200 protein-coding genes, 5 tRNA genes, 1 other RNA gene and 1 riboswitch (2 of these 207 only partly in view) are annotated in these 229,436 nt (G+C 62.8%); of the genes, 92 read left to right on the plus strand and 114 right to left on the minus strand.

The annotated features are described in order from the left end of the window. The 5 genes from KP004_RS01510 to bfr form a co-directional block, all read left to right on the plus strand. A protein-coding gene (locus KP004_RS01510) for a dihydrolipoamide acetyltransferase family protein (protein WP_216800634.1) crosses the window boundary here: on the plus strand, nt 1–661 show its 3' portion. The gene continues 671 nt to the left of window position 1, outside the view; 661 of the gene's 1,332 nt are visible here — the last part of the coding sequence; its start codon lies off the left edge, out of view; its stop codon occupies nt 659–661. A gap of 83 nt (nt 662–744) precedes the next feature. Further along, the gene (locus KP004_RS01515) at nt 745–1,581 is read left to right on the plus strand and encodes a rhomboid family intramembrane serine protease (RefSeq protein WP_216800635.1); all 837 of its coding nucleotides are present in this window, start codon (nt 745–747) and stop codon (nt 1,579–1,581) included. Nucleotides 1,582–1,811: 230 nt separating this feature from the next. Next, a complete protein-coding gene (gene upp / locus KP004_RS01520; protein ID WP_216800636.1) occupies nt 1,812–2,441 on the plus strand; it encodes a uracil phosphoribosyltransferase in 630 nt (209 codons plus the stop codon). A 63-nt stretch (nt 2,442–2,504) separates the two neighbouring features. Continuing rightward, nucleotides 2,505–3,785, plus strand: coding sequence for a uracil-xanthine permease family protein (locus KP004_RS01525; protein WP_216800637.1), 1,281 nt, complete (start codon nt 2,505–2,507; stop codon nt 3,783–3,785). Between the two features lie 390 nt (nt 3,786–4,175). Continuing rightward, on the plus strand, nt 4,176–4,643 hold the full coding sequence (gene bfr / locus KP004_RS01530) for a bacterioferritin (protein WP_199387718.1): 468 nt from the start codon (nt 4,176–4,178) through the stop codon (nt 4,641–4,643). Between the two features lie 73 nt (nt 4,644–4,716). Here the strand turns inward: bfr and KP004_RS01535 are convergent, their stop codons facing one another. Further along, a complete protein-coding gene (locus KP004_RS01535; RefSeq protein ID WP_216800638.1) occupies nt 4,717–5,157 on the minus strand; it encodes a PAS domain-containing protein in 441 nt (146 codons plus the stop codon). A 211-nt stretch (nt 5,158–5,368) separates the two neighbouring features. Here KP004_RS01535 and KP004_RS01540 point away from each other — a divergent pair, with 211 nt between their 5' ends. Both KP004_RS01540 and scpC read left to right on the plus strand, forming a co-directional pair. Next, nucleotides 5,369–7,450 (plus strand): methyl-accepting chemotaxis protein, encoded by a 2,082-nt coding sequence (locus KP004_RS01540; RefSeq protein ID WP_216800639.1) that lies wholly within the window; start codon nt 5,369–5,371, stop codon nt 7,448–7,450. Nucleotides 7,451–8,165: 715 nt separating this feature from the next. Continuing rightward, nucleotides 8,166–9,764, plus strand: coding sequence for a succinyl-CoA:acetate CoA-transferase ScpC (gene scpC / locus KP004_RS01545; protein ID WP_216800640.1), 1,599 nt, complete (start codon nt 8,166–8,168; stop codon nt 9,762–9,764). Nucleotides 9,765–9,987: 223 nt separating this feature from the next. Here scpC and xerC read toward each other — a convergent pair whose 3' ends face one another. Continuing rightward, the gene (xerC, locus tag KP004_RS01550; protein ID WP_216800641.1) at nt 9,988–10,863 is read right to left on the minus strand and encodes a tyrosine recombinase XerC; all 876 of its coding nucleotides are present in this window, start codon (nt 10,861–10,863) and stop codon (nt 9,988–9,990) included. A 60-nt stretch (nt 10,864–10,923) separates the two neighbouring features. Between xerC and KP004_RS01555 the strand changes: the two genes are divergently transcribed. From KP004_RS01555 to KP004_RS01575, 5 genes are all read left to right on the plus strand, one after another. Beyond that, complete coding sequence (locus tag KP004_RS01555) at nt 10,924–12,057, plus strand: DUF362 domain-containing protein (RefSeq protein WP_216800642.1); 1,134 nt, start codon at nt 10,924–10,926, stop codon at nt 12,055–12,057. A 563-nt stretch (nt 12,058–12,620) separates the two neighbouring features. Next, nucleotides 12,621–14,129, plus strand: coding sequence for a lytic transglycosylase domain-containing protein (locus KP004_RS01560; protein ID WP_216800643.1), 1,509 nt, complete (start codon nt 12,621–12,623; stop codon nt 14,127–14,129). A gap of 56 nt (nt 14,130–14,185) precedes the next feature. After that, the gene (locus KP004_RS01565; protein ID WP_216800644.1) at nt 14,186–14,914 is read left to right on the plus strand and encodes a tetratricopeptide repeat protein; all 729 of its coding nucleotides are present in this window, start codon (nt 14,186–14,188) and stop codon (nt 14,912–14,914) included. A gap of 104 nt (nt 14,915–15,018) precedes the next feature. Next, complete coding sequence (gene typA, locus KP004_RS01570; RefSeq protein ID WP_216800645.1) at nt 15,019–16,824, plus strand: translational GTPase TypA; 1,806 nt, start codon at nt 15,019–15,021, stop codon at nt 16,822–16,824. A gap of 160 nt (nt 16,825–16,984) precedes the next feature. Next, complete coding sequence (locus tag KP004_RS01575) at nt 16,985–17,773, plus strand: outer membrane protein assembly factor BamD (protein WP_216800646.1); 789 nt, start codon at nt 16,985–16,987, stop codon at nt 17,771–17,773. Between the two features lie 54 nt (nt 17,774–17,827). On the opposite strand, the gene KP004_RS01580 is transcribed toward KP004_RS01575, so the two are convergent. Continuing rightward, complete coding sequence (locus tag KP004_RS01580; RefSeq protein WP_216800647.1) at nt 17,828–19,117, minus strand: sensor domain-containing diguanylate cyclase; 1,290 nt, start codon at nt 19,115–19,117, stop codon at nt 17,828–17,830. Nucleotides 19,118–19,500: 383 nt separating this feature from the next. On the opposite strand from KP004_RS01580, the gene KP004_RS01585 reads away from it, so the two are divergent. From KP004_RS01585 to KP004_RS01700, 24 genes are all read left to right on the plus strand, one after another. Beyond that, on the plus strand, nt 19,501–20,625 hold the full coding sequence (locus tag KP004_RS01585; protein WP_216800648.1) for a THUMP domain-containing class I SAM-dependent RNA methyltransferase: 1,125 nt from the start codon (nt 19,501–19,503) through the stop codon (nt 20,623–20,625). 75 nt (nt 20,626–20,700) lie between these two features. Beyond that, a tRNA-Ile gene (locus tag KP004_RS01590) sits at nt 20,701–20,777 on the plus strand. Nucleotides 20,778–20,897: 120 nt separating this feature from the next. Further along, complete coding sequence (locus KP004_RS01595) at nt 20,898–22,016, plus strand: Nif3-like dinuclear metal center hexameric protein (protein WP_216800649.1); 1,119 nt, start codon at nt 20,898–20,900, stop codon at nt 22,014–22,016. Nucleotides 22,017–22,063: 47 nt separating this feature from the next. Continuing rightward, on the plus strand, nt 22,064–22,780 hold the full coding sequence (locus KP004_RS01600; protein ID WP_216800650.1) for a zinc ribbon domain-containing protein: 717 nt from the start codon (nt 22,064–22,066) through the stop codon (nt 22,778–22,780). A 148-nt stretch (nt 22,781–22,928) separates the two neighbouring features. Next, nucleotides 22,929–23,319: RNase P RNA component class A (gene rnpB / locus KP004_RS01605), an RNA gene on the plus strand. A 169-nt stretch (nt 23,320–23,488) separates the two neighbouring features. Continuing rightward, nucleotides 23,489–23,983: a hypothetical protein gene (locus tag KP004_RS01610; protein WP_216800651.1), complete on the plus strand. Its 495-nt coding sequence runs from the start codon at nt 23,489–23,491 to the stop codon at nt 23,981–23,983. Nucleotides 23,984–24,011: 28 nt separating this feature from the next. Further along, nucleotides 24,012–24,341 carry a hypothetical protein gene (locus KP004_RS01615; protein ID WP_216800652.1) on the plus strand — a complete coding sequence of 110 codons (330 nt, stop codon included), beginning with the start codon at nt 24,012–24,014 and terminating at the stop codon, nt 24,339–24,341. A gap of 273 nt (nt 24,342–24,614) precedes the next feature. Next, complete coding sequence (gene mraZ / locus KP004_RS01620) at nt 24,615–25,097, plus strand: division/cell wall cluster transcriptional repressor MraZ (RefSeq protein ID WP_216800653.1); 483 nt, start codon at nt 24,615–24,617, stop codon at nt 25,095–25,097. Continuing rightward, nucleotides 25,098–26,036: a 16S rRNA (cytosine(1402)-N(4))-methyltransferase RsmH gene (gene rsmH / locus KP004_RS01625; RefSeq protein WP_216800654.1), complete on the plus strand. Its 939-nt coding sequence runs from the start codon at nt 25,098–25,100 to the stop codon at nt 26,034–26,036. 14 nt (nt 26,037–26,050) lie between these two features. Next, complete coding sequence (ftsL, locus tag KP004_RS01630; protein WP_216800655.1) at nt 26,051–26,386, plus strand: cell division protein FtsL; 336 nt, start codon at nt 26,051–26,053, stop codon at nt 26,384–26,386. Continuing rightward, entirely contained in the window at nt 26,383–28,347 is a 1,965-nt protein-coding gene (locus KP004_RS01635; RefSeq protein ID WP_216800656.1) for a penicillin-binding protein, read from the plus strand. Before ftsL ends, KP004_RS01635 begins: the two co-directional genes overlap by 4 nt. Nucleotides 28,348–28,361: 14 nt before the next feature. Continuing rightward, nucleotides 28,362–29,876 (plus strand): UDP-N-acetylmuramoyl-L-alanyl-D-glutamate--2,6-diaminopimelate ligase, encoded by a 1,515-nt coding sequence (locus tag KP004_RS01640; protein WP_216800657.1) that lies wholly within the window; start codon nt 28,362–28,364, stop codon nt 29,874–29,876. Between the two features lie 245 nt (nt 29,877–30,121). Next, complete coding sequence (locus KP004_RS01645) at nt 30,122–31,531, plus strand: UDP-N-acetylmuramoyl-tripeptide--D-alanyl-D-alanine ligase (RefSeq protein ID WP_239026897.1); 1,410 nt, start codon at nt 30,122–30,124, stop codon at nt 31,529–31,531. Beyond that, entirely contained in the window at nt 31,531–32,607 is a 1,077-nt protein-coding gene (mraY, locus tag KP004_RS01650) for a phospho-N-acetylmuramoyl-pentapeptide-transferase (protein WP_216800658.1), read from the plus strand. The genes KP004_RS01645 and mraY overlap by 1 nt, the downstream gene beginning before the upstream one ends. A gap of 81 nt (nt 32,608–32,688) precedes the next feature. After that, nucleotides 32,689–34,050, plus strand: coding sequence for a UDP-N-acetylmuramoyl-L-alanine--D-glutamate ligase (murD, locus tag KP004_RS01655; protein WP_216800659.1), 1,362 nt, complete (start codon nt 32,689–32,691; stop codon nt 34,048–34,050). Nucleotides 34,051–34,070: 20 nt separating this feature from the next. Further along, complete coding sequence (gene ftsW, locus KP004_RS01660) at nt 34,071–35,150, plus strand: putative lipid II flippase FtsW (protein ID WP_216802339.1); 1,080 nt, start codon at nt 34,071–34,073, stop codon at nt 35,148–35,150. Beyond that, nucleotides 35,147–36,226 (plus strand): undecaprenyldiphospho-muramoylpentapeptide beta-N-acetylglucosaminyltransferase, encoded by a 1,080-nt coding sequence (murG, locus tag KP004_RS01665; protein ID WP_216800660.1) that lies wholly within the window; start codon nt 35,147–35,149, stop codon nt 36,224–36,226. The genes ftsW and murG overlap by 4 nt, the downstream gene beginning before the upstream one ends. 182 nt (nt 36,227–36,408) lie before the next feature. Next, nucleotides 36,409–37,794, plus strand: a complete 1,386-nt coding sequence (gene murC, locus KP004_RS01670; RefSeq protein WP_216800661.1) for a UDP-N-acetylmuramate--L-alanine ligase — start codon at nt 36,409–36,411, stop codon at nt 37,792–37,794. 38 nt (nt 37,795–37,832) lie between these two features. Next, a complete protein-coding gene (gene murB / locus KP004_RS01675; protein ID WP_239027026.1) occupies nt 37,833–38,696 on the plus strand; it encodes a UDP-N-acetylmuramate dehydrogenase in 864 nt (287 codons plus the stop codon). A gap of 402 nt (nt 38,697–39,098) precedes the next feature. Further along, nucleotides 39,099–40,016, plus strand: coding sequence for a D-alanine--D-alanine ligase (locus KP004_RS01680; RefSeq protein ID WP_216800663.1), 918 nt, complete (start codon nt 39,099–39,101; stop codon nt 40,014–40,016). A gap of 101 nt (nt 40,017–40,117) precedes the next feature. Beyond that, on the plus strand, nt 40,118–40,942 hold the full coding sequence (locus KP004_RS01685; RefSeq protein ID WP_216800664.1) for a cell division protein FtsQ/DivIB: 825 nt from the start codon (nt 40,118–40,120) through the stop codon (nt 40,940–40,942). Nucleotides 40,943–40,957: 15 nt separating this feature from the next. Next, nucleotides 40,958–42,196, plus strand: a complete 1,239-nt coding sequence (gene ftsA, locus KP004_RS01690) for a cell division protein FtsA (RefSeq protein ID WP_216800665.1) — start codon at nt 40,958–40,960, stop codon at nt 42,194–42,196. Nucleotides 42,197–42,307: 111 nt separating this feature from the next. Further along, nucleotides 42,308–43,462 (plus strand): cell division protein FtsZ, encoded by a 1,155-nt coding sequence (gene ftsZ, locus KP004_RS01695; protein ID WP_216800666.1) that lies wholly within the window; start codon nt 42,308–42,310, stop codon nt 43,460–43,462. A gap of 308 nt (nt 43,463–43,770) precedes the next feature. After that, nucleotides 43,771–45,927: a sensor histidine kinase gene (locus tag KP004_RS01700; protein WP_216802340.1), complete on the plus strand. Its 2,157-nt coding sequence runs from the start codon at nt 43,771–43,773 to the stop codon at nt 45,925–45,927. On the opposite strand, the gene KP004_RS01705 is transcribed toward KP004_RS01700, so the two are convergent. From KP004_RS01705 to KP004_RS01715, 3 genes are all read right to left on the minus strand, one after another. Further along, a complete protein-coding gene (locus KP004_RS01705; protein WP_216800667.1) occupies nt 45,893–48,997 on the minus strand; it encodes a DNA polymerase III subunit alpha in 3,105 nt (1,034 codons plus the stop codon). The two genes, KP004_RS01700 and KP004_RS01705, sit on opposite strands and share 35 nt — an antisense overlap. 231 nt (nt 48,998–49,228) lie before the next feature. Then, entirely contained in the window at nt 49,229–50,479 is a 1,251-nt protein-coding gene (locus tag KP004_RS01710; protein WP_216800668.1) for a DNA polymerase Y family protein, read from the minus strand. Then, nucleotides 50,455–51,234: a LexA family protein gene (locus KP004_RS01715; RefSeq protein ID WP_216800669.1), complete on the minus strand. Its 780-nt coding sequence runs from the start codon at nt 51,232–51,234 to the stop codon at nt 50,455–50,457. Before KP004_RS01715 ends, KP004_RS01710 begins: the two co-directional genes overlap by 25 nt. A 176-nt stretch (nt 51,235–51,410) precedes the next feature. On the opposite strand from KP004_RS01715, the gene KP004_RS01720 reads away from it, so the two are divergent. From KP004_RS01720 to KP004_RS01735, 4 genes are all read left to right on the plus strand, one after another. Next, entirely contained in the window at nt 51,411–51,980 is a 570-nt protein-coding gene (locus KP004_RS01720) for a hypothetical protein (RefSeq protein WP_216800670.1), read from the plus strand. Nucleotides 51,981–51,997: 17 nt separating this feature from the next. Continuing rightward, complete coding sequence (locus KP004_RS01725; RefSeq protein WP_216800671.1) at nt 51,998–52,402, plus strand: hypothetical protein; 405 nt, start codon at nt 51,998–52,000, stop codon at nt 52,400–52,402. Nucleotides 52,403–53,302: 900 nt separating this feature from the next. After that, a complete protein-coding gene (locus KP004_RS01730) occupies nt 53,303–54,028 on the plus strand; it encodes a hypothetical protein (protein WP_216800672.1) in 726 nt (241 codons plus the stop codon). Between the two features lie 143 nt (nt 54,029–54,171). Beyond that, nucleotides 54,172–54,534, plus strand: coding sequence for a hypothetical protein (locus tag KP004_RS01735; RefSeq protein WP_216800673.1), 363 nt, complete (start codon nt 54,172–54,174; stop codon nt 54,532–54,534). A gap of 116 nt (nt 54,535–54,650) precedes the next feature. On the opposite strand, the gene KP004_RS21600 is transcribed toward KP004_RS01735, so the two are convergent. Together KP004_RS21600 and KP004_RS01745 are read right to left on the minus strand one after the other, a co-directional pair. Continuing rightward, the gene (locus KP004_RS21600; protein WP_496197167.1) at nt 54,651–54,782 is read right to left on the minus strand and encodes a type II toxin-antitoxin system RelE family toxin; all 132 of its coding nucleotides are present in this window, start codon (nt 54,780–54,782) and stop codon (nt 54,651–54,653) included. Between the two features lie 120 nt (nt 54,783–54,902). Continuing rightward, nucleotides 54,903–55,115, minus strand: coding sequence for a DUF6290 family protein (locus KP004_RS01745; protein WP_216800674.1), 213 nt, complete (start codon nt 55,113–55,115; stop codon nt 54,903–54,905). A 39-nt stretch (nt 55,116–55,154) separates the two neighbouring features. Here KP004_RS01745 and KP004_RS01750 point away from each other — a divergent pair, with 39 nt between their 5' ends. Further along, nucleotides 55,155–55,469 (plus strand): EamA family transporter, encoded by a 315-nt coding sequence (locus KP004_RS01750; protein ID WP_239026898.1) that lies wholly within the window; start codon nt 55,155–55,157, stop codon nt 55,467–55,469. 130 nt (nt 55,470–55,599) lie between these two features. Here KP004_RS01750 and KP004_RS21605 read toward each other — a convergent pair whose 3' ends face one another. Next, nucleotides 55,600–55,836: a MamS/MamX family magnetosome protein gene (locus KP004_RS21605; RefSeq protein ID WP_496197163.1), complete on the minus strand. Its 237-nt coding sequence runs from the start codon at nt 55,834–55,836 to the stop codon at nt 55,600–55,602. 334 nt (nt 55,837–56,170) lie between these two features. Here KP004_RS21605 and KP004_RS01755 point away from each other — a divergent pair, with 334 nt between their 5' ends. Then, nucleotides 56,171–57,124 (plus strand): DMT family transporter, encoded by a 954-nt coding sequence (locus KP004_RS01755; RefSeq protein WP_216800675.1) that lies wholly within the window; start codon nt 56,171–56,173, stop codon nt 57,122–57,124. Between the two features lie 130 nt (nt 57,125–57,254). Here KP004_RS01755 and KP004_RS01760 read toward each other — a convergent pair whose 3' ends face one another. The 10 genes from KP004_RS01760 to KP004_RS01805 form a co-directional block, all read right to left on the minus strand. Next, nucleotides 57,255–57,719, minus strand: coding sequence for a MamS/MamX family magnetosome protein (locus KP004_RS01760; protein ID WP_216800676.1), 465 nt, complete (start codon nt 57,717–57,719; stop codon nt 57,255–57,257). A gap of 98 nt (nt 57,720–57,817) precedes the next feature. Continuing rightward, nucleotides 57,818–58,816, minus strand: coding sequence for a hypothetical protein (locus KP004_RS01765; protein ID WP_216800677.1), 999 nt, complete (start codon nt 58,814–58,816; stop codon nt 57,818–57,820). Beyond that, nucleotides 58,813–59,499 (minus strand): ABC transporter ATP-binding protein, encoded by a 687-nt coding sequence (locus KP004_RS01770; RefSeq protein ID WP_216800678.1) that lies wholly within the window; start codon nt 59,497–59,499, stop codon nt 58,813–58,815. Before KP004_RS01770 ends, KP004_RS01765 begins: the two co-directional genes overlap by 4 nt. 11 nt (nt 59,500–59,510) lie before the next feature. Continuing rightward, complete coding sequence (locus KP004_RS01775; RefSeq protein ID WP_216800679.1) at nt 59,511–60,644, minus strand: ABC transporter permease; 1,134 nt, start codon at nt 60,642–60,644, stop codon at nt 59,511–59,513. Next, nucleotides 60,628–60,942: a hypothetical protein gene (locus KP004_RS01780; protein ID WP_216800680.1), complete on the minus strand. Its 315-nt coding sequence runs from the start codon at nt 60,940–60,942 to the stop codon at nt 60,628–60,630. The genes KP004_RS01775 and KP004_RS01780 overlap by 17 nt, the downstream gene beginning before the upstream one ends. Continuing rightward, nucleotides 60,942–61,301, minus strand: coding sequence for a nitrous oxide reductase accessory protein NosL (locus tag KP004_RS01785; RefSeq protein WP_239026899.1), 360 nt, complete (start codon nt 61,299–61,301; stop codon nt 60,942–60,944). Before KP004_RS01785 ends, KP004_RS01780 begins: the two co-directional genes overlap by 1 nt. 128 nt (nt 61,302–61,429) lie before the next feature. Next, nucleotides 61,430–61,939, minus strand: a complete 510-nt coding sequence (locus KP004_RS01790) for a nitrous oxide reductase accessory protein NosL (protein WP_216800682.1) — start codon at nt 61,937–61,939, stop codon at nt 61,430–61,432. A gap of 70 nt (nt 61,940–62,009) precedes the next feature. Continuing rightward, nucleotides 62,010–62,531 carry a TlpA family protein disulfide reductase gene (locus KP004_RS01795; protein ID WP_216800683.1) on the minus strand — a complete coding sequence of 174 codons (522 nt, stop codon included), beginning with the start codon at nt 62,529–62,531 and terminating at the stop codon, nt 62,010–62,012. An 867-nt stretch (nt 62,532–63,398) separates the two neighbouring features. Further along, nucleotides 63,399–64,427, minus strand: coding sequence for a DUF354 domain-containing protein (locus tag KP004_RS01800; RefSeq protein WP_216800684.1), 1,029 nt, complete (start codon nt 64,425–64,427; stop codon nt 63,399–63,401). Nucleotides 64,428–64,461: 34 nt separating this feature from the next. Continuing rightward, on the minus strand, nt 64,462–65,439 hold the full coding sequence (locus KP004_RS01805; RefSeq protein WP_216800685.1) for a radical SAM protein: 978 nt from the start codon (nt 65,437–65,439) through the stop codon (nt 64,462–64,464). Nucleotides 65,440–65,660: 221 nt separating this feature from the next. Here KP004_RS01805 and KP004_RS01810 point away from each other — a divergent pair, with 221 nt between their 5' ends. Continuing rightward, nucleotides 65,661–66,530 carry a DUF2459 domain-containing protein gene (locus tag KP004_RS01810; protein WP_216800686.1) on the plus strand — a complete coding sequence of 290 codons (870 nt, stop codon included), beginning with the start codon at nt 65,661–65,663 and terminating at the stop codon, nt 66,528–66,530. A 120-nt stretch (nt 66,531–66,650) separates the two neighbouring features. Here KP004_RS01810 and KP004_RS01815 read toward each other — a convergent pair whose 3' ends face one another. Further along, nucleotides 66,651–67,271, minus strand: coding sequence for a class I SAM-dependent methyltransferase (locus tag KP004_RS01815; protein WP_216800687.1), 621 nt, complete (start codon nt 67,269–67,271; stop codon nt 66,651–66,653). A 211-nt stretch (nt 67,272–67,482) separates the two neighbouring features. On the opposite strand from KP004_RS01815, the gene KP004_RS01820 reads away from it, so the two are divergent. After that, complete coding sequence (locus tag KP004_RS01820) at nt 67,483–70,491, plus strand: response regulator (RefSeq protein WP_216800688.1); 3,009 nt, start codon at nt 67,483–67,485, stop codon at nt 70,489–70,491. A 64-nt stretch (nt 70,492–70,555) separates the two neighbouring features. Here the strand turns inward: KP004_RS01820 and KP004_RS01825 are convergent, their stop codons facing one another. The 3 genes from KP004_RS01825 to KP004_RS01835 form a co-directional block, all read right to left on the minus strand. Further along, entirely contained in the window at nt 70,556–71,656 is a 1,101-nt protein-coding gene (locus tag KP004_RS01825; protein ID WP_216800689.1) for an HD domain-containing phosphohydrolase, read from the minus strand. 8 nt (nt 71,657–71,664) lie between these two features. Next, complete coding sequence (locus KP004_RS01830; RefSeq protein ID WP_216800690.1) at nt 71,665–71,871, minus strand: Os1348 family NHLP clan protein; 207 nt, start codon at nt 71,869–71,871, stop codon at nt 71,665–71,667. 283 nt (nt 71,872–72,154) lie between these two features. Continuing rightward, a complete protein-coding gene (locus KP004_RS01835) occupies nt 72,155–73,510 on the minus strand; it encodes a sigma-54-dependent transcriptional regulator (RefSeq protein ID WP_216800691.1) in 1,356 nt (451 codons plus the stop codon). A 429-nt stretch (nt 73,511–73,939) separates the two neighbouring features. On the opposite strand from KP004_RS01835, the gene KP004_RS01840 reads away from it, so the two are divergent. After that, nucleotides 73,940–74,905, plus strand: coding sequence for a hypothetical protein (locus KP004_RS01840; RefSeq protein WP_216800692.1), 966 nt, complete (start codon nt 73,940–73,942; stop codon nt 74,903–74,905). Between the two features lie 80 nt (nt 74,906–74,985). Here KP004_RS01840 and KP004_RS01845 read toward each other — a convergent pair whose 3' ends face one another. Further along, nucleotides 74,986–75,906 carry an AEC family transporter gene (locus KP004_RS01845; protein WP_216800693.1) on the minus strand — a complete coding sequence of 307 codons (921 nt, stop codon included), beginning with the start codon at nt 75,904–75,906 and terminating at the stop codon, nt 74,986–74,988. Nucleotides 75,907–75,989: 83 nt separating this feature from the next. Further along, on the minus strand, nt 75,990–76,880 hold the full coding sequence (locus KP004_RS01850; RefSeq protein WP_216800694.1) for a LysR family transcriptional regulator: 891 nt from the start codon (nt 76,878–76,880) through the stop codon (nt 75,990–75,992). A 329-nt stretch (nt 76,881–77,209) separates the two neighbouring features. Between KP004_RS01850 and KP004_RS01855 the strand changes: the two genes are divergently transcribed. After that, nucleotides 77,210–77,632 (plus strand): low affinity iron permease family protein, encoded by a 423-nt coding sequence (locus tag KP004_RS01855; RefSeq protein ID WP_216800695.1) that lies wholly within the window; start codon nt 77,210–77,212, stop codon nt 77,630–77,632. A gap of 63 nt (nt 77,633–77,695) precedes the next feature. Beyond that, the gene (locus tag KP004_RS01860) at nt 77,696–77,857 is read left to right on the plus strand and encodes a hypothetical protein (RefSeq protein ID WP_216800696.1); all 162 of its coding nucleotides are present in this window, start codon (nt 77,696–77,698) and stop codon (nt 77,855–77,857) included. Between the two features lie 75 nt (nt 77,858–77,932). Here the strand turns inward: KP004_RS01860 and KP004_RS01865 are convergent, their stop codons facing one another. Next, nucleotides 77,933–81,595 carry a DUF748 domain-containing protein gene (locus tag KP004_RS01865; protein ID WP_216800697.1) on the minus strand — a complete coding sequence of 1,221 codons (3,663 nt, stop codon included), beginning with the start codon at nt 81,593–81,595 and terminating at the stop codon, nt 77,933–77,935. Nucleotides 81,596–81,884: 289 nt separating this feature from the next. Here KP004_RS01865 and KP004_RS01870 point away from each other — a divergent pair, with 289 nt between their 5' ends. After that, nucleotides 81,885–84,623 (plus strand): PAS domain S-box protein, encoded by a 2,739-nt coding sequence (locus tag KP004_RS01870; RefSeq protein WP_216800698.1) that lies wholly within the window; start codon nt 81,885–81,887, stop codon nt 84,621–84,623. Nucleotides 84,624–84,655: 32 nt separating this feature from the next. Here KP004_RS01870 and KP004_RS01875 read toward each other — a convergent pair whose 3' ends face one another. Then, nucleotides 84,656–86,425: a fumarate hydratase gene (locus KP004_RS01875; protein WP_216800699.1), complete on the minus strand. Its 1,770-nt coding sequence runs from the start codon at nt 86,423–86,425 to the stop codon at nt 84,656–84,658. A gap of 348 nt (nt 86,426–86,773) precedes the next feature. Between KP004_RS01875 and KP004_RS01880 the strand changes: the two genes are divergently transcribed. Next, a complete protein-coding gene (locus KP004_RS01880) occupies nt 86,774–87,511 on the plus strand; it encodes a sulfite exporter TauE/SafE family protein (protein ID WP_216800700.1) in 738 nt (245 codons plus the stop codon). 31 nt (nt 87,512–87,542) lie between these two features. Here the strand turns inward: KP004_RS01880 and ygiD are convergent, their stop codons facing one another. After that, a complete protein-coding gene (gene ygiD / locus KP004_RS01885) occupies nt 87,543–88,322 on the minus strand; it encodes a 4,5-DOPA-extradiol-dioxygenase (RefSeq protein ID WP_216800701.1) in 780 nt (259 codons plus the stop codon). Nucleotides 88,323–88,827: 505 nt separating this feature from the next. Here ygiD and KP004_RS01890 point away from each other — a divergent pair. The 3 genes from KP004_RS01890 (at nt 88,828) to KP004_RS01900 (ending at nt 92,688) form a co-directional block, all read left to right on the plus strand. Beyond that, nucleotides 88,828–90,585 (plus strand): flavocytochrome c, encoded by a 1,758-nt coding sequence (locus KP004_RS01890; protein WP_239026900.1) that lies wholly within the window; start codon nt 88,828–88,830, stop codon nt 90,583–90,585. A 111-nt stretch (nt 90,586–90,696) separates the two neighbouring features. Further along, the gene (locus KP004_RS01895; protein ID WP_216800703.1) at nt 90,697–91,974 is read left to right on the plus strand and encodes an MFS transporter; all 1,278 of its coding nucleotides are present in this window, start codon (nt 90,697–90,699) and stop codon (nt 91,972–91,974) included. A gap of 105 nt (nt 91,975–92,079) precedes the next feature. Beyond that, a complete protein-coding gene (locus tag KP004_RS01900; protein ID WP_216800704.1) occupies nt 92,080–92,688 on the plus strand; it encodes a DUF922 domain-containing protein in 609 nt (202 codons plus the stop codon). A gap of 75 nt (nt 92,689–92,763) precedes the next feature. Here KP004_RS01900 and KP004_RS01905 read toward each other — a convergent pair whose 3' ends face one another. Further along, nucleotides 92,764–93,861 (minus strand): hypothetical protein, encoded by a 1,098-nt coding sequence (locus KP004_RS01905; RefSeq protein ID WP_216800705.1) that lies wholly within the window; start codon nt 93,859–93,861, stop codon nt 92,764–92,766. 469 nt (nt 93,862–94,330) lie between these two features. Between KP004_RS01905 and KP004_RS01910 the strand changes: the two genes are divergently transcribed. Further along, nucleotides 94,331–97,273, plus strand: coding sequence for a patatin-like phospholipase family protein (locus KP004_RS01910; protein ID WP_216800706.1), 2,943 nt, complete (start codon nt 94,331–94,333; stop codon nt 97,271–97,273). Here the strand turns inward: KP004_RS01910 and KP004_RS01915 are convergent. The 13 genes from KP004_RS01915 to KP004_RS01975 all read right to left on the minus strand — a co-directional run bounded on the left by KP004_RS01915 (nt 97,255) and on the right by KP004_RS01975 (nt 112,629). Next, a complete protein-coding gene (locus KP004_RS01915; RefSeq protein ID WP_216800707.1) occupies nt 97,255–98,100 on the minus strand; it encodes a ChaN family lipoprotein in 846 nt (281 codons plus the stop codon). The genes KP004_RS01910 and KP004_RS01915 overlap by 19 nt on opposite strands. A 188-nt stretch (nt 98,101–98,288) precedes the next feature. After that, a complete protein-coding gene (locus KP004_RS01920; RefSeq protein ID WP_216800708.1) occupies nt 98,289–99,887 on the minus strand; it encodes a hybrid sensor histidine kinase/response regulator in 1,599 nt (532 codons plus the stop codon). A 153-nt stretch (nt 99,888–100,040) separates the two neighbouring features. After that, a riboswitch (cyclic di-GMP riboswitch) is annotated at nt 100,041–100,117 on the minus strand. A 118-nt stretch (nt 100,118–100,235) separates the two neighbouring features. After that, nucleotides 100,236–102,155: an Lnb N-terminal periplasmic domain-containing protein gene (locus tag KP004_RS01925; protein WP_239026901.1), complete on the minus strand. Its 1,920-nt coding sequence runs from the start codon at nt 102,153–102,155 to the stop codon at nt 100,236–100,238. Nucleotides 102,156–102,241: 86 nt separating this feature from the next. Beyond that, entirely contained in the window at nt 102,242–102,712 is a 471-nt protein-coding gene (locus tag KP004_RS01930; protein ID WP_216800709.1) for a DUF3015 family protein, read from the minus strand. A gap of 300 nt (nt 102,713–103,012) precedes the next feature. After that, nucleotides 103,013–105,001, minus strand: coding sequence for a methyl-accepting chemotaxis protein (locus KP004_RS01935; protein WP_216800710.1), 1,989 nt, complete (start codon nt 104,999–105,001; stop codon nt 103,013–103,015). Between the two features lie 240 nt (nt 105,002–105,241). Next, complete coding sequence (locus KP004_RS01940) at nt 105,242–106,552, minus strand: NCS2 family permease (RefSeq protein ID WP_216800711.1); 1,311 nt, start codon at nt 106,550–106,552, stop codon at nt 105,242–105,244. 2 nt (nt 106,553–106,554) lie between these two features. Then, nucleotides 106,555–107,106, minus strand: a complete 552-nt coding sequence (locus tag KP004_RS01945) for a hypoxanthine-guanine phosphoribosyltransferase (RefSeq protein ID WP_216800712.1) — start codon at nt 107,104–107,106, stop codon at nt 106,555–106,557. Nucleotides 107,107–107,245: 139 nt separating this feature from the next. After that, a complete protein-coding gene (locus KP004_RS01950) occupies nt 107,246–108,817 on the minus strand; it encodes an amino acid adenylation domain-containing protein (RefSeq protein ID WP_216800713.1) in 1,572 nt (523 codons plus the stop codon). An 18-nt stretch (nt 108,818–108,835) separates the two neighbouring features. After that, on the minus strand, nt 108,836–109,984 hold the full coding sequence (locus KP004_RS01955) for an acyl-CoA dehydrogenase family protein (RefSeq protein WP_216800714.1): 1,149 nt from the start codon (nt 109,982–109,984) through the stop codon (nt 108,836–108,838). Nucleotides 109,985–110,010: 26 nt separating this feature from the next. Continuing rightward, nucleotides 110,011–110,664 carry a hypothetical protein gene (locus KP004_RS01960; RefSeq protein WP_216800715.1) on the minus strand — a complete coding sequence of 218 codons (654 nt, stop codon included), beginning with the start codon at nt 110,662–110,664 and terminating at the stop codon, nt 110,011–110,013. 20 nt (nt 110,665–110,684) lie between these two features. Beyond that, nucleotides 110,685–111,671: an agmatinase family protein gene (locus tag KP004_RS01965; protein ID WP_216800716.1), complete on the minus strand. Its 987-nt coding sequence runs from the start codon at nt 111,669–111,671 to the stop codon at nt 110,685–110,687. A 26-nt stretch (nt 111,672–111,697) separates the two neighbouring features. Beyond that, entirely contained in the window at nt 111,698–112,348 is a 651-nt protein-coding gene (locus tag KP004_RS01970) for a GNAT family N-acetyltransferase (protein ID WP_216800717.1), read from the minus strand. Nucleotides 112,349–112,371: 23 nt separating this feature from the next. Next, nucleotides 112,372–112,629 (minus strand): acyl carrier protein, encoded by a 258-nt coding sequence (locus KP004_RS01975; RefSeq protein ID WP_216800718.1) that lies wholly within the window; start codon nt 112,627–112,629, stop codon nt 112,372–112,374. A gap of 237 nt (nt 112,630–112,866) precedes the next feature. Here KP004_RS01975 and KP004_RS01980 point away from each other — a divergent pair, with 237 nt between their 5' ends. Then, nucleotides 112,867–114,555, plus strand: a complete 1,689-nt coding sequence (locus KP004_RS01980) for a radical SAM protein (RefSeq protein WP_216800719.1) — start codon at nt 112,867–112,869, stop codon at nt 114,553–114,555. A 118-nt stretch (nt 114,556–114,673) separates the two neighbouring features. Here KP004_RS01980 and KP004_RS01985 read toward each other — a convergent pair whose 3' ends face one another. Then, nucleotides 114,674–115,261: an outer membrane beta-barrel protein gene (locus tag KP004_RS01985; protein ID WP_216800720.1), complete on the minus strand. Its 588-nt coding sequence runs from the start codon at nt 115,259–115,261 to the stop codon at nt 114,674–114,676. A gap of 98 nt (nt 115,262–115,359) precedes the next feature. Further along, nucleotides 115,360–116,016 carry an isoprenoid biosynthesis glyoxalase ElbB gene (elbB, locus tag KP004_RS01990; protein ID WP_216800721.1) on the minus strand — a complete coding sequence of 219 codons (657 nt, stop codon included), beginning with the start codon at nt 116,014–116,016 and terminating at the stop codon, nt 115,360–115,362. Nucleotides 116,017–116,198: 182 nt separating this feature from the next. Between elbB and KP004_RS01995 the strand changes: the two genes are divergently transcribed. Continuing rightward, entirely contained in the window at nt 116,199–116,393 is a 195-nt protein-coding gene (locus tag KP004_RS01995; RefSeq protein ID WP_216800722.1) for a 4Fe-4S dicluster domain-containing protein, read from the plus strand. A gap of 7 nt (nt 116,394–116,400) precedes the next feature. Here KP004_RS01995 and KP004_RS02000 read toward each other — a convergent pair whose 3' ends face one another. After that, nucleotides 116,401–117,591, minus strand: a complete 1,191-nt coding sequence (locus KP004_RS02000) for an MFS transporter (RefSeq protein WP_239026902.1) — start codon at nt 117,589–117,591, stop codon at nt 116,401–116,403. A 213-nt stretch (nt 117,592–117,804) separates the two neighbouring features. Between KP004_RS02000 and KP004_RS02005 the strand changes: the two genes are divergently transcribed. Continuing rightward, nucleotides 117,805–117,963: a hypothetical protein gene (locus tag KP004_RS02005; RefSeq protein ID WP_216800723.1), complete on the plus strand. Its 159-nt coding sequence runs from the start codon at nt 117,805–117,807 to the stop codon at nt 117,961–117,963. Between the two features lie 75 nt (nt 117,964–118,038). On the opposite strand, the gene KP004_RS02010 is transcribed toward KP004_RS02005, so the two are convergent. From KP004_RS02010 to KP004_RS02065, 12 genes are all read right to left on the minus strand, one after another. After that, a tRNA-Glu gene (locus KP004_RS02010) sits at nt 118,039–118,113 on the minus strand. 71 nt (nt 118,114–118,184) lie between these two features. Beyond that, nucleotides 118,185–118,260 (minus strand) — tRNA-Lys (locus tag KP004_RS02015). A gap of 41 nt (nt 118,261–118,301) precedes the next feature. Next, nucleotides 118,302–118,379: transfer RNA gene (locus tag KP004_RS02020), tRNA-Glu, on the minus strand. 3 nt (nt 118,380–118,382) lie between these two features. Further along, a tRNA-Lys gene (locus KP004_RS02025) sits at nt 118,383–118,458 on the minus strand. A gap of 72 nt (nt 118,459–118,530) precedes the next feature. Beyond that, nucleotides 118,531–119,829, minus strand: a complete 1,299-nt coding sequence (locus KP004_RS02030; RefSeq protein WP_216800724.1) for an adenylosuccinate synthase — start codon at nt 119,827–119,829, stop codon at nt 118,531–118,533. 10 nt (nt 119,830–119,839) lie between these two features. Next, nucleotides 119,840–121,144, minus strand: a complete 1,305-nt coding sequence (locus KP004_RS02035; RefSeq protein ID WP_216800725.1) for an ATP phosphoribosyltransferase regulatory subunit — start codon at nt 121,142–121,144, stop codon at nt 119,840–119,842. A gap of 109 nt (nt 121,145–121,253) precedes the next feature. Then, the gene (locus KP004_RS02040; protein ID WP_216800726.1) at nt 121,254–122,738 is read right to left on the minus strand and encodes a hypothetical protein; all 1,485 of its coding nucleotides are present in this window, start codon (nt 122,736–122,738) and stop codon (nt 121,254–121,256) included. Between the two features lie 181 nt (nt 122,739–122,919). Further along, nucleotides 122,920–123,195, minus strand: a complete 276-nt coding sequence (locus tag KP004_RS02045) for a hypothetical protein (RefSeq protein WP_216800727.1) — start codon at nt 123,193–123,195, stop codon at nt 122,920–122,922. 62 nt (nt 123,196–123,257) lie between these two features. Continuing rightward, on the minus strand, nt 123,258–123,533 hold the full coding sequence (locus KP004_RS02050) for a hypothetical protein (protein ID WP_216800728.1): 276 nt from the start codon (nt 123,531–123,533) through the stop codon (nt 123,258–123,260). Between the two features lie 283 nt (nt 123,534–123,816). Continuing rightward, a complete protein-coding gene (locus KP004_RS02055; RefSeq protein WP_216800729.1) occupies nt 123,817–125,151 on the minus strand; it encodes a porin in 1,335 nt (444 codons plus the stop codon). A gap of 343 nt (nt 125,152–125,494) precedes the next feature. Further along, complete coding sequence (gene mce / locus KP004_RS02060; protein WP_216800730.1) at nt 125,495–125,908, minus strand: methylmalonyl-CoA epimerase; 414 nt, start codon at nt 125,906–125,908, stop codon at nt 125,495–125,497. Nucleotides 125,909–126,181: 273 nt separating this feature from the next. Beyond that, a complete protein-coding gene (locus tag KP004_RS02065) occupies nt 126,182–127,834 on the minus strand; it encodes an acyl-CoA mutase large subunit family protein (protein ID WP_216800731.1) in 1,653 nt (550 codons plus the stop codon). Between the two features lie 416 nt (nt 127,835–128,250). Here KP004_RS02065 and KP004_RS02070 point away from each other — a divergent pair, with 416 nt between their 5' ends. Further along, entirely contained in the window at nt 128,251–128,454 is a 204-nt protein-coding gene (locus tag KP004_RS02070; protein WP_216800732.1) for a hypothetical protein, read from the plus strand. A gap of 101 nt (nt 128,455–128,555) precedes the next feature. Here KP004_RS02070 and KP004_RS02075 read toward each other — a convergent pair whose 3' ends face one another. The 5 genes from KP004_RS02075 to KP004_RS02095 form a co-directional block, all read right to left on the minus strand. Next, a complete protein-coding gene (locus KP004_RS02075; protein ID WP_216800733.1) occupies nt 128,556–131,456 on the minus strand; it encodes an ATP-binding protein in 2,901 nt (966 codons plus the stop codon). A 137-nt stretch (nt 131,457–131,593) separates the two neighbouring features. Beyond that, the gene (locus KP004_RS02080) at nt 131,594–133,318 is read right to left on the minus strand and encodes an acyl-CoA carboxylase subunit beta (protein WP_216800734.1); all 1,725 of its coding nucleotides are present in this window, start codon (nt 133,316–133,318) and stop codon (nt 131,594–131,596) included. A 603-nt stretch (nt 133,319–133,921) separates the two neighbouring features. Then, the gene (locus KP004_RS02085) at nt 133,922–135,202 is read right to left on the minus strand and encodes a (Fe-S)-binding protein (protein WP_216800735.1); all 1,281 of its coding nucleotides are present in this window, start codon (nt 135,200–135,202) and stop codon (nt 133,922–133,924) included. A 108-nt stretch (nt 135,203–135,310) separates the two neighbouring features. Next, on the minus strand, nt 135,311–136,687 hold the full coding sequence (locus KP004_RS02090) for an FAD-binding oxidoreductase (protein ID WP_216800736.1): 1,377 nt from the start codon (nt 136,685–136,687) through the stop codon (nt 135,311–135,313). Nucleotides 136,688–136,815: 128 nt separating this feature from the next. After that, nucleotides 136,816–138,096, minus strand: a complete 1,281-nt coding sequence (locus tag KP004_RS02095) for a nickel-dependent lactate racemase family protein (RefSeq protein ID WP_216800737.1) — start codon at nt 138,094–138,096, stop codon at nt 136,816–136,818. A gap of 480 nt (nt 138,097–138,576) precedes the next feature. Between KP004_RS02095 and KP004_RS02100 the strand changes: the two genes are divergently transcribed. Beyond that, nucleotides 138,577–140,619, plus strand: coding sequence for a sodium-translocating pyrophosphatase (locus tag KP004_RS02100; RefSeq protein WP_199389271.1), 2,043 nt, complete (start codon nt 138,577–138,579; stop codon nt 140,617–140,619). Nucleotides 140,620–140,861: 242 nt separating this feature from the next. On the opposite strand, the gene glgA is transcribed toward KP004_RS02100, so the two are convergent. The 4 genes from glgA to clpB form a co-directional block, all read right to left on the minus strand. Continuing rightward, the gene (glgA, locus tag KP004_RS02105) at nt 140,862–142,424 is read right to left on the minus strand and encodes a glycogen synthase GlgA (protein WP_216800738.1); all 1,563 of its coding nucleotides are present in this window, start codon (nt 142,422–142,424) and stop codon (nt 140,862–140,864) included. 88 nt (nt 142,425–142,512) lie between these two features. Then, complete coding sequence (locus tag KP004_RS02110) at nt 142,513–143,772, minus strand: M48 family metallopeptidase (RefSeq protein ID WP_216800739.1); 1,260 nt, start codon at nt 143,770–143,772, stop codon at nt 142,513–142,515. Between the two features lie 116 nt (nt 143,773–143,888). Continuing rightward, entirely contained in the window at nt 143,889–144,782 is an 894-nt protein-coding gene (locus tag KP004_RS02115) for a DNA-binding protein (RefSeq protein ID WP_216800740.1), read from the minus strand. Between the two features lie 129 nt (nt 144,783–144,911). Continuing rightward, nucleotides 144,912–147,503, minus strand: a complete 2,592-nt coding sequence (gene clpB, locus KP004_RS02120; protein WP_216800741.1) for an ATP-dependent chaperone ClpB — start codon at nt 147,501–147,503, stop codon at nt 144,912–144,914. Between the two features lie 364 nt (nt 147,504–147,867). On the opposite strand from clpB, the gene KP004_RS02125 reads away from it, so the two are divergent. Continuing rightward, nucleotides 147,868–148,434 (plus strand): hypothetical protein, encoded by a 567-nt coding sequence (locus KP004_RS02125; RefSeq protein WP_239026903.1) that lies wholly within the window; start codon nt 147,868–147,870, stop codon nt 148,432–148,434. 84 nt (nt 148,435–148,518) lie between these two features. On the opposite strand, the gene KP004_RS02130 is transcribed toward KP004_RS02125, so the two are convergent. Then, nucleotides 148,519–149,592: a branched-chain amino acid aminotransferase gene (locus KP004_RS02130; protein WP_216800742.1), complete on the minus strand. Its 1,074-nt coding sequence runs from the start codon at nt 149,590–149,592 to the stop codon at nt 148,519–148,521. 216 nt (nt 149,593–149,808) lie between these two features. On the opposite strand from KP004_RS02130, the gene rpoH reads away from it, so the two are divergent. Beyond that, nucleotides 149,809–150,660: an RNA polymerase sigma factor RpoH gene (rpoH, locus tag KP004_RS02135; RefSeq protein WP_216800743.1), complete on the plus strand. Its 852-nt coding sequence runs from the start codon at nt 149,809–149,811 to the stop codon at nt 150,658–150,660. A gap of 120 nt (nt 150,661–150,780) precedes the next feature. Here rpoH and KP004_RS02140 read toward each other — a convergent pair whose 3' ends face one another. The 5 genes from KP004_RS02140 to KP004_RS02160 form a co-directional block, all read right to left on the minus strand. Beyond that, nucleotides 150,781–151,803, minus strand: coding sequence for a peptidylprolyl isomerase (locus KP004_RS02140; protein ID WP_216800744.1), 1,023 nt, complete (start codon nt 151,801–151,803; stop codon nt 150,781–150,783). 246 nt (nt 151,804–152,049) lie between these two features. Beyond that, the gene (plsY, locus tag KP004_RS02145) at nt 152,050–152,667 is read right to left on the minus strand and encodes a glycerol-3-phosphate 1-O-acyltransferase PlsY (RefSeq protein WP_216800745.1); all 618 of its coding nucleotides are present in this window, start codon (nt 152,665–152,667) and stop codon (nt 152,050–152,052) included. Between the two features lie 191 nt (nt 152,668–152,858). After that, complete coding sequence (locus KP004_RS02150) at nt 152,859–153,287, minus strand: MauE/DoxX family redox-associated membrane protein (protein ID WP_216800746.1); 429 nt, start codon at nt 153,285–153,287, stop codon at nt 152,859–152,861. Continuing rightward, complete coding sequence (locus KP004_RS02155; RefSeq protein WP_216800747.1) at nt 153,284–153,781, minus strand: rhodanese-like domain-containing protein; 498 nt, start codon at nt 153,779–153,781, stop codon at nt 153,284–153,286. The genes KP004_RS02150 and KP004_RS02155 overlap by 4 nt, the downstream gene beginning before the upstream one ends. Before the next feature lie 129 nt (nt 153,782–153,910). Continuing rightward, nucleotides 153,911–154,345 carry a UPF0158 family protein gene (locus tag KP004_RS02160; protein ID WP_216800748.1) on the minus strand — a complete coding sequence of 145 codons (435 nt, stop codon included), beginning with the start codon at nt 154,343–154,345 and terminating at the stop codon, nt 153,911–153,913. 106 nt (nt 154,346–154,451) lie between these two features. Here KP004_RS02160 and KP004_RS02165 point away from each other — a divergent pair, with 106 nt between their 5' ends. Further along, nucleotides 154,452–155,165: a UDP-2,3-diacylglucosamine diphosphatase gene (locus tag KP004_RS02165; RefSeq protein ID WP_216800749.1), complete on the plus strand. Its 714-nt coding sequence runs from the start codon at nt 154,452–154,454 to the stop codon at nt 155,163–155,165. Here the strand turns inward: KP004_RS02165 and KP004_RS02170 are convergent. From KP004_RS02170 to gspC, 20 genes are all read right to left on the minus strand, one after another. Continuing rightward, the gene (locus KP004_RS02170) at nt 155,162–155,398 is read right to left on the minus strand and encodes a YkgJ family cysteine cluster protein (protein WP_216800750.1); all 237 of its coding nucleotides are present in this window, start codon (nt 155,396–155,398) and stop codon (nt 155,162–155,164) included. The two genes, KP004_RS02165 and KP004_RS02170, sit on opposite strands and share 4 nt — an antisense overlap. Before the next feature lie 7 nt (nt 155,399–155,405). Continuing rightward, entirely contained in the window at nt 155,406–156,743 is a 1,338-nt protein-coding gene (locus KP004_RS02175; protein WP_216800751.1) for a penicillin-binding transpeptidase domain-containing protein, read from the minus strand. Between the two features lie 33 nt (nt 156,744–156,776). Continuing rightward, on the minus strand, nt 156,777–158,120 hold the full coding sequence (locus KP004_RS02180; RefSeq protein ID WP_216800752.1) for a YhjD/YihY/BrkB family envelope integrity protein: 1,344 nt from the start codon (nt 158,118–158,120) through the stop codon (nt 156,777–156,779). A gap of 265 nt (nt 158,121–158,385) precedes the next feature. Then, nucleotides 158,386–158,700 (minus strand): YtxH domain-containing protein, encoded by a 315-nt coding sequence (locus KP004_RS02185; protein WP_216800753.1) that lies wholly within the window; start codon nt 158,698–158,700, stop codon nt 158,386–158,388. A gap of 5 nt (nt 158,701–158,705) precedes the next feature. Beyond that, on the minus strand, nt 158,706–159,101 hold the full coding sequence (locus KP004_RS02190; protein WP_216800754.1) for a DUF948 domain-containing protein: 396 nt from the start codon (nt 159,099–159,101) through the stop codon (nt 158,706–158,708). Between the two features lie 109 nt (nt 159,102–159,210). After that, a complete protein-coding gene (locus KP004_RS02195) occupies nt 159,211–160,104 on the minus strand; it encodes a cytochrome C (protein ID WP_216800755.1) in 894 nt (297 codons plus the stop codon). 313 nt (nt 160,105–160,417) lie between these two features. Next, a complete protein-coding gene (locus tag KP004_RS02200; protein ID WP_216800756.1) occupies nt 160,418–161,236 on the minus strand; it encodes an ABC transporter substrate-binding protein in 819 nt (272 codons plus the stop codon). Between the two features lie 323 nt (nt 161,237–161,559). Beyond that, on the minus strand, nt 161,560–162,294 hold the full coding sequence (locus KP004_RS02205; RefSeq protein ID WP_216800757.1) for an amino acid ABC transporter ATP-binding protein: 735 nt from the start codon (nt 162,292–162,294) through the stop codon (nt 161,560–161,562). Between the two features lie 118 nt (nt 162,295–162,412). After that, nucleotides 162,413–163,249: a type II secretion system protein GspN gene (gspN, locus tag KP004_RS02210; protein WP_216800758.1), complete on the minus strand. Its 837-nt coding sequence runs from the start codon at nt 163,247–163,249 to the stop codon at nt 162,413–162,415. Beyond that, nucleotides 163,250–163,792, minus strand: a complete 543-nt coding sequence (locus KP004_RS02215; RefSeq protein ID WP_216800759.1) for a general secretion pathway protein GspM — start codon at nt 163,790–163,792, stop codon at nt 163,250–163,252. It abuts the gene before it with no gap. Continuing rightward, a complete protein-coding gene (gene gspL / locus KP004_RS02220) occupies nt 163,789–165,078 on the minus strand; it encodes a type II secretion system protein GspL (protein WP_216800760.1) in 1,290 nt (429 codons plus the stop codon). Before gspL ends, KP004_RS02215 begins: the two co-directional genes overlap by 4 nt. After that, entirely contained in the window at nt 165,078–166,010 is a 933-nt protein-coding gene (gspK, locus tag KP004_RS02225; RefSeq protein WP_216800761.1) for a type II secretion system minor pseudopilin GspK, read from the minus strand. The genes gspL and gspK overlap by 1 nt, the downstream gene beginning before the upstream one ends. Beyond that, nucleotides 166,007–166,648: a type II secretion system protein GspJ gene (locus tag KP004_RS02230; protein ID WP_216800762.1), complete on the minus strand. Its 642-nt coding sequence runs from the start codon at nt 166,646–166,648 to the stop codon at nt 166,007–166,009. The genes gspK and KP004_RS02230 overlap by 4 nt, the downstream gene beginning before the upstream one ends. Further along, complete coding sequence (locus KP004_RS02235) at nt 166,638–166,982, minus strand: type IV pilus modification PilV family protein (protein WP_216800763.1); 345 nt, start codon at nt 166,980–166,982, stop codon at nt 166,638–166,640. Before KP004_RS02235 ends, KP004_RS02230 begins: the two co-directional genes overlap by 11 nt. After that, nucleotides 166,979–167,500 (minus strand): pilus assembly FimT family protein, encoded by a 522-nt coding sequence (locus KP004_RS02240; protein WP_216800764.1) that lies wholly within the window; start codon nt 167,498–167,500, stop codon nt 166,979–166,981. Before KP004_RS02240 ends, KP004_RS02235 begins: the two co-directional genes overlap by 4 nt. Nucleotides 167,501–167,596: 96 nt before the next feature. Then, entirely contained in the window at nt 167,597–168,040 is a 444-nt protein-coding gene (gene gspG, locus KP004_RS02245) for a type II secretion system major pseudopilin GspG (protein ID WP_275423149.1), read from the minus strand. A gap of 38 nt (nt 168,041–168,078) precedes the next feature. Continuing rightward, a complete protein-coding gene (gene gspF / locus KP004_RS02250) occupies nt 168,079–169,281 on the minus strand; it encodes a type II secretion system inner membrane protein GspF (protein WP_216800765.1) in 1,203 nt (400 codons plus the stop codon). After that, nucleotides 169,262–170,824 (minus strand): type II secretion system ATPase GspE, encoded by a 1,563-nt coding sequence (gene gspE, locus KP004_RS02255; RefSeq protein WP_216800766.1) that lies wholly within the window; start codon nt 170,822–170,824, stop codon nt 169,262–169,264. The genes gspF and gspE overlap by 20 nt, the downstream gene beginning before the upstream one ends. Nucleotides 170,825–170,840: 16 nt before the next feature. Next, entirely contained in the window at nt 170,841–172,766 is a 1,926-nt protein-coding gene (gene gspD / locus KP004_RS02260) for a type II secretion system secretin GspD (protein ID WP_216800767.1), read from the minus strand. 24 nt (nt 172,767–172,790) lie between these two features. Next, on the minus strand, nt 172,791–173,690 hold the full coding sequence (gene gspC / locus KP004_RS02265; RefSeq protein WP_216800768.1) for a type II secretion system protein GspC: 900 nt from the start codon (nt 173,688–173,690) through the stop codon (nt 172,791–172,793). A 498-nt stretch (nt 173,691–174,188) separates the two neighbouring features. On the opposite strand from gspC, the gene mqnB reads away from it, so the two are divergent. The 4 genes from mqnB to KP004_RS02285 all read left to right on the plus strand — a co-directional run bounded on the left by mqnB (nt 174,189) and on the right by KP004_RS02285 (nt 178,821). Continuing rightward, nucleotides 174,189–174,929 carry a futalosine hydrolase gene (mqnB, locus tag KP004_RS02270; protein WP_216800769.1) on the plus strand — a complete coding sequence of 247 codons (741 nt, stop codon included), beginning with the start codon at nt 174,189–174,191 and terminating at the stop codon, nt 174,927–174,929. Between the two features lie 190 nt (nt 174,930–175,119). Next, complete coding sequence (locus tag KP004_RS02275; protein WP_216800770.1) at nt 175,120–175,989, plus strand: 1,4-dihydroxy-6-naphtoate synthase; 870 nt, start codon at nt 175,120–175,122, stop codon at nt 175,987–175,989. A gap of 73 nt (nt 175,990–176,062) precedes the next feature. After that, complete coding sequence (locus tag KP004_RS02280; RefSeq protein WP_216800771.1) at nt 176,063–178,261, plus strand: PAS domain S-box protein; 2,199 nt, start codon at nt 176,063–176,065, stop codon at nt 178,259–178,261. A gap of 107 nt (nt 178,262–178,368) precedes the next feature. Further along, a complete protein-coding gene (locus tag KP004_RS02285; protein WP_216800772.1) occupies nt 178,369–178,821 on the plus strand; it encodes a septal ring lytic transglycosylase RlpA family protein in 453 nt (150 codons plus the stop codon). Between the two features lie 259 nt (nt 178,822–179,080). Here KP004_RS02285 and KP004_RS02290 read toward each other — a convergent pair whose 3' ends face one another. Beyond that, entirely contained in the window at nt 179,081–181,009 is a 1,929-nt protein-coding gene (locus KP004_RS02290) for a tetratricopeptide repeat protein (RefSeq protein WP_216800773.1), read from the minus strand. Nucleotides 181,010–181,327: 318 nt separating this feature from the next. Here KP004_RS02290 and KP004_RS02295 point away from each other — a divergent pair, with 318 nt between their 5' ends. The 3 genes from KP004_RS02295 to thiL are packed head-to-tail and all read left to right on the plus strand — an operon-like array spanning nt 181,328 to nt 185,274. Then, complete coding sequence (locus KP004_RS02295) at nt 181,328–181,768, plus strand: Hsp20/alpha crystallin family protein (protein WP_216800774.1); 441 nt, start codon at nt 181,328–181,330, stop codon at nt 181,766–181,768. Between the two features lie 12 nt (nt 181,769–181,780). Beyond that, a complete protein-coding gene (lon, locus tag KP004_RS02300) occupies nt 181,781–184,219 on the plus strand; it encodes an endopeptidase La (RefSeq protein WP_216800775.1) in 2,439 nt (812 codons plus the stop codon). Next, nucleotides 184,216–185,274 carry a thiamine-phosphate kinase gene (gene thiL / locus KP004_RS02305; protein WP_216800776.1) on the plus strand — a complete coding sequence of 353 codons (1,059 nt, stop codon included), beginning with the start codon at nt 184,216–184,218 and terminating at the stop codon, nt 185,272–185,274. Before lon ends, thiL begins: the two co-directional genes overlap by 4 nt. On the opposite strand, the gene KP004_RS02310 is transcribed toward thiL, so the two are convergent. Both KP004_RS02310 and KP004_RS02315 read right to left on the minus strand, forming a co-directional pair. Beyond that, a complete protein-coding gene (locus tag KP004_RS02310) occupies nt 185,271–185,669 on the minus strand; it encodes a secondary thiamine-phosphate synthase enzyme YjbQ (protein WP_216800777.1) in 399 nt (132 codons plus the stop codon). The two genes, thiL and KP004_RS02310, sit on opposite strands and share 4 nt — an antisense overlap. 83 nt (nt 185,670–185,752) lie before the next feature. After that, nucleotides 185,753–186,238 carry a tetratricopeptide repeat protein gene (locus KP004_RS02315; RefSeq protein WP_216800778.1) on the minus strand — a complete coding sequence of 162 codons (486 nt, stop codon included), beginning with the start codon at nt 186,236–186,238 and terminating at the stop codon, nt 185,753–185,755. Nucleotides 186,239–186,461: 223 nt separating this feature from the next. Here KP004_RS02315 and folK point away from each other — a divergent pair, with 223 nt between their 5' ends. From folK to fsa, 3 genes are read left to right on the plus strand one after another with little or no spacing between them, the layout of a single operon-like run. Further along, the gene (gene folK / locus KP004_RS02320; protein ID WP_216800779.1) at nt 186,462–186,950 is read left to right on the plus strand and encodes a 2-amino-4-hydroxy-6-hydroxymethyldihydropteridine diphosphokinase; all 489 of its coding nucleotides are present in this window, start codon (nt 186,462–186,464) and stop codon (nt 186,948–186,950) included. Nucleotides 186,951–186,960: 10 nt separating this feature from the next. Beyond that, a complete protein-coding gene (locus KP004_RS02325) occupies nt 186,961–187,197 on the plus strand; it encodes a YHS domain-containing protein (protein WP_216800780.1) in 237 nt (78 codons plus the stop codon). 19 nt (nt 187,198–187,216) lie between these two features. Continuing rightward, nucleotides 187,217–187,861 carry a fructose-6-phosphate aldolase gene (fsa, locus tag KP004_RS02330; protein WP_129127247.1) on the plus strand — a complete coding sequence of 215 codons (645 nt, stop codon included), beginning with the start codon at nt 187,217–187,219 and terminating at the stop codon, nt 187,859–187,861. Nucleotides 187,862–187,953: 92 nt separating this feature from the next. On the opposite strand, the gene KP004_RS02335 is transcribed toward fsa, so the two are convergent. Continuing rightward, nucleotides 187,954–188,565, minus strand: coding sequence for a DedA family protein (locus tag KP004_RS02335; RefSeq protein WP_216800781.1), 612 nt, complete (start codon nt 188,563–188,565; stop codon nt 187,954–187,956). A 151-nt stretch (nt 188,566–188,716) separates the two neighbouring features. Between KP004_RS02335 and KP004_RS02340 the strand changes: the two genes are divergently transcribed. The 5 genes from KP004_RS02340 to KP004_RS02360 all read left to right on the plus strand — a co-directional run bounded on the left by KP004_RS02340 (nt 188,717) and on the right by KP004_RS02360 (nt 195,033). Then, a complete protein-coding gene (locus KP004_RS02340; RefSeq protein ID WP_216800782.1) occupies nt 188,717–190,363 on the plus strand; it encodes a putative manganese-dependent inorganic diphosphatase in 1,647 nt (548 codons plus the stop codon). Then, nucleotides 190,364–192,292, plus strand: coding sequence for a bifunctional homocysteine S-methyltransferase/methylenetetrahydrofolate reductase (locus KP004_RS02345; RefSeq protein ID WP_216800783.1), 1,929 nt, complete (start codon nt 190,364–190,366; stop codon nt 192,290–192,292). It begins immediately after the preceding gene. 67 nt (nt 192,293–192,359) lie between these two features. Further along, entirely contained in the window at nt 192,360–193,046 is a 687-nt protein-coding gene (locus KP004_RS02350) for a ferredoxin-like domain-containing protein (RefSeq protein ID WP_216802348.1), read from the plus strand. Nucleotides 193,047–193,062: 16 nt separating this feature from the next. After that, nucleotides 193,063–193,863, plus strand: coding sequence for a tRNA 2-thiocytidine(32) synthetase TtcA (gene ttcA, locus KP004_RS02355; protein WP_216800784.1), 801 nt, complete (start codon nt 193,063–193,065; stop codon nt 193,861–193,863). Nucleotides 193,864–194,040: 177 nt separating this feature from the next. Continuing rightward, complete coding sequence (locus KP004_RS02360; RefSeq protein ID WP_216800785.1) at nt 194,041–195,033, plus strand: 4Fe-4S binding protein; 993 nt, start codon at nt 194,041–194,043, stop codon at nt 195,031–195,033. A gap of 242 nt (nt 195,034–195,275) precedes the next feature. On the opposite strand, the gene KP004_RS02365 is transcribed toward KP004_RS02360, so the two are convergent. The 10 genes from KP004_RS02365 to KP004_RS02410 form a co-directional block, all read right to left on the minus strand. Further along, complete coding sequence (locus KP004_RS02365) at nt 195,276–195,695, minus strand: TraR/DksA family transcriptional regulator (protein WP_183345553.1); 420 nt, start codon at nt 195,693–195,695, stop codon at nt 195,276–195,278. 83 nt (nt 195,696–195,778) lie between these two features. Further along, a complete protein-coding gene (rimO, locus tag KP004_RS02370; RefSeq protein WP_216800786.1) occupies nt 195,779–197,125 on the minus strand; it encodes a 30S ribosomal protein S12 methylthiotransferase RimO in 1,347 nt (448 codons plus the stop codon). 17 nt (nt 197,126–197,142) lie between these two features. Beyond that, nucleotides 197,143–197,628 (minus strand): YajQ family cyclic di-GMP-binding protein, encoded by a 486-nt coding sequence (locus tag KP004_RS02375; RefSeq protein WP_183345557.1) that lies wholly within the window; start codon nt 197,626–197,628, stop codon nt 197,143–197,145. 89 nt (nt 197,629–197,717) lie between these two features. Next, nucleotides 197,718–198,425: a LolA family protein gene (locus tag KP004_RS02380; RefSeq protein WP_216800787.1), complete on the minus strand. Its 708-nt coding sequence runs from the start codon at nt 198,423–198,425 to the stop codon at nt 197,718–197,720. Between the two features lie 124 nt (nt 198,426–198,549). After that, nucleotides 198,550–199,149, minus strand: a complete 600-nt coding sequence (locus KP004_RS02385; RefSeq protein WP_216800788.1) for a chemotaxis protein CheC — start codon at nt 199,147–199,149, stop codon at nt 198,550–198,552. A 63-nt stretch (nt 199,150–199,212) separates the two neighbouring features. Then, a complete protein-coding gene (locus KP004_RS02390) occupies nt 199,213–200,865 on the minus strand; it encodes a chemotaxis protein CheA (protein WP_216800789.1) in 1,653 nt (550 codons plus the stop codon). Nucleotides 200,866–200,868: 3 nt separating this feature from the next. Beyond that, the gene (locus tag KP004_RS02395) at nt 200,869–201,234 is read right to left on the minus strand and encodes a response regulator (RefSeq protein WP_216800790.1); all 366 of its coding nucleotides are present in this window, start codon (nt 201,232–201,234) and stop codon (nt 200,869–200,871) included. Further along, on the minus strand, nt 201,234–201,686 hold the full coding sequence (locus KP004_RS02400; RefSeq protein WP_216800791.1) for a chemotaxis protein CheW: 453 nt from the start codon (nt 201,684–201,686) through the stop codon (nt 201,234–201,236). The genes KP004_RS02395 and KP004_RS02400 overlap by 1 nt, the downstream gene beginning before the upstream one ends. After that, nucleotides 201,683–202,969 (minus strand): methyl-accepting chemotaxis protein, encoded by a 1,287-nt coding sequence (locus tag KP004_RS02405; RefSeq protein ID WP_216800792.1) that lies wholly within the window; start codon nt 202,967–202,969, stop codon nt 201,683–201,685. The genes KP004_RS02400 and KP004_RS02405 overlap by 4 nt, the downstream gene beginning before the upstream one ends. 34 nt (nt 202,970–203,003) lie before the next feature. Further along, nucleotides 203,004–203,834, minus strand: a complete 831-nt coding sequence (locus tag KP004_RS02410) for a CheR family methyltransferase (RefSeq protein WP_216800793.1) — start codon at nt 203,832–203,834, stop codon at nt 203,004–203,006. Nucleotides 203,835–204,122: 288 nt separating this feature from the next. On the opposite strand from KP004_RS02410, the gene KP004_RS02415 reads away from it, so the two are divergent. Continuing rightward, nucleotides 204,123–205,286: an IS481 family transposase gene (locus KP004_RS02415; protein ID WP_216802350.1), complete on the plus strand. Its 1,164-nt coding sequence runs from the start codon at nt 204,123–204,125 to the stop codon at nt 205,284–205,286. A 159-nt stretch (nt 205,287–205,445) separates the two neighbouring features. On the opposite strand, the gene KP004_RS02420 is transcribed toward KP004_RS02415, so the two are convergent. From KP004_RS02420 to KP004_RS02430, 3 genes are all read right to left on the minus strand, one after another. After that, on the minus strand, nt 205,446–206,750 hold the full coding sequence (locus KP004_RS02420; protein ID WP_216800794.1) for a pyridoxal phosphate-dependent aminotransferase: 1,305 nt from the start codon (nt 206,748–206,750) through the stop codon (nt 205,446–205,448). 242 nt (nt 206,751–206,992) lie between these two features. Beyond that, entirely contained in the window at nt 206,993–207,556 is a 564-nt protein-coding gene (locus KP004_RS02425; protein ID WP_239026906.1) for an SH3 domain-containing protein, read from the minus strand. Continuing rightward, nucleotides 207,553–207,906: a VOC family protein gene (locus KP004_RS02430; protein WP_216800795.1), complete on the minus strand. Its 354-nt coding sequence runs from the start codon at nt 207,904–207,906 to the stop codon at nt 207,553–207,555. Before KP004_RS02430 ends, KP004_RS02425 begins: the two co-directional genes overlap by 4 nt. A 118-nt stretch (nt 207,907–208,024) precedes the next feature. Between KP004_RS02430 and KP004_RS02435 the strand changes: the two genes are divergently transcribed. The 3 genes from KP004_RS02435 to KP004_RS02445 all read left to right on the plus strand — a co-directional run bounded on the left by KP004_RS02435 (nt 208,025) and on the right by KP004_RS02445 (nt 210,509). Next, the gene (locus KP004_RS02435) at nt 208,025–209,626 is read left to right on the plus strand and encodes a thiolase family protein (protein WP_216800796.1); all 1,602 of its coding nucleotides are present in this window, start codon (nt 208,025–208,027) and stop codon (nt 209,624–209,626) included. A gap of 91 nt (nt 209,627–209,717) precedes the next feature. Next, the gene (locus KP004_RS02440; RefSeq protein ID WP_216800797.1) at nt 209,718–209,879 is read left to right on the plus strand and encodes a hypothetical protein; all 162 of its coding nucleotides are present in this window, start codon (nt 209,718–209,720) and stop codon (nt 209,877–209,879) included. Between the two features lie 18 nt (nt 209,880–209,897). Beyond that, nucleotides 209,898–210,509, plus strand: a complete 612-nt coding sequence (locus KP004_RS02445; protein ID WP_216800798.1) for a flavodoxin family protein — start codon at nt 209,898–209,900, stop codon at nt 210,507–210,509. A 13-nt stretch (nt 210,510–210,522) separates the two neighbouring features. Here the strand turns inward: KP004_RS02445 and KP004_RS02450 are convergent, their stop codons facing one another. Further along, nucleotides 210,523–210,723 (minus strand): hypothetical protein, encoded by a 201-nt coding sequence (locus KP004_RS02450; RefSeq protein WP_216800799.1) that lies wholly within the window; start codon nt 210,721–210,723, stop codon nt 210,523–210,525. 272 nt (nt 210,724–210,995) lie between these two features. On the opposite strand from KP004_RS02450, the gene def reads away from it, so the two are divergent. The 5 genes from def to KP004_RS02475 all read left to right on the plus strand — a co-directional run bounded on the left by def (nt 210,996) and on the right by KP004_RS02475 (nt 215,166). After that, the gene (def, locus tag KP004_RS02455; RefSeq protein ID WP_216800800.1) at nt 210,996–211,514 is read left to right on the plus strand and encodes a peptide deformylase; all 519 of its coding nucleotides are present in this window, start codon (nt 210,996–210,998) and stop codon (nt 211,512–211,514) included. Then, complete coding sequence (gene fmt / locus KP004_RS02460) at nt 211,511–212,467, plus strand: methionyl-tRNA formyltransferase (protein ID WP_216800801.1); 957 nt, start codon at nt 211,511–211,513, stop codon at nt 212,465–212,467. Before def ends, fmt begins: the two co-directional genes overlap by 4 nt. Then, nucleotides 212,457–213,227 (plus strand): DUF116 domain-containing protein, encoded by a 771-nt coding sequence (locus KP004_RS02465; RefSeq protein WP_239026907.1) that lies wholly within the window; start codon nt 212,457–212,459, stop codon nt 213,225–213,227. The genes fmt and KP004_RS02465 overlap by 11 nt, the downstream gene beginning before the upstream one ends. A 44-nt stretch (nt 213,228–213,271) precedes the next feature. Continuing rightward, nucleotides 213,272–214,201 (plus strand): polysaccharide deacetylase family protein, encoded by a 930-nt coding sequence (locus KP004_RS02470; RefSeq protein ID WP_216800802.1) that lies wholly within the window; start codon nt 213,272–213,274, stop codon nt 214,199–214,201. A 98-nt stretch (nt 214,202–214,299) separates the two neighbouring features. Next, nucleotides 214,300–215,166, plus strand: a complete 867-nt coding sequence (locus KP004_RS02475; RefSeq protein WP_216800803.1) for an NlpC/P60 family protein — start codon at nt 214,300–214,302, stop codon at nt 215,164–215,166. A 6-nt stretch (nt 215,167–215,172) separates the two neighbouring features. On the opposite strand, the gene KP004_RS02480 is transcribed toward KP004_RS02475, so the two are convergent. Then, on the minus strand, nt 215,173–216,210 hold the full coding sequence (locus KP004_RS02480; RefSeq protein WP_216800804.1) for an HD-GYP domain-containing protein: 1,038 nt from the start codon (nt 216,208–216,210) through the stop codon (nt 215,173–215,175). A 160-nt stretch (nt 216,211–216,370) separates the two neighbouring features. After that, on the minus strand, nt 216,371–217,777 hold the full coding sequence (gene merA, locus KP004_RS02485) for a mercury(II) reductase (RefSeq protein ID WP_216800805.1): 1,407 nt from the start codon (nt 217,775–217,777) through the stop codon (nt 216,371–216,373). 442 nt (nt 217,778–218,219) lie between these two features. Between merA and glyQ the strand changes: the two genes are divergently transcribed. From glyQ to KP004_RS02520, 7 genes are all read left to right on the plus strand, one after another. After that, nucleotides 218,220–219,095, plus strand: coding sequence for a glycine--tRNA ligase subunit alpha (gene glyQ / locus KP004_RS02490; RefSeq protein WP_183345598.1), 876 nt, complete (start codon nt 218,220–218,222; stop codon nt 219,093–219,095). Further along, a complete protein-coding gene (glyS, locus tag KP004_RS02495) occupies nt 219,095–221,158 on the plus strand; it encodes a glycine--tRNA ligase subunit beta (RefSeq protein ID WP_216800806.1) in 2,064 nt (687 codons plus the stop codon). The genes glyQ and glyS overlap by 1 nt, the downstream gene beginning before the upstream one ends. Before the next feature lie 185 nt (nt 221,159–221,343). Then, the gene (gene ppdK, locus KP004_RS02500; protein ID WP_216800807.1) at nt 221,344–224,079 is read left to right on the plus strand and encodes a pyruvate, phosphate dikinase; all 2,736 of its coding nucleotides are present in this window, start codon (nt 221,344–221,346) and stop codon (nt 224,077–224,079) included. A 156-nt stretch (nt 224,080–224,235) separates the two neighbouring features. After that, the gene (locus KP004_RS02505; protein ID WP_199389337.1) at nt 224,236–224,436 is read left to right on the plus strand and encodes a cold-shock protein; all 201 of its coding nucleotides are present in this window, start codon (nt 224,236–224,238) and stop codon (nt 224,434–224,436) included. 83 nt (nt 224,437–224,519) lie between these two features. Beyond that, complete coding sequence (locus KP004_RS02510; protein WP_216800808.1) at nt 224,520–224,969, plus strand: YaaR family protein; 450 nt, start codon at nt 224,520–224,522, stop codon at nt 224,967–224,969. 189 nt (nt 224,970–225,158) lie between these two features. After that, complete coding sequence (locus KP004_RS02515) at nt 225,159–225,989, plus strand: substrate-binding domain-containing protein (RefSeq protein WP_216800809.1); 831 nt, start codon at nt 225,159–225,161, stop codon at nt 225,987–225,989. Then, nucleotides 225,986–228,253 carry a putative bifunctional diguanylate cyclase/phosphodiesterase gene (locus KP004_RS02520; RefSeq protein ID WP_216800810.1) on the plus strand — a complete coding sequence of 756 codons (2,268 nt, stop codon included), beginning with the start codon at nt 225,986–225,988 and terminating at the stop codon, nt 228,251–228,253. The genes KP004_RS02515 and KP004_RS02520 overlap by 4 nt, the downstream gene beginning before the upstream one ends. A gap of 226 nt (nt 228,254–228,479) precedes the next feature. Here KP004_RS02520 and KP004_RS02525 read toward each other — a convergent pair whose 3' ends face one another. Further along, nucleotides 228,480–229,136 carry a fumarylacetoacetate hydrolase family protein gene (locus tag KP004_RS02525; RefSeq protein WP_216800811.1) on the minus strand — a complete coding sequence of 219 codons (657 nt, stop codon included), beginning with the start codon at nt 229,134–229,136 and terminating at the stop codon, nt 228,480–228,482. Nucleotides 229,137–229,147: 11 nt separating this feature from the next. Continuing rightward, nucleotides 229,148–229,436 carry the end of a tRNA modification radical SAM protein MnmL/YtqA gene (mnmL, locus tag KP004_RS02530; protein ID WP_216800812.1) on the minus strand. Its footprint extends 665 nt past the window's final position, so the window shows 289 of its 954 coding nt (coding positions 666–954); the start codon falls outside the window, past its right edge; the stop codon is at nt 229,148–229,150.

Consider the following 229,436-nt stretch of genomic DNA (forward strand, 5'->3'; position numbering starts at 1 on the left):
CGCCCGCAACGTGGCCGCCTCCCAGCGGACCACCGCCTTCGTGACCAGCATGGAAGAGGTTGATATTACGGATATCTTCGAGATGCGCATCCGCGAGCAGGGGGAGGTGGAGTCGCGCGGCACCCATCTCACCTTCCTCCCCTTCTTCATGAAGGCCGTGCAGCATGCGCTGAAGGAGCACCCGCTGCTGAACGCCTCCATCGACGACGAGGCGCAGGAGCTGGTGCTGAAGCGCCACTACCACTTCGGGATCGCCGTGGACACGCCGGAAGGTCTCATGGTTCCGGTAATCCGGGACGTGGACAAGAAGAGCATCATCGAGCTGGCCCAGGCGATCCAGGAACTGGGGCGCAAGGCCCGCGAACGGAAGATCGCCCTCGATGAGCTGAAGGGAAGCAGTTTCACCATCACCAATTACGGGCACTTCGGCGGCACCTTCGCCACCCCCATCATCAACTGGCCCGACGTCGCCATCATGGGCTTCGGGCGCATCGTGGAGCGTCCCTGGGTGCACCGGGGGCAGATCGCCATCAGGAAGATCCTCCCTCTCTCCCTCACCTTCGACCACCGGGCCACCGACGGCGCCGACGCCGCGAGGTTCCTGGGGAAGGTGCTGCGCTACCTGGAAGACCCCGCCCTGCTGTTCCTGGACTGCGGCTAGGCTGGCCACCCCTGCAACCTCTTTGTTGTTTTATTCAATGAAAATGGTAGAGTGGGGCGCGCAATCTTGCCCCGAGGTATCCCATGGCTCATCCTTCCATAACCTGTCCCGAATGTGGCCGCGCCACCGACGCCAGGTACTCCTCGTGCCTTTGGTGCGGCGCCGCCCTGCCGCGCTCCGGCGGTAGGGTGATCGAGGTGATCCGCGGCGACAGGGGGGGCTATCTTGTCATCAACGCCATCATTGTCGCCAACGTCGCCTATTATCTCCTGTCGCTGCTGATCTCCAGCAGGACCTCGCTTGGCGGCGGCTTGTTCGGCTTCCTATCCCCGGACGACAACAGCCTCGCGCTACTGGGCGCCACCGGGACCTACCCCGTGTACCGGTTCGGTCTCTGGACCCTCGTCTCGGCCAACTACCTGCACGGCGGTGCGTTGCACATCCTCTTCAACATGATGGCGCTGCGGCAGATCGGCCCCTGGGTCTGCGCCGAGTTCGGCGCGAGCCGCATGTTCGTCATCTACACGGTAAGCGGCATCGCGGGGTACCTCCTCTCCGTGCTGGCCGGCGTCCCCTTCACCATCGGCGCCTCGGCCGCGGTCTGCGGCCTGATCGGCGCCCTGTTCTACTTCGGTAAAAGCCGCGGCGGCAACTACGGCCAGGCCGTGTCGCGCGAGGTGAGCGGCTGGCTGATCAGCCTGGTCGTCTTCGGCCTCATCATGCCCGGCATCAACAACTGGGGGCATGGCGGCGGCATCGTCGGCGGCATCATCGCGGCAAAGCTGCTGGGTTACCGGGAGCGGAGCCGCGAGACGGCGCTGCACCACGCGGCCGCGCTGTTCTGCCTGCTCCTCACCGTTGCCGTCCTCGCCTACGGCACCTGGAAAGGCGTGCTGGTTCTCTCCTACCGCAATTTCTGACCCCGTTTCCCCCCGCTGCGCAGGCTCGTCGGGCAGCCGGTCCGTCGTCACAGCCGGGGCGAATTCCGCCCTGTCGGCGGTGGTGCCACCCGCGAGGATTTCCCGCCCCGCCCTTTGTCTGCCGCTATCAAACCGCCGCCGCCCCGATTGGCTTCGTCTAATGCGTAACTGCTTGTTTCCAGTCATAAAATCCGGTATGGTATGACCAAAATTTTCGACGGGAGAGGCAGATGAGCGTCCACGAAGTAAACCACCCCCTGGTGAAGCACAAGATTGGCCTGATGCGGGAGTCCGGCATCAGCACGAAGAAGTTCCGCGAGCTCACCGCCGAGATCGCCTGCCTGCTCGCCTACGAGGCGACCCGCGATTTCCCGCTGGAGTCCCGCGCCATCACCGGCTGGGACGGCAGCACCATCGAGATCCAGCAGATCAAGGGGAAGAAGGTGACCGTGGTGCCCATCCTGCGCGCCGGCATCGGCATGCTGGAAGGGGTTTTGGACATGATCCCCAACGCCAAGGTGAGCGTGGTGGGACTGGCCAGAAACGAGGAAACCCTGGAGGCGCACACCTACTTCGAGCGCTTCGTGGGCAAGCTGGACGAGCGCCTGGCGCTGATCATCGACCCCATGCTCGCCACCGGCGGTTCCATGGCCGCCACCATCGAGATGCTCAGGAAGAACGGCTGCCGCCAGATCCGCGTGCTCTGCCTGGTCGCCGCACCGGAGGGACTTAGCAAGATCAGTTCCGCCTATCCCGATATCGACATCTACGTGGCCGCCATCGACGAGCGGCTGAACGAGCACGGCTACATCCTGCCCGGGCTCGGCGACGCCGGCGACAAGATCTTCGGCACCAAGTAGCGCCCCTGCCGTACCTTAGCGGGGGTGCTCCCTCCGTATCATTTTCCAAGCGAGGTCTATTGCATGTCTGAAGTAAAAGATCCGGTCTGGCGCCAGGCGCTGTCCGGCGCGCAGATCCTTTTTGTCGCCTTCGGCGCGCTGGTGCTGGTACCGATCCTCACCGGTCTCAACCCGAGCATGGCCCTTCTGGGCGCGGGCATGGGCACCCTCATCTTCCAGCTCTGCACCAAGCGCCAGGTCCCCATCTTCCTGGGTTCCTCCTTCGCCTTCATCGCGCCCATCATCTACAGCGTGCAGACCTGGGGGCTCCCCTCGACCATGGGCGGGCTCTTCGCCGCCGGCTGGCTCTACCTCGCCTTCTCACTCGCCATCTACCTGCGCGGCGCCGACTTCGTGCACCGCATCATGCCGCCGGTTGTGGTCGGTCCGATCATCATGATCATCGGCCTTGGACTTGCCAACGTGGCGGTCAACATGGCCATGGGCAAGACCGGCGACGGCAAGGGCGTCCTGGTCGACTACAACACCGCGCTCCTCGTGGCCGGCATCTCGCTTGCCACCACCGCAGCCGTTGCGGTGCGCGCCCGCGGCATCTTCCGCCTGCTGCCGGTCCTCTCCGGCGTCGCCGTGGGCTACGTGGTCTCCATCTTCCTGGGCCTCGTCGATTTCTCCAAGATCGCCGCGGCTCCCTGGCTCGAGGTCCCCAAGTTCGTGACCCCCGAGTGGAACTGGTCCGCGGTCCTGTTCATGATCCCGGTCGCCCTGGCCCCCGCCATCGAGCACGTAGGTGACGTGGTCGCCATCGGCGCCGTGACCGGCAAGGACTACACCGAGAAGCCGGGCCTGCACCGTACCATGCTGGGCGACGGTCTCGCGGTCTGCGCCGCGGCGCTCGTGGGCGGCCCGCCGGTCACCACCTACGCCGAGGTCACCGGCGCCGTCATGATCACCCGTTGCTACAACCCGGTCATCATGACCTGGGCGGCCGGCTTCGCCATCGTCATGGCCTTCTTCGGGAAGTTCAACGCCATCTTACAGTCCATCCCGGTGCCGGTCATGGGGGGCATCATGATGCTGCTGTTCGGCTCCATCGCCTCGGTCGGCCTCAACACCCTGATCCACGCCCGGGTCGACATGCACCGTCCGCGCAACCTGGTCATCGTCTCGCTGGTGCTGGTCTTTGGCATCGGCGGGCTCAGCATCAACGTGGCCGGCCAGCATCTGCACGGCGTCAGCCTGTGCGGCATCGCCGCCATCCTGCTGAACCTGCTCCTCCCGAAAGGGGAGGCCGCGCCGATGGGTGGCGACGCCGTCGAGGAAGAGCCCGAGGAGACCGTGGCGTAGCTCTCTGTCGCAGCTGCCGTAATACCGAACGCCGTCCCGCGCCTTTTGGGATGGCGTTTTTTTTGTCCCGGTCCAGCGAGCCGGTGCCGACCCTGTAGGGGCGAATAATCATTCGCCCGTCCGGCCCCGTGCCGGGCTACGTCTCATTGTCGTTCCCGCCAGAAGTTCTCTTAGCGTCTCCGCGCCTTGGCGCCTTGGCGTTAGAGATTAGCCTTTGTCCTATCCTTACTCCCAATGAGCTTCTTTCCTGAATTGCCAACCCGGCCGACACAGGTATAATCTAATCCGTTTGAAATTAGAATAAGTTAACCAGGTTTGCCGGCGCACCCTTTCGGTTGCCGGAAGCGAACGCGCCCGCAGCTGTCGGGCCGCCAAAAAAGGAGGTCGTCCATGAAGGGAAACGAGAGGGTGATCGAGCAGTTGAACGTACGCCTGGCGGAGGAGTTGACCGCGACCAACCAGTACATGGTGCACGCCGAGATGTGCGAGAACTGGGGCTACAAGAGGCTCTACTCCGCCATCCGCGAGCGTGCCATCACCGAGATGAAGCACGCGGAAAAGCTGATCGAGCGGATCCTGTTCCTGGAGGGGAGGCCGATCGTGAGCAGGCTGGACCCGATCCACATCGGCGGGGAGATCCCGAAGATGCACCAGTTCGACCATGCCCTGGAGGAGAGCGCCATCAAGGGGTACAACGAGAGCATCAAGCTGGCGCTGGAGCTGGGCGACAACGGGACCAAGGAACTGCTGGAATCGATCCTGAAGCAGGAGGAGGACCACATCGACGACATCGAGGCGCAACTCGACCAGATCTCGCAGATGGGGGTGCAGAACTACCTGGTGGACCAGGTCGGCTGACGCCGACAGCGCAGGTACGAGGGGGGACAGAGGGCGCCGGGGATCATTCCGGCGCCCTCTTTTCGTGCGGCCGCTAGGCCCCCTGTGCCTTTTCCAGTTCGGCCAGGCGCGCCCGCAGCGCTTTCTCCTTTTGCCACCGCGCGGTCACGTCCCTCATTACCGCGACGGTCCCGGCGACCTTTCCTTCGGCATCCCTGATGATGGTCATGGAGAATTCGGTCGAGATGCGCGAGCCGTCCTTTTTCAAGGCCGGTGCTGCCAGCAACTCCGTGGCGTAGCGCGTCGTGCCGGTTTCCATGACGCGATAATACCCTTCCCAATGCCGGGGGCGCTGGTTTTCGGGGATGAAGATGTCCAGCGACTGCCCCAGTGCCTCCTCGGCAGTGAACCCCAGCATCTCTTCCGCTCCCTTGTTCCAGAGCCGGATCAGACCGTCCCTGTCAGAGAAGATGATGGCGTCGTTGCAGTTTTGGACCAGTTGCCGGTACAGCTCCTGTTGGTCTATCTCGTTCATGGTCGCCTCCCTTGCTGTTTTGTATCAATGATACCATCCCTTGCACTGCCGGCTTTTGACGCAAATCAAAGAGTCCGGGAGTCTCTCCGCCCTGTGACAGTATTACGCATTAAATATCAATAATTTTAAACGCTGTTTCTAAAGATGGTGCGAAATCTTGCCGATAGTCACAGTACTGACTGAGGGCTTTCGCGTCCATCTGGGAGGAGTGATGTTCAAGAACAAGCTGATGCACAAGATACTGGCGATCATCGGTATCAACCTGTTGGTGGGGATCGCCATTGTGGGGTGCCTGGCCATCTGGCTCCAGTACAGTTCCACCATGAAGCTGCAGGAGCAGAACAGCCGTACCATGTCCTCCGTCATCATCGACGAGATCTCGGCTTTCATGATGAAAGACGACTCCAAGTCGGTGCTGAACCTGGCCAAGACGGCAAAAGAGCAGCACTTCGGCTTTGACCTCCAGGTCTACGGCAAGGACGCGAAGGATCCGGTGACCGGGGCGGTCAACAAGGATGTCGCCGAGAGTTTCACCACCGGCAAGCGGGTCGAGAAGCGCGAGACGGTTGCCGGCGTCCACACGCTGCGCGCCGCGGTCCCTATGAAAAACGAACAGCGCTGCCAGCAGTGCCACGATGCCGGGGACAAGTACCTGGGGGCGGTCCTTTTGACCTCGTCGCTGGAGGATGGCTACCGGAGCGCGGTCAGGATGATCGCCCTCCTGGTCGGGGCGGGTTGCATCTTCTTCGTCTGCATGATGGGGGGGATGTACTTCTTCTTCAGGAAGTCGGTGATGCGGGAGATCCTGTTCTTCTCCGAAAAGCTCAAGGATATCGCCGAGGGGGAAGGGGACCTCACCAAGGAGATCCCGGTCCGCTCCGACGACGAGATCGGCGACCTGGCGCGCCACATCAACCACCTGGTCCGGAAGCTGCGCGAGACCATCACGGTGCTCTACGATCTGGCCGAGAACATCTCCATCTCGCTGTGCCAGGTTTCCAGCCGCGCCACCAAGACGGTCACCTCCGCGGCGGACCAGAAGCAGCGCTCCGAGGCCGTAGCGGTCGCCACCGAGGAGATGGCCGCGACCCTCAACGTCGTGGCCGGCAACACGCACCAGGCGGCGGAGTTTTCCTCGGAGGTCGACGAGGCGGCCAACCGCGGCATGAGCGTCGTCGACAGCGCCTGCAACTCCATCACCCTGATCCGCGAAAACGTGGTGCAGACCCTGGGGACCGTGGAGCGCCTGGAAACCTCGTCGGCGCAGATCGGCGACATCATCGTACTCATCGAGGACATCGCCGACCAGACCAAGCTGTTGGCCCTTAACGCCGCCATCGAGGCGGCCCGCGCCGGCGAGCACGGACGCGGTTTCGCGGTGGTCGCCGACGAGGTGAAGATGCTTTCCGAGAAGACCGCCACCTCCACCAAGGAGATCGCGAAGATCATCACCAACATCCAGAGCGAAAGCCGCGAGGCGGCCCGCTCCATAACCGAGGAACAGGGGCGCGTCGAGGACGGCGTCGAGAAGTCGGCGGCGGCCCGGGAGTGTCTGGAGCGGATCCTCGGGCTGGCGGGCGAGACTGCGCAGCTCATCAACCAGATCGCCTCCGCGACCGAGGAGCAGAGCGCCACCACCAACGAGATCGCCGAAAAGATCCACAACGTCTCCAGTTCCGCCTCCGGCGTGCACGAGGACATGCTGGAAAGCGACCGGGCCTTCACCGACCTGACCCGAGTGGCGGAGCAGATCTTCTCCACGGTCGGGAAGTTCAGCGTCGGCAACCGGCACGACGAGATGAAGAGCCTCGCCACCGAGCTGCGGGACAAGCTGACCGCGACCCTCGAGCAGGGGGTGGCCTCGGGGAAGATCTCCGTGTCCGACCTCTTCGACCGCAATTACCGCCCCATTGCCAACACCTCGCCGCAGAAGTACCACACCGCGTTCGACAGCTTCTTCGACCAGTACGTCGGGCCGGTCCAGGAGGAGGTCCTGGCGCGCAAGGGGACCATATTCTTCGCCATCTGCGTCGACGACCACGGCTATGTGCCGTGCCACAACCTGCGCTACTCAAAGCCGCTGACCGGCGACCCGGAGACGGACAAGGTCAACAACCGGACCAAGCGCATCTTCGACGACAAGACCGGATTGAAGGCTGCCCAGAACACGGAGCCGTACCTGCTGCAGACCTACATGAGGGACACCGGCGAGATCATGAACGACATCTCGACCCCCATCATCCTGAACAACCGGCACTGGGGCGCGGTCCGACTGGGGTACCTCGCCAAGTAGCGCGGTGGCCCTTGATGCCAAGCGGCAGGGCCGCTCCGTCCCACAGCTCGCGCAGGCTGGGGATGTCCCCGTCGCCTGAACCGGTCACCGTCTTCTGTCCGTCGGGTGCTCGGGCGCAGCCGCCGGGCACCCTCCTTTTGTTTTATTTTTGTGTAAGACGCGCTGCCGGCGGTAGCCGCTGCGGCAGCGCCTGGCGCTACCGCAGCTTCGGGTCGGCCGACGGTTCACACGGTCGTGAGCCCTCCTCGCGCCGGCCCCGTCCCCTCCCATAGAGCGGCAGAATAGAAAGAAAAATTTCTATCCGTGTCCTGGCTCTTCCCTTCATGAAAATACCCAATTTAACAGAATAAACCTCCGCACGCGGGACTGAGCCGGTGTCTCGGGACACACGAAACAACTTTTTATTCTTGACGTGAACGGCAAGTTCAGATTAGATTGCATACTGTATACATTGCCCCTGGATCCATGGTAACCGGCCGCGCAGCGCTGGAATAGGGGTTTTGGGGGTGCTGAGAGACCGGCACCGGGCACGACGGGTTTTTAGTTGACTCAATGGGCGCCCTTAAGTAGAATCCGGTTCTAATTTTTCCCAAAAAGAGGCAAAAACGCGCTGGGAAAGGTGTTTATCCCGTGCCGGTGCGATGCTGAAAGTCATGTGATTTGTCAGCTTTACGCTGATTTCGTTGTAAACATCAAAACAAAACAGGAGGCAGATATGTCCGAGTACGGCACACTTCAAGACCGGGTACAATGCAAACAACTTTTGAACAAGGTCAAGACTCCCGAGCAGACCATCGAGTTCTTCAAGAACGGGATGAACCTTGGTTGGTCTGGCTTCACCCCGGCCGGTTATCCGAAAGTGGTGCCCATCGCCCTGGCTGACCACGTGGAGAAGAACAACCTGCAGGGCAAGCTGAAGTTCAACCTCTTCATCGGCGCTTCCGTCGGCGCCGAGACCGAAGACCGCTGGGCTACTCTGGACATGATCGACCGCCGCTGGCCGTACCAGACCGGCAAGAACATCGCAGCCGGCATCAACTCCGGTCGCATCCGCATGGGCGACAAGCACCTCTCCCTGTTCGCACAGGACCTGGGCTACGGCTTCTACACCAAGGACTCCGAGAGCGGCAAGCTCGACCTCGCCATCATCGAGGTTTCCGCGGTCAAGGAAGACGGCTCCCTGGTGCCGACCTCTTCCTGCGGCGTCATCCCCGAGATCCTCATGATCTGCGACAAGATCATCCTCGAGGTGAACACCGGACAGCCCTCCTTCGAAGGTATCCACGACCTCTTGACCCCGCTCACCCCGCCGAACCGTCAGATCTTCGGCATCACCCACGCCGGTGAGAGGATCGGTTCCACCTCCATCCCGTGCGATCCGAGCAAGGTCGTCGCCGTGGTCGAGTCCAAGCTGCGTGACCAGGGCCGCGCCTTCGCCGAGCAGGACGACACCTCCGAGGCGATCGCGAACCACATCATCGACTTCTTCACCGCAGAGGTGAAGGCGGGTCGTCTGCCGAAGAACCTCCTCCCGATCCAGTCGGGCGTAGGCTCCATCGCCAACGCCGTCATCGGCGGCCTGGCCAAAGGCCCCTTCAAGAACCTGACCGTCTACACCGAGGTACTCCAGGACACCATGCTCGACCTGTTCGACTCCGGCAAGCTCGACGCGGCTTCCTCCTGCTCGCTGTCCCTCTCCGCAAGCCCGGGCTTCCCGCGCTTCTTCGAGAACATGGACAAGTACTTCGACAAGATCACCCTGCGTCCGCTCTCCATCTCCAACGCACCGGAGCCGATCCGTCGTCTGGGTTGCATCGCCATGAATACCCCGGTTGAGATCGACATCTTCGCTCACGCGAACTCCACCCTGGTCGGTGGTACCCGCATGATCAACGGCCTGGGCGGCTCCGGCGACTTCCTCAGGAACGGCTTCCTGAAGATGATGCACACCCCGTCCTCCCGTCCGAGCAAGACCGACCCGACCGGTATCTCCTGCGTCGTGCCGCACTGCTCGCACATCGACCACACCGAGCACGACCTCGACTGCGTCATCACCGAGCAGGGTCTCGCCGACCTGCGCGGCCTGGCACCGAAGGAGCGCGCCCGTCGCATCATCGAGAAGTGCGCCCACCCGGATTACAAGGCGCAGCTCACCGAGTACCTTAACATCGCCGAGAAGGACTGCCTCGCGAGGAAGGTCGGCCACGAGCCGCAGCTGTGGGATCGCGCCTTCAAGATGCACCTCAACCTTGAGAAGAACGGCACCATGAAGCTCAAGAACTGGGATGTGAAGATCGACCTCTGCGAAGACTAATAGCTCGCAGCCGCAAGCAGCACAAAAGCCCCGCCGGATTCGGCGGGGCTTTTTTTGTGGCTCATCAGCGGATGGTTAGCAGAAGGGACTGGCTCCGTCAGGTGCCTGTCCCTCTCGCGGTACGCTCTATTCCGCTCAGCCACCTTACCAAAAGCTCTAAGGGGACAGGCACCTGGCGGAGCCAGTCCCCCTCCTTCGGGCAAGGGCTTTAAGGTGAAGCAGGCTAGCTGCGGGCCTTGGGGTGTGCCTTGTCGTACACCTCCATCAGCTTGTCGATGCTGACGTGGGTGTACTTCTGGGTGGTGGAGAGCGAGGCGTGTCCCAACAGCTCCTGGATCGCCCTGAGGTCGGCGCCCCCCTCCAAAAGGTGGGTGGCGAAGGTGTGGCGCAAGGTGTGCGGGGAAACCTTGCGCATGGCGGCGATGAGCAGCATGTGGTCATCCACGATGCGCGTCACGCTGCGCCGGTTGATCCTTTTGCCGCGGCTGTTCAAAATGAGCGGTTCCCCCGGTTCCGGGGCGCCGCGCTCGGCGAGGTAGGCGGAAAGGGCCTGCCGGGCGAAAGATCCTACCGGCACGATGCGCTCCTTGCCCCCCTTGCCCATGACCCGCGCCACGCCATCGGCAAGGTCGAGGTCCCCGACGTTCATGCCGGTCAGCTCGCTCACCCTGATGCCGCAGGAGTACAGCGTTTCCAGCACCGCCCGGTCCCGAAGCGGCAGCTTGGTCCCGGCCGGCGCTTCCACCAGCGCGCTTACTTGGTCGATGTTCAAATGAAAGGGGAGGCGCTTCTCTTTCTTAGGCGTGCTGACCAGTTCGGCGGGGTTCTTCTCCAGCCGCCCCTCCCGGAGCAGGAAGCGAAACAGCGCACGGATCGCGGAGAGCTTGCGCCCGATGGAACTCTTGGCGTGCCCCTTGTGCAACTGCGCCAGGTACTGTCTGATGGCCAGATGGTCGACCGCAGCCGGGGCCGGCTCCCCCCGCTGGGCCAGAAACGACGCGAACTGCTCCAGGTCGCTCCGGTAGGCCGCCAGGGTGTGGGGCGAGACGTTGCGTTCGGTCTCCAGGTAGTCGCAGAATTGCTCGATGGCCCGTTTCATGGTATGGAATCTACCTCAGTGCCATGGCACTTTACAACAGCTTTTGAGCGGGAGGATGAGATGTACCAGGTGGCGCTGGAGCGGGTTTCGGGTTACGGGCGTGAAGAGATGCGGGATGCGGTGGCCCGGCTCCTGGAGCCGTTGGGCGGGATGGAGCGTTATGTGAAGCCGGGGGAGCGGGTGCTGATCAAACCCAATCTCCTTTCGGCCAAGCCGCCCGAGGCGGCGGTAACCACCCACCCGGAGCTGCTGCGCGCCGTGATCCTCGAGGTGCGCCGGGCGGGGGGCGTGCCGCTGGTGGGGGACTCTCCCGGTGTGGGAAGCGGCCGACGGGTGGCGGAGCGCTCGGGGATGATGGCGGTCATCGAGGAGACCGGTGCGGAGTTCGTCCCCTTCACCGAGGCCCTTCCCGTCGCCGGGTCGGGCACCTTCAAAGAGTTCGAGCTGGCGCGCCCCTATCTCGAGGCGGACCGCCTGATCAACCTCCCCAAGCTGAAGACCCACGAAATGATGACCATGACCTGCTGCGTGAAGAACCTGTTCGGCGCGGTAGTCGGGACAGCCAAGGCGGCATGGCACCTGAAGGCGGGGGCGGATAAGGAGCTTTTCGCGGACATGCTTCTCGAGCTGTACCGGCTGCGCGAGCCGGATCTGAACATCGTCGACGCGGTGGTCGCCATGGAGGGGAACGGTCCGGGAAGCGGTGACCCCTGCCGGGTCGGCGTACTGCTGGCCGGGGACAATGCGGTCGCCGTGGACCAGGTTGCCGCCCGGGTGGCCGGCATACCGCGGCCGCTGCTCTACCTGGAAAGCGCGGCCCGGCGCATGGGGCTACCGGGGACCCGGCCCGAGGAGGTGACGGTGCTGGGGGGCGACCCGGACGCGGTGCTGGAGCGGCCGCTTAGGCTCCCCCATCTTTCCGACGTCCAGTTCGGGCTCCCCGGTTTCCTGAAGAACCGGCTCAGAAACCAGTTCACCTCGCGCCCCGAGGTCGCCGCCGACAAGTGCGAGCTCTGCAGCGTCTGCGTGAAGGCGTGCCCTCCGGCGGCGATACGGGTTCAGGGGGGGAGGCTTCGCTTCGATTACCAGCGCTGCATCCGCTGCTTCTGCTGCCGCGAGCTCTGTCCCCACGCCGCGCTGACGCTCAGGGATGGCTGGCTGCTCCGGATGATGAAGAAAAGCCGCCGCTGGTAGCGTCGGGGGGCGGTTGACAAGGGGAGGGGGGACCATTATATTTTCTCCCATCCTCCGGGAACCACACAGCGAGGGATGCAAATCCAACCAGGGAAAAGGAGATCAGGCTATGTGGACTAACTTCTTCATGATCCGTCCGGTAACCCACTGCAAGGAAGGTTGCCCTAGTTGGCCCGTCGCCTGACCGCGGCGGGCTCCCATCAGAAAAGGCCCCCTGTTCACGACAACAGGGGGCCTTTTTGTTTGGCTCTATTGGCTGCGGTGTTGGTATCGTACGGACCTCTCTGAGGAGAGAGGCGCGCGGCAGAAGGGACTGGCTCCGTTCGGTGCCAGTCCCTTTAGTGGAACGCTCCTTTCAGCACAGCCACCTTCCCAAGCAGAAAGAGGACAGGCACCTGGCGGAGCCAGTCCCCAGGGCTCCGTTCGCGGGTCCCGGCGGCCGGCGCCGCCGTCGCCCTGCCACCTGCGTTTGCTCAAAACCCCTTTGAATTGACAACTGTGCCAAATTCCGCTATTCTGCGCACCTGTGCGTACGCGTGCCGTCACCCAAAAATAGGTATTGAATGCTTAAAGTTACCCTTGTCATACTCGCACTTCTGACCCCCTGCCTCGCCTTCGCGGCACCCGGAGACCTCCCCCAGGACCTGGGGCGCAAGGAGCGTCAGACCCAGCAGCTCGCCTCGGCCGACCTCGCCCTTTCCAAGGGGCTCGGCCTTACCTCCGCCGATTTTCCCGGCAATGACGACGTAACCGACGACCCCGACGACTTCGATCTCAAGCTCCCGGAGATGGAGCTTCCCGACTCCGACATCCCCCTTACCTTCAACTCCAAGGTCGAGTACTTCACCCGCTACTTCCAGGGATCCGCCCGCGGCTCCTTCGCCAAGTGGCTCTCCAGGAGCGAGCGCTATATCCCGATGATGCGGGAGGTGCTCAAGAAGGAAGGGCTCCCCGAGGATCTGGTCTACCTGGCCATGATCGAGAGCGGCTTCATGCCCCACGCCGTATCGGTGGCTGCCGCCGTCGGCCCCTGGCAGTTCATGCCGGCCACCGGCAAGCGCTACGCGCTCAGGATAGACCCCTGGATCGACGAGAGGCGCGATCCGCTGAAGGCGACCATCGCCGCCGCGCTCTATCTCAAAGAGCTCTACGCGATGTTCAACAACGACTGGTACCTCGCCGCGGCCGGGTACAACGCGGGTGAGAACAAGATCCTGCGCGCCATCAACATGTACAACACCCGCGATTTCTGGGAGATCTCCAAGGGAAGCTACCTGGCGCGCGAGACCAAGGACTACGTACCCAAACTCCTGGCCGCGGCCATCATCGCCAAGGAGCCGGCCAAATTCGGCTTTGCCGACGTCGCCTACCTGCCGCCCATCGAGTTCGACCAGGTGCCGATCCCGTCGCGCACCGACCTGGACGTGATGGCCAAGGCGTGCGGCGTTTCCCTGCAGAACATCAAGGAGCTGAATCCGGAACTGCGCCGCGCCACCACGCCGCCGGACTACCCGGGGTACCTGCTGAAGGTGCCCAGAGGGACCGGCAGCGCCTGTGCTTCCGAGTACGCCAAGATTCCCGAGTCCGAGCGCTACGTCGAGCGGGTGAGAAACGTGCAGTACCGCGCCAAGAAGCGCGACACCCTGACCACCATCGCCAGGCGCTTCAACACCTCGCCGCAGAGCATCGCCGAGTTGAACAACCTGGGTAAAAAGAAGGTTAAACTCGCCGGCCGGGTGCTGACCATTCCGGTGCAGATCGCCTCGGTCCGCAGCGAATCCCACCCAGCACACCCGGCGCACCCCGCGCAACCGGCGCAGCCGGAGACCCCGGTGCTTGAGGCGAAGGCCGAAACCAAGGCCGCGACCCACGTGGCCAAGGCCGAGGCGGAGCCCAAGGAAGTACACAAGTACTACACGGTGAAAAAGGGTGACACCCTTGCCTCCCTCGCCAAGAGGTTCAACGTAACGGCCCGGCTCCTCTCCGCCTGGAACAACCTGAAGACCCGGGTGGCCCTGAAGCCCGGCAAGCGCATCATCGTCGCCAAGTACCAGGCCAAGGAAGAAGGCTAACCCGTCAACCGCTTCGCAAATCACGTGACTCGCACCACGAAAGGATAAATCAACCGATGTACAACCTTCTCATTTCCGCAGGCGCAGCAATCGCAGTCCTCCTTATCGTCATCCTCGCCGCCGGCACCAGCTACTGGTGGGCAGCTCTTCTGGGCGCCATGATCGTCTTCATGGTGTGCTTTTTGATCATCTCCCGCATCATCACCAAGAAGCTCGAAGAGATCATGGAACCGGCCATGAAGGATATCCAGGCCCAGCGCTTCGAGAAGGGGATCCGCGACCTCAAGGCCGCGCTGCGCTACGGCAAGTGGCAGATCTACGTGGAGAGCCAGATCAACTCCGCGATCGGCATGGTCTATTTCGTCAGGCGCGAGTTCTCCACCGCCTTCCCCTACCTGGAGAAGGGCTTCTTCAAGAACTGGGTCACCATGGGGATGCTGGGCGTCACCTACATGAAGAAGAACAAGCACGACAAGATGAAGGAGACCTTCGACAAGGCGCTCATGGCGAGCCCCAAGGAGTCGCTGCTCTACGCCCTCTACGGCTACTGCCTGAACGAGATCGGCGAGAACGTGAAGGCCTGCGAGATCGTGGCCAAGGGTCTCGGCAAGCTCCCCGGCGACGAGAACCTGAAGCAGAATCTGGAGCTGTTGCGCGAAGGGAAGAAGATGAAGATGAAGGGGTACGGCGAGATGTGGCTGCAGTTCCACCTGGAAAGCATGGCGACCATCCAGAAGCAGCAGATGGCGGCCATGGGCGGAAAGCGCCGAATTATCAGAAAATAGCTTGTAAAGATATCTCAAAAATGCCATATTGAGCTGTTTTTTAAGACGGGCTTCGCTGCTCGTCTTTTTATTTGTAGCCGAGCCAAGAAAAGGAGCAGTAAAGCATGCAGGAGAAGATCAGAAACATCGCCATTATCGCCCACGTCGACCACGGCAAGACCACCCTGGTCGATGCCATGTTGAAGCAGTCCGGTGTTTTCCGGGAAAACGAGGCGATCACCGAGCGCGTGATGGATTCCAACGACCTGGAGAAGGAGCGCGGCATCACCATCCTTGCCAAGAACCTCTCCATCCACCACGGCGGCTATAAGATCAACATCGTCGACACCCCGGGACACGCCGACTTCGGCGGTGAGGTTGAGCGCGTGCTCAAGATGGTCGACTCCGTGCTGCTGCTCGTTGACGCGCTGGACGGCCCGATGCCGCAGACCCGCTTCGTACTGAAGAAGTCGCTCGACCTGGGGCTGCGTCCCATCGTTGTCATCAACAAGGTCGACCGCCCCGGCGCCCGCCCCGCCGAAGTCGTCGACATGGTGTTCGACCTGTTCTGCGAACTGCAGGCCTCCGACGCCCAGCTCGACTTCGCCATCTGCTACACCAGCGCCAAGATGGGCTACGCCATGCGCGAGATGGATCAGCCGTCGGAGAACATGGAGCCGCTGTTCGAGCTCATCAAGGACAACGTCCATCCGCCGGAGGGGAACCCCGACGCGCCGTTCCAGCTCCTGGTCACCAACATCGACTACAACGACTACATCGGTCGCATCGCCACCGGCAAGATCTTCAACGGCAAGGTAACCGCCGGCGAGACCGTGGCGCTCATCAAGCGCGACGGCGTCATCTCCAAGGCGCGCGTCAGCAAGCTTTTGGGCTACGAGGGGCTGAAGCAGGTAGAGATCGCCGAAGCCTACACCGGCGACATCGTCACCATCGCGGGCTTCACCGAGGTGGGTATCGGCGAGACCCTGGCCGCCGCCGACAACCCGATGCCGCTTCCCTACGTCGCCATCGACGAGCCGACCCTGTCCATGAACTTCATCGTCAACTCCTCCCCGTTTGCCGGTCGCGAGGGGAAGCTGGTCACCTCGAGGAACATCCGCGAGCGTCTGGACCGCGAGCTTAGAACCAACGTTTCGCTCAGGGTCTCCGATACGGCCAACGCCGACACCTTCCAGGTTTCCGGTCGTGGGGAACTGCACCTCTCCATCCTGATCGAGAACATGCGCCGCGAAGGTTTCGAGATGGCGGTCTCCAAACCGGAGGTCATCATGCGCATGGTGGACGGCGTGCGCCACGAGCCGATGGAGTACCTGGTGGTTGACGTGCCTTCCGAGTACCAGGGCTCCATCATCGAGAAGATGGGCCCGAGGAAAGGGGAGATGGTCTCCATGAACCCGATGGGGGACACCGTGCGCCTGGAGTTCATCGTCCCGGCCCGCGGCCTGATCGGCATCAGGGGTGAGTTCCTGACCGAGACCCGCGGTACCGCGGTGATCACCCACACCTTCCATGACTACGCCCCCTTCAAGGGGGAGATCCCCGGCCGTAAAAACGGCGTCCTCATCGCCATGGAGCAGGGTGAGACCACTGCCTACTCGCTGGACGCCCTGCAGCCGCGCGGCATCCTCTTCCTCGGCGCCGGCGTCGAGGTGTACGGCGGCATGATCATCGGCCAGCATGCGAAAGACAACGACCTCGAGGTGAACCCCTGCAAGGGGAAAAAGCTCACCAACGTGCGCGCCTCCGGCAGCGACGACGCCGTCAAGCTCACGCCGCCGCGCGTCCTCACCCTGGAGCAGGCGCTCGAGTTCATCGACGAGGACGAACTGGTCGAGGTGACGCCGGTTTCCATCCGTCTGCGCAAGAAGGAGCTCGACCCGAACAAGCGCAAGCGCGCCGGCCGGGCCTAAGACAATCGGGGAGGGGGATTCAGCCGAGGTAGCCGCAGCATCCTGGCCTGCAACGGAGCTCAAATCCCCCTCGATTCCCCTTTGCGAAAGGGGAGGTTGGACCGAGCTGAGAAGAGTTTGCTGTACCTTTGAATTCATGTACCTCATCAAGGAGGCTTCCATGCACTCTCGACACCTGCGTTTACCGGGTCTTTTCTCCCTGCTCCTGCTGGTCGGCGCCTGCGCTACGACTCCGGCCCCGGTCAAAAGCCCCGAGACCTACTTCAAGGAAGGCGAGGCCGCTTACGCCTCCCGCCACTTCGAGGACGCCATTGCGCAGTTCAAGAAGGTGAAGGAGAGCTACAGTAACCCGGAGCTGACTGCGCAGGCCGAGCTGAAGATCGCGGACGCGCACTTCGAAAACGGCGCCTTCATCGAGGCTGCCGCTGCCTACGAGGATTTCCGCAAACTCCACCCCAGCAACGAGAAGGCCCCCTACGCGCTGTATCGCCTGGGGCTGTCCAACTACAACCAGATCACCGGCATCGACACCGACCAGACAGCGGTGAAGAACACCGTGCATTTCCTGGAGATGTTCCTGGCGCAGTACCCCGCCTCCGAGTACGCCGCGGATGCCAAGGTGAAGCTCGCCGACTGCCGCAGCAAGCAGCTTGCCTACGAGAACTACGTGGGGAACTTCTACCTGCGGACCAAGAAGTATCCCTCCGCTATCAAGCGGCTGAACGAGGCGCTGCAGCGCTTCCCGGGAGAGCCCGGGCTTGCGGATACGCTCCTCTACCTGCAGCAGGCCTACCTGAAATCCGGGGATACCGCGCACGCGGATGAGGTGCAGAAGAGGCTCGAGAAGGAATATCCGGTGCAGGCCCGCCAGGCGCGCGGGGAGGAAGCGAAGCCGGCCCCGGGCAAGGACGAGCTCCCCATGATCATCTTCAAGGACGACGGGAAATAAAAAAAGGCGCGCGCCCCGATGCCGGGACGCGCGCCCTTGCTTTCTTCGCCGGCTCTAGGCCACCAACTGGTGCTGCCTGCTGCCGGCGTTGCTGTTTTTGCGCCCTTTCTTCTGGCGGTACATCCTCTGGTCGGCCAGGCGCCAGGATGCCATCAGCTCCTCGCCGTCGTGGGCGGTGGCGGCGCCGATGGAGAGGCTCAGGGGAAGCACGGCGTGTTCATGGTTACTCGTGGCCAGGTGCGCCTGGAGCCGCTCCAAGGCCTCGCGCAGGGTGGTCTCGTCGGTGTTCGGGAGCAGCGCCACGAATTCGTCCCCTCCGACGCGCGCCACCACGTCCTCGCGCCGGAAGGCGTTCTTGAGCACCTCGGCCGCGTGCCGGAGCAGGTCGTCACCGGCTGCATGCCCCTGGTGGTCGTTGACCTCCTTCAGGCGATCGACGTCGACCATGACGATGCTGACCGGGAACTTCCTTCCTTTGCTCAGCCGCTCGAGCTCCTCGTCGAAATAGGCGCGGTTGTAGATGCCGGTCAGAATGTCGTGGCTGCTCAGGTAGCGCAGCTTCAGCTCGGCCTGCTTGCGCTCCGAGATGTCCAGCAGCGCCCCCACCACGCCGCCGGAACTGCTGCCCGAGTTCTTGAAGGTGGCGCTGTAAAAGATCATGTCGCGGCGTTCGCCGTCGGCGCAGGTGATGGTCCCCTCGAAGCTGCGCGGGCCGACGCCGTTCTCGGCCGTCTCCTCGCCGCGGCTGTAGAGGGCCGCCAGGTCCGGGGGGAGGATGTCGTAGATGCTCTTGTTGATGTGCTCGCCCCGCTTCATGCCGATCTGCTCTTCGAAGGCCCTGTTGCAGCCGAGGTACAGGCCGTTGGGGTCGTTGTAGAAGATCGGGGTGGGCAGGGTGTCGATGAGGACCTGGATGAACTCCAGTTTCTCCTTTAGTTCCTGCTCGTGGCGGCGGCTCTGCTGCCTGAGGGCGGCCTCGGCGATGGAACGCTGCACCGCCGGTACCAGCCGGGCCAGGTTTCCCTTGAGCACGAAATCGTCGGCCCCGGCGCGGATGGCTGCCGCGGCGGCCTCTTCGCCGACCTTGCCGGAGATCATCAGGAAGGGAACATCGCTGCCGCGCTCCTTGAGTATCTGCAGCGCCTTGAGCCCGCTGAAGCCGGGCATGACGTAGTCGCAGATGATGACGTCCCACGACGCCGTATCGAGCGCCTCGGTCAGGGCCTGTGCGCTGTCCACTCGCTGGAAATGGACGTCGAATCCGCCCTGCTCGAGCTGGATCACGATCAGCTGGGCATCGTCCGGGGCGTCCTCTACGGTCAGGACTCTTAACAGTCTCTTCATGTGCGGTTTTCTCCGATAAAACAGGGGATTGTGGCACCGGACACCGGGATATTGTAAACGATGGCGACGCAAAGACAAGCCATGTGTCGGGGGGGGAAACACCCCCGTCGGCAACGGCCAGGCCGGTACGGCAGCGTGGACGACCGGCTCATGAATAGATGTATCGGCACGACCTCCCGGCAACTAAAGAAATTAATTTTTTATCATTATTTTTAATCAGTGCAACAGCCGGACAACATTAATTTGCGCTTTGCCGTTGCGGCGACAAAGCCGCTGCGTGTATAGTCCTCATGAAGAAGGGCGCGCCCGGAAGCGGCGGCAGGTACACTGCGTGGCGGACGTTCTCATGACCGAGCGGCCGGCACGATATTTAAGGAGAGGGGATGAAACAGTTTTTTTTCGCCACCACCGCCAAAGGGGTGGAAGAGGCGCTCGCGGGTGAGCTGGCAAGGCTCGGCGTGCCGGAGGTGACCACGGAGAGCGGCGGCGTCCGCTTCGCCGGGGGGATGGAGGCGGCCTACCGCGCCAACCTGTGGCTGCGCACGGCAAGCCGGGTGCTGATGACGCTCGCCGAGTTCCCCTGTGAGACCCCGGAGGAGCTCTACCGCGGCGTGCGGGGCGTCTCCTGGGAGCGCTTTCTCACCCCCGCCCTCACCCTTGCCGTCGACTGCAACCTAAGGGACTCCGCGCTGACCCATTCCGGGTTCGTGGCGCTCAAAACCAAGGACGCCATCGTCGATGCCTTGCGCGACCACTTCGGCAGCCGTCCCAGCGTGGATACCAAAGACCCCGACCTGCGCGTCAACGTGCGCCTGTTCAAGAACCGCTGCACCCTGAGCCTCGACCTGTCCGGAGAACCGCTGGACCGGCGTGGTTATCGCCTGGACCGTCACGAGGCCCCGCTCAAGGAGAACCTGGCGGCGGCGCTGGTGGAGCTCTCCGGCTGGGACGGCAGCACCCCGCTGGTCGATCCCATGTGCGGCACCGGCACCATCGCCATCGAGGCGGCGCTCAAGGCGCTGCGCATCCCCCCCGGGCTCAACCGTCGTTTCGGCTTCCAGCGCTGGCAGGGGTTCGATCGGGCGCTCTGGGACCGCATCGTAGCCGAGGCGCGCGCCGGGATGCTGGAGCAGCTGCCCGCGCCGGTGCAGGGAACCGACCTGTCCCACTCCGCAGTCGGCATGGCCGCACAGAACGCCAAGCGCGCCGGGGTGCTGCAGCACCTCGTGCTCGGGCAGCTCCCCATGGCCGAAATCACCCCGCCCCCGGGACCGGGTGTGCTGATCCTCAACCCGCCCTACGGCAAGAGGCTCGGCGAGCAGGAGGCGCTGCGCCCGCTCTACAAGGAGATCGGCGACACCCTCAAACAACGCTGCAAGGGATACACCGCCTACCTCTTCACCGGGAACCTCGAGCTGGCCAAGTCGGTCGGACTGAAGGCGACCAGGAGAATGGTGCTCTACAACGGCCCCATCGAGTGCCGTCTGCTCAAGTACGAGATGTATTAGGGAAGCAGGCTTCTGTCATTAAAATAGAAGCTTGACACGCTAATCCTTTTACTATATGTTTTAATTTCGCTTTTCGGGCCTATAGCTCAGTTGGTTAGAGCTACCGGCTCATAACCGGTCGGTCCCAGGTTCGAGTCCTGGTGGGCCCACCACCTTACAAATTAGGATGATGTGGGGATGCCCTTAAAGCACCTGGTCAGACGAAAAAATACACTTCTAGTGGGGAGAAAGAGTGCACACCAAGCGGTTGCACTCTTTTTCTTTTGAGCGTGATGATAACTCCAAGAATTTCAGATCTAGTTGGAATAACTGGGAAAATTGCCCCAATTCACTTTGCGGAATCCTGGGACAACGTGGGGCTGCAGTTGGGCGACCCCGTCGCCCCGGTTTCCCGCATCATGGTATCGCTCGATCCCGGCCGTCCCGCCGTGGAGGCGGCCATCGAGGCCCGCTGCCAGCTGCTCGTCACGCATCACCCCTTCATCTTCTCCCCGCTGAAAAAGATCACCGCCGCCGACGAGACCGGCCGCCTTACCATCCTCGCCCTCAAGAACGACCTCGCCATCATCTCACTGCACACCAACCTCGACATCGCCCACGGGGGCGTGAACGACCTTCTGGCCGGCTGCCTCGGCCTCCAGGGCGCGCAGCCGTTGAAGATCACCGGCGGTGAGGAGTACGTAAAGATGGTGCTGTTCGCGCCGCGCGGCTTCGAGGAGAAGCTGCTGGCCGCGCTTTCCCCCTTCATGCCCCTGATCGGCAACTACCGCGACTGTTCCTACCAGGTCGAGGGGACCGGGCGCTTCACCCCGCTCGCCGGGGCGAAGCCGTTCGTGGGAGAAGTCGGGGCGGGGCACGCCGAGCCGGAAAGCCGGCTCGAATTCCTGATCCTCAAAGAGCGCATCGGCGCCGCCGTGACCGCCATGAAGGGGGCGCACCCCTACGAGGAGCCCGCCTACGACCTGTACCCGGTGCTGAACCAGGGGCCAGCGCGCGGGCTGGGGCGCATCGGGACGCTGGCCGCCCCGGTGACGGCCGCAAGCTTCGCGAAGGAAGTGCGGGAGCGTCTCGGCGCCGCCGGCGTGCGTCTGGTGGGCGATCCCGAACGCCAGGTGAAGAAAGTGGCAGTCTGTGGCGGCTCCGGCGTTTCGCTGTTGCACGACGCGGCACGCAAGGGGGCGGATATCCTCGTGACCGGGGACGTGAAATATCACGAGGCGCGCGAGGCCGAGGCCCTTGGCGTGGCGCTTCTCGACGCAGGGCATTTCGCCACCGAGCGCCTGATGGTGCAAGGGCTTGGGGCGCAGTTGAAGGACGCCATCGCGGCGCGCCGTTTCGAGGCTGAGATAGTTGAATACCAAGGAGAGCAGGAGCCTTTCAGCTTCTGGTGAGGCGTCTGCTCTTTGCGAACATAACAAGGTAGTTGGGGAGGCGGATTTTGCGTAACAAACTGAAGGCGTTATACGAATTGCAGGAGATCGATCTCAGGATCGACGGTCTGGACGGCGAGAAGGCGCAGCTTTTGAGCGAGGCCCAGGCGCTCGACGCGAAGCTTGCGGATGCCCGTGACAAGATCGCGGCGCGGCGTGAGGAAGTGAGCGCGCTCGAGGAGGAGAAGGGGGCGCTCGAGGCGAACCTCGCTTCCGAGAACGACAACATCACCCGTTCCGAGTCGCATCTCAAGGAGATCAAGACCCAGAAGGAATACCAGGCGGTCTCCAAGGAGATCTCCGGCGCCAAGAAGCTGATCGCTGAGCTGGAGGAGCAGATCCTGCAGAAGATCAACGCCATCGAAGAGATCACCGGCGACATCGCCAAGCGCGAAGCCGATCTCGTCGAACTGGAAGGCAACGTCGCGACTCAGCAGGCCGAGGTGCAGCAGAAGGTTGACGCGCTGGAGGGGGGCATTGCCAAGGATGCCGCCAACCGCGAAGAGACCGTGAAGATCATCCCGGCATCCGTGATGAAGCGCTACAGCAGGCTGCGCGACCAGAGAAGGGGTGTCGCCGTTGTCGAGGCAAAGGAAGGGAACTGCATGGGGTGCAACATGCACCTGCCGCCGCAGCTCTACAACACCCTGTTCCGCGCGGACGACGTGATCACCTGCCCGCACTGCCAGCGCATCCTGGTCATGAAGCAGGAAGTGCAGGACTAAAACCGGTTCAACGTTCAATGTTCAAGGTTCGCCGTGTGCCTCCCCTGATGCATCCGTGCCGGTACGGCGCCGCACGGTGCCGGTGGCCGAAGCGGTAACCCCATTGAACCTTGAACGTTGAACGTTGAACATTTTTTTGCTTTTGGCCGAAGCAGACCAGATGGCCGCTGTCCACCTCGTTTAGGCGAAGGTGGAGGGAGGAAAGTCCGGGCTCCACAGGGCATGGTGCTGGATAACGTCCAGCGGGGGCAACCCCAGGGATAGTGCCACAGAGAGAAGTCCGCCCACCGAAGCCTCGGCGAAGGTGGGTAAGGGTGAAAGGGTGAGGTAAGAGCTCACCGGGTCCGGCGGTGACGTCGGATGCCAGGTAAACCCCACCAGGAGCAAGACCAAATAGGGAAGCGCCAAGGACGGCCCGTCCGTGCTTCCGGGTTGGTTGCTTGAGGGTGTCGGCAACGGCACTCCTAGATGAATGACCATCGCCCGCCTCCGGGTAACCGGTTGCGGGAACAGAACCCGGCTTACGGGCTGCTTCGGCCAATATACAACAACCGTTCAACGTTCAACGTTCGCCGGGTGATCGCCTCCGGCCATCTCCCCGGTGACGGCGGGTTCTGACCCGGCCTTTGCCGTCAAAGACAGGTTTGCAGTAGTAGCCCCGCCTTCCGGTCGCTCCGGACGGCTTTTTTATGTGGCACGAGGTTTCGCGTGGCAGGATGGGATCATGAGTGGCAGGAGGCGGTGACCAGGGTTACCGCGGCGTTTGAACGGCTACCACAAGCCGTACGCCTGGACCTGGAAGAGCTCGCCCGCGGCATGGTGGCACACAAGGAGTCCATGCAGCAACTGGTCGCCGGCGTCGATGCCGCAACCCATTGCGCCGGTTGCGGCGGCGCCTGCTGCGTCAAAGGGAAGTACCACTTCAGCGCGGTCGACCTCCTGGTCTACCTGGCGGCGGCAAAGCCGCTCTTCGCGCCCCGTTTCGACAACGGCCTCTGCCCGTTCCTCGGGGAACCGGAGTGCCTGATCCCCGCCGGCTACCGTCCCTTCAACTGCATCACTTTCAATTGCGACCTCATCGAGGACCAGCTGACGCGGGACGAGGTGTCCCGCTTCTACAGGATGGAACAGGAGCTTTCCGCCCGCTACGCCGAGATCCGGGGCATGTTCCCGGGGCGGAGCATGCACGGCTCCCTGCTTTGACCCCGCATCGATCACAGGAGAAGTGACCATGGCTACAATCATCAACGACATCGTGTTGGTGCACATCGACAACAAGCCCGCGTTCCACGCCAGGATCGAGGATATCTCTCCGGATGTGAAGCCGGGATGGTGGCAGGTGAAACTCCTGGTGCTCACCGTGCCGCTCCAGGTCTACAACTGGATCCTGGACGAGAGCCAGGTGAACGGCGCCCCCTTCACCATGTCCGGGACTCCCGTAATGCTCGAGAAGATCGTGTCGCCGGAGCCTCCCGTGAAGCCGGTCCCCCCACCCGACAACGGGGGCTCCCAAAAGAAGGGGAACGTGGTGTCCCTCTTCGACAGGAAAAAGAACCAGTAATGTCGCACCGTTCCGGGCGGGGTCGTAAAGACCCCGCCCGCCGCGTTTTCAGCTTCGTTGTTCGCTAGGTATTTTAATTTACCCCGGTTCACCCCCAGCTTTTACCACTTCTTGCCACCGGTTCCCGTCCCCTCGCTTAACCCATCGGAAAACCTCCCAAAAATTCCCTATTTGCCGCTAATTTTGCCTTGACATCAATCCTTGCCTCCCGTATAGTTCGTGCACGAAAGTGGTATGTAGTGGTATAAAGTGGCAACGAGTGCCGGGGAAACCATGTTTAGAGGGAAGTTCGACACGACCATCGACGCCAAGGGGCGCACCAGCATTCCCGCGAAATTCCGCGAGGTTCTGGTCGACAGCTTCGGCGACGAGCGCTTCTTCCTCACCAAGAGCATTCCGATGCGACTGGGGGGGGAGCAGATGGACTACGGTCTCGTCATCTATCCCCACAGCGAATTCCTGGCCCTCGAGGAAAGACTCAAGGACGGTGGCGACCTCGGCTTCTCCGTCGATCAGCTGGCCGCGTTGCGCCGCATCGTGCTGGTCCCCGCGGTGGAATGCACCGCCGACAAGCTGGGCCGCATCCTGGTCCCGCCCGACCTGAGAAAGACCGCGCAGCTGGAGCGCGAGCTCCACTTCGTGGGCATGCAGAAAAAAATCGACATCTACAGCCAGTCCGTCTGGGCCAAGGTCTGCGCCCAGGACGAGCAGAACTTCCCGCTCGACGCGCCGGGTCTCACGGCGTTGGGGCTGTAGATGGCGGATTTCCATCACATATCGGTACTCCCGGACGAGGTCCTCGAGCTCATCGCCCCGAAGTCGGGCGGCATCTACGTGGACGGCACCCTGGGAGGCGCCGGGCACGCCGGCCTCATCCTCCAGGCGAGCGCGCCGGACGGCCAGCTGATCGGTTTCGACCGCGATGCCGAGGCGATAGCGGTGGCCCGGGAAAGACTCGCCCCCTTCGGCGACCGGGTCCGGATCTTCCAGAGGAACTTCTCCTCCATCGCGGCGACGCTCGCCGAGGCGGGGGTGGCCGCGATCGACGGCTTCGTCCTCGACCTCGGGGTCTCCAGCCACCAGCTGGACAAGGAAGAGCGGGGCTTCAGCTTCCAGGCCGACGCGCCCCTGGACATGCGCATGGACCGAAGCTCCGGCCCGAGTGCCGCCGACCTGGTGAACACGCTGTCCGAAGCCGAGCTGCACCGCATCATCACCGAGTACGGCGAGGAGCGCTGGGCCAAGAGGGTCGCCTCCTTCATCGTGAAGGCCAGGGAAGAGAGCCCCATCGAGACCACCATGCAACTGGTGGACATCATCAAGGGGGCGATACCCAAGGCAAAGTGGGAGGAGCGGCTGCACCCGGCGACGAGGACCTTCCAGGCCCTGCGCATCGCGGTCAACGAGGAGCTGAAGAGCCTGGAGGACGGGCTTGCCGACCTGCTGAAACTCCTGAAACCCGGTGGACGCGGCGCGGTGATCTCCTTCCACTCGCTGGAGGACCGCATCGTCAAGGAGGCCTTTCGCGACGCCGCTGCCGGCTGCACCTGTCCGAAAGAGCTCCCGATCTGCGTCTGCAAGCGGGTACCGCAGTACAAGGTGCTCACCAAGAAGGCGGTCAAGGCCGGGGATGAGGAACTGAACGCGAACCCGCGCTCCCGCAGCGCACGCCTTAGAGGCATCGAGAAGATTTAACAAGAGGTAGCACTATGGCACAGAGCAAAGTTGCCTACGGAAAGGTCGCCGCACCGGCACGCCCGGGAGCGGTAGTAAGAGAAAACTGGATCAGCTTCCGGTACCTGACGGGGGTCATGGTCCTGCTTACGCTGGTTTCCATCTTTCACGTCTGGTCCCGGGTCGAGGTGATCGACCTGAACCTGAGGATCGGCGAGGCGAACCGGCAGTTCCGGGACCAGCAGCAGGAGAACAAGCGCCTCAAGGTGGAGGTGGCGTCCTTGAAGGCGCCGGCCCGCATCGAGGCGCTGGCCAAGGGTGAGCTCGGCATGGCGCTCCCCACCGACCAGCAGGTGGTCCTGGTCAAGTGATAGACAAGTGGGAGAAATGGGCCAGGGTCCGCATGCGCTTCGTGGCTCTGCTCTTCGTGGGATTCTTCATAGCGGCAACCGGACGCGCCTTCTACCTGCAGGTGCTTGACAACGACAAGCTGGTGAAGATCGCCGAGAAGCAGCACCAGAAGAGCATTCCGCTGACACCGAGCCGCGGCGGGATCTACGACCGCAACAACGCGCCCTTTGCCGTCTCCATCGAGATGGACTCCTGCTACGCCGAGACCAGGAACATGGAGAACATCTCCGAGGCGGCGACGCAACTGGCCCCGGCGCTGGGGTACTCCAGGGAGGAACTCGAGGCGAAGCTCAAGGGGGCGAAGAACTTCGTCTGGCTGGCCCGCAGGATGCCCCCCGAGCAGGCCAAGAAGGTGAAGGCGCTCGACCTCGAGGGGGTCGGCTTCGTCAAGGAAAGCCGCCGCTTCTACCCGAACTCGCAGGTGGCGGCCCACGTAATAGGCTTCACCGGGGTCGACCCGAGCGGCCTGGAAGGGGTCGAGAAGAAGTACGACAACATCATCCTCGGCAACACCGGCTACCTGGTGACCGAGCGCGACGCCCTCGGGCGCGACATCGCCCTCAAGAAGGGGAGCGAGGGCAAGGCGGGCTCCAAGGGGAGCAACGTCGTCCTCACCCTGGACAAGAACATCCAGTACATAGCGGAGAAGGAGCTCACCAAGACCATCGAGAAAAACGGCGCCAAGGCCGGCATCGCGATCGTCATGGAGCCCGACACGGGGCGGGTGCTGGCCATGGCCAACTACCCCTCTTTCAATCCGAACAACGTGAAGGAACTGACCCCGGGGGCGGTCAGGAACCGCGCCATCGCCGACAGCTTCGAGCCCGGCTCCACCTTTAAGATCTTCCTGGTGGCGGCGGCACTGGAGGCGGGGGTGATCCGCCCCGGCGACAGCTTCAACTGCGAGAACGGCTCCTGCAACATGTACGGCAGGACCATCCACGACACGCACAAGTACGGTGCGCTGACCGTGCCGCAGGTTCTCAAGTACTCGAGCAACATCGGAGCCGCCAAGATCGGCCAGAGGCTCGGCTCCCAGCGCCTGTTCACGGCGCTGACCGGGTTCGGTTTCGGGGAGAAAAGCAGCATCGACCTCCCCGGCGAGGTTTCCGGGATGCTTCGCCCGCAGGAGAAATGGTACGGCATCGACCTCGCCACCATCTCCTTCGGCCAGGGGGTGACCGCCACCGCCCTGCAGCTCACCGCCGCTGTTTCCGCGGTCGCCAACGGCGGCAACCTGATGAAGCCCTACCTGGTGGACCGGATCGTGGACGACGAGGGGGTCGTCCTGCAGCAGTACGGGCCGCAGGTAAAGAGAAGGGTGATTTCGCCGGAGACGGCCAAGACGGTGGCCCACATGCTGGAAGGGGTCGTGGCCGAAGGGGGGACCGGCACCGGGGCCGCGGTCGACGGCTACCGGGTCGCGGGCAAAACCGGCACCGCCCAGAAGGTCGAGGGGCGCAGCTACTCGGCCAGCAAGCGCATCGGATCCTTCATCGGGTTCGTGCCGGTCGACAAGCCGAGGCTGGCCATCATGGTGATGGTCGACGAGCCGACCGCCAACGTGTACGGCGGCGTGGTCGCGGCACCGGCCTTCAGTGCCATCGCACAGCAGACCCTTTGCTACCTGAACGTCCCGCCGGACAAGAACATCAAGAAGAAGGCGGCACCGGTTCCCGAGAAGGTCACCCCGCAGGCCGAGCAGGCGGTGGTCGAGGGGGTAACGGTGGAAGGGGCGGACGCCGGCGCCATGCCCAACTTCCGCGGCATGAGCATGAGGCAGGTGCTGCGGGTCATGGAGCAGCGTGGGCTCAACGTCAAGTTGCAGGGAAGCGGGAGGGCGGTGGAGCAGAACCCGCCACCGGGAGCACGCATCACCACGCAGGACCAGGTCTGGGTACGCTTCGTGCCGTCGGCCTGATCCATGGGGGAAGTATGAAACTGAGACAACTGCTGGCTTGTGTCCCGGGCGCCAAGGTCACCGGGGACGACGCCATCGAGATAGGGTCGCTCTGCTACGACTCGCGGCAGGCGACGCCAGGCTCGCTCTTCTTCGCCCTGCGCGGGGTTAAGAGCGACGGAACGGAATTCGTGGCATCCGCTGTAAAGGGGGGGGCGGTCGCAATTATTGCGGACCGCCCCTGCGCCGTTGCCGGGGTCACCTGCGTCGAGGTCCCGGACGCGCGCCGCGCCATGAGCCTCATGGCCGCCGTCTTCTACGGCACCCCCACCGGGGACATCCCGCTGGTCGGCATCACCGGCACCAACGGCAAGACCACCACGACCTACCTCATTGAGGGGATCATGGCCGAGGCCGGCATCCCGGCCGCGGTGCTGGGGACCATCAGCTACCGCTTCGGCGACACCAACATCCCGGCCCCCAACACGACGCCGGAATCGGTGGATCTGCAGCGCATCTTGAGGGATCTCGTGGACCAGGGGGCTAAGGGCGCGGTAATGGAAGTCTCCTCGCACTCCCTGGAACAGCGCCGTGCCGACGGCTGCATCTTCGACGTGGCCATCTTCACCAACCTGACCCGCGACCACCTCGATTACCACCTCGACATGGAGTCCTACTACCAGAGCAAGCTCCGGCTCTTCACCGACCTGTTGACCCCGAACGTGCACAAGCCGCTTCGGCGTGCGGTGATAAACCTGGACGACCCGTACGGGGCGAGGATCGCGGCCGACTCGGCAGCGCCGGTGTTGACCTACGCGGTGAACGGCCCGGCCGATCTGAGCGTCGCCGAGGTGAAGTTCTCGGTGCACGGCATCAGCTGCCGTCTCAACTCGCCGGTGGGGGAGATCAACATCAACTCCGACCTCCTGGGCCGCTTCAACCTGTACAACATCATGGGTGCCGTGGGGGCGGGGCTTGCGCTTGGCATCTCCAAGGAGGCCATCGAGGCCGGCATCGAGGGGCACAAGAAGGTGCCGGGGCGCCTGGAGCGGGTCCCCAACGACCAGGGGATCATCGTGCTGGTCGACTACGCCCATACCGGCGATGCCCTGGAGAACGTCCTTTCCACCATAGCCGAGCTGAAGACCGACCGGATCATCACCATATTCGGCTGCGGCGGCGACCGCGACAAGGGTAAGCGCCCGGTGATGGGCGAGATCGCCGCCCGTTACAGCGACCTCGCCATCGTCACCTCGGACAACCCGCGCACCGAGGATCCGCAGGCCATCCTGGCGGATGTCCGGGCGGGCATCCCGGCGGGTCTGAAGGAGTACGCACTGGAGGAGCTGGAGGGGGGGCTGCGCGAGAAGGGCTTCGCCACCATCGAGTCCCGGCGCACCGCGGTGCGCGCCGCCGTACTGGCCGCCCGCCCGGGTGACATCGTCCTTCTGGCCGGCAAGGGGCACGAGGATTACCAGATCGTCGGCACGGAGAAGTTCCACTTCGACGACCGTGAAGAAGCTGCCGCCGCGCTGAAACTGAGGGCGTAAAAAAAGGTTCCCTTTTCCCTTATTTTGCGGCACATTACTGCGTTTGCGCTGCGATGAACGAAAGCCTTCTCCCCCTCCCTTGACGGGCCTGCGCGCCGAAGCGCTTCGTCCCGCGAAGGCGGGAGGGGCAGGGGGGTGGGTGAAGCCGCAAGCATAACAAGAAGTTGGCACCCTCCCCCACCCCCTATCCCCCTCCCGCGAGGGAAGGGGGGACACTTTGAAGAACAAAGGACACAAAAAGCTAGATGGCGATGTTCACGCTGAAAGAAATAGCCGAGGCAACCGGCGGCAGAATCATCGGGGAGGCGCAGACCGTGGTGTCGGGCGTATCCACCGACTCGCGCCAGGTCGCCCCGGGAGAGCTGTTCGTACCGCTCGTCGGAGAGCGCTTCGACGGCCATGACTTCATAGAAACGGCGGCAGGTCGCGGGGTGACCGCGTTCCTCATGGCCGAGAGCTGGCACGCGGAACACGGGGTGCCGGCCGGTGCCTGCGCCGTGACGGTCAAGGATACCTTGCGCGCCCTGGGCGATCTGGCTGCCTGGCATCGCCGCCGCTTCGACCTCAAGGTAGTCGCGGTCACCGGCAGTAACGGCAAGACCACCACCAAGGAGATGCTGGCAGGCATCCTGGCCCAGACCGGCCCGGGCTTGAAGACCGAGGGGAACCTCAACAACCTGATCGGCCTGCCGCTCACCCTGTTCCGTTTGACCGGCCGCGAGCGCTGGGCGGTGGTCGAGATCGGCATGAGCGAGTTCGGCGAGATCGATCGCCTGGCCGAGATCGCCGAGCCGCAGGTGGGTATCATCACCAACGCCTTTCCTGCGCACCTGGAAACACTGGGGAGCGTGGAGGGGGTGGCGCGCGCCAAGGGGGAGCTGTTCCTGCGCCTGAAAGAGGGGGCGGTGGCGGTCTACAACGTGGACGATCCACTCATCTCCGCCTGCCCGACCCACTTGCACGTGACCCGGCTCACCTTCGGCCTGCGCGGCGCCGAGGTTTCCTCCGCCTCGGTAAAGAGCCTGGGCAAACTGGGTGAGAGCTTCACCTTGAGGCTTCCCGACGGCGAGGAGCAGGTAGCGCTGAGGGCCTACGGTCGGCACAACATCTACAACGCGCTGGCCGCGGCGGCCGCGGCGCACGCCCTGGGCGTACCCGGAGCCGTGATCCGCCAGGGGCTCGAGGAGTTCACCCCCTACGACAAGCGCTTCCAGCTCGAAGAGGTGGCGGGAATAACCCTCATCGACGACAGCTACAACGCGAACCCCGCCTCCATGGCGGCCGCCCTCACCACCTTGCACGAGGTGGCGGACGGGGCGAGAACCGCGGCGGTCCTGGGCGACATGCTGGAACTGGGCCTGGGGACCGAGGAGGCGCACCGGGAGCTTGGGAAAAAGGCCGCCGGCACCGTCGAACGTCTGTACCTTTTGGGCGAGCTGGCCGCGGAGATCGAGCAAGGTGCGCTCGAGGCGGGACTCCCCGCCGAGCGGATCGTGCGCGCGGCAAGCCACGAAGCGCTGGCCGGCGAGCTGATCGCCTGGCTTCAGCCAGGCGACTGCGTCCTCTTCAAGGGGTCGCGCGGTATGAAGATGGACAAGGTGGCGACGGCGGTAAAAGAGGCGCTGGCACCCACGAAACAAGGGGGGCATGACTGATGCTGTACCATCTTTTGTATCCGCTCGCCTCGGACTACAAGCTTTTCAACGTCTTCAAGTATCTGACCTTCCGTACCATCTACGCGATGATCACGGCGCTGGTGCTTTCCTTCATCGTGGGGCCCTGGCTGGTCAGGAAGCTGGAGGGGCTGCAGGCGCGCCAGGTGATCCGCACCGACGGACCCGAGTCGCACCTGAAGAAGCAGGGGACCCCCACCATGGGCGGGGTGCTGATCCTGGTTTGCATCATCGTGCCGACCCTTTTGTGGGCCGACCTGAAGAACGTCTTCATCTGGCTCACCCTGCTCATCATCGGCGGTTACGGCGTCCTGGGCTTCGTGGACGACTACAAGAAGGTGGTGGAGAAGAACCCCAAAGGGCTCTCGCCGCGCCAGAAGATGTTCTGGCAGGTGGTGCTGGCCGGCGGTGTCGGCATCTTCCTCTACTATCTTCCCGGTTTCTCCACCGAGCTGTACTTCCCGTTCTTCAAGAGGCTGCACCCGGAGCTGGGCATCCTCTTCATCCCGTTCGTGACCCTGGTCATCGTGGGTGCGAGCAACGCGGTGAACCTGACCGACGGCCTGGACGGACTCGCCATCGGGCCGGTGGCCATCAACGCGGCCACCTACATGCTGTTCTGCTACATCGCCGGTAACGCGAGGCTCTCCGGCTATCTGCAGATCCCCTACGTCCCCGGAGGCGGCGAGTTGGCCGTCCTGTGCGGCGCGATGGTCGGTGCCGGGCTTGGTTTTCTCTGGTACAACAGCTACCCGGCCGAAGTCTTCATGGGGGACGTCGGCTCCCTGTCGTTGGGTGGCGGGCTGGGTACCCTGGCCGTGCTGACCAAGCAGGAGATCCTTCTGGTCATCGTAGGTGGCGTCTTCGTCGTGGAGGCGCTTTCGGTCATTTTCCAGGTGGGCTCGTACAAGTACCGTGGCAAGCGGATCTTCAGGATGGCGCCCATTCATCATCATTTTGAATTGAAGGGGGTGGCCGAGCCGAAGATCATCGTCCGGTTCTGGATCATCACCATCATCCTCGCGCTGGTCGCCATCTCGACCCTGAAGATGCGCTAGCCATAACGTGCAGCACCCGACCTCGCGTCCCCCCTTGTCAAAGGGGGGACAGGGGGGATTTAGCTTTTTAAAGAAGGTCATATGGAATTAAAGGACAAGAAAATACTGGTGGTAGGGCTGGCGAAGACCGGCGTCGCCGTGACCCGCTTCCTGGCGGAGCGTGGTGCCCTGGTCACCGTTACCGACATGCGTGACGACGAGGCCCTTGCCGACGTCCTGGCCGAGCTTGCCGACCTGGACCTCTGCCTGGAGCTCGGCCGCCACGTCCCCTACAGCTTCCTGATGGCCGACCTGATCGTGGTCTCCCCCGGCGTCCCGATGGACATCAAGCCGCTGGAGATGGCGCGCGCCCAGAAGCGCCGCGTGGTCTCCGAGGTGGAACTCGCCTCCTGGTTCATCGAGGCCCCCATGGTCGCCATCACCGGCACCAACGGCAAGACCACCACGACCACCCTGACCGGTGAGATCTTCAAGGGGTGCGGTTTCGACACCTTCGTCGGCGGCAACATCGGCAATCCCCTCATCGAGCTCGCCATGAGCGGTGAGCGGGTCGAGCGCGTCGTGGTCGAGCTTTCCTCCTTCCAGCTGGAAGGGATCGAGAGCTTCCGCCCGCACGTAGCCGTGCTCCTGAACCTGACCGAGGACCACCTGGACCGCTACCACAGCTTCCAGGAGTACATCGACGCTAAGCTGCGCATCTTCGAGAACCAGGGGCCGGAAGACTTCGCGGTCCTGAACGTCGACGACCCGCTGGTGGCCGCCTGCGCCACCAAGCTGAAGGCGCGCCTGTTCCCCATGAGCCGCTTCCACGAGCTCGAGGAGGGGATCAGCTACCGCGACGGTTTCATCACCTTCGCCCACGACGGCAAGGTGCTCCGCTTCGGCACCGACGGTTTCAAGCTCAAAGGGGTGCACAACCTGGACAACATCATGGCCAGCATGGCGTCCACCCTGCTCATGCGCTGCGACGGCGACTGCGCCTACGCGTCGGTAAAGGAGTTCAAGGGGCTGCCGCACCGCATGGAGTTCGTCGAGGAAGTGAACGGCGTCGCCTACTACGAGGACAGCAAGGGGACCAACGTCGGCAGCGTCGTGAAGTCCCTGGAAAGCTTCGAGTCCGGCATCACCTTGATCGCGGGAGGCAAGGACAAGGGTGGCTCCTACGAGCCGCTGGCCAAACTCGTCTCCGAGCGGGTGAGCCACCTGGTCCTGATCGGCGAGGCGCGCGAGCGCATGCACCAGGCGCTGGGCGATCTCACCGACACCCGTTTCGCCGACACCCTTGAGGAGGCGGTCGACACCGCCCGCAGGCTGACGCGGCCCGGCGGCGTGGTCCTCTTCTCGCCGGCCTGCTCCAGCTTCGACATGTTCAAGAATTACGAGGAGCGCGCCGAGCGCTTCAAGGCGGCGGTACGCGCGGCCAAGGAGGCGGAAGGGAAGTGAAGCGACTGGAGGGGTACGACATGATCGTGCTTATGATGGCGGTGATCCTCACCTGTTTCGGTGTGGTCATGGTCTACTCCGCGTCCTCCGTCATGGCGGCCAAGAAGTTCCACGACGGCTTCTTCTTCCTGAAACGGCAGTCCCTGTACGCCCTGATCGGCTTCATCGGCATGGGGCTCGCCATGCACGTCGACTACCACGTCTGGAAAAAGTGGGCCGTGCCGCTCTTTTTGGGGACGTTCTTCCTGCTCCTCCTGGTGTTCGTGCCCGGCATCGGCGGGACCGCCAAGGGCGCCTCGCGCTGGATCCGCCTTCCCGGCTTCAACTTCCAGCCCTCCGAGTTGGCCAAGGTGGCGCTGATCATGTACATGGCCTACTCCCTGGAGAAGCGGCAGGAGAAACTCAAGCAGTTCACCTCGGGGTTCCTCCCCTACATGCTGATCCTCGGGGTGTTCATCGCGGTGCTCCTGGCCCAGCACGACATGGGGGCGGCGCTCACCATGCTGGTGGTGGCCATCGTCATGCTCTTCGCCGCCGGCACCAAGGTGCAGTACATCCTGGGCATGGGGCTCGTCGCCCTCCCCGGGGTCTGTTACCTGGTCTTCACCAAGGCCTACCGCATGCGGCGCATCACGGCCTTTCTGGATCCCTGGCAGGACCCAACCGACGCGGGGTTCCAGATCATCCAGTCCTGGCTGGCGCTCGGAACCGGCGGTTTCTTCGGGCAGGGGCTCGGGGAAGGGAAGCAGAAACTGTTCTATCTGCCGGAAGCGCATACCGACTTCATCCTTTCCGTGCTCGGTGAGGAGATGGGGTTCATCGGGGTGATCGTGATCGCCTCGATGTTCCTGTTACTGGTGCAAAGAAGCATCCGGGTGGCCATTGCCGCCGAGGACAGCTTCGGCCGCTTCCTCGCCTTCGGCATCGCGTCGCTGCTCGGCCTGGAGGCCTTCATCAACATGTCGGTCGTCACGGGACTGCTCCCCACCAAAGGGATCGCGCTCCCGTTTTTGAGCTACGGCGGCAGCTCGCTGATCATTTCGCTTTGCGCGGTAGGCGTGCTTCTCAACGTCTCCACCAGGATGAGGGGGACGCCATGAGGTTGATCATCGCGGGAGGCGGCACCGGGGGGCATCTCTTCCCGGGGATAGCGGTAGCAGAAGAGTTCCTGGCTCGCGGGCCGGAGAACGAGGTTCTTTTCGTCGGCACCGAGCGGGGCATCGAAGCGCGCCTGTTGCCCAAGCTGGGCTACAAGCTGGAGCTGATCTCCGCCAGCGGCATGAAGGGAATGGGAACCGTCAAGAAGCTCATGAGCGCCGGGCGCCTTTTGTACGGCTACTCGCAGTCCAGGAAGATCCTGAAAAGCTTCAAGCCGGACCTGGTGCTTGGTGTCGGCGGCTACGCCTCCGCACCGATGCTCCTCGCCGCCAAGGGCATGGGGATTCCGCGGTTCGTCCATGAACAAAATGCGCTGCCCGGCCTGACCAACAAGGTGTTGAGCCGCGTCGTGGACGGGGTCTTCATCTCCATGGAAGAGGCCGCGGCCTTCTTCCCGAAGGGGATTACCCAGATGACCGGCAATCCGATCCGCAAGGAGATCCTCTGGGGCTTTCAGGAGCAGCGGGCGAGAACGAGCGGAGACACCTTCAGCATCCTGGTCTTCGGCGGCAGCGCCGGCGCGCAGCGCATCAATTCCGCCATGCTGGAGGCGCTGCCCCACCTGGAGCAGGCTAAGCCGAAACTGCGCATCACCCACCAGACCGGCGAGAAGGACGTGGCGCGGGTGCGCGAGGGATATCAGGCCCAGGGGGTTCAGGCGCAGGTGCTTTCCTTCATCGACAACATGTCCGCGGCCTACGGTGCCGCCGACCTGGTGATCTGCAGGGCCGGCGCGACCACCATTGCCGAAGTGACCGCCTGCGGCAAGGGGTGCATCTTCATCCCGTATCCGTTTGCAGCCGACGACCACCAGAGGAAGAACGCCGAGTCGCTGGTGAACCGTGATGCCGGGCGGATGATTCTCGAAGAGGATCTGACCGGCGAGCATCTGGCAGCCGAGATCCTGAACCTGATGGCGCATCCCGAGCAGGTGGCCGAACTGGAGAAGAACGCCAGGTCCCTGGCCCAGCTCGACGCCGCCCAGGCCATCGTCGCGGCAATGGTTTTGAAAGACTGAGAACCCGTTCAACGTTCAAGGTTCAACGTTTGAAACCTGGACGTCGCTACGAGCGAGTAACCGGTACGGCACCACCTGTACTGGACGGATTTTGGACTGGCGGTCACCGGGCAGCCGAACGAAGCAAAGAAATCTGGCGAACGTTGAACGTTGAACGTTGAACGGCCTTTAAGGAGTTTCAAGTGTACGGAAAGATAGAGCGGATACATTTCGTCGGCATCGGCGGCATCGGCATGAGCGGGATCGCGGAGGTGCTGCTTAACCTGGGTTACAAGGTCTCCGGTTCCGACCTCAGGAGCTCGGATACGACCCAGCGCCTGGAAAGCCTGGGGGGCGAGATCTTCATCGGTCACGCCGCCGAAAACGTGGCCCAGGCCGACGTGGTGGTCATCTCCAGCGCCGTCCACGAAGACAACCCCGAGGTGATCGAGGCGCACCTGAAGCTGATCCCGGTGATCCCGCGCGCCGAGATGCTGGCCGAACTGATGCGCATGAAGTACGGCGTCGCGGTCGCCGGCACCCACGGCAAGACCACCACCACTTCCATGGTGGCGACGCTCCTCGCCAAGGGTGGCATCGATCCCACTATGGTCATCGGCGGCAGGCTGAACTCGCTTGGCACCAACGCGCGTCTTGGCCAGGGGCAGTTCCTGGTGGCCGAGGCGGACGAGTCCGACGGCTCCTTCCTGCTCCTCTCGCCGACCATCGCGGTGGTGACCAACATCGACGCCGACCACCTCGACTTCTACAGCGGCATCGAGGAGATCAAGGACACCTTCGTCGAGTTCATCAACAAGGTTCCCTTCTACGGCCTGGCCGTACTCTGCCTGGATAACGGCAACATCGCCGATATCCTGCCCAGGGTGAAGAAGCGCTTCACCAGCTACGGCCTCTCGGCCCAGGCGGACTTCCGCGCCACCGACGTGCGCCTTTCCGGGTTCTCCACCAGCTTCGTGGCCCACCATAAGGGCGTCAGGCTGGGCGAGATCACCTTCTCCATGCCCGGCGCGCACAACGTGCTGAACGCGCTGGCCGCCATCGCGGTCGCCATGGAGTTGGACATCCCGTTCGAGACCATCCAGGAAGGGTTCAAGGCCTTCGGCGGTGTCGGGCGCCGCTTCTCCCTCAAAGGGGAAGTGAACGGCATCATGGTGGTCGACGACTACGGCCACCACCCGACCGAGATCAAGGCGACCCTGGCCGCGGCCAAGGCCGGCTTCGCGGAAAACCGCCTGGTGGTCGTGTTCCAGCCGCACCGTTACTCGCGCACCAAGGAACTGTTCGAGGACTTCGTCAAGGCGTTCCACGATGCGGACGTTCTGATCCTCACCGACATCTACGCGGCAGGGGAGGCTCCCATCGAGGGAATCACCGCCGAGTCGCTGGCGGCACGGGTGAGAAGGCACGGCCAGAAGGACGTCACCTGGATCCCGGAACGCGACAAGCTCTGCGAGCACCTGGAGCGCGTCTTGGCCCCGGGCGACATCCTGCTCACCTTGGGCGCCGGAAACGTCTGGCAGGTGGGTGAAACAATGCTGGAGCGCCTGAAGGGGACGGCAACCAAGTGACCTGCTCCCGCGCCGATCTGGAGCAGGTAGCGCAAGGGATGAAGGGAGCCGTCCTGTGGGACGAGCCCATGTCCCGGCACACCTCGCTCAGGGTGGGCGGACCGGCGGATCTTTACCTGGAACCGGCGGACCACGAAGACCTGGAGCGGGCCTTGGAGCAGATCCGATCGAAAGGGGTCCCGTACCTGGTCGTTGGCGGCGGCTACAACCTGCTGGTCCGCGACGGCGGCATCAGGGGATGCGTAGTTTCCCTGAAAGGATTCGACACCCTGGAGCCGTTACCGGGGGCGCGACTCGACGTCGGCGCCGGAGTCACCAATCAGGCCCTCACCCGCTACGCGGCGCAGCAGTGCCTGGGAGGTGTCGAATTCCTGAGCGCCATCCCCGGGAGTTTCGGCGGCGCGCTGACCATGAATGCCGGCGCCCACGGCGGCGAGACCATGCAGCGGGTCGAAGTGCTGACCACGCTGCGGGAAACCGGGGTGCTGGTCAGGAAGCGGGATGAATTGGATTACGGTTACCGTTTCCTGAAGCTGGAGCCGGGCGAGATCATCCTTGGAGCGCGGCTGAGACTGGAGCCGGTCGAGCGTCGCCTGATCGAGGAGAGCATCCAGGAGTACATCGCCAAGCGCGGCGGACAGCGGGTCGGTTTCCCCAATGCGGGTTCCTTCTTCAAGAACCCCGCCGGAGCGAGCGCCTGGCGGTTGATAGACGAAGCCGGGCTGCGGGGCTGGATGATCGGAGGTGCACAGGTGTCCGAGGTGCACACCAACTTCCTGGTGAACAAGGGCGGCGCCCTGGCCGCGGACTTCCTGGCCCTCGCGGAGCTGATCAAGTCGCGGGTGAAGGAGACCTCCGGTGTCGAGCTTGAGGAAGAAGTAAGGATAGTCGGCGAAGGATAGCTCGGATCTTCCTCCCCCTCCCTTGACGGGAGGGGACAGGGGGGTGGGTGAAGCCGCAAGCTGAGCTAGATGTGGCACCTACCCCCACCCCCTAACCCCCTCCCGCAAGGGGAGGGGGGATCGCAGTTTCCCTCTCCCCACGGGAGAGGGTGGCCGAAGGCCGGGTGAGGGCGCCGGCAGATGCAGCGATGGTGCTCATGGCGCATCCCTCACCCCGACCCTCTCTCCAGAGGGAGAGGGGGACACGAAAAGTTCCCTCCCCCGGAGGGGGAGGGTTAGGGAGGGGGAAGTTACAAGCTTTCCCCCCACCCGACCTCCCCCCTCCGGGGGGAGGAGTTACGGCCCCCCCTACAGAGGGGAACAAGCCGGACGAAGGAAACAAAGAGAAGAGGACGTAACACGATGACGGTAGCTGACCTGAAAACCAAGAAGATCGCCGTGCTGATGGGGGGGCTGTCCGCCGAGCGCGAGGTGTCCCTGAACAGCGGCAAGGCCGTGCTGGCCTCCCTGCAGCGCCAGGGCTTTAACGCCGTCGGCATCGACGTCGGCCGCGACCTCGCCCAGCGCCTGGCCGAGGAGAAGGTGGAGCTTGCCTTCATCGCCCTGCACGGCCGCTTCGGCGAAGACGGTTCGGTCCAGGGGCTCCTGGAGCTGATGGCGATCCCCTACACCGGTTCCGGCGTGCTCGCCTCTGCGCTTGCCATCGACAAAATCGCCGCCAAGGTGATGTTCGCCTCGGCCGGCCTGAAGCTCGCCCCTTACCAGGTGCTGCGCCGCGGCGAGGAATTGAAGCTCGAGAACCCGCTGCCGGTGGTGGTGAAGCCTTCCAAGGAAGGTTCCTCGGTCGGCGTCAGCATCGTGAAGCAACCGGACCAGATGGCAAAGGCGCTCGAAGATGCATTCCGCTACGATTCCGAGATCCTGATTGAAGCCTTCATCAGCGGCAAGGAAGTTCAGGTCGGCATCCTGGACGGCCGCGCCATGGGCGCGATCGAGATCGTTCCGAAGAACGAGTTCTACGACTACGAGGCGAAGTACACCGACGGCGGCGCCGAGCACATCCTCCCCGCTCGCCTGCCGGAGAACGTGTACCAGGCGGTCCTGAAGGAAGGCGAGAAGGCGCACGCGGCGCTGGGGTGCGACTGCTACAGCCGTGTCGACTTCCTGGTCAACGAGGCGGGCGAGTGCTATCTGCTCGAGGTGAACACCCTGCCGGGAATGACCGACCTGAGTCTGCTTCCGGAGATCGCCCGCGGCTCGGGCATCGATTTCGATCAACTGGTGGTGCGCATCATCTCTGCCGCATCGCTGAAGATCTGAAAGACAGGTTAAGGCTGAGGTTAAGGGAACCTCAACCTGATGTTTCGCCGGATGTTATTTGTTGCACAGTGCATTGGAATTCAATCTAGACGGTAATAGTCATGCGCGATCTACACGCTAAAAAACAGAGGGTGCCCCACAACAGGGTCAAGAAGGCGCCCAAAGAGCGCAAGCCGATCAACTGGGGGCCGATACTGAAGTGGCTCTCCCGGGGAATCGGCGCCTCTGCCATCTGCGCCGTCGCCGGTTTCGGCGGCTGGAAGGCCTATGGCGTGATCTCGCACACCACGCTGCTCCGTCTGGAAACCATCGAAGTATCGCCGCTGAAGAGGGTTTCGCGGGACGAGATCATCACCCTGGCCGGTGTCCGCCCCGGCGACTCCATGCTGGGACTCGACCTGAAAACCATCATGGCGCGGCTTTCCAAGGATCCCTGGCTGGAACAGGTCCAGGTGCGTCGCTACTTCCCGCACACCCTTTCCATCACCGCTTCGGAAAGGACGCCGCAGGCCGTGGCCAACGTCGGCTGCCTCTACTACCTGGACGAGAAAGGCGTGCTGTTCAAGTCCCTCTCCGAGGGGGACAGGCTCGACTTCCCGCTCATCACCGGCATCACCGAGGAGGACCTGAGCCAGGACCCGAAGGGATGCCAGGAGGCCCTGAAGAGCGCGCTGCAACTGATCGGCACTCTCAGGTCGGGCAGCGTGTTCAGCCTGGCGGATATCTCGGAGATTCATTACAGCAAGGGGTACGGCTTCACGCTGTTCACCATGCAGGGGGGCGTTCCGGTGAAACTGGGTAACGGCGAGTTCAGCCAGAAGCTCGCGCGCCTGTCCGACATCTACCGCGACCTCAAGCCGCAGATGCACGCTTTGGATTACATAGACCTCGATTACATCGACAAAATCATAGTGAAAAAAGTGTAGGAAAAGGGGGGGAGCATGTCCGCAACCAGAAGGGATAACCTGATCGTCGGCCTTGATATAGGCACAACCAAGATCTGCGCCATCGTCGGCAACGTCACCGAAGACGGCATCGACATCGTCGGGATCGGTACCAGCCCGTCCAAGGGGCTCAGAAAAGGTGTCGTGATCAACATCGAGAGCACCGTCTCCGCGATCAAGAAGGCGATCGAGGAGGCCGAGTTGATGGCCGGCTGCGAGATCAAGTCGGTCTACGCCGGCATCGCGGGCGGGCACATCAAGGGCTTCAACTCCCAGGGTGTCATCGCCATCAAGAACCGCGAGGTTTCCCCCGAGGACGTGAAGCGCGTGATCGAGGCCGCCAAGGCCATCGCCATCCCCATGGACCGCGAAGTGATCCACATCCTCCCCCAGGAATTCATCATCGACGACCAGGACGGCATCCGCGAGCCGCTGGGGATGAGCGGCGTCAGGCTGGAGGCGAAGGTGCACATCGTCACCGGAGCCGTCGCCAGCGCGCAGAACATCGTCAAGTCCTGCAACCGTGCCGGGCTCGAGGTCGCCGACATCGTCCTCGAACAGCTCTCCTCCTCCGAGGCCGTGCTCTCCGCCGACGAGAAGGAACTGGGTGTAGCGCTGGTCGACATCGGCGGCGGCACCACCGACATCGCCATCTTCGTGGACGGCGCCATCAAGCACACCTCCGTGCTCTCCCTGGGCGGCAACCACCTGACCAACGACATCGCCGTCGGCCTCAGGACCCCCATGGCCGAAGCCGAGCGCATCAAACAGAAGTACGGCTGCTGCCTCTCCTCCCTTGTCGGCAAGGACGAGACCATCGAGGTGCCCAGCGTCGGCGGCCGCAAGCCGCGCGTCCTCTCCCGCCAGCTCCTCTGTGAAATCCTCGAGCCGCGCGTCGAAGAGATCTTCACCCTGGTGAACCGCGAGATCGTGAAGAGCGGCCTCGAGGACATGATCGCCTCCGGCGTGGTCATCACCGGCGGTTCCACCATCCTGGAAGGGATGCCGGAACTTGCCGAGCAGATCTTCAATCTCCCGGTGCGCCGCGGCCTGCCGCAGCGGATCGGCGGCCTCACCGACGTAGTCAATTCGCCGGTTTACGCGACCGGCGTCGGCCTGGTGGTGTACGGATCCAAGAACGTGGGGGTACACGAGTTCCCGACCCAGCAAAGTGACGAAACCGTCTTCCGTCGGGTAAGCCGCAGGATGAAGGATTGGTTCGGCGAGTTCTTCTAAAAAAACACTACATATAGTGTTTTAGGGCTTCCATTATAGGGGCAAACGTAGTATAAAACCGGCTAATATTTTTGCCGCCGCCGGGGGGCGCGATAATAAGGGGGGTAGTTCATGTTTCATTTCGATGAAAGCATCGACCAGACTGCGAAGATAAAGGTGATAGGCGTTGGTGGTTCCGGCGGGAACGCGGTCAACACCATGATGGCTGTGGGCATCGCAGGGGTCGATTTCATCGTTGCCAATACTGATGCACAGGCGCTCAGGATGTCCAAGGCGCCGGTCAAGATACAGATCGGAACCCAGCTTACCAAGGGTCTCGGCGCAGGCGCGAACCCCAACGTGGGCCGCGACGCCGCCCTCGAGGACAGGGACAAGGTGGTCGAGGCACTGAAGGGTGCCGACATGATCTTCGTAGCCGCCGGCATGGGCGGCGGCACCGGTACCGGCGCTGCCCCGATCATCGCCGAGATCGCCCGCGAGCAGGGCGCCCTCACCGTGGGCGTGGTCACCAAACCGTTCACCCGCGAAGGTCGTCAGCGTCTGGCCAAGGGTGAAGACGGCATCAAGGAACTGAAGAAACATGTCGACTCCCTGATCGTGATCCCCAACGACAGGCTCCTGGGCCTGGCCGGCAAGTCCATGTCCATCCTGGACGCCTTCAAGCCGTCCGACGACGTGCTGCGCCAGGCGGTGCAGGGCATCTCCGACCTGATCACCCAGTCCGGCCTGATCAACGTCGACTTCGCCGACGTCAAGTCGATCATGAGCGAGCGCGGCATGGCCATGATGGGTATCGGTCTGGGCAACGGTGAGAACCGTGCCGTCGACGCGGCCCTGAAAGCCATCTCCAGCCCGCTGCTGGAAGACATCGACATCTCTGGCGCCAAGGGCGTCCTGGTCAACATCTCCGGTTCCTCCTCCATGACCATGGACGAATTCGACGCCGCCAGCAAGGTGATCCACGAGAAGGTGCACGAGGACGCCAACATCATCGTCGGTCTCGTCATCGACGAGAACCTTGGTGAGACCATCAAGGTCACCGCCATCGCCACCGGCTTCGGCGACCGTTTCGATCTCGAGAAAGGGCGTCACGAGATCAAGAACGTGAGCACCCTGGTCAAGCCGCAGCCTGAAGTCAACCGCGAGATCCCGACCTACATCCGCGCCAAGCAGGAGCGTGAAGTCTCCCGGCAGCAGCGCAGCTTCCTCATGGACGATGAGGATCAGTACGACATCCCGACCTTCCTGAGGAAGTCGGTCGACTAGTTACCGACCGTAAAGACAGTCAAAAAGGCCCGGCCCTGTAAGAGAGCCGGGCCTTTTTCGTGGGGGGAGGGGACTGGCTCCGTCAGGTGCCAGTCCCCTTAGCTCTTGCGGAAGCTGGCTGAGCTGAAAGAGCGTTCCGCTACAGGGACAGGCACCTATCGGAGCCTGTCCCTTCTGCATGTCCCCTTTTTCTGCCCTACATGACCTCCCTTCCTAAAGCATCCGCCAATTTATCCGATACATGCACAATGGCCTTTTGAAAATCCAGGCCGAGCCTGTGCCGAGCAGCAGCCGGAGTTCCCGTGACGATGGACGAACAGCCCCTGTACAACAGCAAGATCATCAGTATCTTCGTGAGCCTGCTGCGCAAGAAGTACCCGCAGGTCGATATCGGTGAGTTGCTGCAGTACGCGGAGATCAGCCAGTACGAACTAAGCGACGAGGGGCACTGGCTCACCCAGCGCCAGGTCGACCGCTTCCACGCCCGGATGACCCAGATGGTCGGCACCGACATCGCAAGGGAAGGGGGGCGCTACGCCGCCTCCGAGGCAGCCCACGGCATGATGATGAAGTACACCTTCGGGCTGATCGGTCCGGCCAACACGCTGCTGGCGATAGGGAAGTGCTCCGGCCACTTCAGCCGGTCCGCGGCCTACACGGCGACCAAACTGGCCGACAACAAGGTGGAAATCACCGCCGTTCCGCACCCGGGGGTGGAAGAGCAACCCTACCAGTGCGAAAACCGCATCGGCCTCTTCGAGGCCGTGGTGATGCTGTTCTACTACCAGCCGCAGATCGAGCACACCGAGTGCATCTTCCAGGGGGGCGAGTGCTGCCGTTACGTCATCTCCTGGAAGAAGACGCTCTACGCCCAGATCCGCAGCGCCAGGAACCGGCTGGTTCCGGTCATCGTCATCGCGTACGCCGTGCTGCATCACTTCTGGCAGGTGGGGCACCTGGTGGAACTGCTCACCGCGCTCGCCTTCTTTGTGCTGGGGACTTCCTACCTCGCCCAGCGGCTGGAAACCAGGGAAGTCGACACCGCACTGGCCCAGGTGAAGGAATCGACCGAGCAGGTACTCGCGCAGATGGGCGTCAACTACAACAACGCCCGCATGGTCAACGAAGTCGGTCAGGCGCTCAGCAAACAGACCGGGATCGACGAGGTCCTGGACAGCGTCATCAAGGTGATCGAGAAGCGGCTCGGCTACGACCGTGCCGTGATCATGCTGGCCGATGCCAGGAAAACACGCCTCGCCTTCCGAGCCGGCTACGGTTATACCGATGCGCAACGCGACGCACTCGTAAACGCGTCATTCGATCTCACCTCCCCCGATGCCCAGGGCGTCTTCGTCACCTGTTTCCGCGACAACCAGATCAGGTTCGTGAGCGACTTCGCCGAGGTGGCGCACCTGCACACGCCGCACAGCGTCGCCTTTTCCCTGGAACTGGAGGCCCGCTCCTTCATCTGTTGTCCCATCGCCTGCGACGGCGAGGTGCTGGGGATCCTGGCCGTCGACAACAAGAAGTCGCACCGCCCGCTGATGCAGAGCGACCTGAGCCTTTTGACCGGCATCGCCCCCGTCATCGGCATGAGTCTGCGCAGCGCCATCCACCTGGAGCGGGAGCGGCGCATGTCCGAGCAGATCCGGCAGTCGCAGAAGATGGAATCGGTCGGCGTGCTGGCGGGAGGCATCGCCCACGACTTCAACAACCTGCTCACCGGCATGATGGGGTTCGTCGCGCTGGCCCAGATGAACATGAAGAAGGACGACCCCGCCCAGGGATACCTGGAGCAGGTGCTGAACGCCGCGGAGCGGGCGGCCTCGCTGACCCAGGGGCTGCTCGCCTTCAGCCGCAAACAGGTCAACCATCCCCAGCCGGTCAACCTGAACCAGGTGATCGCCAACCTGCGCAAGCTCGTGAGCCGGCTGGTCACCTCGAAGATCGCGCTGAACATCGAGCTTTGGCCGGAGAAACTGGCAGTCGTGGCGGACTCGGGCCAGATCGACCAGGTGATCACCAACCTCGTCAACAACGCTCGTGACGCGATGCCGGAGGGGGGGACCCTCACCATCTGTACCAGCTCGATGGAGATGAACGAGGAATGGATCGACCAGCGCGGGTATGGGAGGCCGGGCAACTACGCCGTGATCACCGTCACGGACACCGGTACCGGCATCGACGAAGCGACCAAGGCCCACGTGCTGGAACCGTTCTTCACCACCAAGGAAGTCGGCAAGGGGAGCGGCCTCGGGCTCGCCATCGTCTACGGCATCGTCAAGCAGCACGACGGCTACGTGGAGATCGACAGCACCCCCGGCGTGGGCACCACCCTCAACGTCTACCTTCCTCTGCTGACCGGGGCGGACGCCGCAGGTGTCGCCGAACTGCGGGATCCCGATGCGCCGATTCCGGCGGTCACCGTGTTCAGCCGTCCAGAAAGCCGACCCACTTCACCCTGAGGGTCGCCACGCCGAACTCCTCCTCGACCACGCCCTTCAACAGGTAGGGGCGGCGCTGCGAGAGCTTGCGGCAAACGCGTGCGTAGACGTCCGGGAAAAAGGTGGCGTCGAAGATCGCGGTCACGTCCTCGAAGGAGACGAATTCCATAGGGCGGCCGTGCTTGTCCTCCACCGTCTTCGTCGTGATCCACCACCCCACCATGGTCACCCACTGCCCCGAATGCTTGATCAGTTCCGATGCCTTGATCGGCCGGTGCCGCTGCCACTGCGCCTTGTACAGGGTGAGCGGGTGCCGCGAGGCGAGGAAACCCAGCGCCTCCACCTCCTGCCGCAAGACCGTTTCCGCATCGTACGGGGGCGGTTTGGGGAGCTCGGTCTTCTGTTCGAACAGCAGCGCCGTCGCCTGCTGCTGGAAGTGGAGCAGTTCCCACAACAGCGCCGGCCTCCGTGGTTCCCCCTCCAGTGCGTCGAAGCATCCCGCCTTCACCAACCGCTCCGCGTCAGCACGCTGCACGTTGGCCCGGCGCAGAAAGTCTTTGAACGACGCGAAGGGGCCGCGTTCGCGGCGCTCCTTCAGGAGCCGCTGCGCCCCTTCGCGGGTCAGCCCGTCGATCTGCATCAGCCCGATCCGCAGAGATTTGTCGAAGCCGGTGTAGTGGTAGTCGCTCCCGTTGATGTCCGGCGGCAGGATGGCGAGCCCGAGCCTGCGCCCTTCCGAGATGTAGGCGAAGGGGGAGTAGTATCCTCCCTGGTTGGAGATCACGGCAGCGATGAACTGCGCGGGGTGGTTCGCCTTCATGTAGGCCGCCTTGGCGCTCAAAAGCGCGTAGCTCGCCGAGTGCGGCTTGCAGAACGAGTAGCCGGCGAAGGAGAGGATCTGCTCCCAGATCGCATCCAGCACCGGTTCCGAGACGCCGCGCTCTTTTCCTCCCGCGAGGAACTTGGCCCGGAAGTCGGCGAGCCTCTTTTCCCGGTGCTTCTTGGTGATCACCTTCCTGAGCTGGTCCCCTTCGCTCGCCGAAAAGCCGGCCAGTTCCATGGCGATCTGGGTGATCTGCTCCTGGTAGATGGCGATTCCCAGCGTCTCCCCGAGGACCGGTTCCAGCAACGGGTGCAGGTGAGTCCATTTCTTCCCCTGCATGCGGGCGACGTATTCCTGGATGAAGCTGTTGGCGGCGGGGCGAATGATCGAGGACGCCTGCACCAGCACCTCAAAGATGTCGCAGTCGAAGGTCTCCGGCGGCGCCGTCGAACTCCAGATCTTTCTCAAGAGCAGGCGGACCGAGGGGGATTCCAGGTAGAAGCAGCCGATGGTGAGCCCGCGGCGCATCAGGCTTTGAGTCCGCTCGTCCTCCAGCGGGCGCCAGCTCGCGTAGTCGATCTCTATTCCGGTCTGCTCCTTCACCGCCGCCAGTGCGTCGCGGATCACCGCCAGCGAACGGTTCCCCAGGATGTCAATCTTGACCAGACCCGCGTCCTCGGCCTGGTCCTTCTCCCACTGGATCAGCGGCAGCCCCTTGTGTGATATCTCCACCGGAACGTAGCTGCGGATCTCGTCCGGGACGATGACCAGCCCGCCGCAATGCAGCGACAGGTGACGTAACTGGCCGTTCAGATGGCGCGCCGTCGCGACGATCTCCTGCCAATCCTGGGAGAGCGTTTCCCCCTGGAACAGTGGATGTCCTGCCATCGCCGCGGCGCTTTGCTCCGCGCGCCAGAAACCGGAGATGCGCTCCGTCATCTCCTTGATCTCGAAATCCGGCAGGCCGTACACCTTGGCCACCTCACGCAGCGCCGATCTCCCCTTGAAGCCCACCTGGTTCGCCACCATCGCCGCGCGCCTGGCGCCGTAGCGGGCGAAGGCGAAGTCGAGGATGGCGTCACGTTCGTCCCAGGGGAAGTCCACGTCGATGTCGGGCGGGTCGCTGCGTCCCTCGTTGAGGAAGCGTTCGAAAAAGAGGTTGTGGCGGATGGGGTCGACGTGGGTGATGCCGAGGCAGTAGGCGACCAGGGACGCCGCCGCGCTGCCACGGCCGCAGGTGCGCTGCGACTGTCTGGTGATCTCCTCCACCACGAGGAAGTAGTGAGCGAACCCCTTGTCGCGGATGATCGCCAGTTCCTTTTGCAGGCGTGCTTCGACGTCAGGTGAGATGCAGCCGTAGCGCCAGAGCGCCCCCTCGCGTGCGCGGCGGTTGAGCGTCGTGAAGGCGTCGTCGTTGCCCAGTCCGCGGAAGGCGGGGAAGATGGTTTGCGAGAAGTCCCACTCCCTGCGGCACATGGCAGCGATGCGCAGCGAATTTTGCAGTGCCTCAGGGCAGTGCGGGAAGAAGTCAGCCATCTGGGCGGGAGAGTAGAATGTATCCGACTCCGCCGCCGTCTGGTCCGGCGTCAATCGGGACAGTTTCGTGTTGAGGTGAATGGCGCGCAGCACCCGGTGCAAGTGGAAGTCGGCCACACCAGGGGACTGGCTCCGCCAGGTGCCTGTCCCCTTTCTCCCTTGGGCCATGGCGTTGGCGTCGGCAGCATTGCAATGAGGGGGACAGGCACCTGCGGAGCCAGTCCCCTTCGCAGCGTGCAGGACTGCCCGTGCCGTCGCCACCGCTGGCAGCTTGAGTTCCCGTGATAGAGCCAGTGCCCGGTGCATGTCGTGTCCCGGCGACAGTTCCACGAAAAGCCCCTCCGCCGAGACCCGCTTCAGCGCCGACAGCAGGCGCCGGTCGTCGCTCAGGACGATCACCCCATGCCGGTAGCGGGTGAGCGCGTGGCAGAGGTCGAACGACTTGTCGCAGTGCAGGTCCGAGAGCAGGCGCGAGATGTTGGCGTATCCCTCCTGGTCAGCCGCCAGCAGCACCGCGCGGTTTTGTTCCGTCACCGCCTCGGTGCCGATGATGGGGGAGATGCCGGCCTCGCGCGCCGCGTCGAGAAAACGTGGCACCCCGTAGAGCCCGTTGCGGTCAGTGAGGGCCAGCGTATCGAACCCGAGCCGCGCCGCCTCCGCGCACAGCGCCTCCGGCGAGTGAATGCCCCAGTTGGGGGAGAGGGAAGAATGTACGTGAAGATGAATAAACATGCAGAACCAGAAAAGCAGTTACGCAAAGTACGCGGAGTATCCGCGGAGAGCGCAAAGAGAATCAGGCAGAGGGGAGGCCCAGCCCGACGGTTTGTTCAAAGATTTTGTTTTAGCCTTTCCCCAAAAAAAGATTTTTCTCGGCGTTCTTCGCGGATACTCACCGTTCTTTGCGTAACTGCTTGGGTTTTACCGCCGTTATCCCTTTTATCCCCTTTATCCCTGTTAAATGCCCTAGTTTTTGGTCACCGTCATGTACTTGTTCTGCTCCGGGTCCCATTCTGCAGGCGTTTCGCTGGCGAGGGTGACCTCCCGGCGCGCCGCCAGTCCCTTCCCCCAGCGCACCGCGTTCTTGCCATGCTTTTCCCTCAAGAGATCCAGCGTTTCCTGCAGGTCACTCTCCCTCCGCGACGCTTCCGCCGGCGCGGCCGCGAAGAGATCCATCTGCCCCGCATCCTCCGCCACCTGATCGCAGCTAAGCCGTAACCCCTTGACCCGCTGGCGCCTCTTGCAGGTGGTGAAGAACAGCTCCTCCACCGCTGCCAGCAGCGGCAGATCCAGCGACGTCGGCACCGGCAACACCTTCTTTCCCTGCTGGCTGACCCCGTCCGCGTACATAACCGAGAGCGTGATCTTGCGCGCACCCTTGCGCAGACGCCGCAATCTCAGCCCGCATCCCTCAACCAGCCGCAGCAGCTCTGAAAGCAGGATCGCGTCATCGTTCTCCTCCTGCTCCAAAAGTCCCTCCTCGACGATCTCCGTCGACATGCGCGGTGGCTGTACAGGCGAGCGGTCGATGCCGCAGGCGCGGTCGTGCAGCAGCGGCGCGAAAGGACCGACCGCCAGCCGCAGTTGCGGCACCGACAGCGCCGCGACCTCTTCCACCAGTTTCAGGTTGAGGTCTTGGAACAGGAGCGTCTGTCTCGACTCCCCCACACCCGGCAGCACCGAAACCGGGAAGGGGGCCAGGAAAGGACGTTCGGCACCGTGAAAGACGTCGTAAACTCCCGGCTCCCGCATGGTATCCGCCGCGACCCGCGAAACCAGCTTGTTCCCACCCGCCCCGGCCATCGCCTCCAGTCCAAGACCTCCCGCGATCGACTTCTCCAGGCGTGCCGCCACGTCGCGTGCCGGGCCGAACAGCCTTCTCGACGCGGTCACATCAAGGAAAACCCGTCCCGCACCCGGTTCCACCATCGGTGTGAACTCCGCCGAGAGCTCCATGAGCGCCAGATTCCCCTTGGCTGCAAGGTGCGGATCGGGAGCGATGACGATGAGAGACGGACAGGACCTGCGGGCGTGGTAGATCGGCGTCCCGACGTGAACCCCCTCCGCCGCCGCCTCCGGGGAGATGCACTGCAACAGCGCGCGTTCCGAGTTGAGCGGCGCCACCGCCACCGGCCGTCCGCGCAGGTGCGAGTGGACCACCCGTGCCAGCGCGATCGGAAAAGCGGGCACCGTTATGTGGAGGATTTCCCGGTCCACTTGCGATAAAACCTCATGGAGCCCACCAGCACTCCCCGGATATGAAACTCGTCCTCTTCGGTAACCGTGATCGGGCTCATCGCCGAGTTGGCGGGAACGAGCTGGATCGTGTTTCCCTTACGTACGTACTTCTTGATGGTGATCGAGCCGTTCACCTCCGCGATCACCGTCTGGCCGTTTTCCGCGACCGCCTGCGGGTGTACCGCCACGAAGTCGCCGTCCATGATTCCCATTTCGACCATGGAATCCCCGCGCACCTCGTACACCACGTTGCCCGGTCCCGCCATAGCCGAAGGAACCTCGATGGCGTCCGCCAGTTCGAACGCATGCACCGGCTTTCCCGCCGCCACGATCCCCACTAATGGCAGTTCCAGGAAGGTTACGTTTGCCTCCAGTGGCGGGCGCGTAACTGTCCCTCCCTTTGCACTGGAGCCGGCCGTAAGCGTCCCCCCCTTTGCGAAGGGGGGCCAGGGGGGATTTGCCTTTCGTCTACCCCCTTCAGCAACAGTACGTGCCGCAACCGCCCCCCCCTTGTCAAAGGGGGGACAGGGGGGATTTGCCAGTTGCAGCCCCCTCTTGGCATTAGCCTGTCGCGCCAGATGTCCGTGTCGTTCCAGCGAACGGAGGTAATGCTGCACCGTCCCGAGCGACTCGAACCCGCACCCCTGTGCGATTTCCATCTGCGAAGGCTGGTACCCGTTGCGATTCACGAAATCCAGAATGAAATCAAGAACCCTCTTCTGTTTAGGTGTCATCCCGCCTCCATCCCATCATCTCTATCCCGTGCTTCAGCGATCAGGAGTCGGAGGATACTCGTAAGTTTCTCGTAAGTCAATAGCGTCCGAATGTGCCGCGCGATTGTTGTTGAACTACCTTCAAAGGGTGGTATAAATCCGTGGTCGATTAAAACATTCCAATTATGGAGGACGGCATGGACGGGAACACACTTATCATCATCGGTTTAGGCGTTGTCGTAATTGTCCTGGCAATCGCAGTCTTTGCCCTGTTTCAAAGACGCCAGACTGCCGGTCTGCGCGGTCGGTTCGGCTCGGAGTACGACCGCAGCCTCAGGGAAACCGGGAGCCGGGCTCGAGCGGAGGCTGATCTGAAGCAGCGCGAAAAGCGGGTAGAGCGGTTGAACATCCGGCAGCTCAGCTCGGAGGATGCGGCGCGTTTCAAGGAGTCTTGGGCACAGGTGCAGACCCGCTTCGTCGATGATCCCAAAGGGGCTGTCACGGAAGCGGATCAACTGCTGGGGGATGTTATGGTGAAGCGTGGCTATCCCGTCGGCGATTTCGAACAGCGCGCCGCGGACATCTCTGTCGAACATCCGCGGGTGGTGGAGCATTACCGGGCTGGTCACGAGATCGCACTGCGGCACGCGAAGGGCCAAGCCACCACGGAAGATCTACGTCAGGCCATGATCCATTACCGCACCCTGTTCACCGATCTGGTCGGCGAACAAGAGACGCCGAGTGTGGTGTTGCGCAAAGATGCATAGACAACGGAGGTTACAAAATGGATGACAGGATCATTAAAAAGGAAGAAAGAGCACGTGAGGGGCTTACTACCGCCGACTTGGCAGGACGCACGGACGTGGGCGGCGCGGTCAACGTTCAGGTGACAGGGGGGCAGGATGTTTCCGGCGAAGAGCAGGCGCAATTGTTGTCCCCCAACGAAACTAACAACCTGCGTCGTCGCTGGGACGAGATACAGGTGGGATTTGTGGACGAGCCCCGGCGTTGCGTGGAACAGGCGGACAACCTGGTAGCCGAGGCGATGAAGCGTCTGGCCGAGACGTTCGCCGATGAGCGTGCGAAACTCGAGGCCCAATGGGATCGTGGCGGCGACGTCTCGACCGAAGACCTGCGATTGGCGCTGCGTCGCTACCGTTCCTTCTTCAACCGGCTTCTTTCCATCTAAATTGTGGAGACACATCGTACTCGATGCCCACCCACCATCTTTCTCTGGCAACAAAAGCGGCTGCCGGTAATTCCTCCGGCGGCCGTTTCGCGAGTGCAACACCTGTTACGGCATCTGGGTTCTTTCTCCCGACTCCCATCCCAAACGCGGTCGTGATCGGTTTCCCTCCCCCACACATTGCTCGCCATCTGATTGATGGCAGCTTACACAAAATCTTTCACACCTCTACATAACGTCGTGCCTAGGCAGTTGGGTTCAAAATCAGCAAACGTCACGGTAAAATCACAAAACGCGCAGGCAAAACCGCAAAAGATTTTGCGAAATGCGAAAACGTCATAACGAAATCAGAAAACACGATGCCAAAATCGGAAAACGCCATCCTGAAAGCCGAAAACGCGATGGTGAAATCGGAAAATGTCACCCTAGAATCCGTAAACATCATGACAAACTCGTAAAACGTCTTCGTAAAATCGGTAAACGCGACCACAACCTCTCAAACCCCGACCATAAACCCGTGAAAAGCCCTCGCGAGTTGGCCACTTAAGAAGCATCGCTTTAGCTCCTTCCCCCATATTCGCTATTCAACCACTTCGCCTTTGACATGCATCCGGGATCTCTATATATTGCGGTTGATTTGTTGTGGCAAATGAGAGTTGCTATAGGTGGTGTGTCTTTCGCATTCAGGGGGAGGGGGCGGGAGGATAGCCAGTTTTCTGTCCATCCCCCCAATAGGCACCAAGTCCGACCATCGTCGTGTGCCATATCAGTCTGTTACGCCAGCAGCGCTGTTAGGTTAATCGATATATATGCGCAGATGTGGGAAGATGAAGAGAATTCCCAACTAGTTGGCAATGTAAAAACCACGAAGAGGGTGACAGTAGGTACAAAGGAGGGTAGCGAATGGGTGGTAGTGCATATCAGATCTTTGGTTCCCTAGACCAGCGCCATCTGGAACAGAGACCCATTAAAAAGACTGTCATCGACATGCTCCTGGGCAGGCAACGGTACATTGAGCCCAAGCAATTCAAGATGGGCAATACCACCATGTTCGAAATTCCTGCTGAGGAGCTTGCCCCATTGAAGACAGAGTTCTTCAGCTTCCTTCGAAAAGCAATGCCGATCCCATGGAACGCCACCACTGGCACCTTCGACTATCTCGACTTGGATATCATGACTATCTACATGCGTGGCGATGGGTTCCAAGGGGCAAAGGATATCAAGTGGTACTTGCAGCTAACCTTCTCGGGCTGCGCAGGGATGGCCCAAGTATCATCAGACGTAGCCGCACACTGGGCAGAGATTTGGTTTAAAGCCGAAAGGACGACCATACAAGAGCGTCTTGAGCGGTTCGGGTTCCGCCCGGAAGAAAATCCCGCCGATGAAGGGCCTGATCTCCTCTTTTTCCCTTTACCCGAAGGCGGGTATGCAGAGTATTCAAGCGACCAGCAGGAGATGTTTATAAAAGAACAGGAATATGGATTCCATTTTTCATTCGACTCAGCCATTGAAGAGGCCGAGCCTGATCAGGGCCTCGCTCTTTTGCAGCGATTGGAGTCGGACTATGCATCCATTATGACCGATGGCAAGTGCAGGTGCCAGCTGTGCTCACCGGACTTTGTACCTTAAGGACAAGGACGGGAGCAGCCTATGGCAGAGGGCATAGAGGCAGCGAGATCCCAGCAACGCAAGTTTTACCGGCCAAGCCTGTCAATTCCCGACGTTGCGCTCTAAATATAAGCCAAAAGGTCTCAAGGTAGACGGAGATTGTGATGGAATGGAGGTCAGGATTAGAGTGGCGGCGACATGACGGGCTGACTCCGAACTCAGAACAATTGGATGTGTGGTCTGCAGACCCGAATTTAAATGATCTCGATATCTTCATCGATCTGTTGGACCGCATAAAGAAGAAATGTTGCGCATCCGTCGTCAAGGAGGCAGGCAGCGCTATTTTTGAGGAGTGGCTTGTCTTCCTAGAATCCGACGGACGGAGAGTTTCCGCGAAATGGGACTGGACAGGCATCGATTTTTTTGCTGAGGACCAGGCCGGAAGGCGATTTTTGTCGGAAATAGAAGAGGTACTGAGGGCCGCAAAGTATTGGAAGCTTCCACTGTGGTTGCGGTTATTTTCCTAAAGCAAAACGCAAGCTGCCTCTGAATGGGAGAATTGGGTACCAACCAAGGGCAGGCGGTGCCAGGGCTTGAAATATAAGGTTCTTGACTGACGTGACGGAAGCACAACGATAACGGCTCAAGACCTGTAGATTTGCCGTCGATGTCCGATCGTAAGGGCCAGGACAACCAGTCGGTCATCGTGTATCTGACAGATAATGCGATAATCGCCAACCCGGTAGCGCCACAGCCCGGATAAATCGCCACGCAGCGCTTCGCCGAAATGACGCGGGTCCTTGCATCCTCAATGCGGTCGTCGAGCCAGTCGAGAAGGCGTTTCTGAACTGGGTGATCGAGCCGTCGCAACTGCCTCTGGGCCACGTCACTGATCTCAACCGTCCAGGCCAAGGTCTCGCCTCACTTCCCTCAACGATTTGCCACCTTTCGTCTCGGCCAGCGCCTGCCTGGCCAGTTCGAGGTCTTCATTGTCCTCCAGGTAGCGGAGCACTGCCTCACGCACCACTGCACTCCGGTTGCTTTGTTTTACCTTCGCCAGCAGATCTATCTGCTCTTCCAGCTCTTTTTCGAGGCGTATTGCAAACATGGAAGATCCTCCTGTATGCATTTTATAACGTGGCCAAAGGTGGATCAACTTGTGACCTATACCCCTCAAGCCTGGATGCTGCTCGTGTACCTTGGCACGATACCGACCGCCATCGCCTATCTCCTCTTCTTCAATGGGATGCGCTCCACTTCTGCAACGGCGGCCAGTATCAGCACCCTGGTGGAGCCTATGGTCGCGACACTACTGGCCTGGATTCTCTTTGGCGAGCGGTGCACCGCCGTAGGTTTTCTCGGGATTGCCCTGCTGGGAGGATCGTTGTTGCTGTTGTACCTTGGGGCGACGGCGCACCTGCGAGGAAAGGGGAACATCGGGACCGACCCGGACGTCCCGTAACGACAAAATGCGACGCCCCCGGTGCACTGGCAAGCACCGGGGGCGTCTGAAGTTCCCGAGGTCGATCCTGTTGTTGGGTAGCCTTTCGAGGTCCATCCGGCAACAGGTCCTCGCCACGGCCCCTTGGCCGCTATTTCCGCCATCCAGCCCAAACAGGGACGCCGTTGTCGTCGCGCAGCCTCAGCACGGCGCCTCCTTTCGTAACCTCCTGGGCTATGATGACAGGCTTTCCTGACATAGTGATCTTGGAACCCTTTATTTCCAGTTCGTCACCCTTTTCTATCCTGGTATCCTGCCGGTCCAGGTACCACAGGGGCGGTGCCAGGTCTTGAAATATGAGGTTTTTGACTGACGTGGACGGAAGCACAACGATAACGGCTCAAGACCTGTAGACTTGTCATCGATGTCCTAAGGTGGGTCAACCTGGCATAGGTGCCAGCCGTTCTTCGCAACGGTCGCACTGAGGGCTAAGGCTTTGAGGTGACTAAACTGTTTGACAACCTGCACCGGCTGCTGATATACACCTCCGCATGTACTATCCCTTCTCCAGCATACTTCCCCCTCCCGCCGCCATTCTCGCCTAGCAAGGCAGTCTGGCAGCATTCCCATCCTGTTCGCGTCCAGCGTTCCCACTAGAGTTGCGCCTTTCTGCCTTGACCTCTGAGTGTTTCTTTTCCCTCTGAGCTTCAAGGAGATTTCACATGCAGTCTTTACACTCTGCCCGCGCCGAGTCGCGCCACGGGCTCCTATTGATCATGCTCGCTGCGGTCCTATGGGGGACCGTCGGCATTTCCACCAAGACCATCTACCAACTGGCCACGACCAATGCGCTGTCGGTCGGGTTCTTTCGGCTGGCCACATCCCTCCCCGTTTTGTGCTTTATGTGCTGGGTCCGACTCGGCACACAGATGTTCCGGGTCTCCCGCGGGGACCTGGCTCTGATGGCGCTGATCGGGCTGCTGACCGCGCTGTACCAGGTCTGCTACTTCGGCGCCATTGCGCGCACCGGAGTCGCGGTGGCGACCGTCGTCACCCTTTGTACGGCACCGGTTATGGTGGCGGTCGTTTCGGCCACCTTTACCAGAAAAAGACTCTCCACAATCACACTGACCGCCCTCGCTGGTTCCCTCTCCGGTACCAGTCTGTTGGTCCTGTTCCAGGAGCAGGCTAAAAGCTGTGGGGCGAATGCCGGTGGCATCGGCCTCGCCTTGGTGTCTGCCTTTTGCTACGGCATGGTGACTATTCTCTCCCAGAAGATGGCAGCGCGCCGTGATCCTTTCCAGTCCCTTGCCATCAGCTTCAGCTTGGGGGCTTCCATGCTGTTCGCCTTTGCCTGGTCCCAAGGTATCGTGACGACCTATACCCCTCAAGCGTGGATGCTGCTCGTGTACCTTGGCACGATACCGACCGCCATCGCCTATCTCCTCTTCTTCAATGGGATGCGCTCCACTTCTGCAACGGCGGCCAGTATCAGCACCCTGGTGGAGCCTATGGTCGCGACACTACTGGCCTGGATTCTCTTTGGCGAGCGGTGCACCGCCGTAGGTTTTCTCGGGATTGCCCTGCTGGGAGGATCGTTGTTGCTGTTGTACCTTGGGGCGACGGCGCACCTGCGAGGAAAGGGGAACATCGGGACCGACCCGGACGTCCCGTAACGACAAAATGCGACGCCCCCGGTGCACTGGCAAGCACCGGGGGCGTCTGAAGTTCCCGAGGTCGATCCTGTTGTTGGGTAGCCTTTCGAGGTCCATCCAGCAACAGGTCCTCGCCACGGCCCCTTGGCCGCTATTTCCGCCATCCAGCCCAAACAGGGACGCCGTTGTCGTCGCGCAGCCTCAGCACGGCGCCTCCTTTCGTAACCTCCTGGGCTATGATGACAGGCTTTCCTGACATAGTGATCTTGGAACCCTTTATTTCCAGTTCGTCACCCTTTTCTATCCTGGTATCCTGCCGGTCCAGGTACCATGCCGGCCCCAGATGGACAGACACTGTCTCTTGCCCTGTCTTTAGTTGCAGATGTATTCCCGCTCCCATTCCTTTGCGCGGTGTCATGCGGCCGATCGACTGGACCTCACCGCGTACAGACTCGACGGTCGCAGGATCATACATCCTCTGGTACTCGCCTTTCATCCCCCAGCCCGCACTACCGCAGGCGGCACCGCCGCACCCACGCGGTGCAGCCAGAGCCGCTGTCGAACCAACTGCCAGGACCAGTGCAACCAGAACTGCTGCCCTTTGTACGCTCTTCATGCCTTACCTCCATTGTTTAGAGTTTAGGATGCCCCGGAGCCGGCAACGGCTGCGAGGTGAGGAACTACCATCGTGATATATACCTGCTGGACTACGTGTCAACCACGCAAACTCAGGTTGGAGACTACTATTTGCCAGGTCACTGCGCCGGTGAAGATAACCAGGGCCGTCAGCGCAATTACCGCAAGTTTGCGCTGCAGGGGGGGCAGGATTTCACTAAGGGTGGTCCGCCCGCGGAAAGGATGCAAAGCGCCGACGCCAACCCCGGAGACCGCTGCTGCCAAGAGTAAGATATAAACCGGGTAACCGGCAAATCCGTACTCCTTCTGAAGCAGGCAAAACGGACAGTGGTGCGATGGCAGCTCGTAAAAGTAGAGAGAGATGACGGAGACGACAGCGACGAGGGTGACTACCAGGTTGGTCGCGCTCATGCCGGCAAAGAGGTATCCGCCCGTGTTCCTCAGGCAAAACCGTATCCCTGTCCCAAGGGTCATCGCGGTGCTGGTGTAGAACAGCGCCAGCATCGGGAGCGGAGGGGGCGAGGCAAGCCCGGCGGCAATGCCGGATGCATTGCTGTTGAAGAGGCTGCCGCAGCATGAGGTGATGATGTCGGGCTGAAGCCCTGCGAAAAAACCGGCCTGGGCAACTGTTTCAACAGTGACCATCGGCGCCAGCAGCAACAAAAGGAGGTACTTGGGCCTGATCAACGGGTAGTCGTACCCCTGCTCGTCGGCATGATTCAGTATCAGCCAGATTCCCGCCAGGAAAAATGACGCCAGTTTCAACAGGAGGGTCGGGTAGCCCAACCAATGGGCGGACAGGGTGCCGGCTGCACACATGGCCCCTGTGAAGAGGTGATACATGCTGTCGGCCGTGTGCAAATAGAGAAACAGGGACGCCAACTGGAAGGCCAGGAGGCAGCGGACCACGGTCGATATCAGGTAGGTACGGCGCTCCAAGACAAGCTGCAGTTCGCTGCCGCTGGTGATGTCCCAACGACGCAGGATGACGATGCCGTGCCCGCACGCATAGAGAGTCATGATGCTGATCAGCAGCGAGGAAACGAGCAGCGCCAGGATGAACGGGTCGAGGATCATGGCCTCCTTCCCCCGGCAACGATACGGCCGTCGCGCAGTTCCACCACCTGCTCCGCAAGGTCGGAGTCGTAAACGATGGGATCGTGGCTGGCAATGATGATTGTGGTCCCCTTGGACTTGAGCTCCCTCATGATAGCCATGAACTCAAGCGACATCTTGGTGTCCAGGTGCGCCGTCGGTTCGTCGGCGATGACAACCGCCGGGTTGTTGATGAGGGCGCGGGCGATCGCCACCCGCTGGGCTTCCCCCCCTGATAACCATTCGATCTTCGCCTCCGCCCGTTTTTCAATACCGAGCATGGCCAGTTTTTCCAGCGCTCTGCCGCGGAGCCTGGAGAACTTCTCTCCGGTCGGGTAGGCCGGGAGCATGACGTTTTCCAGGGCGGAGATTCCCTTGATCAGGTGGAACTGTTGGAAGATGAAGCCGAAGGTGGCGCGGCGGATGTCAGTCAGGAAACGCTCCGGCAGGCTGGTCATCTCCCGCTCGTTCAGGAATATTCGGCCGGAGCTTGGCCGGGCCATGCAGCCGATCAACCCCAGCAGGGTCGTTTTGCCGGAACCGCTTGGCCCCTTGAGAACGGTCGTTTCCTCCAGGCGCACATCCAGGGAGACGCCGTCTACCGCGGTGACCTCGTTGGGGCGACCGGCGTTGAACACCTTGCTGACGTTGCGTACCGAAATCACACGGGCCTCCTTCAGCGCATGACCCTGTCGGGGTCGATGGTTGCCGCCCTCCAGGATGGGACGATGGTGGTGACGGTGTAGGGAACCACGGTGAGGAAGAAAAGGGCGGCACCCTGCCGCAGATCGAGCACGGGCATTAGGCGGAAGGAAGGGTAGAGGGTGGACCACCCTTTGAGTACCGGTGCAAACAGGGCCGAGGACGTGAAGAATACGTGAATGTAGGCGAAGATGGTCCCTGCCAGGAAGGCCGTAAGAGATATGACGGCTCCCTCCCAAAATTTCATCAAGAGAATGTCGGACGTGTCCCAGCCGACTGCTTTGAGGATACCGATCTCCGTGCGCTCTTCGGCGGAAAGTCCGGTCGCCTTGTCCCAGGAAAGGATGAGAAAGGCCAGTGCCGCGCCGCTGTAGATGACGATCATCAGCCCCGAGCGCCAGCCAAAGACCGCGTCGTAGGTCCGTTGGATCTCGCTGCGCAGGATCGGACGGGCGTCGTGATGCATCCCGGTTATCTTTTCGACTACGGTCGCGTACTCCCGCGGATTGCGCACCTGCAGGACAAGATCGGTGGCCTGTCCTGCAGGGATGCCCGAGAAGTCACGGTAATCCCGCTCCGAAATAAGGACCACATCCGCAGTCAGCAGTTGCGACTCGCTCTCCAGAAGGGTACCGACCGTGTAGGCGCGCGGCACTCCATCGTGTCCCGCAAACGCTATGGTGTCCCCAATGTCGGCGCCCAGAACGCGTGCGACCCCGCTGCCGAGATCCACGTGGCCCGGCTGCGGAGGGGCCTGGGCAGGCACCATGAAGGTGTAGTTGGCACGCCGTGTCCGGTCATAGTGGTAGCCCCACAAGCGTGGTTGTACCGATGTGACTCCGTTGATCCTGCCTATCTCCTCGCACCAGGAAGCGGGGATGGTCTGGTAGCGCCCGGCCTGGGTGCGCTGGACGATTATCTCGGGAGACTCGTGAAGGACCAGCGTCGCTTCGCGCTTGATCGCCTCGGTGAAGAAGAGTACCGATGCGAGGACGAAAATGATCAGGGTGTAAACCAGCACGAGCCCGCCATTTTTCCCTTTGCGACGCAGGAGTGCGGCCAGGGTGAAATCGAGAATATGCCGGTGCCGTTCAATCATGTTTGCCATGTCGTGCCACCACGTGTGGAGGAGGTTGGATCACCGCGCCGGTGGGGAAGTGCTCCAGCGACATCGGCGCGTCCTGGAAGGGGGTCGCAAAATCCGTCATGCTCGGATGACGGGTGTAGCCGGCTTCGGTGCAAAGGCAAAGATCGGTCACTTGCAGCCGCTTTACCAGGGCAGCATTACGCGCCAGCGCTTGCTGCGACGCCCGCTCCTGGGCCCGGGTGTGTAAAATCATCCCGCCCAGGCCCAGCACCAGCCCGGCAGCAGTCCCCAGGAAAATTGTCGAGCGACGCGGCGCCATCAGTCGAGCCGGTCCAGCAGGACGGGTGTGACGCCGCGGAAGCGCAGTACCGAATTTCCCCGGTGATCCTTCCGGAAGTCACGCGCCTTGGACTCGCTGCGGAAGGGAATGAGTTCCCGCCCCATCGGGCCATAGACATCGCTGCCCGTTACGTAACAGGCAGAAAGACCGTCGACCTTGGTAAGGTCGTAGTAGTCGGTGACGAAGACGGCTGCGATGTCGGCCGTTTTCCGGCCGGGTGCGTAGCGGGACAGGTTGAGATAGTACTTGAACATGTCCTTGGCTCCATCGAAATGGACTGCTGCTCCATCCTTGAATTGGATTTCTGCGGCGAAGTCAGGGAATTTGGCAACGAACATGCCGCAGACGGGGCATTTGTCTTTTGGGCCGACCTTGCGGGGCATCCGGTCCCCGGCCCAGGCAAGCGCACCTCCCGCAATGATGACGGCGAGAAGCAAGGCCAGCTTTGACGTCAGAGTGCCAGCCATCACTGCCCGCCTTTGGGCATCTGCGACCTTCTCATCTTGCGCCTTTCACGGATCTGCTTCGTGTCGCGGTACATGTCCTCGTATGCCACCTTCATCGCCTCATCGAAAGTCACCGCTGTCCCGCCGTTTTCCTTGATGAACGCCGCTGCAGCGCCTTTCTCAGCAAAAGCCCACTTCGCGTTACCGGTCATGACGCCCGCCCTCTTGCCGCCGAGCACCCACACGGCCTTTTCCGCATCGATCAGGGTACGGGTCTGATAGTCGCCGACCGCTATCGTCTTTGGTGTCTTGTCGATCTTGGTGGCAAGCTCCAGCGCTGCACAGTGGAGACTGCAAGCGCCGAACGAGGTACCGTCGTCGTACTCGATCAGTACCCTGCTGTGGGCGAACTTTCCCCTATCCATGCCGCAATAGGTACATGCCGGATGATTCTCTATGTCGCCTCCCGCCGCAAAAACAGCAGCGACGAAATTCAGCAGCAGGATTGAAACGAAACACAGCTTTTTCATGACTGCCCTCCATGGGGTTATGTAGGTTGATGGAAGATGCCTGCGGCACGGACCGCCGGCAGTATCCGCATCAGCGCCGATTCACCTCGGCAGGACCGGCGTCGCCACTTTTCTTGCCGAACTGCCGGTCGACGAGTTTTCGCAGCGTATCAGCCTGGATCGCTCCCAAAATCTTTTCCCGGATGATCCCGTTCCGGTCCAGGATGAAGACTGTCGGGAAGCCCAATACCCGGTACTGCTTCAACAGGTTTGCCCCTTCGTCCGCCAGCATTGTAAAGGTTATGCCGTTTTTCCTGGCGTAAGCGGCTACGTCTTTTTGTGAACACAACTCGGCGATAGCCACCATCGCGAACTGGTCGTGGGAGTACCGTTGGTAAAGAGGCTCGAGTTGCTTGACGTTCTCGCCGCAGCAGGAATCCGTCCAGAAATAAACGACAACGACCTTGCCCTTGAGCCGGTGCAGATTCACCGGCTCGGCATTGATGTCAACGCCTGCAATTGCCGGCGCAAGTGCTCCGACTTTTGTGTCGACGTTACTCTCGCATCCGGTCAAAAATGCGAGGCACGCCGCCACTAAAATCATGATCCTCATCAGGGAGCCTCCTGTGGAATTATGACGTTGCCGCCGACAGCTGAATGAACTCCCGGCAGCACTCATGGGACGAACCGGCATACGCAGGTTGATCTTCGGCGCGTGCAGAGAATAGCGCACAGCGGCCCCGTGGCGCAGTTCTGCGCATTTTCGGCAGAGCAGCCGGGGGGACTGATGGCATCATCGAAATATCTAGCTTGGTCGGGATTATGCCTGTCGCGGAGGGGGCTCGGGTGGGTCCGTAAAACGCGAGTAGAGATGTGCGGGGTGGTTCCGATGGCGGGGCTCTGCCTGGAAAATGGCCCAAGGGCCGGTGAAGTAATAGGGGAGGAGATCGTTGCTAGAAAGGTCCGACAGGGTGACTGCATTGTCACCCCCGCAGGGACAGCCACAGGAAGCTATGAATGTTCTTTTGACGCTGGGTTTATTTTTGCAGCAGTCCGGGGTGGCGTCTTCTTGCGCCTGTTGCTGACGTTTCTGACTACAGCAGCAGGTCTGTGACGCCCTGCTCTCCGGCGAGCATCCGCAGATGGAACAGTCGCCTGAGCACTCATTGGTAATGGCATGCACCACTTTGTTTGAAGCCATGGCGACATTCGCAAGCGGGCCGCAGGCTATTACCAGATAGATCACTGACAGGACGGCAGCTATCAGGCGGCGCACAGGACGCTTTTTGCTATGTCTCATGACCTTCGCCATGTAGTCACGTTCTCTCATTTCGGCACATCAAGGCTACCGAGTACGGCACAGGAAATGGTCCCGCAGGCAGATTCTTCAGGCGACCTACTATACATTCAAAACATTGAACGTCAAATATTTTTACTAAGATGTTCTCATCGTGGTTGAGTGTTATGCTGTGTCGGCAGGTCACGACCCGTTCGTGCAGATGATGTCGGTGAATCGTTCCACCAGGGCGGGGTTGCCGTGCAGGGGACGTCTGTTCCTGCACTTTTGTACGGCAATGTTTGGGAAGTCGTGCGGCGAACGGATCTGCTTGAGCTGCCCGGACTCGATGAGGACCTTGTCGACGCCTGCCATCCGTCCCTTGAAAGTCGTATATGCCGGAATTCCCAGGGCCACAGCCTCCCTGTTCATGGAACCACCGGCGCTTATGACGAGGTCGGAATGGTAGACCAGTTGATGGCCGTCCATGAAGAAGGGGAGGGGCACCAGGTTCTCCAGGCGCAGCGCCTTCGCTTTCTCCAGTTGCGTACCGTTTCTGGGGAGGTAAAGGATTTTCACCTTCGGCCGGCCCGCAACGAAAGATAGCACCTGGTAAAAAAGCTCGTTGTCGAACCGGTGGTAGCAACTGTTGTCAGGGGGGGGGCGCACGGTAACCAGGACCTGGGAACTGTTGATGCCGAGTAACGCGAGCTGTTTTTCGGTTCCAGCGTCGGGGATGAACGAACTGACCGCTATGTCCTCTTTCAGACCTTCGAAACGGTGCAGTATTTCCCCCTGACCGGACTGTTTCGACAACATGGCGGCATCGTAACCGGCAGGGAGGACGACGTCATCTGCCAGGCAGAAGGCGAGGTCAGTCAAAGGGTGATACTCGTAGTCCATGAAGGTGACAAAACGAATTCCGAGAAACTTTGCGGCCAGCCCCTGGGAGTACGAGTTGAAGCTTACGGCAACGTCCGGGCGGTGTTTCCGGGCAAGGCGGGCGAGTTGGAACGTCCTGAGCCAGGTACACTTGAACTTGTCCAGCAGCCGTCCATCCCCGTTTCGCCCCACTACCTCGAATTGAAACCTACAGTGCCGCGCGATTGCGACCGTTTCACTGAAGTCCCGTGAGGTGATGAGGACTTTCTGCCCACGTCTTTTCAGGCTCTCGATGATGGGACGGAAAAAGTACGGGTCGGGCGCAGCGCTCAGATCTATCCAGATCTTCAAGGTGCGGCTCCTTTGACAACAGAATTACCTCCCGCTATCTCAAAAAAAACGGTGCCTCATTCGTGGAGGGACACCGCATGCATATGGAGGTGTCGAAGGAACCATCGGTCCCCTTGAAATAGGCACGTATCGCCGTCATGCGCGGCTTGTTCCACAGTGTTGCGAAATCCTCGCGGAAAAGGTTCCCAACCGCGGGCATGCCGCTGTCCTCACCGAAGTCGCAGGGGAACAACCTGCCGTCGCTGCTGATATGGGCGATGCTCCAGACGTCCAGGCATCCGCGTCTCAGGTGGTCCCGCTCGCTCAGGGTCTTGCTCCGGTCCGCGAGGTATTCTTCCAACCCGTAAATGGACGACGGCAATGCCCTGAAGTCGTCGGCTCCCACCCGGGCGGCGTACTCTTTCACATCGGACTTTTCATGGGCATTGAACCCGAAGTCGAGGAACTGGACCTCGACCCTGGTCTTGCTGCCGGTCTGTTTTCTAAGCCGCAGGAGCCGCTCGAGGTTCGCCTTGAGCATGGCGATGTCCCCGCCGATCCGGTAACGTGCGTAGGTCTCCTGCGTCATGCCGTCCATGGATACCGTCATGCGGTCGAGTCCCGAGGTCATCAGGTCCAGCAGGTACTTATCGGAGAGGGGCATGCTGAGATTGGTGCTGATGCTGGTCGAGATGTTGCGGCTTGCCGTGTATCGGATGATCTGAGGCAGTTCGGGATGCAGCAGCGGCTCCCCTTCGTCGTACAGCACGACAAGCAACAGATGCGCGGCGATCTTGTCCAGTATCTCCCGGTACTGAGTAAGCGTCATCATCCCGGTGGCGGACGCGGTGGTACTCTTGGCAATCCTTTGACAGGCCGGGCACTTCAGGTTGCAAAGAGGGTAGGTGTTGATGCGTGCGATGATCGGAGAGGATTTGAGGTGTGTCTTGCGTGCCTTCAGTTCGGTACATAGCAGGATGCAGTTCAAAAGCCTGCGGCCGGTCATTCTCTTGATGATGGATTTGTGCCGCATGTATTTGAAAAGGTAGCTCACGTGGCTCCGTCCTCTTCAACTGTGCCTTCAGGCGAAATACGTAGAAGGTGTATTGGTCTTCTTTAACGCTGCACATGCTAGCAGCTGAGACCCGGGTGTCAATGACGCGCCTGCGTTGACTGCCGAAGCGGCCTTGGTAAGATCTCGATGGCCGGCAGCAAGGTTTTGAATTTTCGGCCTTTCGGCGGCGGGAGGTTCACATGGAAAAGCGACCGGGCAGGGAACCTTTTTTTGCCGGGTGTGCGCGAGCGCTGCCGCGACCATGGCTGCCTGCGCTGCTGGTGGTTTTGCTCTGGGCGGTGCTCGGCTGTACCGCGGGGACAAAGTGGCATTACCTGCCGGCGACGAGGGGGGAAGAGCGATCCATCTACGTCATAGCGCACGGCTGGCACGCGGGGATCGCCTTGCCTGCCGAAGAGCTGGGGGAGGAACTGGGCTTCGTCAAGGAGTACCTGCGCCCGGGGCGCTACTACGAGTTCGGCTGGGGGGAGGCCGAGTTCTATCAGGCGGACAAGGTGACGGCGTCCATCTTCCTGAAGGCGGTCTTCGGGAGAAACCCGAGTGTGATGCACGTCTTCTCCATGCCCGTTGCCCCGACTGAACAGTTTCCCGGTGCCGACCTGGTCGAGCTCACCTTGTCGAAAACCGGCTTGAAGCATTTAAAGGATAACCTGCGCGCCAGCTTCAAGCTCGACCCGGCGCAGCGCCCTTATCCGTTGAAGGGGGGACCGCGCGCCGAATACCGGTTCTTCAAGGCCGAGGGGGACTACCTCATCACCCATACCTGCAACACCTGGACTGCCAAGATGCTGGCAAGCGGCGGCGTGCCTATGGACACCGTTTTCACCCTGCGTTCGGCGGGGGTGATGCGGCAGGTAAAAGACGCCCGCACGGAGTACCTGAGGCTGCGCCCGCCAGGCGCGGAAACGGACAAGCAACGGCGGTCTCTTCCAGACTCGTTGCAGCGTTCCCCTTTCGCAAGGGTAAGGAGGGGGCCGGCTCCGCCAGTATACACCCGGACGCCCATGCGCCGATGCACGACCGGGCCTTTGTCATCGGGCAGAACCTGAAGAGCCTCGCCGAGGTTACGACGGCACCATCACCCTCGAAGTCTTGACGCCGGACCCCGCTTTCCTGAAGTACAGCGCCGACAGACTGCGCGTCATGTGGGACGAGGCGCAGCCGTGAACTCACCCCTTTTCCGCGCAGCCTCGATAGGTGTATCCCGCCACCTTGGGCACCCCCGCCGCGTACCCGGCAGCGAGCTCGGTAACCCTGAACCCTGACGACCCGATCAGCCGCGGGATGGGACGGTCGAGGTGACACCCTCCAGCCAGATGCTTCCACCACGGCGTGATCCGCTCCTGCCATCGCAGCACCCCCTCATCGGGGGCCGACCCGTGCTCGCAAAAAAGCAGCCTTCCTTGCGGTGCAAGCACGCGCCGCATCTCCTCCAAGGCACCCTGCCAGTCGGCTATGCTGCACAGGGTGAAGGTCAGCAGCACGGTGTCGACGCACCCGTCTTCCAGGGGGATGGTCGCGGCGGGGAGATCGAGCCACTGCACCTGCATCCCGCTGCGCCGCACGTTTTTTTCCGCCGCCTTGCGCATCCCCGGTGACGGTTCCAATCCCCAGATGCAGCTCACCTTGTCCCGGTCGTAAAAGGGAAGGTTCAATGCCGTCCCCATCCCCACCTCGAGCACGCGCCCGCGAGCCAGCGGCACGATCAACTCCCGTTGCCGGGCGAGAGCCTTCAGCCCGCAGACGCAGTTGGTGAGATGGGGGAGACAAAGCTCGTGGTAGAGGTTCATGATACTACCTCGCTCCGGAACGCATGGCCGCAGTCTGCGGCGTGGACAGAAGAAGGACTGCATCGCACTGGGTTAAGCGGGGACGGACATGACATCTGGCACTCTCTCCTTCGGATTGTCACATTCTTGGCAGCTTTAATTTCTGCTAAGATACATAAAGCCTTCGCCCGTCGTTTGTCAATGTCCTGTTGCCGTAGCCAAGAGAGGTAAGATGTTTCGGCCGTCCTCGCTGTCCATCCGTTTTTTGCTGCTGCTCATCGTCTTCGTCGTCGCCCTGCCGGCCGCCGGCGTCATCCTGTACACGGGCATCGAGTTCCGAAACGCGATGCTGGCGGAGGCGAGGCGCGAGACCGAGCAGTTGAGCGAGCGGATCGCCACCGAGCAGCACAACCTGGTGGTGGCCGCCGAGCAGCTGGTGACCTCGCTGGCACAGCTCCCAGAGGTGAGGGCGCGGGACAAGGCGAGGGTCGAGCCGATCCTCAAAGACCTGCTCAAGCTCAACCCGATGTACGGCAACATCACCATCTCCGACGCGCGGGGGAAGATGTGGGCGTCGGCGATGCCCATGAGCCAGTCACTCGACGTCAGCAAGCGGCGCTTCTTCGAAAACGCCGTTCGCAGCGGCAGGCTGTCCTCGGGAGAGTACATCCTGAGCCGCATCATCACCAAGCCCGTCTTCAACCTGGGGTACCCCCTAAAAGACGACAAGGGGAACATCGCGGGGGTCATCGGCGTCAGCATCAACGTCGGCAACTACCGGCAACTGCTGCAGCAGATGAAGCTCCCCGCCGGCGCAAGTTTCGTGATCATGGACCACCGCGGGATCATCCTGGCCCGGGGGATCGAACAGGAGCGCTACGTCGGCAAGCCCTATCCCGACGACGCTTTCCGCAAGATCCGGCAAGGAGCCGAGACCGGCACCGAGGTCCGCAACGGGCTCCAGGGGGACCAAAGGATCATCTCCTACCGCAAACTGTGGCTCCCCGGGGAAGCCACTCCCTACCTGTACGTCACCGCCGGCATTCCCATCGACGTCGCCACCCGTCAACCCAACCGCGCGCTCGCCCACAGCATCCTGTTGCTGTCGTCGGTTCTGTTTCTGGCCTGCGGCTGCGCGATCCTGATCGGGAAACGCTGCATCGGAGACCGCATCAGGCTTCTGGAGGATGCGTCGGAGAGGGTGGCCGGCGGAGATTCGGCGGTGAAGATATCGTCTCTGGTGGTGGGGGGGGAGCTGGGAAGCCTGGCGTGCACCTTCGACGCGATGGCGGAGCAGCTGCGCGCCAGGGGGGACGCCCTTGCCCGCAGCGAGGCGTTCCTGAACACCATCATCCAGACCGAACCCGAATGCGTCAAGCTCCTCGACTGCGAGGGGCGCCTGCAGATGATGAACCGGGCCGGGCTCAACATGATCGACGCCGATAGCCTGGACCAGGTGCTGGGGGAGAGCGTCTATCCCCTGGTGACACCGGAGTACCGCGGCGCCTTCATCGAACTGGCCCGGAACGTCTTCCGCGGCATTACCGGCAACCTGGTCTTCGAGGCGATCGGCCTGAAGGGGCGGCGGGTCTGGCTCGACACCCACGCCGTTCCCTTTCGCAACGACCACGGGGAAATCGTCTCCCTGCTGGGGATCACCAGGGACATCACCGGGCACAGAAAGAGCGAAGAGGAGCGGCGCGAGAACCTGCTGCTGTTCGAGTCGCTGATGCGCTACTCCCCGATGGGGATCCGCATCTTCGACGGCGAGTCGGGGCAGTGCATCCTTTTGAACCAGGCGACGGCTGATATCGCAGGCGGGCAGGTGGAGACGATGCAGGGACAGAATTTCCGCACCCTGCGCTCGTGGCGGGAAAGCGGCCTTCTGGAGGTGGCCGAGCAGGTGCTCGACGACGGCGTGGCCCGGGTGCGCGACGTGGACCTGCGCACCAGTTTCGGCAAAGAGGTCGCCATGTCCTACAGCCTTTCCCGACTGCTGATGAAGGACAAGAAGCACCTGTTGGTGGTCGGCCGCGACGTCACCGATGAGAGGCGCCTGGCGCAGGAGAAAAAGGAGATGGAAGCCCAGATCCTGCACGTCCAGAAGCTGGAGAGCCTGGGAGTGCTGGCGGGGGGGATCGCGCACGACTTCAACAACATCCTGATGGCGATCATGGGCAACGCCGAGCTGGCGCTGCTTAGGCTGCCGCAGGAGTCGCCGGTCCGCACCAACCTGCAGAACATAGAGAAGTCCTCGCAGCGCGCCGCGGACCTTGCCCAGCAGATGCTTGCCTACTCCGGCAAGGGGAGCTTCGTCATCGAGGTGATGGACGTCAACGCCATCATCAAGGAAATGAGCCACATGCTGGAGGTCTCCATCTCCAAGAAGGCCGAGATGCGCCTGGAGCTCGCCGGCGGTCTTCCCCTGCTGAAGGTGGACGCGACGCAGATCCGCCAGGTCATCATGAATCTCGTCATCAACGCCTCGGAGGCGATCGGCGACCGCAACGGCGTGATCGTGGTGCGGACCGGGACCACGGAGCTGGACGGGAGGGCGCTGGCCCGGCTGTGGCTCACCGACCGGCTCCAGGAGGGACTCTACGTCTACTTCGAGGTGGCCGACGACGGCTGCGGCATGGACCAGGATACCCTGGGCAAGATATTCGATCCCTTCTTCACCACCAAGTTCACCGGGCGGGGGCTGGGCATGGCCGCCGTTTTGGGGATCGTGCGCGGTCACAGGGGGACCATCGAGGTGCACAGTGAACCGGGGTTGGGTTCCTTGTTCAGGGTGTACCTCCCCGCGTGCGAAGGGGAACATCGGCAGCCTGCGCGGCAGCCGCAGAGCGTGGTCGCGGCATGCGGCTCCGGGACGGTGCTGCTGGTCGACGACGAGGAAGCGATCCGCAGCCTGGCGAGCGAGATGCTTCAGAGCCTCGGCTACAGCGTGTTGACCGCCGAGGACGGTTCTGCCGCCGTGGAAACATTCCGACTGCACCGGGACGAGGTGGACTGCGTGATCCTGGACCTCACCATGCCGCACATGGACGGCGAGCAGGCCCTGCAGCAGTTGCGGTCCTTGGACCCCCAGGTGCAGGTGATCCTCTCCAGCGGCTACAGCGAGCAGGAGATCACCGAGAGGTTCGTCGGCAGGGGGCTGGCCGGTTTCATCCAGAAGCCCTATCGTCTCGCTGATCTGGGGCAGAAACTGCAGCGGATCAGCACCAGGGAGCGGCGGTAACGCGCCCGGCTCCGCCCCCTAGGGGACGGACAACGGTATCCGGTCAGGGGCGGCCGCACGGCGGCTAGCGGATCATCTCGGTGATGCCGGCGTTGGGGAGGGTGTCGGTGTGGATGCCCTGTTGGAGGGTGTGGAACTCGTCGACATGCCTGAAGAACAGTTCGAGTAGTTGCGGGTCGAAGGCCTTGCCGCTTTCGTCCATCATGATGCTGCTGGTCTCCTCAGGGGTGAAGGCCCGCTTGTAGACCCTCTCGGTCAGCAGCGCATCGAAGACGTCCACTATGGACACCACCCTCGCGAAGATGTGTATCTCGTCACCTTTGAGACCGTAAGGGTAGCCGGTCCCGTCCCATTTTTCGTGGTGCTGCAGTGCGATGATCCTTCCCGCCTCGATGACCGGGTAGTCCCTGGCACCGGACATGATCTTGCCGCCGATGACCGTGTGCTCCTTCATGGTCCCGAACTCTTCGGGCGTGAGCTTGCCGGGCTTGAGCAGTATCGAGTCCGGGATGCCGATCTTCCCCACGTCGTGCAGCAGCGAGGCGAAATACAGGATCTCGCACTGCTCCTCGGGGATGCGGGCCAACTGGCCCAGGCGCTTGGAAAGCTGGCTGATGCACTTGAGGTGCGATCCGGTCTCCTGGTCCCTGAACTCCGCCGCCCGACCCAGGCGCAGCGAGATCTCGTATTCGGTCTGCAGGGATTTCGCCAGAGCCTGCTGCAGGGCGGCCGTTCGTTTGGCCACTTCCATTTCCAGGATGGCGTTGGTGTTGCGGGCAAAGTCGGCGAGCCTTTTGTTGCGGATCTGGTTCATGACCCGGTGGCGCAGTTCGCATAGGTTGAACGGCTTGGCCAAAAAATCGTTGGCGCCCAGTTCCAAAACGGTTGCCACGTCCTTGCCGTCCGACGTGACCACGACCACCGGTATATCATGCCAGTGCACATTCTGTTTGATCCGGCGCAGCACCTCGTAACCGTCCAGCACCGGCATGTTCAGGTCCATGACGACCAGGTCCACCCGGGGGTGGGCCGAGATGGCATCGATGACCTCCTGCCCGTTGCCGGCCTTGATCAGCGTGCACTCGAAGTTCTGCAGCATCTTCTCGAGCATGTCGAGGTTGAGGGGATCGTCATCCGCCAGGACCACCTGCACGTTTTCGAACATCTCCGCTCCTAACTTCTCAGAATGCTGTCGTCGACAGAGTCGGCCAGGGCAGCCAGCAGGTCGAGATCGACACGTTGCAGCGCAGCTATTTCCGCCTGGGACATGGTGAGCCCCGCCTGCAGGGCCGCGTGCTCGAACGAGGCCGCCGCCACCCGGCGGAAGTTGCCGTCGGTGACAAGGCGCCCCAGAAATTTTTCCACCGATTCTTGTGACATCCTCTCCTCCATTGACTCTCTGCAGCGATGTTCCCAGCCGCGATGGTTCGATCGTCGGCTAAAACATCTACACATAGAGTGCCAAAGGCGCAGAAGCGGATTTTCCGGTGGCTTGCCGGGCTTTGGCCGGGACGCAGTGGCCGTTTAGGGGACACAGTGGGTGCAATCGGGACATTCGGGCGGACCTGCTGTCAGGCGGAACTGCGGGGGGGCTATGGCGGCGAACGCCACAGCGCGGCCGGGCGAGCGGCCGCCCCCCGCGGGATACCGGCACGGTGCGACCTTAGCTGTAGAACATCTTGCGATTCACCTTGAGTAGCTCCGCCGCCCGCGACTTGTTGCCTGCGCAACGCTCCAGGGTCAGCGCCAGCACCCGGTCCGTCACGGCGCGCAGAGACAGCTCCTCCGGGGGGAACTGCAGGTGGTATTCCACCGTCCCCTCCTGTTCGGGGCGGCCCGGGGCATCGCTGCAGGCAAGCCGCAGGTGCTCCGGCCGTATCAGTTCGTTGGAGACCAGGATGGTAGCGTACTCCAGCACGTTTCTGAGCTCCCGGATGTTGCCCGGCCACGAGTACTCCATCATCACCCCCAAGGCCTTCCTGGACACGCCGGGGAGCGCCTTGCCCTGGTGCTGCCTGAAGAGATTGATGAAAAAGTCGACCAGCAGCGGGATGTCTTCCCTGCGCTCGCGCAGGGGGGGGATCTTGAGCGGCACCACGTTGATCCTGTGGTAGAGATCCTCGCGGAACTCCCCCTTGCGCACCATTTCGGCCAGGTCGCGGTGCGTGGCTGCGATGATCCGGAAGTCGGCAGGGAGGACCTTGTTGGAGCCGATCTTCTCGAAGCTGCGCTCCTCGAGGACGCGCAGCAGCTTGGCCTGCAGACTGGGCGGCATGTCCCCGATCTCGTCGAGGAGCACCGTCCCACCCTGCGCCAGGGAGAACTTTCCCTCCCGGTCCCGGTCCGCGCCGGTGAAGGCGCCCCGGACATGGCCGAACAGCTCGCTCTCCAGCAGCGCCTCGGGGATGGCCGCGCAGTTCACCGCCACGAAGGTCACCGGCAACCCGCCCGAGGTGCTGTGGATCGCCTTGGCGAGCACCTCCTTGCCGGTGCCGCTCTCTCCGGTCAGGCAGATGGTGGTGCGCGGGGAGGCGGCCGCCTTCGCCGCCACTTCCAGCACCCTCCTGAAGGCGGGCGATTGGGTCACGATGTTGTGGAAACTGAACTTCTCCTGGAAATGCTCAAGCAGCTGGGCGTTCTGCCCCGACACGCGTCCGAATTCCAGCGCCCGTCGCACCGCGAGCTGGAACGTCTCCCGGTTGCACGGCTTTTCCAGGTAGTCGAAGGCTCCCTCCTTCATCGCCGCCACTGCGGATTCGATGCTGCCGGCGGCGGTGAGCATGATGAAGGGGAGGGAGGGAAAGCGCTCCCTGGCGGCGTGCATGAAGGCGATGCCGTCCATCTCCGGCATGACCAGGTCGGTAATGACCAGCCCCACTCTTTCCCTTTCCAGCAGGGTCAGTCCGTTTGCTGCGCTCTCGGCTGTGAAGCAGCCGATGTCCTGGTTCTCTAGCTGCTTCTTGATGATGCCGAGTGAGATCGGATCATCGTCGACTAGTAACACCTGTGGTTCTGTCATAGTAACCGCCGAAGTAGCTGTCTCGTTCACACCGGATCAGTCACGGCACGACCCGCTGCAGTCTAGGATGTATTTTCATCCATGTACCGTATCGGATGATTCATGGTTCATCTTGAGTGGTGTTTGGTAGCGGATAAAAGCGGGGCTGAGCAGATGCTGTCGTTGCTGCGTTCATTGCTGCGGTGATGGATCGGTCGGAACGGGTGATGGGGGAGGGCGCCTGCTTTGAGTCCAGGAAGGATAGTGCAGTTTTTAATTATATGTTTGCTTTAAAAAATCTTTTTGTATATAAAACGAAACTCACACAGTTGGAAACTCATCTGAAGCGATTGCGGGATTCATTGAACGGAGCCATGCAGCCGGCGGCTGATCTTTGTAAGCGTTTCAGATCTGTTATTACATGAAATGTTGATGAGGAGGGAGTGTAGCATGTTTAAAAACGTAAGCAAAATGTCGGTGGTACTGTCGTGCCTGCTTTCCCTGGGATGTGCGAACCATGTCAGGACGAGCACGCTGACAGAGAGCCAGGTCGTCCGGGACCTGAAAAATCACACGGTGGACATCGACTCCAGCGCGGGAGCCTTGGTCAGCTCGCCGCAGATAAGCGTGGCGGTCCAGGACTCCAAGGCGTTCAGGGTGAAGTCGTACGAACTGAAGACGGACTACGATTTCTCCACGCCGTACCAGGGGTTGCGCGAGCTCTACGAGGTGCCGATGGGGATTGCGCTGCTGCCTGTCGGTGTAACGGTGAACGTGCTGGATTTCGCCCTGCTCGGCCTGATCCCGAACAGCATCACCGACTCCATCCTCGACACGAGCTTTGCCGGGCTGAACCCCTTCATGAACATCGAGTCCGACAGCCGCGTCGAGCGTACCGAGCTCAAGTCGGAGAAAAAGCTGCTTGATGAGAAAGACGAGTTCATCAGGATGCCGCTGGCCAACAAGGAGATCACCGTCAGCTCCGGAGACGGTGCCAACATCGCCGTGAAGCTCGATGACAACGGCAAGGCGGAAATCAGCCTGGTGCGCCTGAGTGCCGTAAGCGAAGACATCGAGAAGATCATCATCACGGCGAAGTCCGACGACGTCGTCGCGAAGAAAGACATCGACGTCTCCCGGATGCTGAGAAGCCAGCTGCAGCAGGCAAGCGCCATCACCAAGAAGTATGCGAACCTGGTCAAGAAGGATCTCAAGGGTGACGACCTGAAGCAGATCGACATCACCGTGTTCGCCACCGATCTGATGAAGCTCAACAAGCTCGGTTTCGAGGGGGAGTCGCTGCGCATCGAGAGGAGCGCCATGTCGGTGATGTCCGACGACCAGAAGAACCTGCTCAAGAAGGAGATCGACAAACTCCTGAAATCGGACCTGGCCAAGGCACCGACGGCCGGCTAACGGCGAAGCCCCCCTTCCGGGGGACCAGTGATGAGAACGGGCGCTTCCGATACGGGGCGCCCGTTTTCTTTTGGGCGGGATCACAGCAACATCCAGACCGTGACCGGGAGCGTGACGAAGGAGAGGCAGGTCTGGGCGGTGATGATGGAGGCCATGCTGTCATGGTCGCCCCCCATCTGCCGGGAGAGGATGTAGGCTGTCGGCGCGGTGGGGACGCTGAAAAGAAGCAGCACCACCCCCGCCGCCGCGCCGGTAAGCCCGGTTGCCGCGGCGAGGGACCAGGCGAGCACCGGTTTGCACAGAAACTGGATGCAGCAACTCACCACGGTAGGTTGCCAGTGCAGGGCCAGGTTGCCGGCCCGGTAGGCCGCCCCCACCGCCATGAGCCCCACCGGGAAGGCCGCTTTCCCTGCCAGCGCGAGGGTGCCGTCTATGGCGGCGGGAAGTTGCCACCCCGATGCGTTGATGGCGATTCCCAGGACGCAGCCGATGATGAGCGGGTTGCGCACGAGGTCGGCCGCCAGGCGCCTGAGATCGAGCCCGCCGCCGCTGCCGACGGTCAGCGAGAAGGCGGAGACGCAGAGCACGTTGATGAGGACGATCATGAACCCGGCGCCGAGGGCCGCCAGGAACAGTCCGTCCTTGCCGAACAGGCTCTCGGCGAGGGCGAGCGCCACGAAGGTGTTGAAGCGGACGCCACCCTGGAACAGCGAGGTGAAGACGCCGCCTCCCATGCGCCGGTTGGCGGCGCCCCACAGGATGACCAGGAGTGCACTGGCGGCGACCACCCCTTCGACGGTAAGGAGGATGCCGAACCAGGGGAGCGAACCGATCTTCTTGCCGGCCAGACTGTGGATGAGGGCTGCCGGCATCAGCAGGAAGTAGGTGAGCCGCTCGGCAGAGGGCCAGAAGGTTGGGGAAAGGAATTCGCTGCGCCTGATCAGGAAGCCGACCAGGATCAGGGACAGCACGGGGGTGAGGGCGTTTACTATGGTGATCAAGCTACTCTCCTTCCTGTCTCGCAGTGGAATCAGAGTAGCACGGCCATCACTTTGCGAAAAAGTTCATAATTCTTGCCTGACGTTCAAGTTTTTCTCAAGTATCCGCACTCGCGACTGAGCTCGTCCAGCACCAGTTGGGTCAGCGCGAGCCGCGGATGGTGGCGTTTCTGGTACATCCCTATCTTCCGGACCAACTGGGGCGTGCCGAACGGGGTAAGTGCGAAATGCCTTTGTGCATCCTTGAGCCGGCGCCGGTTCAGCGGCATGACGGCGATCCCGAGCCCCTCTTCCACCAGGCTCAGCGCCGCCTCCAGCGAATCGAACTCCATCACCTCGCGCGGGCGGATCCCCTGCGTCAGCAACTGTCCGTCCACCAACGCACCCGCCCATGCCGTCTTGTCGAAGCGCACGAAGGGATAGGCCGCGAAGAGTTCGGCCACCGTGGCAGGCCCGGTCCCTTTGGGGGCGACCACGAAGAAGGGCTCCTCGTCGTAGACCCGCCACTGGTACCGGGCAGGGATGGAAAACGGGGGCTCGGTGGTGAGGGCCGCGTCGAGGTCTCCCTGCTCGACCTGCCGCACCAGTTCCGCCGAAAGGCTCGAGACGAGCCTCACCTGCATCTGCTGGTGCTCCTGGCGCAGCCGACCCAGCACGGGGGGAAGCGGCCCGGTGATCACCGTCGGGACTGCGCCGAGGGTAAGCACGCCCCTGATGGCGCCCGATGGGGAGAGTTCGGTCCTGATGCCGTCGTAGAGGTCGATGATCTCCCGGGCCCGTTCCACGACCAGCTTCCCGTTCAGGTTCAGCCTGGTGCCCCGGCCGGTGCGCTCGAAGAGGGGAACGCCCAGTTCTTCTTCCAGGTTTTTCATCTGCAGGCTGATGGCGGATTGGGTCAGACAGAGTTGTTCCGCCGCCGCGGCGAAACTTCCTTTGCTGGCGATGGCGGTGAGGATGCGTAGGCTGCGCAGGGACATCTGGGACTCCGAAGCTATGCAGCGATTGAATTTGACACAGAAAGCTCCGACTACGGAGCTGTGGCCATTTCCGTAGTTATGGCGCGGTGTCATGGCGAGGCGCTAGGACCAGTTCGGTATTCTATATGGTGTATTGTTGATGCGCAATATGTTGGTACGCTCGAGTGCACCCCTTCCTCTATAGGGTGTGATAAAAAAGGCCGAACTGAGCGACAGGTGGAGGCTTGATACATTTACATTGATAGTCGTTAACCACGCATGCTATGCTGCGTGCTGCCGGCGCCGGCGAACCGATTCCGTCATAACCCGTGAATGAACCGGAGGGAGTCATGAAACTGCACGAGGTGTCCCGTTTCAGCCGCTTCGCCACCTGGGTTTCCCACACCTCGGGTCACCCATCCTCCTTCATATTCGCTCTTGCGATAATCGTGGTCTGGGCGGTCACCGGGCCGATTTTCAAGTTCAGCGACACCTGGCAACTGGTCATCAATACCGGCACCACGATCATCACCTTCTTGATGGTCTTCGTGATCCAGAATACCCAGAACCGGGATTCGGTGGCGATTCAGCTCAAGCTGGACGAGATCATCCGGTCGCTGGACGGGGCGAACAACGCACTCCTCAACATGGAGGAACTGGACGAGAAGGATCTCGAGGCGATCAGGCAGAGCTACTTGAAACTGGCGGAAGATGCGCGCAACGCCCTGCGTAAGGGGCGGAAACAGCGGGCGACGAACCCGCCTTCCGTTTAAAAACGATGATTAGTGGCAGCGGACCGGCTGCCCGTGTAAATGACAAGCAGTGGGGAGGGAATCATGTCGACACCGTTAATCGCTTTGGCGGCGATCCTGGCGTTTTTCGCCATCGTCATCATACCGTTCATGTTCATGAAGAGCGACCAGCAGCAAACCGTCGAGCCGCAACATGATCACGGGGACCACGCAAAGAGGGCGCGGAAGAAGAAAAAGAAACGGTAGTCTCTTTCAACGTGGACCTGGCCGGGGGCAGGTTGTCTCGGCTCCCCATTCTTTTTCTCGTCTTGCTTCGCCGCCTTATCTCGCGATGGCGTTGAACTCGACGCGGCTGCGGTTGGCGGATTCCTTTTCCGGCGCCTTGTAGATGTTGTCGCTCGCCTGGAAGAGTTTTTCCGGCGGCAGCCCCCCCTTGGCAACCAGGTACTTGATCACGGTGGCGCTGCGCTCCCGCGCCAGCGACTGCAACTCGCTCTCCCCGACCACCGTGTTGGCTATGATCAGCTTCTTCATCTCGTTGTCGGGCAGGTCCTTCACCATCCCCAGGGCGTTACGCGGCTTGGGGAACTTCTCCTTCTTGTAGACCGCCTTCAGGTACTTCGAATACTCCTCCGGCGAGAGCTGCACGTTGTCGCTGCTGTCCCCTTCCCTGGTCTGCTGCTCCTTGACCAGGTGGAGGAACTTCTCGTTTTTCACCTTGCGGCTCAAAAGCTCCTGCCGATACCCCTCCGGATCCTTTCCTTTGTCGACGAACCCCTTGATCTCCAGTTTGAGCCCGGGACGGTCGGCGACGACCTTGGCCAACTGGGTCAGTTTCTTTTCCTCGTCTCCCGGCAACTCGCTGGAGCCTGGCTGGAAATTGATGACGCTGAAATCCTGGCCGCTGCCGCCAAGCGAGGAGAGCAGGGCGAAGGGGGAGGTGGCTGCCTTGACCAGCAGGTTCTTCAGTACCTGGCCGATCAGCCCCCAGATGCTGAACTGGGGATCGTCGGTGCGGCCGGTCACCGGGAGGTCGAGATGGATCTCGCCGTTGCGATCCTTGAGCAGGGCGACGGCGAGCCGGACGGGAAGGCTGGTTGCCTGGCTGCTTTCCACTTTCTTGCCGAAGGTGAACTGGTCGATGAAGACCTTGTTTTCGGAGGTGAGCTGCTTTCTCTCGATGAGGTACTTGAGATCCAGGTAGAGTTTGCCCTTGTCGATGGCGTAGCCGAGATAGGTGCCGGAATACGGTGTCACCGGGGAGAGCTCGATGTCGCGGAAGGAGACCTTGAGGTCGACGAAGAGGTCGTCCCGCAGCGGGTTCAGCCTCCCGGTGATCTGCATCGGCGAATGGTTTTCCAGGTTGCCGCGCAGGTCGACGTCCGCGAACTTCGATTCCTCGGAGGTGAGCCCGCTGACCCGCCCGCCCAGGTTGTAGAAGGTGCTGTTGAAGGTCTGGGGCAGGTGGTTATCGGTGAAGGCCAGGGTTCCGTTCTGGATGGTAACGCTGCCGACGGAGACCTGCCGCTGCGCTGCGGGCGCCTGCGCCGGGGCAGCCGCGGCGGCCGCCGGCGCAGGTTTCATCTCGGCTGGTGCGGCAGCCGGGACCGTTGCCGGGACCGTTGCCGGGACCGTTGCCGGCACGGCCGGCTCCTTCTTCACCAGGTCCTGTAGGTTGAGCGTCCCGTCTCGCCTGATGATGATGCGCGAGTAGACGTCGTTCAACGCCACCTCGCGGATTTCCAGCGCGAAGGGGGCGAAGTTGCCCTGGAACTCGTCGAACTGCAGGCTTTCCCATTTCAGGAGGTCCTGGTCGCCCACGGCGTCGATGCTGTGGAAGTCACGCACCCCCGCGTTGCCCCGGAAGCTCCCCTTGGCCGTGCCGTCTTTCAGGGCGAGGTCGAGGTTCATGGTCGTGTCCAGCGAGCCGCCGATCACCGAGAAGTTGAAGGTGTCGGGGAAATAGGGCTCGAAATCGGCGATGGGGAGCCGGGCGATGGCGACACTGCCCCGGTAGCGGAAGGGCGCCGGGGTGAGCGTGCCGTTCAACTTGAGGGCCGCGCCCTTGCCGTAGGTGGCGGCGAAGCGTAAGGGGGCCGGGGCGGATTTCGGGCCCTGCAGGTTGGAGAGGGTCAGGTTGGTGTTGCGCAGGGTGAAGCGTGGCGGCTCCTCGAAGGTCTTGTCGGTGAACGCGAAGTTCAGCTTCTCCAGCTGGATCTGCTTCACGAGGTACGAAATCTCCTTGCGTGGGGACGCCGCTGCGCGGGGCGATGTGCCCCTGCGCGGTGAACCTGCTGCCGCAGTGGAAGGCTTGCCGGGGAGAGGGCGGGCTTGTGCGGACGCCGGTGCTCCCTTCTGAGCGGCGAACAGCGAAAGGAGCGACAACGTGCCGTCGGCCTCCTTGGACAACGACATGCTCCCCTGGGACAGACGGATGCCGCCGATCTCCAGGCGGTTATCGCTTGAGCGGAAGGCGGCGTCCTTTACCTGGAAGGAGGCGAGGTCGAATCCCTCCTTCTTGCCGTAGCGGGCGGCAAGGCCTGCGACGGAGAGGTTCCCCTTCCGGACGGTCAGGCCGACGGGGTCACTGTAGCCGATCTCGGTGCTAAGCCCCAGGGTCCCCTGCACCGGCGCCGTCAGGTAGCGGTCCAGGTAAGGCCAGGCGCGCTGGAGCTTCACCCCGGCAAGTTCGATGGTCGAGGTGACGCTAAGCGGTGCGGTGGCGAACTTTCCTTCCGTTTTCAGCGTTGCCCCGTCGTCCGGTTTCAGCGCAAGCCGGTAGCTCGCCGCAGTTCCCGGCGCGGTGCTGATGTTCCTCGCCGAGAGCTCTATGTCGGAAACGGTGGTCTTGAAGCCCCCCTTGGGCATGTCGTCGCGGAAGTGGATGGTCGCCCTGCTTAAGGAGAAGGAGGGGATGAGGACCGCCGTCTTCTGCCCGGTCTCGGTCGTCTGCTGCGGTTCCTCCTCTTTCTTTTTGGGGGGGATGAGCCGCGAGTACATCCAGTCCCCGCGTTGGCTGCGCTCGACGAAAAGCTCCAGGCCGCTGGCGCTGATGGACTCGAACTGGAAATTTCTTGCCAGCGCCTCCAGGTTGGCCGCCTTCACTTCCAGCGAGGGGAGGCGGAGCAACGGTTTCCCGCCGGGGAGATCCACGGCGACTCCATCGACCCTGGTCAGACCCTTCAGGGCCAGTTCCGGCTTGCGGTCGGCGGAGATGCGGTAGGTGATGTCGAGGTTCACGGTGAGCGTCCCCGCAGTGAGGTCGGCGGGTGGCTTGACCGGGTAATATGCCAGGTATTGCGGCAGACTCAGTTGCTTCAGCCCGACGTGGACCGAGGTTTCCAGCGATTTGCTGAGCGGTTTCAGCTTGCCGGCGAAGCTGAAGGGGGCGCCGTTGACCACCGCTGAAATACGCGGGTCGATGTACTTGTCCGCCAGGTACGGGCTGTTGCTTATGAAGGGGATAGCGATGTCGAGGCTGCGGACGCTGTGTTTCCTCCCCCCGCCGACGATGCGGTCGTCGAAATCCAGGGAGCCGTTTTTGATGCGGACGTTGTTGAGGGAAAAGCGCAGCGGGGAGCCCTTTTTCGTCTCCTTCTCCTTGGGTTGGCGCTCGATGATGTCGCTGAAGTTGAAGCGGTTGGGGGCGGTGCGCACCAGGTTTACGGTCGGCGTGTCGAGGGTGAGCTCCGAGAGGATCAACGTCCTTCTGAAGATCGACGCCGGTGCGAGGCTAGCCTCCAGCGCGCGGAAGGCGATCAGCGGCGGGCCTCCTTTGTCGGCGACGGCAAGATCGCGTACCGCGACGTGCAGTGTGAGCGGGTTCAGACTGACCGAACCGATCCGTGCCGGGCGCCCAGTGGCATCTTCGATCGCCGCTACCGCCTTGTTTTTTAAAATGATAGGCAGTACCGCCGCAATAAAGACAATGAGGGCGGCAAGTACTGCTACTGAAATCACGACGCAGCGTCTGAGCTTTGGCAAGGGAAACCTCGGTGATATGGTTGTCGTTCCTCTTACTATAACTTAACACTTTTATGATAAACCGCACGCTCTATCTGCCCGCGGCTACTGCTGCGCAGGTGACGTCGAGGATACGACAACTTGATGCTGACGCTGATCACCTGTCACAAAATATTATTCAAAAGTTTCTTCCTGCTGTAACAAAACAGCTGGTAATCTTCATCTAGTAAGATAGTATCTTCTTCGACTGTTTGAGAGCTGCACGAGCGTGTACATCTGACCGATTCGAACTGCTTCACAGAGGTAGTAGATGCCTTGGATAATCATTGCCGCAATAGCGACTGCCAGTTCGGTGACGATACTGGCGCTGGTTAATGTCTACCTCTACTCCCGCTACAAAAGACCCTTCCTGAAATTGTGGGCCCTCGCCTGGGGGGTGCACGTCTGCAGGTACCTCTTCCTCGTCCTCTCCATTTTGTGGCCTGCCAGCCTGATCTTCAAGGAAATCAACTACCTTGCCATCATAGCCAGCGCCGTCATCCTGCTGGCCGGTACCAGGAACTTCATCGGCAGCGCCCTCGGGCATGGCTTCACCGGCACGGGCACCGTTTTGGCACTGTGGACCGCCGGCACCGTCGCGGCGGGATTGCCGGCCCTGTACACCATCATCCCCATCTTCGCCTTTCTTGCCTTTACCTACATCCACATCGGAATCCAGGTCCTGAAGCAGGCCGAGCAGGGAGAAACCGCCAGCCGGGTGGTGGGCTGGCTCTTTATCGTGTGGGGGATACACCAGGCGGACTACCCGCTGCTGCGCCCGATCGAGTGGTTCGCCCCCTGGGGCTTTCTCATCGGCAGCGTCCTGGCCACCAGCATCGCGATCGGCATGATCCTCGTCTATTTCGAGAGAATGCATCGGGGGCTGCAGGAAAAGGAGATGCGCCACTTAAACCTGATCGAATCGTCGCAGAACTGGATCTGGGAGGTCGACGCCAACGCCGGCTACACCTTCGCCAGCCCGCAGGTAAAGGATCTGCTTGGCTATGCCCCGGAGGAGGTGGTCGGCAAGACCCCCTTCGACCTCATGCCGGAGGAAGAAGCCACCCGCGTGGCGGCCATCTTCGCCGGGATCAGCTCCAGGCGCGAGTCCTTTCACAGGCTGGAAAACACCAACCGGCACAAGGACGGTCGTCTGGTGGTGCTGGAAACCAGCGGTGTCCCGTACTTCGACGGGTGCGGCAACTTCCTGGGGTACCGGGGCATGGACCAGGACATAACCCAACGCAAACAGGCGGAGATACGCAGAGAGGTGAGCCGGGAGGTGCTGCAGGTCCTGAACGAGCCGGGAGACCTTAAGGCGTCGGTGCAGCGGGTCATCGACCTGCTCAGGGTGAAGCTCGATTTTGCCGCGGTGGGGATCCGCCTGCAGGAGGGGGAGGACTACCCGTACTGGGCTCACAACGGATTTCCGCAGGCGATGCTGGAACAGGAAAACGCGCTGGCGGAGCGTTCGGCGGATGGGGGGCTGTGCCGGGACCAGGACGGCCGGGTGCGCCTGGAATGCACCTGCGGGCTGGTCATCTCCGGGCAGGTTCCCCAGGGGCATCCCAACTTCACTCCGGGGGGGAGCTTCTGGACCAACGACGCGTTCCAGTTCCTCGAGTTGCCCCCCGACCAGGACCCGCGCCACCACCCCCGCAACGTCTGCATGCACCGCAAGTACGCCTCGATGGCGCTGGTCCCCATCCGCTACAAGGACAAGATCGTCGGCCTGATCCAGTGCAACGATCACAGGAAGGACCGCTACACCCCCGAGTCGTTGCAGCACCTTGAAGGGATCGCGGCGTACGTCGGAGCCGCCCTGATGCGCAAGTGGTCCGAGGAGGAGCGGGTCACCCTCGAGACCCAGCTGCAACAGGCCCAGCGGATGGAATCGATCGGGCGACTGGCGGGGGGCGTGGCGCACGATTTCAACAACATGCTCGGGGTGATCATCGGCCATGCCGGCCTGGGGCTGATGGACGCCTCCCCCGGGCAGCCGATCCACGTTCACCTGCAGGAGATCTACAAGGCCGCGGAACGCTCCGCCGATCTCACCCGCCAGTTGCTGGCCTTTGCCCGCAGGCAGGCCATCGAGCCCCAGGTGCTGGACCTGAACGAAACCATAGCCGGGATGTTGAAGATGCTGCAGCGGTTGATCGGCGAGGAGATCCACCTTTGCTGGCAACCCGGGGGGGAGATGTGGCCGGTAAAGATGGATCGCTCCCAGATCGACCAGATCATGGCCAACCTCTGCGTCAACGCCCGCGACGCCATCGTCAATGTCGGAAACCTCACCATCAAGACCGGCATCGTCAGCGTCGACGACGCCTATCGGCTGCATCACCCCGAAGCCGCCCATGGGGAATACGCGTGGATCTCGGTAAGCGATGACGGGGAGGGGATGGACAGGGAGACGTTGAGCCACATCTTCGAACCCTTCTTCACCACCAAGGGGGTGGGTGCCGGAACCGGGCTCGGCCTGGCCACCATCTACGGCATCGTCACCCAGAACAAGGGCTTCATCACCGTCGCCAGCGAGCCGGGGCGGGGCGCGACCTTCACCATCCATATCCCGAGGCACCTGGGCGCCGATGAAAAGGGGGGGCGGCAGGAGGATGTGCGGGAACTGCCGCGCGGCCGGGAAACGATCCTGCTGGTGGAGGACGAACCGGCCATACTGCAGATGACGACGATGCTGTTGGAGAGCCTGGGGTATGTGGTTGTGACGGCGGGTTCGCCCAGCGAGGCGATCCGCATGGCGGAGAAAAGGACCGGCTCCATCGACCTGCTCATGACGGACGTGGTGATGCCCGAGATGAACGGCCGGGACCTGGCCGGCGTGCTGAGCGCCGGGCATCCGCGCTTGAAATGCCTGTTCATGTCCGGCTATACCGCCGACATCATCGCCCACCGCGGGGTGATCTACGAGGGGGTGTACTTCATCCAGAAGCCGTTTTCGCTGCCGGTGCTGGCAGCCAAGCTGCGCGAGGTGCTGGAACAGGTTTGACGGGGCACGCGGGGTGCCCCGTCGTCGTGATGCTAGCCGGTGATCTTCTTGTAGAGGTCGTTCCCCTTGTCGTCGACCAGGATGAAGGCGGGGAAGTCCGCCACCTCGATCTTCCAGACCGATTCCATCCCCAGTTCCGGGTAATCCAGGCATTCCACCTTCTTGATGTTCTCGTGTGCGAGCAGTGCCGCCGGGCCGCCGATGGAGCCCAGGTAGAAGCCGCCGTGCTTCTTGCACGCGTCGGTCACCTGTTTGCTGCGGTTCCCCTTGGCGATCATGATCATGGATCCGCCGTTGGACTGGAGCAGGTCGACGTAGGAGTCCATGCGGCCGGCGGTGGTGGGGCCGAAGGAGCCGGAGGCGCCCCCCTGCGGTTTCTTGGCGGGGCCGGCGTAGTAGACCGGGTACTTCTTCAGGTAGTCCGGGAGACCTTTGCCCTGGTCCAGCCGCTCCTTGAACTTGGCGTGGGCGATGTCGCGGGCCACGATGACGGTGCCGTAGAGGGAGAGCCGGGTCCCGACCGGGTGCTTGCTTATCTGGGCGAGCACGTCCTTCATGGGCTGGTTCAGGTCGATCTTCACGCCGCCGGCATTCTTCAGGCGGGCGGTCACCGGGAGATATTTCCCCGGGTCGCGCTCCAGTTCCTCGAGCCAGATCCCGTTTTTGTCGATCTTCGCCTTCACGTTGCGGTCGGCGGAGCAGGAGACCCCCATGCCGATCGGGCAGGAGGCGCCGTGGCGCGGCAGGCGGATCACGCGCACGTCGAGGGCGAAGTACTTGCCGCCGAACTGCGCGCCGTACCCGCACTTGTAGGCTGCCGCCATGACGCGCTGCTCCAGGTCGAGGTCGCGGAAGGCCTGGCCACCCTTGTTGCCGGTCGTGGGGAGGGTGTCGAGGTACTTGGTGGTGGCGAGCTTGACGGTCTTCAGGCAGGCCTCGGGCGAGGTGCCCCCGATGACGAAGGCGATGTGGTAGGGGGGGCAGGCGGCGGTGCCGAGGGTCTTCATCTTCTCGACCAGGAACTTCTCCAGGCTCTCGGGATTCAGGACCGCCTTGGTTTCCTGGTAGAGCATGGTCTTGTTGGCCGAGCCTCCCCCCTTGGCGACGAACAGGAACTTGTAATCCATGCCGCGGGTGGCGTTGATGTCGATCTGCGCGGGCAGGTTGTTGCCCGAGTTGGTCTCCTGGTACATGTCCAGCGGGATGGTCTGCGAGTAGCGGAGGTTCTCCTCGGTGTAGATCTGGAAGACGCCCGCGGAGAGGTACTGCTCGTCGTTGCCGGTCACCAGGACCTGTTGCCCCTTCTTGGCGAAGATGGTGGCGGTGCCGGTGTCCTGGCAGAGCGGGAGCTCGAACTGCGCGGCCACTTCGGCGTTGCGCAGAAGCGCAGTCGCGACGTAGCGGTCGTTGTCGGTGGCCTCGGGGTCGGACAGGATGGCCGCCACCTGCTTCAGGTGGGCCGGGCGCAGCATGAAGCTCACGTCCTTCATCGCGGCGTTGGCCAGCAAGGTGAGCGCCTTGGGGTCGACCTGGAGCATCTGCTTGCCGTCGACCTTGATGGTTTTGACGTACTTGTCGCTGATCAGCCTGTATGTGGTCTGGTCGGGGCCGAGCGGGTACGGGTCCTGGACCTTGAAGGCGGGGGCCTTGCGATCACCCCCCCTCGGGGCGACCTGCGGTTCCGGGGACTCCTCGGTGATCGTTTCCGCCTGGACCTGGCTGTGCAGCCCCATCAGGGTGACTGCGGATACGGCCGACGCGGTTGCACTCTTTTTCAGAAAATCCCTTCTGCTGAGCGACATCAACTACCTCCTGAAAATTTTGATTCACCCTCCCCCGCAGGAGACGGCAATGCGGGACTTATGAGCACAGGTGATGCCACCTTTTAATGATGGTGATGAAGTTGCCGGTATCACGACGGTTTGTGCGGCCGCTACACCGAAACTGCTCCGCCGTCAGGCATAACCGCAGGTTATGGCGTCGGGGTGGGTGCGGCGGCGGATCGCCGGGGGAAACGGAGCTGAAACGGCAGGATGGAGCTTCTATAACCGGAGGTTATGGGGGCGGTGGTGGTTATGGGGGTTGCCGCCGCGGAGTCGCTCTTGAATCGCGGGGGGATTTGGAGTACAAGGAAGCGGCTTGGGGGGGAGATGGACTTCTTGATCGTGTTGCCGGTTGCTTTTCTCGCCTCGCTGCTCAGCGCCATGAGCGGCGCGGGCTCCGCCATGCTCACCACACCGGTGTGGCTGGCGCTCGGGTTCCCGCTGCCGGTGGCCATCGCGTCGAACCAGTTGAACGGGGCCGCGTGGACCCTCCTTGCCGCCCGCAACTACCTCAAGGGGCGCCGGGTCGACTGGACGCTCATCCGGGGCATGATCCTGTGCGGTCTGGCCGGCGCCTATGCCGGAACCCTCATCGTGCGCGGCGTCGATCCCCGCCTGCTGCAGCGCGTCATCGGCGGGATCATCCTGTCCCTGGTGGTCGTGGTGGCGCTGAATCCTGCCCTGGGACGCGAGGAGAGCGAGCCTGCGCTGTCGCGACCGGTGACGGCTTTGCTCGCCTTTCCCCTGGGCGTCTACGAATCCTTCTTCGGCTCCGGCAACGGGCTGTTCACCTCGCTGCTCCTCGCCAAGGGGCGCGGCCAGACCCTGGTGGTCTCGCTGGGGTGCTACTACCTGGTCGCCTTCTTCTGGAACTGTTTTGCCGTCGCCGTCTACAGCTCGGCCGGATTGGCCGACGCCCGGCTGATGCTCCCGTCGACGGTCGGGTCGGTGGCGGGTGCTTACCTGGGGTCCAGGATCGGGCGGCATAAGGGGCACGACTGGGTGCGCGGGCTGTTCGTGCTGCTCGGAGGTGTCCTGGGGCTCAAGCTGGTGCTCGGGCTGTAACCGGGCGGTTGGTGGGGGGCGGTCGGTGGGGCTATCCCACCTGTACCGCCAGCATCGAAATGGAGCCGCCGTCGACGCCCTGCACCGGAAAGGCGACGCGCTCTCCCTCCTGGCTGCTGCCCAGCACGTAGAGTAGCGGCAGGTAATGGTCCGGGGTGGGGATCGAGAGCCGGGCATCCTCGCCGAGGGTTTCATAAGCAACCAGGGGGGCGTGATCCCCGGTCAGTATCAGTTCTCTCGCCTTCGCTTCGAAACGCACCGCCCAGTCGTACGGATCGGGCAGGTGTCTTCCCCAGGCATAGGTGTGCAGGTTGTGCACCAGGTTGCCGCTCCCCACGATCAGTATCCCCTCCTCGCGCAGCGGTGCGAGCCTCTTGCCCAGGTCATAATGGAACTGCGCCGGCTGGGTCTCGTCGATCTTCAGTTGCAGCACCGGTACGTCGGCCTCCGGATAGAGGTGGCACAAGACGGCCCAGGTGCCGTGGTCGAGCCCCCAGCTGTCGTCGCCCTGCACCGCCAGGGGCGACAGCAGACGCTGCATTCGGCGGGCGAGTTCCGGGGCGCCGGGGGCGGGATAGTTCATCCTGTAGAGCTCCGGCGGGAACCCTCCGAAGTCATGGATGGTGCGGGGCCTTTCATTGACGGTGACCGCGGTGCCGGGGCGATACCAGTGGGCGGAAACGCAGACGATCGCCTCCGGGCGTGGCATGGTGCGACTGAGACTGCGCCACCCTTGGGTGTAATCGTTGTCGGCCAGCGCGTTCATCGGGTTGCCATGTCCCAAAAAGAGGGCGGGCATTCGTGACGGCATTCGTGACTCCTTTCCTACTGGGATATCCGGAAGTTATACCGGTGTGCGCGTCCAGGCGCAACCGCCGCATAAAAAATGGGGTGAGGGATACCTTCTGCGCTCCGCTTGATACGACGCTCGCCCTGTCTCCTCGTAATGCTTTTCGAAATCATTCCTTCCAAACTACTCGCCATGCTGGCTAAATCCCTGTCACAACAAGGGGTATAGCCGCAGGTTATAACGATAACCTGGGGTTATGGTCGGCGCTAACTGGCCGAAAAGACAGCCGCTTTCCTCATGAGCCGTGCTGGCCGCATAACCTGCGGTTATCGTTCGCGGTCGTTGTCAATTAGAGCCACGCGGCTAAAGTTATCATTAATTCGGCACCTTGGCCTGTTGCACCGGCATTGGCATCACTCGTGCTCTCAGGATGGGGTCGCCGGGGGCATCATCGCCCTCCCCGGCGGCGCATACCACGGAGCGGAACACGGGTCACCACCCGAGACAACAAGAAAGGAGAACGATGATGAGTTCGAGGATAGGCATTGTGATGGCGGCATTGCTGGTGCTGGTCTCCGCCACGGTCCTGTGGGCGGGGGGCACGGAACCGCTGGCGAAGCTGCACCAAGGGAAGGCGACCTGCGCCGACTGTCACGGCAGCAGCAAGAAGATCAGCGTCGACGACAGCGAGAAGGGGGTTAACAAGAACTGCGTCGGCTGCCACGGAACGCTGGCAGAGATGGGGAAGAAGTCCCAGGAGGAGGTGAACCCGCACAAGTCGCACCTGGGTGACATCAACTGTACCGCCTGCCACCACGGCCACACCGCGTCGTGGGCCTACTGCCTGAGCTGCCATCCTTTCGACATGAAGATCGCCGGCGGCGGCGCGACGCCGACCAAGGCCACTGCCGTGACCAAGCCCAGGAAGCGCGCCGAGAAGGCGGACGTCGTCGTCATCGGTGCCGGCGCTGCCGGCTTCACTGCGGCCATTACTGCGCATGACGCCGGTGCCAAGGTGGTGATCATCGAGAAACAGCCCATCACCGGCGGCAACAGCATGCTCGCGGCCGGCGGGATGAACGCGGCCGAGACCCCCTTCCAGAAGGAGAAAGGGATCGCCGACTCCGTCGACCTCATGTACAAGGACACCATGACCGGCGGCGGCAACCTGAACGACCCGGCCCTGGCCATGGTGCTCGCCAAGAATTCCGCAGGCTCGGTCGCCTGGCTCACCGGCCTTGGCGCCGACCTGAGCGATGTGGGCCGTATGGGGGGCGCGAGCGTCAACCGGACCCACCGTCCCAAAGGGGGCGCCGCCGTCGGTGCCCACATCACCGAGGTGCTGCGCAGAAACGCCGACCAGCGCAATATTGACATCCGCGTCAACAGCAAGGTCGTGAAGATCCTCGAGGACAAGAAGGGTCGCGTGACCGGCGTCCGCGTCGCGGGCAAGCATAGCGGCGAGTACAGCATCAACGCGAAGGCGGTCATCATCGCGGCCGGCGGCTTCTCGGCCAACCCGGAGCGTGTCGCCTACTACCGCCCGGAATACAAGGGGATGACCACCTCGAACCAGCCCGGCGCCACCGGGGACGGCATCGACCTCGGCACCGCCGTCGGTGCGGACTTAAAGGACATGAAGGAGATCCAGATCCACCCGACCGTCGCCGCCGGCAGCCGCACCCTCATCACCGAAGCGGTGCGTGGTAACGGCGCCATCCTGGTGAACCACGAAGGAAAGCGCTTCGTCAACGAGCTCACCACCCGCGACAAGGCTTCCGCCGCCATCCTGGCACAGAAGGGGCAGTCGGCGTACCTCGTCTTCGACGACGGCGTCCGCAAAAGCCTTAAGCAGATCGACGGCTACTTCCACCTGAACCTGGTGCAGCAAGGCGCCACCCTGAAGGACCTCGCCGCGGCGATCAAGGTTCCGGCCGATGCCCTGGAGGCGACCGTTGCCGGCTACAACAAGGGGGTCGACGAGAAGAACGACGCCGAGTTCAAGCGTCCCGACCTGCCGCGCGCCCTGCGCACCGCCAAGTACTACGCCATCGAGGTGAAGCCGGGCGTGCACTACACCATGGGCGGCCTGAAGATCACCACCGGCAGCGAAGTGCTGGCCAAGGACGGCAAGAGCATTGCCGGCCTGTTCGCGGCCGGCGAGGGGACCGGCGGCGTCCACGGCAAGAACCGTCTGGGGGGGAACTCGATCTCGCAGACCATCACCTTCGGCCGCATCGCGGGCGAGAACGCAGCCAAGTTTGCCGGGAAAACCCGTCCGTAGCCCCGCGCCGTAGATAAATGCACTTACCGAGGAGGCGCCGCACGGCGTCTCCTCACTGTTTGCCCCGCGGCTCGTACCGGGAGCGTAGGGGCAACACTCGAGGCGGGCATAATGGACTCCAGCTTCACGTTGATGCGCGATGACAATTACCGCATGTTCTGGATGGGACAAGGCATTTCCTGGTTGGGGAGCGTGATGCAGTCCGTTGCCCAGGGGTGGCTGGTATGGTCTCTCACCAAATCACCGGCCCAACTGGCTCTGGCCGCCATCATGCTTTCCCTTCCGGTACTGCTGCTCAGCGTGCCGGGAGGCGTGGCCGCTGACCGCTTCGACAAGCGGGCTCTGCTGGTGATCGCCCAGGGGGGCTCCCTGGTCCCGACCCTCTTTCTCGGTGTCTTGGCCCTGCGCGGCGAGGCGAGTGCGCCGGCGATCATGTTTCTCGCCTTGTGCCAGGGGGCGCTGAACGCGTTCGAGATCCCTGCCCGCCAGGCGCTGCTGGCGGAACTGGTGCCAAGGACGCGCCTGGGGCAGGCCGTAGCCTTCAACGCCGTCTCCTTCAACGCCACCCGCCTCTTCGGGCCGGCGGCCGCCGGCTGCATCATAGCCGCCTTCGGCGCCGCCCCCTGTTTCTTCCTCAACGCCATCAGTTACTTGGTCGGCGTGGTGACCTTGCTCCTGATGCGCCCGAGTCGCCAGACGAACCATCCGCTGCGCTGCCAGACCCTCGCGGTGACCGAGCTGCGCGAAGGGGTGCAGTTCGTCGCGGCCGCCAAGGACGTCCGGCAGCTCCTCCTGTCGGTGCTCCTGGTGAGCCTCTTCGCCATTCCCTTCGTGCCGCTGTTGCCGGTCTTCGCCGAGGTCTTCGGTGCCGGGCCGCGGGGCCTCGGCCTCATGTCCGCGTGTCTTGGCAGCGGTTCGCTTCTCGCCGCCTTGGCCCTTGCCTGTCGGGAGAAGCCGCTGCAACCCCAATCCGACGGTGCCGGCGCAGGGCTCCTCTTCGCGTTGGCCCTGCTCCTCTTCTCCCGCTCGGCCGACTATGGCCTTGCCCTCGCCGCCCTGGTCGTCGCGGGAGGCGCCATAGTCGTGTTCCTGGCCCGGGTCAACAGGGCCCTGCAGCACGCCTGCCCGGACCGGCTGCGGGGGCGGGTGATGGGGGTGTACACGCTCACCCTCTTGGGAATGGCCCCGGTGGGGAGCGCCTTCATGGGGGGGATGGCAAGCAGGCTCGGTGCGTCCTCCGCCCTTACGCTTAGCTCCGCGTTGTGCGTTGCCGGCCTTTCCCTTTTGCAGGTCCGGTCGCGCCTGTCCCGCCCGGCTCCGGGCATGGACGGTCGAGCTCCGGTCTGGGGCGGGACGCTGTCCGGTAACGAAGGTGGCCGGAACTGGTAAAGCGCCGTTTCCGCGCACTTTGTGACATGGGTCACCCCCGGCTCATGGCTGATAAGGTATGGTTGCTTCACGTTTGCCATCCCAGCTTCAGGAGTCCGTATCTGCATGATGCACCGCTTCATTGTCGGCGCAGGGATCTCCCTGCTCTACCTGGCCTGTTCTTCATCCCTGTTTGCTTCCGACACCGCTTCCTGTGAGCTGAAAGTTCGAGAAGGCTACCGCTTCTATGACATAACGGGAAAAACCCTGGACGACCTGGTAGAGCAGATCAGGGTCAATGGAACCAGGTGGAACGACGGCAAAGTCTACTCCGCAATGACCAACTGGGACATTCACTTCAAGTACGACGTCACCTGCCAAAACGGGCGCTACTCGGTCAAGTCCGCCGCCACCCGCGTCGACATCGTCTACAACATGCCCCGCCTCGACCTGGCTACCTGTGCCCCCGAACTTGCCGGCTGTTGGAGCAACTACCTGACCCACCTGCAGCGCCACGAGTTCGGCCACAAGGATCTGGCGGTAAAGACGGCCTCCGAGGTGAACGAGATGTTCGGGACCCTGCCGAGTTTCGCCAGCGAAGAGGAACTCGCCGCAGAAATCAGCAAGCGTACCGAAGAGAAATTCCGGAAACTGAAGGAGACGCAGATCGAGTACGATCACGACACCAGGCACGGCGAAACCCAGGGTGCTGTCCTGCTAGCCGGTCCGCAATAAAAAAGGGGCCACAGGCCCCTGCCCGTAACCCCTTCTCCTGCTGCCGCCCTTCGCTGTTACCGCCGTTATCCCCTCTTACCTGCCACTGCCGCCTGTGCCTGTTCCGGTGCCCATGGAACCGCCACCCGTGCCGGTCCCCGTGGTGCCACCCGTGCCGGTGCCCATGCCGCCCGTACCCATGCCGCCCGTACCCATGCTGCCAGTGCCGGTTGTGCCGGTCCCCATGCTGCCGGTCCCGGTTGTGCCGGTGCCCGTGTTACCCGTTCCCATGTTGCCGGTGCCGGTTGTGCCGCCGGTACCCTGGTTATAGTAGCTGCCGCCGGTACCCTGGTTCAGCGTTCCGCCGGTGCCTTGGTCCATGGTCCCGCCGGTCCCCCTGGGGGCCTGGTTGTAGTAGCTACCGCCGGTACCCCGGTTCAGCGTTCCCCCAGTGCCTTGGTCCATGGTGCCGCCGGTCCCGCTGGGGGGCTGGTTGTAGTAGCTGCCGCCGGTACCCTGGTTCAGCGTACCGCCGCTACCGGTGCCGGTTGTTCCACCCGTCCCCTGGTTCAGTATGCCGCTCGGGCCACGATCCAGGGTGCGTCCTGTACCTCTCCCCTGTTCAAAGTAGCTGCCGCCGGCCCCCGGATTCAGGGTTCCGCCCGCGCCGCGGTCCGTGGTGCCTCCTGTGCCGGTCGTTCCCTGGTTGTAGTAGGTGCCGCCGGTGCCCTTATCCAGGGTGCCGCCCATGCCGCTGCCGGTGCCGGTCCCATAGTAGCTGCCGCCACTACCCTGGTTGTAGCTGCCGCCGGTGCCTCTTTGGTCGTAGGTTCCGCCGGTACTGCCGCCTACCGTCCCGCCCGCGCCGGTGCCCATGCTGCCGCCCGATTCAGGTCCCAGCCGCTCAACGGTGAAATCCTGCCGCACCGTGCTCCTTGCCCCTGTTCCCATGGGGAGGGTGGTGCTGCTGTAACTCTGGACGCTACCGCCGCCGGAGGAACCGGAAACCGTCCCACTCCTGTGGGAGGACTTCTTGTGGGCCATGCCGGCTTTATGCGTACCGGATTTGTGCGTCATTTTGTGGGTCTTGCCGGATTGAGCTCCTGTGTCGGCGGCATAGCCCGTGCCGGTCGTCATGCCCATCATGCCCAACACGGCGATCGTGGTGAATAACAACCTTCTCACTGTTCTCATAATCGGACCTCCATCCCCGGTCAAACCCGACCGGGAGACACCGCCTGCCTCGCAGAAGGGCCTTCAGGTCCACGCGGTGTCCAGCTGGTTGTATACAAATTCGTGCTGCTGATCTCAAGTTAGCATATATGATTAAAAAAAGCCAATCTTTTGACCTGGCCCTTGCGCCTGCAACACTTTGTAATAGCAGCTGTTTTTTGTGCTGAGGCGTTACGCCCCTCCTGTGCCCTCGCGACACTCTGCACAAAAAAGAAGCGCCATCGCTCCCCGGTGTGACGCTCATGAGAAAACCCGGTCGGTCACCGCGACCTGCGCCGCGACCGGCTACGGTTTCGGGAGGCGACGCTCCAGACCCGTGGAGAAGCTGCGAATCGGGCCCGTGCCTTGACAGTGGCCAAAGAGTTTGTACCCTAGCTGACATTAAAACAATATAAGCCGGGTTCCAATGTACGGCCGAGGGGGGAACTACGTGAAAGCAACCACCCTTTATCGAGTCTTTCTTCGCAGCGGTCCGCGCAACGTCCTCGCCTACCCGCGCAAGGTGATACCTGCAGGCGCCGAGGTGACGGTTTTGAACCGGGCCGGGGAGTGGCTCGCAGTCGACTACCTCGGTAAGGAGGGGTTCCTGCGCAGGGACGCCGTCGAGCTGGAGCCGGGCAGTGATGAGGAGTATTACGAACTCCCCGAGGTTCTGCTGCACGAGCTCGCCGCCATCCGGGAAAACGGCGCCCCGGACGGTGGCCACGAAGAGAGCGTGTGCACCCCGGCGGGAGACAAGGAGCGCAGGTTGAGGCAGGTGACAGCGCAACTGCACGCGGCGCGGTTGACCGCCCTGTGCCTTTCCGGCGGCGGCATCCGGAGCGCCACCTTCAACCTGGGGGTGCTGCAGGGACTGGCCAAGGGGGGATTGCTGGGGGAGATGGACTACCTCTCCACTGTCTCCGGGGGCGGATACATCGGCAGCTGGCTTAGCTCCTGGATTGCCAGGGTGCCCGGCACCGCACGGGAGAGGGTGGACGACGTGAGCCGGGTGCTGGCGCAGCAGACGGAGGAATCCCGGCGCCGGGAACCGTACCAGGTCCGATTCCTGCGCGATTACAGCAACTACCTCACACCCCGTGTCGGGATCTTCAGCATCGATACCTGGAGCATCATCGGGACCTACCTCAGGAACCTGCTGTTGAACTGGATGGTGCTGATACCGCTGCTTTTCACCTTCCTGCTGCTGCCAAGGCTGCTGGTGCTGCTCGTTTCAGGCACAGGTGTGGAGGGCGGGGCCGCACAATGGCTTATCTGGGGCGGGGCAGTGCTGGGGATACTCCCTATTGCCTACACCGTGATCGATCTCCCCAGCATCGGGGACCGCAGACTGAAGAAAGGGTACTTCGTGACCTTCTTTCTGGTTCCGTTGCTGCTCATGGCGGTCGCCTTTTCAGCCTACTGGGGCTGCAGCTATCTCAAGCTCGATGCAGCCGATCCGGATGTCACCGCCTTCATGAAGTTCACCACCATCGTCCACCTGGGGGGATGGGGGGCGGGCCTGCTCTGGCTCTGGGCGAAGAAGGTTTCCCTCCCCGCGCTGCCGGTAGCCGTCTTCTGCCTCTGCGCGGTGCTGACCGGTGCGGTCGCCGGTGCCCTCGGCTGGCTCGCCGCGACGAAACTCCTGCCGGTCGTACTCGCCACGATGGCCAATCCGGGCCTGTTCTACGCCGTTGTCTCGGTTCCCATGGTCCTTGCCGATTACCTGCTGACCGGGACCCTGCTGGTGGCTCTGCTGTCGCGCTTCACGGGGGACCAGGACCGGGAATGGTGGGGGCGTGCCGGCGGCGTGACCATCATGGCGGGGTTGGTCTGGGCCGCCCTACTGGTGATCGTCATCTATGGACCGTGGCTCATCCTCCCCGAATCACACGGGTTCTGGAAGAAGCTCTATCTCCTGGTGGGGGGAGGGGCAGGTATCTGGGCTGCGTTGATGGGGAAGAACGCGTCCACGCCGGCCCTGCGACCCGGCATCGCCATGGACAAGGTGCGTACCCAGCTTCCTGCGGCCGCGGCCGTCCTGTTCATCCTGTTTCTGCTGCAGGTCGTTTCCTTTGCCGCGACGTGCCTGCTCTGGTGGGGGAAGCTCCCCGGGATGTCGGGAGGAGCGCCCATCCCGGAGGTCACGCCCGGGGTAAGCTTCCTGAGCCATCTCTACCTTCTGCTGCACACCCCGGTCGCCTGCCTGCTCTGGCTGGCTGCCGCGACTGCTTCCGTGTGGTTGCTGATGGCCCTGATGGTGAACATCAACACCTTCTCCATGCATGCCATGTATCGCAACCGGCTGGTCAGGTGCTACCTCGGCGCCTCCCGCCGCAGGAAGGAGCGCTGCCCCAATCCCTTCACCGGGTTCGACAGGAACGACGACTGCGCCATGGTGGAACTCTCCACCCGTCCCTTCCACGTGGTGAACATGGCCTGGAACCTGGTCAAGGGGGAGAGGCTGGCCTGGCAGCAGCGCAAGGCCGCCACCTTCACCATGACCCCACTTTTTGCGGGAGGCGACCTCGGATCCGAGAACCCCGCGAAGAGGATCAGGCCGGGGGGATACCGCAACATGGAGACCTACGGCGCGGGGTGGGGCCCCCGCACCGCCCGCCCGACCACCCTGGGAACCGCCATGGCCATCTCAGGCGCCGCTGCCAGCCCCAATATGGGGTACCATTCCTCACCGCTGGTCACGTTCGTAATGGCCTTTTTCAACGTCCGCTTGGGGTGGTGGCTGGGCAACCCCGGCACGGGAACGCGGGGCGCCTGGCGCAAGGCCTCCCCGGGGCTGGCCCTGGTCCCGCTCTTGAAGGAGACCTTCGGATTCACCCGCGAGGACGGCAAGGACATCTACCTCTCCGACGGCGGCCATTTCGAAAACCTGGGATTGTACGAGATGGTGCGCCGGAGGTGCCGTTACATCGTGGTCTGCGACGCGGGATGCGACTGCGACGGGAGGTTCGAGGATCTAGGTAATGCGGTGCGCAAGGTGAGGGCTGATTTCGGCGTGGAGATCGACATCGATCTGGCGGCGGTGCGGGAGAAGAAACTCCACTTCGCCGTGGGCACCGTGCGCTACTGCTGCTGCGACAATGGGGAGACGGACCAGGGGACCGTGCTGTACCTGAAACCGGTGCTGACCGGGGACGAGTCGGCGGACCTGCTCAATTACGCGAAGGTGCATGCGGAGTTTCCTCACGAGCCGACCTCGGACCAGTGGTTCGACGAGGCCCAGTTCGAAAGTTACCGCAAGCTGGGATTGCATTCGGTGCTGCAAGTGACGGGGGGAGGCCGCCTCGACCTGGAGGAATGCTTCAGCCGCGCCGGCAGGATGCACCGGCGCGCACTGAAGGAACTCGACCAGCGTCACAGCTCGACCAGGTAATCGGCCTCGCTGGTGCCGGCATTGCTGCTGTTCAGGTAGGGGGTCTCGGGGAGGATCACGGTCGAGGCGACTGCGCCGCCCAGGCGCTGCAACTGGTCCGGGACGGCATATTTCACGGCATGCCAGACGCCGGTAAGCACGATCATGGTGCGCCCGGGCTCTTTGTCGCGGTAACGGATGATATTGGCTGCCATGCCGCTGTTGCGCACCGTCTGCGCCTCGCAGAAGAAGTCGAACTTCCTGGCGTTTTGCTGGTGGTGCGCCGCAGACTGAAAGGTTTTCTTCAAAAACGCGATCTGGTGGTTGGCCAGGTCGCAGCTGGTCCCCGGTGGCAGCCCCTTCCTCTGCTCCGCGGTGAGCGCGGCGAAACCGTCCCGGGAGACCTTGCGTACGATGGCGAGAGGCACGTTAAGGGCCACCATCGGAATCCGGTTGTCCCGGGCGAAAAGGAAAATGTCCCGGTACATCTGCCAGCCGCTCCAGTTTCTCTCGAAGGCCTGTTGCATCTCCGCCTCTGCAAGGTTCCCCGCCACCCAGCCGTCCAGTTCCTTCTGCCAGTCGCTCTGCATCATCTCCAGCCCGATGGCGATCGGGCGCTTGGCCGCATCCAGCAGACGGAGCAGGTCGAGCTGCAGCTCGTGGTGGTAGGCTTCCTCATGTGACTCACCGATTAGGACCACCTGGCTTGACGACGTCGCAGCGGCAAGTTCCGGCAAGGAGAGGATCCTGCCATCGCTGAGGCGGGTGATGATGGTGTGCCCCTGCGCCTCGGAGCAGCAGACCGAAACCAGTACCGCGACGAGTAACGTCCTGAAAGATCCGAGCATGATTGCCTCCTCGTGCGGCCGGCGACGACGGGTATCCGGCGCAGGCCGCGTCTGCTGTGTCAGTGCACCTTCGGGGGGATGATTGCTGAAAATTAATCGCGGTTAATTGTATCAGGCGCAATGACTGGAGCCAGCGGTGAGGGAGGTATTCCGGCGGGTAGGCGGGACGGTTTTTGGGTGGGTGACTGCTAGACGGGATTTCCCGGCATGTCGCGGAGCTTGCGGAGCATGTGGCGCATCTGTTCCCTGTTGTAGGGCTTGGCGAGGAACGCGGCGAGCGGATCGCTGTCGATGAAGGGTGAGACTTCCTTCTTGCCGTAGCCGCTGCAGAAGAGGATGGGCAGGGTAGAAGTCTCCCGGCGCAGTTCCTGGTACGCTTCGACGCCGTCCATCTCGGGCATGGTCAGGTCCATCAGTACCAAGTCGATCTCTTTGCCACGCTCGCGGTAGATCTCCAGGGCCTCCCGGCCGTTGCAGGCAGTGATGACGCGTAAGCCCAGCCCGGCAAGCAGCACCGTGCCGACCTGGCGCAGCTCCGGTTCGTCGTCGACCAGCAGGACGGTCCCCGACAACAGCTCGCGGGATTGGGGCTGCGGCTCCGGGACCGGCTCCGCGTCCCTGACCAGCAGCGAGGCGGCGCTGGTGGGGAAGAAGACCCTGAACCTGGATCCCTCCCCGAGGGTGCTGGAGAGCTGCAGCGCGCCGTTGTGGCTTCTGATGATGCCCATGGTGGCCGACATCCCCAGGCCGCGCCCGGTGAACTTGGTGCTGAAGAAAGGTTCGAAGATACGCTGCCGGGTCTCGTCGCTCATGCCGCAGCCGTCGTCGCTGACCTCGAGGCAAACGTAGGAACCCGGGGCGATGGCGTTGCCGAAGACGTCGTGGCTCCCCTCTTCGGGAAGGATGGTGTGGCGGGCGAGGCAGATGCCCACCGTCCCTTTGCGGTCGCCGATCGCCTCCACCGCGTTGACCACGAGGTTCATGATGATCTGCTGCACCTGCCCCTGGTCACCCTTGATCAGGGGGACTCCCGGCTCCATGCGATAGTCGAAGGAGACCTTCTTCTTGAAGGCGGGCTGGAGCATGCCGACCACGTCGCGGACCTGGGCGCCGAGATCGATCTCGGTCTGTACCAGTGGGCTTTTGCCGGCATAGTTGAGCATCTGTCGGCACAGGTCGGCGGCGCGGTTGCCTGCCAGTTCGATCTGTTCCAGGTGCCGTTGCACCTCATCGGGACGCGCCATGCGCGCCATGGCACAGTGACCGAGGATGATGGTCAGGATGTTGTTGAAGTCGTGGGCGATCCCGCCGGAGAGAACCCCGAGGCTCTCCAATCTCTGGGTCTGCTGCAGCTGCTGTTCCAGGGCGAGCCGGTACTCCTCCGCTTTCTTCCGTTCGGTGACGTCGCGGGCCACGTGCACGCAGGCGGTAATGGCGCCCAGTTCGTTGTACAGGGGGGAGACCGAGATCTCGAAGAAGCCGCCCAGATGCTTCTCCTCCATCTCCACGTGGGGCGCCTCTCCGTCCTGCAGCAGTTTCAGGAAGGGGCAACTGCCCGGGACGGTGCCGATCTCGTGGAAGAGCTCGTAGCATTTGCGGCCGGGGATTTCGGACGGGCGCAAGCCGAGCCGGTCAGCCATGGCGCGGTTGGCACGGGTGATGGTGTGCTCGGTGTCGGTGATGAAGATGAGGTCGGGGACGGCGTCGAAGGTGAGTTCCCACTCCCTTTTGCCGCGGCTGAGCGCCTCGTAGAGAAACTGCGTGGTGAGATCGCCGTCGACTACCATGCCGTCCCCCCAGGTGTGGCAATGGGGCGCGTGATCAGCGGGGTGACGGTGATCGGGCCGGTAACCGCAATGGCGCAGAGCGAGCAATACATGGGGTCGCATCCTTGTTCTGCTCCGGACGCAAAAAAGCCGGGGCAGAATATCGCGTGATATTTCGGCAACCCGGCTGTCTCGGTGAGACCCAATAGGCTTTCCGCCCCATCCTCGCGGATGGTTGAGTATTATCGTGTATCTTATTGATGTATTTAGTTTTAACCATTATGCTCTTTGCCCTTGTTGAAAGTCAACGAAATGGCGCCTGCAGACAGGGGGGTGACTGTGAGCTGAATCACTAAAAGACAAGATTTGTCAGAAATAGCAGTTCCAGAACAGGCTTTGTTCGGAAACAGTGTGCCCTGAGACATCGGCAAGACTCAAGTTAAGACTGAGACTCTGTTGTTGTGCCAGTCGGAAGTTCTGCGCGAGGCTCGCTTTGACAGAGATACGGTCATCCCCGACGACGTAGAAAAAGGCGGAGCCTTCCAGGTTCACCTTCCACCAATCCGTGGCCTGCTCCAGGGCGCCCAGGCTGACCCCCGGCGCCGCGGCCACCGTCCCGCGCAGGTGCCGCCCACCCTCGACGGCCACTTCCGCGAACCCGTACAGGATGCCGCCGAAGGGGGACCTGCGGGCGACGCCTCCGCCGCTGTTCAGCCTGAAGAGCAGCGAGTCCCTGCCGTCCTTCATCACTTCGGTGTCCCACCCGGCGGCGACCTTCCAGGAATAGGGCTTGAAGAAGCGATCCCTGGGGGCGGTGGAGAGTATGTCCAGCAGATGCAGGTTGCGCAGCCGCGGCCGCCCGGTCTCCGGCACGTAGTCGACCAGCGTGTCGAAGAACTTTATCTGGGCGCCCTTGAGGTACCCCTGGTCCGGGTCGAGCAGGCTATGGAATTCAGGTTGCAGGTGCACGCCTGCGTACCACTCTCCGCGGCGCACGCCTCCCCCCAGGCCGATCTTCGAGGTGTGATGTCCGGCATCGGGTGGGGCGGGGGGGGCGACGGCGTAGGCTGTTTCGCTCCCCGCGCCGAGGACGCTGCGCTCGGCCAGGATCTTCAGGTACAGCTTGGAGTAGGCGTCCTGCTCGAGCTCCTTGCGGGCGAGACGCAACTGCACCAATTCTGCGGCGAGGTCCAGCACCTCCCGCTTTTCCTGTTCGGAGAACGGCTCCGCTTCGATGCTTTTGGGGGGGCGCTTCCCCTGGGCTAGCTCCAGGGCCGCCAGCTGACCGTCCTCGCCGAGCAGCGAGGCGATCCTGACGATGCGCGCCCCTTGCGAGGGGCGGTAAACCGCCGCTTCGAGGATGCCGCTTTGCTGCGCGATCTCGATCGTGTTGGTTGGGTGAACCAGCAGCCCGGTGCGGTCGGAGAGGTGCAGCGCGGGGCGTGCCGCCTCGATCAGGAACAGCAGGTTGTAGGAACAGTTCTCGTCCAGGAAATAGTAGTCGGAGGCGATACGCTGCAGTTCCAGGGCGTGCAGCAGCATCTTGTCCACCTCTTCCTTGGAGAGTTTGAGGCGGTACTCCCACATGTCCCTGTGCTCGAGGTCGCTGTACTCCTTAACCTTCTGGTAGTACGGCATCAGGGAGTAGTAACCTTTGTACAGTCCGGTGAGCCCCTTGAAGGCGTAGAGAAAGCCGTTGGCGTCGTTGGCGTCGGCGGCGTAGTTCACGGCGTAGGAGATGAGGTTGCTCTTGCTGGGGCCGTCGATCCTGATCAAGGTGTGCCCGAACATGGAGGCGGGGCTGTTGATGTGTCCGACCGGGAACACCAGCACCGCCGAGCGCGCGTCGATGGTCCTGATCTGTTCCTGCAGTTCGGAACAGGCCGGCACCGGAAGCCGGGCCGGGTCGATGGAGAGTTCCTCGCTGAGCCAGGCCAGGCGTGCCGGGAAGCGGCAGATGGGATGTTCCCCGTCCGGCGCGTCCTGCTGGAAAAACGCGGACAGCGTGGCGGCAAGTTCGGCTGCCGGATCGGTTCTTCCCGCGGGGGAGAGGAAAAAGTTGGGATCGGAGATGCGGCTTATGGTGCCGCCGGTCAGGGGCTTTTTGTAGTGCAGCAGGATCTGCCAGGGGCGCTCTTCCCAGAGGCGTTTGACCTGCGCCTCCTTGATGAGCTGGTCGCGGTAGGCCAAGTCCGCAGCCGCCGCAGGAAGGGCGGGCCGGGTGACGGTGAGCAGCAGCAGAAGGCAGAGGGTTCGGCACAACAGGGATAGGTTCATTGCAGTGCTCATCACAGGTTGGCGGAGGGGGACTCCGGACATTAAAAAGGGTGCACAGATCACGCTGTGCACCCTTGTAACATACTTCGAGACAAAAATCAGTTGTTGGTTACGGTAACGACGTTGTCGATGACTTCAGCCATCACGATCTTGTCGGAGGTGAAGATCTTGTTGAAGTTGGCCTGCAGTGTGGCCTTGTAGGCGTCGCTCTGGGCGGAGGGGACGCCCATCATCTCGACGAAGGTGTCCAGCGTCTCGCCTTTGCCCATGGCGATATCCTTGGCCAGGTTGTCTATGTTGGCGCGGACGAACTGGTTAAGCTTTTCGTTCTGGGCGATCTTGCCCGGTTTGGCGCACTCGGAGGTGCCGGAGGTGATGCCGAAGGTCTGGGTGCCCGAGGTGCCGTTGGTGGTGGATTGCAGCACCTGGAACAGGATGGAGCCGTCAGCCTTGTTCTCCCACAGCATGGTGCCGAGGCCGCAACCTGTGTTGGTGTGGGCCTGCCCGGCGGCAAAAGCGGAGGCGGTAGTCAAAAGCGTGAGTGCGAATGCGATGAGCAGCTTTTTCATGGTCGTTCTCCTTTTTTAAGGAAATTTTCACCTAGTATAAGGCGTGCCGCGTCTCTGTCAACCGCACCAGTAAAAAAGATCGATTGATCGCGGCGACGCTCCTGCTCTTTTCACATCACTCTCGATGCCGCCCCTGTGGTAGCGCGCGGCAGGCAATGTCCGAAAAAGGGCACCTCCCCCCTCAAAAGGAGAGGCGCCCGGATCGGTTTCTTCTGCTGGCTGTCTTCTAGATCTTGCCGGAATTTCCGTTCCTAAGCGAGGGTCTTTGCTGCGATGTTCCCCACCTTGAGGCCGTGGCCGCTATGCCAGTTTGAAACGCCCCACGATCTGTTGCAGTTCCGAGGCGAGGCTCGACATGTGTGTCGCTGCTTTCGCCGTCTCGTGGGCGCCCCCCGCGGTCTCGGATACCACGTCGGTGATGGTGCCGATGTTCGCGGTGATCTCGCCGGTCACCGCCGTCTGCTGCTCGGCAGCGGTGGCGATCTGGTGGATCTGGGAGGTGAGCTCGTTGATGGCGCTCAGGATGTGGTCGAGCGCTTCGCCCGAGCGGCGCGAGCTCTCCATGCCGTTTTCAACCTCCTGCACGCCGAGCCTCATGCTTCCCACGGCGCCACTGGTGTCCTTCTGGATCGCCTTGATCATGGCGCCGATCTCCTTGGTTGCCCGCGTGGTCCGCTCGGCGAGCGCGCGGACTTCGTCCGCCACCACCGCAAAGCCGCGTCCCTGCTCCCCGGCACGGGCCGCCTCGATGGCCGCGTTCAGTGCCAGCAGGTTGGTCTGATCGGCGATGTCTTCGATGGTACCCACTATGGCACCGATCTCGTCGGAGCGGGCGCCGAGGTTTTGCACCGTCTGGGCCGACTCTTGCACCCGCTCGGCGATCTTTTGCATGCCGGCCAGGGTCTGCTGCACGACTTCCGCACCGCCCCGGGCGGTGTCACTGGCACGGTTGGAGGATTCCGCCGCCTGGGAGCAGTTGCTCGAGATGTCGTTCGAGGTGGCGCTCATCTCCTCGCTTGCCGTGGCGACCGTCCCCGACTGCGCGGCCACCTCCTCGGCGGCGGTGGCTATCTGTACCGCCGTAGCGCTCAGCTGCTGGCAGGAGACGGAAAGCTGACCGGTGTTGCGGGACAGCTGCGAGACGATGACGTGGATGTTGTCTATGAACCGGTTGAACCAGGTGCTCACCTCGCCCAGTTCGTCCTTGCGCCCCACCTCGAGCCGCTTGGTCAGATCCCCCTCCCCCTCGGCGATGTCCTTGAGCATGCCGAGCATGCGGGAGAGCGGACGGGTGATGCCGAGCGAGATGACGACGCCGAGGAGGCAGGTGCCAAGACTCGCCGCGCCGGCGAGGACCAGGCTCAGGATCAGGGTGAGGCGGGCGTCGTGGGCCAGTCCGCTCGCAGTAGCCAGGATCTCCTTGGTGAGCACCTCCTCCACCTGCTTCATGGTGTCGATCTTCTCGGTGATCACCGGGAACCATGTCTCCGCGGGGATGGTGAAGTGCCCGGACAGCCCCTTGGCGAGCACCGCCCCCCTGATCTCCTCTACCTTGGCGAACACCGGCGTCTTGGTTTTATCCTCATACGCGGCCACCGCCTGTGGGGAGCCGAACTTGCGGAACAGGTCCAGGTAGTCCTGTTGCGCCGCGAGGATGCTCATAGCCCGCTGCAGTTTATCCTGGTCGAGGGTGTCCGCCGCAAGCACCGCGTTCAGGGTCGCGCGCTCCTTGCCGGTTTCCTCCTTGGCTTTCACGAAGCTGTAGTAGGCGGTCGCCTGGCGCATTACCTCGCGCTTGCCGCTGGTCGTGGCTACAGCGGCCACCACGTCCATGTACGAGTTGATGAGGCCGGTGTAGAAGGTGTAGGCCTGGGCGCCGGTGACCTGGAGCGTGTCGATACCGGTGCGGGTATCCTTGAGCTTCCCGATGGCGGTTGCGGCAGCGTCCAGGCTCCCCTTCACCACCGTCACCGATGCCTCGTTCTTTTCCAGGTAGGCGGCCAGCGACTGGACCTCCTGATCGACCTTGGCCCGTTGGCCGGCCAACTCCTCCTTGAATTTGGTCCCCTTGGCGTTGAGGTAGCCGGAGGTGTAGCCGCGCTCCTTCTGGATCTGGTGCGAGAGCTCGCCGACCTGCACCGCCAGGGCGGTCAGTTTCTGGGTCTGGATCAGCCCCTGCAGGACGGCGTAGTCCTTGTTTGCGTTGTAAATGGAAAATATGACCATCCCCAGGACCGGGACGGCCATCATCAGCATCAGCTTGGTGCGGATTCTCAGATTCTGCAACATGATCGTTCCTTTCTCGCGCGGGATTCTCCAGCCTCTGCTCCCGCGCCTGCACGCGGCTGGCGGCGCCTTATGACAGCTCCACTGTCTGCCTTTGATATTCGTTTTCATTTTATCGGTCGCGCGACCGTGGAACTTTAGGGAAAATCGTGGCGGAATCGTCGGGGGGAAGGTGGGAAATGAAAAAAGCCGCTGCACCTTTCGATGCAGCGGCTTGGTAACGCAGGGCGATGCGCCGGGCGCTTACTTCGCGCCGAACAGGAAATAGGAGAGCGACAGCAGTGCGAGCACCCACATGCCCCCTTTCATCTCCTTGATGCGGCCGGTGGCCCCTTTCATGAGCGGGTAGGCGATGAAGCCCGCGGTCATGCCCACACCGATGTTGTAGGTGAAGATCATGAGCACCACGGTCAAAAAGGCCGGGATCAGCTCGGTGAAGTCGTCGAAGTTGATCTTCGCCAGCGGGCTGATCATGTACGAGCCGATCACGATGAGGGCGATGCCGTAGGCATGCGCCGGAACGATGGTGAAAAGGGGCGCGAAGAAGAGCGCCAGGAGGAAGAACAGCGCGGTCACCAGTGCGGTGAAGCCGGTGCGGCCGCCTTCCTCGATCCCGGCGGCGGATTCGATGTAGGCGCCGGTGGTGGTGGTGCCGAGCAGCGGCGCCGCGACGGTGGCCAGGGCGTCTGCCAGCATCGGCTTCTCGATCTCGGGGAGGTTGCCGTTCTCATCCAGGAGGTCGGCGCGCATGGAGAGACCAAGGAGCGTCCCGACTGTGTCCAGGAAGGCCATGATGAAGATGGTCAAGATGATCGGGAAGAAGCTCGGGTTGAGCGCGCCGGCGAAGTCCAGCTTGAACAGGATCGGGGTGATGTCCGGCGGCATGCTCACGAAGGACTGCGGCAGCGGGGTCACCTTGAGGATGATCGAAGCGATGGTGGTGACGACGATGCCGATCATCATGGAGCCGAGCACCTTGCGGGAGATGAGCACCACGGTGAAAAGAAGGCCGAACACGGCGAGCAGCACGGACGGCTGGGACAGGTCGCCCAGTTTCACCGGTGCGCCCGGGACGCCGAGCACCACGATGCCGGTTTCGTTGAGGCCGATGAAGGTGAGGAACAGGCCGATGCCGGTGGCGAAGGCGCATTTAAGCGACAGCGGAATGGACTCGGCGAGCCAGCTCCTGACCTTGAACAGGGTGAGCAGGGTGAAGATGACCCCGGCGAAGAAGACGGCGGCCAGCGCGGTCTGCCAGGTGTACCCCATGACCTTGACCACGACGAAGGCGATGAAGGCGTTCTCGCTCATGTACGGTGCGATGGCGAAGGGGCGGTTGGCGAAGAAGGCCATCAGCACGGTGCCGAACACGGCGGCGATGATGGTCGCAGTGGTGGAGGGGCCGCGCGGGATGCCGGCGTTCTCGAGGATGGCCGGGTTGACGATGATGATGTACGCCATGGTGAGGAAGGTGGTGAGACCGCCGATGATCTCGCGCTTCATGCTGGTGCCGTAGCGTTGGAACTGGAAGAACGTGGCTATACGGGAGGTCATTGCTAGTTTTGCTCCTTCATTGCGTAGAGTGCGGGCAGATTGCGCCAGTATCCTGCTATGTCCATGCCGCAGCCGAACAGGAAGCGGTCCTCAACCTCGAGCCCGACGAAGTCGGCCTTGGCGCCGGGGGCCTTGCGGTCGTGGAGCTTGTCCACCAGGACGGCGGTGAACACCTCGGCGGCACCTTCCTCCCGGCAGAACTTGGTGATCTCCGCCAGCGTCACCCCTTCGTCGAGGATGTCGTCGATCAGGAGCACCGTGCGTCCCTTCAGGGAGCGTTCCGGCTTCACCTTCCACAGCAGGTTGCCACCGAACATCTCCGCGCCGTAACGGGTGGCGTGGAGGTAATCCAGCTCGAGGGCAAAGGGGAGCTTGTCCACCAGTTTGCCGGTCACGAACAGCCCGCCGTTCATGATGCAGAACGCGATCGGGTCGGTTCCCGCCAGGCGCTCCGCGATTTCCTGCGCCATGCGTGACAGCGCCTCCTCGACTTCCTGCTCCGACCTCAGACAATCCGCCTTCAGGCGAATGTCCTCCATGTCCTTGAGTACCATTTCCGCTCCTTCGGAACATTTGTTTAAAGCCGCCGAACCATAGCAGATTTGTCGTGTAAAAACAACTAATTGTGCTTTCATTAGTTGGGGTTTCCCGTATACGGGTGCGGAGGGGGTGATGCCGTGTCTTGGGATGGGGTCAGGGGGAGAATTCGCGCTCCAGTGCCTTGCGGTCGATCTTGCTGTTGGAGGTCACCGGGAGGGTCGGGCGGCAGATAATCCGCTCCGGAATCATGTACTTGGGAAGGCGCGCGCCGCACAGGCCGATGAGGTCGGCGGCTTCCGGCACGGCGCCCTCGGCGTGGGATACGTAGGCCACGATGCGGCTGCCGGTGAGCTCGTCCGGGATGGCGATCACCGCGGCCTGCCTGATCCCGGGGTGGCTGTTCAGGATCACCTCGATCTCGTCCAGCTCCACCCGGAAGCCCTTGCTCTTCACCATGTGGTCCTTACGGCCGGCGAAGACGAAATTGCCCTGGTGGTCCAGGCGCACCACGTCCCCGGTCCGGTAGACCCGGGCGTGGCTGGAGGGGACGCGGGGGTCGGGACTGAAGTGGGCGGCGGTGCGCACCGGATCGTTCCAGTACCCTAGGGCCACCGTGGCGCTCAGGACGTGCAACTCCCCCTCGCGCCCCGGTTCGGTAACCACCTCGCCCGTCTCGTCGATGGCGAACACCTCGAAATTGGGGAAGGGGGTTCCGATCGGAATCTTCCATGCGTCCTCGGGGAGTTCTTCCGGGACCCGGAAAAACAGGGAGGAGTTCGCCTCGGTCTGGCCGTAGATGTTGTAGAAGGCAGCTGCGGGCATGAACCGCTTCAGGACCTTCAGGTACTTGACCGGCATGAGGTCGCCCGAGAAATGCACAAGGCGCAGTCTCGGGAGCGTGAGGCGGTCCAGGGCGCCCTGGTCGGCCAGCTTGGTCAGCACCGATGCCACCGAGTTCCATACCGTGATCTCCTCGCGCAGCAGGAATTCGGCGAGGCGCACCGGGAAGGCCGTGAGCGCCTCCGGCACCAGCACCACGGTCGCGCCCCCTTTCATGGCGCAGAAGATGTCGAAGATGGAGAGGTCGAAATGAAGCGGCGCGTGGTTGGCGAGGCGGTCCCCGTCCCCTATGGCGAAGAACTCGGTGGCCATGTCGACGAAGGTAAGCGCGTTCAGGTGGGAGATGACCACCCCTTTCGGGAAGCCGGTGGAGCCGGAGGTATGCAGGATGTAGGCGGGGGAGGCGCCGCAGGTGAGGGAGGGGAGGGGGGCGCTGCTTTGCCGTTCCAGCTCTTCCCAGGCGATCGCTTCCACGTAGGGGAGAGCGCCGGCAGGGGCGGTCACGACCGCCTTCTCAAGCTTCATCCCGTTCTCCGCCTCTAGGAGTACCCGCTCCAGTTGGTCCGGCGCGGCGATGGCGAGCCTAATGCCGCAATGGTTGATGATGGAGCAAAGCCGTGGCGCGGGGGAGGCTGGATCGAGCGGCACGTAGGCCCCGCCGGCCTTGAGGATGGCGAAGAGGGCGACGATGCACTCGACCGACTTGTTCATGAGGATGCCCACCCGGTCGCCGCGCCTGACGCCGTGGGCCGCCAACAGGGCCGCCAACCGGTTGCTCGTCTCCTCCAACTCCCGGTAGGTGAGCGCCCGGTCCTTGAACAGAACCGCCTGCCGCTTCGGGAACGTGGCCGCGCCTTCGGTCAAAAGCTGCTGCAGCAGGTACATGGCGTCCCTCCTTCCGCTCTAGAGCCCCAGGAAGCTGGCGATGATGTTCCGCTGGATCTCGGAGGTCCCCGAGTAGATCTTCCCGGCGATGGCGTCGCGCAGGTTGCGCTCGAAGTCGAACTCGGTGGAGTAGCCGTAGGCGCCGTGGATCTGCAGGGCGTCGGTGGCGTTTTGCACGTAGCTTTCGCTGATGAAGAGCTTCGCCATGGCGGACTCGAGCGGAGCCCGCCGGCCGGCGCTCTTCAACCCGGCCACCCGGTACAGCATGAGGCGGGAGAGCTCGTTGCGCATTCTCATGTCGGCGATCTTGTGCGACACCGACTGGCACTTGCCGATGGCCTGGCCGAACTGGCGCCGCTGACGGGCGTATGCCACGCAATCCTCGAGGATCTTCTCCATGGCCCCGAGATGGGCGGCGAAAAGGCAGCTTCTCTCCCACTCCATCTCCGAATTGAAGATGGCGGCGCCGTTTCCCTCCCCGCCGAGCCGGTTTTCCTCGGGGACCTCGCAATCCTCCAGGAATACCTCCCCGAGGGGGCAGGTCCTGAGCCCCATGGTCTCGAGGGGACGCCCCACCGAGAAGCCGGCAAACCCCTTCTCCACGATGAAGGCGGAGACGCCGGCGAACCCCTTGCGGCCGTCGGTAACCGCGAAGACCAGCAGGAGGTCGGCTATCGGTGCATTGGTGATGAAGGTCTTGGAGCCGTTCAAGAGGTAGCGGTCCCCGCGCTTCTCGGCCCGGCAGCGCATGCTGAAGGCATCCGAACCGGCTTCCGGCTCGGTCATGGCGTGCCCCCCCTTGAGCGTTCCCGAAATAAGCCCGGGAAGGTAGCGACGTCGCTGCTCCGGCGAACCGAACCGGTTGATGGGGGATGCGCAGGTCCAGATGTGGGAGTTGAGGGAGAACAGCAGGCCGCTGTCCAGGCAGGCGTACCCTAATCCCTCCATGGTGGCGACGGCGGTCATGGTGTCCAGGCCGAGCCCGCCGTACTCCTCGGGCATGGTGATGCCGGGGATGCCGAACTCCGCGCACCTGCGCCACCCTTCCTCGAAGAATTCCCCGCGCTTTTCCCGTTCCCTGGCACCCGGGTTAAGGTCCCGTCGTGCGAATTCGATCGCCGTCTCCCTGAACTTTTCCTGTTCGGTCGTGAAGGTGGTTGCGTCCATGTGCGCCTCGCGGCCCGGCTCGGGCCTTACAGGGTGAAAATGAGGGAGGCCAGGCCGTAGTGGGGTGGAAGCCCCGCCTCCTGCTTCAGCACGTTGAAGGTAGCGATGGAGATGTGTTGCAGCTGTTTGATGGTCGCGATGTAGCGGGTTCGGGTGTCGCCACGCAGGGACCTTTTCAACCCCGAACAAGCGTAGATCAGGCACTTCAGGGGGCGTTCGCCGTGGGGAAGGAGGCACCCCCGCGAACCCAGGTGAGCGCAGCGGTCTGCGGGAGCCGGCGCCGCGGGCGCACCGTGATGCGGGTCGAGGCGCCGCCATGCCGCTGCCAACCGGGTCCGCAGGTACCCGGCCAGGGGAGGGGCGGGCTGTCCGGCGTACGCGGCGATCTTGCAGCCGGTATCGCGACGCAGCCAGTAATCGATCGCGGTGTAATAACGCTCGGCCGGTTCCCGGCAGCAGGCCCCCTGACACCTGTCACACCGGGCGAAAGTGGGAAGTTCCAGGGCCGCTATGGCGAGCTGGCAGGCGACCCGGTCCCGGTTCAGGCGCTCCAGGGCGGTGCGGGCCTGCTGCGACAGGTCGTGGTCCGGATCCAGCAAGTCGTGGCTCAGTCCGGCCACGCGCTGGAACAGGCGGTACGGTCTGGAGAAGTGCAGGAAATCCTGGAGGTCCCGGTACATGTTGCTCCCCCCGCACGCGGTCAGCCCCGGTCCCTCTTGCGCTGCGCCATCCCGGACAGGGCGTAGATCATGGCCCAGGCGGCCAGGTGGGAGGAATAACCCTGCGGGTCCTGCCCCGGGTAGACCTCGACGAAGTCGAGCCCGTCGATGCCGGAGCGCCCGATGGTCTGCAACGCGGGGAGCAGTTCCGTGGGGAGTAACCCGTTGAAATCGGCGGGGCCGCCCGGGTTGTATCCGGCATCGATGCAGTCGCTGCAGATGGTCACGAAGACGTGCCGGGTCTTTTCATGGGCGATGGCGATCGCCTCCTCGGTCACCGCCACCATGCCCCGCTCCCGGACCTCCTTGGTCGTGATGATGCGAGCACCCATGCTGCGGGCGTACTCGTACTGCGCCGGCGAGTTGCGCGGCCCCCTGATCCCCATGTGCACGATGCTCTCCTTGCGCACCTTGGGGAGCTGCGCGATGCGGTGCAAGGGGCCGCAACGCGGGAACATGTCCGCTCCGAAGGACTTGGCGTTGTCGAGGTGGGCGTCGAAGTGGATGATGCCGATGTCCCCCTCCCCCGCGTCGCTGAGCGCCCGGACGATCTCCGGGGTGAAGGAGTGGTCGCCACCCAGCACGAAGGGGATGCTGCGGCTGCGGTACACCTCCAGCATCGCCTTGTGCACGTTGGCCATGGTCTCGACCGGATCGTTGGGGTTGACCGGGATGTCCCCCATGTCCCCCAGGCGCAGGTGGTCGAACAGGTCGAGCTCGTATTCGGGGAGGAAGCCGCCGTAGCGCGCGGCAGCGTGCCTGATGCTGCGCGGGGCGAGCTCGCAGCTGCTGAAGGAGCCCCAGGTCACGGTTCCCTCCCAGGGCACTCCCGCCACGATGACATCGCACCCCGCCGTGAGGTGGCGCGGGTCGAGCACCGGGACCCCGAGGAAGGACGGGGTATCGCCGTACACCCTGGGCAGAGAGGCTTTTCTGTTGGGGACCATCGGGATCTCTTTGCTGTTCATGGCGGCTCCTCCGCGTGTGGCGCGCCTTAGGCCGCGCCGTGGCCGGTTACGTACAGTTTCCTCGACAGCACCAGGCGGCTCGCCCTGACTCGCTGCAACTCCCGCCAGCGCAGGGTGCGGTGCACCCAGAGCGCCGGGACGTTGTCCGCCCAGAAGAAGCCGTAGGCCTTGGTGATCCCCCTTTTCCTGAGCAGGTGCAACGCGCCGTTTTGCAGCGCCGCGGCAAGGTTCCCCCCGCGGTGTGCGGGATCGACGAACATGTCGAAGGTGTAGGCTTCCCCGGGGCGGCATTCGATGCCCAGCCAGCTTTCATCGGGATGGGTGCCGGTGGCGCCCCCCTGCCGGCGGTCGGCGCACCAGATGTCGCCGGCCACGGTGTTCCCCTTCACCAGGGCGAAGCCGCGGTACCCCTTGTCGAGGTAGTTGAGCGCTTTGAGGTACCTGCTTTGGTACCGGTACACCAGGCGCCGTTCCCCGAGCAGTTCTGGGCTCAGTTCCAGGACCGCTTCGTCCGCCGGACGGCTGAAATCGGTCACCGGGCGCAGGGCGTCGAGCGGGATCTCCACCGGCACCGCTACCCGGTTCAGGTAGATGATGTCCCTCAGCAGGGTGCGCCATCCTGCCATCAGCACCATCTCGCGGGCCTGTACCAGCCTCATTCTGCAGTACTGAAGCATCGTGCCTCCAGCGCCGGCCCCGGCTACCCCTTGGCGCCCAGCTTGAAGTTGATGAACTCCGCCACCGCCGATATGGTTTCGAAATGCTCCGGGACTATTTCCGTGTCCGCGATCTGTACACCGAACTCCTTCTCCAGATATGCGATCAGTCTTTGCACGCCGAGGGAATCGACGATCCCCTTATCTATGAGGGAGTCGGAAGGGGAGAGGGTGACTTTGGTGCCGGGGCCGGCCATCTCGTTTTGTATGAACGATCTGATGGTGTCGGTGTAATCGGTCATCTCATCCTCCTGAATCAAGGGTGGCGGAGTGCGGGCTCTATCGGCGCAGGAGCGGAATGCTTCAGGCCGGTTCCCGGCTGGCTGCGATGGGACGTTCAAAGGTTGAGTGGGAATAATTACAAAATTGTAATCTTTAGCACGCACCCTAGTGTACATTTGCCGGATTGGGTGTCAAGGGCAGTTCAGCCAGGTTCTTTTTTGTTCCAAAGGGATGACCAAAGATGCTACTTTGGCGCAATGTCGTGGAAGATCATCGAAAGAAAACGGACCCTCCTCGCCGGTGAGAGCGGCCCCGGGCGCGGTAAAAGCGGCGGGAGACTCTCCTGCTGCCTGGTCTACCCCAACCGCTATCACTCCGCCATGAGCAACCTCGGCTTCCAGGCCGTCTACGCCATGCTGAACGCCCATCCCGAGGTCACCTGCGATCGCGCCTACCTGCCGGACCGGGACGAGCTGGAGGAACTGCAAAGGACACGTGGGACGCTCCTGTCGCTGGAGAGCCAGCGCCCGCTTTCCTCGTTCGACCTGATCGCCTTCTCCATCTCCTTCGAAAGCGACTACCTGAATCTACCCACCATCTTCCGGCTGGCCGGCATCGATCCCTATGCCGCCAAGCGCTCCCCGCTGCAGCCGCTGGTAATGGCCGGCGGAGCCGCACTCTTTCTGAACCCGGAGCCGGTCGCGCCGTTTCTCGACCTGGTCTGCATCGGCGAGGCCGAACCGACCCTTCCCCCGCTGCTGGAACTGCTGAAACGGGGGGCGCCGTCGCGCGAGGAACTGCTCCTCGAGGCCGCGCAGCTGCCGGGGATCTATGTCCCCTCGCTCTATCGGCCGGAGTATGACGGGACGCGCCAGTTGGCCTTCGACCCCGCCACCGGCGCTCCCCCCCGGGTGCGCCGCGTCTGGGATCCGAGTCCCGACAGCCGCCCGACCGTCACCGAGATTCACACCGACGCCACCGAGTTCTCCGGAATGCACCTGGTCGAGATCTCCCGCGGTTGTCCTCGCGCCTGCCGCTTCTGCGCCGCCGGGTTCATCTATCTTCCCTACCGGACCCGCTCGCCGGAGCTGGTGCGCAGCGAGGTGCTCAAGGGGGTGGCCCAGGGGAGGAAGGTGGGGCTGGTGGCGGCGGCCGTTTCCGATTACGCGGGCATCGGCGACCTCTGCTGCGACATCGTCGACGCAGGCGGGAAATTCTCGGTGTCATCCTTCCGCATCGACCACCTGGATGGGCGCATGATCGAGGCGCTCAAGGCAAGCGGTCAGAAATCAGTAGCGCTGGCGCCCGAGGGGGGCTCACAGCGGTTGCGGGACCTGGTCAAGAAAGGGATCGACGAGGATCAGATCCTGGCCGCCTGCGACATGCTGGTGAGCCACGACATCCTGAACCTGAAGCTGTACTTCATCATCGGCCTGCCGACCGAAACCGGGGAGGACCTGGAGGAGCTGGTGGCGCTGGTGCGCAAGATCCGGGAGCGGGTACTGGCGGCGGCGAAGGAAAACCGGCGCCTGGGGGAGATCCAGCTTTCCGTGAACCCCTTCATCCCCAAACCCTTTACCCCCTTCCAGTGGTGCGCCATGGAGCCGGTCAAGTCGCTGGAGAAGAAATGGAAGTACCTGCAGAAGGAGCTGGGGCGGCTTTCCAACCTGAAGCTGCAGATGGAGAGCCCGCGCGAGGCGTTTCAGCAGGCGCTCTTGTCACGCGGCGACCGCAGGCTCGCGGACCTGCTGGTGGCGGCGGACCGGCTGGGGAACTGGAAGGAAGCGCTGCGGGAGCGGGAATTCGACGCCGAGGCGTTGGTGAACCGGGAGATACCGCTCGAGGAACTGCTGCCGTGGGATTTCATCGACGGAGGGGATGCCGGACGGCTGCGGCGGGAGTACCGGAAGGCGCTGGACGGGATAGCTGGATTGAACGAAAAGTAAGGGGAGAAAGTGGCATCCGGAGTCCCCGCCCCCCGGAGGGGGAGGGACAGGGAGGGGGGCTGCTAGCTGATGCCCCCTCCCGGCCTCCCCCCTCCAGGGGAGGGGATTTGCTCTGAGTTTAGTTGAAGAAGAATCTCGCCCCGACCGTGAAGGAGAGGGCCGAGGGATCGAACTTGCCGGTCCCGTTGGGGCCGTCGACATCCGCCTTGAAGGCCTCCACCCCTTTCACCTCGAGGTTCAGGGCCACCTGGCGGTTCATGAAGCAGTCGATACCGCCGCTGACATGAGCGCCGACGGTGGTGTTGGTGTACTTCTTGTCCAGGTCGTTGATCAGCACGTCGATGCCCGCCCCGACGTAGGGGACCACGTGCTGCCTTCCCGGGAAACGGTACTGGGCCCCGATGGAGACGTCGGTCACGTCGGCGTCGCCGAAGCTGGAAGTATCGAAGGTGGTCCGGCTTACCTCCATTTCCATGGCAACGTTGTCGTCGATGCCGAACAGGAAGCCGATCCCGCCGGTAAGCCCGGCATCGGTGGAAACGACCATTCTGCCGTTAACCGTGTCCACTTCGGATTCCGCCGGGTTGCTCACCCCGATCTTGCCGCTGAGTGCGATCCTGCCCCTGAGATCTTCCGCAGAGGCGTTCCCTGCCAGGGGGGCTGCCAAAAGCAGCGCCGCCGCGCAGAGCAGTAACGTTTTACGCATCTATTCCCTCCCAAAAAAGCGTTCATGAAACAGCGGTATCTTAGGTGAAAACGTCCCGCCGTTCAAGTCCTAATGAACGCATCGAGGGGAGGTTGCCGCTACTTGATCAGCTCCAGGGTCGCCTTGATGGCCTTTTCGATCCCCTTGGCGGCCTCGCCGATGCCGCCGGCCAGCATGTACGCCGGGGTCGAGACGATCAGGTGATCGCGGTCCACCACGTATTCGGTGGCGGGGCAGTCGACATGGCTGCTGCCGGTGGCGTTGATGGCCTGGGCTGTGCCGGCATCGTTGCCGATGGTCAGCTTGGGGGCGAGGTCCTTGCCCAGGGCGAGGGCGATCACCGCCGGCGCGATGCAGATGGCGCAGATCGGCTTCTTCGCCGCCGCCATGTCACGGATCAGCTTGAGCACGTCCGGCTGCACGTTCCCCTTGGGACCCTCGAAGGCGAAGCTGCACAGGTTCTTGGCCGCGCCGAAACCGCCCGGGAGCACGATGGCGTCGAGTTCTTCCACCTTGGCGTTTTTCACGTCGGTGATCTCGCCGCGCGCGATGCGGGCCGCCTCGACCAGCACCCTTCTTTTGGCGCCGGTGTCCTGCATGGTCAGGTGGTTCACCTCGTCCAGTTCGATGTCGGGGGCAAAACAGACCGCCTTGGCGCCGCTGTTGTCGATGGCGAGCAGGGTCAGCACCGCCTCATGTATCTCGCTTCCGTCACGGACGCCGCAGCCCGAAAGTATTACGCCTATCTTCTTCATGCAGATGCCTCCTGTCTTGTAGTTTGGGGTTCGATTGCGATATTGTAAGTGCGATGCCTGCTCTGTGCAAGGGGTTTTAGCTGCGGCTAATAGAGTCGCTGCGTCTGAAAGTTACGGCTCAACTTCAGCGGTCTTTGGGGGCACCAGTGGCCGCTCACTCTGTGACAGTAGCAATAAAAGCCATGACAGAAAAAAGAACGCCTGACATAGACGTCCCCCGCTGTACGGGCTGCGGTCGCTGCGTTGCCGCTTGCCCCGGCCGGAATCTCACCCTGGAAGTAGCCGGTTACCGCAAGCACGCCCTGCTGGTCAAACCGCGGGAATGCGACGGCTGCCTCGCCTGTCTCCCCGCCTGTCCGGTGCGTGCCATCACCTGAACCCGCCTCACTCCCCCAGCTTGTCCACCTGCAGCAGTTTAGGGAAGAGCCGCATCCACAAGAGCACCACGACCATGGTGCCGACCCCGCCGATCAAAACCGCCGGCACCGTCCCGAAGAAGGCCGCGGTCACCCCCGATTCGAATTCTCCCAACTGGTTGGAAGTGCCGATGAACATGGAGTTTACGGCGCTCACCCTGCCGCGCATCTCATCCGGCGTCTCGATCTGAACCAGTGAAGCACGGATCACGACGCTCACGATGTCGGCTGCGCCCAGGACCATGAGGGCGGTCATCGAGAGCGGAAACGAGGTGGAGATGCCGAAGATCACAGTCGCGACGCCGAACAGGAAGACGCTCAGGAACATGGTGCGCCCGACCCTGTGCCGCAGCGGATGGCGGGCCAGAAACAGCGAGACCCCCAGCGCCCCCATGGCCGGCGCGGCCCGCAGCATCCCAAGACCCAGCGGGCCGGTATGCAGGATGTCCCGCGCGAAGACCGGCAGGAGCGCCGTGGCACCGCCGAGGAGTACCGCGAAGAGGTCGAGCGAGATCGCGCCCAGGATCTCCTGGCGGCCTTTTATGAAGGCGATTCCCGCGAAGAGGGAGCGGACCGTGGCCGGCTCGCGCGGGGCCGGGGCGCGGTCGAGGCTGATGCGGGAGATGAGGAGGCTCGCGGCGAAGAAGAGGAGGGCGGCGCTGGTGTAGACCGTGGTGGGGCCGAGGACGTAGAGGAGGCCGCCCAGTGCGGGGCCGGCGATGCTGGCGGTCTGGTTGGCCGAGGCGGACCAGGCCGAGGCGCGGGGGATCAGCTCCTGCGGCACCAGCCAGGGCACCAGCGCCAGCATGGTCGGTCCCTCGAAGGCGCGCAGCGCCCCGGCTACCAACACGATGGCCAGGATACCGTCCTTGTGCAGCCAACCGCCGTGGGTGCCCACGGCAAGGAGCGCAAGCGCGAGGCCTTCCAGCACCTGGCAGGTCCCTGCGATGCGCCTTCTGTCGTAACGGTCGGCGACGTGGCCTACCGCGAGCGTCAGCAGGAACATGGGGAGGAACTGGGCCAAGCCGACCAGCCCCAGGTAGAAGACCGAACCGGTCAGGGCGTAGATCTGCCATCCCACGGCGACGGCCTGCATCTGCAGGGCGACCGACGAGCAGACCCGCGCCAGCCAGAATAGCCTGAACGGTTGGTGCCTCAACACTGATTGCTGGAAGTTTTTTGTCTCAACAGTGGATGTCATAGCGATGGGGGAACCGTCTGTTGCTGGCAGTGCGCCAGGCGTGTGACAATATCTCGTTTCGCACCACTCTTGTAAATGACTTTGCCGCTGTTGACAATAAGGTTGTTTACCCTAATCTTCATTTGTGGCGCGGGTCGCCGGAAATCCGTTGGCAGGCAAAGGAGGAAGGTCATGCTTTACTTCATCAAGCAGAATACCATCCACACCTATCCGGTAGCGAAGGGGTGCACAGCTTCCTACGAGCAGGAGCAGTTGCGCGACACGGTGCCGTACCAGGTGCAGGAATGTCCCTACTGCATGAAGGTCTGGCCGGGAAGAAAGGACGATTGAGGTCGGTGTAGCAGCGAAAAAGCCGGCAGGAACGAGAAAAGGCCACCTCCCGAGGGAAGCGGCCTTTTCCTTTGATGGTGATCCCAAGGGGACTTGAACCCCTGTTACCGACGTGAAAGGCCGGTGTCCTAACCACTAGACGATGGGACCAAATTGTTGCTTCCCGTCCCGTCAGGGTAGGGGGTCTGTCACAAGGCCCAGTCATGTGACAGCAAATAGGGTGGTGAGCCGCGTTGGGATCGAACCAACGACCACCTGATTAAAAGTCAGGTGCTCTACCAACTGAGCTAGCGGCTCGCTTAAGCTTTGTGCCGAGGCACAAGCGCTGTTTGTTTGAGTGGCGTCCCCAGCCGGATTTGAACCGGCGTCGCCGCCGTGAAAGGGCGGTGTCCTGGGCCGGGCTAGACGATGGGGACGGGTGGTGAGCCGCGTTGGGATCGAACCAACGACCACCTGATTAAAAGTCAGGTGCTCTACCAACTGAGCTAGCGGCTCAAACAGTGCAGCGAAGCAAGAACAACCTTATAGCAAATCGATTTCTGCCAGTCAACACTTTTTATTAAAAAATTAGCCGCGCTCGAAAGGGTTCCTGAGCACGATGGTTTCGTCGCGGCGCGGGCCGACCGAAACCAGCACCACCGGGGCGCCGGAGAGCGCTTCGACGCGCTTCACGTAGTCCTGCGCGTTCTTCGGCAGTTCCGCGACGCTCTTCGCGCCGGTGATGTCCTCGGCCCAGCCCGGGAGTTCCTCGTAGATCGGGGTGCACTGCTCCATCACCTCGAGGCTCGCCGGGATCTCGTCGAGGACCTGGTCGTTGTACTTGTAGCCGGTGCAGACCTTGATGGTGTCAAGGCCGGTAAGGACGTCGAGCTTGGTGATGGCGATGCCGGAGAGGCCGTTCACGCGTACGGCGTAGCGGGCCACCAGCGCGTCGAACCAGCCGCAGCGGCGCGGACGGCCGGTGGTGGAGCCGAACTCGCGGCCGGCCTGGCGCAGTGCCTCGCCGGTATCGTCCAGAAGCTCGGTCGGGAACGGGCCGCTCCCGACGCGGGTCGCGTAGGCCTTGGAGATGCCGATCACCTCGTGGATCTCCCTCGGTGAGACGCCGCTGCCGGTGCAGGCGCCGCCGGAGCAGGTGGAGGAGGAGGTGACGTACGGGTAGGTGCCGTGGTCGACGTCGAGCAGGGTCCCCTGTGCGCCTTCGAAGAGCAGGCTCTTGCCCGCCTTGATGTCCTTGTGCAGAAGGAGCGAGGTGTCCGCTGCGTACTTCCTCAGCACCTCGGCGTAACCCATGTACTCGTTGTAGATCTCCTCGAAGGTGAAGGGCTGATCGCCCAAAAGCTGGGTGAGGATCAGGTTCTTCTCGTCAAGCACCTCTTTCACCTTGCGGGTGAAGGCCTTCTCGTCGAGGAGGTCCATCAGGCGGATGCCGCGACGGCCGATCTTGTCCTCGTAGGCGGGCCCGATGCCGCGGCCGGTCGTGCCGATCTTCTTGGCGCCGGAGTTGCGCTCGCGTGCGATGTCGATCCTCTTGTGGTACGGCATGATGATGTGCAGCGCCTCGGAGAGGAGCAGCATGCCGTCATCTTTGAGGTAGCCGTTGTTCTTGAGACGGGTGATCTCCATGATGAAGACTTCCGGGTCGAGCACGACGCCGTTGCCGATCACGCAGCGCTTCCCCTCGTGCAGGATGCCGGAAGGGATCAGGTGCAGGATGACCTTCTCGTCCCCGACCACCAGCGTGTGGCCTGCGTTGTTTCCACCCTGGTAACGTACCACGTCGTCGGCGTATTCCGTATAGATGTCGACGACCTTGCCTTTGCCCTCATCGCCCCACTGGGCACCAATTACAACGACGTTAGCCATGATTTTCCCCTTACAGATCGAATTTCAAATCGAGACCTTTATCGAACAACTCCTGCTTGCTCACGGCTATGGCGCGACGATCGGCGACCCTGACCAGGTAGAGCTGGTCGGCCGCGCACTCTTCGGCGCCGATCACCAAAAGCATCCGGATGTCCATCTTCTTCGCATACTCAAGCGAGCTCTCGAAGTCGCGCTTGATGATATCCCTGGCACAGGTGAAGCCGAGGCTTCTCAGCTTCTGCGCCACTTCCAGCGCCTCGCGGCGCTCGTCCTTCTTGTTGAAAACCAGGAAGTCGCGGCTGCTGGATGCCTCGACCTCCGGTCGCTTGGCCATGCTGGCCAGAAGTGCCAGGATGTTGAAGGCGAACCCGGTGGCGTGCGCCGGGTAGCCGTACTTGGCGGTCAGGTCATCGTAGCGTCCGCCGCTGCAGACCGCCTCGCCGATACCGGGGACGAATCCCTCGAAGGTGATCCCGGTGTGGTAGTCCAGCCCGCGGATCTCGCCCAGGTCGATGGTGAGGTGGTCCGCGACGCCGTAGATGTCGAGGATCTCAACCACCTGGGTGATGTTCTCCAGCGCGCGGCGCGAACGCTCGTTGCCGGCGATGCGGGCGGCTTCCTTCAACACCTCGCGGCCGCCGTAGAGCCTCGGCAGCAGCGCGATCTCTTCCCTGACCTGCTCGGGAGCGCCGGCAGCTTCCAGGATGGAACGCACCGCGGTGACTTCTTTTTTGCTGATCGCTTCCTGCAGTTGCCGCTGCACGTCGCGGGAGAGCCCGGAGGCGTCCATGATGCCGCGGTAGAAATCCACCTGGCCGAGATCGATCTTGAAGCCGGTGAAGCCCAGGTTCTTCAGTACCTCGACCGCCATGGCGACCATCTCGGCATCCGCCTCGGGGGAGTTCAGTCCGATCAGTTCGACGCCGGACTGGAAGATCTCGCGGCTTCGCCCCGACTGCATCTGCGCCTGCCTGAGCACGCGTCCCGAATAATAGATACGGTGGGGCAGGGGGAGCGAGTGCATCCTGGTGGCGACGATGCGCGCCACCTGGGGGGTGATGTCGGGCGGGATGGCCAAAAGCCTGCCGGTCTGGCGGTCGTCGAAGCGGAAGGTCTTGCTGCGCAGTTCGTCGCCCATGCCCAGGGCGAGTACGTCCTCGAACTCGAGCAGAGGCGTGATCATGCGCCTGAAGCCCCAGAGCTCGAACACTCGGTGGATGCTGTCGGCGATGAAGGTGATCTTGTCGGCAGTTTCCGGGAGAAAATCGCTTACCCCTTTGGGGAGGGGCGCTTCAATGCATGCGGGGTTGGTCACGGGTCGTCCTAACGTCCGGGAGTACCGGCAGTCCGGCAAAAGGTGGCAAAAAACGAGGAATCGTAACAGTATGGCGGGGGGAAGTCAAGACATTCCCCCCGCCTTCAGGCTATTCGATGCCCAGCAGCCGCACCACGCTGCCCCCCTTGCCGCCGAAGGTTCCCTTCTGGGCTACTTCGAGCAGGGTCAGTTCCTTGGTGGCGGGATTGTAGGCGTAGTCGGCCAGGTAGTTCTGGCTCTGCTTGGTGCGCCACTTCTCCTCGAGAGACGATCCGTTCCAGGTGAAGTTGACTACGGAGTACTTGGAGTAGGAGCGCATGTTGCCCAGCACGAAGAAGCCGGAGTTCTGCGGCACCAGGACCTCACCCTTCTCGGTCACGGTGATGCGCTGTTCGAGGAAGCGGGTGCGGAACGGGGTCATGTTGGTCCGCTCGTTCTCCCAATCCCTGCGCTGGAAGTAGGTCTCGGAGCCGCCGAACTTGTCGGAGCTTCTCCAGAGTTCTTCGCCGGTGTCGGAGTAGACCAGCAGATAGCCGCTGTCGCTGAAGGCGGTCAGGTAGCTCTTGCCGGACTGGTCGCGGAACAGGTTGAAGTTGAAGATATTGGCGAAGCGCGGCATCTTGATCGGGTTGCTGAGCTTCACGCCCTTGTCGACGATGCTCGCCTCGTACACGTCGCCGTAGAAGTCCTCGGTGCGCCCCATCTGCTGGGCGTAGAGTTTCTTGGCCCCGCCATAGGGGGCGATGGTGCGGAACATGTAGGGGACCTCTTCGGCGACCAACTTGAAACTGTCGTTTTGCAGTGCGTAGATCCTGGAGGCGATGGTCTCGCGGTCCATGATGGTAACGAACACCAGCACCCGCCCGTTGGCCTCCGGGCCCATGGCGTCGAGGGCCAATACCTTCATGCGGTCCGGGAGGATGATCTCGGTGACCAGGTCGAGTTTCGCGCCGGGACGGTACAGGTGGATCCCCTTGTCGTCGGCACTCACGAACTCTTTGGTCCCCCAGGTGGTGACGGCGCTGTACACGCCGGAGAGGCGCTGGCTGATCCAGCCGGGAGTCGCCTCGTTGCGCACGATCTCGGAGGCGGCGGCCTTTGCGGACTCCTGGGCTGCCGGCCGCTCGATGTCGGCACGCGGGGCCTTGAAGGGGGACTCGACCGGTGCCGCAGGGAGAACGGGGAGTGCGGTAGCCGTCGGCTGCACCTGCTTCACGAGGTCGCCCTTCAGCTTGCCGGAGATCTTGCCCACGGCGGGGATCAGGACGTCCATGCTCTCGCCCTGCTCGAAGGCGGTGGAGAGCTGCTTGCCGCCGGTGCTTTTGGCGATTGCATCGAGGCTGAACATCTTGCCGAAGGTGGTATAGCTCCCGGAGACGATGACGTCGGCCTCGGCGGGGGTGTCGACGGTCACAATGCCATCGCCGGCCAGGCGTGTCGCCAGAAGGCGCTGCAGCGTGCTCTTCAGGTTGCCGTTGTCTGAGGGGGAGACGGTGAACTCGGCGATATAGGCGCGGATGGTGGAGGCTGAGGCTGCAGCGGCTGCCAGCAGCGTGCCAACGAGAATCAGGATGGCAACGAGAGATCTTTTCATTGATTGCTCCGCTTTTGGGGGATTTAAGACGCCGAATTATCGCAGAGCGGTCCTCATTAGTCAAACGGTTTCACGCCCCTTGGAGGCGCTTTCAGTGCAGCTTCCCACGCGGTGCGGCAATAAAAAAAGCGGGCCAGTGGCCCGCCTCTTTCTCCGGCTCTTCCAGGTAGCGCGCGTCGAGTCAGCGCCCCGGTTTTTCCATGCTCCTCAGCATCTCCTGGGTCTCGGCAAGCTTCTCGCGCAGCTGCTGCAGCTCCTTGGGGGTATAGACCCTGGTTCCCTTCTCGATCTCGCGGTTCAGGCGCTGCATCCGCGTGTAGATGTCGTCTACCTGGTCCTTGCAGTTCCGGGACAGGAGCAGGCACTCGTTTCTGTCGCTCGCCGTCTGTTCGGCAAAAACGCCGGTGTTTGCTGCCATCACTAAAATCGCCGTCACCAACATGATCGCCCTTTTCATGGTGTGCTCCTTTCTGGCACAGCTTCTTTTTGAGGGGGTGCATACCGGCATGCAGCGCAGCTTTAGCTGTCGGGCCTTTCCAGGTTGCGCAGGATGTCGTCGGTTTCCTTGAGCTTGTCCTGCAACCTTTTCAGCTCCTGCGGCGTATAGACCCTGGTCCCCTTCTCGATTTCGCGATTCAGCTTGCGGATGCGTTGCTGGATGTCGTCGACCTGGTTCATGCAGTTTCTCGACGCCAGCAGGCATTCGTCCTTCTGGTCTGTCGCTGTCTGGGCGTAAGCCGGTACCGAAGACAGCATAAAAAGCCCCGCGGCCAGCATCAGTGCCATCTTTCTCATACGTTAGCTCCTTTGAAAGATATCGTTAGAAAAGCATAATGATTGAACCATACAGGACCTGCTTGTCAACACGGCGGAGAAAATAACTGCAGAGTTGCCGGGTACTGGGTTAGTGGCATGAAAGAGTGACAGGGGACGGAGAGTGATTGAGAGGTGCCGGAGGTGTTCTGGAGGGGAAGAGCGTTGTTGGCAGAGATGCGACAAAAAAACAAGCCGGAGAGTCGCCTCTCCGGCTTGCCGGTGCTTCTGTGTGAGCCCCTGCCGTCAGACGGCAGGGAGCTTCTTAGAATGCGTAGCTCAGCTGTACGTTGAAGAGGTACGGGTTGTCCGAGTCAGCGGTCTGAGCGTAGGTCCCGACCCTGTCGGCAGTGGTTTTGCTGTTCAGGGCGTCGCCGAGGAAGACGTAAGCGGCGGCAGCGCTGGCGCTCAGGTTGTCGTAGATTTTGTAGCCGACTTGGGCGTTGACCTCGGTGCCGAGGGACTTCTTCTCGGTGCCGCGGGCCTCTGCGGTCCTCATGTAGCCAACGTTGGCGTTGTAGAAGGTCTTGCCCATGGCACCCTCGTACCCGGCGAAGACGCCGATGGCGCCGCGGCCGCCGACGGTCAGGTCGTTGCCGGTGAGCGAGGTGGAGGTGTTGATGGCCTGGTTCGGACGAACGAGGATCCACATGTTAGCCGGGTTGAAGTAGGTGGTGCCTGCAGTGACGGTCTGGAAGGCGTTGTTGTCGGTGCCACCCTTGTCGCCGGAGAGGAAGAAGCCGGAGAGGTTGACGGCACCCGGGCCGGTCTTGACCTTGGCTACAGCACCAGCCATGTAAGCGCTGATGTCGGTAGCGGAGTTCTTCTCGCCCCACTGGTAAGCGGCGAACGGCTTGATGTTGGCCGGGCCGACGTTGACGTCCGCGTTGACACCGACCATGTGCAGCAGTTCGTACGGAGCGGTGGCAGCGAGGCCGGTGTCGTTCTGGATGTTGTAGTAGGTTGCTCCAATGGTGACGTCCTTGTTGACGGCGAACTTGCCGTCAGCGACGATCAGGTCGGCGGTCAACTGGCCCGGGCCGGTGATGGCGTTGGCAGCAGTGTTGTCATCGAAGCGGAACCAGCCGAGCTGGCCGGTGAAGGCATCGACCTTCTTGGTGCCGATGGCACCGGTCATGTCGGCCAGGAGGAAGAGGCTGCCGTAGGCGTCGGCCCAGGGCTGCATACCGACCTTGAAGTTGGCGCCGGTGGCCGGCTCGTTGAAGTCGAGGTAGACGTTCTTGGTCTCGAGGGTCAGCTGGTCGGCGTCCAGGTTGCCGGAGTCGTTGCCGGTGGTCCCTTTGTAGCCGGTGGCGATGCCGCCGAAACGGGTGTCGAGCTCGAAGTGGGTGACGAGCTTCAGGTTGTCGTTCGCCTTGGCGATGTACATGATGCGTGCACGCTGCTCGGCGAAGAAGCCGGAGTGCGCGTCTTTGCGGAGGATGTCCCTGGTGTCGCCGCCCGCGAGGGCGTTGGTCTGGTAGCCCATGAATTTGAACATACCGTGGAACTCGTTCTCCAGCGCCATTGCCGGAACGGCGGTTGCTGCGCTCAGTGCGCTGACGGCTGCAAATGCAAGCAGTTTCTTTTGAAAGCTCATCGTCTACCTCCTGGTTTGTTTGTTACAACGTGATTGAAGTTCCTGCTGTACTGTCAATTCGCCCTATGGCGAAGGTGCAGCTCACTATAAAGAAAGAGCTCTTAAGTCAACCGCTGTTAATGAACAGGGTGGAGTCAAGAGCTCTCGCGTGTGGTCCTCGGGCTGTTTTGAGTCAGCAATGATTGTCTCCTCGACATTTGCGTAGAACGTCACGCAGACCAGCCAGTACAGCCTATCCCAATGAGCAAACCGCTGTTATATAAAACTGACGCCACTATATTATTTTTCAAACAAATGTCAACAGAAAAAAACTTCACTCATTAGATATGAGAAGGCGAATGTTTTAGTGACCGTCTTCGTGCGCTTCACACAGTTCCGTGAGGACGCCGTTGCTGCTTTTGGGATGCAAAAAGGCGATGCGCGCGCCGTGTGCCCCGGTTCTTGCCGTGGTATCGATCATTCGGGTGCCGCCGGCGATAAGCCTCGCGATGGTGGCATCGATATCCTGCACGCCGTACGCTACGTGGTGCACGCCCGGACCGTTCTTCTCCAGGAATTTGGCGACCGGACTCTCCGGCGAGGTCGGCTCGAGTAGTTCGATCTTCGATTCACCGATGGACAAGAAGGCCACTTTGACTAACTGGCTGGGCACTTCTTCGATTCCGGAAAATTCCATCCCGAGCGTGTCACGATACAACGGGAGTGCTTCTTCTATAGAGGTAACGGCCACGCCTAAATGATTTATTTTGGTGAGCATGTATGTGTCCTTTGGCTCCGCGTCAGAGCGTATCTGACGGTGGCAGATAATATCCTACAATCGGCAAAATGCAAGTCACAGTGATGAAAAAGTTTGGTTACGGTTCTGTGTCTGGTTGAAAAAAACGTTTTGACTAGGCTGAGGCGATGTGAAGCGGCAAGTTGATGAGCTGTGGCAGTAATAAGATCTTGGGTGAGTCGCGCGAGCCTCGCAATATCGTGGCTCCTGCCGGAACGATCTGTATCGTCCCGGCAGGAATCTGTCACGTTGAGGTTAAAGGACCACCGTTTCTCTGTGCACGCCGAAGACGCCGCGCATCACGTTGGCGATCTCGCCCAGGGTCGCGTAGCTCTTCACCGCGTCCAGGATGAACGGCATCAGGTTGCCGGTCCCCTTGGCAGCCTCTTCCAGCGCCTTGAGGGTTTTCTCGACCTGGGCGCTGTCGCGTTTGGCCTTCATCGCGGCGAGCGCTTGCTTCTGCTTCACCTCGACCTCGTCGGTCACCTTCAGAAGCCCCTGCGGCGCGCCTTCCTCGACGGTGAACTTGTTGACGCCGACGATGATGGTCTCGTCCTTCTCGATGGAGCGCTGGTAGGCGTAGGCGGAATCCTGGATCTCCTTCTGCTGGAACCCCCTGGAGATCGCCTCGACCGCGCCGCCCAGGGAGTCGATCTTCTCGATGTAGGCCATGGCCTGCTGCTCGATCTGGTCGGTGAGGGACTCGACCAGGAACGAGCCTGCCAGCGGGTCGATGGAGTCGGCGACGCCGGACTCGTAGGCGATGACCTGCTGGGTCCGGAGCGCGATGCGCACCGATTCCTCGGTGGGAAGCGCCAGTGCCTCGTCCCTGGAGTTGGTGTGCAGCGACTGCGTGCCGCCAAGGACCGCGGCCAGCGCCTGCAGCGTTACGCGCATGATGTTGTTGTCGGGCTGCTGGGCGGTCAGGGTGCAGCCGGCGGTCTGGGTGTGGAAGCGCAGCATCTGGGACTTCGGGTCCTTGGCCTTGAAGCGCTCGCGCATGATGCGGCCCCACATGCGGCGTGCGGCGCGGAACTTCGCCACCTCCTCGAGCAGGTTGTTGTGCGCGTTGAAGAAGAAGGCAAGGCGCGGCGCGAACTCATCGACGTCGAGACCCGCCTTGACCGCAGCCTCGACGTAGGCGATGCCGTCGGCCAGCGTGAAGGCGACCTCCTGCACCGCGGAGGAACCGGCCTCGCGGATGTGGTAGCCGGAGATGGAGATCGTATTCCACTTGGGGACGTTGTCCTTGCAGTAGGCGAAGATGTCGGTGATGATGCGCATCGACTCCTTGGGGGGGTAGATATAGGTGCCGCGGGCCATGTACTCCTTGAGGATGTCGTTTTGGATGGTGCCGGAGATCTTGTCCGGAGACACCCCCTGCTTCTCGGCCACCGCGATGTACATGGCCAGAAGGATCGACGCGGTGGAGTTGATGGTCATCGAGGTGGATACCTTGTCCAGCGGGATGCCGTCGAAGAGTACTTCCATGTCCGCCAGGGAGTCGATGGCGACCCCGACCTTGCCTACCTCGCCGCGGCTCATGGACGCGTCGGAATCGTAGCCCATCTGGGTGGGGAGGTCGAAGGCGATGGAGAGGCCGGTCTGTCCGGCGGAAAGCAGGTACTTGTAGCGCTCGTTGGACTCCGCGGCGTTACCGAAACCGGCGTACTGGCGCATGGTCCAGAACCTGCCGCGGTACATGGTCGGCTGCACGCCGCGGGTGAACGGGAACTGGCCGGGGAAGCCCAGGTTCTCGTTGTAGCCCGGGTAGTCGAACTGCGGCGCGTAGCAACGCTCAAGGTCGTTGTCGGAGCTGGTCTTGAAAGAGCTCCTGCGCTCGGGCGCCTTGGCCATGCTCTTCTCTACGGTTGCCTGCCATGCCTGTTTCTTTTCGGAAATGCTCATGTTGCTCTCCTGGCGGTGCGAAATGGTGATAACAGAATGAAGCTTGCGAAAGACGTCTTTTGTTTACGCTAAAATTTCGGGAAAGTGAATTATTTTTTCTTAACCGTGCCGCCGTGGTGCTGCCGATCGGCGTGCCGGAGTTGTTTTATTTTTATAATGGTGATCTAAATTTGAAGTATGCAGCTAAAACGGCAACTTACCGGCGGTGCTGCGCGTCGGGTTGTTTTGCCGTGTTTTATTTTCGCGCTAAAGGTTAAAATCCTGATCTGTCATACAAAACAGAAAAGCGCTGATAACATAATGTTTTATCTAGGCTTTTGCCGTTTTTTTTCTTGTAAAACAATTGCGGCACTCATATAGTTCTTGGCGACCTTAAAAATTATGAGCGCCCCGCTGAGGGCAAGAGGAGAACGCAGATGCAATGCCCGGTATGTAAGAACCACGAACAAAACGCCATGGACCTTCGCTCCGGTGCCTTCAACGAAGACCTCAAAGAATGCCCCACCTGCGGTACCACCTGGTCCGTGAACCACGGCATGATGGCCATCGTGAAGGACCCGCTGGCCGATTCCTTCCTCGAAGCCCTCTCCGCCGACAACATCTGCTTCGCGGCGGCGTAAGCAATCTACAAAAAAATAACTGACCCGGCTATCAGGGCGGGGTCAGTGGATGAGCAGAGGGCTCCGGATGTTACCATCCGGAGCCCTTTTCGCTGCTTGGACTAGAGTACCGCCTTCAGGTAGTCGGAGGTTACGCCGCGCTTTTCCTTTTCCAGCGCGTTCACGTCGACTTCGACGAATTTCTCGTCCGGGGTGACCTTGAACAGCGGCTGTCCTTTGGAGACGATGGTGCCGTCGCCGGAGGTGACCAGCATCTTGTCGATGGTCCCGGCGAAGGGTGCGTACACCTTGTTGAACATCTTCATGACCTCGATGATGTACAGCGGCTGTCCCTTTTCGAAGTGCATCCCCTCGTACACGAACGGGGGCATGCCCGGGGCTTCCTGGCCGTAGTACATGCCGCCGCAGACGGCGACGATCTCGTCGGCCTTGGTGGCCGGCGGCGGAACCAGGATCTTCTTCATGCGAGCCTGCAGCTCCGGATCGGTGAGGTACTCGGGGATGGTGATCTCGAGGTCCTCCTCGACGCGCAGATCCCAGAACTTGGTGTTCTGCCCGACCAGGAACAGCATGCCCAGAAGCTCCAGACCCGCCTCGTAGCCGAAGTGGGCGGAACGGATCTGCTGCCAGGTGTCGGCGTCGAAGCCACCCTGCGGCTCCTCCTTGTTGACGATCTCGTTCAGGGTGAAGTACTCGTCCCGGGCCAGGCCGAAGTGCTCGCGCAGGGTCCTGGAGAAACGAAGCGCCTGCTGCAGGAGTTCGTTGTCGTGGCTCCAGATGATCTCTGCCGCCGGCTTGTGCGGACGGTGGTTCATGTGCAGGTACTCGTAGGTTTCGTTGAGGACCCCCACCGGGTTTCTGAGCCAGACCACCTTGCCGTTGTCGATGCGGAAGTTCTTGGTGTTGATGGAGAGCCAGCCGGAGAGCAGGTGCGGGTCGCCCAGGAGTCGCTCGATGGGACGGATGATAAGAGTCCCCTTGCGGTCCAGAAGCGACGACATGTTCTTGGATTCCTTGGCCTGGACCTCGGGCTGGTCGGCGTACGCCTCGGAGACCCGCTTGGCGTAGTGCTTCTTCATCTGCAGGAAGGCGTAGACCGGATCGAGCTTGTTGGCCTCTTCCTTCAGGGTGCCCACCAGGGTCAGGTAGGGGACCACGAAGCGGGTGGTCGGCTTGGCCATGACGTTGCGGCCCAGGAACCAGTTCACCAGGCCGTAGTGGAACTCGAGGTTGGTGGCGAGGTCGGAGCCGCGCAGGGTGGTGGCGCGCAGCACCTCGGACATCTTGTCGTAGCTGGTCTTTCTGTCCTCACCGGTGGTGAGCAACAGCGCGATGTTGGAGTCGTAGGCGCCGGCCACCTTGTATTTCATGAAGATGCCGGTGTCGGGGTTCACCATGCTGATCCCCTGGTCGTCGCGGATCTCGCCTTCGATCGGCTTGGACCAGTAACGGATCATGCCGCCCGCATGCGGGGAGAGGGAGGCGTCGGTGGCGTTCAGGCGGGCCTCGACGGACGCGTTGAAGCGGACGAAACGCTGCGGCTTGGGCACCCGCTTCTTGTGGCGGGCGAGGATGGCCATCGCTTCCACCAGGCTCTCCACCACGAAGAAGTCGTTGGGGTCTTCCGGGTTCACGAATTTGAGCGCGTAGCAGAGCTCGGTGACGCGGTGTTCCACCTGGATCCTGGTGTTCACCTCCATGAAGTAGTGACGGTCGCGGTCCACGATGCACTCGAAGGTCGAGGCGGAGTCAAGGCCTACCGCCTTGCCGAAGCGCTCGGATTCCTCCTCCATCCTTTTCAGGACCTTGAGGTCGCTCTCGAGGGCCTTCACTTCGGCCTTGCGGCCGGCGATCTTGGCTTCCTCGATGGCGGTCATCAGCCCTTCCTGGGTCACCGACACCTCGAGGAGCTTCTGCTCGTGCATCTGCAGGGAGCAGTCGCGGCCGCCCAGGGCGATGCACCAGTCGCCGTTGCCCAGGAGCTGGATCTCGTTGTGCCTGGTCTGCTCGATGTTGAGCTCGACGAGGATGTTCTTGTTGTCGCCCACGCCGTTTGCCTTCACCTCGTTCAGGATCTCGCGCACAAGGCCCGGGGCATCGGAAGCCGCCTTGGCGATGTCGGCGTCGGAAGCGTTCTTCTTGGTCAGAAGGTCGGCCCCCAGAAGGCGCTGCCCCTTGCCGCCGCCACCGCCGATGGCTTTGAGACGGACGCGGGACTGCGGGTGCTTCTTCAGCATGGCTGCGCACTCGGCCTCGACCTGGGCGCAGAGCTCCTCGATGGAGAAGAGGTCGATCCCCTTGTTGTAGGAGGCGTACAGGATGTGGTCGGCGAGATCCTCCAGGGAGAGCTTGGCGTCGGCGAGCACCTGGGCATCGCACTCGAGGCCGTCGGAGGCCACCAGCGCCAGGAGCTTCTCGCGGGTGCCGTGCTTTTTCACCAGGGTGCGGGCGGTGACGTTGTCGATGCCGGGGGTGACCGAGACGTTGACCGAGAGGGCGGTACGCTTCGCCTCGTCCTTCTTGCCGGCGCCGGTCTGGGTGGCGGCGCAGGGGCCGATGAAGTTGAGACCCGCCTTCTCGATGGCGCCGACGAACTCGTCGTCCTCGGCCATGAAGCCGTAGCCCGCGAAGATGGCGTTGTAGCCGTTGTCCTTGGCGATGCTGATGATCTGATGGATGCGCTCGACACGCTCTTCCTTGCTGGCGCCGGTGTAATCGGGCACGCGGTGCACGCGGGTGGAGTCGGTCAGGGTGCGCAGCTCGGGCGCCAGGGCGTTGGGGTAGACGATGGAGTCCTTCTCGGAGAGCAGGATGCCGTAGTGGGTGATCCCCATCTCCTGGTAGACGTCCATCGCTTCCTTACGGATCGGGCCGCGGCAGACGATGAGCGGTTTCAGATCTTCGCAGGCGAAGGAGCGGACCCACGCGGACGTGGAGGCGGAGAGCCTGCGGTCCCGGTGGATCAGCGGGTTCTTGGTGTATTTTTCAGATGTGTGTGCCATCGCTTTCATCTCCGTTACGTTATAAAGCGCCGACGAGGGGCGGGCACCCTGGCGTGCCAGTGCACCCTGCCCGAATCCAGCCTCGGGAGCGCTGCTCCCCCCCTGCGCAATTCCAATTCCCATATCAGTAGTCGCCATTAGTGGAACTCCCTTTGTACGGACTGCATCGGGCCCGCTTTGTAGTGACGCAGGAAGAAGTTGATGTTCTCGCCCAGTACCTTCCTCAGGTCGGTCGGCATGACCAGCGACGAGATGGAGCCCAGGGAGAGCGCCTCTTTCGGGTTCATCAGCTCCTTCTCGTAGCGGGTGTTGAGCAGGGCCTCCTCGGCCTTGAGCCAGTCGGCGGCTTCCTTCTCGGCGTCGGCCTTGGCGAGCTCGGGCTTCACGCCCGCGTCGACGCGCTCCTGGGTGCCGCGCTTGACGCGCTCGATGACGGCGTTCCTGATCTTTCTGAGCTCGTCCTTGTAGACGAACTCTTTGCCTGCCGGCCCCATGACCGCGAGGCGGGTGGTGGGGAGGGCGAGCACCAGGTCGGCGCCGGTCGGGTAGTTGTTGTAGGAGGCGTAAGCGCCGCCGTAGGCGTTCCTGAGGATCAGCAGGATGCGCGGAGTGCGGATGTCGACGATGGAGTCGAGCATCGCGCGGCCTGCCTGGACGATGCCGCGTGCCTCCTGCTCGCGACCCGGGAGGAAGCCGGTGGTGTCTTCCATGAAGATCATCGGGATGTTGTAGATGTTGCAGAAGCGGTTGAAGCGGGCGATCTTGTAGGCCGCGTCGCAGTCGATCTGGCCGGAGTCGACGGCGGAGTTGTTGGCGACGAAGCCGACCACGTTGCCGCCCAGGCGGCCGAAGGCGGTGACGACGTTACGGGCGCGGTCGCGCTGCATCTCGAAGTAGTCGCCGTGGTCGCAGATCTGCTGGATGATGATGGAAACGTCGAACGGCGTGTTGAAGCCGGTCGGGGAGTTGAAGGCCTTCTTCAAGAGGGTGTTGATCTCCCAGGTCTTGCGGTCCAGCGGATCGCTGGTTTCCTGGTAGGGGGCCATCACCGAGTTGTTGTCCGGGAGGTAATTGAGGAGCATGATGGCGGTCCTCAGTGCCCCGACCTCGTCCTCGACGGTGAGGTCGGCGACGCCGGACTGCCCGTGCACCTTGGGTCCGCCCAGATCCTCCGGGGTCACGTCCTCGCCGAGGACGCTCTTGACGACGCCCGGGCCGGTGAGGCCGAAGAAGGTGTCCTTGGGCTGGATCACGAAGCTACCCTGGCGCGGCAGGTAGGAGCCGCCGCCGGCGTTGAAGCCGAACATGCACATGATGGAGGGGACCACGCCGGAGATCTTTCTGAGCGCGGTGAAGGCCTCGGCGTAGCCGTCCAGACCGCCCACGCCCGCCGGGACGAAGGCGCCCGCGGAGTCGTTCATGCCGATGACCGGGATCCCCTTCTCGCCTGCCATGTAGAAGAGACGGGCCAGCTTGTTGCCGTTGGTGGCGTCCATGGAACCGGCGCGTACGGTGAAGTCGTGGCCGTAGACGGCGACGTCGCGGCCGTGGATGTTCAGGATGCCGGTCACCAGCGAGGCGCCGTCCAGATTCTTGCCCCAGTTCTGGAACAGGATGTTGGGCTCGGCCTCGGTGAGGACGCGGATCCTTTCCCACACGGTCATGCGCTTTTTAAAGTGCTGTTTCTCGATCTGGTCGATGCTCACCGACTTGATGGGGCGCTGGATCAGGTCGTAACCCGCCTGCATCGCCTCCTCGTAGCCGCCCGTGGCGCGGGAAATCTCGCCGGGGATGTTGAACTCGACCTTCTCCGCTACGTCAAACGGATTCTTCAAAGAGGGCTTGATCATTTTATTCGACATTGTTGGCATCCTTCCGGGCTTTGGGATTTTGCATCTCTATGCGGGGTGCTGCGCAGCTCATCTACGTCCTCCTGGCTTTGATATTAAAAAAGTGTTGCAAATCTTGGTCAGTTAGCGAAAACGTCAACCGCCGGACGGTAAAAAATGTCTTCCGGTGCGGTGGAATTTTTTAGTCTCCCTGAATATGGAGGGCAAGGAGACAGCGGCCGCCGGTTTGGCCTGGATGCGGGACCCAAGGTGAGCCGGAGGGCGGATGGTGCACTATTGCTGGTATTTAGCGAGTCTGAAGGGGGTGTGCCGCTAAGAAAGGTACGTTTTGGCCGGGCAGGTGGATCGTCCTTCGTCTATCGAACAGTTCCCGAAATTTCATTTTGACTAAATGCGTTTTCGGGCTGATTTAACCTGGCCTGGGTGCGCCGCGACGACTCATGAGGCGTAGTAAAACGAACTATTGTTCTACTTTTTAGGCGCGTACCCTTCATAAGGTTTTGCTTGGCTTTTGTCAATAAGAAAAAGAGTGTATACAGGCAAAGTACCGGAAATACGAGGGGTTCTAAAGTGGGGCTAAAAAGGAGGGGGGAGGCGGCTGACAGGGGTTACCTGTCAGCGCCTGATTTTGCGGGCCAGAAGCTCGACGGTATGTAATACCCTCGTTTTATCTCCTGCCTGTTTTAGGCCGTCGGAGAGCTGCATGATGCAGCCGGGGCAGCCGGTGACCACGGCGTCGGCGCCGGTATCGATGATGGCCTTGCTCTTGCCGGCGTTGATGTCGAGGGAGCTCTCGTAGTGGTAGACGTTGAAGGTGCCGCCCAGGCCGCAGCAGCGGTCGGCGCCTTCCATCTCCACCAGTTCCAGCCCCGGGGTCTCCTTGAGCAGGGCGCGCGGCTGTTTGGCGATGCCGGCGGTCCGGTGGTGGCAGGGGTCGTGGTAGGTGATGCGCATTCTCTGGCCGGTGCCGGTCTCTTCCGGATGCAGGCCTAGCTTCTGCAGCAGCACCGCCGCATCCACCGTTTTATCCGCGACCGCCTGAAGCCGCGCCTTCAGTTCCGGGTTTCTCTTGCCGACGACCAGCGGGTAGAGCTTGTGCAATGCGCCGCCGCAGGTGGCGCAAGCGGTCATCACGTAGTCCGCCTGGTGTTTTTCGATGGCCGCCAGGTTCTGCTCGGCCAGTTCGCGCACCGTCTCCAGGTCGCCGCCGGACATACCCGGCAGGCCGCAGCACTGCTGTCCCTGCGGGATGATCACGGTGCACCCCAGGTGACGGAACAGCGCCAGGGTCGCCTCGCCGATCTCGGTGTAGACGAAGTTGGTCATGCACCCAACGAAGAAGACGATGGTCGGCTTGCCCGGTTCACCCTTGATGATTTCGGGATGCCGTTTCATAAACGGCTTCTTGGCGATCTGCGGAATGTGACGGCTGCCGCCGATGAAGGGCATGGGGAAACGGAGCCTCAGGCCCGAGGTGCTGGGGACCTTCCTGAAGAAGATCGGCCCGAGCACGGCAGCTGCCAGCGCTCCCAAGTTCATCAGCTTGCGGTTCCTGATCACCTGTCCCACCGCCTTGTGGAAGGTGGTGAGGCCGCGCCGCTGCGCCAGGGCCTCGCGCGCCGCGATGACGATCTCGTCGGTGGGGACCTGGTTCGGGCACTTGTCGACGCAGCTGCCGCACAGAAGGCACTTGGACATGGCCGAGTAGGTGCCGTCGTCGAGGGTGATGTCCCCCTTCACCAGGTGCTGGGCCAGGGCCACCTTGCCGCGTGCCGTGGCCGGTTCGCGCTGGAAGGTGCCGAAGGCGGGGCAGTTGGCGCGGCAGGCGCCGCACTTGACGCATTTCTTCATCTCTTGAGCTACCCGCTCGAGCGGGTCGGTGTGCTTCTTGGTCATGCCTTGATCTCTTTTCTAAGAGCAATGGGAACCATGGGACGAATGGAAGGCCCCGGGATTAGTGGAACCTCGCATCGTCAATTGTCCATTGTCAATTGTCAATTGCCTTTACGGCAGCATCTTGCCGGGGTTCAGGATGTTGTTGGGGTCGAGGGCGCCTTTGATCGCCTTCATGGCGGCTATCTGCTCCGCGTTCAGCTCCAGGGGGATGTAGGGCTGCTTGGCAAGCCCCACGCCGTGCTCGCCGGACATGGTGCCGCCCAGGTCCAGTGCCGCCTGGAACACTTCCTTGATCGCCTCGTGCGCCTTCTCCAACTGCCCGGGGACGCTCTTGTCGATCATGATGTTGACGTGGATGTTGCCGTCGCCTGCATGCCCGAAGTTGACGATGGGGATGTCGTAACGCTTCTGGATCACCTCGATGCGCCGGATCACGTCGGGCACCTTGCTCCTGGGGACCACGATGTCCTCGTTGAACTTGTCCGGGTTCACGTCGCGCAACGACGGCGACACCAGGCGGCGCACCCGCCACAGCTCCTCGCTCTCGGCGGCGTCCTTGGCCACCCGGAACTGCACCAGCCCCAGCGGCTCGATCAGCTTGTGGATCTGCCCGGCCTGCTTCTCGATCAGGTCGCGGTCGCCGTCCACCTCGATCAGGAGCACCGCCCGCGCGCTCTCCGGCATGCCCAGGTTGAAGCGGCGCTCGACGCAGGTGAGCGTGGCGTGGTCCATGAACTCAAGTGTGGTCGGGATGATCTTGTTCTTGATGATGGTGGAGACCGCGCGCGCCGCGCCGTCGATGGAATCGAACACGGTCAGCATGGTCTTCTTCGAATCCGGGTAGGGGAGGAGCTTGAAGATGATCTTGGTGATGATCCCGAGCGTCCCCTCGGAGCCGCACAGAAGCTTGGTCAGGTCGTAGCCCACCACCCCCTTCACGGTTTCGCCGCCGGTGCGGATGATGGCGCCGGTGGGGAGCACGACCTCGAGACCCATCACGAAGTCTTTGGTGACCCCGTACTTCACCGCACGCGGGCCGCCGGCGCATTCAGCCACGTTGCCGCCCAGGGTGGAAAACTTGAGGGACGCGGGATCGGGCGGGTAGAAGAGGCCGAGCTTTTCCACCGCCATCTGGAACGCCTCGGTCACGACACCCGGCTCGACCTCGGCCACCAGGTTGTCGGTGTCGATCCTGAGAATGCGGTTCATGCGGGTGGTAACCAGCACCACGCCCCCGCCTTTGGGGAGGGCGCCGCCGGTGAAGCCGCTGCCGGCTCCTCTCGGGAAGACCGGGAAGTTTTCCTTGTTGGCGAGCTGCAGAACGCGGGAAACCTGCTCGGCGCTGTCGGGGTGAACCACGGCGTCCGGGAGGAATTCCATCTGGGTGGCGTCATAGCCGTAGCAGATCAGGTCCTGTGCGCCGGTGGCGATGTTCTCGGCTCCGACGATATCGGTGAGTTGCTGAAGGGTGCGTGCGTCTAGCATCTGGTAAATTCCTTTCGTCCATTGCTCCTCCCCCTGGAGGGGGGAGGTTGGGTGGGGGGAAGCTCGTGTTGCCCCCTCCCTGTCCCTCCCCCTCCGGGGGAGGGGACCTTGGGGTGTAGCTTTGGTGGTCAGGTCTGCATCAGCGGCAGTACGGTCCCTCCCTCGGGGATCAGGTACGCCTGGTAGTCGTCAGGGAGCATCGGCGCTGCCAGTGCCAACGCCTCATCGAGTGTCGCGGCCGGGATCATCCCCATGGTGCGCACCTCTTCCGCCGGAAGCTTGGATACCAGCACGATCCTGAAGCGCTCGGCCTTCTCTTTCACCGACCAGGCGGTCTGGCCGTTGATCTCGTAGCGCTTTCTCAAGGCCGATTCCAGTTCGGCGCAGGTCTGGTAGTTGAACCAGTTGAAGAAGGTGGCGTTGCCGTAACCGTCGCGGCACTCCGCGAGCAGGATCATGACGCTTCCCGGCTTCAGCGCCCGACTGGCGTACGCCATCGACTTGTGGGCCTGGATCAGGTTGATGTCCTTGGGGTAGCCCCCGCAGGACACGATCACCAGGTCTCCCTGCGCGTCGATCGGGGCGGAAAACGTGTCGCTGTAGAAGCGGCACCCGGCCAGGTGAGCCTCCTGCCAATGGCCGGCGAAGGCGGCGATGATCTGCTTGTCCGGGCCGAGCGCCGTGTTCAGGATGAAGTCGGGTTCGACCATGCCGCAGGCTTCCAGCATCGCTTCGTGGACCGGGTTTCCCTCCAAACTGCCAACCACCGCCTTCGGGTGCCTGCCGCTGCCCTCGTCCGGGTTAAGCAGCGAAAAGTGGCTCGCCATGCAACTCTTGCGGCTGGATACGCCGGGGAGGATGCTCTTGCGGCCGCCACCGAAGCCCGCGAAGTAGTGAAAGGTTACGGCGCCGGTCAGGATGAGCCGGTCCGCCTCGGTGACCCTTCGATTCACCTCGACCGGTACGCCCCTTGCGGTATCGCCAAGGTAGACCAGTTCGCCGGGGTCGTCGCAGTCATGGTCGGTGACCTTGATCCTGCCGTACAACTCTCCCACGATCTTCTTGTGTTCTGCCGGGGTCTGCTTGCGATGGATTCCCAGCGCGATGACGATCTCTATGTCCCGGTCCTTGATGCCGACGGAGTTCAGTCGTGAGACCAGCAGGGGAAGGTAGACCTCGCTCCCGGTGGGACGGGTCACGTCAGAGGTGACGATGACGACGCGGTCGCCGGGGGCAAAGCTCGCCAGGGAATCGGTGCAGCCGTCGAGTGCGCGCTCGACCAACTCGACCGGCGTTCCCTGCCGCTGGAAAGGGCGGGGGCTCAGCACGCAGAGGAGATGTTCCGGAGCAAGCTGCAGAGGATAGCTGTGATCGCCGCATTTAAGCTCAAGCATCGGGTTATGATACATATTCGACCTCCGATACGCAACTGTTTACCAGATCCAAATGGTTGGATAAGGAATTGAAGAGACTGACATAGATGTGGAGATGTCGACTTACTGGCAGGACGAGGGGCGGGCGAATGATTATTCCCCCCTACAGCGGACTGTCTGATTCCCCTCCCTTGACGGGAGGGGGCAGGGGGGTGGGTGACGTCGGCGCTGCCGAGAGGTTGCCATATGCAGTTCCCCCCACCCCCTACCCCCCTCCCGCAAGGGGAGGGGGGACCATATGCCAGTGGCGACATTCGTGGTTCTGCCGGAGCAGACGGATGTGTGGCCGTAGCGAAGTATACGGCGGTTTGATAAAAACATTCTAACAAAACCGCCTTGGGGATATGAATTAGATTGACAAAACGGGGCGTTTTCGATAACAATCACCCGTTTTTATGACTATGTTGGAAGGCACGCCTTTTTTTGAGGCATATCCAAATAGGAGGAATTTTTTCAATGGAACAGTATGCAGTAGTCTTCGCCCTGGTCTGTGCCGCGGCTGCAGTCGCCTACGGTCTGATCTCGGCCCAGTGGATCCTGGGACTTCCCCAGGGTAACGAGCGGATGAAGCAGATCGCCTCCGCGATCCAGGAAGGCGCCGGCGCCTACATGAAGCGTCAGTACACCATCATCGCGGTGGTGGGCGTTGCCATGTTCGTTGCCCTCTTCGCTTCCCTCGGCTGGATGACCGCGGTCGGCTTCCTGGTCGGCGCCGTGTTCTCCGGTCTCACCGGCTTCATCGGCATGTTCGTTTCCGTACGCGCCAACGTGAGGACCACCGAGGCTGCCAAGTCCGGCATCCACAAAGCTCTCAACGTCGCCTTCAAAGGCGGCGCCATCACCGGCATGCTGGTCGTCGGTCTGGGCCTTCTGGGCGTTGCTGGCTACTACATGTTCCTGCAGCAGGTCATGCCGGGCGCACCGGTCAAGGAAGTTGTCGGCCAGCTGGTCGGCCTCGGCTTCGGCGGCTCGCTGATCTCCATCTTCGCCCGTCTGGGCGGCGGTATCTTCACCAAGGGTGCTGACGTCGGCGCCGACCTCGTTGGTAAAGTCGAGGCAGGCATCCCCGAGGACGACCCGCGCAACCCGGCCGTCATCGCGGACAACGTCGGCGACAACGTCGGCGACTGCGCCGGTATGGCCGCTGACCTCTTCGAAACCTACGCCGTTACCCTGATCGCCGCCATGCTCTTGGGCGCCATCAGCTTCGGCAACCCGGGCGCCGTCAGCTACCCGCTGATCCTGGGCGGCATCTCCATCATCGCTTCCATCATCGGCACCTACTTCGTGAAGCTGGGCGGCTCCGGCAAGATCATGGGCGCCCTCTACAAAGGTCTCATCGCTTCCGGCGTGATCGCCTGCATCGCCTTCTACTTCGTGACCGTGCAGATGTTCCCGCAGGGGCTTGCCGAGGCTAACGGCGCGGTCATTTCCGCAACCAACATCTTCATCTCCGCCATCGTCGGTCTGGTCGTTACCGGTGCCATCTTCTGGATCACCGAGTACTACACCTCCACCGAGTTCGCCCCGGTCAAGCACATCGCCGAGGCTTCCAAGACGGGCCACGCCACCAACATCATCGCCGGCCTTGGCATCTCCATGAAGGCGACCGCCCTGCCGGTCATCGTCATCTCCGCAGGGATCATCGTCGCGGCTAACTGCGCCGGCGTGTACGGCATCGCCATCGCCGCCGTATCCATGCTCTCCCTGACCGGCATCGTCGTCGCCATGGACGCCTACGGCCCCATCACCGACAACGCAGGCGGCATCGCCGAGATGGCCGAGCTGGACGACTCCGTCCGCGCCGTAACCGACCCGCTCGACGCGGTCGGCAACACCACCAAGGCAGTAACCAAGGGCTACGCCATCGGCTCCGCCGGTCTGGCCGCCATCATCCTGTTCACCTCCTATGTCCAGGAGCTGACCATCGCCGACAAGACCTTCTCCCTTTCCGATCCGAAGATCATCGTCGGTCTCTTCATCGGCGGCATGCTTCCCTACTACTTCGCCGCTATGTGCATGGAAGCCGTCGGTAAAGCAGGCGGCGCGGTCGTCGACGAAGTCCGTCGCCAGTTCCGCACCATCAAGGGGATCATGGAAGGCACCGGCAAGCCGGACTACGCTTCCTGCGTCGACATCGTGACCAAGACCGCTCTCAAGGAGATGGTCGTTCCGGGCCTCATTCCGATCCTCGCCCCGATCATCGTCGGCTTCACCCTCGGGCCGAAGGCTCTGGGCGGCGTCATCGTCGGCTCCATCGTCACCGGTATCTTCGTCGCTATCTCCATGACCACCGGCGGCGGCGCTTGGGACAACGCCAAGAAGTACATCGAGGACGGCTATCACGGCGGCAAAGGTAGCGAAGCCCACAAGGCTGCCGTTACCGGCGACACCGTCGGCGACCCGTACAAGGACACCGCCGGCCCGGCGGTCAACCCGATGATCAAGATCATCAACATCGTGTCCCTGCTCATCGTTCCGCTGCTGAACAAGATGTAGCACCGGCTTTTGTTGAACCGAAAAAGGCGTCCCGGATACCGGGGCGCCTTTTTTTATTAATTAACAATTTTCTTACGTAGGAACGGTGCGATAGTCGCTACGCACGGGCAGAACGGTCGCGCGCGGGGCGAACAGCGCACCTGCCGGAGAGCTTACGGCTGATCGTCTTCCATAATGGCTTAATTGCACGGGAGGGTCGGTGATTCAGGTGGGAGCGACGTCGAAAGTGTTTGGTCCGATCGCTATGCCTGGGGCTGATATCCTGCGCGTTCCTCGCGGGACGCTTTTTTCCTGGCGGGAGATCTCTCTGCCACTACCTGTCTGAACTTCTCTTCCCCCAGTTTCCTTCTCATCCCTTCCAGGTAGAGCCGCTCGTACTTCTCCGCAGCGTTTTCCCAGGTGAATCGCTTGGCCATGGCGTTTTTACGCAGTGCCGCGATCGCTTCGGGATCGTGGTACCAGGTGTGTACCGCCCAACCGACCGTGTCGAAAAGCGCGCCGGCGTCCAGGTTCCAGAATTTGAAGCCGTCGCCGGTACGGGCGGCCGCGTCGAAGTTCTCCACGGAGTCGTCGAGTCCACCTGTCGCGCGCACGATCGGCAGGGTGCCGTAGCGCATGCTGTACATCTGGTTCAGCCCGCACGGCTCGAAAGCTGAAGGCATCAGGAAGAAGTCACAGCCGGCCTCGATGCGGTGGGCCAGGCTGTTGTCGTAGCCGATGCGGCAGGCGAAGCGGTCCGGCCGGTCGGCCGCGATGCCGCCGAAAAAGAAGTGGGCCCACGGCTCGCCGGCACCCAGGAGGACCAACTGGATGTCGAGTTCGAGCAGCCGGGGGAGCGCCTGCGCCAGGATATCGATCCCTTTCTGTTTGACCAGACGCGACACCATGCCGATCAGCGGCACGTCCGCGCGCTCAGGGAGTCCCAACGCGCGCTGCAGTTCTTTTTTGCAGACGGCCTTGCCGGAAAGATCCTGGGCGCTGTATTTGGCGGGCAGGAGGCGATCCTCCTCCGGGTTCCACTCGTGGTAGTCGACGCCGTTCAGGATGCCGGAGAGGACGCTCGACCGCTCCCGGACCACCCCTTCCAGGCCCCACCCGTACTCCGCGGTCTGGATCTCGCGGGCGTAACCTTCACTGACCGTGTTCAACATGGTGGCGTGGTAGATCCCCCCTTTGAGGAGGTTTACCTGGTTGTCCATTTCCAGTTCCAGGAAGGTGAAGTGGTGCCAGCCGATGCCGAGGACATCCATCGCCCCTTCGTAGAAGCTCCCCTGGTGTTGCATGTTGTGGATGGTAAGAAGCGAAGCGGCCTGCGCGAGGTGGTAATCGTGGCGGTACCAGGTGTTCATCAGCAGCGGGACGGCGGCGGTGTGCCAGTCGTGGGCGTGCACCAGGTCGGGGGTGAACTGGAGCATCTTGCACAACTCGAGGCTTGCCTTGGAGAGGAAGATGAAGCGGTTGTCGTTGTCGAGGTACCCCAGGTTGTCCCTCTCGTAGAGGGAGTCGCGTCCATAAAAGTCTTCGTGCTCGAGAAAATAGATGGGGACGCTGGAACCGGGCATGGTTCCCTGGTAGACCCCGCAGTACATGTTGCCGATGATCCCCATCGGGACCACCAGCACGCCCGGCAGTTGGCGCAACTGGTAGCGCTCGCGGTCCACCTTGTAGTAGCGGGGCATCACCACGCGGACGTCGTGGCCGCGTGCCTCCAGGTACTTGGGAAGGGCGCCGACCACGTCGGCGAGACCGCCTTCCTTCGCGAACGGGACTGCCTCTGAGGCGGTTATCAGGATGTTCAGACGCATTTCGATCGGCTCCTGTAGCTGGTCTTGTGACGTTAGGCCTCAGCAAAAATACCAGAACAAGAAGACAGACGCAATGAGGTTGTGTTAATTATCCCGACGCCTGTCCCGACTTCAGGTCGCGCAGCACCGCCACCCGGTCCACGACAGGCGGGTGGCTGTAGTAGAAAGCGGCGTAGAGCGGGTGCGGGTGCAGGTTGGCGAGGTTCTCTCTGGAGAGCTTCACCAGGGCGGAGGCGAGGGCGTCCGGAGCGCCCGAAAGATCGGCCGCAAACCGGTCCGCTTCCCACTCGTTGCGGCGCGACAGCCATGATCCGACAGGGGTGAGCGGGAAGGAGACGATGGAGAAGATGAAGCTGATCATGAGGATCTGGGCCAGGAACGAGGCTTCGGGAAAACCGAAGAACTGCGGCAGTCCGCCCCAGACGATCACCTCGTGCACCAGGAAGAACAGCGCCAGCGCCGCACCCTCCATGAGTACCAAGCGCTTCCAGATATGCCCCTTTTTCCAGTGACCCGCCTCGTGGGCCAGGATGGCCAGCACCTCCGGGCGCTCCATCTGTTTCAGGAGTGTGTCGTAGAGAACGATCCGCTTCACCCGCCCGATGCCGGTGAAATATGCGTTGGAGTGGAGGCTGCGACGGGAGGCGTCCATCTGCTGCACGTCTTTCACCCTGAGATCCGCCTTTTGCAACATGGTGCGGATCTCTTCCTCCAACTCCGGGTCACCCAGCGGCTCGAACTTCGAGAAGAGCGGTTCGATCACGTAGGGGGAGACGTAGATCATGACGATGGAGAAGAGGGCGAAAAAGGCCCAGACCCACAACCACCAAAGCCCCGGTGAGTGTTGGACCAGCAAAAGCGCGGCGCTGATGATGATGGCGGTGAGGGCAGCGGAGATCAGGGTCGATTTGATCAAATCGGAAATCCAGAGAGCGGGTGTGGTGGTATTGAAGCCGTAGCGCCGTTCCAGGCGGAAGGTGCTGTAGAGCGAGAAGGGGATGTCCAGCACCTCCTGCGCCAGGGTGAGGACCAGCATGAACAGCACGCCCCGGAGCACGAACGAGTCGGTCAGTGAGGCGATCCAGTGGTCGTAGAGCGGCAGCAGCGGGGTGAACATGAAGATGAGCAGCAGTGCGCTGTCGTAGATGGAGTCGATCAGGGCGAGCCGGCTCTGGGCCATGGTGTAGCTTGCCGACTTGGCAAGCGCCTCGGCGTCGATGGCGCCGTCAAACCCCTGCGGGACGGTGCAGCCGTAGCGACGGAGGTGGCGCAGGTTCAGGTAGCGCAGCAGGTAGGCTGCGGCGAAGCGTGCGAGGTAGAGGGTGATCAGCAGAGTTGTGGTGGACATGGTCTCGTTCCTTGGGGGAAGGGCTAAGGGAACCAACACGCATCGTTACTAGCGCTATTAAAAAAGGCCCTCCGAGTGAACGGAGGGCCTTTTCGCTGGTTTGAGTGCGGGACGCGTTACTTCTTGACGCTCCCTTTTTCGATGATGGCGGTGTACTTGTAGCCGCCGCCGAAATCCTTGTCCTTGGCGAGGGTGCCGGAAACGGTGATCACATCGCCCTCTTCCGCGTTGTCGGTGGTGGTCACCACGAGGTCGTTGGTCTTCTTCTTGGTGTCGCCGGTGCCGTCCTGCAGGTGCAGCCAGTTCTTGTTCATGATGCCGGTGGCAACCTTGACCACCTGGCCGCGCACCACAACCTGCTTGCCGTTCAGGGAGCCGCGCTTGGAGAAGATTTCTTCGACGGTGTAAGCGTTGGCACCGCTTGCCTTCTCGACCTTGATCTTCTCGCCGGGGACGGCCTTTTTCGCTTCTTTGGCGGCAGGTTTCGCGCCACCCTTGACTTCGGGGGCGTTGCAGAACAGGATCATTTCGAAGGTGCGGTTCAGGGTCTTGCTCTGGAACTTGTTCATCGGCATGCACCCCTGGAAGGAAAGGGTGTCGCCCACGCGGGTCTCGAGGACCGGATAGGCAACCCAGGTCTTGGTGCCGTCGTTGACTTCGAGGTTGGCGTAGGTGTAGCCGCCACCTTCCATGGTTTCGATGACCTTGCCGGTCGGGTTGGTGTTGACCTCGGCTGCCCCTGCTTCGGCGGGAGCAGCGCCACCCATCATCATGGAATGGCCGCTCTTGGACATGCTCTTTTGGATGGCCTCGGCCTTGGACTCGGCTTTTTCGGGTGCCTTGGCGGCAGCGTCGGCTTTGGCGTCGGCCTTCTCGACCGCTTTCGGTGCTGCAACTGCTTCGACCTTGGCATCAGCCTTCTCGGGCGCTTTGGGTGCGTCGGCACAGGTCCCGGCCACCGGCAGCGCCAGCGTGACGAGGACGGACATAATGGTGGAATAACGCTTCATCTAGGATTCTCCCCCACATCGAATTGCCGCCTGGGCGGCGCAAAAGCCTAGCTTTGCGCCGGGTACAATAGCAGCTTCAAGACAAAATATCAATTTGTTAATTTATCTTTATCGTATTCGTTATCTTCGTTATTTCCTGGAGATGGCCAGGGAAGTCCCGTCCCCTGCCACGTCGACCCGGACGGTGTCTCCTGGACCGAATTTCCCTTCCAGCAGCATGAGCGCCAGCGGGTCCTGGATCTTGCGCTGCAGGGCGCGCTTCAAAGGCCTGGCGCCGTAGGCCGGATCGTACCCTTCCCGCGCCAGGAACTCGCGTGCCTGGTCGGTGACCTCCAGCCCGATGCTCTTTTCTTCCAGTCGCCTGGTCAGGGACTGCAGCTGAATCGAGACGATCTCCTTGATCCGCTCCAAGGGGAGCGCGTGGTAGATGACGATCTCGTCGACGCGGTTCAGGAACTCCGGCTTGAATGCCTCCCTCAGCGTCTCCATGACCTCGCCCTGCATCTTGGCGTAGTCGGTGGCGCCGTACTGCTGGATCCACTGCGAGCCGAGGTTGCTGGTCATGATGATCACCGAGTTTTTGAAGTCCACCGTCCTCCCTTGCCCGTCGGTCAGCCTGCCGTCGTCCAGGATCTGCAGGAAGACGTTGAACACCTCGGGGTGGGCCTTCTCGATTTCGTCGAAGAGCACGATGCAGTAGGGGCGGCGCCGCACCGCCTCGGTGAGCTGCCCTCCCTCCTCGTAACCGACGTACCCCGGGGGGGCGCCGATCAGGCGGGCGACGGTATGCTTCTCCTGGTACTCGCTCATGTCGATGCGCACGATGGCCTGGTCGTCGTCGAAGAGAAAAGACGCGAGTGCGCGGGCCGTCTCGGTCTTGCCCACCCCGGTGGGGCCAAGGAAGATGAATGAGCCGATGGGGCGGTTCGGGTCGGAGAGGCCGCTTCTGGCGCGGCGCACCGCGTTGGCGACCAGGGTGAGCGCCTCGTCCTGGCCGACCACCCGGCTTTTCAGCCGCTCTTCCATCCGCACCAGCTTCTCGCTTTCGGTCTCCAGCATCCGGTTCACCGGAATGCCGGTCCACTTGGCGACCACCTCGGCCACCATCTCGGCGTCCACCTCCTCCGGCAGCATCTTCCCTTCCTTCTGGATCTGCTCCAGGGTGAGGCGCTTGTCCTCGATCTCCTTCTCGATGGCGGGGATCTCGCCGTAGCGGATTTCGGCGGTACGGGCCAAAAGACCGTCGCGCTCGGCGCGTTTTGCTTCCTCGGCCTTGTCCTCCTTTTGCTGCTTTAGCTCGCCCAGTTCGGCCAGCAGGTTCGTTTCCCTTTTCCAGTGGCTGTTCAGCTCATCCGACTGGGCCTTCAGCGCGGACAGTTCCTCTTCCAGCTTTTTCAGCCTTTCCAGCGCCTTGGGGTCGTGCTCACGGAGCATCGCCTCCCGCTCGATCTGCAGCTGGATGACGCGCCGGTCGATCTCGTCGATCTCGGTCGGCTTGGAGTCCAGCTCGATTCTCAGCCGCGAGGCGGCCTCGTCGATGAGATCGATGGCTTTGTCGGGGAGGAAACGGTCGGTGATGTAGCGGTCCGACAGGGTGGCCGCGGCGATAATGGCCGAATCCTTGATCTGGATCTTGTGGTAGTTTTCGTACTTCTCCTTGAGGCCGCGCAGGATGGAGATGGTCTCCTCGACGCTCGGCTCGCCGGCGTAGACCTGCTGGAAGCGCCGCTCCAGTGCCGCGTCCTTCTCGATGTGCTTTCGGTATTCGTTCAGCGTGGTGGCGCCGATGCAGTGCAGCTCGCCGCGGGCCAGGGCCGGCTTCAGCATGTTGGAGGCATCCATGGCCCCTTCCGCCGCTCCCGCGCCGACCAGAGTGTGCATCTCGTCGATGAAGAGAATGACCTTTCCTTCCGAGCGCGCCACTTCCTTGATCACCGCCTTGAGCCGTTCCTCGAATTCGCCGCGATACTTGGCGCCGGCGATGAGGGCCCCCATGTCGAGCGCCATGATCACCTTGTCCTTGAGCGTTTCCGGGACGTCGCCGGAGACGATGCGCTGGGCGAGCCCCTCGGCGATGGCGGTCTTGCCGACCCCCGGCTCGCCGATCAGCACCGGGTTGTTCTTGGTGCGGCGGGACAGTACCTGGAGCACGCGGCGGATCTCGTCGTCGCGCCCGATGACCGGGTCGAGTTTCCCCCGGCGAGCCAGGTCGGTCAGGTCGCGGCAGTATTTGGCCAGGGCCTGGTATTTCTGTTCCGGGTCCTGTTCGTTGACCGCCTCGCCGCCGCGCAATTCCTTGAGGGCGGAGAGGATGCCGTCGCGGGTTACGCCGTTCTGGCTCAAGAGGCGACCGCTTGGCGTGTCCTTGGATGCGACCAGCGCCAGCAGCAGGTGTTCGGTCGACACGAACGAGTCGTGCATCGCGTCGGCTTCCTTCTGGGCCTGGTCCAGGACACGGTTCAGGGCTGCCGAAAGCCCGACCTGCGCGCCGCCGGTCACCTTGGGCAGGCGCTTGAGCACCTCTTCCACGCTGTCACGCAGGCGCGGCAGCGGAGCGCCGATCTTCTTGATCAGATCGGGGACGAAGCCTCCTTCCTGGTCGATGAGGGCGAGCAGCAGGTGTTCCGCCTCGATGGCTGGGGCCGACATGGCAAGCGCGTTTTCGTGCGCCGTCGCTATGGCTTCCTGGGTCTTCACGGTCATTTTCTCGGGTCTTATCATGGGGTGCCTCCTAAGTGAGAGGACGCGCACGAAGGGACTGGCTCCGTAAGGTGCCTGTCCCTTTAGCGGAACGCTCATTCCAGCTCAGCCACCAAGGGGACAGGCACCTGTCGGAGCCAGTCCCCTCGCTGGAGGAGCCTAAGTCTTAAAGAAGATAGGGAGGGGAGGGGGGTGTGTCAAGGTAGGGGACGGTTTTTACCCACAAGCATTAAGGGGACAGGCACTTGGTGGAGCCAGTCTCCTCGCGGCAAGGCTTGTAGTGCGCGGCAAGATATGGCATTATCCGGCAGCAAAACAGAGCTTGGCTGGTAACGGCCATATCGGTAGCCGGTAACGACGCCGTGAGGCTTGCAGGGGAAATGAGTTGGCAAAGTGGAATCGCAACGATAACGCCATTGGCGCCGAAGACATGCCGGATGCCGAGATGGAGCAGAGCCTGACGGCCGAGGAAGAGCTGGATGACGACCTCGACCTCACGGCCGACGAGCATCTCTTCTACGGCGACGATCCCGAGGAACCGCTCGAGGATGAGCCCGATGACGGCGAGGAGCTGGTCTGGGACGCAGATGAGCTGTCGAAGCCGGTTGTAGCCACGCCCGGCTGCGCCGTCAGTTTCTTTGTGGACAACAAGCGCCACCACGCCATCTGCCTTGCCGTGATCGGCGACGAGGTGCTTTTGGAGCACAAGGACGCGACTCGATGCTTCCTGTTCATCGGTAAGATCACGCAGATCGTGCCGCGCGTCCGGCGCGGGGTGGTTTCCGCCACCATAACGGTCGGGACCCTGAAACGCTGCCGTTACCGCTCCGTTCCCAAGAAGTGGCTCCAGGAGATGATCCGGGCAGGTCAATCCTGGAAGGGGGTAGAGGGGCCCGGCAAAGTGGCGCCGGCTCCCGGTGAACTGCTGAGCGGGCAGATGGAGCTGTTCTGATTATCGTTTGCCGCGGAACAAAAAGGAAAAAGGGGACAGGCACCTGCGGAGCCTGTCCCCTTTTTAGTCTGCTGTCTTTGGAAGTTACTTCACCTTCCTCATCCAGCCGAACTTGTCTTCGATCTTGCCGGTCTGGATGCCGGTGAGGGTGTCGTACAGGGTCTGGGTGTGCTTGCCGACGCCGCCGTTGCCGACCTGGACGGTTTCACCGGCGTAGCAGAGGGTGCCGACCGGAGTAACCACGGCCGCGGTGCCGCTGCCGAAGGCTTCGGTGATCTTGCCGCTCTTCAGGTCCAGCATCAGGTCGTTCACGTCGATCTTGCGCTCCTCGACCTTGAGCCCCATGGACTTGGCCAGGGTCAGCACGGAGTCCCGGGTGATGCCGTGCAGGATGCTCCCCTCCAGCGGTGCGGTGACGATGGTGTCGCCGTAGGCAAAGAACATGTTCATCGAGCCCACTTCCTCGATGTAGCGCTTGTGCACGCCGTCCAGCCACAGTACCTGGTCAAATCCTTTCTTCTTCGCCTCGAGACCCGCTTTCAACGAGCTGGCGTAGTTGCCGCCGGTCTTGGCTTCACCGGTGCCGCCCGGGGTGGCACGGACATACGTGTCCTCGACCATGATCTTGACCGGGTTGAAGCCGTTGGCGTAGTAGGCGCCGACCGGGGAGAGGATCACGAAGAAGTAGTAGTGGTCGGAGGGCTTGATGCCGACGTGCGGCTCCACGGCGATCATGGCGGGGCGGATGTAGAGCGAGGTCCCCTCTGACCCGGGAACCCATGCCTTCTCCTGGGCCACCAGTTGCTCGATACCCTTTACGAAGAGCTCTTCGGGAACCTCGGGCATGCAGAGCCGTTCGGCGGAGTGGTTGAAGCGGCGGGCATTCATCTCCGGGCGGAACAGGGCGATGGTGCCGTCCTCCCACTTGTAGGCTTTGAGCCCCTCGAAGATTTCCTGCGCGTAGTGCAAAACAAGCGCCGCGGGGTCGATCTGGAACGGCTCGTACTTCTTGATGCGCCCATCGACCCAACCCTGGCCGGCCTTCCACTCGACCAGCAGCATGTAGTCGGTGAAAATTCTTCCGAAGCCGAGCTGCGACTCGTCGGTATACTTGGCCTTCTTCTCCCCCTCGCTAATCGGTATTACCCTGATCTCCATGTGGCAGAACCTCCGGTTTTTCGGCGCCAGGCGTCGCTTATTTGGATCTTTTCGTTTACCACATTCGCAGCGGCAGGTGCAAGTAATTTAACCCACGTAAATTCACGGGCATGCCCTTGATTTTTTGCATGCGGCTTGTTATATTTATTAGCGCTCAAGAGTGGAGAGTGCTAACAAGTAGTAGGCAAAACCAGCACTCACAAGGGAGAGATCGACATGACGCACACGATGCCGGTACCTATAGACAGCCTTACCCTTTACCTCACGGAGATCAACCGTTTCCCGCTTTTGTCGGCGGATGAGGAGATGGATCTGGCTTGCAGGTTCCGCGACGAGGGGGACCTGGAGGCGGCTCACAAGCTGATCACCTCGAACCTCAGGTTTGTCGTGAAGATCGCCGGAGAGTACCGCTCCTACGGGATGAAGATGCTCGACCTGATCCAGGAGGGGAACGTCGGCCTCATGATGGCCGTCAGGAAGTTCGACCCCGCCAAGGGGGTCCGACTCATCTCCTACGCCGTGTGGTGGATCAGGGCGTACATCCAGAACCACATCATCTCCGCATGGAGCCTATTGAAGATAGGCACCACCCAGGCGCAGAGAAAGCTCTTCTTCAAGCTGAACCAGGCGAAGCAGGCGATCATCAACATGACCGGGGAAGGCGACCTGCACGCGGCGGCCATTTCGCTGGACGTCAAGGACACCGAGGCGCAGGAGATGGAACAGCGCCTGAGGGGCGAGCTCTCGCTGGACGTGGAGATGTTCGAAGGGGAGGGCGCGACCTTCCTGGAAAGCCTGCCCGACCTGCGCCAGAACCAGGAGGAAATGCTGGCCGAGCGCCAGGAGGCCACCATGCTGGAGCAGACGGTGGCAAGCGCTCTCGAGCAGCTCAACGAGAAGGAGCGCTTCGTCATAGAGCACCGCGTCTCGGCTGACCAGCCGCTGACCCTGCAGGAGATCGCCGACCACTTCTCCATTTCACGCGAGCGGGTGCGGCAGATCGAGGAAGGCGCGCTCAAGAAGATGAAGCGCTTCCTGACCCCGCTGGTATTGGAACAGGCGGCTTAAGCGAAAACAAGGGGACTGGCTCCGACAGGTGCCTGTCCCCCTGGCACATGAGAAAACCAAATAGCAAAGGGCGGCTTCCCTGACGGAGCCGCCCTTTTTTGCGTTTGTGTTGCCTTCTCATCAAGGGAGGGGGAGCCCAGGTTCGAGCTTGGCCTTGTCGCGCAGGTCGGCCACGTATTCCGCCACCAGCCGCAGCATCTTCTCCCGTTTCAGATAGGCGTGGATCTCCTCCTTCGCCTCCTCGTAGCTTTCCAGGCGCGGGCCGCGCTTCTCGGTCACCTTCACGATATGAAAGCCGTGCCTTGTCTGCACCAGGTCGCTGATCTCTCCCGGCTTTAGTGTGAACACCGCCTGTTCCAGCGGCGGATCGAGCTCCCCCTTCCTGAAAAAACCAAGGTCACCGCCGCGCACCTTGCTGGGGCAGTCCGAATGCGATTGTGCCAGTATGCCGAAATCCTCTCCCTGGCGGACCCGGTGCAGCAGGATCTCCGCCCGCTCGCGCGCCCGCTTCTTGTCCTGCTCCTGAGCGCACCCGGCGACCGTCACGAGGATATGGCTTGCCCTGACGCTGCTCCCGGTCTTGAAGCGTTCCCGGTTCGTCTCGTAGAAGCCTTTCGCCTCGTCCGCCCCGACGCTGACCCGCGTCGCAAACTTGTGCTCAACGAAACGGTTGATTACCAGCTCTTTGCGCACCATCTGCTCCCAAAGCGGCAGGGTGAGACCGGCTTTGCTCATGTCGCGGGCGTAGGCCTCCCCACCCTGGTACCTGGCCCGGTCGGCGGCAATAACATGCGCTACCTCTTGCTCCATGTTTCCGATTTTGGACTTCAGGGCCGCTTGGTACAGGAGCTCGGCAGATACCAGCCCTTCCAGGGCCTCCTTCTTCAGAGACGCGAGTTCCTGTGCGCCGAGCGGTTGGCGCAAGTGCCTTGTCTCGACGAGATCTCGGACCGCGCGATCCAACTCCGCACGGGTGATGACCTCCCCATTCACCCTGTGAACAGGGGCGGTGGGGGGGGACTGTTGGGGCGTGGGCGACGCCTGGGCTTGCTGTTTCTGATCGGTTGGGGAACAGGCCAACAGGTTTATCAGCAGGAGTGGTATGGTGACCGCCGCAGCGATCACTCTTCTCCAAAGGGACATGCACTTCCTCCAGCAGGGTACCGACGTTCGTCTACGCCATGCTGGACAGCAAGAGGCATACCTGTTGTATGTTTGTATTAAATGATGTAGTGATTACAGAGTGTTAGCTGTTAGGGGCGGACGCCGGTCGTGGGAGATTGGGTGAGGGTGGGGCAATCGCAGGTGCAAATGACCCACCCTGTGGAACGGTATCCCGGGTGCGTGGGAAGGATGGGGCGGCTAGAAGGCGCCGAAGGGGGCAACCTGTCAGGCCTTGAACTTGTTCTCGGTGCCGGCCCGCAGCCTGGCGATGTTCTCGTGGTGTTTGAGGATCACGATGACGGCGATCATGCCCGCCATGATGATGGTTTCGCGGGGGACGCAGGTGGCCCAGGCGAACGCGGGGATGCAGGCGGCCGCGGTGATCGAGGCCAGGGAGACGTAACGCCACTTGTACAGGACCAGGGCGAAGACGATGATGCCGAGCAGTACGGCCAGCGGTGCGGTCCCCAGCAGCACGCCCAGCGCGGTGGCGACGCCCTTGCCTCCCTTGAAGCAGAGGAAGACCGTGTAGACGTGGCCGAGGAAGGCGGCGAGGCCGATGGCGGCGACCCACAGCGGAGAGAGCCCCAGCGCGTGCGCGACCAGAACGGGGATCAGCCCCTTGAAGCAGTCGCCGACCAGGGTCATGATGCCGAGTTTTTTGCCGGCGGTGCGGTAGACGTTGGTGGCGCCGATGTTGCCGCTGCCACATTCCCTGATGTTGATGCCCATGCTCCGGGCCAGGAGCAGGCCGGTCGGTACCGAGCCGAGCAGGTACGCGCCGACCAGGAGTAGAATCTCGTTCAAAGCGTTCTCCCAGTGTCTAATGAAACAACCGCGCATCCTACAGTATTTCGGTTGAAACTGCAAGTCGCCGGGGGACGTGGGGCTGCTGATTGCAATAACGGGGACGTGCGGGAGATACTGATGCTCCCCCTCCATTGATGGGAGGGGGGACTTTTGTGGCCAGTGCAATCGTGGGGGGGATTTCAGAGAAGGGGGCATACGAGGGGGGGCAAGCGGTCCTGCCGGCGCTAGCCGGCGCGCAGCCGCTCGTAGCGCAGTACTGCGGCGGTCATGGCGAGGAAGACGGTGTCGCGTAGCAGTGCCACCCAGGGGGCGGTCTTGGCGCCTTCCATGCGGAAGCAGCCGCAGTCGATATCCAGCCCCCTGATCATGGCGGAAGCAAGGGCAGCCATGAAGACCAGGTTCAGCATGCCTATGATCAGCGCGCCGCTTTTCACCCGGAACCCGCAGATGAGCAGCACGCCGCAGATAAGCTCGAGGAAGGGAAGCACGGCGGCGGTGAGGTAACTCCAGAAGTAGGGGAGGATCCGGTAGGCCGCCACGCTGCCGGCGAAGGCAACCGGATCGGCGATCTTCGGGACGGCGGCATAGATGAAGACGGCGCCCAGGGCGACGCGCAGCACCAGGGGGATCAGGGGGAGGCGGAATGGTTTCATGGCGCTCCTCCCGTGGTCGGGTAGCCGGCATCCCGCCATTCGGGGAGTCCTCCCTCGAAGACATAGACCGAGGCGTAGCCGGCCTTGATCAGGAGCTTGCCCAGTTCCATGCTGTCGTGACAGGAAAAGCCGTTGCAGTAGGCGATGATGACAGCGTCCTTGGCGACTCCCTGCAACTGCGGCGTCTGCTGCCGGGTCGCTTCCTCCAGCGGGAAGGAACGCGCCCCGGAGATATGTTCCTTGGCGAAGCTGGCGCCGCTTCTGGCGTCGACCAGCACCGCTTGTCCGGAGTCGTGCAGTTCCTTTACCTGCACAAGGGCGATCGGCATCGGGAGCGCCTCGGCCTGCTGTGCCGCGGGCGCCGTCTGTCCGGCAGGTGCGCCGCGCCAGGCGTCGGCCAGGAGCGTCCTGTTCCAAAAAATGCCGAAAACAGCCGAGGTGAACACGATAGCGGCGATTTCCAGGACGATTTTCAGCCAGTTTTTCGATAGCATGTCCGGACCCGTTTTGGCAGGTGCGGTCGGCGGCGGGGGGCCGTCGGCGCTCCTGGTTGAAGTAGCCACCTGAGAGATGTTACGCAAAAGCGGCGTTCAGGTCAACGGGCGCGCTCCTGGTGAGGATTGCTAGAGCCGTTCGGGGGGGTAGATGTCGTGCTCTTCGAGCCAATGGGCGGCACGGTCGGTGAGGAAGGCCTCCCTGATCGCGTGGAAGCGTTCCTGTTCCTCGGGGTAGAAGGAGAGGATTTCGTGCAGCCTGCCGTGGGACTGCTTGCCGCTGAACGCCCGCGCCAGCATCCCCTTCAGGCTCTCGTTGGTGAGCCGCTGGATGAAGGCGTGCACCAGCTGGCGCTCCTGTCCGTAGTCGAAGGGGGGCACCTCGAGGAACCGCTCTTCCTGGGATGCCACCTCGTCCCAGAAATTCTCGTCCTCGTAGTCGGCGGGGACCGAGAAGACCTCGCCGGTCTCCCGGTCCAGGAAGTAGATCAGGTCCGGGTCGCCGTTCTCGAAGGCCTCCATCAAGTCTTCCCAGACGATCTCCAGGTTGCGTAGTGCGTGCATCGGTACCTCTTGAAAACAGGTTGAGGTCAAGGTCAAGGTAGAGCTTGAGCCAGCCGCCCGTTCCTGTTTCCTTTACCAACCCCGTATTTTTGTATATATTGCGCAAATGCGCAAGATTTTCATCGCCGACGCCCACCTCAGAAGCCCGCAGGACCGGAACTACCGGACCCTGGTCCGTTTCCTGGATACGCTTCCCGCCGACACCGACACCCTTTACCTGCTGGGAGATATCTTCGAGTTTTGGATCGGAAACCCGCGGCCTGTATACGGCCACTATGGGGAAATCGTGGATTGTCTGAAGCGGGTGAGGGAGCGCGGGGTGCGCATCGTCTACTTCGAGGGGAACCACGACTTCCATCTGGGGGGCTTCTTCAAGGAGCAGCTGCAGGCCGAGGTCCATCCCGACGGCACCGAACTGGAGATCGAGGGGAAAAAGATCTGTCTGTGCCACGGGGACCAGGTCAACCGGGGCGATCATCGCTACCTGGCCTTGCGTTCCCTGCTGCACGGCCCCCTGGTGCAGGCCCTGGTGCCGGTTTTCCCGCGCCGGCTGGCCGACCGGATCGCGGCCGCCATGTCCCGGAACTCGAGCGGGCAGCACGCCGCACGCAGACAACGCTGGGACTACCCGGCCATCCTGGAGAACTTCGCCCGCGAACGCTTCGCGGCCGGCTGCGACATGGTCGTCACCGGGCACTTCCATCTCCCCATGGAAATAAGGGAGGGGGACCGGGTCTTCATCTCCCTTGGTGACTGGATCACCCATTATTCCTACGCCCAGTGGACCGAGGCGGGGCTTACCCTGGAGCGCTTCGCCTAGTCCTGCCGCAACCCGAAGAGCCCCAGGTAGTTCGTCACCCGTTCCTCCAGGGTCGGCGCCGCGATCACTGCGCAGATCTCGTCCGGGCGGTACCCCCGGCACACCGCCGGCCGTTCCTCGTAGATCAGGCAGCGCTGCTCACCGGAGAGGTGGCGGCACCTCTCTCCCACCTTCTTGTCCAACGAGCTGATATCCGGCGCGACGCAGCAGGTCCCGCATCCCGAGCATCCCATCTTTCACCTACCTGAAGAATGCCTCCAGGGCCTGTTCGCCCACCGAGGTCGCCTTGATGCGCCACTTGTTCTCGTTGATGACCAGCGCGGCCAGGGCGATCTGCGGGTCCTCCATGGGGGCGTAGGCGGCGAACCAGCTGTAGTGCCCGGCGGGATCGGTGCCGTCGATGGAGCCGGTCTTGGCGGCGATGCGCACCGAGGCGAGCATCCTTCTCCCCCTGCGGTCGTGGAAGGCGCGGCGGGAGGTGCCGCTCTCCACGGTTGTGGCCAGCATGTGGGCCAGGTCGCTGGCGGTCTGCGGCGTCATCACCGTGCGCAGCACCTGGGGCTTCTGGGTGAACACCACGTTCCCCTTGGCGTCGCGGATCTCGCTGGCAAGCGAAGGCGCCATCATGACGCCGCCGTTGGCCACCGTGGCCATGATGGTCGCGGCATGGAAAGGTGAAATCTTGACCTCGCGGTTGAGACCTGCGCCCATGCGCATCAGCTCGTCGACGGTGCCGGGGACGGGGGCTGTACTGGCTACGATGGGAGAGCCGGGGACGATGGACTGGTTGAAGCCGTACCTGCCGGCGTAGAGCAGCAACGGATCGCGCCCGACCACCTCGCCGGCGAGCCGGCCGTACACCGGGTTCACCGATTTTCCCATGGCGAGGGAAAGCGGCATCTGCTGGTTGCCGCGGCCGGGCCGCACCCGCCAGTATTTCGGGCTTTCCGAGGTGAGCTTCCCGTTGAAGGCGAACATGGTGTCCGGCCCCACCTTCTTCTCTTCCAGGGCCGCGGTGGCGGTGACGATCTTGAAGAGCGAAGCCATGGGGTAGGGGCGGTAGTTGGCCCCCTTCTCCCACCCCGGCTGCGACGCGGAGTGCGACACCGCCGCGAGGATGCGCCCGGTCTTTGGCTCCAGGGCGACGAAGAGCCCGTAGGGGACCTTGTAATCGCTGAAGAGTTTCTCGATCTTTCTCTGCACCTCTTCATCGATGCCGTAGATCACCTGTCCGCCCTGCGGCAGGGGCGCGGTCAACTTCCCCCCCTGCACCTGGGCGTTCGAGTAGGCGTCGGCGGCGAGCTTGAAGGCGCTCCCCTGGTCCAGGTTGGCAAGGGACACTGCGGCCGGTTTCTCGGGCACAGGTGCACTTTTGGCGCGGGGAGTTCCGAAGAGGGAGATCAGTGGGTAGGAGGCGAGCAAAAGCGCGATGGCGGGCAGGATGATCTTGAGCCTCTTCTTCTGGGGCTTGGTCTCCTCGATCTGCCGAAGGAAGACGTTGCGCCCTTCCTGTGCTTTTTTCCTGCCGAGTCGTCTGCTGTGTTTCTTTTCTTTATCGATGTCTTTTAGATCTTGCATATCCCGCTTCTGGCCGTCTGTTGAATCGGGCCACTATATGTCAACTGCGTCCCCTTTGTCAACGACGCGCGGGCGCATTTCCGGGAAGGCCAGATCCTTCAGGGTGACCCCTCCCAAGGCCGCAGTGACGGCCGCTTCCGACTCGTCAAGAAGCCCTTCGGCCAGCTCTTCGCCGGAGATGGCGGCCGAGGCGCCGCTCCTTCTCAGCGAGAGGAGGACATCGGCGATGGAAACCTGGTCCAGGTCCCGAGCGGGGTAGTAGCTGCCGCGGCCTTCCCCGGCCAACACGATGAACCCCTGGTCGCGCAGGTGCTCCAGGGTTTTGCGCACGATGCGCAGGGGGACGCCGAGCTTCATCGCCAGGTGGTGCTCCCCCCAGGCGGCGTCGCCGCGGTAGAAAGTCTCGGCGATGTGGCGCAGGGCCGCCAGCGCCACCAGTTCCTGCAGCTCGTGGCTGATGTCGCGTCCCCGGATGTCGCGCCGGAAGGTGCTGCGGTTCTGGTGCGCCGCCACGACCTCCATCCCGAACAGGACGATGATCCAGCTCACGTAGATCCAGACCATCAGGATGGGAAGCGCCGCCAAAGTGCCGTAGATGGCGTTGTAGTTGCCGGCGCCGACCTGAAAGTGGATGTAGGCCCACTGGGCGAACTGCCACAGCGTACCGGCCAGCACCGCCCCGATCAGGGCCGAGTCGAAGCGCACCCGCGTGTTGGGCATGAAGACGTAGAGGAGGAATATGGCGGTCCAGACCACGAGGTACGGCGTGAGCCCCAGGGTGAACAGGAACAGGTCCCCGAGGTAGGTCCACTCCATGAACCAACCGGTGAGCCACTTGCTCGACAGCGTGGTGGTGATGCTGGTGGCGGCTAAAAGCAACAGCGGCGCGCTGACCAGGACGCTCAGGTAGTCGCTGAACTTGCGGTAGAAGGTCCGGGTCTCTGGCACCCCCCAGATCACGTTGAAGGCCTCCTCGATGCTCCCCAGCATGCTGATGGCGGTGAAAAGGAGCGCCGCGAGGCCGATGGCGCCCACCGATCCCATGTTGGTGTTGCCGATGTAGGAGATGACCCGGTTCACCACCTCCTCGTTGCCGGCGGTGACCTGCTTCAGGATGAGCGGCACCAGGCGGTTCTGGGCGCCCAGCCCTTTGAGCACCGAAAAGGCGAGGGCGAGCAGCGGCACCAGGGACAAGAGCGTCGTGAAGGAGAGGGCCGTGGCCCGCAGCAGCGAGTTGTTGGCCATGAAGTTGGAGAAGGCGAAGCCGGTGAACTGTAAGAGCCTCAACCCCTTGCCCCGCCACCCCCCGATCGCTGCGGGGTCGTATTGCCAGATCATGCCGGGGGACAGCTTCGTTTTGCCGTTGAAATCATTCATATGCTGTGGCACCGCTGCTGCTCGCGGCACACGACCCCGCCGGTGCGTGCGCCGCAAAGAAAAACCCGATTAGTGACAACCTTCCGCTGGTAAAAGTCCCCCTTTGCGAAGGGGGATTTAGGGGGATTTGCTTTAGTTTCGGGAAAGGCAAATCCCCCCAGCCCCCCTTCGCAAAGGGGGGAGTGGGAGGTAGCGGAAGATCGTCGCCAATCAGGAAGAAAAAAAAGCCCACCTTTGGTGGGCTTTCGGACTGTGGGACATGGCGCTAGACCTGGGTCTTCTGTTTCTCCCTTTCCCGCTCCATCGCCTCCTTGCCGGCCTCTATGGCCGAGGAGATGATGTTCTTCTTCTCCAGCACCAGATCCTTGCCGTCCTCATAGCTGGACCTGATCTTGTCCTGCGCCTCGCTGGCGTATTCCTTGATCTTGTCCACCGCGTCGTCGGCCAGATCCTTGATCTTGCCGCGCAGTTCCTCGCCGGTGTTCGGCGCGAGGAGCAGGGCTGCCCCGATCCCGACGGCAGCACCGGCCAGGAAGGAAAGCAGCATAGTACCGGTCCCGATATCTTTATCTTTTGACATGGCGGTTACCCCCTAATTTTGGTTTTCACTATTCTATCAGCAATGTATTTGCCCGCAACCTTGACCCCCGCCATCCAGACCGAGGAGTTGGTCACGATGTCAGACGCAATCCCCAACACCTTGTTGATCATGCGTATGTTGTGTCCGGCATGGCCGAGCTCGCTTAAAAGCATGTTCACGCCTTCGGCATTGGCCGCTGCGGCGCTGGTAACTACCTGAACGTCCGATACTGTGTCACGCAGTTCCTTGACCAGCGGCGTTACTTCCTTTTGCAACAGGTCAGCGGCGCCCTGCAGTGCGAGAGCCGCTTTTTTTAGTTCAGTGAGGACCGGAATCAGGCACAGCGCCAGCACGACGAGGGTCAGAGCCGTCACTGCCGAGGTTATCTGTAGAAAAAGCATGCGATCCTCCTGGTACTGGGCGAACTCTTTTTTTCAAAGGCTTGGAAACAAGGGAGGGGTAAAAAGGTCGGGGAGGCCGCGGAGGCCTCCCCGATGCGCTGCAGGAGTATTACTTCTTCACCGGTTTGGCCGGCTTGGCTGCCGGTGCCGCCGGCTTGGCTGCCGGTGCCGCCGGCTTGGCCGGAGCGGCTGCCGGGGTCGCTGCGGCCTCACCCCAACGGTTCAGGTCGTGTGCGATGCTGTGGCACTCGCCGCATTTCGGGAACTTCGCCATGATGGCGGCCGGGTGCGGTTTGACGTGGCACTGGGTGCACTGCGGAACCATCTTGTGCTTGGCCTGGTGGCAGTAGACGCAGGCGAGCTTGCTGTGCTTGGCGGTGCTGGAGGTCAGCAGCTTGAACGCCTTGCTGTGGCAGGCGGCGCACATCTTCGACGGGGTGTCGGACTTGTAGGTCACGTCAGCCGGTTTGTGGGCCTGGTGGCAGACTTTGCAGTCCTTGGCGGCCATGTCGTTGGAGTGGGGCTTGTGGCACTGGGTGCACTCCGGAATGCGGCCGTGAACGTTGTGGCAGAAGGAGCAGTTGAGGGCGGAGTGCTTGCTCTTGAAGGAGCGCAGCTGCTCGATCTGGCCGGTGTGGCAGGTCAGGCACGGATCGGTGACGTTGTTGCCGAACTTTATGTTCTTCGGAGTATGGGGGTTGGTGTGGCAGCCGAGGCAGCCCTGGAGCTTGAAGTGCGGCTTGCCTTCGTGGCACTGGCTGCACTGCGGGATCGGCTTCTTAACCTTGGGCGGGTGCCCGACGTGACAGTCCTGGCAGGTCACCTCGGTTTTGTGCTTGCCGCCGGCAGCTGCGATATCCTTGGGCGGCTGCTCATGGCACTTCACGCAGTCCGCGCTGGTCAGCACCGCCGTAGGTTTTGCAGGATCGGCAGCGGCAGCGGTTCCCACGAATGCGAACAGCGCCAGGGCCGATACAAGGTTGAAAAGTTTTGCTACTCTCATTGCCCCCTCCTTGGTATTAAAACAGAGTTAATTTTAAGCATGGATTTATATAACGTCTTGAGGTGAATTGTCAAGGGTTTAGGCACTAAAACAGGCCCTTTGATCAAGCATCGGCGCGGCACGAACTACAGTCGATCCTGAGCGATAACGGCAAAGGTAAGTTCCGAGGAAACAGCAACAAAGAGAGAGGAGGGGATAAAGAACCAGTGTATCGTGCTTTTTACTCTGTTTCTTGACTTGAAGCGGGTGATTTTGCGGTGGGGCTCGCGATGTTTCGGCCTCCCCTGCTGCAGGGGAGGCCGAAAACAAAAGGTTACTTGTCGGCGGTGATCTTGAAGGTGCGCTTGAGCGGAGTGGCGGTCTTCGGGCCGAACCACTTCTCGAAGATCTTCTTCGCTTCGCCGTTTTTCTCCATCTCGAGCAGGGTCTTGTTCACGAAGGCGACGAAGTGCTTGTCGTCCTTGCGCATGCCCAGGCCGTAGGGCTCCTCGGAGATCTGCAGGTTGGGGATCTCGAACTTGTTCTTGTTGGGAGCCTTGCCCAGGATGCCGGCCAGGATCGACTCGTCGGTGGTGACTGCCGCCACCTTACCCTGCTGCAGCGCCAGGAACGCCTGCGGGTAATCGTCGAAGGAGAGGATGGTGGCGGTGGGGATCGCCTTGGCCACGTTCTGCTCCGAGGTGGAGCCTTTGGCGGTGCCGATCTTCTTCCCTTCCAGGTCCTTGAGGCTCTTCACCGCGCCCTTCTTGGTGATGAACTTCTGTCCGGTGAGGAAGTAGGTGTAGCTGAAGTCGATCTGCTTGGCGCGCTCCGGGTTCTTGGTCATGGTGGCGGCGATGATGTCGATGTTGCCTTCCATGAGCTGCGGCATGCGGGAGGCCGAGGTCACCGGTTTCACTTCCAGCTTCACACCGAGCTTCTTCGCGATGTACTTGCAGAAGTCGATGTCGTAGCCCACGATTTCGCGGGTCTTCTCATCCACGTAGCCAAACGGCGGCAGCGAATCCTTCACCCCGGCGACGAGGACCCCCTTCTTCTTCACCTCGGCCAGCGTGTCGCCTGCGGCGAGAGCGGCGTGGGCCATGATGCCGACCAGGGCAACAGCAGCGAACAGCGTCAACAGTTTCTTCATCAGTGATCCTCCTTTTGAATGAATAAAACCCGTTCAACGTTCAAGGTTCAACGTTCGACGGAGTGAAAACGTACCGGATTATACCAGAGTGACTTGCACCTGCATCCTTTCTGGCAAAAAAAACAAGAAACAGATGCCGTTCAATGTTCCAGGTTCGACGTTCGACACAGTGAAAGCGCACAGGCAAACATCACAGTGACTTGCACGGGCATCTTCCCCGGCAAAAAAAGCAGCAATGCAGAAGCCATAGCTGAACCCATGCCTCGTGGGGTGAGTATAACCTCGAACGTTGAACGTTGAACCTTGAACGGCCGTTCAGGCGGTTAGTGCATGGGCGAGAGCAGCTGTTTCAGGAATTGCTGCGCCCGTTCGTGCTGCGGGTTCTTGAAGAACTGCTCGGGCGCGGCCTGCTCCAGTATGGTGCCCTGATCCATGAAGACCACCCGGTGGGAAACCTCGCGGGCGAAACCCATCTCGTGGGTCACCACGACCATGGTCATCCCGCTTAGCGCGAGCTTCTGCATGACGTCGAGCACCTCGCCGATCATCTCGGGATCCAGCGCCGAGGTGGGCTCATCGAAGAGCATGATGCGCGGCTTCATGGCGAGGGCGCGGGCGATGGCGACACGCTGCTGCTGACCTCCGGAGAGCTGCGCGGGATAGGCGTCCCGCTTCTCGGCGAGGCCTACCCGCTCCAGAAGCGCCATGGCCTGTTCCTGCGCCTGTGCCTTCGGGGTCTTTCTGATCTTGATGGGGGCCAGGGTGATGTTGGCGAGGACGGAGAGGTGAGGGTAAAGGTTGAACTGCTGGAACACGAAGCCTACTTCGGCGCGCAGCTTGTTGATGTCGAGCTTCTTGTCGCTGAGATCCTTGCCGTCGACGATCAGGGTGCCCTGGTCGATCGGCTCAAGCTGGTTCACGGTCCGGATCAGGGTGGACTTGCCACTGCCCGAGGGACCACACACGACGAGCACCTCCCCGGGTTTCACGTGGAGGTTGATGTCGTTCAGCACGTGCAGCTTCTTGAACCACTTGTGGACGCCTCTGAATTCGATCATGGGTTGCTCCCGCTCGGTTAAGACCAGCACCACCGCGCTCTCATTACCCTCATCTTAAGTAACAGACGCGGCAAATGCAACCCAATTTTCGATATTGTCAAACTTCGTTCTGAAAAAGTTACAGGGATGGGTGGGCCAGTGTGCCGCCGATGGGGATCTTGAAGGCACCCGGTGAGGTCTGGTACTTGGTGAGCAATAAAAACACGAACTTCTGGCGCTCCAGGAAGGAGGGCTTGGGCATCATCTCCATGGTGAGGTTGAGCGGCGAGGCACCTACCGGGTTGCCAAGGACGGTGTCGCCGGAGAGGCGGACATAGATGCCGTCGCCGTTTAAGGTAAAGCTTTTTAAAACGGCGCGCCCCTTGTCGATCTTGAGGGCGCCGCGCACCTCGCGGTAGGCGGCGTCGGGAAGGGGCATGGCGCCGATCTTGACTCCGGCAACCTCGGCGGCGCGGACCTCGAGCTGCAGCTCGCCCGTGCCTCCCCCTTTGTTCGCCTCCATTTTGCCGTTGAGCTTCAACTCTCCACTCACCTTGGCCTCGGCCACGGTGCTGAAGAAGGGGATGTCCTCGAGCCGCACGCCGCGGCACTGCATGCTCCACCCCTTTGCCGTGCCGAGGTCGACTTCCCCGGCGGCCTCGCCCGCTCCGATGCTGCCGCGGTAGGCAAGGCGCGCCTTGCCGGCAAGAAGCGGCAGCAGCTCCAGCCGCACCTTCACCCGGCCGAGTTTGAGGATCGCTCCCTTCTCGGAGCCGAGCTCCACCTTGTCGGCCTTGAGCCCCAGCGGAAAACTCTTGCCGAAGCCGGTGCACTCCAGGGTGTATCCCGCGTTCTCCGCGACCCGGACCAGGACCCCCTTGATGGCGTCGTTCGGGGTGAACAGCAGCGTCAGGAGCAGGAACAAAATGAGCGCCGCGGGTACGCCGCAGGCAAGGTAAAGGGTGCGTCTGTTCATCTATTTCCCCGCCGGTGCCGGCTTGATGAGGGCGATGGTGAGAGTGAGGTCGAGCTTGGACGGGTCGTCGAACCTCTGCTTGATCAGGGCTTTCTTGACCGTCACCGGCCGGGCACCTTTCTCCAGGCGGTAGATCAGGTTGACCGTCTCGTTGGCGGATAGCCCTTCCATGCGCAGTTCGGCGGCGTCCTCCACGTAGCCCGGGATGTCATCGCCCTTGATGGATTTGACCTGGCTGGAGCGACCCTTGATGCCGATCTCGTCCACGATCTTGGCCGGGGAATCGTCCGCCTTGGTGGCCATCAGCCGGTTGGCCAGGCGCTGGGCTCCCTGGTTCGCCTCCTGGTAGCGCAGCTTCAGGCGCATCATTTCGGCGATGTCTGCCTCGCGCGCGGCGCGCTTTTTTTCCAGGACGGAGATCCTGCTGTTCGCTGCGGAAAGGAGCACCAGGATGGCCAGCACGATGGCGATGGCGACGCCGATGCGCTGACGGGTGCGCTGGTCCAGCCCCTGCAGGAGGGTGATCATCTCTTCGCGTTTCATCGCGTCACCCCCTTCATCTTGCCGCTCAGCGTGAAGGTGACGCTGCCGTCGGGTCGCGATTTGGTCTCACCCACCTCGGCCCCCTCCAGGACGGCGGCGGCACGGGTTTTCAGGTCACTTGCTGCCTGCGCGTTCTTTGCGTCCCCCTTCAGGCGCACGTCCGAGCCGGTCACCTCGGTTTCGTAGATGCCGAAGACGTCATCCCCCTTGACCTGGGCCACGTCGCTTAAAAGCTTCAGCACGTTGCTGGAGGTCTTGGCACCTTCCAGGCGCTTGATCTCGGAACGGAGCTCGGCAACCTCGTCGACCGCCTTTTTCCGGGTCGGGAACACTTCCTTGTAGATGCCGGTGATGGCGCGATCCAGCGAGGCAAGGTCGCGTTTGACCAGGTAGTAGCGCACGCCGCTTTCGGCGAAGATGAGGAGCACCAGGGCGGCTGCCAGCATCATGCTCACCTTGAGACGCTGGTACAGCTTCTCGGTCGCGGCGGTGTAGGCGAGGGGGCCGCGACGCAGGTTGACGGCTGAATTGTCGGCCAGGGCCGCCGCCAGCGCGTAGGTGCCGGCCAAGTCGTGCGCGGCGCGCGGGTCGTCGCCGAAGGCTTCGAAGAGCCCCTTGGTGGAGGGGGAGACGGTCGCTTCCTCCTGCTTGCCTGGGGTGTGCGAGATCACGCGCTCCACGCGCAGGTTGCGGGAGAGCTCCAGCGCGGCCACGGTGCGCTGCAGATCCGCTTCGGTCGCGTTGGGGGGGAGGGCACGGAAGTAGATGGGGGCTCCGTCGCTGTAGGCGGCGACGGCCTCTCCGTCGCTCACCGCCACGGTCCCGGCGGCAGGCGCCAGCTTGTCCCAGTGGAACAGTGATGCGGTGACCACTTCCGGCTCGAGCCCGGCCTGCTTCAAAAGTTCGATCTTCTCGGAGAGCTCCTGGACCCTGCCCCAGACCGCCAGCACCTTACCGCCGGAAAGCGGCAGGGCGTCGAAGGCCAACTGGTCCGTATCGAGTGCGGTCTCCCCTTTGAGTTCCAGCGGGAGGAGTTCGCGCACCTTGGCGCGGTCGCTGATGGGGAGCTCCAGCTCCCGCATGAACAGAGATGAGGGAGGGAGGGCGAGGACCACCCGGTGTTCACCGGTCGCCAGCGAGCTTCCGGCGAGGATGCGGGAGAGTTCCCCCTCCTCACCCGAAAGCGGGTGCCGCTCGGCGGAGAGGAAGGTCGCTCCGCCCTTCTTGGCCCTGAAACTGGCCAGGACCAGTTCGGTCCTTTTCAGCTGTACGATCAGCATGTCCATCAATATTCTCTCCAATAAAGGACCCTGGGCGACGTGCTTCCCACGTCGGTCACCACGGCCTCGACGATACGTACGCTTTCTCCTACCTTCCCCTCGGAACGGATCCGGTAGATGGAACCCTTGAATCCGACTTTTATGGATAGGGCCTGGGTGAGCGTCGAGCTCCCGAAGACATCGGCGAGCGTTTTGATCACCTTGGTCTTGCGGTACTCGAGGATCTGGGCTACCTGGTCCCCGGTCATGAGGCTGTCATCCAGTGACATCAGGACCTCTTTGGGGGCTGTGTTGATGTTGATCACAGCGGCAGGGGCGCCGTTTGCCACTCCGTACGGTGTGACCAAGCCACGCAACTTGGCCAGGACTTCCGGGGTGTACCCCTTGATCAGCCCGAGCTCTTCGAAGGTGTCCAGCTTGTCGTTGTGCACCAGGAGCGGGGTCTTCAGGGTGCCGTAGTAGATCTTTTCTGCACCGCTTGGACGCGGCGTGTCGTCGGTGTCGACCCAGTCCGCCAGCGGGTCGTAAAGGTCGCGCGACAGCTTCAGGGTGTCGAAGAGCCTCAGCAGTGCATCCTTTTGGAACTGGTCCGGCGTGCCGGTCTGCGAGGTTGCGGCATTCAGGTCGATCTTGCCGGTCTCCTCCTCGATGGTGACGGTAACCGTGCCGTTGTCAGCGTCGAAAGACTGCGGCTTAGCCCACGGCTCCAGCAAGGAGCTGTACTCCCCCCCGAGCCTTAGCGTGCTGGAGACCTGCAGAAGCTTGATGCCACCAGCGATCCCAGACTCGGCCAGAATGCCCGCCTGCTGCGATGCTACAAAGTTGTGGCTGTGCGAGGTGTCGACGTAGACCTCGTTGACGAACTCGGCCAATAGTGCCACGAGAAGCGTAGTCACGATGAGTGCTATGACGAGGGCGAATCCCCTTTCCCCCCTCATGGCGTTTTCCTCAGCGTGGCGACGGTGCTGAAGACCTCGCCTCCCTTGGCCGTTATCGTGACTCTCACCTTGTTGGGAAGCCTGTTGTTGAGCGCCGTGTCCCACGTTTTGACCCACTTGCCGCCGTCCCAGCACTCGACCATGAACCCCTCCACCCGGTCCATCACCGGGTAGGGGACCGATGCCACGCTGGTGTCGAGATAGAGGTCGCGGGCCTCGCGCACCAGGCCGAGGATCTGGTCGTCATCCTTTTCCCGTACCGAGTAACGCACCACCATGAGGTCGGACGCCGGCGACGGGTCGATGCGAGGCGGGGTGAGAGCGGTGAACTGTAAAAGCGAAGCCGGCTTGCCGAAGCTGTCCCGGTCCTCGACCACGAAGTGGAACCGCTGTGTGGTTGCCGTTGTTGTCGTTGCACCGGCGCTTGATGTGGGTGCCTTGTAAAAGACCGACGTCAGCTCGTCGTGCAGCTTCCCCAGCGTGGCGGAGAGCTCGCGGCGCTCCTCCATCCTGATGCCCCCCTTGTCGCGGGCCGCGACTACCGAGAAGTAGGTGCCATACAGGGCGCCGGCCAGGATCACCAGAAGCGCCAGGGCGATCAGAAGCTCAATGAGGGTGAAGCCTTTGTTATTGCGCATTTTGCGGTGCGTATTGCACAAGCGACAGCCTTTTCGTGTCGTTGGCCCAGATGACGGTCAGACGGATCATGTTCAGGCCCGGGATCTCGGTCTTGGTTGTTTCGCGCTCCCACTTGTGATCGGGATGATCGGGCGCGAAGGTCCCCTTGGTGTCGGTCTTTTTGGCGAATTCGGGATCTTCCAGCTTGGCACGCCCCAGCAGTACAGCCGTGGTCTCCTCGGTATCGGCGGCGATACGCGAGAGGTGGAAGTTGACCGAGGAGATCACCGTCAAGAGGACGCCGGCGGTGATGGCAAGGGCGATCATCACCTCGAGTAGTGTGAAGCCTCTCACGAGTTCACCTCCTGGTACCCTGCCTGGACCGTCACCTTCCCTCCCGAAGGGTAGGCCGTCACGGTGAACTGCTCCTTGCCCCCCTTGAGATGGATGGTCACGCCGTCGCCCACGCCTCCGGGGCCGAAGGGGATGACGACTTCACCCTCGGTGACCGCGCCGCGGCTGCCCACACTCACGTCCTCGATGTCGATCCCCTCTTCGATGAGCCGCCTCCCCATGAACTGGTCCGCCGGCTGCAGCTCTTCACCGGAAGGGGATACCTCGGTGATACGGGTGGTGTTCTCGCCCAGTTGCAGGTGCAGGCGGTAGACCTTCTTGGTGACGATGGCCTGGTCGTTGAGGAACCTGAGGCCGCTGGCCAGGTTGCGCGCCGAACTCTTAAGGCGGGTTGCCTCGGGCTCGGGGAGCCGCGGCAGCACGATCCCCGCCGCGAGGGCGATGATGAAGATCACCACCATCAGCTCCAGGAGGGTGAAGCCGGCTTGGCCGCGGTCATGGTTTTTGGCTTTATTCATCGATACCAAGTGCGGTCGTTCCTCTTGCGCAGCTTCAAGGCGGGCGAATGATTATTCGCCCCTACCGTCGGAATCCCGGGTGTCCTTCCGCCAGACCTACTTCATGCTCCAGCTTTCGATGTCGGCGTTCTTACCTTCGCCGCCGCGGGCGCCGTCGGCACCGTAGGAGGAGAGGTCGTAGTCGCCGTGCTCGCCGGGGGAGAGGTAGATGTAGTCGTTGCCCCAGGGATCCTTGGGCACGTTCTTGTTCTCCAGGTACCCCTCGGACTTGTAGTTGTTGGGGATCTTGCCGGTGGTCGGCTTGGTGACCAGCGCCTGCAGTCCCTGCTCGGTGCCGGGGAAGCTGCCGGTGTCAAGCTTGTAGAGCTTCAGCGCGGTTTCGATGTTGCGGATCTGGACCTTGGCGTCGGCTACCTTGGCGTCGTCGCTGCGGCCGATGATCTTCGGCCCGACCAGGACGGCCAAAAGGCTCAGGATGACGATGACCACCATCAGTTCGATCAGGGTGAAGCCGCGGCTGTCTTTCATGGTTTTCAGCATGGAGTGACCTCGCAAAGAATGGAATGGAGTCATTACAGTTATTTCACCAACTGGTTCAGTTGCATGATGGGTAGCAGTACGGCGATGACCATGAAGCCGATGGTGAGACCCATGCCCAGGATCAGCATCGGCTCGAGCAGGGCCATGGAACGGGTCACCTGCGCGTTGAACTCCTTCTGGAAGGCGTCGCCCGCCTTGATCAACATGGCGTCCAACTCGCCGCTTTTCTCGCCGACGGCGGTCATGTGAGTCAGAAGCGGCGGGAAGAGCGGGCTCGTTTTAAGCGCGCCGGAGAGGCTCCCCCCCTGGATCAGCGACTCGCGCGCCTCGGCCAGGAACGACTTGTACTCCCGGTTCACCACGGCCTCGCCGGTGATCTCCATGGCCTTGATGATGGGGACGCCGCTTTGCAGCAAGAGCCCGAGCACCTTGGCGAAGCGCGACAGCACCAGGCGCCGCCAGAGCTGGCCCGCCATCGGGAGCCCCAGGATGAAGCGGTCGCGCTTGTGCAGGAAGTTCTCGTTGGCCTTGGCCCGCTTCCAGGCCGCGGCGGCGCCCAGGGCAGCCGCGCCCATGATCCACCACCCCTTTCGCACCGCGGTGCTCGCCTTGATCAATAGGACCGTGACCAGCGGCAGGGTGGCCTTGTTGCTCTCGAAGACGGCGGAGATCTTGGGGACCACGAAACCGAGCAGCACCATCATGACGCCGATACCGACCACCACCATGATGGCGGGGTAGATGAGGGCGGTAATGACCCGGCTTCTCACCTCGGCCTGGTCCTCCTGGAACTCGGCCAGGCGCTCCAGTACCACCTCCAGCGCGCCGCTCGCCTCGCCGGCGGCGACCATGCCTATGTAGCTCTCGGAGAAGACCTGCGGTTCGGCGGCGAGCGCCTGCGCCAGTCCCTGGCCTTCGGCGAGCCGGTCGCGCACCCGCCCGAGCACCCGCTTCAGTTCGCCCGGCGCCTCCTGCTCCCACAGGGTCGCCACGGCCTCGTAGACGGGCACGGCGCTCCCCAAAAGGGTCGCGAGCCTCCTGGTGGCAAGGGAGAGGTCGGGGACGCTGACGCCGGAGTTGAGCGCCCAGCGGGAGCCTGCCTCGGTGGCGGGGGCGATCTCCTTGGCGAAGAGCCCCTTCTGCTTCAGCTGCAGCCGCGCGTCGTTCTCGCTGGCGGCGTCGACGGTCCCGGTGACCTCGGCACCCTTCTGGTTGAATGCGCTATAGCGAAAGGTCGGCATAGTCGTCCTGGGTCACCCTCAGGACCTCCTCGATGGTGGTAATCCCCGCCGCCGCCTTCATCAGGCCGTCCTCGCGCAGGGTGCGCATCCCCTTGGAGACGGCGTACTCCTTGATGGCGCCGGAGGAGGCCTGGCGGATGATCATGGAGCAGAGTTCGGCGTCGATGGGAAGGAGCTCGTAGATGCCGACCCGCCCGATGGTCCCCAGGTTGAAACACTTGTCGCAGCCGCGGCCGCGGTAGAGAACCGGCGGCAGCTCCACGCCCGGGTAGCTGCGGTCCGGGGTGTAGGATTCCTTGCAGTGCGGGCAGATCACCCGTACCAGCCGCTGCGCCAGCACCGCGGAGAGCGACGAGGCGACCATGAAGGGCTCGATCCCCATGTCGATGAGGCGGGTGACGGCGGTGGCTGCGTCGTTGGTGTGCAGGGTGGAGAGCACCAGGTGGCCGGTGAGCGAGGCCTGCATGGCGATCTCGGCGGTCTCGGCGTCACGGATCTCGCCGATCATGACGATGTCCGGGTCCTGCCTGAGGATGGAGCGCAGCCCGTTGGCGAAGGTGAGGTCGATCTTCGGGTTGACCTGGATCTGCCCCACCCCCTTCAGCTGGTATTCGATCGGGTCTTCGACGGTGATGATGTTCTTCTCCGGCGAGTTGATCTGGGAGAGCGCCGCGTACAGCGTGGTGGTCTTGCCGCTGCCGGTCGGGCCGGTGACCAGGATGATGCCGCTGGTGCGGGAGAGAAGGCGCTCCATGAGGAGGTCGTTCTTGTCCGAGAGCCCGATTTCCTTCAGGGAAAGGACGCCGCGCTGCTTGTCCAGAAGCCTTAAGACCACACGCTCCCCGAAAAAGGTCGGGATCAGCGAGACGCGGATGTCGACGTCGCGGCCGGCGACTTTCACGCGGATGCGGCCGTCCTGGGGGAGCCTCTTCTCGGCGATGTTCAGTCCCGACATGATCTTGACGCGGGAGGTGAGTGCCTCCTGGATCACCTTCGGGGGGGAGAGCATCTTGTAGAGCAGGCCGTCGATGCGGAAGCGGACCTCGAGCTCGCGCTCGAACGGCTCGATGTGGATGTCGCTGGCGCGCTCCTTGACCGCCTGGAACAGGATCGAGTTCAGAAGCCGGATCACCGGCGCCTCGTCGGTCAGCTCCATCAGGTCACGCGGTTCGTTGAACGAGGTTGCCAGAGTGGAGAGCTCCTCCCCCTCGAGTTCCTCGACCACCTCCTGTGCCGAGCCGGAGAGCCGGGAGTAGAGCCGGTTCACTGCGTCGATCAGGACCGGCTGGGGGACCACCACGGTGGAGACCGGGAGCTGGAACAGCCCGGCCATCTCGTCCACGGCCAGTAGGTTGGCCGGGTCGGCGCTGGCCGCGATCACGGTCCCTTGTTCCTCACGCAGCGGGAGCAGGAGGTTGTTGCGGGCGAAGTTGAGCGGCACCCTGGTCACCAGCGCGCCGTCTACCTTGGAATCGTCGATCTCGGCCTGGAAGGGGAGGCCGAGACGTTCCGCTATGCTTTCTAGATCGAGGGTTTCTGCCATGGGAGTCTGTCCGCCGTTACTGGTTGCGAATTTCGGGCTTGTCCGCGGTCACGGACTTCGGTTTCTCCTCGAGAGCGCGCTCCAGGTTGAACGGTGCGTCGTTCTTGACGGCGTCGGAGAAGTTTTTGCGCTGGGTGGTCGAGACATCGGCCAGATCGCGCGCGTCCTTGATGATGCGCGGGGTGAGCATGATCAGCAGGTTGGTCTTGTCGCGCTTGGTGGACTTGGATTTGAAGAGCCAGCCCAGCCCCGGGATGTCGCCCAAGAGCGGGATCTTGCTCTCGGTCACCTGGTCGGTGTCCTGGATCAGGCCGCCGATCAGCACGGTGTCGGTGTTCTTCACTACCACGGAGGTCTTGGCGGAACGCTTGGTGCTACCAAGGCTCGGGCTGGTCGCGGTGCCGAAGTCCTTCACCGCCGAGATCTCCTGGTAGATGTCGAGCTTGACGTACTCACCCTCGCTGATCTGGGGCTTGATCTTCAGAATGATACCGGTGTCCTTGCGCTCGATGGACTGCTGGGAGAGGCCGGTCGAGGTGAGGTTGGTACCCGAGACGAAGGGGACGTTCTCGCCCACGAAGATCTCGGCTTCCTTGTTGTCGCTGGTCATGATGTTCGGCGTGGAGAGGACGTTCAGGGCACCATTGGTCTGCAGCGCCTGCAGCACTACCGGGACGTTGACCTTGCCCAGGGTCACCTCCATGCCCAGGTTCTTGGCCGCCGCTGCCGTCGTGGTGAGGCCGGCCACGGTGCCGAAGGGATCGAAGGTGCCGATGGTGGCCACGGTGCCGTTGGATGCGGCGCCGATGACGCCGATCTGCACACCGAGATCCTTGGCCTTATTCACGGAAACCTCGGCGATCATCGCCTGGACGAAGACCTGGCGGCTTCTTCTGTCCAGTTTCTGGATCACCTGCAGGAGGTTTTGGTAGTCGGTCGGGGAGGCCATGATCACCAGCGAGTTGGTGGCCTTGTCCGGGGTGATGGTGATCTTGCCCCCCTCGAAGACGGCCTGCTGCGGTGCCGCGGCGGTACCCGGAGCTGCGGGCGCCGCGGTCGAGGTCCCTTTCACCAGTCCTTCCAGCACCTTGGCAACCTCGGTCGCCTCGGCGTTTTCCAGGTAGTAGACGTTCACCTTGCTGCTGGTGGTGGGGGGGACCACGTCGACCAGCGCGATCAGTTTCTTGATGTCGGCCTTGTCCTTGTCGGAGCCGAAGATGATGAGGGCGTTCAGCCTCGCGTCGGCGACCACGGGGACGCTGCCGGTGGCGGCGCCCGGTGCCGCCGCCTTGCCGCTTTGCTTGCCGGAGAGCCAGTCCTTGACCATGGTGGCCACGCTGTCGGCGGCCGCGTTCTTCAAAAAGACCAGCTCGGCCCCCTCGCGCACCTGGTCGGTATCGATGTGCTTGAGGATGCTCAGGATCTTCTGGATGTTGTAGGCGGAGTCCACCACGAGGATCAGGTTGGCGGCACCGAATGCGGAAATCTGCCCGTCCTTGGAGACCAGCGGCTGCAGGAAGGTGACCGCGTCCTGCGGGGCGACGTGCTCGAGCTGGATCACCCGGGCCTGGTAGCTGTCGTTCACCACCCCCTTCTCGTCGTCGGTCAGGACCTTCATCCCGGCCTGCCTGGCAGCCGCGGTCGGGACGATTTTCATCACCTTCCCTGCAGGCACCACGGTGAAGCCTTTGAGCTCCAGCACCGAGGTGAAGACGTTGTAAGCCTCCTCGTTGGAGAGCTTGGCCGGGGAGAAGACCGAGATCTTACCCTTGACCCGTTCGTCCATGATGAAGTTCTTGCCGGTCAGGTCGCTGACGAATTTCACCATGGTGGCGATGTCCACGTCGGTGAAGTTGAGCACCACCCCCTTGGCGAAGACCAGGGTCGGGGCGGCGACCAGGAACATGAGCATGGCTGTGATGCGGGCGATTCTTCTTTTCAATGCATCCCCCCTGAGGTTCTATCCTTAGCGTATGTCGTAATTGAAAGTGGTCGGTTGGCCGTCGCGGATCAGGTCGAGCTTGATCCTGCTCTGTCCTTTGAGCGAGGCGAAAGACTGGATCGCCTTCTCCGGCGAGTCGATCGGGAAATCGTTCATCCTCAGGAGAACGTCGCCGTTTTTGATGCCGACGGTGCCGAAGATCCCCTGCGGCTTCACCTCCGACGCCCGGAACCCTTCGACCTTGCCGTCCTTCATGCTGGGGAGAAGGCGCGCGTCGGTCATGGCCTGCCCGATGTTGTCCAGGGCGGCGTTGAGCGCGCGCTGGTCGATGACGTAATTCCCTCCGCCGGAGGAGGCGGCCAAGCCGCCGGCACCACCGGCCGGCGCTGCCGCGGGCGCGGCGGCAGCCTCTGCCGCGGCGGCCATCGGGGTCAGGATCTTCACCCGCTTGCCGCCGATCAGGATCTCGGCCACGTCCTTTTTTACCGAGACCAGCGGACCTGCAGAGAACACCGTGTCCCCAAGGCGGAAGACCCGCTCCTCGTGGCTCGAGGTCTTCTGCACCAGCGCGAAGGTTTCGCGGAAGGAGCCGACCGCCGTTCCCAGGAGGACCAGGTCGCCGACGGAGGCGGCGGGACGCGCGGCGGCCGCCGCTGCCGGGCCTGCGGCTGTCTGCTGCTGCAGCGGGGTGAGTTTTCCCTGCGTTGCCTTGCCGAACAGCCCCCGCTCCAGGATGGGAGCGAAGCTGAGCAGATCCTGGCTCCCGGCCGGCGCGGCGGGACTCTGGGCCGCGACCTGCTTCTGGGCGTTCCTGGGATACAGGGCGGCGATCTTGACGCTCAGCAGATCCGCTGCGATGAGCGCCGCGACTGCGGTGATCGCCAGGCCGAGGGTTATGTTCAGGGGGAGAATCCAGCGCGGCATGAAATACCCTTCTTTGCGAGTAGTTGGAACTGAGCGAATATATTAGATGCCTTTGAGTTATGCAACAAAAAAGGGGGTCCGGGCACCCCGGTTTCGGCATCCTCCCGGCACCCTTTTCCCCCTTCGCCACGGCCTTGGCATCCCCAGTGCGGGGACCGCCGTTACTACTGGCTCACGTGAAGGGAGACTGGATAATGAGAGCCAGCGGTACCCGTGCCTTAACCAAGCGCCACTGTATGAGCAAAAGCTGTGCCGCCGCTTCTGGAGCGAGAATGCGGGAACGCATTGTAACAGATGGTGCATGATTTGCCGCACTTTTTTCCAATGAAGACGCCGGCTACGGAGACGCCGGCATGTGCCGGGGGCGGGAACTTGGACGCGGTCATGCCGCTTTTTTTTGACGTGTGACGGTTCTTTGACTCGCAGATGGCCGCTAGACGTTGAAGTCCGCTGGACTGCTGTGGTACACTCCCGCACCACACCTTTGCTGGAGAGCACATGAACCGTATCATCGTCACCGCATCGACCTGGATGGAACTTTCCGCCCTGGTGGCCGCCACCTCGGCAGTCGCTCTGCCGGGGGCGGGGCCGCTGCCGGTGTATCGCGCCGGGAAGGGGAGGACGGAGCTCCTCTTCGTCCAGACCGGGATCGGGAAGGTGAACGCGGCCATCGCCGCCACCCTCCTGTGCGAGCGCTACGCCCCGGATCTCGTGGTCAATACCGGCTGCGGCGGCGCCTTCGTCGGGTCCGGCCTGGCGGTGGGCGACCTGGCGGTCGCCGACAGCGAGTGCCTCGCCGATGAAGGAGTGCAGACCCCCGCCGGGTGGCGCGGGCTCGACCTGATCGGCATCCCCGTGTACGAGGGGCGGGGCGAGCGGCTCTTCAACCGGATCCCGCTCGACCGGGACGTGGCGCGTGGCGCCCTCGACCTTGCCACGGCAGGCGGCTTCAAAGCCCTCATGGGGCCCTTCCTCACCGTTTCCACCTGCTCCGGCACGGCGAGCCAGGGAGAGGAACTGCTGCGACGGTTCCCGGGAGTCTGCGAGAACATGGAGGGCGCCGCCGTCGCCCAGGTTGCTTTCAGTCACGGCGTTCCCTGTCTCGAGATTCGTGGCATCAGCAACATGGTGGAGGATCGGGACCTGTCGAGGTGGGACCTGAAAGGCGCCGTGAGCGAGGTGCAGCGGTTTCTCACGCTTTACCTGGAAGCCATTGCGGACATTCCACGCCTTGCCTGAACCGCGTGCTCACTCCCTTCCTGCTGCAGTCTAAGGAATCTTCCTGCCACAACTTCTAAATGTACTATGAGTCATTCGTTAACCTTTTCTTGCACGAGAGGCGTGCCGATAGTATATTGGTGAGTCTTAAACTCGCCGTTTTGACGGCAGCCACTTCGCTGCAACTGTTTGCCGGGAGTTGGATCAACACATGAATACAGCAGTGTCACAAAAGCAGGATCAGGAGTCACCTTCTGTGCTTTCTCTGGGCTTTTCACCCTGTCCCAACGATACCTTTATCTTCGACGCCCTGATCCACGGGCGCGTCGACTGCGGCTTCCGGTTCCGCGAGCAGTTGGAGGACGTGGAGACTCTGAACCGGATGGCGCTGGCATCGGTGCTGGACGTTTCCAAGGTTTCCTATCACCTGTTGGGGCATATCCTGAAGGATTACCTCCTGTTGAGAAGCGGCGGTGCCCTGGGGCGCGGCTGCGGCCCTCTGGTGGTGGCCCGTGACGGCCTCGAGCCCGGGGGGCTTGCCGGCAAGCGGGTCGCCCTGCCCGGGCGGTACACCACGGCCGCGCTGCTGCTTAGGCTGTTCGATCCCTCCCTGACCGATTTCGTCTACCTTCCCTTCCATGAGATCATGGCCGCGGTGGCGGACGGCTCGGTGGCGGCCGGCGTGATCATCCACGAATCCCGTTTCACCTACCAGGGGTACGGCCTGAAAAAGGTGGTCGACCTCGGGGAGTGGTGGGAGCGGGAAACGGGACACCCGATCCCGTTGGGGGGGATCGCGGCCAAGCGTTCCCTGGGCCGGGACGCGCTGCTCAGGCTCGAACAGGGGCTGGCCGAAAGCGTCGACTACGCCTTCCGGCACCCCGAAGAGTCCCGCCCCTACATCCGTGCCCACTCCCAGGAGATGAGCGACGAGGTGTGCGACGCCCACATCGGGCTCTACGTGAACGATTTCTCCCGCGGGCTGGGGAGCGAAGGGGAAGCGGCGGTGCGCCTGCTGCTGGGGCGTGCGGCGGAGGCGGGGATCATCCCCCCCTGGCAGGAGCCGTTGCTCATTTCCTGAACAGGAAAACTCAAGTTATGCCTGTTCCCGCCGAAAGGTGCAGGAGCTGTTGTAGTATCGTGGAGGATCTTGGATGACCAAGCCGTTCAACTGGAAGCGGCACATAGCGGTGGGGGGGACCTTCATCGTCCTGTTCTGGGTGGGGGACGCGCTGCTTGACGCCACCATCATGGGGCGTGAACCGTTCTTGCGGCAGCTCCACGATCCGAATACCTACGAGATCTGGATGCGCACCTTCTACGCCTGCCTGCTCGGCGCCTTCTTCGCCTCCCTTTCCGTGGTCTGCGAGCGCGGCCGCAGGGTGGAGACGGCCCTGCGCCATTCCGACGATCTCTCCCAGATCTTCCTGGAATCCTCCCGCGACGCCATCTGCGTCCTCAAGACCGCCGACTATACCATCGTCAACTGCAACGGCGTCTTTCTCGCCAACCACGCCCTGACCGAAGAGACCGCGCGAGGGTGCTCCTTCGCCGAGCTGGTGGCACGTCAGGGGCTCGGCGACCAGATCATGAGCCTCATCTCGGACTGCGCCTGCAGCGGGACTGCGTTGAACAGCGAGATCTGCTACCGCGCCGAGGACGGCAGGAACCGCTACGAGGACATCTCGGTGCACCCGATCGGGGCCCTGGAGCAGGGGGTGCGCACGGTGCTCTTCGTCGCGCGCGACATCACCGTGCGACGCATCTCGCAGGAGCGGCTCGAGGAGTCCGAGGCGAGGTACCGCGCCATCTTCGAGGACACCGGCACCGCCATGGCCATCATCCTTCCCGACGGGACGCTGCAGATGGTGAACCGCGGCTTCGAAGCGGTGACGGGACTTTCGCGCGGCGAGCTCGAGGGGAAGAGACTTTGGACCGAGTTCATCGGCAGCTGCGGCAGCGACGGGGTCTCCGCCCCGGACGAGGGTGCTCCCTCCGCTTCCCCGCGCCGCAGCTTCGAGGTTCAGCTCTCCGGCAAGGACGGCATTCGGACCATGGCCGGCAACTGGGCTGCCATCGAGGGGACCGACCGCTCGGTGCTTTCCCTGGTCGACATCAGCGCCCACAAGGAGGTCGAGGAGGCGCTCAGGGAAAGCCGGGCCACCCTGGCCGTGGCGCAGCGCATCGCACGCCTGGGCAACTGGGACTGGGATCTCGGCAGCGACACGCTCGAGTGGTCGGACGAGATGTACCGTATCTACGATGTCGATCCCGACTCGTTCGTGCCGACCCACGAACTGGTGCTGCAGGCGGTGCACCCCCAGGACCGCGAGCAGGTGATCCGTTCCGTGAACGACGCCATATACAACCGCAGGGCCTGCCAGCTGGACTACCGCATCGTGCTCCCCAACGGCGCGACGCGTACCCTCTCCGCCCGGGCCGAGGTTACCTACGACGCCCAGGGCAAGCCGCTGCACATGCTTGGTACCGCCCAGGACATCACCTGGCGCCTCGAGGCCGAGCAGGCGCTCAGGAACTCGGAGGAGAAGTTCTCCAAGGCCTTCCATGCCTCGCCGGACTCCATCGTCATCACCCGCGCCCAGGACGGCACCTACATCGACGTCAACGAGGCGTTCCAGGAGATCACCGGGTACAGCAGGGAGGAGGTGATCGGCAAGACCTCCACCGAGCTGATGCTCTGGGCCGACCCCGACGCCCGCATGGTGATGCTCAAGCTGTTGAACGAGCACGGGCACGTGCGCAACCTGGACGTGCGCTTCCGGGTCAAGTCAGGCGAGATCCGCGAGCTTTTGTGGTCTGCGGACGTGATCGAGTACCAGGGGGAGGCCTGCCTGATCGCCATCTCCCGCGACGTCACCGATCAGCGCCAGATGGAGCGCGAACTGCTGGAAAGCGATGCCCGCCTGTACATGAAGCACGAGGAGCTGAAGAACGTCTTCCACCAGATGGAAGGGATCCGGCGCGAATGGGAAGAGATCATGGACTGCATCTCCGACATGTTCATCCTCGCGGACCAGTTCGGCAAGATCCGGCGCTTCAACCGGGCCGTCGAGACCTTCACCGGCATGGCGCACCGGGACATCGTCGGCAGGGATTGTCTCGCCTTCCTCGAGGAGCACGGTCTGAAGGAGCACCTGGAGTCTCCGGGGATCGAACTGCTGCACAAAAAAAGCGGCAAATGGTTCGTGGCCAAGCGGCACGCCTTCCCGCCGGAGGTCGACGGCTCCGCGCGCGAGGTGGTGATCATCAACGACACGACCACCATCGGCCGGCACCAGCGAAGGCCGCAGCCCGAGGACAGCGGGTCGGCGCGGCTCTCGGATGTCGGCTAGGAAAAGTCTCGCAAGATTAGAAGGTTAGCTCGGCCACGGTTCATTGAAACTTGACTTTGGGGTTAGAGCGTGTTATACGAATGCCTCGCCCAACAAAGGAGGTGCGCATGGCATCATCCGAGCGGAGCGGCAGGCTGGTACGGGTAATCGTGCTGGCCCTGATGCTCCTCCCGATCCACACGCTTCCCCTGCTGGCTGCAGAACAAGTAGCAAAACCGGTAGTAGAAAAAGCAGAACCGCAAGAAAAGTCGGTGGTGAAAAAACTGGTCGGCATAGCATCCTACTATGCCAAGAAGTTCCACGGAAGAGCGACCACCTCGGGAGAGCGGTACCATCCGGAAAAGATGACCGCTGCCCACCAGAGTCTTCCGCTGGGCACGAAGGTTCTGGTCAGGAACCTCGCCAACGACAAGGAAGTCACGGTTGTCGTCAACGACCGTTGCCGCAAGAAGGGGTTCCCCTTCATCGACCTGTCACGGGCCGCGGCAAGGAAACTGGGGTTCCTCGGGGAAGGAAAGGCCAGAGTGGCCATCATTCCGCTGACCGAGGACGAATCCTAGCAACAAAATACAATCTGGGCGAACAGAGAAAAAGGCCGGGGGCTTGCCCCCGGCCTTTTTTCTTGTAAGGGACTGGGGCAGAAGGGACTGGCTCCGTCAGGTGCCTGTCCCTCTAGCGGAACGCTCCTTTCGGCTCAGCCAACTTTTGAAGCAGTAAGGGGACGGGCACCTGCCGGAGCCAGTCCCCCTTCCGCAAACAAAAAAGGCAGCCCCGCGACAGGGCTGCCTTTTTTATATGATCTGCTGCCCGGGTGGGCGGCTACTCTTCCTTGTGCTTCTTCTTCGAGGAGGACTTCTTCTTTTTGGAGGAAGACTTCTTCGACGACTTCTCTTCCTTCTCCTTCGACTTCTTCCCTTTCTTACCTTTCTTGGACTTGCTCCCGCCCGATCCCTTGTGCTTGCGATAGCTTCTCGGCTCCGGGGTGAATTCGTCCTTGATGTTGCTCAACAGTACCTGGGCCTCTTCCAGTTCCGGGTCGGCCTTCCGGGCCGCCTCGAGGGATTCCTTGGCCTCGGCGATGTGGCCGTCCTTCATCTGCACGCGCCCCATGGCGTTCAGGGCCTTGGCGTGGTCGGGCTTGAGCTTAACCGCTTCCTTGTACTCGTCGGTGGCGGCGGTGTAGTTCTTCTGGAACTCGTACACCAGCCCCAGCTTATAGTGCGCGTTGGGGTCGCTGGGGGAGAGCTCGACCCCTTCCTTCAGGAGTTTCGCAAGGGAGTCGTAGTTCTTGTTCTTGACGTAGATGGCGGTGAGGGCGGTGCGCGCCTCCTGATCGTCCTTCTTCAGGCGGAGCACTTCCTGGTACTCGTTGGCGGCCTGGTCCATTTCGTTGCGCTTGCGCAAGAGGCTGGCGAGCTCGCGGTGGGCATCGAGCGCTTCCGGATCCAGCTTGATGGCGGCCTGGTAGGCGCTGATGGCGGAGTCGAGGTCCTTGGTGTTGACGAAGGCGCGGGCGAGTTTCAGCTGGGTCGGGGCGTCGGCGGGGTTCGCCTTGATAAGCGCCTGGTACTGCTCCAGGGCCTGCGGGAAGCTTCCCCTCAGGGTGTAGATCTCGGCCAGACGCTGGCGCGCGTGTATGTTGTCGGGGGTGCTCGCCAGCACCTGGCGGTATTCCACCACCGCTTCGTCCAGGAGCGCTTTGCGCTCGTAGATCCCGGCCAGGTTCAGGTGCAGCTGCGGGTTCTCACCCTTGTTCCTGATGGCGTCGCGGTAGTAGGACATCGCCTCGTCCTCGCGCCCCACCGCCAGCAGGCAGTCGCCCAGGCGCTGCTGCGCCACGGCGTCAGTCGGCTCCTCCGCGATCCTGAGGCGATACTCGCTGATCGCCATCTCGTAGTCCTTGGAATCTTTGTACTGATCGGCGAGCGCCATGTGATCGACCTTGGGCGTGTCCTTCACCTTGGGGACGATGCCGGCCAGCACCCGCTCGTACTCGGCACTCTTCTGGTCCCCCTTGCGGACGTACCCTTCGGCGAGCAGGCGGTGCACGTCCTTGTTGCCGGGCTCGGCAATGGCGGCCTGCTTCAGCTCGGTCACCGCCTTGTCGACCTCGCCGCGGGCCATGAGCAGGGCGCCCAGCCCAAGGCGCGCCCGGGCGTTGCCGGGCTGGATGGCGAGCGCCTTACGGTACTCGTCCTCGGCCTTTTGCTTCTGACCGACCGCATCGTAGGATACCGCCAGGTCCGTGTGCAGGGAGGCGTCCTCCGGGAGGGCCGCCAGCGCCTCGGTGTAGTGGAAGATGGCGAGCTGGTGCAGATCCTTCTGGGCCAGGATGCGGGCGAGCCCTCCGTGGTAGCGCGGGTCGCCGGTCTTGAGCCCCTGGGAGAGCTCGACCGCCGCCTCTTCGCTGGCGCCTTTTTGCAGGTGCAACAGGCCGAGGTTGCCGCTGGCCGGGTAGAAGTCCGGGTCCAGCGCCAGGGTCTCGCGGTATTCCTGGATGGCGGCGTCGATGTTGCCGCTGCGCTCGAAAGCGAGCGCCTTCAAGTACCTGCCGGGGGCGCCGGTGGGGCACAGTTCCGCCACGCGCTTTTCGGCGTCCTTTCTCTTCTGCTCGCTTGCCTGCGGCGAGAGCTCCAGGATGGTCTTCTTCGCCTCCAGGCAGCTGTTGGTCGCCGGGAACGGCCAGCTGAAACCGGTGCTGAACAGGGTCACCGCAAGAAGCGACGACAGTGCTGCGTATCTTTTCATGTAGGGCCCTTTTATTCGAGAGAACGTGTGGTGGGGGCGCAGTCACGGTGCGCGGGGACTCGGCCCGGGGCAACCGGGCACTGCCGAGCCGTGCGGCCCGGTGAGGTTGGCGGATTATACACATCGGTGCTAATAAATTCAATTCCAAAACGATAATCATTAACGATCCCGCGCGCTTGTCCCCGGAAACCCGCACGGGGTGTGGGGTGCTCGCAGGTTAGGGCGGATTACCTTGACTTTCATGATAAAGATGGTTAAATCATCTGCACCGGCCACGGGGCCGGTTTTTCATTAATAGCCGTGCAACAGAGGGGCGCGATGGCGGTAATTCCCAAGGAACCTTTGGAATGGCTGAACCTGTTCCGCCAGCAGATGGATGAGATCTTCCGTTTTCTCTCCACGCTGGAGGGGCGGGAGGGCTTCACCGAGAAGGAACATGCCCCGTTGGTCGACATCTACGAAACCGACCGCACTTTCGTGGTCGAGGTGGAACTGCCCGGCTGCGATCGCGGCGACATCACCCTGAGCCTGTGCTGCTCCACCCTGGTGGTGGAGGGAACGGCACGGGACGAAACGGCACCCGGCGCCACCTACACCTGCCTTGAGCGCGGCACCGGCCGTTTCTGCAGGGCCATCGAGGTCCCCCCGGGCGTCGACCTGGAGGGGGGGCAGGCGCGCTACCGGCGCGGGCTGCTGACGGTCGAGTTCCCCTGGTGCAAGGGGGAAACGCCGCATATCCGGGAGATTCCGATTCAGTAAGGAGAGGTATAAATGGAAAACAGGCAGGAGACCGAAGAACTTAATATACCGGATGTTCTGCCGCTGCTCCCGGTCCGGGACGTGGTCGTCTATCCCTACATGATTCTGCCGCTTTTCGTGGGACGCGAGATCTCCATCGCGGCCGTCGATCACGCCCTGTCCAAGGACCGCATGATCTTTCTGGCCACGCAGAGGGACGTGGGCGACGAGGACCCTGCCCCCGAGGCGATCTACGAGGTCGGCACGGTGGCCATGATCATGCGCATGCTGAAGCTTCCCGACGGCAGGGTGAAGATCCTGGTGCAGGGGCTCACCAAAGGGCGCATCACCGAGTACCTCAGCGAGAAGCCCTTCTACTCCGTGCGCATCGACCGGATCATCGAACCGGCGGCACCGGAGAACACGCTGGAATCCGAGGCGCTGATCCGCACCGTGAAGGAAGAGCTGGCGAAGATCGTGGCCCTGGGCAAGGCGGTCTCCCCCGAGGTGATGGTCATCGTCGAGAACATGCAGGAGCCCGGGGCGCTCGCCGACCTGGTCGCCAGCAACATCGGCCTCAAGGTGGAGGAGGCGCAGGGGCTCTTGGAGGTGGTCGATCCGCTGGAGCGCCTGAAGAAGGTGAACGACCTCCTGAACAAGGAGAGCGAGCTCCTCAACATGCAGGCCCGCATCCAGTCCGCCGCCAAGGAGGAGATGGGCAAGAGCCAGCGCGAGTACTACCTGCGCGAGCAGTTGCGCGCCATCCAGCAGGAGCTGGGCGAGACCGATGCCAGAAGCGAAGAGATGGCCGAGCTGAGAAAGGCCATCGAAAACGCCAAGATGCCGCAGAACGTCGAGAAGGAGGCCCTGAAGCAGCTCGGGCGCCTGGAGCAGATGCACCCTGACGCCGCCGAGGCGGGGATGCTGCGGACCTTCCTGGACTGGATGGTGGATATCCCCTGGGGCAAGGCGACCAAGGACGCCCTGGAGATAAACCGCGCCTCCGAAATCCTCAACGAGGACCATTACTTCCTGGAGAAGGTGAAGGAGCGTATCCTCGAGTTCCTGGCGGTCAGGAAGCTGAAGAAGAAGATGAAGGGACCGATCCTCTGCTTCGTGGGGCCTCCCGGCGTCGGCAAGACCAGCCTGGGCAAGTCCATCGCCCGCGCCATGGGGAGAAAGTTCGTGCGCATCTCCCTGGGCGGGGTGCGCGACGAGGCGGAGATCCGCGGCCATCGCCGCACCTACGTGGGCGCGCTGCCGGGGCGGATCATCCAGGGACTCAAGCAGGCAGGCTCCAACAACCCGGTCTTCATGCTGGACGAGCTGGACAAGCTCGGCTCCGACTTCAGGGGCGATCCCTCCTCCGCACTTTTGGAGGTGCTCGATCCGGAGCAGAACAACAGCTTCTCGGACCACTACATCAACCTTCCCTTCAACCTGTCCAACGTGATGTTCATCGCCACGGCGAACCAGATGGACACCATTCCGGGCCCCTTGCGCGACAGGATGGAGGTGATCAACCTCTCCGGCTACACCGAGGAGGAGAAGCTCGGTATCGCCAAGCGCTACCTCGTGCCGCGCCAGGTGAAGGAAAACGGCATCACCGAGGAGATCGCGGTCTTCTCCGAGGAGGCGCTGCGCACCATCATCGCCAAGTACACCCGCGAGGCGGGCCTTAGGAACCTGGAGCGCGAGATCGGCAGCGTCTGCCGCAAGGTGGCCAGGAAGTTCGCCGAAGGGAAAGGGGAGAAATTCGTCATCACCGCCGGGACGGTGCCCAAGTACCTCGGGCCGCCCAAGTTCCTGCGCGAGGAGGAGATGGAGAAGAACGAGGTCGGCGTGGTTACCGGTCTCGCCTGGACCCCGGTTGGGGGCGAGGTGCTCTTCGTCGAGGCGACGGTCATGAAAGGGAAGGGGGGGCTGACGCTCACCGGCCAGCTGGGCGACGTGATGAAGGAGTCGGTCCAGGCGGCGCTTTCCTACATCCGCTCCAAGACCGCGGAACTGAACATCCCCGAGGACTTCAGCTCCAGCATCGATATCCACGTGCACGTTCCGGCCGGCGCCATCCCCAAGGACGGCCCCTCGGCCGGGGTGACCATGGCGACCGCGCTGGTATCGGCACTCACCAAGATCCCGGTGCGCAAGGAAGTCGCCATGACCGGCGAGATCACCCTGCGCGGCAAGGTGCTCCCCATCGGCGGCCTGAAGGAGAAGATCCTTGCCGCGGCGCGCCTGGGCGTCACCACGGTGATCATCCCGATACAGAACAAGAAGGATCTTGAGGACGTCCCCAAGACCATCCTCAAGAAGCTCAAGATAGTCACCGCCGCCAACATCGACGACGTGTTGGCGGTCGCCCTGGAGAAGTTTCCGCCCCCGGCCCCCAAGGCGGCCAAGCCTGAACCGCCGAAAACCAAGGTCAGGACCCGCGTCCCGGTCCCGGCACCGGTGAGGGGCAAGGCTTGAAACTTGCCGAGCTGGGCGAATTCGGCCTGATAGACAGGATCAAAGCAAACGTCGCCGCGTCACCCTCGGTGCTCTTGGGCATCGGGGACGACGCGGCGGCGCTGTCTCCCACCCCCGGACAGGTCACCCTGATCACCTCCGACATGCTGCTGGAGGGGGTCCACTTCGACCTCTCCTTCTGCGATCCGTTCACCCTGGGCAAGAAATCCCTCTCCGTCAACCTCTCCGATGTCGCCGCCATGGGCGCGCGGCCGCGCCACTTCCTGCTCGGCGTCGCGCTCCCCAAGGATGTCCCGCTCGAATTCATGGACGGCTTCATGGCGGGCATGCTGGAACAGGCCGGTCGCTACGGCGCGACCCTGGTGGGCGGGGATACCTGCGCCTCCAAGGGGGGATTGGCCATCTCGGTTACCGCGCTGGGCGAGCAGCGTCCGGAACTGGTTTTGAAGAGAAGTGGCGCGAGGCCGGGGGATCTCATCTGCGTGACCGGAACGGTCGGGGACGCTGCGGCGGGGCTGAAACAGCTCTTCGCGGGGGTGCGGGACGGCTTCCTGGTGGCGCGCCAGTTGGATCCGACGCCAAGGGTGGAGACCGGGGTGGCTCTGGCCGAGGCGGGTGTCGTTACCGCCATGATCGACGTAAGCGATGGGGTGCTGCAGGACCTGGGGCACATCTGCGAGATGTCGGGAGCGGGGGCGCGTCTGGAGCTTGCCCGGCTCCCGCTTTCCGAGCACTACTTGGCTTACTGTGGGCACAATGATCATGCTCCCCTCGCCCTCTGGGAGAGGGGCGGGGGTGAGGGCGCTGCTACCGGCAAGCTGCCTCCTGGCCACGACCCCTTTGCCCTGGCGCTTTCCGGCGGCGAGGACTACGAACTGCTGTTCTGCATCCCTGCCGGCAAGGAGTCCGAGGTGGCGGCCATCTGTGCCTCCGTGAACCTCCCTGTCTCCGTGATCGGGGAGATCACCGCAGGCACCGGCGTCCAACTGACCGCTCCCGACGGTTCATCCTACACACCGCCCCGGCGCGGCTTCGACCACTTCGGCGCCGACTAGTCCGCGCAGATCCTCACAGCCACCTTCCTTTCCCTCGGACCATCGAACTCGCAGAAGTAAAGCGCCTGCCAGGTGCCTAAAAGGAGCCTGCCCCGGTCGATCAGGAGCCGCTGGCAGCTCCCGACCAGGGTCGACTTGACGTGTGCCGCGGAATTCCCCTCGGCGTGGGTGAAGTAGTGCTCGTCCGGCACCAGCCGGTCCAGGCAGTTGGCGATGTCCCTCTTTACCGCCGGGTCCGCCCCCTCGTTCACCGTGATCCCCGCCGTGGTATGCATGACGAAGACGTCGCAGCTGCCGCTCCCCACCATGCTGGCCGCAATGAGGTTCTGCACCATCGCCGTGATGTCGATCAGCTCCGTCCTCTCCCTGCTTTTCAGTGTCAGGTACTGGATCATCCGTCCCTCCGTAAGCGCTGCTAAGGGGACTGGCTCCGCAGGTGCCTGTCCCCCTTTGGCTCTGTCCCCCTTTGAGATGCAGGCTACTTCTTGAAGAGGCTGCTTCTCAGCTTGCCCAGGTACTTGTTGAGCGGGTTTCCCCTGGCGAGGAAGGGGAGTACCGGTTTCTCCCGATGTCCCAGCGTCTGCAGCAGCCTGGTGATGGCGGGGTTTCTCCCCACCCTGAGTCCCAGGTGCAGCGCCCTGATGGCCTCTTTCTTCCTGCCGGCGGAGAGGTAGATGGTGCCCAGGCGCAGAAAATGGTTCGAGTTCTTGGGCTCCTGCTTGACCGCCTCCTGACATAGCGCGAGGGCGGTCCGGATGTTGCCGGTGTGCTGGGCCAGGGCCAGGGCGTACAGGGAGAGATGCTCGGGCGAACGCCGTCTTTGCAGTGCGGCGTGCAGGTAGCGGTGGGCGGCGGCGAACTTGCGCGCCTCCAGGGCCTCGCTGCCCAGGCGCACCAGCTCCTCGGTCTCCATGTCGTCCAGGCCGGTGTCTTTGGGGGCTTCGTACAAATCTGATTTGGTCATCTTGGCGTCGTTCATGATCATGTGCTCGCACGAAGTAGCCGCAGCTGGCTGCGGGTGGGCGGGGCTGGTGGGGTGGTCCCAAGTCTTATTAAGATCGTATACTATAGCACTTAATCTTAGAAAAGACATCCTCCGAATCGGTCCGTACCGCACCGATGGCGGCTTTAGCCCGGGCGGCGGGCAGGGTTGAAAAAAAAAGGGATTTGTGTTCTAATCTGCGGCTGTGGAACAGTGCGCATACATAGGGCTGGGGAGCAACATCGGCGACCGGGAGCTGAAGCTCCTGATGGCGGTAGCGGAGCTGGGCAAGCTGCCGCGCACCCGCGTCACCGCCGTTTCCCCCTTCTACGAGACCGAACCGGTCGGAGGGGTGCCCCAGGACAACTTCTACAACGCCGTGGTGCGCCTCAGCACGGAACTGGCGCCGCTTGAGCTTCTGGAGCGGCTGAAGAAGCTGGAAACCGGTGTGTTTCACCGTGTGCCGTCGCAGCGCTGGGGTGCCCGCAGCATGGACCTCGACATCCTCCTCTACGGCGAGCTGGTCTTGGAAAGCGAACAGCTCACCATCCCGCATCCGCGCCTGGCGGAACGTCGCTTTGCCCTCCAGCCGTTGTCCGACATCGCACCGGACCTGGTGCACCCGATCCTGGGCAAGCGCATTGTCGAACTGTTGACTGAGCTGGCCTCCCCCGAGAAGGTGGTCAGGATTTGAGGGGGGACGAGTGAAGTTTCTGATCTGGGCGCTGCTGGCGTACCTCGTGTACCGCATGTTCGTCGGCAAGTCGGCCGAAAAGATAGCTAAAAAGGAACCTGCCGCCGCCGAGACCTTCCAGGACCCGGTTTGCGGCGTGTACATAGCCGAGGCCGACGCGGTGGTCGGCAGGTTGGAGGGGAAGCGTTATCACTTCTGTTCCATGGACTGTTTAAAAAAATTCGAAGAGATGCAGCAAGGGCACTAACAACATAACCGGAGGAAAGATGAAGTTTTTTATCGACACAGCGGACGTTAAAGAGATTCGGGAGGCCAACGAACTGGGACTGGTGGACGGCGTCACCACCAACCCCTCCCTGATCGCCAAGAGCGGCCGGCGTTTTGAGGAAGTGATCAAGGAGATCACCGAGATCGTGGACGGCCCTATCTCCGCGGAGGTCATCTCCCTGGAGCACGACGGCATGATCGCCGAGGCAACCGAGCTGGCCAAGATCCACCCCAACATCGTCATCAAGCTCCCGATGACCCCGGAAGGGCTCAAGGCGACCAAGACCCTGTACAAGCAGGGGATCAAGACCAACGTCACGCTGATCTTCACCCCGATGCAGGCCCTGCTTGCCGCCAAGGCCGGCGCCACCTACGTCTCTCCGTTCGTCGGCCGCCTGGACGACATCTCCCAGGACGGCATGGGGATCATCGAAGAGATCAGGACCATCTTCGACAACTACGGCATGGACGCCCAGATCATCGTGGCCAGCATCAGGAACCCGGTGCACGTGCTCAATTCCGCTCTCATCGGCGCGGACGTCTGCACCATTCCGTACTCGGTCATGCTGCAGCTTGCCAAGCACCCGCTCACCGATGCCGGCATCAAGAAATTCCTGGAAGACTGGGAGAAGGTTCCCAAGTAGAAGGCGAAGCGGAAGGTTTCCCTTCCGCGGTACGGGTAACAAAGACGTTACTGAGGGCGGGTCCTGGACCCGCCCTTGCTTTATGGTGGGGGTTACTCCGCGGGGTCCGCGCTCTTGCCGCGCTGCAGGCGAACGTACACGGCGATGATCACGACGCTGGCGATGACGACGCCGATGAGCGCCTGGTGCGAGTAGCGCATGATCAGCTCCTGGTTGCTCCCGATGAAGTAGCCGATGAAGGTGAGCACGGTGACCCAGATCCCCGCGCCGAGCAGGGTGTAGAGGGAGAACTTGATGTGGTTCATCCCGGCCAGGCCCGCGGGAAGTGAGATCAGGTGGCGTACCACCGGCAGCAGCCTCCCGATGAAAGTCGAGATCTCGCCGTGGTCCTTGAAGAAGCGCTCGACTTTGGCGAACTTCTCCTCGGTGATGAAGACGTACTTGCCGTACTTCAGGATCAGCGGACGGCCGAGGTAGTGCGCCGCGAAATAGTTGGCGTAGGCGCCGATGAGGCTACCCACGGTGCCGCAGACGATGGCCACCACCATGCTCATCTGCCCCTGCTGGGCCAGGTAACCCGCCGGCGGCATCACCAGTTCGCTGGGTATGGGGAAGACGGAGCTCTCCAGGGCCATCAGGAGAAAAATGCCGGGGTAGCCCATTGCCCCTATGGTTTCGACCAGCCACTGTACTGCTGCATGCATGCCTTGCTCTCCTTTGTCGCGCGTTCTTTGCCGGCGCCATTCTATACGGCGCGCGCCAAAAAAACGACTAATTTAATTTTTCCGTCCTGCGCAGGGGGCGGCCGGGAACGAGGTTTCCGCCGACAGACGCAGGACGCACACGAAAGGAAACATGGACAAGCAGATTTTCGTTATCGGCCACAGAAACCCGGACACCGACTCGATCGCCTCGGCCCTCGCCTACGCCCACCTGAAGCGGGCGCTTGGGGACGAGCGGGTCACTGCCGCCATGGCCGGCAACCTCAACCCGCAGACCACCTGGCTTTTGGGGAGGCTCGGCATCGAAGCCCCGCTGTACCTGGCCGACGTGCACCCCAAGGTGCGCGACGTGATCCAGCGCACCCCGATCACGGTGGCCGCCGATGCCCCGCTTTTGACTGCCCTGGAGCAGTTCCACCACAACTCCATCCGGGTGCTGCCGGTGCTGGACGGCGCCGGCGTCCCCAAAGGGGTGATCCCGCTCAGAAAGATCGCGGAGCGCTCGCTGGTGACCGGCGCCGAGTCGCTGCGACTGGTTTCCGCCTCGCTCGCCTCCCTGGCCGCCTGCCTTCAGGGAAGCTTTCTCTCCGGCTGTGCCGATCCCGCCGTGGAGAGCCTGCACCTCTTCGTCGGGGCCATGGCCGAGGAGTCTTTCATCGACCGGATCTCCGGCTTCGATCCCGCCACCTTGGTGGTCGTGACCGGCGACCGCACCTCGATCCAGAAGGCGGCCATCGAACGCGGCGTGCGCCTTCTGGTGGTGACCGGCGGACTCCCGGTGACCGACGAGGTGGTGCGCCTGGCTGAGTCCCGCGGGGTGGCGCTTCTCTCCACGCCGCTGGACACCGCGGCCACCATTTCCCGGGCACGCCTGGCCACCCCCGCGCTGGCCCTGGCAGTCCCGACCTTCGAGAGCGTGTCGGTCGGCGAACCGCTGGGACGGCTGCGGGACAAGCTGTTGCACTCCGGTGAGACCGCCGTGCTGGTCCTCGAGGAGGACGGCACCCTGGCTGGCGTCGCCACCAAGTCTTCGCTGTTCGCACCGCTTCCCTACGCCCTGATCCTGGTGGACCACAACGAGCTCACCCAGTCGGTGCCGGGCGCCGAGGACCTGGAGATCCTCGAGGTGATCGACCACCACAAGCTGGGCAACCCTCCCACCAGCAACCCGATTCCCTTCATTACCGCGCCGGTCGGGAGCACCTGCACCATCGTGGCGTCGCTCTACGAGGAGCACGAGGTGGAGCCCCCCGCGCAGATCGCGGCACTCTTGCTGGCAGGGATCCTCTCCGACACGGTGATCCTCAAGTCCCCGACCACGACGCCGAAGGACCGCGCCACCGTGGCGCGGCTTGCCGCCGTCGCGGGGCTCGACTGGGAGGCCTTCGGCGCCGAGATCTTCGCCGCGTCCGGGGCGCTCTCAGGCTACGGCAGCCCCGAGCGCGTGGTCGGTTCCGACTTCAAGCTCTTCAGCCAGGGCGAGCTCACCTTCGGCGTCGGCCAGGTCGAGGTGTTCGGCTTCGGCGAGTTCAACGAGATGAAGGCCGAGCTGCGCCAGGCGCTTGCGGCGCGGCGTGAAAAGGAAGGTCTGGAGCTCGCCGGGCTCATGGTCACCGACATCTCCACCGAGAGCACCATGTTCCTCATGGAGGGGGGGCAGGCCTTCACCAGGTTCATGGGGTACCCGCAGCCCGAGCCGCACGTCTTCGAGATGAAGGGCGTCATGTCGCGCAAGAAGCAGCTGGTGCCGCACATGATCAAGGTGCTGGGAGGACGCTAGATGAAGAAATTCCTGGATCGGATCGCGCAAGGGGTGTTGATCGGCGACGGCGCCATCGGCACCATGCTCTACGCAAAGGGGGTGGCGCCGGAGGCGAACTTCGAGCACCTGAACCTGGTGCGCCCGGAGTTGGTGCTGGAGCTGCACCGCGAGTACCTGGCCGCCGGTGCGCAGGTCATCGAGACCAACACCTTCGGTGCCAACTGCGCCAAGCTATCCGCCATCGGACTCGGAGGGAAGGTCGCCGAGATCAACCGCAAGGGCGCCCAGCTCGCCAGGCGCGCCGCCGACGGGCAGGACGTCTTCGTGGCGGGCTCCATCGGCCCACTGGGACGCGGCAAGAGTGAGCTGTCGCCGGAGCAGGTCGCCGACTGCTTCCGGGTACAATCGGCGGCGCTCGCCGAGGGCGGGGTGGATCTCCTGATCCTGGAGACCTTCTCCGAACTGGACGAACTGCTGACCGCTCTGGCGGCGGCCAAGGAGATCGGTCTCCCCGTGGTGGCGAACCTCGCTTTCGGGGAGGGGGGGCGCCTTCCCGGAGGAGCCTCCGCCGAGGGGGCCGCGCGTGCGCTCGCCGCCGCCGGCGCAGACGTCGTGGGTGCCAACTGCGGCGCCGGGCCGCTGGAACTGCTGGCGACCGTGAAGCGGATCGCGGCCGCCTGTTCGCTGCCGCTGGCCGCCTATCCCAACAGCGGCTTCCCCGAGTACATCGACGGCCGCTACATCTACCGCACCACCCCGGAGTACTTCGCGGATCGCGCCGAGGAGCTGGTCGCCGCCGGTGCCTCCCTGGTCGGCGGCTGCTGCGGCACCACGCCGGAGCATATCCGCGCCATGACCGCAAGGATGCAGGGGAGCCTGAATTTTACCCTCGCCCTCCGGGAGAGGGTGCCCGAAGGGCGGGTGAGGGCGCTGCCACAAAGCGAGAGTATTGCCGTCAGCGAAGCCCTCACCCCCAGCCCCTCTCCCGCCTGCGGACCGAAGCCCTACGGTGGGCGAAGGCCCGAAGGGCGAGGGGAGCTTCAGGCAGGTTTCCTCGCCCATTGGGGCACCGAACCGGTGATCACGGTCGAGCTCGACCCGCCCAAGGGGCTCGATTGCGCCCGTGTGCTGGCCGGAAGCCGCGCTCTCAAGGAGGCGGGAGCCCACGCCATCAACCTGGCCGAGAACCCGCTGGCCCGCGTGCGCATGGGTAACCTGGCGCTCGCCTCGCTGATACGCCGCGAGGTGGGGATCGAGGTGATCGCGCACGTGACCTGCCGTGACCGCAACCTGATCGGGATGCAGTCCGAGCTGATGGGGGCGAGCCTCATGGGGGTCACTTCCATACTGGCCGTTACCGGCGATCCGGCGAGCCTGGGCGACGAGGCGGGTGCGTCCTCTGTCTTCGACCTCAACTCATTCACGCTGATCAAGCTCTTGAGCGACCTGAACAGCGGGGTGAACGCCTTGGGCAATCCCATCGGCTCCGGCACCGGTTTCACCATCGGCGCCGCCTTCAACCCCAACACCCAGAACATGGAGGTGCAGGTGCGGCGGCTGGTGAAGAAGGTGGCCAACGGCGCCCGTTTCGCCCAGACTCAACCGATCTACGACATCGCGCGGTTTGAGGAGATGATGGAGCAGACCGCGCACCTGGGCATTCCGATCCTTTCCGGCGTGCTGCCGCTCGTTTCCGGCAGGAACGCCGAGTTTTTGCACAACGAAGTGCCCGGCATCGTCATCCCCGAGGAGATCCGCAAGCGCATGGCCGGCAAGAGCGGCGACGAAGGTGTCGCCGAAGGTCTCGCCATCGCCAGGGAATTCATCGAGAGGGCCAGCGCCAAGGCCGGCGGTTTCTACCTGATCCCCCCCTTCGGCAAGTACGAGATCGCGGTGGAACTGGTCCGTTACATCAAGGACCTGCGCCGCCCGCAAGAAATCCCATAATTCCCATGACTCCGATTATTCAGCTTTTTGACCTGCATCAATTTCAATCCAGACAAAGGAGCAGATGATGAACACCAAGGACATCCTGGAAAAAGGCGCCATCCTGCAGCGTGACCGCGAGACCTACGCCATCGCCCCGCACATCCCGGGCGGCTTCACGGACACCGCCACCCTGAGAAAGATCTGCGACGTGGCCGACAAGTACAAGCTGGAAGTGAAGCTCACCTCGGCCCAGCGCATCGCCATGTTCGGCGTGAAGGAAGAAGAGCTCGACGCGGTCTGGGCCGATCTTGCCCAGGCCCCCGGCGCCGCCATCGGCCTGTGCGTCAGGAGCATCAAGATCTGCCCGGGCACCCAGTGGTGCAAGAGGGCGGTGCTCGATTCGGCATCGCTAGGGCTCAAGCTGGACAAGATCTACCACGCCATGGAGCTCCCCAACAAGATGAAGATGGGGGTTTCCGGCTGTCTCTTGGCCTGCTCCGAGTCCGGCGTCAAGGACATCGGCATCGTCGGCCACAACAAGGGGTGGCGCATCCTGGTGGGGGGGAACTCCGGTCCCAGGCCGCGCCTGGCGGAACTCCTGGTGGACAACATCCAGACCGAGGAAGAGGTGCTGGAGATCGTCGCGAAGGTGGTGGAAGTCTACAAGAACGACCCGCAGCAGGGGCGTCTGGGCAGGCTGATCGAGGAGAAGGGGATCGAGGCATTCAGGGCGGCCGTGCTCGGCAGCCAGGACGCCGTGGTCGGAAAGTGATATGGACGCAGCGATAATGACTGAAACAAAGCCTGCGCGGGAGTCTTCTACGTCCCTCATCGAGGACGCGCTGTTCACGCGCATCAAGAACCGTGTCGGCAAGGCGATCCACGACTTCAACCTGATCTCCGAGGGGGACCGAATCGCCGTCGCGGTCTCCGGCGGCAAGGACTCGTACTCCATGCTGCACATGCTGGACACGCTGCGCCGGCGCGCCCCGGTGCGCTACGAGCTGGTCGCCATCAACATCGACTCCGGCTACCGCGGTTACCGTGCCGACATCATCGAGGACCACCTGAAGGAGCACGGCTTCACCTACCACATGGAGAAGACCGAGCACTACGACATCATCTCGGAGAAGCGCCGTCCGAACTCCTCCTACTGCTCCATCTGCGCGAGGCTCAAGCGCGGCACGCTCTACACCCTGGCGCAGCAGATGGGATGCAACAAGCTGGCGCTTGGCCACCACATGGACGACTTCATCGAGACGCTGCTTTTGAACCAGTTCTTCGTGGGGTCGCTGAAGGCGATGGCTCCCAGCATGCTGGCCGACAACGGCGTCACCACGGTGATCAGGCCGCTGGTCTACGTTCCGGAGAAGGAGATTATCCCGTTCTCCCGCAACAACCGTTTCCCGGTTGTATGCTGCTGCTGCCCGGTCTGCGGCACGGCCGATTTGCAGCGCAAGAAGATGAAGGAGTTGTTGGAGACCTTGGAGCGCGACAACCCCTTGGTGAAGAAGAGCCTTTTGAAGGCCCTGTCCAACGTCCACCCGCGCCACTTGCTGGACAAGGGCTTGACCAGGATCCCTTCCTGACGCAGATCGGCGACGATGTCCTTCACCGTCAGGTGCCCGCAGTAGACGACGATTCCCACAGCTCCTATGACCATCGGTTCCATATGCTACCTCCGCTTTCCTTGATGATACGACGGTAGCATGCGGTAGCGACAAAATAAGTCGCAACATATACGCAAGGCAACAAAGGTGAGGTTCATGGCAGAAAAAAAAGTGCAACAGGTCAGGCTGGCAGTGCAGTGGGGCTTTCTTCTTTTCTCTCTCTACCTGGGGGTAACCTTCTACCGTTTCGTGCTTCATTTCCGAAGCGGCGGAGCTACCCCGTTCGTGGAGCGTCCGGACGGCGTCGAGGCGTTTCTCCCCATCTCCGGCCTGGTCAGTCTCAAGGGATGGATGACCCTGGGCACGATCAACGACGTGCACCCGGCGGCGCTGGTGGTCCTTTTAACCGTGATCGCGGTGTCTCTCCTTTTGAAGCGCTCCTTCTGCTCCTGGGTCTGCCCGGTGTCCACCATCACCGAGGTGTGCTGGAAGGTGGGGACCAAGGTTTTCGGCAAGAACTTCAAGGTATGGCTTTGGCTGGACTGGCTGCTGCGTCCGATCAAGTACCTGCTGCTTGCCTTCTTCCTGTTCTCGATCCTGGTGATCATGGCGCCGGACAGCGTCGCCTCCTTCATCACCGGCGATTACAACAAGATGGCCGACGTGAAGATGCTCGACTTCTTCGTGAATCTGTCCGGTACGCCACTCGTCGTCATCGGCGTGTTGCTGGCGCTCTCGTTCTTGTTCAAAAACCCCTTCTGCCGTTTCCTCTGCCCGTACGGCGCGCTGCTCGGCCTGGTGTCGCGCCTGTCGCCGGTCAAGGTGCAGCGCAATGAAAGCGCCTGCATCTCCTGCGGCGGCTGCACCAAGGCCTGCCCGTCCTATATCGACGTCATGCACCAGGAAAGGGTCTGCTCCGAGGAGTGTGTCGGCTGCCTGCGCTGCGTGAGCGCCTGCCCGAAACCCGAGGCGTTGCAGATGAAGGCGAAGAACGGCAAGGTGGTGCCGGGGATGGTCTATGCGGCGTTGGTGGTGGCGGTTTTCATCGGCGGCACCCTGATCGGCAGGGCCACCGGGCACTGGCACACTGGTATCACCAAAGCGGATTACCAGCGTCTGATAACCGCACCGCCGGTGGACCACCCCTAGCGAACACGGTCCCCTCCCCCGGAGGGGGAGGGACAGGGAGGGGGACGCGCGGCGGCTCTTACAATCTTCCCCCCTCCCAGCCTCCCCCCTCCGGGGGGAGGAGTTGCTTCCGCCAGTCACACGCATAGCCTAAACGCAAGAGGGGACGGTATCGCTACCGTCCCCTCTTGGTATTTCTGGCACCGGCCGGGTGAAAAAGGCTCATGTGCCTTTCCCCGCCGTTGCACCTTGTTTTTGAGCTGCTACCCTTCCTCTTCCTCGCCCAGCGCGATCTCGCGGTAAGCGCGGTCTTCTTCGAAGCGCTTGGTCTGGGCCTGCTGCTTCTCCAGGTCCGCCTTGCACTTGACGCAGTGGCGGGCGAAGGGGACGATCTTCAGCCTCCCGATGGGTATTTCTTCCTCGCACTCCTCGCAGATGCCGTACTCGCCTTCTTCCAAACGCAGTAAAGCCTCGTCGATATTACGCAATTTCTCGCGCTCCCGGTCGCCCAGCAGAAGACCGAGTTCACGATCGCGCTCGCTGGAAGCCTGGTCATAGATGTCGCCGCTCGGCTCGTTGATCGGTGCATCGGAGCCGGACTTGACAGTCTTGTTAATCTCTTTAAGCGTCTCCTCTTTCATCTTGAGGAGCATCGCTTTCATTTCTTCGGGTTTTTCAGTCATGTATAAACTATCTCCGTTTGAGTCATTGTCCCGCAAAGCGACGCAATAATACAGCAATAGCGGTCGGTGTCAAGACTAAAAGCCTACTCTATGATCTCCCCAATCAGGTCGTAATCAGAGGAGTCAGTGATCTTCAATCGCACTATGTCACCGACGTTGGCGTTGCCTGCGGTGATGTACACTTGGCCGTCCACATCCGGGGCCTGACGGGAGGATCTACCCTTCAAGAGCAGCTCGGTTTCCTCGCTGTACCCCTCGACCAGCACGTCCTCCTCGCTGTCCACCAGGGTACGGTTGTGCTTGAAAGAGACGCGGGCCTGGGTCCGCATCAGCTTCTTGTGGCGCTCGCGCTTGATCCGCTCGGAAACCTGCTCCGGCATGTCCGCCGCCGGGGTCCCCTCCTCGCGGGAGTAGCAGAACACGCCGAGGCGGTCGAAGCGGGTCTCCTCGACGAACTGCAAGAGCGTCTTGAAGTCCTCATTGGTTTCGCCGGGGAAGCCGACGATGAGGGAGGTGCGGATGGCAATGTCCGGGATCTCCTTGCGCAGCTTGGCGATCAGGGCGCGGATGTCGGCCTCGCCGCTTCTGCGTTTCATGTTCTTCAGCACCGGATCCGAGATGTGCTGGATGGGGAGATCCAGGTACTTGCAGACCTTGGGCTCGTTCTTGATCAGTTCGATCAGCGAGTCCCTGACCCCGTCCGGGTAGGCGTAGAGGAGCCTTATCCACTTGAGACCTTCCAGCTTTGCCAGTTCCTGGACCAGCAGCTCGAGGCTCGGCTGTTCCGGCAGGTCGCGGCCGTAGGCGGTGATGTCCTGGGCGATCAGGTTGAGTTCCTTCACCCCCGCCTCTACCAGGGCCTTCGCTTCCGCCATGAGGGTCGCGAAGGGGCGGGAGCGGTGCGCGCCGCGCAGGGACGGAATCACGCAGTAGGAGCAGTTGTTGGAGCACCCTTCAGCGATCTTCAGGTAGGCGGTGTAGTGCGGTGAGGACTGCAGGCGCGGCAGTTCGTCGTTGTAGACGAAGTTGGGGTCGCCGGTGTAGCAGAGCTGGGCGTCGGTCCCCTTCTTCTCGGCGATGATCTCCGCGATGCGCGGGTAGTCGCCGGTGCCGATGAAGATGTCCACCTCGGGGAGCTCCTTGGCGAGCTCCTCCTGGTAGCGCTGCGGCAGGCAGCCGGTCACGATCAGGAGCTTGCAGCGCGCGTCGTGCTTTCTGTCGGCCAGGTCGAGGATGGTGTCGATGCTCTCCTGCTTGGCCTCCTTGATGAAGGAGCAGGTGTTCACCACGATGATGTCGGCCTGCATCTCATCGGTGGTGACTTCGTACTCGTCCTTGGAGAGGTAGCCCAGCATCACCTCGGCGTCCACCAGGTTCTTCGGGCAGCCCAGGCTCACCAGGCTCACTTTTTCCTTAATCTTCTGGTTCAAAAAAATCCCCTCTTCTATCAGCTTCTGAAGTTGACGAACTGCATGTCGATGTCGAGATCCTTACCTTTGAGGATCCGGATCACCTCCTGGAGGTCGTCGATGTTCTTGCCGGTGACCCGGATCTGGTCGTCCTGGATCTGGCTTTGTACCTTGAGTTTGGTTTCCTTGATGACCGCACCGATCTCCTTGGCCTTCTCCTTGGAGATTCCCACCTGCAGAGTGATGATCTGGCGCACCATGCTGCCGGAGGCCTGCTCCACCTTGCCGTACTGCAGCGCCTTGGGCGATATGTTGCGTTTGACGAACTTGGACTGCAGGATGTCGATGACCGCCTTCAGCTTGAAGTCGTCCTCGGAAAGGACCTTGATGCTTTCCTTCTCCAGGGTCACCTCGCTCTTGGACCCTTTGAAGTCGTAGCGCTGCCCGATCTCCTTCACGGTCTGGTTGATGGCGTTGTCGACTTCCTGCATGTCGACCTTGGAAACGATGTCGAATGACGGCATAAAACCCCCTAAAAATTCAGGTTGAGGTTGAGGTTAAGGTTGAGGGCCCGGAAGCCCTTTCTTAACCTCAACCTTAACCTTGACCTGCTTTATCTTTTAATGACTTGAACCCCCGAGGGGATCTTGAAGCTGAACTTGCCGCTGGAGATGCCGCGGTTGGTCTTCACGTTGCTGAAATCCATCCTGGTGGTGTTGCCGGTCTGGTCGACCACCGTGGAGGAAAGCACCGGGAACGGCGTGCCGGGGTGCCCCTTGGCCACGAAGCTTTCCACCGCGTCGCCTGAGATGGTCAAGAGGAGCTTGGCCATGGCCGGGCTCTTCTTGTGCGGGGTGAGCTCCAGCTGGTAGTTGCCGCTCTTGTCCTTTTGCTCGGCGGCAAACGCGATGCTGAAATCCTTGGAAACCTGCCCCAGGCCCGAGAGGTAGTTCATGGCGATGCCGTTACTCGCCTCCAGGAGTTGCGCCAGATCCATCACCATGACCTGCTTCTGGTCCGGGATGTAGTACCACACCGTCTTGCCGTTGGAAACGATCTGCTGCTTGGGCTTGGTGTAGTTGAAGCGGAACATGGACTCCTTGCCCCCTCCCTTCTTCAGCAGGAGCTCACCGGCACCCTTCTCCTCGCGCTTCATTGCCTTGATGCTGCTTCTCTGGCTGAAGTCTGCCTGCAGGTCGTTCAAGGACCCGTACCCCTGCTCGATGGTGCGCACTACCTGGGAGAGCTCGGCGCAAAGGGCCACACCGGCGTTGAGGGCGATCAGGGCGAGACACAGGACGGCGGTTCTGGCGAATTTCATAGCTTCGACCTCTGAAAGTAGTGAAAAGGGGACAGACACCTGTGGAGCCAGTCCCCTACAATGTGCCGCAGTGGCAGCAGTTTGACCGGGCATTCTGACATACAACCGGGTAAGGTGCAACCTTTCATTGCTCCAGGGCGCCCAGCAGAGCGGCAAGCGAGGCGGGCGCGGGCATGAGGAAGATGCTCCCGCCGCACAGGGAATCGGAGACCGTGAACATCGCGTCCATCATCACCACTGCGTTGTCGCCGTCGCCGCGGTCCAGGGCGCGCACGAGGATCTCGCTTCCCGGGCCGGTGCTCAGGGCGGGCACCGACGGGAGCAGGGTCATCTTGAGGGAACTCCCCAGGGCGTTGAGGCACGCCGAGGCAAGGATGTTCCCCACCTCCATCAAGGTGGCGCGTTCCATCTCGGAAAGCGGCGCACCTTCCTTGGGGAGTTCACCTAAAAGCAGCTCCAGGATGTGCCGGGCGTTCTCCTGGAGCAAAAGGATCAGGATGCTGCCGCGCACGTTGCCGAGGATCTGCAGCTGCAGGGCGGTCGCCTCATGGGAATCGAGCAGGTGGGGCAGGGCCGAGCCCTCCAGCACCTGGAGCCGGGGCACCTGAATGCTCACACTCTTCCCCATCAGCTGGGACAGGGCGATCGCTGCGTGCTGCATACCGGTGTTGCACACCTGGGTGAGCGCCTTGAGTTCGCCATCGTGCAGGTTGTGGTGCGGCATGTTAGCCTCCCGAGATGAGCCGCTCCCGGCGGGGGAAACGGCGGCTGAGGGTCGCGAAACGGTTCACAGCAGTCCGGCCAGGTCGAGGATGGCAACGATCTCGCCGTCGCCCAGGGTCGCGCCGCCGGCCACCCCGGCCATCTTGGACAGCGGCCTTCCCAGTTGCTTCACGAACAGCTCGTGCTGCCCGAGGAGACGGTCCACGACGATGCCGACCCGGCGTCCCCTGGCCTCGGTGACGAACAGGGGGAGGATGCCGTCCGGGAAGCGCCCCAGCGGCAGCCCGAGCACGCGGTTCAGCGACAGAAGCGGAATCGCCTCGTCGTCGAGTTGGAACATCTGCCTCTTGCCCATGGTTTCGATCTGTCTGCGGGACAGCTCCACTGTGCGCTGCACCGCGTTCACCGGGATGGCCGCCTTCACCTGGCCTATCTGCACTACAAGCGCGTGGATGATGGCGATGGTGAGCGGCAGCCTGAGCGTGATGGTGGTGCCTAGGCCGGGCTCGCTCTCGATGCCGAGGGTTCCCCCCAGCTTCTGGATAGCCGCGTTGACGGCGTCCATGCCGACCCCCCGGCCGGAGATGTCGGTGACCTCTTTGGCGGTGGAGAAGCCGGGGATGCAGGAGAGCATCAGCGCCTGGCGCGGCGAGAGCAGCTCACCCTCCTCGGGTGTCAAAAGCCCCTTGGCGATGGCGGCCTCGATCATGGCCTTGGGTTCCATGCCGCGGCCGTCGTCGCGCACGGTGATCTGGATGCGGTCCCGGTCCCGGCTTACCGCGAGCCACACCGTTCCCCGCGCCGGCTTGCCGGCCTGCTCCCGCTCGCCGCTCTCCTCGATGCCGTGGTCCACGGCGTTTCTGAGGATGTGGTTCAGCGGGTCGACCAGCTGCTCCAGCATACCGCGGTCCAGCCCGATCTCACGCCCGGTCAGCTCGAAATGGATCTCCTTGCCGCTTTTCTTGGCGACGGAACGCACCGAGCGCTGGAAACGGTCGCTGATCGCCTCGAAAGGCATCAGGCGCACCTTCATCACCTCGTCGTGCAGGGCCCGCAAAAGCTTCGCCGTCTCGGAGACGGCGTCGTTGAGCGCCGGGGAGGCGAGCTCCCGACCGATGTTCAAAAGGCGTTGTTTGTTGGTCACCAGCTCGCCGGTCAGGTTGATCAGGTGGTCCAGCAGCTCGGTTTTCACCCGCACCGTGCCCCCCGCCTCGCCGACCGGTTCCTTCGCCTTTTCCGCCTCGGCGGGCGGTGCGGGGGCGTCTGCTGCGGGGGAGGGTACGGCATCGGCGGCGGCGCCCCTCGGCTCCGCCTGGTCGACTGCGGCCGCCTTGGCCGCGGCCGGCGTGTAGAGCGCGAGCCGCTGCGCATAATCGCCGGTGGGGAGGGTGGAGGGACGCTCCTGCTCCACGTCGTCAAGCAGCACGTCGATCAGGTCGACCCCCTCCAGAAGGAGGTCGGCCACCCCGGCGTCGAAGGGGAGGGCGCCGTCGCGCACCCGCGCCATCAGGTCCTCCATGCTGTGGGCCACCACCACCACGTCGCCGTACTCCATCGAGGCGGCCATCCCTTTGAGCGAGTGCGCGCCGCGAAACAGGGCGTCGACGGCGCTGCGCTCCCCGGGCGACTGCTCGAGGGCCACTACCTGCTCCGCGATGGTACGCAGGTACTCCCGGGATTCCGAGAGAAAGAGGGCTTTGTACTGCGACATGTCCATCGGTTACCCCTGGGCCACTTCCCTGAGCACTCGGGTGACCAGCTCGGGGTTGAACGGCTTCAGTATGAAGGCCTTGGCGCCGGCCTCGGCCGCCGCGGTGGTGAGTGCCTCCTGGCCGATGGCGGAACACATCACCACGCGGGCCCCGGCGTCATAGGCCATGATCTCTTGCAGCGCCTCGATCCCGCTCTTGTTGGGCATGACGATGTCCAGGGTGACCAGGTCGGGGAGACATTCCTTGTATTTCGCCACCGCTTCCACGCCGTCGGATGCCTCGTCGGCTATCTCGTACCCCTCCTCCACGAGGATATCGCGCAGCATTTTCCTCATGAAAAGGGAGTCGTCAACTATCATGACCTTCAAGGCCATCAGGTACCTCCTGGTTTGGCATTGTTGGGGGCGGATTCTTGCAGCTCCTGCTCCAGGCCGTCCAAAAGTGTTGCCAGGCGGAGCAGGCGCACGCTCCCCTGCGGCGTCTCGAGCAGCGCCTCGGTGAGCGGGTCGTCATGGCTGCTGGCGCCGGTGATGCTGCCGGCATCAAGGATGGAGCCGACCGCATCCACCTTGAGGGCGAGGTGGGCAAGCCGGGTGTCGATGACCAGGATCTTCCCCGGTAGCGGGCGCCCCGGCAGGCGCAGGTAGCCGGCCAGGTCCACCAGCGCGGTGAGGTTGCCGTGGAAGTTGATCAGCCCCAGGTAGTGGGGCGGCGCTCCCGCAAAGGGGTAGCACTGCTGCGGCTCCATCACCTCGCAGACCTCCTGCAGGTTCAGGGCGAACTGCTGCCGTGCCGCGCTGAACAGGAGCAGGCGCTCGGCGGTCACGCCTCGGGCTCCGGCGCGCTCTCCGGTTCGACCTGGAAGCGCTCCACCGAGCGCAACAGCTCGTCGGCGAGCTTGGCGAGCTCCTGGGTCTGGTACACCATCTCCTGCATGGCCGAGTGCTGCTCCTCGGTGGCGGCGGAGACCTCCTCGGTCGAGGCCGCGTTATCCTCGGCCACCTTGGCGATCTCGTCGACCATGCTCACCATCTTGGCGGCGCCGGTGGTCTGCATCTGGGACAGGTCGGCGATGGAGTTGGCCTTTCTCTCGGTCTCGACGACGGTGGCCAGGATCTCCCTGAAGGCGTCCGCGGTGATGTCCAGGTTCTTCTTGCCCACGATGATGCCGCGCGAGCTGTCGGTGATGGTCTCCTGCAGCCGGCGGCTCTCCACCTTCACCAGGTCGATCAGCTCCACGATGTCGGTGGCGCTCTTGGCGCTGCCGTCGGCGAGCTTTCTCACCTCCTCGGCCACGACGCCGAACCCTTTGCCGTACTCGCCGGCGCGGGCCGCCTCGATGGAGGCGTTCAGGGCAAGGAGGTTGGTCTGGCGGGACATCTCCACGATGAAGTCGGCGATCTTGCCGACCTGCATCAGCTTACCGTTGAGGTCCATGAACTGCATGCTGATCAGCTCGACGGAATCGAAGAAGCTCTTCAACCGCTCCACCGAGTCGTTGGCGAGCTCGCCCCCTTTTTGCGCGGTGAGGCTGGTCTCCCGTGCCGCCTTAGCGGTCTCCTTGGCCCGGCGCGCCACCAGGTCCACCGAGATCGCCATCTCGTGGATCACCTTGGCGCTCTTGGACAGCATCTCCGCCTGGTTCTCCGCGCCCCCCGAGATGCTCTCGATGGCCTGCGCCACCTCCTCGGTGGAGGCGTTGATCTCGAGGGCGCTGGAGGAAAGGGTGCGCGAGGACTCGGAGACCCGCTCCGAGGTTTCCCTGATCTGGCGTACCAGGATGCGCAGGTTCTCCTGCATCGTGTTGATCGAGAGCGCCATGGAGTGGGTCTCGTCGGGGAAGCGGGTCGCCGGGAACTCGAGATCGCGGGAGAGGTCCCCCTGGCTGATGGATTCGGTGGCACCGGTCAAAAGGGAGATGTTTTTGGTGAAGCTCCGGGAGAAGAAAGAGCCCAGTATCAGACCCACCGTGAGCGCCACCACGTAAGAGAGGACACTGGTGAGCTCGGGCGAGTACTGCAGGTGCTGCACCGCAGCGGGAACGAAGACGACGGCGGCGACCACGGCCAGAAAGCCGAGGATGAACTTGTAGCCGATTTGGATGTACATGGGGGAATTGCTCCTTTTCCTGCTTAAGAAATCGTTACAGGGCCCGGTAGATCCGCTCCACGGGGCAGATGGTCCGGAAGCGCTTGCGGGCGGTGCCGAACAGGGTTTCCGCCTTGCCCAGCACCAAGTAGCCTCCCGGGGAAAGGGCGTCGGCGAAGCTATTCAGGATGGTCTCCTGCCGCTCCCTCTCGAAATAGATCAGTACGTTGCGACAAAGGATGAGATCGCAGGGGTCCCATCCCTGCCGGTGGTTCAGGTCGGCGTGCTCGAAAAGGACCTGGCTGCGGACCTCGCTCGCCAGGCGGTAACGCCCCCCCTCGGGGGAAAACCGGCGCTCCAGGACCCCCGGGGGGAGCTCCGCGAGCCGGTCCGGGTGGTACAGCGCCTCCCGTGCCTGATCCAGGATCCCCGCATCCACGTCCACGGCCAAGATGGTGACCCGCCCCGCGTCGACCGCCTCGGGAAAGCGCTCCTTCATCAGCAGCGCGAGGGTGTAGGGTTCCTCTCCGCCGGCGCAGCCGACGCTCAAGGCGCGGACCTGGTCGCGCTGCTCGAGGAGCTGCGGCAGGATCTCGGCGCCGAGTTTTTCGAAAACGGGCGGATTGCGGAAGAAATGGGAGACGTGGATGGTGAGGACCCGGAGCAGGTGGTCCTGTTCGGCGGTGCTGCGGGTGAGGAGCTCGCCGTACGCCTCGGGGGAGGGGGAATGGGTGGCGCGGACCCGGATATGGATGCGCCGCTTGACGCATTTGTCCTTGTACCCGTCCAGGGTGAACCCCGAGCGGGCTTTGAGGATGCGCCCGATGACCTCGAAGGTGTCTGGGGCGATATCCGGTTCGACGCTGCCGGTTATGCCGTTAAGCATGTGCCACGCTGCGGGCGTTTGCCGCCGACTGCCTTCTTTCCGGTGCAACCGAGGCCATCTGAACCCCTACGGTGATGAGGATGCTGCCCAAATGGTGAATGGATAGCATAACTGCGGCTCAATAGTCAATCAAGACGTCCACTTGCGGCAAAAAAGGGGGAGGCGGTGCGGGGCGATGTTGTCCCCCCTCCCCTCGCGGGTGTATAGACCGGAGACATAGGTTACACATGTTCGGAGACATGGGTGACACTTATTGCCAAGAAATTACTTCCCTCTTTGGAGGTGGGCATGCCTTGGCAAGAGGTGACGACCATGACCCTCAGGACAGAGTTCGTGATGTTAGCGATTCAAGACGGCAGCAATATTTCGCAGCTTTGTCGGCAGTTCAACATCAGCCGCGACAAAGGCTATAAGTGGATTCGTCGGTATAAGGAGCATGGAGATGCTGGCCTTTACGACTGCTCTCGACGCCCCCATAACAGTCCTGTACAGACTGATGTCTCCGTCGAGAGTGCAATCCTTGCGCTTAGAAAAGAGCACCCGGCTTGGGGTGGCCGTAAGATCAAGGCTTGTCTGGAAGCAGACGGGAAACAAGTGTTCCCTGCAGCTTCCACGATTACTGAGATCTTACGCCGTAACGGTCAGTTAGCCCCGGCAGAGTCCGCAAAGCACAGGGCTTTTATTCGTTTTGAGCATCCCCACCCGAATGCTCTGTGGCAGATGGACTTCAAAGGCCATTTTCTAACCCGTCAGGGCCGCTGTCACCCGTTGACGGTCCTAGATGACCACTCTCGCTACAACCTGGTGCTCCAAGCTTGTGGCGACGAGACAACTGCTAGCGTAAAGAATGCTCTTGTTGCCGCCTTTCGAAACTACGGATTGCCAGACCGAATGACCATGGATAATGGCAGTCCCTGGGGAGACGACGGAGAATACCAACTCACTGTGCTGACAGCCTGGTTAATCCGGCTCGGAGTAGGTGTGAGTCATTCACGGCCATACCACCCTCAGACCCAGGGTAAAGACGAGCGGTTTCACCGCACCCTGCTTGTAGAAGCAATAGCTGGTAAAAATTTCGACGATTTAGCTCAATGCCAACAAGCTTTTGACGAGTTTAGAGTCTTGTACAACTCAAAGCGGCCACATGAGTCATTAGGGCAAAAGCCGCCAGTTACCCGCTATCAGCCAAGTGCACGGATGTACCCAGAGGTGCCACCGCGAATCGAGTATGCGCCCGGTGATCACGTCCGAAAAGTGCAGGACAAAGGGATCGTCTTCTTCAAAGGCCAAGTGTTCAGGGTCTCCAGGGCGTTACGAGGGGAACCGGTTGCTTTTCGCCCCACGGATCAGGACGGAACATTTTTGATTTACTACTGCCACCACAAGCTCCGGGAGATCCGGATTGGTGAGAAAAAAGTGTCACCCATGTCTCCGAACGACTGTCACCCTTGACTCCGGTCTATACAGCGGGAGGGGTAGGGGGTGGGGGTAGGCGCCACATTTGCGCTGATGGCAGGTTCCCCCACCCCCCTCCCGCCTCCGCGGGACGAAGCGCTTCGGCGCGCAGGCCCGTCAAGGGAGGGGGGGGAGCGGAGGGGGAGCCGGCCCGGCTTAGGAGGCGAGGTAGGCGGCGATGTTCTCGGTCAGGGTGCGGTAGATCTTGCGGCACTCCGCCTCGTCGCGCTCAAGCAGCGTGACGCGGAAGCCCAAAAGCTCCGTGTTGAACGAGGAGAGCGGCACCACGCAGATCCCGGTGTGGGCCAGGATGTAGTAGACGAAGCGCTTGTCCGGGGCGACGCCGGGCTGGTTCACGATCCCTTCCACCAGCGCGCGGATCTCCGGGTTCTGGATCGGCAGGCTCTGGGTGTCGTTCAACACCCCCTGCTTGAACGGGACCGCCATGTAGAAGGCGCCGTTGGTGCGGTTCACCGACAGCTGCGGGACCCGGGAGAGCGCTTCGTACATGATGTTGCTCATCTTCTCGTAACGCCCGATGCGCTCCTTCAGGTAGTTGTGGTACTCCGGGTGCTTCATCACGGCGGGGAGGCAGCGCTGCGGCAGCGTGGTGGAGCAGACCTCGTTCATCTTGGAGGAGAGGATGGAGTTGACGAACTTCTTGAAGCGCGGGTCGCGCTCGCCGTTGTAGACCTCGATCCAGCCGCAGCGCGAGCCGGGCCAGGGGAGTTCCTTGGAGATCCCCTTCATGGCGATGGCCGGGACCTCGCCGATCACGTCGGAGATGGGGACCGTGTGCTCGCCGTTGTAGACGATGTTGCTGTACACCTCGTCGGCGATCAGGAACAGGTCGTACTTCTTGGCGATGGCCACGATCTGTTTGAGCACCTCGGGGGGGTAGACCATGCCGGTCGGGTTGTCCGGGTTGATGATCATGATCCCGGAGATCTGCGGGTTGTACTTCACGTGGCACTCGAGGTCGTCCATGTCGGGGTACCAGTTGTCCTCCGGCTTCAGGCGATAGCAGACCGGGACCGCGTTGGCGTGGGCCGCCTCGCCGATGGAGTGCGTGGTGTAGGTGGGCGAGGGCATCAGCACGCGGCTTTCGGCCCTGAGGTTCCCGTAGACCTTGGCGATGGCGTCGCCCAGGCCGTTGAAGAAGATGATGTCGTCCGGGGTGATCTGCGCGCCCCCGCGTTTGTTGGTGATCTCGCAGATGAACTCGCGGGTCTCCAGGACGCCGCGGGTGGGGCAGTAGGCGTAGCTCTCGTCGTGCATCGCCTCGGCCGCAACGATCTCCTTCATCCAGAGCGGGATGGTCTCTCCCTTGACGATGGGGTCCCCGATGTTCTCCCAGTTGATCTTCACCCCGAGACGCTGGACTTTCTCGGCCACAGTGACGATGTTTCGGATTTCGTAGGTAAGCTCTCCCGCGCCGGGAGTGACTATTTCGTTGCGCATTCTTTCCCCCCTGATTGGTATGTATCTGCCGGACTAAAGCGAATTTTTTATAAAAAAAGGCCGTGGGGGTCCCCCACGGCCTTTAGTAGAAATCTATTTTTCTAATCAGCAGTGGCGGCTCTAGAAGTGTCTGGCCGCTGCTGCCGCGTGGACTGTGCCACGTGATGTAACGTTGTTAGTATACATGACGCCTCAAATAACATGCAGGGATATCAATGTCAATGCTTTTTCTGTTTCAGCGGCTACTTCAGCGAGACGGTGAGTCTGCCGTCGGGGTCGCGCCAGCGCAGCCACCCGGCCGGTGCCTCGACCCTGACCCACTCCTTTGCCACCTCCAGGACCTTGAGCTCCCGGTCCCGGGACAGCGGCGGCGCGGGGCTCGCCTCCCCCCCCGGGGCCAGCCGCAGCTGGTACCACTCCTTCTTCAGGCCCGGGAGCAGGCGCACCGTGCGCCCGGGGAGGAAGTCGCGCCACTCGCGGTACTCCCAGCCGCGGGCCTTTTCCAGCCACCCCTGGCGTCCCGCCTCGTCCAGCGCCACCCGAACCCAGCCGCCGCGCCGCTCGCTCGCGGCCACAAGCGGCTCCGTGTCGTCCCCGGCAAGACGCGGCAGCGCCTGCGGCGTGGTCTCGGTCACCCGCTGCACCCCCGGTTCCCGGTACAGGGGGAGGCTTTCCGGCTGCCATCCCGCCCCCTGCCTGAGAATCAGGACGCCGCAGCCGCTGTAGGGGCGCGGCGCAGGGAGGGCGGCCAGGGCCGCCGAAGCGGCGCCGGCCATGAGCAGTGCGGAAATCAAAAAAGCTCTCACATCTCCACCAGGGCGAACTCGTTGCCGTCCGGGTCGGCGACAACCGCCATTTTGCCCCACGGGCTCTTCTCCAGGGGCTCGGTGAAACGGACCCCTTCCTTGGTGAGCCGGGCGTAGAGCTCTTCAAGCCCTTTCACGGTGAAGGTGATGCCGGTGTGGCGCCCCACCAGCTTCTGCGCCGCCTCGTGCATGGCCAGCGACACGCCCAGAGCGGTCCCCTCGGTAGGGAGGAACTCCATCATGTACTCGGTCTCCTGCCCGGCGGGAAGCCCCAGCTGTTCCCGATAAAAACGGCGCGCGGCCTTGATGTCCTTGACAAATACAACAATATTCTTAATTTTTTCTACCATGAAAACCACCTTGAATGATATGTTGTGACAGCGTTCTAATACATAGCAGAGTGGGCGGGCGCTGGCAAGGCTATTCAGCCGCCGGACGGTGGCGGGGCGCCCCTTGCAGGAGGGAACCGTGACGCAGCAATTCAAACCCAGGGAGGTCTACGTCGCCTCCTCGTATGCGGCCCCGGTGGGGCGCTACAACGGCCGCGAGCGCGAGGCGCTGAGCTTCTTGGAGATGGCCGAAAAGGCCGGCGAGGTGTTCGCCGGGAGCCGGATCCGCCGCTCCGAGGTGGGGGCGGTCGTGGTCGGGTGCCAGAACCCGGTCGCCTTCTCCGGGGTGGACAACACCGCCGCCAAGATCGCCGGGGTGCTCGGCATCTCCGGGGCGAAGTCGGTGCTGATCGACACCGCCTCCTCCTCCGGCGCCTCGGCCCTCGAATACGCCTACCTGCAGATCGCCTCCGGGCGCTGCGATCACGTGCTCGCCATCGGCATCCAGAAGATGAGCGACGTCTCCACCGGCCAGGCGACCCGCATCGTCGCCGGCGTGATCGACAAGGACGAGGCCGAGTTCGGGCTCTCGATGCCCGCCTGCGGCGCCCTGGTGGCGCGCTCGCTGATCGAGCGGCTCAAGCTCTCCACGGAAGAGTGGACCGCCTTCTCGGCCCTTTTGACCCAAAGGGCGCACCGCTTCGCCGCCAGAAACCCCGACGCCCACCTGAACTTCGAGATCCCGCTCGAGGAGTACTACCGCCAGATCGTCACAGGCAAGAACTACCGCTACTGGTGGCCGCTGCGCTACCACGATTTCTGCCCCATGTCCGACGGGGTGGCCGCCGTCCTCCTCTCCGCCGCGCCGCACGAGGTGATCGTCTCCGGGGTGGGGAGCGCGACCGACATCCCCACCATCGCCGACCGTCCCTACTTCCACAGCTTCCCCGCCACGGTGCGCGCCGCCGCCGAGGCCTACGCCATGGCCGGCATCAGGAAGATCACCGACTTCGCCGGCAAGATCCACGTCAACATGCACGACCCCTTCAACGGCTTCGGCCCCATCAACATGGTGGACCTGGGCTTCGTACCCCGGCGCCGCATCCTCGAGGCGCTCTTGAACGACGAGCTGACCGGCGAGTTTGGCAGCTTCCCCACCAACATCACCGGCGGCCTGAAGGGGCGCGGCCACCCGCTGGGGGCGACCGGCATGATCCAGATCGTCGAGAACCACCGCTTGATCACCGGCGGGCGCTTCCAGATGGGGCTCGCCCACTCCATCGGCGGCCCGATCAACAACAACGTGGTCACGCTCCTGGAGCGCACCAGCCATTACCGCCAGCGCTCCCGCCCCGAACTCTCCCCCTGGGGACTCCCCCCCCTGGGGCGCATGAAGCCCAAGAACCTGAGCGTCAACGAGCTTTTGAACGGCGAGCCGGTGCAGGGGCGCTTCGTCGCCGCCACCACCCGCTTCGACTTCAAGACCGGCGCCCCGGAAGGTATCATCCTCATCGTCTCCTGCCTGGCCCACGGCCAGCGCCACTCCTTCCTGTTCGGCGTCGGCGGCGAGCACTACGCGGAGATCGCGCAGCTCAAATCCGGTGAGCCGGTGAGCCTGGAGAGAAGCGGCGAGGAGATCCTGGTGAACCGCATGCCGGTCAAGAAGTTCTACCGGCGCACCATGGACGGGGTGCTGGAACTGGCCGGCAGCGGCTGGAAGAAGCTCACCGGCAACGGCTAGCGGGTTTGCCTTGACAGGGGGCGCGGGATCGGTATAGTAGCCGCCGGTCCGGGCTCCCCGGGCGAGTCGGTAACTAAGGAGCACGCGCAACATGACCCTGCTGTTCAAGATCCTGGGCGTCATCTTCGCCCTTTTCATCGTGCTGTTCGTTTTCATCGTGATCGAGGAATCCTTCCTGGGCGGGCGCCGCAGAAGGAAACTGGAGCGCAAGGCGCGGGCCGAACAGGCCGCGCGCGACGAGGAAGCAAAGTAAGTACTCTGCGGAGGCATCATGGGGGACGCGGTGAAGGTCGTCGCCATCGTGGGGAGCTACCGTAAGGGGGGCATGGTCGACCAGGTCGTCGACGCGGTGCTGGCCGGCGCCGCCCAAGCCGGTGCGCAGGTGCACAAGGTCTACCTCCTGGACACCCACATCGAGTTCTGCACCAACTGCCGGCTCTGCACCCAGACGCCGGGAGGCGCGCGCGGCATCTGCCCGGTCGCCGACGAGATGGCCCGGGTGCTGGATCTGGTGGAAGGGTGTGAGGGGCTGGTGCTCGCTTCGCCGACCAACTTCTGGTCGGTGACGGCGTTGACCAAAAGGTTCGTGGAGCGGCTGGTCTGCTACGCCTACTGGCCCTGGGGAGTGCCCGCGCCCAAGGTGCGCAGCAAGGAGAAGCCCAGGCGGGCGGTGCTGGTGGCGGCGAGTGCGGCGCCGGGATTCCTGGCGCGGCTGTTCACGCCGGTCGTGAAGACGCTCCGGCAGAGCGCGGAACTGCTCGGGGCTCGTTGCGTGGGGACCGTGTTCGTGGGGCTGGCGGCGCGGGAAGAGCGCCAGGAGGCGGGGCGGCGGGCGCTTAAGAAGGCGCGCCTCATGGGACAAAGACTGGTGACGGGGCGGTAGTCGAGCGGCCTCCCTAGCGGGGAGCGGCCATGGTGAAACCGTCCTCGCGCCCCCACAGGCGGCGCGGACGCCTGGTCTGTATCCGGGACGGCGCGTCGGCGCATCCCCGGGAGAGGAGGTGCGGCAGGGCGGCTGCGGCGCAAAGAAGGGCCGCCGGGGCCGGGTTTTTTGCTCCCTTGAGTATCGTCGATGCTGCCAGTGATTCCCGTGTCATCTCTTCCTCCTGCTGCGAAGCTTCGAGCCTGGGGACAAGCAAGAGGCGTTCCCTGCCGGTAACTGCTCGATATCGTTGGAACAGGCCAGACGCAAGCGGTGTTTTTGACCGTCGTATTTTTGACTTTGGGCCCCGTGGCGGCGGAATTTTGACTCGCGGCGGCGTCGGCCGGTGCATCGAGCGCGCCCCCTCCCTCATGAGTATGTCGTTGATTTTTCCCTAATACCTTTAGTATAGTGACTCGGATAGCCCCATAGCCAAAGGAAGGACATATGGTACGAAGAATATTGACCTATCCGGACCCGGAGCTCAAGAAGCGCTCCCTGCCGGTTACCGTGATCACTGACAAGACCCGCGAACTGGTGCGGGATATGGCCGAAACCATGTACGACGCCCCCGGCGTCGGCCTGGCCGCTCCGCAGATCGGGGTGCACCAGCGCATCGTGGTGATCGATGTGTCCGGCAAGGACGAAGAGCCCGAACTGATCGTCGCCATCAACCCCGAGATCATCCACGCCGAAGGCGAGGCCTACGAGGAGGAGGGGTGCCTGTCGGTGCCCAAGTTCTCCGCCAACGTGCGCCGCCACGCCCGCGTGGTGGTGAAGATGCTGAACCTGGAGGGCGAAGAGGTGGTGATCCGCGCCGACGACCTCCTGGCCATCGCCTTCCAGCACGAGATCGACCACCTGGACGGCGTCCTCTTCATAGACCACCTCTCCCCGCTCAAGAAGGGGATCTTCCGCAAGCGCTACCAGCGCGCCCAGGAAGAGGCAAAGGAGCAGCATCGATGACCGGTTTGCGCATCATCTTCATGGGAACTCCCGAATTCGCCTGCCCGACCCTGCGCACCCTGATCGAGCGCGGTGAAAACGTGGTGGCCGTGGTCACCCAGCCCGACCGTCCCAAGGGGCGCGGACAGCAGACCCTGCCGCCGCCGGTCAAGGTGGTGGCGGAAAGCCACGGCATCCCGGTGCTGCAGCCGGTGAAGGTGCGTCTCCCCGAGTCGATCGATCAGATCCGCGCCCTGGAGCCGGACCTGATCGTGGTGATCGCCTTCGGGCAGATCCTCCCCAAGGCGCTTTTGGATATTCCCACACACGGCTGCATCAACGTGCACGCCTCGCTTTTGCCGCGCTACCGTGGCGCCGCGCCGCTCAACTGGTGCATCATCAACGGCGAGACCGAGACCGGGGTGACCACCATGATGATGGACGTCGGTCTCGACACCGGCGACATGCTCCTGAAAAGCGCCACCCCGATCGACCCCGACGAGGACACGCAGAGTCTGCACGACCGCATGTCGCAGCTGGGCGCGGAGCTTCTGGCCCAGACCCTGGACCGCCTGGTCGCCGGCGAGCTCGTCCCGGAGAAACAGGACGACGCCCTCACCTGCTACGCCCCCATTATGAAGAAGGAAGACGGCCTCATCGACTGGACCAGGAGCGCGCAGGACATCAAGAACCAGGTGCGCGGCATGACCCCGTGGCCCGGCGCCTTCAGCTTCCTGGACGACAAGCTGTTGAAGGTGTACAAGGTGCAGACCGCCGCCGGAACGGGCAACCCGGGCGAGGTGGTAGCCGCCGGTCGCGACGGCATCGAGGTCGCCTGCGGCGAGGGAAGCCTCGTGATCCGCGAGCTGCAGCTGGAAGGGAAGAAGCGGATGGCCGCCGGGGATTTTCTCGCCGGTTACAAGGTGCCGGCGGGCTCGCTGCTGGGCAAGAAGGAATCTGCAGTTGGGGCGTAAGGAAAGCTATCAGAAGCCGCCCCAGAAGCGGCTCTTCGTGGCCCTGATGGGGGTGACCTGCCTCCTTGTGGTGGGGCTCATCTACCTCGGGTGGTACATCCCGACCATGGGGCTTGCCAACATCCATCCCGATCTGCCGCGCGTGGTGGGGATGCTGTTCGCCGTCCTCTCCGGCATCGCGGTACTCGGCACCGCCCTGTTGGTGCTCACCACGGCCCTCGGCAAGGACATCCTCGGCACCAGGTTCATGCGCGGGGTGGTGATCAAGTTCCTGCTCCCGCTCATCGAGCAGATCGGCAAGCTGTGCGGCATCTCCAAGGACACCATCCGCCAGTCCTTCGTGGCCATGAACAACTCCCTGGTGGTTTCGCAGCGCCTGAAGATCAACGCCGACCGGATCCTGATCCTGCTGCCGCACTGCCTGCAGCTCGCCGAGTGCGAGATCAAGGTGACCGGCGAGATCGACAAGTGCCTGCGCTGCGGCCGCTGCGACATCATGGGGCTCGCCGATCTGGCCCGCAAGTACAGCGTCGACATCTCGGTGGCGACCGGCGGCACCCTGGCGCGCAAGGTGATCATCGAGAAGCGCCCCAAGCTGGTCCTGGCCGTCGCCTGCGAGCGCGACCTCACCTCCGGCATCAAGGACTGCTATCCCCTCCCGGTGATCGGGGTGCTCAACGATCGCCCCTTCGGCCCCTGCTTCAACACCCGCGTCGACGTCGACAAGATCGACGCCGCGCTCCGCTCGGTGCTGGTCTAGCCGCCGTCCCCGGCGACCACCCGCGCCCCGCGGTAGAGTCCACCATGCGTCTTCGCTACTCCCTGCTCCTGATCCTTTCGTTGTTCATCGCCGTGCCCCGCGCCGCCCACGCCCTGGAGATCACCGAGTACCGCGCCCTGCGCGAGCCGGTAGTCGACCGCTCGGGACGCCATCTGTGGGCCGTCAGGAGCTTCAAGGAAGAGGGGGTGCCGCACCGGCTCGCGGTCGACCCCGCCACCCTGCAGAGCTTCGACCTGCCGGCCGCCGACCTGGCACCCCGGCGAGAGGCCGACGCTGACTTCTACGCCACCCGGCTCGGGCGCGCCGTGAAGCGCTACACCGCCGGTCCGCACCGGCTGCAAAACGGCGGCGCCACCCGCGCCGAGACCGGTGCCGACGGCTTCTTCCTCACCGTCGACCTCTGCCCCTCCAAACGCCCCTTCGAGCGGGAGCTGTTCGAGGCTGCCGCGGCACTCTCCACGGGGAGGGCGGTTCCGGTGGCGGTGATGGTCACCGGGGTGTGGCTCGACAGCCACCCGGACGAGGTCGCCTACCTGAAGGGTGAGGTCGCCACAGGGAGGCTGGCGGTGACCTGGGTGAACCACTCCTGGCACCACCACTACGACCCGAAGGTGCCGCTGGCCGACAACTTCCTGCTGGCGCCGGGGACCGACCTGCGCGCCGAGGTGCTTCACCTGGAACAGCAGCTCCTCTCCCGCGGCCTGGTACCTTCACCCTTTTTCCGCTTCCCGGGGCTTGTCTCCGACGGCGCCGCCATGAACCTTTTGTCCGAGCTCTCCCTGGTCCCGATCGGTGCCGACGCCTGGCTCGCCAAGGGTGAGCAGCCGCGCCGCGGCAGCTTCATCCTGGTGCACGGCAACGGCAACGAGCCCAAGGGGATCCGCCTGGCGCTGCCGCTTTTGAAGGGGACGGGGGTGCACCTGCTGCCGCTTGCGGCGGCCTTCGGCGACTGATCGCGGCCCCGCCCGCGCACAACCTGCGGCACCCGCCGCTTTCCCGCCGGCCGGGCTTTTGCCAAGCCGCTCCCGCCGGTCCTGTCACGAGGTAGGTCATGAAGACACTTCTGCTCGCAGTGATGGCCCTGCTCCTTGCCGTACCACCGTTCTCCGTTCGCAGCTCCTCTGCCGCCCCCCAAAAGCGCGCCGTGGCCCTCTCCTTCGCCCCGGTTCTCAATACCCCCGACTTCGCCGGCAGTTTCAGCGGCAAGGTGGCGCTCGATCCCTGCCGCGGCGTGCGCCCCATCGAGTTCATCGCCCTGCCGGGCACCCTGTTCACCGTGGAGGGGGAGCTCGAGAAGAACGGCGTCAAGGTGCTGCGCGTCACCACCGGCGATTATCCCTATCCTTCCAAAACCGGGTTGTACGTCGACGCCCGCTTCGTTGAGGCTGCCGGTAGCCAGGCCACCGAGCGCCCGCGCCACCTCCCGGAGCTCCCGGAGATCCAGAAACGACTTTTGGCGGCGCTGGGCAAGCCGTACGTGTGGGGCGGCAATGTGAAAGACGGCGTTTCGCTGCTGCGCAGGTACTACCCGCAGGGGGATCCCCTGGCCGGGGTGGACTGCTCCGGGCTCCTCTACCAGGCGACCGACGGCTTCACGCCCAGGAACACCTCGACGCTCACCGGTTACGGGCGGGCGGTCCCGGTGGCGGGGCTCTCCGCCGAGGCGATCGCGCGCAAGCTCGAGCCTTTGGATCTACTGGTCTGGAACGGGCACGTGATGGTGGTGCTCGATGACGATTCCATCATCGAAAGCAGGATGGGGTGCGGCGGGAAGCCCGGCGGGGTGATGATGACCCCGAAACTCGAGCTGCTCAGGCAGATCATGAAAACGAGAAAGCCCGCGGACAGCTTCCCCAAGGGGAGCGCCGGGGCCGGGGCTTTCGTGGTGCGGAGATGGTTTCCGGACGGGGGGAGATGAGGCGCCCTAGGCCTGGGCGCGCACGAGGGTGAGGTTGGGGCGCTTCGGGGGCGCTTCGCCGGGCGGTACCTCGCCGAGGACCTCTTCGGAAGAGGGGAGGGGGCCTGCCGGCACCACCTCGAGGAAGACCTCCACGATGCCGGGGTCGAGCGCCTCGCCGCTCATGGAACGCACCATCTCCCGGGCCTCCCCCTCGGGGAACCTGGCGCGGTAGGAGCGGTCCGTGGTGAGCGCGTCGTAGACATCGGCGACCGCGACGATGCGTGCTTCCAGCGGAATCGCCTCGCCCTTGAGCCCCAGGGGATAGCCGGTCCCGTCGTACTTCTCGTGATGGTGGCGGATGATGTTCTTGGCGAGCTCCGAAAGCCTCGCCTTTTCCGCCAGGTCCGCACCCCAGTCGGTGTGCAGCTTCATGGTCCTGAACTCATCCTCGTTGAGCCGGCTGCTGCCGTTCAGGATCAGTTCCGAAATGCCGATCTTGCCGCAGTCGTGCAGCCAGCTGCCGTACTTGATCTGGCGCAGGGTATCCTTGGAGAGCCCCATCGCTTCGGCGATCAGCAGGGCATAGACCGCCACCCGGTCGCAGTGCCCTTTGGTGTTGGGGTCCTTGAGCTCGATGGTCTGGGCCAGGGAACGCAGCACCGCCTCGTCCTCCCGCCTCATGGACTGCACGATCCGGTAGCGCCTGAGTCCTTCCTGTACCACGTCCAGGATTTCCTGTGATTTCCACGGTTTCAGCAGGTAGCGAAACACCTCTGAGTTGTTGATGGCGGCCAGCGCCGTGGCGAGGTCGACGTAGGCGGAGATGAGGACCTTGACGGTGTCCGGGGATACCCGGCGCAGTTCGGTGAGAAAGTCGAGCCCGGACATCCCCGGCATCCGGTTGTCCGAGACCACCACCGCGATTTCGTGATGCCTGAACAGCTCCAGGGCTTCAGCGGCGTTGGTGGCGGTGAGCAGGTCGATGCCGTGCGACCGGAACAGGTCCACGGAGGTTTCCAAGATCAGCTTGTTGTCATCCACGAACAGAACTTCAGCCGCCATTGATATTCCCCTCGATCATCACGCATTGCATCATAAAAGGTTGCACCGGCAGACCGTGCCGCCGGAGCGGCTCGGACGCGGGTTGCATGGTATTCCTTCATGAATAAGTTGTCAATTCTAATGTTGGGGTAAAGTCGCGGACGGCGGCGATTAATGCCGTTTATTCGGCGCAGCAGGAGAGCTGGGTCAGGTCGCGGTTGAAGGCCTGGGCGCACAGGCGCAGCCCTTCGCCCATGGAGGGGTAGACGTGCAGCGTGTCGGCGAGCTCGGCCACGGTCATCCGGCAGCGGATGGCGAGGGCAGCCTCGTTGATGATGTCGGCGCCGCGATGCAGGCAGAGGTGGACGCCGAGGATGCGGTCGGTGACGCGGTCGGCGACGATCTTGACCGCACCGTCCAGCGCCCCGGTGACATGAGCCTTGGGGATGGCGGAGGCGGGTATGGTCTGGCTCTCCACGTCGAAACCTGCCTGCCGGGCCGCTTCCTCGCCGTAGCCCACCATGGCCACCTCGGGGTCGGTGAAGATCGCCATGGGGAGGCTCTGGTAGTCAAGCTCGCAGTGGCATCCGGTCTGCAGCATGTTGTCCACGGCGGCGATCCCCTCGCGGGCCCCCACCGTGGCGATCTGCATGCCTCCGGTGACGTCGCCGGCCGCCCATATCCCGGGCGCCGTGGTGCGCATCTCGCTGTCCACCTTGATGAAGCCGCGCGGGTCCAGTTCCACCCCGGCCTGCTCCAGCCCGATCCCTTCGGTGGCGGGGGCGGTACCTACCGCCAGAAGCAATTGCTGTGAGCGGAACTCGCGCGGCTCGCCGTCGATCAGCGCCTCGACCCGCACGCCTGCGCCGTCGCGCGCCACCGAGCAGATGGCGGCACCCACCACGACCTTCATCCCTTCCGCCTCAAGCGCCTTTTGCAGCGCCAGCGCCGGCTCCGGTTCCACTGCGGGAAGCACGCGCGCGCCGTGTTCCAGGACGGTTACCGGGACCCCGAGCCTGTGGAACATCTGCCCCAGCTCCAGGGCGATGACGCCGCCCCCGACGACGGTGAGGGACTCCGGCAGGGTCTTCAGTAGAAGCGCACTCTTGCTGGTCAGGTACGGGGTGTGTTCCAGCCCTGGGATCTTGGGGACGCGGGGGTGCCCGCCGGTGGCGATCAGGATGCGGTCGCTTTCAATGATCCGGTCCTCCACCTGCACCGTGCCGGGGGCGACGAAGACCGCCTTCCCCTTGATGACGGAGAGTTCCGGGAGCTGCGCCAGCACGTCCAGGTATTTCTTCTGTCTTAGTTCCTGCACCACCGCGAACTTGTGCCCGTCGAGTGTGGGGAAGTCGACGCCGTCGCGCCTCACCCCGAGCCCCAGCCGCTCGCCCAACTCCGCCTCGTGCCGGAACAGGGCGCAGTGGATCAGGGTCTTGGACGGGATGCAGCCCCAGTTGATGCAGGTGCCGCCCAGCACGCTGCGCTCGATCATGATGGAGCGGGCACCCCGTTCCTTGGCCCTGAGAGCCGCCGCGAAGGCGGTGGACCCCGATCCTAATATGACGATTTCACCGGTCGTACTCATGTGAATCACCCCTTCGCTAAGTTTACCGTTCCGGGGGCGGCGGGTAAACAGAAGAATTCACCGGATTTTCCCCCGCACCCTCCTCGGCACCCCTCCGGCGTCCCCCGCGCCGCGCGCATTATTCCCACTGTTGTTAGCCGCTTGCACTATCGAATTAAAGAACTGTCTCCAACTCTCCCCCTCCCTTGACGGGAGGGGGCAGGGGGGTGGGTGGACTTGCCATTAGCACCAATGTGGCACCTGCCCCCACCCCCTAACCCCCTCCCGCGAGGGGAGGGGGCTTTGGACAGCGCCGGGTTTTTACCGGTTTTGCGGGTGATATTCCTTGACAGCGCCGTGCGCGCTGTTGTAATCTGGCGAGCCTAACTGTTTGGATACAGTAAACTTTTTTATCCCAAAAGCTGCACCACTTGAAATATACGATTTGATCGGAGGCGGCGTGTTGACATTTCAGGATCTGATCCTCTCCCTGCAGGGGTATTGGGCGGGACAGGGGTGCGTAATCCAGCAGCCCTATGATACGGAAAAAGGGGCGGGTACCTTCAACCCGGCCACCTTCCTGCGCGTGCTCGGGCCCGAGCCGTGGAAAGTGGCGTACGTGGAGCCCTCCCGGCGCCCGACCGACGGGCGCTACGGCGAGAACCCGAACCGCCTGCAGCACTACTACCAGTTCCAGGTGATCATGAAGCCCTCGCCCATGAACATCCTGGACCTCTACCTCGACTCCCTGCGCGCCTTCGGCATCGACCCGAACAAGCACGACATCCGCTTCGTCGAGGACGACTGGGAATCCCCGACCCTGGGCGCCTGGGGGCTTGGCTGGGAGGTCTGGCTGGACGGCATGGAGATCACCCAGTTCACCTACTTCCAGCAGGCCGGCGGCATCGACCTGAAACCGGTCTCCGCCGAGATCACCTACGGCTGCGAGAGGATCGCCATGTACCTGCAGGGCGTGGACAACGTCTACGACCTGGAGTGGGTCAAAGGGGTCAAGTACGGCGACATCCACCACGAGAGCGAGGTCGAGTTCTCCACCTACAACTTCGAGGAGGCTGACGTCGACATGCTGCTCACCCTCTTCAAGATGTACGAGAAGGAGTGCATCCGCCTGGTCGAGAAGGGGCTCGTGCTCCCGGCCTACGACTACGTCATGAAATGCTCCCATACCTTCAACCTCCTGGACGCCCGCGGCGCCATCTCGGTCACCGAGCGCGCCTCCTACATCGGCAAGGTGAGGAACGTGGCGCGCCTGTGCGCCGAAGGATACCTGCAGATGCGCGAGCGGCTCGGCTTCCCGCTCCTGAAAGGAGGTCGCTAATGGCTAAGGATCTTTTCCTTGAGATAGGTTGCGAGGAGATTCCGGCCGGCTTCGTCCCCAAGGCGATGGCCGACATGGAAGCCCTCATGAAGCGCGAGCTGGAGACGGCCCGCATCGAATTCGGCGAGATCGTGACCCTGGGCACACCGCGCCGCCTGGTGCTGGCGGTGAAAGGGATGGCGGAGCGCCAGCCCGACGCGGAACTGACCGCGATGGGGCCGGCCAAAAGCGCCGCCTACGACGCCGACGGCAACCCGACCAAGGCCGCCCAGGGCTTCGCCCGCGGCCAGGGCGTGGACGTGGCCGACCTGAAGGTGGTCATGACCCCCAAGGGTGAGTACCTGGCCGCCGTGAAGAGCGAGATCGGGCGCGACACCGCCGAACTCCTCCCCGAGATGCTGCCGCGCCTGATCGGCAACATCCCCTTCAAGAAGTCCATGCGCTGGGCCGACTTCGATGTCCGCTTCGCCCGCCCGATCCACTGGATCGTGGCGCTCTACGGCGGCACCGTGGTTCCCTTCGCCTTCGGCAACATCGAAAGCGGTTCCGCCTCGCGCGGCCACCGCTTCATGGCCAACACCACCTTCCCGGTGCGGGATCTCTCCCACTACCTGGAGGAGTGCGAGCGCCACTTCGTGATCCCGGATCCGGAAAAGAGAAAGGCCATCATCCGCCAGGAGATCGACCGGGTTGCGCGCCAGGCCAAGGGTAACGTGCTCCCCGACGAGGCGCTCCTCGAGCAGGTTTCCTTCCTGGTCGAGTACCCCTCCGCGGTGCACGGCACCTTCTCGCCGGACTTCCTGGTGGTGCCGCGCGAGGTCCTGATCACCTCGATGCGCGAGCACCAGCGCTATTTCTCCCTGGTGGACGACCAGGGGAAACTGCTGCCGGGCTTCATCACCATCAACAACACCCTGACCGAGGACCCGCAGGTGGTGGTCAAAGGAAACGAGCGCGTGCTCCGCGCCCGCCTCTCCGACGCCCGCTTCTTCTTCGACGAGGACCACAAGGTGAAGCTCGAGTCCCGCGTGGAGAGCCTCAAAAGCGTGGTCTACCAGGCGAAGCTCGGCACCTCCTACGAGAAGATGGAGCGCTTCCGCGAGCTCGCCAAGGGGCTCGCGCAGCGCCACAACCCGGCGGTGGTCGACAAGGCCGCCCGCGCCGCCACACTGTGCAAGGCGGACCTCGTCTCCGGCATGGTAGGCGAATTCCCCGAGGTACAGGGGATCATGGGGCGCGAGTACGCCCTGCATGACGGCGAGGATGCCGCGGTCGCCAACGCCATCGCCGAGCACTACCTGCCGACCCAGGCCGGCGGCGAGCTCCCGGCTTCCGACATCGGCGCGTTCGTCTCGCTGGCGGACAAGACCGACACCATCTGCGGCTGCTTCAGCGTGGGGCTCATCCCCACCGGCTCCGCCGACCCCTACGCCCTGCGCCGCTCGGCTCTGGGGATCATCAACATCATCCTCGACAAAGGGTACCGCGAGCCGATCTCCGGCTTGGTCAAGGCTTCCCTGCAGCTTTTGGCCGCCAAGGCGACCCGCCCCGTCGACGACGTCTACAAGGACGTCATCGAGTTCTTCCGCGGCCGTTTCGTGAACCTGATGGCGGATCGCTACCCCTCCGACGTGGTGGACGCCGTGGTCTCGGTCTCCTTCGACGACCTGGTCGAGGCTGCCGCCAAGATCCAGGCGCTCGCCGAGTTCAGAAAGCGTGACGACTTCGCTGCCCTGGCAGGCGCCTTCAAGCGCGTGGGGAACATCGTCAAGGAAGGGGTGGACACCCCGGTTGCCACCGCACTCTTCCAGGAGCCGGCAGAAGGGGCACTCTACGAGGCGCAGCAGCAGGTGAAAAAGAAGGTGGACGCGGCTCTCTCCGGCGCCGACTACCTGGCCGCCCTCACCGAGATCGCCACCCTGAAGACCACCGTCGACGCCTTCTTCGACAAGGTCATGGTCATGGCGGAGGACGAGAAGGTGCGTCAGAACCGCCTGGCGCTTTTGACCTCCATCGCAAGGCTCTTCGGGAGCCTCGCTGATTTCGCGAGGTTGTCGGCATGAAAAGACTGCGACAGCTGACCCCGGGATGCAGCACCCTGGAACAGGCCAACGCAGCAGCACAACGACTTATCTGACGCTCACGTAAACAGCCGTCCGGGTGCAACTCCCGGCGGCTGTTTGCCTTTTTCGGTTTGTGTGTATACTTTTAGCTCCAAATTTATTAAAAACGTCTAAGGAGGGTGCACATGGGAACGCAGTACGTCTACTTTTTTGGCGCAGGCAAGGCTGACGGCAACGCCAAAATGAAGGAACTTCTGGGTGGCAAAGGGGCCAACCTGGCCGAGATGACCGCCATCGGTCTCCCGGTTCCGGCAGGTTTCACCATCACCACGGAGGTCTGCACCGAGTACTACAAGAACAACCAGCAGTACCCGGCCGCACTCGCCGCCGAGGTCGAGGCGAACCTCGCCCGCGTCGAGGGGCTCATGGGCAAGAAGTTCGGCGACGCCCAGAACCCCCTCCTGGTTTCGGTCCGCTCCGGCGCCCGCGCCTCCATGCCGGGCATGATGGACACCATCCTGAACCTGGGCCTTAACGACACCACGGTGCAGGGAATCATCGCCCAGTCCGGTGACGAGCGCTTCGCTTACGACGCCTACCGCCGTTTCGTGCAGATGTACTCCGACGTCGTCATGGGGATGCACAAGGACGAGCTGGAGCACCTTTTGGAGCGCAAGAAAGAGGCGCGCGGCGTGCACCTCGACACCGACCTGAAGGCGTCCGACTGGAAGGAACTGGTCGGCGAGTTCAAGGCGAAGATCAAGGCCACCTTGGGCGTCGACTTCCCGGAAGATCCCAAAGAACAGCTCTGGGGCGCCATCGGCGCCGTGTTCGGCTCCTGGATGAACCAGCGCGCCATCACCTACAGAAAACTCAACAACATCCCGGCCGAGTGGGGCACCGCCGTCAACGTGCAGTCCATGGTGTTCGGCAACATGGGGGATGACTGCGCCACCGGCGTCGCCTTCACCCGCGACCCCTCCACCGGCGAGAACTACTTCTACGGCGAGTACCTGGTCAACGCCCAGGGAGAGGACGTGGTGGCCGGCATCCGCACCCCGCAGCCGATCAACCGCGCGAAATACAAGCCGGGCGACCTCCCCTCCATGGAGGAGGTGCTCCCCGAGTGCTACCAGCAGCTGGTCGGTATCCGCGACATCCTGGAGCGCCACTACAAGGACATGCAGGACATCGAGTTCACCATCGAGAAGGGGATCCTCTACATGCTGCAGTGCAGAAGCGGCAAGAGGACCGCGAAGGCGGCCCTGAAGATCGCCGTGGACATGGTGGCCGAGAAGTTGATCGACGAGAAGACCGCCGTGCTGCGCGTGGCCCCCTCCCAGCTCGACCAGCTGCTGCACCCCTCCCTCGATCCCAAGGCACCCCGTACCGTGATCGCCAAGGGGCTCCCGGCCTCCCCGGGCGCCGCTTCCGGCGAGGTGGTGTTCACCGCCGACGAGGCGGAGAGCGCCGCGAAACTGGGCCACAAGGTGATCCTGGTGCGCGTCGAGACCTCCCCTGAGGACATCCACGGTATGCACGCCGCCCAGGGCATCCTCACCGCCCGCGGCGGCATGACCTCGCACGCGGCGGTGGTCGCCCGCGGCATGGGCAAGTGCTGCGTGGCCGGCTGCGGCGACATCAAGGTCGACTACCACGGCGGCCAGTTCGTCGCCAAGGACGGCACCGTGATCAAGAAGGGTGACGTGATCACCCTGGACGGCTCCACCGGCGAGGTGATGAAAGGGGCGGTGCCCATGGTCGCGGCCGGTGTCGGGGGCGACTTCGCCACCGTCATGGCCTGGGTGGACAAGTTCCGCCGCATGAAGGTCCGCGCCAACGCGGATACCCCGCACGACGCGAAGACCGCGCGCGAGTTCGGCGCCGAGGGTATCGGCCTGTGCCGCACCGAGCACATGTTCTTCGAGGCGGACCGCATCGCCGCGGTGCGCGAGATGATCCTCTCCGCGGACCTCGAAGGCAGGAAGAAGGCGCTCGCCAAGATCCTCCCCATGCAGAAGGGGGACTTCAAGGGGCTCTTCCGCGAGATGAAGGGGCTGCCGGTCACCATTCGCCTGCTCGACCCGCCGCTGCACGAGTTCCTCCCCCAGGAGGACAAGGACATCGAGGCGCTCTCCGCAACCATGGGTGTCTCGGTGCAGACTTTAAAGCACAAGGTCGAGTTCCTGCACGAGTTCAACCCGATGCTCGGCCACCGCGGCTGCCGCCTCGGCGTCACCTTCCCGGAAATCTACGACATGCAGGTCCAGGCCATCATGGAGGCCGCCTGCGAGCTGGTTAAGGACGAAGGCTTCCAGATCGTCCCCGAGATCATGATCCCGCTGGTCGCGGTAACCAAGGAGCTCGCCATCATGCGCGCCAACGCGGTAGCGGTCTGCGAGGAGACCCAGCAGCGCTACGGCGTCAAGGTCGACTACCTGATCGGCACCATGATCGAGCTGCCGCGCGCGGCCATCACCGCCGACAGCATCGCCACCGAGGCCGACTTCTTCTCCTTCGGCACCAACGACCTGACCCAGACCACCTTCGGCCTGTCCCGCGACGACGCCGGCAAGTTCCTCCCCTTCTACGTGGAGAACGGCATCCTTGAGGACGACCCGTTCGTCACCCTGGACCAAAACGGCGTGGGCGCCCTGGTCAGGATGGGATGCGAGAAGGGGCGCGCAACCCGCCCCGGCATCAAGCTCGGCATCTGCGGCGAGCACGGCGGCGACCCGGCTTCCGTCATCTTCTGCGACTCGGTCGGGCTCGACTACGTCTCCTGCTCCCCGTTCCGGGTGCCCATCGCGCGCCTGGCCGCAGCCCACGCGACCCTGAATGCGCAGGCCGCTGCTCCGGCAAAAACTGCCGCAGCGGGAAAGGACAGTGACGCCTTGCAGCAGCCCGTAGCCAGCGCCTGATCCGGCAGGCGGCACGGCCAAGGCGTCGCAAGGGAGCCGGAGAAGCCTTGACACGCTTGATGTAAACGTGTAATAGCGAAATACGCGTCAACGACGCTAACGGGGCGGCCGGGATACCGGCCGCCCTAAACAACGAGCAGTACAGGAGAAAAGGTAATGGCAAACGGTGTAGTGAAATGGTTCAACGACGCGAAGGGGTTTGGCTTCATCGAGCAGGAAAACGGCGCGGATGTTTTCGTGCACTTCTCGGCCATCCAGGGGGACGGCTTCAAATCGTTGGTCGAGGGTGACTCGGTCAGCTTTGACGTGGTCCAGGGCGCCAAGGGCCCGCAGGCCGCCAACGTGGTCAAGAACTAGTTTCCTTTCCTAAGCCTTGGTCCGGCCCCGAATCCGTTCGGGGCCTTTTTAATTTTGCCCGCCCGAGGGTGACCGGTGCCAGCATGCGTATCAACGAAAAGTCGGATTCCCGCAGCATAGCCAAGAAGGAGAAGGGGACTGCTCCCAAGAGCGTCGCCGGAACCAGCGCGCCCCTCTTTGCCGGCCGGCTCGCCGCCGTCGCCAAGTCGAGCACCGAGTATGAAGGCGAGCTGCAGCGCTTAAAGGAAGAGATCGACAAGGCGGGGGACGTCCTGGAGCAGGAGCCGACCATCGCCAACTTCAAGGTCTTCCGCGAGTTGATCGGAACCATGGCGCGCAAGGTCTCCGCCGAGGCCTACCGCATCGAGATGCTGAGCGGCGGGGTCACCGGGCGCAGTCACGAGGTCATCGCCGTGATCGACAAGGAAGCCGATCTCCTCTATCACCTGGTGATGCGGGAGCAGAAGGACCACATCAGGATCGTGGCCCAGATCATCAAGATCAAGGGGCTGGTGGTCGACTTCCTGCTTTAGCATGCACCCCGACGGCCGCCTTCACGATTCTCCTGCCGCACCTCCCCTTCCCGCTGCTATTTCCCGCATAAAGTACTTGAGATCACAGCCGAAAATCCGATAAATCTGTAGGGTTAACGGTAGTCCTTCCGCTACCGCCTCGCCTACCGCGCAGGTCCCAATTCCATTCCGTTTGACAGGAGAGCAACCATGCCATCTTTCGTCAAGTCAGCATTGGCCGTCCTGGCCGTCGTTTCCACCCTTGTGTCCCCCCCGACACCCTCAGCTGCGGAAACCCTCAGGATCAACGGCACCGGTGCAGGCCTGGTGGCCCTGAGGCCGCTGGTGGCAGCGTTCGAAAAGGAAAACCGCGGCGTCGTGGTCGATATGGAGAAAAGCCTCGGGAGTTCGGCCGCCATCAAGGCGTTATCGCGCAACGCGCTGGACCTCGCCGTTTCGGGGCGTCCCCTCAAACCGGCCGAAAGCGCCGAAGGACTGGTCCAGCAGCAGTGGGGGCGTGCTCCCTTTGCCGTGCTGGCCAATCGCCAGGTGCGGGTAACCGGGGTGAGCTTGAACGAGCTGGCGGGAATGTACGGCACGAGCAGCGCCAGGTGGCCCGGCGGCGAGCTGGTCCGGGTGGTGCTGCGCCCCAACGAAGACGTGGACACCAAGCTCACCCGCTCCATGTCGCCGGAGATGGACCGCGGGATGAGTGCCGCCCAGACGCGCAAGGACATGCTGCTGGGGATCACCGACGACGAAGCCTTCGAACTCGTCAAGAAGACGGAAGGGGCAGTGGCGGTGATGGCGCTGTCGCTGCCGCTTTCCCAGCCCAACGCGGTCGCGGTCCTGAAGCTCGGCGGGGTTCAGCCGAGTGTGGCCAACGTCGCTTCGGGCAAGTACCGCTTTGTGAAGGAGATGCACCTGGTGACCAGGAAGGACGCTTCCTCCACGGTTGCCAGATTCATCAAGTTCCTGGACTCCAAAAAGGGCCGTGCCATCGCGGCGAAGCACGGCGTGCTCGTCACCGGGGTTAAATGATCAGGTACAGCCAGTCCATACGGCGCAGCACCACCCTGACCGCGGGGATACTCTCCGCGGTGCTGACCCTGATGCCGCCCGCGATCTACTTCGTGATGGCCTTCTCGCACATGACCGGGGTCATCGAGACGGAGGGGGAGATCAACGCCCGCGTGGTGGGGACGCTGATAGTCGCGAACCCGAAGATGTGGGAGTTCGAGGAGTTGCGCCTGAGGGAGCTACTGGCGCGCCGTTCCACGGAAACCGCTGAAAAGCGGGTGCTTTACAACCTCAAGGGGGTGGTGATCGCCGAGAGCTCGGACAAGTTGCTTTCGCCGCTTTTATCCCAGTCATTTCCGGTGTACGATGCCGGGCACCAGGTTGCCAGACTGGAGGTGTCGCGGTCCCTGGCACCGACCCTCATGGTGACTGCGCTGCTCTTCTGTCTGGGGGCTCTCACCGCCGGCTTCACCTTCTTCCGGCTGCGCACCGTGCCCCTCAGAGCCATAGAGGAAGCCTATCGCACCCTCAAACAGAGCGAGGAGAAGTACCGCTCGGTCTACGAGTCGCTCAACGAGGGGCTGGCCCTGTACCGCACCGTGCCCGGGAGCGGGGGGGAGACCGACCTCGTGCTCGCCGACATCAACCCCGTCGCCGTATCGGTCTTCGGCTTCGGACGCGACGACATCGGCAAGAGCATCCTGCAGGTGCAGGGGGGGCTGTTCGCGCCGGTCCGGGAGGCGCTCCGGCGGGAGTCGGGCGAGGTGAGCCTGGAACTGGAGCAGGAAGGGGCGGGGCGGGTCTTCACGGTGAACGCGTTTCCCATGGGGGACGGGATGGTGGCGACCCTGTTTGAGGACGTCACCGAGAAGAAGCGCAGCGCCGAACAGCTGGAGAATCTCGCCTACTACGACAGCCTCACCGGCCTTTTGAACCGGCGCATGCTGCTGGACCGGATGGAGCACACCATCGGCATGGCCCAGCGCGAAGGGATCAAGATGGCCACCCTCTTCTTCGACCTGAACGGGTTCAAGCCGATCAACGACACGCTGGGGCATGAGGCGGGGGACCAGATCCTGATCGAGGTGGCCCGGCGCTTGAAAAACGGGGTGCGCAAGAAGGACACCCTGGCGCGGCTGGGGGGGGACGAGTTCGTGGTGGTGGCGACCCTGGATACGGAGGAAAACGCTAGTTGCATCGCGCAGAACCTGCTCAGGAAGCTCACTCCGGTGTACGAGGTGGGCGGCAGGGAGGTCTACGTGGGAGCGAGCATTGGCATCTCGATCTATCCCGACGACGGCATCTCCCCCGAGACGCTGCTCAAGAACGCGGACATTGCCATGTACAACGCCAAGAAACCGGGCGTGGACTTCTGTTTCTACAGCGCGCAGATGAACCAGAAGCTCCTCGAGCGGACACGGCTCGAGTTCGAGCTCTGGATGGCGCTGGAGCGGGAGGAGTTCTTCCTTGAGTACCAGCCCATCGTGGACGCCCGCACCGGCAGGATCGCCGCGGTGGAGGCGCTGGTACGCTGGATGAGTCCGGAAAAGGGGCGGGTGATGCCGGACTCCTTCATCCCGCTCGCCGAGGCTACCGGCATCATCGTGCCGCTGGGAGAATGGGTGCTGAAGACGGCCTGCACGAAGCTGCAGCAGTGGCTCGACGCGGGGTGTCTGCCGCTCAGGATGTCCGTCAACATCTCGGGGTGTCAGTTCATGCGCAGTGAACTGTGCCGTCTCGTCGAGGAGGCGGCGGACCAAAGCGGCGTGGATCTCGCCCTCCTCGAACTGGAACTCACCGAGACCTGCCTCATCAAGGACGTGGAGGAGACTGCCACCAAACTGTGGCACCTGAAGGGGCTCAACGTCTCCATCGGCATCGACGATTTCGGCACGGGCTATTCGTCGCTGCAGTATCTGAAGAACTTCCCCATCGACCACCTGAAGATCGACCGCGCCTTCATCAAGAACGTCTGTGAGCTTCCCGACGAACGCGCCATCGTGGATGCCATCATCGGCATCGCCAAGGCGATGGAGCTGCACGTGATCGCCGAGGGGGTGGAAACCCTGGAACAGGCGGAATACCTGGGACATCGTGGCTGCGACGAACTGCAGGGGTACTACTACCACCGCCCGCTCTCAGAGGAGCGCCTGCTCGAGGTGCTTCGGGAGGAGCGGGAGCGGCTGGCGCCGCCGGCAGGGGGCGCGGGAACAGGCGGGGAAGGAGATTCAAAAGCGGGCGATGCGGGGGGCGCAGGGGCGCCCGTGACGGCACAGCCGGTCTGAACGGCCGGTGTGGAAACGGAAAAAGGGGGCTCGTTCGAGCCCCCTTTTTTTTTAACTGCAGCCGCACCCTTTGGAGTTGTCTCCGCTCAGGGGGAGTTTCTTGCCACACTTCTGGCACCGCCAGAAGAGGCCACCTCAACCCGGCATCAGGATCATGAGCCCCTGGCAGTCGGGGCAGCTTTTCTCGTTGGTCATATGCAAACCTCCTTTGTTGGGTGAAGCCTCTTTACCTTACCGAAACGGCGATGCTCCCCACCCCGGCGATCTCGGCGACCACCCGGTCGCCGCTCTTGATCGGGCCGACGCCCGCGGGCGTGCCGGTCAGTACCAGGTCCCCCGGCTCCAGCGTGAAGATGGAGGAGAGGTAGCTCAACAGCTCGGGGATGCGGTGGATCATGAGATCGGTGCCGCCGTCCTGGCGCTTCTCGCCGTTCACGGCGAGGGTGATGCGCAACTGGTGCGGGTCGGCCACCTGCGCGGCGGGAACGAACGGGGACAGCGGGCAGGCGGTGTCGAACCCCTTGGCGATGTCCCAGGGGAGCCCCTTCTTTTTCAGTTCCGCCTGCACGTCACGCAGGGTCAGGTCGATGGCGACGGCGTACCCCGCCACGTGGGAGAGCGCCCGCTCGGGGGGGATGTTGCTCCCCGTGCTGCCGATCATAAGCGCCAGTTCCGCCTCGTGGTGGCAGTCGCTGGAATAGGAGGGGATCACGATCTCCTCCCCCGCGCCGATCACGCTGGAGGCGGGCTTGGTGAAGATCACCGGACGCTCCGGGGTCTCGTTGCCCAGCTCCTTGATGTGGTCCGCGTAGTTGCGCCCGATGCAGAGGATCTTGCCGATCCGTACCGGCTCCGCGGAGCCGATCAGTTGTGCCGTCTTCATGGTTCTCCTCTTCAGGCCGCCCTGACCTCGCTGTTCAGCCGGCATCCCTGCCAGCTGCCGCGCCTTCTCAGCTCGTTGATCACGGCGTACCACATCTGGTTGTTCTTCAGGTTCCAGTTCGGCGCGACCCGGATGGCAAGGGGCGCCGAGCCGTACAGCCGCTGCACGGTGACCCGCGCCGGGAGCTCCTCAAGGAAGTCGCAGACGGTCGCCACGTACTCGTCGATGCCGATCGGCTGCCAGCTCCCGTCCCGGTACATCTCGGCGAGCCTCGTGTTCTCGACCGCGTGCAGCTGGTGC

It is taken from the genome of Geomonas oryzisoli, assembly GCF_018986915.1.
GTDB lineage: Bacteria > Desulfobacterota > Desulfuromonadia > Geobacterales > Geobacteraceae > Geomonas > Geomonas oryzisoli.

Excerpts from the sequence above, each read along its gene's own strand:
- KP004_RS01515 (WP_216800635.1), top strand. The coding sequence starts at position 745 with ATGGCTCATCCTTCCATAACCTGTCCCGAATGTGGCCGCGCCACCGAC.
- upp (WP_216800636.1), top strand. The coding sequence starts at position 1,812 with ATGAGCGTCCACGAAGTAAACCACCCCCTGGTGAAGCACAAGATTGGC.
- KP004_RS01525 (WP_216800637.1), top strand. The coding sequence starts at position 2,505 with ATGTCTGAAGTAAAAGATCCGGTCTGGCGCCAGGCGCTGTCCGGCGCG.
- bfr (WP_199387718.1), top strand. The coding sequence starts at position 4,176 with ATGAAGGGAAACGAGAGGGTGATCGAGCAGTTGAACGTACGCCTGGCG.
- KP004_RS01535 (WP_216800638.1), bottom strand. The coding sequence starts at position 5,157 with ATGAACGAGATAGACCAACAGGAGCTGTACCGGCAACTGGTCCAAAAC.
- KP004_RS01540 (WP_216800639.1), top strand. The coding sequence starts at position 5,369 with ATGTTCAAGAACAAGCTGATGCACAAGATACTGGCGATCATCGGTATC.
- scpC (WP_216800640.1), top strand. The coding sequence starts at position 8,166 with ATGTCCGAGTACGGCACACTTCAAGACCGGGTACAATGCAAACAACTT.
- xerC (WP_216800641.1), bottom strand. The coding sequence starts at position 10,863 with ATGAAACGGGCCATCGAGCAATTCTGCGACTACCTGGAGACCGAACGC.
- KP004_RS01555 (WP_216800642.1), top strand. The coding sequence starts at position 10,924 with ATGTACCAGGTGGCGCTGGAGCGGGTTTCGGGTTACGGGCGTGAAGAG.
- KP004_RS01560 (WP_216800643.1), top strand. The coding sequence starts at position 12,621 with ATGCTTAAAGTTACCCTTGTCATACTCGCACTTCTGACCCCCTGCCTC.
- KP004_RS01565 (WP_216800644.1), top strand. The coding sequence starts at position 14,186 with ATGTACAACCTTCTCATTTCCGCAGGCGCAGCAATCGCAGTCCTCCTT.
- typA (WP_216800645.1), top strand. The coding sequence starts at position 15,019 with ATGCAGGAGAAGATCAGAAACATCGCCATTATCGCCCACGTCGACCAC.
- KP004_RS01575 (WP_216800646.1), top strand. The coding sequence starts at position 16,985 with ATGCACTCTCGACACCTGCGTTTACCGGGTCTTTTCTCCCTGCTCCTG.
- KP004_RS01580 (WP_216800647.1), bottom strand. The coding sequence starts at position 19,117 with ATGAAGAGACTGTTAAGAGTCCTGACCGTAGAGGACGCCCCGGACGAT.
- KP004_RS01585 (WP_216800648.1), top strand. The coding sequence starts at position 19,501 with ATGAAACAGTTTTTTTTCGCCACCACCGCCAAAGGGGTGGAAGAGGCG.
- KP004_RS01595 (WP_216800649.1), top strand. The coding sequence starts at position 20,898 with ATGATAACTCCAAGAATTTCAGATCTAGTTGGAATAACTGGGAAAATT.
- KP004_RS01615 (WP_216800652.1), top strand. The coding sequence starts at position 24,012 with ATGGCTACAATCATCAACGACATCGTGTTGGTGCACATCGACAACAAG.
- mraZ (WP_216800653.1), top strand. The coding sequence starts at position 24,615 with ATGTTTAGAGGGAAGTTCGACACGACCATCGACGCCAAGGGGCGCACC.
- rsmH (WP_216800654.1), top strand. The coding sequence starts at position 25,098 with ATGGCGGATTTCCATCACATATCGGTACTCCCGGACGAGGTCCTCGAG.
- ftsL (WP_216800655.1), top strand. The coding sequence starts at position 26,051 with ATGGCACAGAGCAAAGTTGCCTACGGAAAGGTCGCCGCACCGGCACGC.
- KP004_RS01640 (WP_216800657.1), top strand. The coding sequence starts at position 28,362 with ATGAAACTGAGACAACTGCTGGCTTGTGTCCCGGGCGCCAAGGTCACC.
- KP004_RS01645 (WP_239026897.1), top strand. The coding sequence starts at position 30,122 with ATGGCGATGTTCACGCTGAAAGAAATAGCCGAGGCAACCGGCGGCAGA.
- mraY (WP_216800658.1), top strand. The coding sequence starts at position 31,531 with ATGCTGTACCATCTTTTGTATCCGCTCGCCTCGGACTACAAGCTTTTC.
- murD (WP_216800659.1), top strand. The coding sequence starts at position 32,689 with ATGGAATTAAAGGACAAGAAAATACTGGTGGTAGGGCTGGCGAAGACC.
- ftsW (WP_216802339.1), top strand. The coding sequence starts at position 34,071 with ATGATCGTGCTTATGATGGCGGTGATCCTCACCTGTTTCGGTGTGGTC.
- murG (WP_216800660.1), top strand. The coding sequence starts at position 35,147 with ATGAGGTTGATCATCGCGGGAGGCGGCACCGGGGGGCATCTCTTCCCG.
- murB (WP_239027026.1), top strand. The coding sequence starts at position 37,833 with ATGAAGGGAGCCGTCCTGTGGGACGAGCCCATGTCCCGGCACACCTCG.
- KP004_RS01680 (WP_216800663.1), top strand. The coding sequence starts at position 39,099 with ATGACGGTAGCTGACCTGAAAACCAAGAAGATCGCCGTGCTGATGGGG.
- KP004_RS01685 (WP_216800664.1), top strand. The coding sequence starts at position 40,118 with ATGCGCGATCTACACGCTAAAAAACAGAGGGTGCCCCACAACAGGGTC.
- ftsA (WP_216800665.1), top strand. The coding sequence starts at position 40,958 with ATGTCCGCAACCAGAAGGGATAACCTGATCGTCGGCCTTGATATAGGC.
- ftsZ (WP_216800666.1), top strand. The coding sequence starts at position 42,308 with ATGTTTCATTTCGATGAAAGCATCGACCAGACTGCGAAGATAAAGGTG.
- KP004_RS01700 (WP_216802340.1), top strand. The coding sequence starts at position 43,771 with ATGGACGAACAGCCCCTGTACAACAGCAAGATCATCAGTATCTTCGTG.
- KP004_RS01705 (WP_216800667.1), bottom strand. The coding sequence starts at position 48,997 with ATGTTTATTCATCTTCACGTACATTCTTCCCTCTCCCCCAACTGGGGC.
- KP004_RS01715 (WP_216800669.1), bottom strand. The coding sequence starts at position 51,234 with ATGACACCTAAACAGAAGAGGGTTCTTGATTTCATTCTGGATTTCGTG.
- KP004_RS01720 (WP_216800670.1), top strand. The coding sequence starts at position 51,411 with ATGGACGGGAACACACTTATCATCATCGGTTTAGGCGTTGTCGTAATT.
- KP004_RS01725 (WP_216800671.1), top strand. The coding sequence starts at position 51,998 with ATGGATGACAGGATCATTAAAAAGGAAGAAAGAGCACGTGAGGGGCTT.
- KP004_RS01730 (WP_216800672.1), top strand. The coding sequence starts at position 53,303 with ATGGGTGGTAGTGCATATCAGATCTTTGGTTCCCTAGACCAGCGCCAT.
- KP004_RS01735 (WP_216800673.1), top strand. The coding sequence starts at position 54,172 with ATGGAATGGAGGTCAGGATTAGAGTGGCGGCGACATGACGGGCTGACT.
- KP004_RS01745 (WP_216800674.1), bottom strand. The coding sequence starts at position 55,115 with ATGTTTGCAATACGCCTCGAAAAAGAGCTGGAAGAGCAGATAGATCTG.
- KP004_RS01755 (WP_216800675.1), top strand. The coding sequence starts at position 56,171 with ATGCAGTCTTTACACTCTGCCCGCGCCGAGTCGCGCCACGGGCTCCTA.
- KP004_RS01760 (WP_216800676.1), bottom strand. The coding sequence starts at position 57,719 with ATGAAGAGCGTACAAAGGGCAGCAGTTCTGGTTGCACTGGTCCTGGCA.
- KP004_RS01765 (WP_216800677.1), bottom strand. The coding sequence starts at position 58,816 with ATGATCCTCGACCCGTTCATCCTGGCGCTGCTCGTTTCCTCGCTGCTG.
- KP004_RS01775 (WP_216800679.1), bottom strand. The coding sequence starts at position 60,644 with ATGGCAAACATGATTGAACGGCACCGGCATATTCTCGATTTCACCCTG.
- KP004_RS01780 (WP_216800680.1), bottom strand. The coding sequence starts at position 60,942 with ATGGCGCCGCGTCGCTCGACAATTTTCCTGGGGACTGCTGCCGGGCTG.
- KP004_RS01785 (WP_239026899.1), bottom strand. The coding sequence starts at position 61,301 with ATGTTCGTTGCCAAATTCCCTGACTTCGCCGCAGAAATCCAATTCAAG.
- KP004_RS01790 (WP_216800682.1), bottom strand. The coding sequence starts at position 61,939 with ATGAAAAAGCTGTGTTTCGTTTCAATCCTGCTGCTGAATTTCGTCGCT.
- KP004_RS01795 (WP_216800683.1), bottom strand. The coding sequence starts at position 62,531 with ATGAGGATCATGATTTTAGTGGCGGCGTGCCTCGCATTTTTGACCGGA.
- KP004_RS01805 (WP_216800685.1), bottom strand. The coding sequence starts at position 65,439 with ATGCGGCACAAATCCATCATCAAGAGAATGACCGGCCGCAGGCTTTTG.
- KP004_RS01810 (WP_216800686.1), top strand. The coding sequence starts at position 65,661 with ATGGAAAAGCGACCGGGCAGGGAACCTTTTTTTGCCGGGTGTGCGCGA.
- KP004_RS01815 (WP_216800687.1), bottom strand. The coding sequence starts at position 67,271 with ATGAACCTCTACCACGAGCTTTGTCTCCCCCATCTCACCAACTGCGTC.
- KP004_RS01820 (WP_216800688.1), top strand. The coding sequence starts at position 67,483 with ATGTTTCGGCCGTCCTCGCTGTCCATCCGTTTTTTGCTGCTGCTCATC.
- KP004_RS01825 (WP_216800689.1), bottom strand. The coding sequence starts at position 71,656 with ATGTTCGAAAACGTGCAGGTGGTCCTGGCGGATGACGATCCCCTCAAC.
- KP004_RS01830 (WP_216800690.1), bottom strand. The coding sequence starts at position 71,871 with ATGTCACAAGAATCGGTGGAAAAATTTCTGGGGCGCCTTGTCACCGAC.
- KP004_RS01835 (WP_216800691.1), bottom strand. The coding sequence starts at position 73,510 with ATGACAGAACCACAGGTGTTACTAGTCGACGATGATCCGATCTCACTC.
- KP004_RS01840 (WP_216800692.1), top strand. The coding sequence starts at position 73,940 with ATGTTTAAAAACGTAAGCAAAATGTCGGTGGTACTGTCGTGCCTGCTT.
- KP004_RS01850 (WP_216800694.1), bottom strand. The coding sequence starts at position 76,880 with ATGTCCCTGCGCAGCCTACGCATCCTCACCGCCATCGCCAGCAAAGGA.
- KP004_RS01855 (WP_216800695.1), top strand. The coding sequence starts at position 77,210 with ATGAAACTGCACGAGGTGTCCCGTTTCAGCCGCTTCGCCACCTGGGTT.
- KP004_RS01860 (WP_216800696.1), top strand. The coding sequence starts at position 77,696 with ATGTCGACACCGTTAATCGCTTTGGCGGCGATCCTGGCGTTTTTCGCC.
- KP004_RS01870 (WP_216800698.1), top strand. The coding sequence starts at position 81,885 with ATGCCTTGGATAATCATTGCCGCAATAGCGACTGCCAGTTCGGTGACG.
- KP004_RS01875 (WP_216800699.1), bottom strand. The coding sequence starts at position 86,425 with ATGTCGCTCAGCAGAAGGGATTTTCTGAAAAAGAGTGCAACCGCGTCG.
- KP004_RS01880 (WP_216800700.1), top strand. The coding sequence starts at position 86,774 with ATGGACTTCTTGATCGTGTTGCCGGTTGCTTTTCTCGCCTCGCTGCTC.
- ygiD (WP_216800701.1), bottom strand. The coding sequence starts at position 88,322 with ATGCCGTCACGAATGCCCGCCCTCTTTTTGGGACATGGCAACCCGATG.
- KP004_RS01890 (WP_239026900.1), top strand. The coding sequence starts at position 88,828 with ATGAGTTCGAGGATAGGCATTGTGATGGCGGCATTGCTGGTGCTGGTC.
- KP004_RS01895 (WP_216800703.1), top strand. The coding sequence starts at position 90,697 with ATGGACTCCAGCTTCACGTTGATGCGCGATGACAATTACCGCATGTTC.
- KP004_RS01900 (WP_216800704.1), top strand. The coding sequence starts at position 92,080 with ATGATGCACCGCTTCATTGTCGGCGCAGGGATCTCCCTGCTCTACCTG.
- KP004_RS01905 (WP_216800705.1), bottom strand. The coding sequence starts at position 93,861 with ATGAGAACAGTGAGAAGGTTGTTATTCACCACGATCGCCGTGTTGGGC.
- KP004_RS01915 (WP_216800707.1), bottom strand. The coding sequence starts at position 98,100 with ATGCTCGGATCTTTCAGGACGTTACTCGTCGCGGTACTGGTTTCGGTC.
- KP004_RS01920 (WP_216800708.1), bottom strand. The coding sequence starts at position 99,887 with ATGGTAGTCGACGGCGATCTCACCACGCAGTTTCTCTACGAGGCGCTC.
- KP004_RS01925 (WP_239026901.1), bottom strand. The coding sequence starts at position 102,155 with ATGAGCACTGCAATGAACCTATCCCTGTTGTGCCGAACCCTCTGCCTT.
- KP004_RS01930 (WP_216800709.1), bottom strand. The coding sequence starts at position 102,712 with ATGAAAAAGCTGCTCATCGCATTCGCACTCACGCTTTTGACTACCGCC.
- KP004_RS01935 (WP_216800710.1), bottom strand. The coding sequence starts at position 105,001 with ATGTTGCAGAATCTGAGAATCCGCACCAAGCTGATGCTGATGATGGCC.
- KP004_RS01940 (WP_216800711.1), bottom strand. The coding sequence starts at position 106,552 with ATGACCTCCCGTATAGCCACGTTCTTCCAGTTCCAACGCTACGGCACC.
- KP004_RS01945 (WP_216800712.1), bottom strand. The coding sequence starts at position 107,106 with ATGGTACTCAAGGACATGGAGGACATTCGCCTGAAGGCGGATTGTCTG.
- KP004_RS01950 (WP_216800713.1), bottom strand. The coding sequence starts at position 108,817 with ATGTACCTGCTGCAGCAGCTTTTGACCGAAGGCGCGGCCACGTTCCCG.
- KP004_RS01955 (WP_216800714.1), bottom strand. The coding sequence starts at position 109,984 with ATGGACGCAACCACCTTCACGACCGAACAGGAAAAGTTCAGGGAGACG.
- KP004_RS01960 (WP_216800715.1), bottom strand. The coding sequence starts at position 110,664 with ATGTACCGGGACCTCCAGGATTTCCTGCACTTCTCCAGACCGTACCGC.
- KP004_RS01965 (WP_216800716.1), bottom strand. The coding sequence starts at position 111,671 with ATGAACAGCAAAGAGATCCCGATGGTCCCCAACAGAAAAGCCTCTCTG.
- KP004_RS01970 (WP_216800717.1), bottom strand. The coding sequence starts at position 112,348 with ATGCTTCAGTACTGCAGAATGAGGCTGGTACAGGCCCGCGAGATGGTG.
- KP004_RS01975 (WP_216800718.1), bottom strand. The coding sequence starts at position 112,629 with ATGACCGATTACACCGACACCATCAGATCGTTCATACAAAACGAGATG.
- KP004_RS01980 (WP_216800719.1), top strand. The coding sequence starts at position 112,867 with ATGTCGTGGAAGATCATCGAAAGAAAACGGACCCTCCTCGCCGGTGAG.
- KP004_RS01985 (WP_216800720.1), bottom strand. The coding sequence starts at position 115,261 with ATGCGTAAAACGTTACTGCTCTGCGCGGCGGCGCTGCTTTTGGCAGCC.
- elbB (WP_216800721.1), bottom strand. The coding sequence starts at position 116,016 with ATGAAGAAGATAGGCGTAATACTTTCGGGCTGCGGCGTCCGTGACGGA.
- KP004_RS01995 (WP_216800722.1), top strand. The coding sequence starts at position 116,199 with ATGACAGAAAAAAGAACGCCTGACATAGACGTCCCCCGCTGTACGGGC.
- KP004_RS02005 (WP_216800723.1), top strand. The coding sequence starts at position 117,805 with ATGCTTTACTTCATCAAGCAGAATACCATCCACACCTATCCGGTAGCG.
- KP004_RS02030 (WP_216800724.1), bottom strand. The coding sequence starts at position 119,829 with ATGGCTAACGTCGTTGTAATTGGTGCCCAGTGGGGCGATGAGGGCAAA.
- KP004_RS02040 (WP_216800726.1), bottom strand. The coding sequence starts at position 122,738 with ATGAAAAGATCTCTCGTTGCCATCCTGATTCTCGTTGGCACGCTGCTG.
- KP004_RS02045 (WP_216800727.1), bottom strand. The coding sequence starts at position 123,195 with ATGAAAAGGGCGATCATGTTGGTGACGGCGATTTTAGTGATGGCAGCA.
- KP004_RS02050 (WP_216800728.1), bottom strand. The coding sequence starts at position 123,533 with ATGAGAAAGATGGCACTGATGCTGGCCGCGGGGCTTTTTATGCTGTCT.
- KP004_RS02055 (WP_216800729.1), bottom strand. The coding sequence starts at position 125,151 with ATGAGCTTTCAAAAGAAACTGCTTGCATTTGCAGCCGTCAGCGCACTG.
- mce (WP_216800730.1), bottom strand. The coding sequence starts at position 125,908 with ATGCTCACCAAAATAAATCATTTAGGCGTGGCCGTTACCTCTATAGAA.
- KP004_RS02065 (WP_216800731.1), bottom strand. The coding sequence starts at position 127,834 with ATGAGCATTTCCGAAAAGAAACAGGCATGGCAGGCAACCGTAGAGAAG.
- KP004_RS02070 (WP_216800732.1), top strand. The coding sequence starts at position 128,251 with ATGCAATGCCCGGTATGTAAGAACCACGAACAAAACGCCATGGACCTT.
- KP004_RS02075 (WP_216800733.1), bottom strand. The coding sequence starts at position 131,456 with ATGGCACACACATCTGAAAAATACACCAAGAACCCGCTGATCCACCGG.
- KP004_RS02080 (WP_216800734.1), bottom strand. The coding sequence starts at position 133,318 with ATGTCGAATAAAATGATCAAGCCCTCTTTGAAGAATCCGTTTGACGTA.
- KP004_RS02085 (WP_216800735.1), bottom strand. The coding sequence starts at position 135,202 with ATGACCAAGAAGCACACCGACCCGCTCGAGCGGGTAGCTCAAGAGATG.
- KP004_RS02090 (WP_216800736.1), bottom strand. The coding sequence starts at position 136,687 with ATGCTAGACGCACGCACCCTTCAGCAACTCACCGATATCGTCGGAGCC.
- KP004_RS02095 (WP_216800737.1), bottom strand. The coding sequence starts at position 138,096 with ATGTATCATAACCCGATGCTTGAGCTTAAATGCGGCGATCACAGCTAT.
- KP004_RS02100 (WP_199389271.1), top strand. The coding sequence starts at position 138,577 with ATGGAACAGTATGCAGTAGTCTTCGCCCTGGTCTGTGCCGCGGCTGCA.
- glgA (WP_216800738.1), bottom strand. The coding sequence starts at position 142,424 with ATGCGTCTGAACATCCTGATAACCGCCTCAGAGGCAGTCCCGTTCGCG.
- KP004_RS02110 (WP_216800739.1), bottom strand. The coding sequence starts at position 143,772 with ATGTCCACCACAACTCTGCTGATCACCCTCTACCTCGCACGCTTCGCC.
- KP004_RS02115 (WP_216800740.1), bottom strand. The coding sequence starts at position 144,782 with ATGAAGCGTTATTCCACCATTATGTCCGTCCTCGTCACGCTGGCGCTG.
- clpB (WP_216800741.1), bottom strand. The coding sequence starts at position 147,503 with ATGATAAGACCCGAGAAAATGACCGTGAAGACCCAGGAAGCCATAGCG.
- KP004_RS02130 (WP_216800742.1), bottom strand. The coding sequence starts at position 149,592 with ATGGAGATCAGGGTAATACCGATTAGCGAGGGGGAGAAGAAGGCCAAG.
- rpoH (WP_216800743.1), top strand. The coding sequence starts at position 149,809 with ATGACGCACACGATGCCGGTACCTATAGACAGCCTTACCCTTTACCTC.
- KP004_RS02140 (WP_216800744.1), bottom strand. The coding sequence starts at position 151,803 with ATGTCCCTTTGGAGAAGAGTGATCGCTGCGGCGGTCACCATACCACTC.
- plsY (WP_216800745.1), bottom strand. The coding sequence starts at position 152,667 with ATGCGCGGTTGTTTCATTAGACACTGGGAGAACGCTTTGAACGAGATT.
- KP004_RS02150 (WP_216800746.1), bottom strand. The coding sequence starts at position 153,287 with ATGAAACCATTCCGCCTCCCCCTGATCCCCCTGGTGCTGCGCGTCGCC.
- KP004_RS02155 (WP_216800747.1), bottom strand. The coding sequence starts at position 153,781 with ATGCTATCGAAAAACTGGCTGAAAATCGTCCTGGAAATCGCCGCTATC.
- KP004_RS02160 (WP_216800748.1), bottom strand. The coding sequence starts at position 154,345 with ATGCACGCACTACGCAACCTGGAGATCGTCTGGGAAGACTTGATGGAG.
- KP004_RS02165 (WP_216800749.1), top strand. The coding sequence starts at position 154,452 with ATGCGCAAGATTTTCATCGCCGACGCCCACCTCAGAAGCCCGCAGGAC.
- KP004_RS02170 (WP_216800750.1), bottom strand. The coding sequence starts at position 155,398 with ATGGGATGCTCGGGATGCGGGACCTGCTGCGTCGCGCCGGATATCAGC.
- KP004_RS02175 (WP_216800751.1), bottom strand. The coding sequence starts at position 156,743 with ATGCAAGATCTAAAAGACATCGATAAAGAAAAGAAACACAGCAGACGA.
- KP004_RS02180 (WP_216800752.1), bottom strand. The coding sequence starts at position 158,120 with ATGAATGATTTCAACGGCAAAACGAAGCTGTCCCCCGGCATGATCTGG.
- KP004_RS02185 (WP_216800753.1), bottom strand. The coding sequence starts at position 158,700 with ATGTCAAAAGATAAAGATATCGGGACCGGTACTATGCTGCTTTCCTTC.
- KP004_RS02190 (WP_216800754.1), bottom strand. The coding sequence starts at position 159,101 with ATGCTTTTTCTACAGATAACCTCGGCAGTGACGGCTCTGACCCTCGTC.
- KP004_RS02195 (WP_216800755.1), bottom strand. The coding sequence starts at position 160,104 with ATGAGAGTAGCAAAACTTTTCAACCTTGTATCGGCCCTGGCGCTGTTC.
- KP004_RS02200 (WP_216800756.1), bottom strand. The coding sequence starts at position 161,236 with ATGAAGAAACTGTTGACGCTGTTCGCTGCTGTTGCCCTGGTCGGCATC.
- KP004_RS02205 (WP_216800757.1), bottom strand. The coding sequence starts at position 162,294 with ATGATCGAATTCAGAGGCGTCCACAAGTGGTTCAAGAAGCTGCACGTG.
- gspN (WP_216800758.1), bottom strand. The coding sequence starts at position 163,249 with ATGAACAGACGCACCCTTTACCTTGCCTGCGGCGTACCCGCGGCGCTC.
- KP004_RS02215 (WP_216800759.1), bottom strand. The coding sequence starts at position 163,792 with ATGAAACGCGAAGAGATGATCACCCTCCTGCAGGGGCTGGACCAGCGC.
- gspL (WP_216800760.1), bottom strand. The coding sequence starts at position 165,078 with ATGGACATGCTGATCGTACAGCTGAAAAGGACCGAACTGGTCCTGGCC.
- gspK (WP_216800761.1), bottom strand. The coding sequence starts at position 166,010 with ATGAGGGGGGAAAGGGGATTCGCCCTCGTCATAGCACTCATCGTGACT.
- KP004_RS02230 (WP_216800762.1), bottom strand. The coding sequence starts at position 166,648 with ATGCGCAATAACAAAGGCTTCACCCTCATTGAGCTTCTGATCGCCCTG.
- KP004_RS02240 (WP_216800764.1), bottom strand. The coding sequence starts at position 167,500 with ATGAATAAAGCCAAAAACCATGACCGCGGCCAAGCCGGCTTCACCCTC.
- gspG (WP_275423149.1), bottom strand. The coding sequence starts at position 168,040 with ATGCTGAAAACCATGAAAGACAGCCGCGGCTTCACCCTGATCGAACTG.
- gspF (WP_216800765.1), bottom strand. The coding sequence starts at position 169,281 with ATGCCGACCTTTCGCTATAGCGCATTCAACCAGAAGGGTGCCGAGGTC.
- gspE (WP_216800766.1), bottom strand. The coding sequence starts at position 170,824 with ATGGCAGAAACCCTCGATCTAGAAAGCATAGCGGAACGTCTCGGCCTC.
- gspC (WP_216800768.1), bottom strand. The coding sequence starts at position 173,690 with ATGCCGCGCTGGATTCTCCCCCTGAACATAACCCTCGGCCTGGCGATC.
- mqnB (WP_216800769.1), top strand. The coding sequence starts at position 174,189 with ATGAACCGTATCATCGTCACCGCATCGACCTGGATGGAACTTTCCGCC.
- KP004_RS02275 (WP_216800770.1), top strand. The coding sequence starts at position 175,120 with ATGAATACAGCAGTGTCACAAAAGCAGGATCAGGAGTCACCTTCTGTG.
- KP004_RS02280 (WP_216800771.1), top strand. The coding sequence starts at position 176,063 with ATGACCAAGCCGTTCAACTGGAAGCGGCACATAGCGGTGGGGGGGACC.
- KP004_RS02285 (WP_216800772.1), top strand. The coding sequence starts at position 178,369 with ATGGCATCATCCGAGCGGAGCGGCAGGCTGGTACGGGTAATCGTGCTG.
- KP004_RS02290 (WP_216800773.1), bottom strand. The coding sequence starts at position 181,009 with ATGAAAAGATACGCAGCACTGTCGTCGCTTCTTGCGGTGACCCTGTTC.
- KP004_RS02295 (WP_216800774.1), top strand. The coding sequence starts at position 181,328 with ATGGCGGTAATTCCCAAGGAACCTTTGGAATGGCTGAACCTGTTCCGC.
- lon (WP_216800775.1), top strand. The coding sequence starts at position 181,781 with ATGGAAAACAGGCAGGAGACCGAAGAACTTAATATACCGGATGTTCTG.
- KP004_RS02310 (WP_216800777.1), bottom strand. The coding sequence starts at position 185,669 with ATGATCCAGTACCTGACACTGAAAAGCAGGGAGAGGACGGAGCTGATC.
- KP004_RS02315 (WP_216800778.1), bottom strand. The coding sequence starts at position 186,238 with ATGACCAAATCAGATTTGTACGAAGCCCCCAAAGACACCGGCCTGGAC.
- fsa (WP_129127247.1), top strand. The coding sequence starts at position 187,217 with ATGAAGTTTTTTATCGACACAGCGGACGTTAAAGAGATTCGGGAGGCC.
- KP004_RS02335 (WP_216800781.1), bottom strand. The coding sequence starts at position 188,565 with ATGCATGCAGCAGTACAGTGGCTGGTCGAAACCATAGGGGCAATGGGC.
- KP004_RS02340 (WP_216800782.1), top strand. The coding sequence starts at position 188,717 with ATGGACAAGCAGATTTTCGTTATCGGCCACAGAAACCCGGACACCGAC.
- KP004_RS02345 (WP_216800783.1), top strand. The coding sequence starts at position 190,364 with ATGAAGAAATTCCTGGATCGGATCGCGCAAGGGGTGTTGATCGGCGAC.
- KP004_RS02350 (WP_216802348.1), top strand. The coding sequence starts at position 192,360 with ATGAACACCAAGGACATCCTGGAAAAAGGCGCCATCCTGCAGCGTGAC.
- ttcA (WP_216800784.1), top strand. The coding sequence starts at position 193,063 with ATGACTGAAACAAAGCCTGCGCGGGAGTCTTCTACGTCCCTCATCGAG.
- KP004_RS02360 (WP_216800785.1), top strand. The coding sequence starts at position 194,041 with ATGGCAGAAAAAAAAGTGCAACAGGTCAGGCTGGCAGTGCAGTGGGGC.
- KP004_RS02365 (WP_183345553.1), bottom strand. The coding sequence starts at position 195,695 with ATGACTGAAAAACCCGAAGAAATGAAAGCGATGCTCCTCAAGATGAAA.
- KP004_RS02375 (WP_183345557.1), bottom strand. The coding sequence starts at position 197,628 with ATGCCGTCATTCGACATCGTTTCCAAGGTCGACATGCAGGAAGTCGAC.
- KP004_RS02380 (WP_216800787.1), bottom strand. The coding sequence starts at position 198,425 with ATGAAATTCGCCAGAACCGCCGTCCTGTGTCTCGCCCTGATCGCCCTC.
- KP004_RS02385 (WP_216800788.1), bottom strand. The coding sequence starts at position 199,149 with ATGCCGCACCACAACCTGCACGATGGCGAACTCAAGGCGCTCACCCAG.
- KP004_RS02390 (WP_216800789.1), bottom strand. The coding sequence starts at position 200,865 with ATGGACATGTCGCAGTACAAAGCCCTCTTTCTCTCGGAATCCCGGGAG.
- KP004_RS02395 (WP_216800790.1), bottom strand. The coding sequence starts at position 201,234 with ATGGCCTTGAAGGTCATGATAGTTGACGACTCCCTTTTCATGAGGAAA.
- KP004_RS02405 (WP_216800792.1), bottom strand. The coding sequence starts at position 202,969 with ATGTACATCCAAATCGGCTACAAGTTCATCCTCGGCTTTCTGGCCGTG.
- KP004_RS02410 (WP_216800793.1), bottom strand. The coding sequence starts at position 203,834 with ATGCTTAACGGCATAACCGGCAGCGTCGAACCGGATATCGCCCCAGAC.
- KP004_RS02415 (WP_216802350.1), top strand. The coding sequence starts at position 204,123 with ATGCCTTGGCAAGAGGTGACGACCATGACCCTCAGGACAGAGTTCGTG.
- KP004_RS02420 (WP_216800794.1), bottom strand. The coding sequence starts at position 206,750 with ATGCGCAACGAAATAGTCACTCCCGGCGCGGGAGAGCTTACCTACGAA.
- KP004_RS02430 (WP_216800795.1), bottom strand. The coding sequence starts at position 207,906 with ATGGTAGAAAAAATTAAGAATATTGTTGTATTTGTCAAGGACATCAAG.
- KP004_RS02440 (WP_216800797.1), top strand. The coding sequence starts at position 209,718 with ATGACCCTGCTGTTCAAGATCCTGGGCGTCATCTTCGCCCTTTTCATC.
- KP004_RS02445 (WP_216800798.1), top strand. The coding sequence starts at position 209,898 with ATGGGGGACGCGGTGAAGGTCGTCGCCATCGTGGGGAGCTACCGTAAG.
- KP004_RS02450 (WP_216800799.1), bottom strand. The coding sequence starts at position 210,723 with ATGACACGGGAATCACTGGCAGCATCGACGATACTCAAGGGAGCAAAA.
- def (WP_216800800.1), top strand. The coding sequence starts at position 210,996 with ATGGTACGAAGAATATTGACCTATCCGGACCCGGAGCTCAAGAAGCGC.
- fmt (WP_216800801.1), top strand. The coding sequence starts at position 211,511 with ATGACCGGTTTGCGCATCATCTTCATGGGAACTCCCGAATTCGCCTGC.
- KP004_RS02470 (WP_216800802.1), top strand. The coding sequence starts at position 213,272 with ATGCGTCTTCGCTACTCCCTGCTCCTGATCCTTTCGTTGTTCATCGCC.
- KP004_RS02475 (WP_216800803.1), top strand. The coding sequence starts at position 214,300 with ATGAAGACACTTCTGCTCGCAGTGATGGCCCTGCTCCTTGCCGTACCA.
- KP004_RS02480 (WP_216800804.1), bottom strand. The coding sequence starts at position 216,210 with ATGGCGGCTGAAGTTCTGTTCGTGGATGACAACAAGCTGATCTTGGAA.
- merA (WP_216800805.1), bottom strand. The coding sequence starts at position 217,777 with ATGAGTACGACCGGTGAAATCGTCATATTAGGATCGGGGTCCACCGCC.
- glyS (WP_216800806.1), top strand. The coding sequence starts at position 219,095 with ATGGCTAAGGATCTTTTCCTTGAGATAGGTTGCGAGGAGATTCCGGCC.
- ppdK (WP_216800807.1), top strand. The coding sequence starts at position 221,344 with ATGGGAACGCAGTACGTCTACTTTTTTGGCGCAGGCAAGGCTGACGGC.
- KP004_RS02505 (WP_199389337.1), top strand. The coding sequence starts at position 224,236 with ATGGCAAACGGTGTAGTGAAATGGTTCAACGACGCGAAGGGGTTTGGC.
- KP004_RS02510 (WP_216800808.1), top strand. The coding sequence starts at position 224,520 with ATGCGTATCAACGAAAAGTCGGATTCCCGCAGCATAGCCAAGAAGGAG.
- KP004_RS02515 (WP_216800809.1), top strand. The coding sequence starts at position 225,159 with ATGCCATCTTTCGTCAAGTCAGCATTGGCCGTCCTGGCCGTCGTTTCC.
- KP004_RS02520 (WP_216800810.1), top strand. The coding sequence starts at position 225,986 with ATGATCAGGTACAGCCAGTCCATACGGCGCAGCACCACCCTGACCGCG.
- KP004_RS02525 (WP_216800811.1), bottom strand. The coding sequence starts at position 229,136 with ATGAAGACGGCACAACTGATCGGCTCCGCGGAGCCGGTACGGATCGGC.